The sequence below is a fragment of the Mesorhizobium sp. WSM4814 genome (genome assembly GCF_055811595.1).
This window is the reverse complement of record NZ_JBVVQT010000001.1, coordinates 409,034-633,632: the sequence shown is the minus strand read 5'-3', so window position 1 is coordinate 633,632 and position 224,599 is coordinate 409,034. Positions and strand designations below refer to the sequence as shown.

The window sequence follows — 224,599 nt, the reverse complement described above, 5'->3', positions numbered from 1 at the left end:
ACCGCCTGTCGCGTCTCGTTCCCGGCATCGGCGCGCGCCGCGTGCGCGAGCTCGGCGGCACCGGCGGCAAGATCATGGTCTATCTCAGGCCCGACACGCCTGAGGCGAACGAGCACAATGTCGCCATTCTGCGCCAATGCATCGTCGATTTCGCGCAAGAGGACCTCCTGCTCGTCGTCGAGTTCCTGACCTATCAGCTCGAAGCGGAAAGCCTTGAAGAGTATACGGCCAAGATCCCCTGGCTCGTCGAAGAGGGCACCCGTATTTCGCTGGAATGCGGGGCAAAGGTGCTCAAGCTTCCTTATCCCGGAACGCCGGAAGCCTGCGCCAGAATCAGCAGCATGGCTGGCGAGGTGCCCTGGGCGGTCCTCTCCGCCGGCGTCAACCACGCAACCTTCCTGGGCCAGGTCGAGATCGCGATGCGGAACGGCGCGTCAGGCGTCATCGCCGGCCGGTCGCTGTGGAAGGACTGCATCTCGCTCGACCGTGACATTCAGCGGGAAAGGCTCAGGACTATCGCGGTGTCGAGATTGCGCGAGCTTCAGGCGGTGATCGGAAACTACCGGCAGAAAGCCGCTTAGCACGATGACCCCGAACCGAAGGTCCGCGATGCAAAATCGTAGTCGATCTTCGAAAAGGATCATGCGCAAATCAAAGTACTATAGCGTCCTGTGCGCACCAGGATGCGCGGCGCTGTAGCTATCCGACGTTCACACCAGGCACGCACGGGACGTCATGCCTCTGACCATGATCCCGAAAAGTGGGGACCGGTTTTCGGAGAAGATCATGGTCAAACAAAGAGATAGAGCCCCATTTCGATTTAGTCGAAATGGAACAGGCTCTGGTTCGATGGCCATAGGAATCGATATCGGCGGCACAAATCTGCGCGCCGCCCGTGTTTCCGGCACGGGCGAAATCCTCGAGCGCATTTCCGAGAAAAGCGCGCCGGACCCCGAGCTCGTGCTCTCCCGGATCGCCGAAATGGTGCGCCGGCTCGATTGTCCCGAAGTTGCGGCCATCGGCATCGGCATCCCCGGCCGCGTCGATGCGCGGCTTGGCGCGGTCTTGTCAGGGGGCTATGTCAACCTCGCCTCGGTCTCCCCTGCGCAACGACTGGAAAGCCTGGCGGGCAAGCCCGTGGTGATCGACAATGACTGCAACATGGCACTGGTCGCGGAAATGGCCCTCGGCGCTGCCAGAGGCCATGAAAGCATCGTCATGTTCACGATCGGGACCGGCATTGGCGGTGCCGTGGTCCAGGACCGGCGGATCGTCCGCGGAAAAGGGACGGCGGGGCAGCTCGGCCATATCACCGTCGACCTATCAGGCGAAGCGTGCGTCTGCGGCCGGCGCGGCTGCGTTGAAACCACCAGCTCAGGCACGGCGCTTGGCCGTCACATCGCGCGGGCAGGCCTCGGTCCGGACGTTTCGGTCGATCAGCTTTTTGCCCGGGATGCGGGCGGCGATCCCTTGGCGCGCGGTATATTGGAAGCCTGGGCCGGGCCGCTGCGTGCGGCAATCGACACGACCGTGACCATGTTCGACCCCGACCTGGTGCTGCTCGGCGGCGGACTTGGCCTAGCGGCCCATCGGGCGCTTGCCAGGGCTCCTGCCCTGGCGCCCTGGTACCAATGCCCGGTGGAAGCGGCGCAACTGGGTGACGACGCCGGGGTTATCGGCGCCGGTCTGCAAGCGCTCGTCGCGCAAGCGGCAGTTGCACAATCAGCAGTTGCACAAGCCTCGCCAGTATCCTTGCCGACCGCCCGGCTCGATCGCACCAGGCGCACCGTGCCCGGCCGGCGCGCCGTGCTCGTCAACGGCATCCCCGCCAGCGGCAAAAGCACGGTCTCGCGCGGCATCGCCGCGCGCATGGGCTGGCCATTGCTGGCGCTCGATACGATCAAGAACCCGTTCCTCGAAGTGCTCGGCGGCGGCGATCGCGAATTCAACCGCATACTCGGCCGCGCCAGTTACCAGGCCATCTGGTCGGTCGTCGGCGAGGCCCCGGCGGGCGCCATATTTGTCATCGACGCCTGGTTCGGCTTCCAGCCGCGCCAGGTGATCGAGGATCACCTGCGCAGCGCCGGCGTCGAGCAGACCGCCGAGATCTGGTGCCATGCGCCCGGCGAGGTTCTGGCCGAGCGCTATCGCGCAAGGCTCAACCAGCGTCCCGCCGGCCATCCCGGCGCCGCCTACATCCCCGAACTGATCGAACTGGCCAAGCGCGCCGAGCCGCTGCGGCGCGGACCGCTGCTCAACGTCGACACGACCAGACCGATCGCTTTCGACGCCATCACGCAATGGCTGCAGGCGACGATTGCGGCTGACAGGTAGGCAGCGCAGCCCCTAAGCACGTCGCGTTTGAACGGATGCATGCGACGCGCCTTAAGTTATTCCCGAGCGTCAGGATGCTGCCGATCCATGTTCTCCATCACCGCACAAATGAGGAGGATTCATACAAAGGCCTCGCAGAAGGCTGATACAATGAGTAGTTAACCCGTCCTTCAGTGGGCTTGCATAAGCTTGCGTTGCGAATCGGCATGGGAAGCGAACCGACTGGTCTATGGCCCTAAAGAAAGAAAACGCGCTGGAGGCCAGAATCCTCGGAGATCAGCTTGCTGATCTGAAGGCCGGTCTCTTCGTATCGATGCCGATAAGCACTATGCTATCAGGCCTGATTTTGACGGTGCAGGCCTTTTCTGGCGGGGGCTTTGCCGCCGCAATCTGGTTCCTGGTCGTCAATGCCATAAATGCCGCCCGCCTCGGACCCGCCCGTTATCAGCTAAACGAGACGGGGGATCAGGACGATTTAACAGGGATTTCGCAGCGGCTTCGCTGGTTTGGCATCCTTGCTCTTCTGTCAGGGTTTGCCTGGTCCTTTCTTGCCGTCCTTACCGTTGGCTACACAACGCCGCAAGCGCCGCTGCATCTGATTATTCTGGCGGGCATCTCAGCTGGTGCGGTTACATACGGCAGTTCATATGCCGCGGCCGCGATCAACTTCATCACGCCGCCGCTTGTGATCGCGATGGCTTGCTTGCTGGCGAAAGGCAACTTTGAAGATTACATTCTGGCCTTTGCCGTTCTGCTCTTCGTGGGCGGCTTGGTTCGAGGCTCGTTTGTAGGGCAAGCCCGCTTCCGCGAAGCAAGCCGCCTGAGACATGAGGCGGAGCGGCTTGCGGCGGAAATGGAGCGCAATTCCAGGGAGGACCACCTGACGGCCCTCCTCAACAGACGGGGCCTCGAACACGCGATCAATCAGTTCGAGAATACGGACGGCCCGTTCGTTGCAATGCTGATTGATCTGGACGGCTTCAAATCCGTCAACGATACCTACGGTCACAGGACCGGTGATGAACTGCTCATCATGATCGCCCGCCGCATAGAGCAGGCAGCGCCGGCAGGCTCAACGCTCGCCCGTATCGGCGGCGATGAATTCGTGCTGTTTTTTCCCTCACTCAGGAGTTCGCTTTCTCCCAGTGCCCTCGCATCCAATATCATAGCCAAAGTCGCCAGCCCCTATCGTGAGGTCGCGTCCGTCCGGATCGGTGCATCGATCGGAATATACCTGGCTGAAAGGCCGGGGCTGACGGAAATGTTGCTGCGGGCGGATGTCGCCCTCTACACGGCCAAGCGTCGTGGCAGGAACGAATTTCGCCTGTTCGATGCCGAACTCGACAGGGAATTGCAACGTCGCCAGTCCATCGAACGCGACCTTCATTCGGCGATAGAGTCGAGAAGGGTGGCACCTTGGTTCCAGCCCATCGTAAGACTCGACACCGAAGCCGTGATCGGTTTTGAAGCCCTGCTAAGGTGGTCCCATCCGATCCATGGCTCCATCTCTCCACCCGAAATCATGACAGCCGCACGCGAAACCGGAATGCTTCAACTGTTAACGCAAACGGTATTCTCCGACTGTTGTGCTCTTATCGACGGCTTGGTGAAAGCTGACTGTCGAGATGTTCGTGTGGCAATGAATGTTTCGCCGCGCGAATTGGAAGCCGGCGATATCGACGACATGGTTCTGAATGGTCTGGCGGCAAAAGACCTCCCGACAACGATGTTCGAAATCGAGATTACCGAAGAATCTCCAGTGGACCCGGAAAGACTGGATGAAAAGCTCGGACGGCTTTCACATGCCGGCATTTCCATCGCGCTCGATGACTTCGGCACCGGCTTTTCCACGTTGGCATCGCTCAAGGACAGTCGGATACGCAAGGTGAAAATAGATCAAGGCTTCATCCGCGGCTTGGCCAAGTCTAGGGAGGACCGGCTGCTTGTCAAAACGGTGATCGATCTTGGTCGGGCGCTCGGGATCGATGTCATGGCCGAGGGCGTCGAAACAGAGGCGGACCGGCAAATTCTGTACAAGCTCGGCTGCAGAACTGCTCAGGGCTTCCTATTCTCCAAGGCGGTGCCTCTAAGCCAGGCGCTCGAGGTGGCACAAAAAGAGCACGCTACGGAGTTGTGAGGGCCATCAATGAAACCGCTGCGTGATCTCTGATCATGGGTGGTCAGGGGCGAGCGGTGCGCTGGCTGTGCTGTCGCTCGCCGAACACGGCCTTGGTGATCGTGGCGTGCACGCCGAAATTTCCGTCGGCGACTTGCGTAATGCCGAAGTCGGCGGCAAGCGACATGATGCTCAACACCTCGTCCTCCGTGAGATCGTATGTCTGCATGATGAATCGGCGCGTCTGGCGGAAGGCGTTGCGCAGCGCCAACTCGATGGTGGATGTCTTGTAGACGTCCGACTGCGCGTTGCTGCCGAGGTCCCTGAGGTAGTTGGGATGGCTAAAACTCTGTATCACCCAGCTGTGCTCGGTTTCGATGAGCGGCGAGTTGAGACCGCGCAGGAAAGCCGGACACCCTTCGCCCGCCTTGTGCAGCTTGATGATGATGTCGCCGGTCAGCGAACACTCAAGACCCGTGCCGTTGATCTCGCCGTCCGCCTGCGCGAAATGTCCATCGCCGAGCGAGAGCAGTGCGCCCTGAACCGCAACGGGCAAATAAAGCTTCGCGCCGGCTCCGATCCTCCAATTGTCGATATTGCCGCCGAAATAGCCCGGCGGGATGGAATCGACCAGGTCGGCCTCGCGCGGAGCCACCGCGATGCACCCGAAGTGCAGGCGCGCCGGTATGCGCACGCCGCTACCACTCAAGTCGCGATGCGAAACCTTGCTGTGGTCGACGGGTATGCCAGGATAGTCGATCGTCGCGTGGACAACACCGAAGGGGTCGGTCTGCGGCTGCCATTCGTAGCTGTACAGCGGCCGCGCTGCGGCCGGGCACCGCATGTCGATCTCGAAGATAGTCACCGTTTCGCGTTTGGCATCCCGGTCCAGAAGGTCGTGATACTGATACCCCCACCACGCCGATACGTTCGATGCGAAGGCCTTGCCGGGAAAGGCAGCGCTCGGCCGTGGCCGAATTTCGACGAACTCGATCTCGAGCACGTCGCCGGGCTCGGCGCCGCGGACATAGATCGGGCCAGTCATGATGTGAACGCCGAACCCCTCGCCAGCGCCGCGCCCGAAGATGGAAGCGTTTGCCGGACCGGCCCCGCGACGGTCGACGCGCTTGTGTTCGGGTGACCAATCGAACACGCTTTCAGCCCCGCTGTCACCCGCCACCATCCGCTGCCAGTCGTCGCCCGCGTGCTGAGTGAGTGTCTCAACGGTGACTGAATCGCCCGGATCGACGCGCAACACCGGCGGCAGCGAGCGGCTGAAAAAGCCCCAATGCACGGTCTCCGCTGTTGCTGGCAAATGCCAATGGTCCGTCCGTTCGCGCGTTCTTGCCGTTGGCGGGCGATCCATAGCGGCCTGCAGCATCGGGGCCGGCCGCGCCGCCGCCGACTTGCGGCCGTCCGGTTTGCCGCGCAGCGGATAAGCTTCATCCGTCTGCGACCTGGCGCGCCTCACCTGCCTGGGACTCATTCCAAACGTCGCGCCGAAAGTGCGGCTGAAATGCGATTGATCGCGAAAGCCCCAGCGCTGTCCGATCGCGGCCACGCTTTCATGTGCATGGTTGGGATCCGCCAGGTCGATGCGGCAATGTTCGAGGCGCTGCTGGCGCACATATTCGGAGAAGCTTTCGCCGCGCCCCTCGAACAGTTTTTGCGCGTAGCGTATGGAAAGCCCTTCCAGTCTCGCGATCAGGGCCAAGGCAAGATCCGGGTCCGACAGCCGGGCGTCAATCGTCGCCGCGACGCGCCTGAAATGCGCCGTTTGCACCCCGGTCAGGCTGCCAGCGGGCTCACGTACCTCGCCAAGCAGGGCGCTTGCCACGAGTTCCGTCAAAGCCACTTCGGCGGCCGTCAGATCGGCCGCACCGGAAGTCTCGAGATTGGAGCCCAGCGTTCGCAATCCGGATTTCGCAACCGCAGCGACGACGGTGCTGCCTAGCACCTTCGGCAAGCGGATGCCGCTGCGGCCCAGCCGTGCTTCCAGCGGACCGGCGGCCGCCTGAAGTATGAACGCGCGGAAGTCACTGCGAAAGGTCAAAGACCAGTCGTCGGCCGTGCCCAGCACCATCATGTCGCCGTCGGCGAGATCGAACGCCTGGTGCGGGGCGACAAGACGCCCGCGCCCAGCAACGATGAGAGCGAAGAGGATCCCGTGGTCCCGGCGCATCGGCACGATGCGCTGGGGCGTGCCAGAGACGTCGGCGAGGCGCGTGGCGGCGTTCGCTGCCCGCAGGTGCATGGTGCCTCTCGGGATCGGCTGGTCGTCGACAGACGCGGAAAGCGAAAGCTCCTCAAACCAGTCGAGCCACGCCTTGTCGCGGTGTTCGAGGGGCAGATGGTCGATCGATCGCAGAGCCGCAACCATAAGAGACCTTTCCGGCGCGTTACGTCCATCAGGAGACCCGCCCGTCGAGATTCACTTTAGCGCGGCGCCCGCCACAGTCTTTGTGCGCATGCGAACAATCTCTTGACTTTACCCTGTCACCAGACGGAGCTCAAGCTCGCTGATTTCGCCGGCGTTAGCATAAGCCATTGAATTGAATTGCATTTTTTTAGGAGACAACGCGATGCATTGTTTCCGCGGCCGGCTGGCTGGATTGCCGATGGCGCGCGTGATGCATAAAATCGCGCACATTCCTTCCAACAAAAACAAGGGGACTGTTCATGTGCAAAGGCGATGATATCGGCTGTCCGCATTTCGAGCTTCACTACAACAAGTTGAAGCAAGATCTAAATGCCGAGCGACGCGGCTTTCTGAAGGGGGGCCTGTTCGCGGCCAGCGGTCTGGCCACGCTGGGCGCCGGTGGCATCTCGCTGGTCACACCCGCACTGGCGCAGGCCACGTCATCAAAGCTGCCTGCACAACGCGCCTATCATTATTTGCCGGCCAACGCCGAGACCGTGCATTGGGGCTACTTCAGCAAATCGCTGAAGCCGCGCATCGAGGTCAATTCCGGCGACATCGTCACGATCGAGTCGCTCACCCACCATGCGGGCGATGACCTGGAGCGTATGGTCGACGGCGACGAGGGTGCAGAGAGCGTCTATCTCTGGACGAAAGAGAAGAAGGGCGTCGATCGCCGCGGTGCCGGCCCTACCGACCCGGCCAAGTACAAGAAAGGCTCTGGTGAGGGGCAGGGCGTGCACATCATGACCGGCCCGGTCTATGTCCGCGACGCGGAGCCGGGCGACATATTAGAGGTGCGGATTCTCGATTGCGGGCCGCGTCCCTCTGGCAATCCCAAGTTCAGCGGCAAATCATATGGCTCCAACGCGGCGGCCAATTGGGGCTTCCACTACAATGATCTGCTTGGCGGCACCAAGCGCGAGGTCGTCACCATCTACGAGGTCGACGTTGCCGGCGGCAAAAGCTGGGCCGAAGCGGTCTACAATTTCCAATGGGTGCCGCAGACCGACCCGTTTGGCGTCAGGCATGACACGATCGACTATCCCGGGGTTCCGGTCGACCACAGCCTGACCAAACGAAACTACGATGTGCTGAAGGGCGTGAGACTGCCCATTCGCCCGCATTTTGGCACGATCGGACTGGCACCGAAAGAAGCGGACGTCGTAGACACCATCCCGCCGAGCTACACCGGCGGCAACATCGATAACTGGCGCATCGGCAAGGGCGCCACGATGTATTATCCGGTCTCCGTCGACGGCGCGCTGCTCTCGGTCGGTGATCCCCATGCCAGCCAAGGCGACAGCGAATTATGCGGGACGGCGATCGAATGCTCGCTCACCGGCACGTTCCAGCTCATCTTGCACAAGAAAGCGGACCTAGCCGGCACACCGCTCGAGGAGCTCAACTACCCCATGCTCGAGACGCAAACCGACTGGCTGGTGCATGGGTTTTCCTACGCCAACTATCTTGAGGAACTGGGACCGAGCGCTCAGAGCGACATCTATTCCAAGTCGTCTGTCGACAGAGCGCTGCGCGATGCGTTCCGGAAGATGCGCCACTTCCTCATGACAACCAAAGGACTGACAGAGGACGAGGCGATTTCCCTGATGTCGATCGGCGTGGACTTCGGCATCACCCAGGTCGTCGATGGAAACTGGGGGGTACATGCGGTGGTGAAAAAGGACATCTTCGCCGCACGTGTCGCCTGAGATGGTGGGTAACTAAATCGAGCATCCACATCGCCGTTACTCGGAAGCTCGACAAAGGCTAAAGCGCGTCGCGTTTGAAGGAATTCATGCGACGCGCTTTACGCTGCGCACCCTCGGGTCAGGCCCGGGTCAGGCCCGAGGGCATGCTTTTGCGCTACATGCATCAAGAATCCGAACCAAGCGACCGGTCCATCCGTAAGAACGGGCATCTGTAGCCAAGAGAAGCGGCCGAAACCGAAGAAGGCGACCGTGCACCAATGGTACCGTTGGCTGGGATCGAACCAGCGACCTCCGGATCCACAATCCGGCGCTCTAACCATCTGAGCTACAACGGCACGTTCGCCTGAGCGGGATGGAACGTTCATCCTCCGCTCTGTCGTTCGGCGATGCGTCCATACGGGCTATCGGAGTTTAATTCAAGGCTTTTAGCCGCGCATGGCCCGGAAAATCAGAATCGATTTCGCTGGGGATCATGCGCAAAATCCCAGGGTTCCGCAGCGTGCTTTGCGCGTCCAGGAAGGCGCCCGGCGCTGTAGGCAAAGGGTGTTCCGGCACCGACATCATATTCGCCGGGCAAAGAAAAAGGCCGGCGGGAGGAGGTGCCGGCCTTTTCCTGTTCCGAGCCAGCGGGAGGAGGTGCTGGCTGGTCATCCCGGAGAGCAGAGGGAGGAGATTCCACCCGCCGGGTATTCGCTTGGACCACTATATCTCACATAATCCTGTTCGAAGAAATGCGACCTTTTGTTGCATCTTCGAACTATGCGCAAATATTAGGCGATCTTAACTTCCTTCATCGCCTTCTCGAAGGCGGTCTTGATCGGCTTGGAGACGTCCTCGGCCGCCTTGGAGGCGACGGTCTGGAAATCCTTTGCCTGCTCGACAGTCATCTCGACCTGCTTGCGCAGGAATGCGGTCTGCAGTTCGACAACTTCCGACAGCGACTTGGCGCCGATCAGAGCTTCGAAATGCGACAAGCCGGCTTCAGTATTGGCGCGCAGAGCGGCAATGGTCTTGAGCGACAGGTCGTTGGAAACGGTCTTGGCGGTCTCAAAGGTGGACTCAAGAGCCTTCTGGGTGTCTTCGGCGCCGGTCTTCAGCTTGGCATAGGCCTCTTTCGACTGCTCGACGCCCTTTTCGGCGAAAGCACGGATCTGGTCGGTGGCCTTGGAAGCGTCGAAGCTCGGGAATTCAACGTTCTCGATAGTATCAGCGGTCTTGGTCCTGGACAATTTTCCATCCTTTGCAGTGGCAGCGGCTTCGATAGGAAAGCCGTCTCGTTCATGTATGACGGCAATATAAAGGCAAATCTTGTGCATTGCAATATCTTTGTTGCAGCGCACCATAAATTTTCTCTCCCAGCGTTAACCACGCGCCCAGAGATTCCGGCGGTTGCACGCTATGGCTTGTGGACCTTCGCGCCGTCGGCTTTTATTAACAAAGCGTTAACTGCAAACTGCCCGCCTCGTAAGGGTTCCCAAAGCGCATGCCGTCTGAAAACTACTCCTTCCTCGACGTCGCCGTGCTCGACGCGGTCCGCCAGCGCTTTGCCGCCGGCGACGCGATCGCCCTTTTGTCGGCAGACCTCGAACAGGTGATCTGGGCCAACGGACCAGGGGCAGCGGTGTTCGGCTACCCCGACATCGAGGCGATCATCGGCGCCTCGGCCGGCTTGCCGCCGATCGCGAGGCGCCAGATCATGGCGACAAGCGGTTTTCCACAGATCGGCCGCGACCGCGCCATCACGGTGCGGCTGGCAACCGGGCTGACCAGCCGCGCGGTTGGCTTTCTGGCCAGCGCGGTGACAATGCCTGACGGCGAAAACGCCATCATGCTGGCGGTGCCGGCGACGCAGACCGGCTCGCGCAGCGCCGCCGAGCTTGCCGCTCGGGCCATCAGCGGCTTTACCGAAGACGGTCATTTCATCGCCTTCGTCGATGCCAACGGCAACATAGAGGCCGCTTCCGATGGTTTTTCGGCACTCGGCATCCTGCCCGAAACGCTGACAGCACTTGTCGCCGATGTTGCGAACGAGAGCGGTCGCGTCGTCAAACGCCTCGTTCCTGGCGGCACCGCTTCCTACCCGGCCGGCCTCGCCCGGCTGACTGACGAGCGGCACCTGCTGGTGGTGATCGACGAGAACCAGCTGGACTCCGAAGCAGCCCCTGCTGGCGTGCTCAGCGCAGGGGCGGCGGCCGATGCCGCAGTCCCGCCAAAAGCACAACAGGACAACCCGCCGGCAACAGTCGCGAAAACGGCTGCGGCAGTGCAGACAGTTGCGGCAGCCGACGAAGACACTTCGCTGTCGGCGGAGCATGACGTTCCCGATTCCACCGGGCCCGATTCCACTGGGCTCGATTCGACCGGATCTCATTCAACTGCGCCTGATTCAACCGAGCAGGGTCCGGAAGCGGCCGGCGGGATACCTCAACAGCATGACCATTGGTATTTCAGCGCCAGCGAGGAGGAGGCGCAAAAGCCGGGACCGGATGCATCCGGTCCTGTCGAGGCGGATGCTTCGGCGGAAAGCTTCGCACAAAATGCCGTCAGGGCCGCCTCCCCGGTCAAAAATGCCATCCCCTCGATCGACCGCGCGGCGGCGCCCCTGCGTTTCGTCTGGCGCACCGACGCCGAGGGCAAATTCAGTGCGCTGTCGCCGGAATTCGCGGAACTCGTCGGCAAGCCTGCCGCCGATGTGATCGGCCGGCGCTTCAGGGACGTCGCGGCCACCTTCGACCTCGATGCGACCGGCGACATCGCCGGCCTGCTCGACCGACGCGATACCTGGTCCGGCCGCTCGGTGCTGTGGCCGGTCGCCGGCACCGATTTCAAGATACCCGTCGACCTGGCGGCGCTGCCCATCTACGGCCGCAGCCGTGCCTTCGAAGGCTTTCGCGGTTTCGGCGTTGCTCGCACCGGCGATGCGGTGGTCGATCCGGAAGCGATCGGCATGGCGCTTGTCGCCAATGCCGACGTCCCCGTGGCCGTCGAGCCGGAAGTCGCCAAAACGCCTGACGAAACCGACCCGTTCCAAGGCGAGGTGCCGGCGCTGACCATCGTGCCGAAGCCGGAGCGGCGCTTAGCCGACAAGGTGATCCGGTTGGCGGAGCACAGGCAGCCGGCCAACGACAAAGGCCTGTCGACGCTGGAACGCAGTGCATTCCGTGAGATCGGCGAGCGGCTCAAGAAGGACAATCCCCCGACCGAACAGCCCGCTGCCGCAATTGCGGCAGAGCCGGCTGCGGCGGAACCGACCGAAACCGATGTCGAAGACGAGAAGGATGTCGCAAGGCTCGACGGTGAGCAGCCGCAAGCAACCGTGTCCGACCTCTCAGGCTCGCTGCTCGACTATGCCGACCGGGACTACGTCGCCGACGATGGCGACGGTGCGCCGGTCTCCGAGCCGGACAAACCGGCGCAGGAGATCGCTGAGCCCACCGATGCCGCCAGTCGATCGATCGCCGAAGACGCCGACAGCACGACGGCCGCCGATTTCCGCGATGCAGAAGACAGCGAGGACTGGGCGCGACCCGATGGCGGCGAAACCGGTTCGCCAACCGATGGCATCGGCGATGCCGGCGACGTCGAGCCGGCGACGGTCGAGCGGCCGCGCCTGCCGGTGCCGCCGCTCAAGCTCGAAGGGTTCGTGCCGTCGGCTTTTTCGACCGCGGACGACAACAAGGCTCCGGACATCTCGATCCTCGGCAAGCTGCCGGTGCCGCTGCTGATCCATTCCGGCGACGATCTTCACTATGCGAACGAGGAATTCCTCAGCCTGACCGGCTATGACACGCTCGACCAGTTGGAGGATGCCGGTGGCCTCGACGCGCTGTTTGCCGATCCTTACGACGGCAGCGCCTCCGATGGAACCGACCACGCGCTGCGGTTGAAGACGCGTGACGGTCAGGAGTTCCCGATCGAGGCCATTTTGCGCTCGGTGCCATGGCGTGGCGGCAAGGCGCTGATGCTGGTCGTGCGCCGTTCCGGCGACGACGAGGCAGCAGGTGCCGCCGACGACCAGACGCAGCCGGACACTTCGGAGCTCAAGGCGCGCATTGCCGAGATGCGCACCATCATCGACACCGCGACCGACGGCGTCGTGCTGATCGGCCGAGACGGAACGATCCGCTCGATCAGCCGACCGGCGGAGGCGCTGTTCGGTTTCGACAGCGACGAGGTGACCGGAAAACCCTTCGTCTCGCTGTTCGCGATCGAAAGCCAGCGCGCCGCGCGAGACTATCTCGACGGATTGTCCGAGCCCGGCGTGGCGAGCGTGCTCAACGACGGCCGCGAGGTGATCGGACGCGAGGCGCAGGGGCGCTTCATTCCGCTGTTCATGACCATCGGCAGGCTGCCCAACGACAGCGGTTTCTGCGCGGTGGTGCGCGACATCACCCAGTGGAAGCGGGCCGAAGAGGATCTGACCCAGGCGCGCGCCGTGGCCGAGCGCGCTTCCTCGCAGAAGACCGACTTCCTCGCCCGCATCAGCCACGAAATCCGCACGCCGCTCAACGCCATCATCGGCTTCTCCGAACTGATGGTCGACGAGAAATTCGGACCGGTCGCCAATGACCGCTACCGCGACTATCTGCGCGACATCAACCGATCGGGCAACCATGTGCTCGACCTGGTCAACGATCTGCTCGATATTTCGAAAATCGAGGCCGGCCAGCAGGAGATGGCCTATGAGGCAGTGTCGCTCAACGACACGCTGGCCGAGACGGTGGCGATGATGCAGCCGCAAGCCAACCGCGAACGCGTCATCATCCGCTCCAGCTTCGCCTCCCGGCTGCCGGAAGTGGTGGCCGATCTGCGCAGCGTGCGCCAGATCGCGCTGAACATCCTGTCGAATGCCATCCGCTACACGCAGGCCGGCGGCCAGGTGATCGTATCGACAGCCTACGAGAACTCCGGCGACGTGGTGATGCGCGTGCGCGACACCGGCATCGGCATGAGCCAGTCCGAGATCGAGCAGGCGCTCAAGCCGTTCAAGCAGCTCAACGCGCTTAAGCGCGGGCGCGGCGACGGCACCGGTCTCGGGCTGCCGCTGACCAAGGCCATGGTCGAGGCGAACCGGGCCCGGTTCACCATCAACTCGACACCCGGCGAGGGCACCTTGGTCGAAGTCGCCTTCCCGTCGACCCGCGTGCTGGCGGATTAGGGCAGCAGATCTTCAATCGTCCGTGTCGCCGCTCTATCTCTTTGTTTGAGCATCGGATTTTCCCAAAACCGGTGCCCACTTTTGGGTCCGATGCTCTATCTCTTTGTTTGAGCATCGGATTTTCCCAAAACCGGTGTCCACTTTGGCTCATGCTCGGCACACAAAAGAAAGGCGTCCAACAGGACGCCTTGAATGATTGCTGTACATCGGGGCTTGAGCGAATTCAGATCCTCTGGGGATTTAGAGGAACGGGATTTCTCCCTCAAGTTACGCACGACTATCGATGTCGGCCCTTAACAAAACCTTACCGGCACCGCGAAAAATTTACCAATGTGTACCACTCATGAAATCTAGGTAAATTCGAGCGAGATATTTCGTTAACCGTGCTCGACTCCGTTTGAACGCGTGACGGATCGCATGTCCTGGACCTCGAGAAACTAATCGGCCAGCTGCGGCAGGTCGCGGAACAGCTCGAGCGCTTCGGGATTGGCCAGCGCCTCCTTGTTCTTGACGGCACGGCCATGCACCACGTCGCGCACCGCAAGCTCGGTGATCTTGCCCGATTTGGTGCGTGGAATGTCGGCGACGGCGACGATTTTACCCGGGACGTGGCGCGGGCTCGCGCCGCTGCGGATTTTCGCGCGGATGCGTTTTTCCAGCTCGGCGTCGAGTTCAACGCGGGCCGCCAGCCGCACGAACAGCACGACCCGCACATCATTGTCGAAATCCTGGCCGATGCACAGCGCTTCCAGGATTTCCGGCATTTGCTCGACTTGGTTGTAGATTTCCGCCGTGCCGATCCGCACACCGCCCGGGTTGAGCGTCGCGTCGGAACGGCCGTGGATGACCAGGCCGCAATGGGCGGTCCATTCGGCGAAGTCACCGTGGCACCAGACATTGTCGAAGCGCTCGAAATAGGCGGCGTGGTATTTCTTGCCTTCGGGATCGTTCCAGAAGCCGATCGGCATCGCCGGGAACGCCTTGGTGCAGACGAGCTCACCCTTTTCCTGCCTGAGCGGCTGGCCGTCGTCGTCCCAGACATCGACGGCGAGGCCGAGGCCAGGTCCCTGGATCTCTCCGATCCATACCGGTTGGGTCGGTACGCCGAGCACGAAGCAGGAGACGATGTCGGTGCCGCCGGAGATGGAGGCGAGATGCACGTCTTTCTTGATGCCGTCATAGACGAAGCGGAAATCTTCCGGCGACAGTGGCGAGCCGGTGGAGGAGATCGTGCGCACGCTGGAAAGATCGTGCGTGTTGATCGGCCTGAGGCCGGCCTTGCGCACGGAATCGATGAATTTGGCCGAGGTGCCGAAATAGGTCATCTTCTCGGCGTCGGCGAAGTCGAACAGCACGTTGCCGTCAGGGTAGAAGGGCGACCCGTCATAAAGCAGAAGGGTTGCGCCCGACGCCAGGCCGGAGACCAGCCAGTTCCACATCATCCAGCCGCAGGTGGTGAAATAAAAGAAGCGGTCGCCGTCGAGCAGGCCGGCGTGGAGCCGTTCTTCCTTGACATGCTGGATCAGCGTTCCGCCGGCCGAATGGACAATGCATTTAGGGATGCCGGTCGTTCCGGAAGAAAACAGGATGTAGAGCGGCTGCGCGAACGGCAACCGTTCGAAGGTGACCGACTTGGCAGCGAAGGATGAGAGCGCCTCGTCCAGCGCAGTCGCCTTCTCGATGGTCGCCGCCACGTCGGTCGACGTGCCGAGATAGTCGACGATCAGGATCTTGCGGACGGTGACGAGCTTTGCCGCAACCGCCGCGATCTTGTCGGCAACCTCGATCGCCTTGCCATTGTACCAGTAACCGTCGGGCGCGATGAAGACGACAGGCTCGATCTGACCGAACCGGTCCAGAACGCCCTGTTCGCCGAAATCGGGAGAGCAGGACGACCACACGGCGCCGATCGAGGCTGTCGCCAGCATTGCCGCGACCGTCTCCGGCATGTTGGGCATCATGGCGGCGATGCGGTCGCCCTTTTTCACCCCGAGCGACAGGAAAAGCTGCTGCAGCCGCGAGGTCAGCGCATGCAACTCGTTCCAGGAGAGCCGGCGCTCGACCTTGTCCTCGCCGCGAAAGACGATGGCGTCACCGAGCCCGGTTTTTTTCAACAGGTTCTCGGCGAAGTTAAGCTTGGCGTCCGGAAAGAAGGCGGCGCCGGGCATCTTCTCGCCATCGACAAGTACGCGCTCGCTGCCACTGATCCCGCCAGCGGCGCCCCCATTGGCGCCCCCATTGGCGCCCTTGTCGCCGACGATCCCGCAAAACTCCCAGACCAGGCTCCAGAACGCCTCGCGATCGTCGATCGACCAACGATGAAGATCGCCGTAGGAGGAAAAAAACCTGCCGGTTGCGGCCGCCGCGGCCTGCATGAAGGCGGTCATCGGCGCCGCGTCGATCTGGTCTTTGGTCGGTATCCAGAGCGGTGCGTCGCCAGCCATGATCGTTCCTCCTTAAAGCACGTTACGCTTGAAGAGATTCACGCGACGCGCTTTAGACTTTTGTTATTATCATGTCGTTATCCAAAAACGTTGCGCATTTTGGCGACATGCATTGGAATCGCTTATGCATATCGCAGCGCAGCAGAGCAAGATTTTGTTCGGCCGAGCGACGCGGATGTGCGCAAATGCCATCGCTGGGCCATAAAGACTTGAAATGCGTCAGCCCTAAGTCGTAGGTAAACGACTGGGGTTACACCCGTCGGGCGATTTTTTGTCGGAACGGAAGCATACGGGGCGACATGCCATCACCTTTGATCCGGCGCGGAATATGGGCGATCGGTGTTGCCGTGCTCGTCATCGCGCTGGCCGTTGCCGCCCTGCCGCTCGTCGCCTCGACCCGTATCGTGCGCGACCGCATCGCCTGGGAAATGAGTGCGTGGAGCGGTTTCAGGGTCACCATCGACGGCGCGCCACGGATCGAAGTCTGGCCGAATTTCCGTGCCATCCTGGCCGACGTGACGCTTTCGCAATGGACAGAGACCGACGCGCCGCCGGTGATCGAGGCTGAACGGGTCGAGGTCAATCTCTCCGCCATGGCGGCATTGCGTGGCAATGTGGTGTTCTCGACGGCGCGGCTGATCCGGCCGACGATCAGGGTTCAACGCGCAGCACATGGATTTTTCCTGCCCGCCCTGCCTTCGGGCGGGCGCATCACCCGGTCCATCGACATCGCTCGCGCCGTTGTCAGCGCCAATCCAGCCAAGCCGGACCTCAGCAAGCTGCCGGCTGATCCGTTCGGCACCGTGGAGTTCAGGAACGGCCGCGTGGTGACCTCCGTCGATGGTAAGGACGCTGAGATACTGAGCAGCCTGAGCGGCCAGGCGAACTGGGCCGCAATGAACAGCAATGCGACGCTGTCGGCGACCGGGATCTGGCGCGGCGAAAGCGTCGCCGTGGATGCCGCATCGTCAAACCCGCTGGTGCTGTTTGGCGGAGGTGCGGCGCCGATGACGCTTTCCTTCAAGGCGGCCCCTGCCGGTTTTTCGTTCGACGGCGTGGCCAGCATGTCCGAGAACGCCTATTTCGACGGCCAGGCAAAATTTGCCGCACCCTCGCTCAGGCGCGCGCTCGAATGGTCGCGGGCCGGCATCGCGCCGGGCGCAGCAATTGGCTCGGTTTCCGTTTCCAGCAAGCTCACGGCGACCTCCGGCCGCATTAAATTCGAAAACACCGAGATCGCCCTGGACGACAATCCGGGAATGGGTGCGCTGGATTTCTCCTTTGGCGAGGCGCGGCCAGTGATCGCCGGTACGCTCGCCTTCGAGACGCTCGACCTGCGGTCGTTTCTCTCCGCCTTCGCACCCCTGGCGCCCGCGAACGGCGCTGGCCCCGGCGAAATCGACATAAGCGTCGCCGACCGCATCGATCTCGATCTCAGACTGTCGGCAGCGCAGGCCACCGCAGGCGCCATCCAGCTTGCCGACGTCGCCGCCGCTGCCCAGGTCAAGAACGGCCTTGCCGTCTTCGATATTTCCGATGCATCGGCCTTTGGCGGCAACATCCAGAGCAGCCTTCGTTTTGACCGCAAGCCGGAAGGCACGCAGGTCGAGATCAGGCTGCTCGCCTCCGACATCGACGGCGGCGCTTTTGGCACCGCAGCCGGAATGACGCGACTGGTGCCGATTGGCACGGGAACCGTTTCGGTCATCCTCAAGGGGCCGGGCAGAACCTGGGATTCCATTTTCGAAAATGCCGACGGCTCGGTTTCGGCGAAATTCGGCCAAGGCGCGTTGAGCCGGTTCAACCTGCCGGCGTTTCTCAAACACAATGAACAGGGCGGGTTCTTCGCGCTCGATGATGTCTCCGACGGAACGCTGCCGATCGACGGGGCCGAACTCAAGGCGAGCATTTCGAACGGTGTGGCGAAGATCGACAAGGCCGAAGCGAATTCGGCGAAGTACAAGATCTGGCTTTCCGGCATCGCCTCCTATGCCGGGCGCGGACTGGCGCTGTCCGGCGGCATCATTCAGGCGGACCAGCCAGCCACGCAGACAAATAGCCAAGGTCCCAACCAGTCTTCGTTCTTCATCGGCGGAACGTGGAGCACGCCGTTCATTTCGCCGATAAGCCGCGGGGTATCCGGCGAGTAGCCAACGAAGCTGCTGCGGTCGTCGTCAGAAGTGCTTCCTGCCGGCTTTTGCTGCTGCCGCCCCTTTCGTCACCCACGCTGAGCGGCCTGCTCGTCGCGCTGGCGCTGGACCTCGCGCCGCTTGTTGGCGAGCGACGCGATGATGACGCCGACCGCCACAACCGCGATCAGGATGGTGCAGGCGGCGTTGATCTCGGGCGTCACACCGAGACGAACCTGGCTGTAGATCTTCATCGGCAGCGTGGTGGCGCCAGGCCCTGAGGTGAAGCTGGCGATGACCAGATCGTCGAGCGACAGTGTGAACGCCAGCATCCAGCCGGACACGATCGCCGGCATGATGACCGGCAGCGTGATCTGGAAGAAGGTCTTCACCGGCGGCGCGCCAAGATCCATCGCGGCTTCTTCGAGCGAGCGGTCGAACGTGATCAGGCGCGACTGCACGACGACGGCGACGAAGCACATGGTCAGGGTGATGTGGGCAAGCGTGACGGTGACAAAACCGCGGTCGAGACCGACGGCGACAAAGAGCAGCAGCAGCGACAGGCCGGTAATGACTTCCGGCATGACCAGCGGCGCAAAGACCATGCCGGAAAACAGCGTCCGGCCCTTGAAGCGCGTGTAGCGCGTCAAGGTGAGAGCCGCCAGCGTGCCGAGCACGGTCGCCACGGTGGCCGAGATGACGGCGACACGGGCCGTTACCCAGGTGGCGTCCATGAGACCCTGGTTGTGGAACAGCGAGACGTACCATTTGGTCGAGAAGCCGCCCCAGACGGTGACAAGTTTCGATTCGTTGAAAGAGAAGACGACGAGCAGGACGATCGGCAGGTAAAGAAAGGCAAAGCCGAGCACGATCGAAGTGATGTTGAAGCGGCTCCAGGTCGGGTTCATCTGTCCTGCTCCTGGGCGCGGGCCTGGGCCCGCTGGAAGAGCATGATCGGCACGATCAGCAGCAACAGCAGGATGACGGCGACGGCCGAAGACACCGGCCAGTCACGATTGGCGAAGAACTCGTTCCACAGCGTCTTGCCGATCATCAGCGTCTGTGAGCCGCCGAGCAGGTCGGGAATGACGAATTCGCCGACGGCGGGGATGAACACCAGCAGGCAGCCGGCGATGACGCCGGGTAGCGACAGCGGAAAGGTGATCTTCCAGAAGGCGCTGGTCGGTGGGCAGCCGAGATCCTTGGCTGCCTCGATCAGCGAATAATCCATCTTTTCCAGCGACGAATAGAGCGGCAGCACCATGAACGGCAGGTAGGAATAGACGATGCCGATGAAGATCGCCGTATAGGTGTTGAGGATGATCAGCGGCTGGCTGATTACGCCGGTGGCGAGCAGCAGCTGGTTGAGCAGCCCCTCAGGCTTGAGGATGCCGATCCAGGCGTAGACGCGGATCAGGAACGAGGTCCAGAACGGCAGGATCACCAGCATCAGCAAAGTCGGGCGCAGCACCGCCGGGGCGCGCGCCATGCCGTAGGCGATCGGGTAGCCGACAAGCAATGTCAGCACCGTCGAGATGGCGGCGACGATGACGCTGGTCACATAGGCGTTGACGTAGAGCGCGTCCTGCGTCAGCCATGTGTAGTTGTCGATGCTGAGCTCATTCAGCTGGGCGAAGAAACCGGCAAGGCCGTCGCCGAAGCCGAGCACCGGCGTGTAGGGCGGTATGGCGATCGCGGTCTGCGACAGCGAGATCTTGAAGACGATGACGAACGGAACAAGGAAGAAAAAGACCAGCCATAGATACGGGATGAGGATGACAAGACGGCCAACGAAGGCCTCTCCCAGCCTGGCCAGGGCGGATTTGTCGGCAGCGGTGGCTCGAGAGCTTGTTGCAGCGGTGACAGCGGCATTCGACATGGCCGCCCCTATCGCGTCAGCACGACGCCGGCATCCGGCCGGAACGACACCCAGGCACGGTCGTTCCAACTCAGCGGATCCTCGGTGATGCGGGCCGCGTTCATCGTGCTCGCTCGCACCACCTGGCCGTCGTCCAGCCTGACGTGATAGACGGTCATGTCGCCGAGATAGGCGATATCGTAGACCTCGCCCTCGATGGCGTTGACGGCGCCGGCCGGTCTCGTCGACGATATCCTGATCTTCTCCGGCCTGATGGCGAAGGCGACGGCCGCGCCAGTTGCGGCATCGCCGGCATGCTCGGTGCGGATGGTGATGCCGTTGCCGGCATCGATGCTTGCCGCGCCCGCCTCGCCATGCGCAATCTTGCCTTCGAACATATTGACGTTGCCGACAAAGCCGGCGACGAAACGGGAGCCCGGCGCCTCGTAGACTTCCGCCGGCGTCGCCACCTGCATCACCTCGCCCTTGTCGATGATGGCGATGCGGTCGGCCATGGTCATCGCCTCTTCCTGGTCGTGGGTGACGACAACGAAGGTGAGGCCGAGTGACTGCTGCAGATCCATCAGCTCGAACTGCGTTTCCTCGCGCAGCTTCTTGTCCAGCGCGCCCAGCGGCTCGTCGAGCAGCAGCACCTTCGGCCGCTTGGCGACCGAACGGGCAAGCGCGACGCGCTGGCGCTGGCCGCCGGACAATTGGTGCGGCTTGCGCTTGGCGAACTGCTCTAGCTTGACCAGCTTCAGCATCTCTCCAACGCGCGCCGCGATCTCGGGCTTCGGCATGCCGTCCTGCTTGAGGCCGAAGGCGATGTTATTTTCGACCGTCATATGCGGGAACAGCGCATAGGACTGGAACATCATGTTGACCGGCCGCCGGTATGGCGGGATGCCGCGCAGATCCTGGCCGTCGAGCAGGATGCGGCCGGCGGTCGGCTCCTCGAAACCGGCGAGCATCCGCAGAAGCGTCGACTTTCCGCAGCCGGATGCGCCGAGCAGGGCAAAGAACTCGCGCTCGAATATCGTCAGCGACAAATTGTTGACGGCAGTGAAGTCACCGAACTTCTTGGTGACCTTGTCGAACTGGATGTACGGCTTGGCGTTCGGATCGTTCCATGGCGCGAAATCCCTGCGGATGCTGCCAAGCGATTTCATGTCCCACTCCGTCCTGCGTTCTATCCCCAGAAGACTTGACCCCGGCAGCACCTGCCGGGATCGCTGATTGTCGCTTACTGCCCGGTGACGATCCTGGTCCAGGTGCGGGTGACGACGCGCTGGGTCTTGGAATCGTAGGGGGTGATGGTGAACAGTTTCGCCAGCGTCGCCTCGTCCGGGTAGATCGCCGGATCCTCGAGTATCTCCTTGTCGATGAACTGCTGCGACGCCTTGTTGCCATTGGCGTAGAAGACGAAATTGCTCGCCTTGGCGATGACTTCCGGCTTCATCATGTAGTTCAGGAATTCATGCGCCTCGGCGACATGCGGCGCGTCGGCCGGGATCGCCATCTGGTCGAACCACATTTCGGCGCCTTCCTTCGGCACGGAATAGGCGATCTCAACGCCCTGGTTTGCTTCCGTCGCACGGTCGCGTGCCTGGAACACGTCGCCCGACCAGCCAACGGCCAGGCAGATGTCGCCATTGGCCAGCGCGTTGATATATTCAGACGAGTGGAACTTGCGGATGTAAGGCCTGACCTTCAGCATCACTTCTTCGGCCTTGGCGAAATCGTCCGGCGACGTGGTCTCGGGATCGATGCCCAGATATTTGAAGGCGTTCGGCAGGATGTCGCTCGGAGAATCGAGGACATAGACGCCGCAATCCTTCAGCTTGGCCAGCTTTTCCGGGTTGAAGAACACGTCCCAGCTGTCGATCTTGTCGGTGCCGAGCGCTTCCTGCACTTTCTTGACGTTATAGCCGAGGCCGACCGTGCCCCACATGTAGTTGATCGAATATTCGTTGCCGGGATCGTACTTGGTCGTGCGCTCCGAAACGACGTCCCACATGTTGGAAATGTTGGGCAGCTTCGACTTGTCGAGCTTCTGGAACACCCCTGCCTGGATCTGGCGTGCGAGGAAATTGGCGGTCGGTACGACAACGTCGTAGCCGCTGCCGCCGGCAAGCAGTTTCGTCTCAAGCAGCTCGTTGGAATCGAAGGTGTCGTAGGTGACCTTGATGCCCGTTTCCTTGGTGAAGTCGTCGATGATCGAGCTGTCGATGTAATCCGACCAGTTATAGACGTTGACGACGCGGTCCTGGGCATGAGCGCCGAGGGTGAAAAGCGCCAGAAATGCCGAGGTCGCCGAAAGCCAGAATGCTTTGCGGATCATGCGTCTCTCCTTTGATGAGTGTTCCATCGCCAGCTCGTCGCAGGGCTGCGCGGCTGGGCGTTTGCTTCAGATTATTGGGCTTTCCGACAAGCGACAAGCGCGAACCGCCAACACGACAGCGGTTCGATGCGCAACGGCCGAGCCCCCCGTTTCCATGTCGTGATCCAGGTGGCATTCCGGCGCCGTCAAAGGCTCTCGCCACGGCGCGGGCAGGGATACGACGATGTTGTCCGGTCTCGGTCGGGCCGGAGGGGAGACTTGGCAAGATGAGCCTGTCTTGTTGTTGCCGTATTGACAGCCTGCCCGCGCGGCTGCGCCATTGTCAATGGCTCATCTCGCTTTGGCGCGTGCGCTGCATCAATTAGGCGACGGGATACCGGTGACACCCGGCCGCACCGGCCGCGTCTGACGCTTGAATTCGAGCCCGATATGGACGAGCAGCGCCGTGACCACGACCGTTCCGCCAAGGATGGTGCGTCCGGACGGCACCTCGGAATGGATGAGCCAGACCCAGATCGGGCCGAGGATCGGCTCGAAAGTACCGAGCAGTGCTGCGACTGCAGCCGGGACGAGCCGGGCACCGGTGGCGAAGAAGGCAAGGCCGAGACCGAGATTGACCACGCCGAATGCAAACAGGAAACCCATGTCGCTGCTGGAAACGCCGAATTGCGATGCCTGCGACGCCGCGAATGCGGCGGCAATCATCGTGCCGAGGCAGGTCGCCGGCGTCATGCGCACATGGGCAAAGCGTCGCGTGATGACCGTGGCGATCGAAAACATCACGGCGATGAGCAGCGCCAGGCCGTCACCGATGGGCGACACCGCGCCGTCGAGCGATTCCGATACCATGATGGCAACGCCGGCAATGACGGCGGCAATCGCCACCCAGGTCGCCAAGGCCACCCGTTCGCGAAACAGCACCCAGGCAAACAGCGCCGCCAGGAGCGGCACGCCGGCCTGCATCAAAAGGATGTTGGCGACAGTGGTGTAGGCAAGCGCCACGACGAATGAGGTCGATGCGGTGGCGAAGCAGAACGCCACGGCAAGGCCGGGCAGGCCCATGCCGCGGAACAACCTCACCGTGCCGTGCCAGCCGTCGCGCCAGACCATGAAGCAGATGAGGAAGGCGGCGGCCCAGACCGAGCGCCAGAACACCACCGTCCAGCTGTCTCCGGCGTCGATGAAACGGGCGATGGCGCCACCGAAACTCCACATCAGCGCCGACAGGAAAATCAGCAGGAAGCCGACACGCTCGTCACGCGGCGAGACGACAGGCGAAACGGCTAACGGTGATGATGATATATCGGTCATGATTGCGACTGTCGGCGATTTCGAGGCAACACGATGCACAGCGGACGACAGAAACGTGCCACATTCGCCTAGCGCAAAGGCAGCGGCGGAGCGTGGTCCACCGGGCAGCGATGGTTGTGGCAAAGACGGCAGTCGCCTGCCGGGACCTCACTGGAAATCGAAGGCGCTTAGTCCGGTCACCATCTCGTCGAGGCCGAGCGGGCGCGTCACCGGCGGCTCGGCGCGGGCGAGGCAGCCGATGCGTTCGCACAGCCGGCAGGCCGGGCCAACCGGCGTGGCCGGACTTGTGCCCTGGCCGGCTTTTCCGGCCGCAGCGGCAGCCGGCCCCGGCAGTGCCGCGCCATAGACGATCTCGTCACGAAAGCCGATGTCGCAGCCGAGCAGAAGTGCGGTACGGCGCGGGCGCTCCGCAAACGAGCCTTGCGGCCCCTCGAGCGTGCGGGCAACGCAGAGGAATTCGGCGCCGTCGGGCATTTCCACCGCCTCGACGAAGATCTGGCCGGGCTGGGTAAAGGCGGCATGCACGGGAAGTTTTGGACAGCCGCCACCGAAGCGGCTCTGCGGAAAACCCTGGCTGCCAGCCTTGCGGAAGCGGTTGCCGGCGTTGTCGACCTCGAGCATGAAGAACGGCACGCCCGGCGTGCCCGGCCGCTGCAGCGTGGTCAACCGGTTCGCCGCCTGCTCGAAGGAGACGCCGAAGCGCGAGCGCAGCACGTCGATGTCGTAACGCGCGCGTGTGGCGGCTGCGTGAAAGGATTGATAGGGCATCATCAGCGCGTGGGCAGCGTAGCGGCCAAGCTCGAAGCGGGCGAGCCGGCGGGCCTCATCCGTGGTCAGCTTCAGCGCCTGGATCTCGCTTGCCACGGCGACCGTCATGCGGATCAGGCAGGCCTCCATCGCCACCTCGCGCAACTGGTCGAACGGCGACAGGCGCTCGGACAGGAACAGACGCTGCGAATGGCGGTCGTAGCGGCGGCGCCAGTTCGGCATGGTGGCGACCGGCAGCACCTTGACGACGATGCCGTATTCGCGCTTCAGCCAGGCCTTCAGCGCACCGAGCAGGTCGTCGCCGGGATCGAGCACCGAAATGAATGCCTCGGCCTCCTCTTCCAGCGCGGCAAAATGGTTCGGACGGCGCTCGAAAATCTCGTGCACCTCGTCGATCGGCAAGCGGGCGCCGGACAGCGCCGTCGCTTTGCCCTCACGCGCCAGGAGTTCGTTGAGGTCGGAAAGGCGCTCGGCCTGCTCGCGATAAGCGCGAAACAGTTTTATCACCGCGGCGGAAGCGTTGGGCGCCGCCTCGGCAAGCTCGATCAGCTCCTGGTCACCAGGCAATTCGCCGACCAGCAGCGGATCTGAAAACACTTCCTTCAGGGCGGTGACCGACCCCCTCGCCTCGCCCTGCAATTCATGCGGGTCGACCTTGTAGACAGATGCCAGCTTGAGGATCAGCTGAACCGTCAGCGGCCGCTGGTTGCGCTCGATGAGATTGAGGTAGGACGGCGAGATGCCAAGACCTTCGGCCATCGCCGTCTGGGTCAGGCCCTTGGCGCTGCGGATGCGGCGGATGCGCGGCCCGGCGAAGATTTTTTGATCGGCCACTCGGCTGTCCTTGACAGAATTTACATGACTCCCGCGCGGCGCTGCCATGCCGGCCTTTTACAATCATGACAGATTTACAGCGCCTGACTGTCAAACGCAACACAGGTTTTCCCTTATTTTCCAGCCAATCCTCTGGTTCTCCTCGCCTGGCCCGCGTCAAAATGTAAATGCTGTCATATCAAAACGGCGCAGAAATTTTCATGAGGCGGCGTTTCTATCCCAACAACGATCTGTCGGAGCGACCAATGACTGATTTTTACAACCTCGTCCCCTCGGCGCCGGAAGGCCGCTTCGACGGCATCGAGCGGCCCTACTCGCCGGACGACGTGAAGCGGCTGCGCGGTTCGGTCCAGATCCGGCAGAGCCTCGCCGAAATGGGCGCCAACCGGCTCTGGAAGCTCATCCACGAAGAGGATTTCGTCAACGCGCTCGGCGCCATGTCGGGCAACCAGGCGATGCAGCAGGTCCGGGCCGGGCTGAAGGCGATCTACCTGTCCGGATGGCAGGTCGCGGCCGACGCCAACACCGCATCCGCCATGTATCCGGACCAGTCGCTTTATCCCGCCAATGCGGCGCCCGAACTGGTCAAGCGCATCAACCGCACCCTGCAGCGCGCCGACCAGATCGAGACCTCCGAAGGCAAGGGGCTTTCGGTCGACACCTGGTTCGCGCCCGTTGTCGCCGATGCGGAAGCCGGCTTCGGCGGACCGCTCAACGCCTTCGAGATCATGAAGGCCTTCATCGAGGCGGGTGCCGCCGGCGTCCACTACGAGGACCAACTGGCGTCGGAGAAGAAGTGCGGCCATCTGGGCGGCAAGGTGCTGATCCCGACCGCCGCACACATCCGCAACCTCAACGCCGCGCGGCTTGCCGCCGACGTCATGGGCACGCCGACGCTGGTCGTCGCGCGCACCGACGCGGAAGCGGCAAAGCTGCTCACCTCCGACATCGACGAGCGCGACCGGCCCTTCGTCGACTATGGCGCCGGCCGTACGGTGGAGGGCTTCTATCAAGTCAGGAACGGCATCGAGCCCTGCATCGCACGGGCCGTCGCCTACGCGCCCCACGCCGACCTGATCTGGTGCGAAACCTCCAAGCCCGATCTGGCGCAGGCCAAAAAGTTCGCCGAGGGCGTGCACAGGCACCATCCCGGCAAGCTTCTCGCCTATAATTGCTCGCCGTCGTTCAACTGGAAGAAGAACCTCGACGATGCCACCATCGCCAGGTTCCAGAAGGAACTCGGCGCCATGGGCTACAAGTTCCAGTTCATCACGCTGGCCGGTTTTCACCAGCTCAATTTCGGCATGTTCGAACTCGCCCGCGGCTACAAGGCGCGTCAGATGGCGGCTTATTCCGAACTGCAGGAGGCTGAATTCGCGGCGGAAGCCCACGGCTACACCGCGACCAAGCACCAGCGCGAAGTCGGCACCGGCTATTTCGACGCCGTGTCGATGGCGATCACCGGTGGCCGGTCTTCGACCACGGCCATGCATGAATCGACCGAGCACGCCCAGTTCAAACCGGCGGCGGAATAGCACGAACGCAACAAAATAGAGGCAACGCCCCAAAAAGGGTAAAAAATACGCAAGGAGAAGACCAATGGCATCGATAAGCCGCGTCAAGGAACGGGCCGAAGAACAGGCCACCACGATGACCGTCGACCAGCAGGCGACCATCCGCATGCTGGCCAACGACCTGCACAGGCTCAACCAGTCGGTGATGAAGGCGGTCGAGGCCGGTGTGTCGGTAGAACTCGTGCGCTCGGCACGGCACCATGGCGGCGACGGCAACTGGGGCGACCTGCTGATCCCGGTCATCGTCACGCAGCGGAGCGTCGGCTGATCGAAATCCGACGAAATCCTGCTGCCGGATGCGGCATCACCTGCGCAGTTCTCTGCGCAGGTGATTTGCACTTGCACAACCAGTTTGCATGCACGGCCAGAAAAGAACTTGCTTTAAATTTTAACCTTTCTTGTGATGTTCTCGACGCCGGCCATTTCAACTTGACATAGGCAGCGATCTCACGGCAATTGTTTCCAAAGTACAACCCTGCATTGAAACCAGCGAGTGCCCGCCCTGCTCATGCGCCCCTTGAATCGCACTGTGAACCAGTTGAGTTTGATGAGCCGGAATGTGGACCCCGAAATGCTCACCGACTTCACCCGCGTGCTCGTCGTCGGAAAATCGCCGGTCAACCGGGTGGTGGTTTCGAAAATCGTCGAACGGTCCGGGCTCAAACCGATCTCGGAATCGCCCGAAACGGCGGCAACGACGCTGCGCTCGCTGATTCCCGGAGCGGTCGTCCTCGATGGCGGAGCCGACAACAAGGACTGCGACGCACTGATGTCGCGTATCGACGCGCTGCGGCGCATCTCGGGCAGATCGCGTCCCTCGGTGATCCTGCTCTCGACCAAGAGCGGCACGCCGGAGAGCCTCGGCCTGTCGAGCGTCGTCGATGCGGTGGTCGTCAAGCCGATCACGACCGAACGGCTGCAGCCGGTGATCGACCATTTGATCGGGCTCGGACGCAACTAGCCGGCGTCCTACCCGGCTCCTTCCTCGCTTCTTGCGATCGGATCTGGATATCCTGTGTCAGTGTGTGACCGCCTGACAGCGAACCCAGTCCGATGTCCTTTTGCAATTGCGACGCATCTGGGATAGCACCATCGAACAAATCCGCAGGCATGTTCCGACTTCGCGACATGGCTGTCGATATTGGCGGATCATGACATGTCCTCAGAACAGACCATCGCCGCGCTTTGCAGGGAACTCGGGCTGCGCATCACCGGTCCGCGCCGCGTCATCATGCGCGTTCTATCCGAATCCAGCGACCATCCGGATGTGGTGGAACTCCATCGCCGTGTTGTCGCCATCGAACCGACGATCGCGCTCGCCACTGTCTATCGCACCGTCAGCCTTCTGCGCGAAAAGGGCATTCTGGAGCGGCACACCTTCGGCGATCGGCGCGCCAGATATGAAACCGTCCCCCGCGAGCATCACGATCATCTCATCAACATCGAGACGGGAGATGTCATCGAGTTCCAGTCGGCGGAGATCGAGCGGCTCCAGGAGGAAATCGCTCGACAGCACGGATTTACGATCATCAGCCACAGACTGGAGATCTACGTGAAGCCGATCCAGAAACAGCGTCGCTCTCGTCAAACCAGAGAATGACCGCCAGTTTCTAAAGCGCGTCGCGTCTGAAGGGATTCATGCGACGCGCTTGAGTTCTTGTTTTATGCATGTCGTTATCCCAAAACCGCTGCGCACCCGCGGGTCAGGCCCGAGGGCATGCTTTTGGGCGACATGCATTAGCCCTCCTCGCCGAGCTCCATTCGGCCCGCTTTGAGTGTGGTGACGACGAAAGCAGCGATGAAGGCGGCAGACAGCATGAGAACGATAGTCGGCGCCGGTGCGCTGTCGATGAAGAAGGACAGATAGACGCCGAGAAACGACGCGGCGACCGCAATCGCCACCGACAGGATCAGCATGGCGCTGAACTGCCTTGTCAGCAGGAAGGCGATGGCGCCCGGCGCGATCAGCATGGCGATGGCCATGATAATGCCGACCGCCTTCAGCGCGCCGACGACGGTGAGCGAGATCAGGCAAAGCAGGCCGTAATGGAGCAGGTTGACCCGAAGACCGACCGCGCGCGCCTGAGCCGGGTCGAAGGCGTGCAGCAGGAAGTCGCGCCACTTGATGCCGATGATGCCGGCCGTAATCGCAGCAATGAGCCCCGTTTCGACGATGTCGCGCAGGCCGATGCCCAGAACGTCGCCGAACAATATGTGGTCGAGATGCACGTCGGACTGAATTTTTACGTAGAGCACCAGGCCGAAGCCGAACATGCCGGAGAAGACGATGCCCATGACCGTGTCCTGCTTGATGCGGCTGTTGTCCTTGAGGAAGCCGGTGGCGAGAGCGCAGACCATCCCGGCGGCGAAGGCGCCGATCGAATAGGGGAATCCGAGGATGTAAGCGATGACCACGCCGGGAAAGACGGCGTGGCTGATGGCGTCGCCCATCAGCGACCACCCCTTGAGAACGAGAAAGCAGGAGAGCAGCGCCGTCGGCACGGCGACCAGCACCGAAGCAATCAGCGCATTGACCATGAAGCCGAACTGGAAGGGGGCAAGCAGTGTATCGAGGATGCTCATAGGCTGGCCTCCAAGGCTCTCGCCGAGCGGCGGCGGGCTGCCAGCATTCCATGCTTGGGAGCGAAGAAGAAGGCAGCGAGAAAGATCAGCGTCTGCAACACGACGATGATGCCGCCGGTGGCGCCGTCGAGGAAATAGCTGACATAGGCGCCGGCGAAACTCGTCGCCGCGCCGATGACGACCGCGATGACGAGCAGGCGCGGAAAGCGGTCCGTCAGAAGATAGGCGGTCGCGCCGGGGGTCACCACCATGCAGATGACCAGGAAGGCGCCGACGGTCTGAAGCGCAGCGACGGTGGAGGCCGATAGCAGCATGAAGAACATGATCTTGAGCGCGCTCGGGTTGAGGCCGATCGAGCGGGCATGGCTCTCGTCGAAGAAGACCACCATCAGATCCTTCCATTTCACCAGCAGGACGGCGAGCGAGACGAAGCCAATGATGGCGAGCTGGAGCGTGTCTTCCGGAGTGATGGCCAGGATGTTGCCGAGCACGATCGTCTGGATATTCACCGAGGTCGGCGACAGCGACACCATGAACAAGCCGAGGCCGAAGAAGGAGGAGAAGATCAGGCCGATGATGGCGTCTTCCTTCAGCTTGGTGCGCTGGTTGAGGAAGAGCATGACCGCGGCGGCGAGCCCGCCGGAGAAGAAAGCGCCGATCGAGAAGGGAAGGCCCAGCATATAGGCGCCGGCGACGCCCGGCACGATCGAATGCGAGAGCGCGTCACCGATCAGCGACCAGCCTTTCAGCATCAGATAGCAGGACAGGAAGGCGCAGACACCGCCGACCAGGGCGGACACCCACATGGCATTGAGCATGTATTCGTAGCCGAACGGCTCGAGCAGGACACTCATTCGTCCGGTTCCCGCATCTTGTGCTGCATGGCTCCGTTCTCTCCGTAGAAGACCAGTGGCCGCTCGTCGTCGGTGATGACGGCAAGGCGGCGCCTGTCGTCATCCTCATGCAGCCCGGCGCCGCCCAGCACGAAATGACGCAAGACGCCGCCGAAAGCCTTTTCCAGGTTCGCCTGCGTGAAGGTCTGGCCTGTCGGCCCGTAGGCAAGGACCGTGTTCCGGAGCAGCACGGCACGGTCGCAGAACTCCGGCACGCTACCCAGATTATGCGTCGAGACCAGCATCACCCGGCCTTCGTCCCGGAGCGCGCGCAGCAGTTCGATGATAGCGTCCTCGGTCCTGACATCGACGCCGGTGAAGGGCTCGTCGAGCAGGATGACGCGCCCGTCCTGCGCCAGCGCCCGAGCGAGAAAGACGCGCTTCTTCTGCCCGCCCGAAAGCTCGCCGATCTGGCGCTTGCGGAAATCGCTCATGCCGACACGCGCAAGCGCTGATGTAACCGCCTCGCGATCAGCCGCCTTCGGCAGGCGCATCATGCCCATATGGCCGTAACGCCCCATCATGACGACGTCCTCGACCAGTACTGGAAAGTTCCAGTCGACCTCCTCGGCCTGCGGCACATAGGCGACGACGTTCTTCCTCAGCGCGGCCGCGGCCGGCTGTCCGAGAACAAGAATCTCTCCCTTTGCCAGCCGCACGAAGCCCATGATGGCTTTGAACAGCGTCGACTTGCCCGAGCCGTTGACACCGACAAGTGCCGTGATCGTGCCTGTCGGAATTTCAAAGCTCGCATCGCGCAGCGCCGTGAGGCCGTTGCGGTAGGTGACGGTCGCGCCGCGGACGGCGAGTCCGCCTCCCGCATCCTGCGACGCGGCGGCAAGAGGCGGAACGGCTTCGTTCATTGCGACAGCCCTGCGGCGAGGCCTTTCTGAATTGTGTCCGACGTCACACGCAGCAGGTCGATATAGGTCGGCACCGGGCCGTCAGCCTCGCTGAGGGAATCGACGTAGAGCACGCCGCCGTAATGGACCCCCGTCTCGCGTGCGACCTGCCGGGCCGGCTTGTCCGACACTGTGCTTTCGCTGAAGACGGCGACGATCTTGTTTTCCCTGACGGCGTCGATCACCTTGCGAACCTGCTGCGGGGTGCCTTGCTGGTCAGCGTTGATCGGCCACAAATAAAGCTCCTTCAGCGCGAAATCGCGTGCGAGGTAGGAGAAAGCGCCTTCGCTCGACACCAGCCAGCGCCTGTCCTGCGGGATCGAGGCAAGCTTATCGCGGATCGGCGCGACGGCCGCCTCTATCTTTGCCTTGTAGGCTTCCGCATTGGCCTTGTAGGTCTCGGCATGCGCCGGATCGTGCTCGACGAAGGCGTCGCGGATGTTGTCGACGTAGATCAGCGCGTTTGTCGGCGACATCCAGGCATGCGGATTCGGTTTGCCGGTATAGGGTCCCTCGGCGATGCTCATCGGCTGGACGCCCTCGGAGACGATGGCGCCGGGCACGTCGCTGAGGTTCTGGAAGAATTTTTCGAACCAGACTTCGAGGTTGAGCCCGTTCCACAGAATGAGCTTTGCGCCCTGAGCCCGCTGAATGTCGCCCGGCGTCGGCGCGTAATTGTGGATCTCCGCCCCCGGCTTGGTGATCGATTCCACGATCGCTGCGTCGCCCGCCACGTTCTTCGCCATGTCGGCGATAACGGTGAAGGTCGTCACGGCCTTGAATTTTTCCTGCGCTTTCGCTGAGCTTGAAGCCACTGCCGCAGCGAAAACCGCAGCCATCAACCCGACGGCAACCCATCGCCCGTATCTCTCGATCATCAAAATCTCCTGTCGCGATTACTCGCATGCCGCGCGGGCGCTGTAACGCCGCGCTTGTGGCATATTCTGCAATTGCGACTGATTTGCAAGTGGAAAACGATTTTACAGCATCGATTGTTCAAGAGCCGCGCGATGGAGGGGCCGCACGATGGAGGGGCCGCACGATGGAGGGTCAGCGACAGCGCGGCTCTTTGGCGGAGCGAACAACAAGGATTGCGACGCGCAATGTCCGGCATCGATACGCCTGCCGCGCACGTCCGGTTCGACGCCGAGACATGCGATCAGCCGGCTTTCCCGATGCTTTCGACCAGCCGGGGCAATTCCGAGAGATTGGCTATCTGGCGGAAGCGAGGCGCGGTGACCGGCGGCTCGACATGTTCCAGAGCCCAGGTCAGTTCATGCGGCACGTGGATGCCCCAACTGCCGGCCTCGATGGCCGGCACCACGTCCGACTTGAGCGAATTGCCGACCATCATGCTTTTTTCGGCGCCATCACCGTGGCGGCTGAAGATGCTGATATAAGTAGCGGGGCTCTTGTCGCTGACGATCTCGACGGCATCGAACAGGTCACCGAGGCCCGATTGCGCCAGCTTGCGTTCCTGATCGAAAAGATCGCCCTTGGTGATCAGCACCAGGCGATACGCATCCGCCAGTTTTTCAACGGTTTCGCGTGCATGAGGCAGCGCCTCGATCGGATGGCCAAGCATCTCGCGGCCCGCGGCGAGAATTTCGGCGATGACCGAGGCCGGCGCGCGGCCGTCGGTAATCTCGATCGCCGTTTCGATCATCGACAGCGTAAACCCCTTGATGCCGAAGCCATAGACGGCGAGGTTGCGCTTCTCGGCCGCCAGCAATCTTGCCGAGATGTGCTCCTCCTCGGCATGATCGGCGAGCAGCGCGGCAAAGCGCTTTTCGGTGATGCGGAAGAACTGCTCGTTCTGCCAGAGCGTGTCATCGGCATCGAAGCCGATCGTGGTCAATTCATGATTGTTCCGCATTCGACGTCTTCAAGCGAGGTCATTGAACTTACGTCGAACCTAAGCTGCCTGGAGCGATTTTCAACTGGCGGGCGAAGGCAGGGCCGGCTCCCCTTCCCTTCCATCACCGGCCCCGGCTATACTCCCAAATCCGCAACCCAATCTGGTGAATGATGCCGCCTGCAAAAAAGGAAGTCCGTCCGTCGAGCCGCGGAGGACGTATCCGCACGCCTGCCTTCGTGAAAAATCAACGTGGTGTGAAAAACTGGAAGGAAGTCGGCGCCTGGCTGGCGTGGCGCGGCATCGAGGATATCGAATGCATCACCCCCGACCAGGCCGGTGTTGCGCGCGGCAAGATGATGCCGTCGAAGAAATTCACCTCCAACACCTCGCTGGCGCTGCCTTCGGCGGTGTTCATGACGACGATCTCCGGCGGCTACCCTGAGAACGGCAACGGCTTCAACTATCCGGAAGACGACGGCGACCTCAAGCTGATGCCGGACCTTTCGACGCTGACCGTGGTGCCGTGGGAAGAGGACCCGACGGCGGCGGTCATCTGCGACCTCGTCCACCAGGACGGCCGCTCGGTCGAGTTCACGCCGCGCAACGTGCTGAAGCGTGTGCTTGCCGCTTACGACAAGCGCGGGCTGAAGCCAGTGGTGGCGCCCGAGATCGAGTTCTACCTGGTGCGCAAGAATCCCGATCCGGACTACCCGCTGACCCCGCCGGTCGGGCGTTCGGGACGGGCGATCGGCGGTGGCGCCGGCTATTCGATTGCCGGCGTCAACGAGTTCGACGAACTGATCGACGACATCTACCATTTCTCCGAAAGCCAGGGCCTGGAAATCGACACGCTGATCCACGAGGAAGGCGCCGGCCAGCTCGAGATCAATCTGCGCCACGGCGATCCGATCGAACTGGCCGACCAGGTGTTCATGTTCAAGCGCACCATCCGCGAGGCGGCGCTGAAGCATGAGATCTATGCCACCTTCATGGCCAAGCCGATCCAGGGGCAGCCCGGGTCGGCCATGCATATCCACCAATCGATCATCGACAAGAAGACCGGCAGGAACGTCTTTTCTGCCGAGGACGGCTCGGAAACCGAAGCCTTCTTTCATTTCCTCGGCGGCATGCAGAAACATGTGCCGAACGCGCTGGTGATGTTTGCGCCCTACGTCAATTCCTATCGCCGGCTGACGCAGTCGGCTTCGGCGCCGGTCAACAACAAATGGGGCTACGACAACCGCACCACCGCCTTCCGCGTCCCGCGCTCCGACCCGGCAGCCAGGCGAGTCGAGAACCGCATCCCCTCCTCAGACGCCAATCCCTATCTGGCGATGGCCGCATCGCTCGCCTGCGGGCTGATCGGCATGACCAACAAGATCAAGGCCGAACCGCCGGTTCTCACCACCGCCAACGCGGCCGAGATCGACCTGCCGCGCAGCCTGCTCGAGGCGGTCGACCTGTTCGAAGCCGACGAGGAACTCTGCACGCTGCTCGGCAAGTCGTTCGCCGCCACCTATGCGGCGATCAAGCGGGCGGAATTCGAGACCTTCATGGAAGTGATCAGCCCGTGGGAGCGGGAGTATTTGTTATTGAATGTGTGAGTGGCGACTTCGTCCCGTGAATGGTGAATGGTGAAATGAACGACGTCTTCGCCGATGGCAAGCGAGCCGCTTCGTCGTCCATTCACCATTCACCATTCACTATTCACCACCGCCGAAAGGCGGTGCAATCCTGACCTACCAATCCTCAATCTCCCCCGGCCGGTCCTGGTATGAGGACACCGCCGGTCCACGGCCCGAATACAAGGCGCTCGACGGTGACCTGAGGTGCGACGTCGTCGTCGTTGGCGGCGGTTTTACCGGCCTGTCGGCGGCGGTGCACCTCGCCAGGGCCGGCAGCAATGTCGTGCTGATCGAAGCGCATCGTTTCGGCGACGGCGCATCGGGCCGCAATGGCGGCCAGCTCGGCACCGGTCAGCGCGCCTGGGCCGAGGAGCTCGAAGCGGAATACGGCTTTTCCCGGGCCAAGGCGCTGTTCGACCTCGCCGAAGAGGCCAAGGCGCATCTCCTCGAATTCGCCGCCGTCAACAAGATCGAGATCGACTACATGCAAGGCCAGATGTCGGTGGCGCACAAGCAGCGCTATGTCGACGACTACAAGGCGCATGCCGAGATCATGGCGAACCGCTTCGGCTATCCGCACATCAGCTTCATGGACGCCAGGGAGACGGCGGAGCGGTTGGGCTCGGCGCGCTATTTCGGCGGCACCCGCGACACCGGCACCGGGCACATCCATCCGCTGAAGCTGGTGATCGGCACGGCAAAAGTGGCGGCGCAGGCGGGCGCGCAGCTGTTCGAGCAGACGCCGGCGACCGCCATCACGTCCGTTGGCGGCAAGGTCAGGGTCACGACGCCGAAAGGCACGATATCAGCCGAGAAATGTCTGATCGGCGTCAACGCCCATGGCGGCACGCTCGAGCCGATCAGCGCCGCGCATATCATGCCGATCGGCTCCTTCATCGGCGCGACGGTGCCGCTTGCGGATTCAAACGTGTTGCCGGGCGGTGAGGCGGTCGACGATTCCCGCTTCGTCGTGCGCTACTTCCGCAAATCGACGGATGGGCGGCTGCTGTTCGGCGGGCGCGAGATCTACGCCGTCAACGATCCGAAAGACATCCATGTCCACATCCGCCGGCAGATCGCCGAGCTTTACCCTGACCTCAGGGATGTCGAGATCACTCATGGCTGGGGCGGCTATGTCGGCATCACGATGCCGCGAAAACCGTTCGTGCGCGAGGTGATGCCCAATGTGATCTCGGTCGGCGGCTATTCCGGCCACGGCGTCATGCTGTCGAACTTTTTCGGCAAGCTCTATGCCGAAACCGTCGCCGGCAACCGGGACCGGCTGAGGCTGATCGAGGACCTGAACATCCCGGCCTTTCCCGGGGGCCGGCGCTTGCGCGCGCCTCTGCTGTTTTTTGCGCTCAATTGGTATGCTTTGAGGGACCGTATATAACCGCAGGTTGCAAAATCCCTTGCAAGTTGCAGAATCGATCGTAAAGGTGCAGAATCCGCGCCGCAAGGGCGCAGTGATGCCACAATCGCCGGCAAAGGATGCCGGTTCTGGGCAGTCGAAGGGGGATTTTGCGGGCCTGCCCGCGTTGGATTGGGACCGATGCCGACCAGATGCCGGTTTCCCGGCACAGGTCGTAAGAACGTTGGCCCGCAAATGGAGGTTGTAAGAGTGAGAGAGCCCTTCAGTTTCGGCGCGCCGAAACGACGGCGCTTTGCGATGCAGTTTGGCTACGACATGCAGCCCAGGTTCTGGCGGCAAATCCGGTCGAACCTGCATCTGGTCATCGCCGCGTTTGGAACAGCAGCGCTGCTTGGCGTGGCAGCGATGGCGCTATGGCTGGCATTGCCGGCCACCGAGAGACAAGCGGTCGCCAGTCCCGAGCAGATCGTTTCCAGCATTCCGGTGAAAACGACAAGGATCGTGCCGGCCGCGGCCGCGGCCGCAAGGATAGAAGCGGCACAGCAGGCTGCGAGCAAGACCGATGCGATTTCGTCGGCGGTGGTCGCAGCGAAGGCCGAGATAGCGGCGCTGGCGCCCAATGATCCTCGCTGGACAGGATCGGGACCGAAGACCACATCCGGCCAGACGGGGGGCGGCCAGACGGCGGGCGGCCAGACGGCGGGCCAGGCTGAAAAAGCAGACAAGCCGTCCACCGCGGCGGCATTTGCCGATCCGGCAGCGAAAACCAAAGTGGCAGCATTGATTGCCAAAGTCGCTGCTCCCGCCAAGGCGGCGACGGACGGTGCGCCAACCGCCGCCATCCCCACCCCGAAGCCGCTGCCGGCCGCGACAGAGACGGATGGCACCCAGGCCAAAGTCGAGGCCAAGCCAGCGAGCGCGGCAGGACGTATCCTCAGGGGCGTTACCATGCGCACCGGTCCGAAGAACAGTGCGGCAGCCATCGTCACCATTCCGGCCAAGACCTCGGTTCAGGTGATGGGCTGCAAGAAATGGTGCCAGATCGTCTACAACGGCAAACGCGGCTGGATCTACAAGAGCTTCGTCAAGACCGGCGCGTAGCATCGGTCAGGCCGTTCTTTGACGTTGCCCACGGCTCATTTGGCTGCCGCAATCAGCCGCCCGCGTGCGAGGGACGGTCAGGTCAAACTTGAAACCGACAGGGCCGGACGGCTCAGATGCACCGTCCGCCGTCGATCTCCAGCGCCACGCCAGTGATGAAGGCCGCCTCGTCCGACGCCAGCCAGAGCGCCGCGTTGGCTATGTCGAGCGGCGTCGAAAGCCGGCCAAGCGGGATCGACGCGCGGAATTTCTCGCGGATTTCGGGCGTGTCGGCGCCCATGAATTTTTCCAGCATGCCGGTCTCGCCGGCAACCGGGCACAGGCAGTTCACGCGGATGTTCTTCGGCGCGAGCTCCACCGCCATGGATTTGGTCGCGGTGATCGCCCAGCCCTTCGACGCATTGTACCAGGTGAGGCCGGGCCGCGGCCTGATGCCGGCCGTCGAGGCCGTGGTCAGGATGACGCCGCCGCCTTGCCTAGCCATCACCGGCACGACCGCCAGGGCGGCGTGGTAGATCGCCTTCATGTTGACGGCCGTGATCAGATCGAAGGTCGTCTCGTCGACCTCGAGCATATCGCCGTTGCGATGGGTGTAGCCGGCATTGTTGACCATGATGTCGATGCGGCCAAAGGCACTCTTTGCGGCATAGACCATCTCGTCGAACTCGGGACGGGTCGAGACGTCCGTCTGGGTCCAGATCGCCGCCCGGCCGATCTCGTTGGCGACGCGTTCGGCGCCCTTGGCGTTGAGGTCGGCGACAACAACCTTGGCGCCCTCCTCGGCAAAACGCTTGGCTATGCCCTCGCCGAAGCCTGACGCGGCACCGGTGATGATGGCAACTTTATTTTCCAGGCGCATGGCTTTCTCACTCATGATTGAAGACTCCCCGCTCCGGCAGTCTCCGGCAAGGGCCGCCGAAAGATCAACATACTCTCGATTTCTCCTTTGGCTTTCGCCTCGATCCCGCTCTATGCTGCATCTGCGAAGGCCTCCCGGAACCACCTCGCCGACAAGCGTCCGGGTTGCGCCAGTGTCAAGGGCACACCTCAGGACCATCGGCAACACCCGATTGGCCCTGGGCTGTGACGCCGTGTCACTGGAAAATCTAAATCGATTAGATTATATCCACGCGTACACCAGCGAGCGGCGTCAGAGCGGACAGACCATGACCAGCCAGATCATTCCTGTCGACCCTTTCGACTTCATCATCTTCGGCGGCACCGGCGATCTGTCGGAACGCAAGCTTTTGCCGTCACTCTATCATCGCCAGCGCGGCCATCAGTTTTCCGAACCGACGCGCATCATCGGCACGTCGCGCTCGAAAATGACCGACGAGGAATTCCAGGCGTTCGCCAGGCAGGCGATTTCCGACCATGTGAAACCGGCCGATATCGACGCCGCGGAGCTGGAGACGTTCCTTGCCCGGCTTTCCTACGTCTCGGCTGACGCGACGACCGGCGCTGGCTTCGACAAATTAAAGACGGCGATCGGCGACAGCGAATACATCCGCGCCTTCTACCTGGCGGTTGCGCCGGCGCTGTTCGGCGACATCTCGCACAAGCTGAAAGAGAACGGGCTGATCACGCCGAACTCGCGCATCGTGCTGGAGAAGCCGATCGGGCGCGATCTCGCCTCGGCGCGCCAGCTCAACGATTTGGTCGGCGACGATTTCCATGAAAGCCAGATTTTCCGCATCGATCACTATCTCGGCAAGGAAACAGTGCAGAACCTGATGGCGCTGCGCTTTGCCAATGCGCTCTACGAGCCGCTGTGGAATTCCGCCAATGTCGATCATGTGCAGATCACCGTGGCCGAGACCGTCGGCCTCGAAGACCGCGTCACCTATTACGACAAGGCGGGCGCGCTGCGCGACATGGTGCAGAACCACATGCTGCAGCTTCTCTGCCTCGTCGCCATGGAGGCGCCGTCGTCGATGGACGCCGACGCCGTGCGCGACGAAAAGCTGAAGGTGTTGCGCGCGCTGAAACGCATCAACGGCAACGAAGCGCCCAAGCACACGGTACGCGGCCAGTACCGTGCCGGGGCCTCGGCCGGCGGGCCGGTGAAAGGCTATGTCGAGGAGCTCGGCAAGAACAGCAACACCGAGACCTTCGTCGCGCTCAAGGCCGAAATCGGCAACTGGCGCTGGGCGGGCGTGCCGTTCTACCTCAGGACGGGCAAGCGGCTGGCGACACGCGTCTCGGAGATCGTCATCGAATTCAAGCCGATCCCGCACTCGATCTTCGGCGACAGCGCCGGGCCGATTTCGGCCAACCAGCTGGTCATCAGGCTGCAGCCCGACGAAGGCGTCAAGCAATTCATCATGATCAAGGATCCGGGGCCCGGCGGCATGCGGCTGCGCCAGATCCCGCTCGATATGAGCTTCGCGCAATCTTTCGACGGCCGCGCTCCCGACGCCTATGAGCGACTGATCATGGACGTCATCCGTGGCAACCAGACGCTGTTCATGCGCCGCGACGAGGTCGAGGCGGCGTGGAAATGGATCGACCCGATCCAGGACGCGTGGGAAAGCGCCAGGCAGGAGGCGCAGGGCTATACTGCCGGCACATGGGGTCCCTCGGCCTCGATTGCGCTGATCGAACGCGACGGGCGGACATGGCACGAGAGCAATTGAACGGCGCCGCTTACAGCTGGCACGCATTTGCCGAACGCCAGGACCTGGCGGCTGCACTTGCCGGCCACGTCGCGGGCCGCCTGACCAATGCGATCGCTGAGCGCGGCACGGCATTGCTCGCCGTTTCGGGCGGCACGACGCCGGCGAAATTTTTCGCATCGCTTTCGAGCATCCCGATCGCCTGGAACAAGGTCACGGTGACGCTGGTCGACGAGCGTTGCGTGCCGGTCTCCTCGCCGCGCTCCAACGCCGGGCTGGTCGCCGCCAATCTTCTGCAACACGCCGCCGCAGCCGCACGTTTCGTGCCGCTCTACCAAGAGGCAGAAAGCGTCGGCAACACGTCGGAGGCCGATAGCAGGATGTTGCGGTCGCTGCCCTGGCCGCTCGATGTGGTCGTGCTTGGCATGGGGACCGATGGCCATACCGCGTCGTTTTTTCCTGACGCCGACAATCTGGAAACACTGCTCGACCCGTCCTCGGAAAGGGTCGTGCTCCCGGTTCACGCGACAAGCGCCGGCGAGCCGCGGCTGACGCTGTCGCTGGCGCGGATCGTCAGGGCCGGCTTCGTCGCGCTGCACATCGAGGGCGAGGACAAGCGCACGGCATTCGAAAGCGCGATGGCATCGGAAACGCGAAAGCCCATTCGCGCCGTGCTCGACGCAGCCGAGAAACCCGTACAGGTTTTCTGGGCACCCTGATTTCAACTTGCCAAGGGGTCCCGCACGGCCGTGTTTGCGGGACCTCGCCTGAAAGGACCGACGCCATGACCGCGAGACGCGACATCGAAGCCATCACCGAGCGCATCCGCCAACGCTCCAAACCGGGGCGCGAGGCCTATCTCGGCCGCATCGCCGAGGCATCGAGCCGCACCGCCAACCGGGCCGTGCTGTCCTGCGGCAACCTCGCCCACGGCTTTGCCGTGTGCAGCCCTTCGGAAAAGCTGGCGTTGGGCGGCGACCGCGTGCCGAACCTCGGCATCATCACCTCCTATAACGACATGCTGTCGGCGCATCAGCCTTTCGAGACATTCCCGGCGCTGATCAAGGACGCGGCGCGCGAGGCCGGCGGCATTGCCCAGGTCGCCGGCGGCGTGCCGGCGATGTGCGACGGCGTCACCCAGGGCCAGCCCGGCATGGAGCTGTCGCTGTTCTCGCGCGACGTGATCGCCATGGCGGCGGCGATCGGCCTGTCCCACAACATGTTCGACGCCGCCGTCCATCTCGGCGTCTGCGACAAGATCGTGCCGGGGCTGGTGATCGCGGCGCTGACCTTCGGCCATCTGCCGGCGGTGTTCATCCCGGCCGGGCCGATGACGACGGGCCTGCCCAATGACGAGAAAGCCAAGGTCCGCCAGCTCTATGCCGAAGGCAAGGCAGGACGGGCCGAACTGCTCGAGGCCGAGTCCAAATCCTATCACGGGCCGGGAACCTGCACCTTCTACGGCACGGCGAACTCCAACCAGATGCTGATGGAGATCATGGGCCTGCACACGCCGGGCGCCTCCTTCGTCAACCCCGGCACGCCGTTGCGCGACGCGCTGACCCGGGAGGCGACGAAGCGGGCGCTGGCGATCACCGCGCTCGGCAACGCCTACACGCCGGTCGGCCGGATGATCGACGAGCGCTCGTTCGTCAACGGCATCGTCGGCCTGCACGCCACCGGCGGATCGACCAATCACACCATCCACCTGATCGCCATGGCCGCCGCGGCCGGCATCGCCATTAGCTGGCAGGATATTTCGGACCTTTCGGAAGCCGTGCCGCTGCTGGCGCGGGTCTATCCGAACGGCCTTGCCGACGTGAACCATTTCCACGCAGCCGGCGGGCTCGGCTTCCTGATCCGCGAACTGCTCGACGAGGGAATATTGCACGAGGACGTCCAGACGGTTTGGGGCGAAGGGCTGCGGCCTTATGCGGTCGAGGCCAAGCTCGGCGCCGATGGCGGCGTGGTGCGCGAGGCCTCGCCCCGCGAAAGCGGCGACGAGAAGGTGCTGGCGCCTTTCAAGAAGGCGTTCCAGCCGACGGGCGGGCTGAAAATGCTGTCAGGCAATCTCGGCCACGCCGTCATCAAGACTTCCGCCGTGAAACCGGAACGGCGCATCATCGAGGCGCCGGCCAAGGTTTTCGACAGCCAGCAAGGGCTCAACGAGGCGTTCAAGGCCGGCACGTTGACCGGCGATTTCATCGCCGTCATCCGCTTCCAGGGCCCGAAAGCCAACGGCATGCCGGAGCTGCACAAGCTGACCACCGTGCTCGGCGTCCTGCAGGATCGCGGCCAGCATGTGGCGCTGGTCACCGACGGGCGCATGTCGGGCGCCAGCGGCAAGGTGCCGGCGGCGATCCATGTGACGCCGGAGGCGGTCGAAGGCGGGCCGATCGCCAGGATCCATGATGGCGACATCATCAGGCTCGACGCCGACGCCGGTACGCTGGAAGTCCTGGTGCCGGCAGGCGATTTCGCGCTGCGCCGGGCGGCGGACAGCGATCTTGTCGGCAATGAATTCGGCTTCGGCCGCGAGCTTTTCGCCGGGTTGCGGCAAATGGTCGGCCGTGCCGACCACGGCGCCAGCGCATTCGGAAACAACGTGGCGGAATTCGCACTGCAGTGAAAAAGGGCGGCTCGCGGCCGCCCTTTTGGCGGTTGTCGATTGCCACGCTATTTTGCCCTTTTGGCCACTACGCTGCCTTCAGGGCAGACATGCTGTCCTATCTCCTTAAGAAGGGCATTAAACACATCGAGGGATGCAGTGTTGAGTGGTTCTGCGTCGTTAGGGAACGGCAAAGGTCGACCCGTTCCAGTCGTCCAGATTCGCTCGCGCTACGGAATAAGTTCACCCTTTCGAGACCTTCCGGAGTCGAATTCTCGTCTTGGAAGCCGACATTGGCCGGAACCAGCATTCGTGACCCTAGTCGGGCATTCCCGGCTCAAATTTGCTCCCGGAAAGCGGACTTTCACCGGAACCAGCGGATTTGACCCTATCCGGTCATTCCGGCGGCGAAACAGCGTCTTGATAGCCGACATTCCGCGAACCAGCGATCATGACCCAAAACCTCCATCTGATCGCGTCATCGAAGGTGCTAGCGCTGCGTTCCCAGAGGGAGCGCAGCATGCCGAATCATCCTGCTATCGACATCCCGGTCATTGAGACGCCGCGCGCCATATTGCGCGGGCACCGGCTTGACGATTTCGACGATTATGCTGCCATGTGGTCCGATCCGGCCGTGATTCGCTTCATCGGCGGAGAGCCGCGACTTCGCGAAGATTTTCTGCGCCATGGCGGCATGTGGGCCATGCTGGGCTTCGGCTTCTGGGCGGTCGAGGAAAAAACCACCGGCCGCTTCATCGGCGAGGCCGGTTTTCACGATCTGAAACGCGACATGAAGCCGTCCATCGAAGGCGTGCCGGAAGCGGGCTGGGGCTGATCGCGGCCAGGCATGGCCAGGGGTTCGCGACCGAGATCGTCAAGGCGGTGCATGGCTGGGGCGACGCCCCGTTCAAGGAGCGAAGACGGTGTGCATCGTCGATCCGGACAATACCGGCTCCGTAACGTCGCCCTGAAATGCGGTTATCGCGAGATAACCAGAACGAGCTACAACGGGTCGCCGACAATCCTGTTCGAACGCGAACGGACAACCGCCTAACTTGCGGCTGTCGAAACCGATGCGCTTACCGCCGCGGGGGCATAGACCATGGTAGACTCGCCGCGCCCCTTTACGGTGATCTCGCGCAGCGGGGTCAGCGGAATCCTGTGTGACACCAGTTCGGCGGTCGCCCGGCCGATCACCAGCGGAACGCCGAGATCCTTCGAGGCGCCCTCCAGCCGCGATGCCAGATTGACCGCGTCGCCGAGCGCCGAATAGTCGAAGCGCTGCTCCGATCCGACATTGCCGACGACGCATTGCCCGGTGTTGACGCCGATGCCGATGCGCAGCGCAATCGGCGTTTCGCCGCGCGTTTCGGCCTCCGCCTGCAATTGCGCGTTCAGCCGATCTAGCGCGGCGAGCATTTCGAGGCTGGCCTCCACCGCATGGATGGCGTGGTCTGGATCGTCCAGCGGCGCGTTCCAGAACGCCATCAGGCAGTCCCCGATATATTTGTCGATGGTGCCGCCATGCGCCATCACGACGTCGGAAAGCGGCGTCAGCAGCCGGTTGATCAGCGTTGTCAGCCGCTCGGGATCGCCCCTCATCGCCTCCGCGATGGTGGTGAAGCCGCGAATGTCGCAAAAGAGTATGGTCAGCGTGCGGACCTCGCCGCCAAGGCGAAGCTGCGTCGGGTCGCGCGCCAGGCGTTCCACCAGGGCCGGCGACAGATATTGCGAGAAGGCGCGCGTTATGCCGCGCCTAAGCTTCCGCTCCGCCGCGAAATCGCGCGCCGCCTGCGCGCTTGCGACAAGAGTAAAGGCAAGCGCTGGCGCCAGCGGCGCGACGAAGACACGGCCGTAGCGCAGCGCCATATAGCTGCCGGCGAGGAGCGCCAGCACGGCAACCACAGCGCCGGCCAGGGTCTTCCATCCGGTCGACTTCCAGACGGCAAGAACGCCAATGCCCGCGCCAAGCAGGATCGAGAGAATTGCCGCCCATGCCGGGGGGCGCGCGATGAACAGCTGATGCGCCAGATTGTCGAAGACCGTCGCCTGGATCTCGACGCCGGAAACGAGCCTGCCGGTGCGGATGGTGAACGGCGAGGCGTGGATGTCGGCGCCGCCTTGCGACAGCGTCGGCGCGTTCTGCAGGCTGAGCCCGACCATGACGATGCGGCCGCGGAAAAAATTCTCCGGCAGGAAACTGTCGGGATCGAGCGCCTGATAGTAGGAGACGGTCGGATATGTGCGAGACGGGCCGAAGGCCTGCAGCAGCGCGTTTCGCGGTACAGTGGCCGGCCGGCCGGCGGCGTTCAGAAGCTCTGCCGCAAAGCCGTCGGCATAGCCCGGGACGCGCCGCAGGATGCCGTCGCCGTCGGGCGCGATTGAGGCGATGCCGGTTGCGGCGCCCGTCGCGGTGAAAATGGCCAGCGGCTCGACCCGGACATGCTGGGCGGCCTGCTCGGTCTCGATGAACGTCTCGTCGCCGGCCAGAACCACGTCCGGGCCAAGGCTCTTGACCAACGCTTCGTCCGCGGCCGGCGTCGACGGCTCGGCAAAGATGATGTCGAGCCCGACGGCTTTCGCTCCAGCGCGGCGCAGAGCCTCGACGAGCCGCCCGTGAAGATCGCGCGGCCATGGCCATTGCAGGCCGATCTCGGCAAGCGAGGGCTCGTCGATGGCGACAATGACCGGCCCGTCATCGGGCGGGGGCGGCGGCGAAATGGTCGAGAGATAATCGAAAGCGCGCGCCTCGACGAGCTTCCATGGCGTGAGCAGGGACAGACCAGCAACCAGCAGCACGGCGAGGACCGCGATCGCAAGAATGCCGTTGCGGCGGGAGGGGGTTCCGGGCGCGGAAGCGCCAAGGCCCTTCCACCACGGCCCGCCTGCAAACATCAGAACCGGACCTTCAGCGAACCGACGATGCTGCGGCCCCAGCCGGGGGTGAACGATGCGACCTGAAAATCCTCGTCGAACAGATTGTACGCGGCAATTTCGAGTTCAAATCGTTTGTCGAAAGGTTCCCAGGTCAGGAAGGCATCCGTCGACCAGTAGGATTCGAGCTCAGTCCCCGCCGCATCGCCGGTGCGTGAGCCGACATAGGTTCCGGCCAGCGTGACCTTGATGTTGGACGGGTGAACCCAGGTCAGGCCAAACCGCGCGGACGTTTCGGGGACAAAGGGCAGCGGGCCCCCGAAGCTTGGACTTGTCGGATCTTCGTTCTCTGAATCGGCGTAGGCAAAGGTCGCGAACGCGCCGAAGCCGTTGCCGATCCAGACGTTGGTCGTGGCGCTGATCCGGTCGAGCCGGCCCTCGCTGAGATCGATTGTGGTGGCGGAAGCCGGAACGCCGATCGAAAGTTTCTCGAATTCCTGATGCTGGTAATCGACGGCCGTAAAAAGGCGGCTGTTCCACTCGGCGTCCCAGCGCGCGGCAAACGTGTCCGAAAAGCCGTCGACAGCTAGAGAATTCTGATTGGATTGCAGGCCGAGTATTCCGACCGGCGCCAAGGTCGCCGACGTTATGAATGAGCCTTCGCGCAGGAACCCGGCTCGTAGGTAGTGGCCTTCGAAAGGCGTCCAGGCGACACCGAGGCGAGGCTCCAGGCGTTGTTCATCAATCGTGCCACCGTCAAGATAAGTGCCGAATAGGGCTCCCTCCACTTTGAGATTGGGGTTGAACTCGTAGACGGCGTCGAAATAGACGCGCCCAATGGCGACATCGACTGCCGTAGTGGATTCGGATATGATTGTGTCCGGGATAAAAGGAAACACGAAAGAAAACGTTTCGTCTTTTGAGACTTCCAATAGTCCGCCCTCACCACCGTATCGGAGAGTCAAGTCACCGGTTCCGTAGATGTGATTGAATGCGGCGAGATAGGATTGCTGGCGGGTCTCACTCTCCAGAATGAATCCTGTTTCCCCGAAGCCGATTTCCTCCAAGCGGGTTCTGTTGCTTCGATCCGTAATGTCGGTCGCAAACAGCGCCGCGCTGGCAACGTTCTGGTAACCAAATGTATGGCTCCAGGCGACCCCGGCGTTGCCGGTTCGGGTGTCGCCGGTGTCGGCATACCTTCCTCCTAGCGGCAGAACGGTAGGGTCCAGCACTGTGCTTAGGTCGAACTCGAAATCCTTGACATCGATATACGCCACCACCCGGTCATTCGGCGTCGGCTTCATGGCCATGTAGCCTGTGCCGGTGATCGACCGGTCCTCGAGATCGAACTGGCCGGTCGCTGGATCGTCGCCGCGACGCGTGTCGGTCTCCAAACCGTAGATCCTGCCGTAGAAGCTCCAGGGAAAGGGAGCTGCTTGATACCCTTGGGTTTCGATTTCGCTGTTCCAACCCAGATCGCCGTCATCGGCGACAAAACCCCCGCCGACGGTGGTTTCGATGAAAGGTCGCCGGAGAATGTTGGCGCTCCTCTGGCGGCCGGCCAGCATTTGCGGGTCGAGCATCAAGCCTTGGAAAAACGATGAGAAGCTGGTTGTATTAGTGCCCGATTCCGTCGGCACGTCGCCGAAACGCAGATTGTTGACGAAGGGATTTATGCTACCGGCAAGCGCCTGGTCGACATAGCCGGAGCCGGTGAAGGGATCGAAAACCGCGTCGCCGTAGTAGCGGCCCCAGGCGTTGAGATTGAGTAGCCGGAACGCGTCGTTCAACGTCGAGCCGGTGTCGCGATTGGCGCTGAGCGCGGCATAGTCGCCGCCGCGCGCTCTGGTGCGCTTCAGCGCTTCCTGTGCGCTGGCGATCGCCTTGTCGGCTTCGTACTCGTCGATTGCAACCGCCGTGCGGAAGGATGAAATCACCGGATCGTTCGGATCAAGGCGATCGGCGTTTTCGATAGCCTGTTCGGCGGGTTCCAGCTCGCCGGCTTCGTAATAGGCGACGGCAAGCAGCAGCAATCCATTGGAATAGGCCGGATTAGCGGTCGTGCCGGCGAGCAGGTCGTCACGCGCTTTGTCCAGTTCGCCGGTCTGCAGATAGTAGCGGCCGCGCGCAACCAGCCCGATGTCGAACGCCGGATCGACTGCGAGCGCCGTGTCGATTTCGGCCTTCGCTTCGGCCGTGCGGTCCTGCTCGAGATAGATGATGGCGAGGTTGGCGTGGGGGACAGGATCTTTCGGGTCGAGTTCGATAGCGCGCTTTAGCGCCGCCTCCGCCTCGCGAGTGGCGCCGCGCGCGCTCTGAACGAGGCCGAGAGCGTTCCAGCTCGCCGAGCCGGGCGCCAGCTCCACCGCGCGCTCGAGGTCGGCAAGCGCGCCTTCAAGATCGCTCTTGATTCCGGCCCGATAACCGGCGCGTGCTTGGAGCGCGATCATATTATCCGGGTCGAGCGACAAAGCGCGATCGATTGCCGCTTCCACCTGTTCGCGGTCGTCGAGCAGGAACGCAATTTGTGCCCTGAGGGCGGGCAGCGTCGGATCACCGGGATAGCGCCGTTCGGCTCTTTCGAGAACGGCAATTGCGGCTTTGAGGTCGACCAGAAATCCGGCCGTCAGAGCCTCGGCGATGGCCGCGGCGACGCCGGCATCCGCATGAACCGGCGGAGCTTCGACATGGCTGGGGTCAGCCAGCGAGCGCGCATAGTAGCCGCCATAGCGCGCCATGACACGCCGGCTGGGATCGAGATGCGGCGCCGCGCGTTCGAACAGATGCGCCGCCTCGGCATAGCGCTGTTCGGCGCCGGCGATCAACGCGTCGATCAGATCGAGCCGGGCTTCCTGCGCGCGCGCCAGCGGGAATTGTCGCGCCTGCCTGGCCGCGTCGTGCGCCGCTTCCCGCCCTTCAAAGTCAATATTAACCTCGGCCAATGTCACCCAGTCCTCGGCGGATCGGGACGACGGCTCCAGCGCCTTTATCCTCGCGCGCGCCTTGCGCATGTCCAGGCTCGACAATGCCGATGCTGGCAGGACGGTGAAAGCGTCGCGCAAGGAGTAGTAGAACAGCATCTGCTCGCGGTCGTCCGAATCGACGATGACGACCTTCGTCGGCGCCGAGCCGATGGTGGCCGCCGCGGCTTCGCCTTCGGCGACGCTGACCGAGCCGAATTCGTTGGCGAGTTCTACCGTGCCTTCCAGCACGATCAGCGAGGTGCGGCCGTTGCCGTCGACGGTCATCGTCCAGTCGGTGCCGCGGATGGCGGCGGCGGCGGCGGGCGTGTCGATGGTCAGCCCTTCGCCGCCGCGCTCTGCTCGCGCCCAGATGGTGCCGCTCTCCAGCTTGAACTCAGTGTCGGACGCCGCGCCGATCTTTTTGACCAGGAGCGTCGTATTGCGGCCAAGCCGCATCTGGGTGCGGTCGGCAAACAGCACTGCTAGGCTGCCGGTGGCGTTGGTGCGCAGATAGTCGCCGGGGACGACGTCCTGCCTGAGATCGACCACCTGCCAAGAGGCGAATTCTAGGAAGCGCACTTCCTCGCCCGATTTGCGGGCAATGACCGACCCGGCCGCCGGCTGGTTGCGCGGCACAACATCGGCCGCCGCCGGCTGGATGCCGACGAGCGCCGTCAACAACAGCGAAAAACTTACCGGCCCCCGCATCGCAGTTCTGAAGCGCCCCCTCTTCGAACGGCTTTATGACGGTTCATTCATCGAACTGTCAAATACTCCGTTGCAGCAGATCGCCGAATACGGCAAACGTTGCTGCCCGGACACACAGCATAGGAAAACAGGCGAAAAAAAGAATGGCTGCTTCAACGCTGCTTCAACGAAAGAAAAGCTGGCGGTTGTTGGCAGCCAGGAGATCGGCTCGGCGAGGGGAAAAGATTACCTTGATCATCTTAGCCCGCAGTTATGGTCCGTACAGAAATGATCAAATCGATTAGGTTCATTAGGTGGCCGAATCCCGTCAAGGAACTGAAGCAGTTATTGCCATACGAGCCCTTAGTAGCCCCGTTCAAGGTTTACGAGATTGGTGATGTCATTGCCCAACTTGATCTGCTCGCACAGAGCTGTTGCCCAGATGGTCACGCACTGTGCCCGACACCGCTATGCCACCGGCCGGGGCGACGCTCTCAAGTCTAGCCGCAATATTCACTCCGTCTCCGAAGATGTCCTCGCCCTCGACGATGACATCGCCCAGGTTGACCCCGATCCGCAGTCGGATCGCGCAGTCCTCTGGCAAGTCGGCGTTGCGCGCCTCCAGCCGCCGCTGGATGTCGACCGCACAGGCAACGGCGTTAACAACGCTGGGGAACTCAGCCAGAACCCCATCGCCGGTCGCCTTGAAAATCCTCCGCATGTGTTCGGCGATCTTTGGATCGACCAGCTCGGCCCGCAGCGCTCTCAGCGTAGTCAGCGTGCCCATCTCGTCATGGCCCATGAGCCGGCTGTAACCGACCACATCGGCAGCGAGTATGGCCGCCAAACGGCGCTGCACGGCGCTCTCGACCACGCTCGGACTCCTCCCACGTGTGACGGCTCCGCTTTGGAGCCCAGTAACTACACAATACCAGCGCCTTATGTCAGGGCAATCGGGCGCTCGGACATGACCCCTCCCATCGGCAGAGCCATTAGAAACTACGACACGTTCGGGCGGAATGACAGCTTTGGGTCATGGGCGTGATTCAGCCGGGGCGAACGAGCTTCCGCTTAGGGTCGGTTTCGGACGACAAGCGAAGGTCCGCTCCTGAAAAGCGACGGGAATGTCTGGAAATGGCGCGTCCGGCTGGTTCAAACACCAGAGCCGCAGAACGCCCGAAATGAGCGTCGAACGACTGGCTGGGATGGAAGGCAGTCGTTCTCCCGGATAATTGAACGGCAAAAAGTGTGCCATTTTGCGGACCTTGAATCCTTTCGGATGTGCCTTTTCCGTGCACCTTCGCGGTGATTGTGCGGTAGAATGTCGAGCCTTGCGCTCCGGATAGCCGGAGCGCCGGAGGAGACCAATGGACGTCGGCACCTGGCTGCGCGATTTGGGGCTCGCGCAGTACGAACAGGAGTTTCGCGCCAACGACATCGATGCCGAGGTTCTCGCCGACCTCACGGCAGAGGATCTCATCGCGCTAGGCATCACCTCGGTCGGCCACCGCCGTAGATTGCTTGCGGCAATCGCCGCCCTCCGCGACGGCGCGGGTTCTGCGCCCGCCCGTTCTTCGCAAGCCTTCGCTGCGGTCGACGTCACGACCCTGGCAGCTCCAGACGCCGAGCGCCGCCAGCTGACAGTGATGTTTGTCGACCTGGTCGACTCGACCGCGCTCGCGTCAAGGCTCGATCCCGAGGAGGTGAGTGAACTTTTGCGGGCCTATCAGAGCGCCGTGGCCGCCGCAATTGCGCGCTACGAAGGGCACATTGCCAAATATATGGGCGACGGCGTGCTGGCCTATTTCGGTTATCCGCGAGCCCATGAAGACGAGGCGGAACGCGCAGTGCGGGCTGGCCTCGCCGCGGTCGAAGCCATTCACAGCCTTAAGCCAAAATACGACCTGTCGTTGGAGGTCCGCGTCGGCATCGCAACAGGCGGCGTGGTGGTAGGAGAGCTTATCGGAGCCGGGGAGGCGCAGGAGAGGTCTGTCGTCGGCCAGACACCCAACCTGGCAGCACGGCTGCAGTCGCTGGCTGAGCCGAATAGCGTGGTGATCAGCCGGAACACGCGCCGCCTGGTCGGTGGTCTGTTCGACCTTGCCGACCTCGGCTCTCAGCATATCAAAGGCTTCGCCCAGCCAGTGCGTGCTTGGCGAGTGATCGGCGAAAGCCAAGCAGAGAGCCGCTTCGAGGCGCTGCACCCAGCCGCGCTCACACCGCTCGTTGGCCGCGAGGAGGAGCTGGCTCTGCTGCAGCGGCGATGGGACGAGACGCGAGATGGCGAAGGGCAGGTTGTCTTGCTCTCAGGGGAACCGGGAATTGGCAAATCGCGCCTTACGCGCGCTCTACAGCAAAGATCGGACGAGAGCACCTACACGCGCATTATCCACTTCTGCTCGCCTTACCACGTGCACAGTGCGCTGCACCCGATCATCGATCATCTGCAGCGCGCCGCCAGATTCGATCGGGATGACAATGACGAACGGAAACTCGCAAAACTCGAGGAACTGCTCGCGCTTTCGACGCAGAACGTCACAGAAGTGATGCCTATCTTTGCGGCGCTCCTGTCGATTCCATCCGGCGGGCGCTATCCGCAACTACAACTCGCGCCAGAAGAGCTGATGTCAAAAACGCTCGACGCGCTGGCCGATCAGGTCGAGGGTTTGGCGCGGCGGCGACCGGTGCTGGAGCTATTTGAGGACGTGCACTGGATCGACCCGACATCGTTTGAGCTACTGGAGCGGCTCATCGAGCGTGTGCGTAGTCTACCGGTTCTACTGGTGATCACGTTCCGGCCCGAATTCAAACACTCCTGGAGCGGTCACCCGCATGTCACGTCTCTCACGCTGAACCGCCTCAGCCGCAAATCGGGTTGCGCGATGATCGATCGGCTGACTGCCGGCAAGACATTGCCGACGGAGGTGCTGCAGCAGGTCGTGGCAAAGACGGATGGGGTGCCTCTGTTCATCGAGGAGCTAACCAAAAATGTCCTCGAATCCGGGCTGCTGCGCGAAGAGAGTGGAAGCTATGTGTTGGCTGGCCCCCTGCCGCCCTTGGCAATCCCAGCAACCCTTCAAGACTCGCTGACCGCACGTCTCGATCGCTTGATGCCGGTCAAGGAGGTGGCGCAGATCGGCGCGGCCATTGGGCGGGAGTTTTCCTACGAGCTGCTCGCCCTGGTCACTCCACTTCGCGAGAGCGAGCTCCATGGAGCACTGGCGCGGCTTGAGGAATCGCAACTGGTTTATCGGCGCGGCACGCCACCGCAAGCCATTTTTGCGTTCAAGCATGCCCTGGTTCAGGAGGCCGCATATGAAAGTCTGCTCCGCAGTAAACGGCAACAAATACACGCAGCCCTCGCGCAAGCCATAGAGGAGCACTTCCCTGAGAAGGGCACCGCCCAGCCGGAGGTGCTCGCCCACCACTACAGTGAGGCTGGCCTCGCAGAGAAGGCAGTCGGCTACTGGTTGAAAGCCGGGCAGCAGGCGGCGGAACTCTCCGCCAATGCGGAGGCAATCGGCCATCTGATGAACGGTCTGGAAGCTCTGAAATCAATTCCCGAAACGCGTCGGCGCGATGAACTTGAGCTGGACCTTCAGACTGCTCTCGGCATGCCGCTCATGGCCACAAAGGGTTACGGAGCTCCGGAGACCGGCGCCGCCCACGCGAGAGCGCAGGAGCTTTGCGAGCGGCTGGGCCGTAGCCAGCAGCAGCATTTTCCGATCCTCTACGGTCAATGGGCCTATCGCGCAGCCGGCGGCGAGTGGTCGAAGGGGCGCCAACTCGCAGAGGACTTTCTGGGTCGCGCCGAACTCCACGCCGACCGGGCCATGAAGCTCGTCGGACACAGGATTCTCGGATTTTCGCTTGCGCATATTGGAGATTTGCTGGCTGGTCGAGAGCAAATCGAGCAGGCACTTGCGCTTTACGATCCGGGACAGCACCGATCTCTCGCCTTCCGCTTCGGGCAGGATCAGAGGGCAGCTGGTCTCGCCATCTTGTCCATGATCTTGTGGCTGAGCGGCTTTCCAGAAAGAGCATCGGAAACGATGGACCGCGCGACTAAGGCGCTTGAAGAGCTCAATCACTTTAACAGCCGAGGCTACGTGCTTGCCTGGGGGGCTGCGACACTGGCTCATCTCAGTCGAGATGCTGCGGCCGTTCGACTGCACGCGGACGCGGTGATATCCCTATCCGAGGAGCACGGGCTACGTTTGTGGCTGGCCCACGGAAAGATCTTCCGGGGTTGGGCATCGGGTGCACAGGGATCGCCATCGGAGAGCGTTCCACAAATCCTTGAGGGCATGGCGGAGTGCCGAGCGGCGCGACATCGAATGCGCGCGCCATATCACCTGAGTCTTTTTGCTGAGACCCTACACCGCTCGGGCAAAACGGATGAAGCGCTACGTGCGCTCGCCGAGGCCGTTATGTTGGTGGCGGAGACCGAGGAACGCTGGTGTGAGGCGGAACTGCATCGGCTAACCGGTGAGATGCTGCTATCGCTCACTACCCCCAACGCATCCAAGGCTGAGGCATGTTACCGTTCGGCGATCGCGGTCGCCCAAGCCCAAGGCGCGAAGATGCTCGAGCTGCGGGCTGCGGCAAGCCTCGCCCGCCTCTGGCGGGACCACGGCAAGTGCGCGGAAGCCTATGAGCTTCTTGCACCGGTTTATGGCTGGTTCAGCGAGGGCTTGGGCACTTCGGATCTCAATGAAGCGCGGTTGTTACTCGCGACAGTTGCGGGCGAAAATCCATCCGCTTAGGGCCAAAGGCTGCGGTGTGTTAGCTACCGGGTCGAACCGGATACCGTCGAAGTGTCCGCTCTAGGTCAACTTGCGGCGTTGAGCGTCAGACGCTGAAAGACAGGAACGGGTCGAATTCTGCGGTTGAGCGAAGGTCGGCAATGGAGAAGCCCGCCGAATGTCCGGATGTGGCGCGACCTGCTCGTTCTGGCAGATGAGCCGAACAGCAGCGTCGTCGCGTGACGTTCTTGACATTCGCATCGCGGCCGCCTCAAACGGCTTGATGTCGCCTTATTTGGTGTTGGAGCAAGCTATCGTGTTAAGATCGCTGGTCGGCACCGTGCTACCTCTAAGGCAACGCGGCTGCAAGTGCCGGTTCGTACGCATGAGTATACTGCCAGGCTGACCGCAAAAAACAATGCAAAGATTTTCTTGCCGCAGATTTTCGCAAAAGCAAGGAGACGTTCATGAGCGCAAGTGGCCGATATCTCCGGAGCCTGATGGCCTGCATGCTTGCCTGTGTCTTCTGGGTGGATACCGCTTCAGCGCAGTCGAATAACGCCGGCTGTACGTTCCGACTGGTAGCAGGGACGTCCCGACAAATTCTGAGATGCCGGCAAGGCCTTACCATCATTGCGGAAGATGGCGCTCGTTTTGCACTGGTGGACCGTGATCGAAATGGTAGTGCCGATGCGGTCAGATTACGGCGCAAGGCGCTGTTGCTCGATGATCCAGCCGGCAGGGTCCGGGGTGGCTTCGCTGTCGTCACCCCGCAGGCGATCGCCGCGGTGCGAGGTACAAAATGGGCAGTTGACGTTGCCCGAGGCAAGACTTCTGTCTTCGTCGTCAAAGGTCGCGTCGCCGTGCAAAGGCCGGCGTCCAATGCTGGCGTAGTCCTCGGGCCGGGTGAAGGCGTCGATGTGGAAGCCGGAACAGGCACACTGACGGTCAAGCGCTGGCCCGCCGCACGTGTTTCGGCATTGATGGCGCGTTTCGGTCAGTAAGCTAAATGAGCGGGCGAGCGCTTCAGACGCTGATCGCGCTCGTCCTGGCGGGTCTTTGGGGGGCCGGGCTTGGCTTTGCGCACTGGCGCGGCAACATGTGGGGCCTCGATCGCGTCGAAGCAACGATGACGGATCTTCGAACGCTTGTTCGGGGAACGGCAAAGCCGCCGGAGCTGATTACCATTGTCGCAATAGACGACGAAGCGGTCCGAAACGAGGGCCGCTATCCCCTCAGCCGCGCCACGCTTGCCCGGATTGTCGACACGATAGCTCGCTTTGGACCGAAAGCCATTGCGGTCGACCTGCTGCTGGTCGATCCCGGGACAAAAGATGATGATGAGGCGCTCGCGCGTTCGCTGCGCGGAACTTCAAGCGTAATCGCTGCTGCAGCGGTCTACTCGGGAGGTAAACAATCGATTGCAGTCGAGGGCGATGGCCCTCTCGCCCGAGTGCCGAATGCCAAGCAGTTTTTGTGGCCCCTCAAAGCGTTCTCGGATATCGCCGCTGTCGGCGTCGTGAACGTGGTTACCGACTGGACGGGAACGCCTCGGTTCGTCCCGCTGCTGTTTCGGGCCGGAGATCGGACGGAAGCGTCTTTCTCCCTGCGCGTTGCCGCCATGGCGGTGGGAGAGGATCCGGGAATAGCGCCCGACTATCTATCTCTGGGCCGACAGCGGATTCGGACGGACATTGGTCACATACTCCCTCTGACATTCTATGGCCCCCGCGGCACGATCCGCACGATCAGCGCCACGACGGTGCTGGGCGGCCAAGTCGATGGCGGCATTATTCGGGATCGAATTGTTGTGATCGGAGCAACTGCAACCGGCGCCGGCGATGTTTTCCCGACACCGTTTGATCCCGTGCTCCCAGGCGTCGAGGTCATGTCGACGGCCATTGCCCATCTGATGACCGGCGACGGCATAGTGCGAGATCAGTACGTTCGCCTTGCAGATGCCGGCTTTGCGGTGGTGCTGCCGGTGGTTCTTGTGGGGCTGTTGGCATGGCGTCGCAATGCCATCGGCCTTGCAGCGATCGTCGGCGTGGTTGTGATCTGGTTCGTGGTCAATATGACCGCATTCTCACACCATATCTGGCTGAGCGCGGCGTTGCCGATGGCCGCCGCCGTTCCACCGGCTATTTTGTTCGGGGCCGCGCAGCTTTGGTTGGGCCGGAACCAGGCCCAGTATTTCGCCACGCAGAGCGAATTGCTTCAACGAGTTCAGGCCCCGGGCTTTGAGGCGTGGCTCGCGAAGCATGGCGACTTTCTCCTGGAACCTCTCCGGAGGGACGCCGCCATCTTATTCATTGACCTGTCCGGTTTCACCGGACTGAGCGAAACATTGGGGCCGAACGCCACACGCGAACTTTTGAACACGTTCCATGCGTTGGTGGACGAAGAGGTGACAAGCTGCGGTGGCGTTGTCACGAATTTCATGGGTGACGGAGCCATGATCCTGTTCGGGCTACCGGAAGCAGCGACAGATGATGCCTTCAATGCTGCCCGCTGCTGCGCAGCGCTCGCCAGCCGTACCAACAACTGGCTCGTCTCGTTGCCCGCATCAACTGCATCCAGGCTCGGCTTCAAGATCGGAGCGCATTACGGAACAATCGTTGCGTCGAGACTCGGTGGCAAAGGCCGTCAGCACATCGCGACTACGGGTGATACGGTTAACGTCGCCAGTCGCTTGATGGAGATCGCGGCCGGCCAAAATGCCGAAGTCGCAGTGAGCGACGAAATCCTGCAAGTCGCCGGCCGCGACTGCGAGTTGTTCAAATCTGGTGCTCTAAGAGGACCTGTGGAAGCACAGGTCCGCGGGCGTTCAGGCTCGCTCGCAATCTGGCTGTGGCAGAGTTCGCAGACGCTGCAGGATACCAGGCCCCGTGAACAATGATGGTACCGGAATGTCTGAATGGCGACCGTTTGGCCGCGACATTTCGAATCCTGCCTGAGGCCTCGGCCAACCCGAACGGGAGATTCTGAATAAATCCGCAATGATGGAAGGCAGCTTCGGGTCATGGGCGTGAATTCGGCCGGGGGCGAACGAGCTTCCGCTTAAGGTCGTATCAGGCTGTAGCGCGAACGGCAGGTTTGGAGAAACGCAATAAGGATCGGCAAATGGCGCTCCTAAGCCGTTCGGCCGATCCCCGCCGAACGGCGATCTCCCCACCCGCAGCCGTCGTTCTTCCGAATCCTTTCCGCAACGTATGCTGAACCGAAAGGGGGATTTCGATGCATCGCCTTCTCATCGGCGTGGTCTGTAATCAGGCAGGAACGTAGGTCAACCTGATGACTTCCCCGCCGATTCGCTCGCTGGCCACAAGGCGGAGCGGTGGCCGAGAGCCGGCGAAGAAGGGCTTGCCGCGACCAAGCACCACGGGGTGACGGTAGAGGCGGTATTCGTCGATCAGACCCATTTCGGTCAGGCTTTGCGCCAACTCTGGTCCGGAAGCGGAAATCTCTCCTGTTAGCTTGGCCTTTAGCCTGCGTATCACTACCTCGACGTCATCCGCGATAAGCGTGGCATTGGGACCGACCGACTTCAACGAGCGCGATACAACCCATTTCGGCTGGCGCCGCCACGCCGCCGCGAACTCGTGTTGCTCCGTACTCCACTCAGGACGATCTTCGTCCCAATAGCGCATGGCCTCGTACATGCGGCGACCGTACACACTGCCGGTCAGGTCGCGCACATGCTCTATCCAGTGACGAAAGAGCGCGGGACTTGGCGCAGGTAATTCCTCGTGGTCGACATAGCCGTCGAGGGACTGGTTCATTCCGAATACGATTTTCGCCATGCTGCAAAATCCCCCCGTCGCGTCAGGTATACAAGACGAACGACAGCCAAGCGCCCCCGACACATGCTCGAAATTTTTTCTTGTGGGGGTCGTTAGCCGGTTCATGTCGCAAAATTCCCGAGTCTTGAATCGGTTTCGCGACTGATATTGACGTCGCAAAACCGGATGTTCTGCGACGCCCTTTCTAACGTCAGACGTGGGGCACGGATTTGCCGAGTGGCTGCACCGCCAAGCGCAGGCCCATCGTGCGAAGGACGGCATTCAGGCTGCGCAGCTCTGGGTTCCCCTTCTCCGAAAGGGTACGGTAGAGTTGCGTGGGGTTCAGCTCGGCCGACTTGGCGACGGCGGGCATGCCGCCGAACGCCTTGGTCATTTGCCGGAGCGTCACCAGCAGTTCGCCCTGGTCGCCATCCGCAAGGATCGCGTCGAGCGTGGCAGCGGCCGTCGCCGGATCGTCCCGGAACAGATCGGCCATTGCGTCGTCATGACTGCGGTCTTTCATCGTCATTGCTCCTTCAAACAGTACGGTTTTGCCAGTCGCGCCAATAGTCACACGCCCGGTCAATGTCGGCGTCCTGTGTTCGTTTGGTGCCGCCGCACAAGAGCAGGATCACCGTCTTGCCCGATCGGACGTAGTAAACCCGGTAGCCAGGGCCGACATCGATGCGCAGTTCGTGGACGCCCTCGCGAAGCGGCTTGAAATCACCGAAGTTGCCTTGCTCAAGCCGGTTCAATCGTCGGATGATCGCCGCTTTGGCTTGTACGTCGCGAAGCTTGCGCAGCCAGCCGGCAATCAGGTCTTCGCCGTCACGCGTGATGTAGTGTCGTACATCGAACATTTAGGCGATATTCGTTTAAAAACGAATTTTTCGCAAGCCCTTTTTTGCCCGCTGACCATCACAATGTGGGAGCTGTACCTCGCGGATATCAGGAATTACGCGACAAATCGCGAGTCTGGCGCCAGACGGCATGTCCACATTTGGGTAGGGGCTGGGCTCGCGGCCACCCTTTTTCAGACGTCGAATGTCCCTACTGCACCGTCAACTCGGCTCGCTCGCCGGCTGTGATGGTCACCGTGCTTTCCTTCGAGCTGTTGTCCAACTTTTCGGAGACGACGGCGTAGTCGCCGGCCGGCAGCGCCGCCTGATATTTCTCGTCATAGGCGTAGCCAAGCGATTTGCGGTTGCCGTTGATGTCCTTCTTCGCATCGAAAATCTCGATCTTCGAAGCTCCTGGCGCGGTGATCGCCAGCACGCCGGCATTGATGGCGATCTTCAGATCCTGATGCTCACCGGCCTTGACGCTGAACGGCTGCTCGACGACGGCAAGGTCGACCGTCGCCGTCAGCACATAGTCGTCGGGCGGCAGATCGAACTTGCTGTCGGGGCCATAGGCATAAGCCACCTCTTGCCTCGTTCCGTCGATCTTCTTTTTTGCCTTGAACACCTTGAAGCCAATGCCCGAGCCGTCGGCCTTGTCGCCACCGGCAATGTAGTAGGCGTTGGCAACGACACGGCCGACGCCGACGACGATATCCTTGTCGACGACGTTGCCGGCAGTGAGCGGGATGGTTTCGGTAACCTCGCCCTGCCCGATCCTGACCGTGACTTTCTGATCGCCGGCCGGCAACACCACCTTGGTGTCGCCATAATAGGTCGCAGGCATTTCAACGCCCGGAAAGGCGATCACGACAGCCGCACCATCGGCCACATCCGCTCCCTCGCTTGGCCGCGGATGAATGATGAGCGTGCCGGCATCGAGCACGAACAGGGGTTTGTAGACCTCGACCGCCTCGACCGTGATCTTCTGTTCGGTCCTGGCCTCGCCATGGCGCGCCACGACTGTGTAGTCACCCGGCTCCAAATTGCCTTTATAAGCTCCGTATTCGGTGGCGACGTACTCGCCGCGCGTGCCGTCGGACTTTGCCTTGAATATCTCCCAGGAATTGCCGTCGGTGACGGGATCGCCGCCATCGGCGAGCACCACGGCGGGCATGAAGTTGAACTCCGGTTTTTCCGACGCGGCGACCGGCTGCGGCGCTGGCGCTGGTTCGGGCGCCGGTGCAGGTGCGGCGGCGATGGTCTCGACCAGCGCGTCCTGCAGCGCCTTCTCATCCGACGCCTGGATGTATTTGCCGCCGGTGTTGTCGGCGAGGCAAGCAACCTGCCTGCCCTCGTCCGCGGTCAGGCCGAAGCCGACGACGTTTACGGTGAAGTCGACGCCGGCAGCCCTCAGTTCCCTGCCGAGCGCGCAGGGGTCGCCTTTGCAGATCTCGAGCCCGTCGGTGATCAGGATGACGGTGGCCTTGTCCTCGGTGTATTTCAGCGCCTCGGCCGCCTGCCTGACGGCTGATGTCAGCGGCGTCTTGCCGATGAATTTCAGGCTGTCGGCGGCAGTGGAAACAGCACCTGCCGAGCCGGCCTGCGGCGGCACGATGAGCTCGATGTCCTCGCAACTGCCCTTCTCGCGATGGCCATAGGCCATGAAGCCGATTTCCTTGTCGGCGGGGACCGATTGCAGCACCGTTCGCAGCGATTCGCGGGCGATTTCGAGCTTCGGCTTGCCGTCGATCTGCGCCCACATCGAACCGGAGGCGTCGAGAACGATGACGACACGGTCGGCGGCAAGGCCGAGCGTCGTCATCCACAACAGGAGCGCCGCCGCAACGATGCTCCGTGCAAGTCCCGCCATGAAATCTCCCCCCAGTCAGTGGCCGCCAGTTCGTCGCAGCCAGTCAGCTTCTGCCAGCAGTCCATGCCCGCCAGTCCGTCCCAGCCGGGGGAAGCTATTTGACGCCGCGTCAGGATACAAGCCCGGGCGCCGGGGCACGTGGCGGGCCTGACTGCGCCAAACCCCTCAATATGTCGTGCGCCGCTCTTCGGAAGGCGGCCGGCCAAACTGCAGCCGGTAGCTCTGGGCAAAATAGGAGTGCGAGGTGAAGCCGGTGGCGATCGCCACGTCGAGGATCGGCATGTTGGTCTGGCGCAGCAATTCGCGCGCCCGCTCAAGCCTGAGCCGCATGTAATAGCGGCCGGGCGTCACACTGAGGTGACGCAGGAACAGCCGCTCGACCTGGCGCACCGACAGGCCCGCCGACTTGGCGAGCTGCACCGCCGACAGCGGCTCGTCGAGATGGTCGGCCATCAGCTCGACGATGCGCCGCAGCTTCTCCGATTTGCCGGTCAGGTCTCGCTCGGGGCCGACGCGCTGGCGGTCGCCGGCGGAGCGGATGCGCTCGTGCTGGAACTGGTTGGCGACGCCGTTGGCGAGGCTCGAGCCGAAATCGCCGCGCACGATCTCCAGCATCAGGTCGATGGAGGTGGTGCCGCCGGCGCATGTGTAACGCTTGCGATCGATCTCGAAGACGTTGCCGGTGCAGTTGATGTCGGGAAACCGTTCGACGAAGCCGGCGCGGTTTTCCCAGTGGATGGTGCAGCGATAGCCTTCGAGCTGGCCTGCCTCGGCGAGCAGATAGGAGCCGACCGACAGTGCGCCGAGCGCGTTGCCGCGCCGGCCCCAGCTGCGCAGCGCCGCCAGCACCTTGCTCTTGCCGGGAAACTCGGTGGTCAGCCCGACCGAGACGAAAAGAATATCGACCGGCGGCAGATCGGCGACAGCGTAGTCGATCTTGAGCGGCAGGCCGTTGGAGGCCATGACGGCATCGCCGTCGGCCGACACCGTCGTCCAGCCATAGAAGTCGTGGCCGAGCAGCCGGTTCGCCGACCGGAACGTGTCGATTGCGGCGGCCAGCGAGAACATGGAAAACTTGTCGACCAGCAGGAAGCCGAACTGCCGGCCGCCGTGAATGGGATCATTGGCGACCGGCCGCTCTGGGGGAACAGTGAGGTTCGGCAAAGCTTTGGGCTTTCCAGGTTCAGAAAGACGGCCGTTTCAATCCGGCCGCGAGATAGGCGGAAGCTAGCGTGTTGGCCATCAGCATGGCAATGGTCATCGGGCCGACGCCGCCGGGCACTGGCGTGATGGCGCCGGCCGTCCTGGCCGCTTCCGCATAGGCGACGTCACCGACGAGACGGGTCTTGCCTTCGCCCTTTTCTGGCGCCGCGATGCGGTTGATGCCGACGTCGATGATGGTGGCGCCCGGTTTGACCCAGTCACCCCTGACCATTTCAGCTCTGCCGACAGCGGCAACGAGAATGTCGGCGGTGCGCGCCAGTGCAGCCAGGTCCTTCGTGCGGCTGTGCGCGATGGTGACGGTGCAGTTGGCGGCAAGCAGAAGATTGGCCATCGGCTTGCCGACAATATTGGAGCGGCCGACGACCACCGCATTGAGCCCGGAAAGATCCTTGCCGCGCACACGCTCGATGAGCAGCATCGAGCCGGCCGGCGTGCAAGGCACGAACGCCGTCTCCAGTTCGCCGGTGCCGAGCTTGCCGACATTGATGAAGTGGAAGCCGTCGACATCCTTTTGCGGCGCTATTGCCTGGATGACCTTGCCCGCATCGATATGGCCAGGCAGCGGCAGCTGCACCAGGATGCCGTTGATGCCGGGATCGGCGTTGAGTTCGCCGATGATAGCAAGCAGTTCCAGTTCGGACATCTCGGCCGGCAGCGTGTGCTGGACCGAATGAAAGCCGCATTCCTTGGCGGTGCGGGATTTGGAGGCGACGTAAACCTGGCTCGCCGGATCCTCGCCGACGATGACCACGGCGAGACCGGGTTTGTGCGCGCCCTTTTCCATCAGTTCGATCGTCAGGGCCTTGACGCGCCGCACCACGCCTTCGGCAACGCTTTTTCCGTCAATCAACTCGGCCATCAACCATCCTCGACATCGCTCTGCTTCGGGCGGCATTCTCACGAAAATCCGACCGGGCAATCCCGTCAAAGCGCCGTCTTATGCCGCTAACTCGAAACCGATGGCTTTTATTCTATTCGGCGCTCAGAAATAGCGCCGCGATCGGCTTTCGGTGAGTTCGCGAACCGCTTCGCGGAATTCGCGCAAGCTGGCTCGGATTTCCTCGATGGAGGCTTGCTGTTCAGCGGCTTTCGAAGCCTGATCTGCCTCGTCCGACGAGGCTCGCGGATACTGCTGCTGCGGATGAGGCACTGGTCCGGCATGGGGCGGAACGGGCGGCTGGTATGCTTTGTCTTCAATGGGTGTCCGGCGCTCCTCTGTCCGGCGGCGCGGCCGCGAATCGGCGGTTTCGCGCAGGCTCGCATAGGCGCCGCGCATGGCGCCGAGGCCGACACCGGAAGCAAGCCCCGCCAGCAGGCCGGCAAGCACCGTCATGGCGCGCGACGGTCCGTTTGGCTCGAGCGGGGCGAAGGCCTTGGAGATCACGTTGATGTTGGCGGTGTTGATGTCCTTCTGCTCGCCGGTCTCCCTGGCGCGGAGAAGATATTGCTCATAGACGGAGCGTTTGGCGGCGGCCTCGCGCTCCAGTTCGCGCAGCGTGACCAAGTCGCTGTTGACGTCGCCGCTGCGGACCTTCAACTGTGCCAGCCGGGAGGCCAGATCCTGTTCGAGCTGCACGGCGCGCCTCAGGTCGACCTGCAGCGACGAGGCGATGCGGCGCAGTTCCCCGGCGATACGCTCGCGCGATCCGGCAAGCTGGGCATTGAGCGCCTGGAGCTCGGGATGGCGTGGCCCGAGCCGGATCGCGGCGCGGTCGGCCTCCTGCTTGAGCGTCGCATATTGCGAGCGCAACTCGCTCATGGTGTTGGAGTTGATCTCCTCCGGCAAGGTGCCGCTCAGAACCGAATTCACGTCGATCGAGCGCGCCGACGCCGCGCGGGCGTTAAGTTCCAGCGTGCGCGCGCGGGCGATGGCCAGCTGCTGGTTGAGCTTGAGCATCTCGTCGTCGCTAATCAAATGGCCTTGCGCGTCGACGAGGTCGTGCGCGGCCCTGAAATCCTCGACCTTGCGCTCGGCCACTTCGACGCCCTTGCGCAGCTCGTCGAGCCTGCCCGTCAGCTCGTTGGTCGCGCGGCCAGCGGTGTCGGACTGGATCTGACCGAAGGTCTGCAGAAAAACATCCGTCATCGTGTTGGCGATGAGCGCCGACTTCTCGCCATTTTGCGTGGTGGCGCTGACGGAGATGACAAAGGTCTTGCCGCCGCGCTCGACCGAAAGGCTCTCCGCCAGATTGGCGACGGCCAGCGCACGGCGGCGACCTTCACCGGCAGCCGGCCCGTCATTGCGCGACAGGATCGACCGGATGACCGTCATTATCCCCAGCCCATCGGAACCTTGCCCGTTGAACTCCGGATCATTGACGAGATTGAGCTTGTCGACGACCTTGTTGAGAACGGTGCCGGAGGTGAGCACGCGAACCTGGTTCTCGACGATGGCCAGCGTGGCGTCGGACGCAACCACCGATTGCGTGAGGTCGCGGTCGGTGAGCTTCAGGTCGCGCGGGTCGACGATCAGCTCTGCGGTGGCTTCATATTTCTTCGGCGTCGACAGCGCGATGGCGACGCCAAGCGTGGCGCCCAGTATCGTCATGGCGACGATCAGCAGCTTCGAGCGGGCAATGCCGCGGACGACCTGCATCGGATCGATCAACGGCTTCCATTCTTGTCTGTCGTCATCCTGACGGGAAGACCGCCGCTCGTCATCTGCATATCCGGGTTCGGGTGCGGCATATCGAGGTTCGGGTGCGGCGTATCGAGGCTCGAACGCGGCGTATCGAGGCTCGAACGCGGCGTAACGGGAGTCGGCATCGGAGCGGCGGTCCTCGGAAACAGCGGCAGCAACCGGCTTCTCCCGTGGCATGGCTTCCGCATGGTCCGCTTCAATGGGCTCGTCAGTCTCAGGCGGCATCCGGGCGGCCGAGGCCGATGCATCCTCGGCTTGAAACCGGCTTGTTTCATCGTTCGCCGATAGCTCCGGAGTCACCCAGCGTTCCGGGGTCGCCGAGGGCTCCAGGTTTGCCGAGAATTCCGGATGCGCCCGCCGCTCGCGGCGTAAGCGCGCGACACGATGGCGCGCTGCAGCATCCTCGCGCCATGACGGGTCTGCCCGGTCCCCGATCGCAACCAGCGATGGTTCTTCTTCGCCGCGCAACGCCTGGCCGAGCGCCAGCAAGGAGCGCTCGCGCTTCCAATCTTCACGGTTTTGCCTGTCGACCATTGTCGTGGAGCTTGCCCTTTGCGGCTTGGACGCGCGGTCAGCCATTCGTTAAACCACGCTAAACAAGTATAGGAAACAAAAGGTTAATTTCCCAGCCTTGAAGACACGGTTTCCCTCTAGGGTTGTGCCCTTCTTGAAAGCATCGAAAGCGCCCAGAACCGCGCGTTAAACTTTCCGGCCTATGCTGTCTCGACACATGACCCAGGCTGGCAACATCCCGCAAAAACGGCCTCTCGCCCGGATCCGCGCTTTCGTCGCTGAGCGACGGCGGCTGGTTCGCGACTATCTTTCGGCGATCAGCGGCGCCGGCGGGCGGCTGGTGTTTTCGCTCGCCTATTTCATCGCGCTGGCCAACACGCTGTCGATCGCCGAATTCGGCATGTTCGCCACCGCTTCAGCGGCCGGCGTGATGCTGTCGCGCATCCTGGCCTTCGGCTTCATCTCGGCGCTTTACCGAACCGCCACCATCCGCCCCAATCTGATCGGCACCTTCACGGCCGGCTTCCTGCTGCTTGGCGCGATATCGCTGCCGTTGCTGGCTGCCGCCTCCTACGGCGTCTACCTGGTCTTCTTTGCCGGCACCGTGCCGCTGTCGGTCTTTGCGGCGATCGTGTTTGCCGAGGCGTTGCTGTGGCGGCCGGTCGAGGTGGCGCTGATCGTCAACAACGGCCTCGGCAAATTCGGCAGCGCCGCCCTGCTGACGATCCTGGCGACGGCCTTGCGGGCGCTCGGCGCCGTGCTGTTCATGTTCGCGGCGCAGCCGACCATAGGAGCCTGGTCCTGGTATTACATCGGCGCCAACGCCGCCTCGCTGCTCATCGCCTTCGGATTTTTCTATCCGCGACAGCGGCTGCGGCTGCGGCTGGCGCTCTATCTGCGGCGGCTCGCCGATTCCATCTACGTTGCCGGCGCAGAGGTGCTGTTCTACCTGCAGATGGAATTCGACAAGCTGCTGGTGCTGGCGATCGGCGGTCCGCACCTCGCCGGCATCTATGCCATCATCATGCGGCTGGTCGACCTGACGGCGATCCCGATCCGCACGTTCTCGATGATGCTGGTTCAGCGCATGATGCGGGCGCCGGAACTTTTGTCGCGCCTTTCGGTCAAGAGCGGTATCGAAGGCGGCGTGTTCGCGGTCTCGACGCTGGCGCTGGCGACACTCGCCATCGTGCTGCATTTCTTCCCCAACGCGCTCGGCAGGAATGTTGCGGAGGCCGCCCCTTTGGTGGCGCTGGCGATCTGCGTGCCGGGCCTGCGCAATCTCGTCGAATACCAGGCCGAGCTTCTGTTCGCGCGCGGTCAGACGCTGGTGCGGGCGATCAACCTGGCGCTGCTTGCCGGGCTGAAGGCGGTGCTGCTGACCTATGTGCTGACCCATATCCTGGACACACCCGATCTGGTGCTGTCGCTCAACGTCGTCTTCCTGCTGCTCTATCTCGCCTCGGCGCTGCTCACCTACTCGGCGATGCGCAGGCCGGCGAAGCCGGTCTAGGTCGACCAGCTGGCTGCCGTCGATGCCGAGATGGGATGGACACTTCGATTCGTTGGCAGTAGTCGCTGGCGATGGGACGCCACAAATGATCACGCGTGGTTTACAGGTGAAGGCCGTTATAGCAATCAAGCTCTAAAATGGGGGGAGTTCTACGAAGTGATCGGCGACGGCGGGGCAGTCGACGAGCCCGATTGGGGGGTTCTGTCGTCGGACAGTCCGACATCACGGCATTTCTTGTTCTATTTTCGAGATGAGACCATCGAAATTGTCGCCCGAGACTGGTCGTTCACTCGAAAAATGCCGGGTGTCGGGTAGCGGCGAGCCTTGCCGCCGCTTCTCCAGAGCAACGTTCGCGCCACGACTGCTACCAGTTCGTTGCGGCCGTTTATCGTTCAGCCCGCGTCAGTTAGGCATCGCGCAGCAGTGTGCTATCGGGCAGATGAGCCGGGCCAACGGAGTGATGAGATGCGTCTGAGGAATTGCCACAACTTCCATGACTTCCGCAGCATGGCCAAACAGCGCCTTCCCCGACCGATCTTCAACTACATTGACGGTGCGGCCGATGACGAAGTCACTTATCGGCGCAACAGGGCTGCCTTCGATGACTGCGACCTGGTGCCGAATGTTCTGCGCGGCGTGACCAATGTGGACATGTCGGTGACCGTCATGGGCCAGAAGCTGGCGATGCCGGCCTACTGCTCGCCAACAGCGCTCCAGCGCCTGTTCCACCATCAGGGCGAACGTGCGGTGGCGGCAGCGGCGGCGAAATATGGCACGATGTTCGGCGTCTCCTCGCTCGGCACCGTCAGCCTCGAAGAGGCGCGCCAGATCAGCAATGGGCCGCAAGTCTACCAATTCTACTTCCACAAGGACCGCGGATTGAACCGCGAGATGATGGCCCGGGCCAAGCAGGCGGGAGTAGAGGTGATGATGCTGACGGTGGACAGCATCACCGGCGGCAACCGCGAGCGTGACAAGCGAACGGGGTTCGCCATCCCCTTCAAGCTCAATCTCGCTGGCATCGCGCAGTTCGCGGTCAAACCGTCATGGGCGATCAACTACTATATGCATGAGCGGTTCCGGCTGCCACAGCTCGAAGGCCATGTCGACATGGGCGGCGGCGCGATGTCGATCAGCCGCTACTTCACGGAGATGTTGGACCCCTCCATGTCGTGGGGCGACGTTGCCGAGATGGTGCAGCACTGGGGCGGACAGTTCTGCCTGAAAGGCATCATGTCGGTCGAGGATGCCAGGCGTGCGGTCGAGATTGGTTGCACCGGAATTGTCCTCTCCAATCACGGCGGTCGCCAACTCGACGGCTCGCGTACCGCGTTCGACCAGCTTGCCGAGATCGTCGATGCGGTGGGAGACAGAATCGATGTGATGATGGATGGTGGCGTGCAGCGCGGCACCCACGTGCTCAAGGCCCTGTCGCTGGGCGCAAAGGCCGTCGGATTGGGCCGCTACTACCTTTTCCCACTGGCGGCCGCCGGACAGGCCGGCGTCGAACGCGCACTGGAATTGATGCACATCGAGATTGAGCGTGGCATGAAGCTGATGGGCTGCACCTCGGTCAACGAACTCACGCGACGGAACCTGCGCTTCCGCCAGTAACAGGCGACTTCCCACCCTTTCATGACCTCCTGAGAGGAAGGTCGGGGGCCTAAGCCCGGTCGTTAAAGGGCGATGTGTTTTTATCCTCGGACTAATCGAGCCCGATCAGGCGGCGGATGCGGCCGACATCGGTGCCGATAAACGACTGCATGCCGATGGCCACCTGTTGCGGCGCCATAGCGGCGACGAAACGGCGGAACTCGTCATCCGACAGCGCCTCGCCCGTCCAGTGGACGCGGCTGAACGCCTCCGAGCCATGGAAATGGCCGGCGCCGGCGAGCACGTCGTCGACATAGCGGCCGTAGATCAAGCATTCGGAGAATTTGCGCGCTGCACCGACGATTTCGACCCAGTTGCGGCCATGGATCGTCTCGATCCGCGCGCACAGCGCCGTCACGGTTTGGCGGCGCCAGGCAATCAGCGTCGAAATGTAGTCGTGGGTCGAAACCTCCGATGGTTCGATGCCAAGCGCCGAACCGGCATTGCGCGACCTCCGCGCTCCGTGCAGATCACGCATGAAAAGCTTTCGCATGAATCCCTGCAGCATTTTCCGACGCCGAAACTGCTAGATTCGTTTTTTTCAGAAGATTGGCCGCTTCGCAAGCATCGAGCCATCAGGCCCAATTCAAGGACAATTGCTCACACGCTCTGTCAATTTTGTTTTGAGGCTTGTGCGTGGTACGATATGGTACAAAGAAGGTGATGTTTGTTTGGACATTACGCGGAGCAACGGTAATTTAGAGTCATCTAATGTATCAAGACTCCGCGCTCCAATCGCTCGAAGAGCACGAAAGTAAGAATGCGAAATTTACGCATTCTCTTGATTTTTCAACCTTTAGCTTTCAACCGCACGAGCAATTTCCGGCTTTCCGTTTCGCCAATCGAGGCGTGATGGACTTGTCAGCCGTGCGGGATTGTCCTCAATCCTTTCCGGCCCGCCAAACGGTGTGGAACCTGGATAGACTCGCTTTTATGCGAACTGAGCTTCCAGGCGAAAATCATGCTCATCGCCAGAAGCATCTGAAAAATGCCGTTCTTGACCATTGGTATGTCACCCTGCCGTTTTGCTTGCCGGGTGAGTGGCATAAAGGCGAGAAAGCTGTGCCTGAGCTGCACTGCCTGGCCAGCCCGTTCGATAGACAAATCAATCACGACGGGGTCCTTACGCTCTTCATCCCAAACGATCTGTTTACCTCGACTGCCGGGCTCCATCGAATGTTGGATGCCAAGTTCGAAGGAGGGCTCGGTAAGCTGCTGGCAGACTACCTGCTTCTTCTCAACCGGTCGCTGGCGGATTTGCAGTCGCCGGAGATACCATACGTCGTCGAGGCAACACGAAGCCTTGTGGCCGTATGTCTCGCGCCCTCCCAGGATCGCTTGAGAGAAGCACAAACCCCAATCGACGCGACATTTCTAGGCCGAGCGCGACGGATGATTGACGGCAGACTTGTGGATCGCCAACTGACGTCCCAAACGCTGTGCGCGGAACTTGGCGTGTCCCGCTCCCGGCTATACAGAATTTTCGAGCCGCTCGGGGGAGTAGCTTCTTACATTCGCAAGCAGCGGCTACTGCGAACGCGGGACGCGCTCTCCGACATTGGCGATACGCGGTCCATATCCCGGATCGCCGAGCAATGGGGCTTCGTCGATGCTTCCAGCTACAGTCGAACGTTCAGGCACGAATTCGGCATTTCACCGAAGGAAGCACGGGATATAGGTTGGGCGAGCGATGGCTTCGTCGTGGCGCAGCAATGCCAGGCACGACACGAAGGGCCGCAAACGCTTTACCAGCTACTCCGCACTGTAGATGGAACCTGACCGGACCGAGCACGGCGGGACAAGTCCCCGCTAACGTCAGCTTAGCCGCCTCACGGCGCTCCCAGGCGAGCGACGGTCTTACCTGCAGCATCGACGAGCATCAGATTTCCATCCTGTACAAAATACGCCGCAGTTTGCGAAAGCGCTGCGTGGAAGACCGCCTCTTGAACGGACTTGGCATCTTCGCAGGCCATCATTGTCGATGCCAGTTGGCCAAATCTCATTGTCGTACCTTCTATATCGACGTCGCCGCGAAAAGCGTTGCAGCCACCATTGCCGCTCACCGCGCCATCAGCATCAAAAATAAGCGTCGACGTCACGTTCGTATCGGCCTTCTTGCCCTCCAGCTCTAAAACCCTCCATTCGGTACCTGCCAGCGAGACGCCGGAAGCCTCCTCTGCATCCTTACTGCCTGCCTGAACGAGGAGGATTGAAAACAATTCTCCCGCTCTCGCCAGATCAAACGGGGTCGGCTCGGCACTGGCGAACCAGGCGGAGCCGCCGACCTCAATGCGGGCCTGTATCGCATAGGCCCCTCCGTTCGAGAGTTTGCTTGAATCGACAACCAGGCCAAAGGCAATGGGAACTTGTCCGGCCGGCGCCACCGCAGTTGCGGCCAGGGCGGTTTTTGGCTTGGCCAAATCTATGAATTCCACAAGGAGAGTGGCATCTGAGGGTAGCGCAATCCGCTCCCGGTAGAAGGCGCTGCCGGACAGTTTCACATCCGCAGCATACGCGCCATGCGACGCCAGGCAGCACATGGCTGCGGCAACAAGGGCTGACAGCAGCTTCACGGCGTTTCTCCTACTTTTGTAACAATGACAAAACTGATTTATCCGCTGACAGGCGTCGTCCCGCGCGTGATGAAAAGGACCTTCAGCCGAGCAACGTCTTCAGGTGTAATGCTCGGCGGATCGGTTACGGCCAGCCACGCATCGATATAGTGCTGCGGTGCAAAGACATGGCCGTAGCCCATTGGAGACGTCGTCGCCATTGCCATATCGACCGTCAGTTGCAGCATCGTGATAAGCGGATACCAGCGAACCTGCTCCGATACGTCGGGTCCGCGCGGCTCTTTCATCCAATCGGGTTCTCGATAAAGCGTGGCGACGTCGAAGAAGGTTATCGGATCGCTGGCGTATTGAAGGTAGACTATCCGGATCGGTCCCCACTCCGCGTCTGGAATGTCCAAGGCATCGTTCTGATTGGTAAACCGGAAGATCGAGCTGTTGCGAAAGCGGGGGAGCCATTCGGGCGATCCGGAATTGCGGCCGTCGGTAACGGATCGCCAGGTGCGGCTTGCGAAAGGTGGCCCGCTCCACAAGGCGCCTTGAAACGGATCTGCGACGACATCGTAAAGGTTCGCCGACTGTTCAGAGTTCATCGCCCCGAGGCTTAGGCCGTGCAAGTAGAGTTTCGGGCGGGCGTCGCGTGGAAGCGAAGACCAGTAGGTGTAGACCTCTTGGAACAGCGCGTCGCCGGCCTCCGCACCGTAGTCCGGCTCGACCAGGAGGGATAACCAACTGGCGAGGTAAGAGTATTGCATTGCGACGCTCGCGATATTGCCCCTGTGAAGATATTCAACCGGGTCCAGCGCAGCCGGATCAATCATGCCGGTACCAGTCGGCACGATGATGATCAGTATGGATCTCTCGAACGCGCCGGTGCGTTTCAATTCCTGCAAGGCCAGCTTCGCGCGTTCATCCGCAGTGTCGGCCGAACCCATTCCGACATACACCCGAATAGGGTCCACAGCCCCTTCCCCGAAGAAAGTGGTTATCTCTGCCGCCGTTGGACCGGAACTGACAAACCTGCGGCCCTGCCTGCCGAGTTCTTCCCATGACAGCAAAGAAGCCGCGCTTCCCGTCTTGATCGATTGCGCGGGCCTGCTGAGGTCATCTTCAATGAGAGCATCCATCTGCTTGAACGAGGAATCCAGGATTCTAAGCGTCAGGCTGAAGACCAGTCCCTCGACGACCGACCAGAACAGCGCGACCGCCAGCAGGCCGCCGACAAGATGGGAGACCCGCCTCGGGACGAAGCGCCCAAGCCAGCCGGAGAACACCAGGAAGGTGTGCCTGAAAAGGTGTGCCAACAACATGAGTGTCGCAAATACGACGACAGCGACAATCCCTGTCTTGAGCGGACTCGCGGTGTCCAGCGGAGCGAGATCCATCAAAACGCGGATCGAATTCTGCCATTCCAGAGTTCTCCAAAGGAAGACAGCGGCAATCACAACGCACGTGCCGGCGACTGCAATTCTCGCCGCCTTCAGGGTTCGGTCCCGTAGCTGCGGCAATTCGAGATAGGTCCACAGCGAATAAGCGACGAAGCCGATGCCGTATCCGAGAGCAGCCGAAAGTCCCGAAAGCACACCCTGGACCAGATAGGATCGTGGTATAAGGCTGGGCGTAAGAGAGACCGCGAACGCAAGGGTCGCTACCAGCATCCCTGCCGCGAGGAATGAGTGTGCGAGCTTTGTCAGGATCGCGCGCAACCCATTGGTCCTCAGCGTTTAACGGACAGCAAACTTGCAAGGACGGCGTAACGATCGAGTCCTTAGGCTGAGTCTAACGGAATCCAGACCCTGGAAGATAGCCCTAGCCATTATCTTCTAAGGCGACGCAGATCGACGACGCGGCCATTGTTCGCGCTCACTGCAATTTCGAAACGGCTTGCGCCGCGCCTGGCGCGATAGACGAAGAACCGCCCGCGGCAATCGACACGTCGAATGTCTCTGAAGCCGCGATTGCGCAAGATTCGCTCGCCATCACGACAAGTGATGGCACGGCCGTTATTGAGGCTGGTGCCGATATTGATGTTTATCGTGACTGCGTGGGCGGGCGTTGACGAAACTACAGGGAGAACGAAGCTGAGAGCTACACCAAAGCAAGCGAACAAAAGACGACGCATAAGACTTCCTCCATATCGACGGGCTCTTCGAGAACAATTCGTCCTCGGCTGCCTTGTCAAGGCAAAGACGGTGGCGGCCAATATCTCAGGGGCAACCATACAAAGTTCAGGACTCTGTGCTCATGACCTCTCTCCATCGAAGCTAAGTTCGAGATGAGTAGAAAACAAAACTTGCCTCCTGTCTGCGTGTTGCCGTCCTTGGCGCCACCGAAAAGGGGGCAGGAACCGGACGCAGGAGCCGGAGCCGGAGCTGGCGCCTTTCTCGGCGCTGTCGTGGCGTACTCACTCCGGGTAAGTTTCACCGCCATCCGGCCCCGCCTTGTTGAAAAGGATGAATGCCAAGGGGTCGCCAGGCTCGGACGGTACTTCGCTGCGCTGGCCCGCAATCTCTCCATTAACGCTGCTTGTATATTCCGCGACCACTTCGCCGAAGCTGTTGCGCTGGATGGCCACCTTTTGTCCGGCTTCAACCTTGTCGTTGAGCTTGACCAGATGCTCGATAAACCCGCCCTGGGTTGCCACGACCGGAACCGCGCTGTTGCCTAAGAAAACACCCACGTCCTTGCCTGTCCGTCCCATTGGGCCGGCCAGGATGCCGTGATGCTTGAGGACATTCATCGTGCCCTCCACGAACAGGGGGATCATCTCGAGATCGAGGACGCGCGCAGCGCCGACCTCCGGGCAAAAAGACGGGATACCCGCGTCGACAAACGCGTCATGCAGGACACCGGGATATGTATGATTGTCGAAGATCTGGCCGACCGGGTAGAGTTCCACCATCGACCGTATCTCGGGCACATCCATGCTTGCAATATTGAATGCGGTGACTTCGAATCCGCTTGTCCCGGTATGGAAGTCGATCGCCGCGTCGGCGTTCGGCCGCAGCAGCCGGTTGAACAGCAGCGCGGCGTGCCGGCTGGGCGCGGTGAAGCCGTTCTCGTTCCCGGGCCATTCCCGGTTCATGTCGATCAGGCCGGCGCCCCTGCCCGAATTGGGCCATCTGCGCTGCATGCCCTCCATAGCCGGGCGGGCGATGTCCGTGACCGCCATCACCGTGCCCGACATTTCCGCTGGATCGAGCTGGTTCATCACGGTCAGGACCGTATGCACGGAACTCATCTCGTCGCCGTGCACACCGCTGGTCAGAACGACGCGCTTGCCCGGCTTTGCCCCCTTGGCGACCGCCACGGACACATACCAATACTGTCCGGTGGGCATCTGCACGCCCTGAAAGTACAAGAGGTGCTTCTGCCCGGCTTCCAGGTCGCTGACGTCGAGCGCACTGACGACCTTTTTCCCCTGGATCACTTCGCCGGTATAGACCGTTCCCTGAGACCCACCGGATGCGGCGTCGGCAGAGGGAGCCGCTACGTCCTGGGCGGTTGCAGAGCCAGCGTTGGCCGCGAGGGCGGCCGCCGCGCCAACCGTCGCGATGGATGCTATTATCAGATCGCGACGGTCGAGGCCTTTTTTGGATAGGTCCGACATGATCAAGTCCTTGTGTGTATCAAGGTCGCTTCGGCTTGAGCGGTCATTGATGGAGAAAGGAACGCTCGGAGATCATCAGATGGACCGTGACTACAGCTTAGGATGCTTCCGCTTCCGTTGTTGACGATAGCGCCTTCTGGCCGCCTTGCCATTGGCCCAGAATTCCAAAACTGTGCCTCTCGTCCTACATCGGACGATATTCTCCAAAGCGCTCCTGTTCCCTCGGCCTATCGCCCGATTTCGCCAGCGACGCCGGCATGAGGAAGCGTGAGGCCAAGTTAGTTGCCTCAGGCTGTGGCAAGACTGGAAACGGATTTGACATCAGTCAATCGATTCCCCGGCGCTGCGAAAAAGAGACATGGGGCACATAAGCAGGACTCCATGCCGATTTCTTCAGGTGCTGGACGCCCTAAAATACGGCACCCCCTACGCAGCCCTAATGGCTGCCGTCGACAGGAGCCTCCATGTCAACCCTCATCGTCATTGTTTATCCCACCGAGGCGAAGGCTGAAGAAGTCCGCCAAACCCTGCTCGGTCTACAGAAGGAATATGTGATCAAGCTTGGCGACGCTGTCATCGCCACCAAGACCGAGGCGGGAAAGGTCAAGCTGAACCAGCTTATGAACACCACGGCTACCGGCGCCGTTTCCGGCAGCTTCTGGGGATTGCTCATCGGGATTTTATTCCTCAATCCGCTTATAGGCGTGGCGGTTGGCACGGCTTCGGGTGCGCTTGGGGGCGCGTTGACCGATGTCGGCATCAATGATGCCTTCATGAAAGATCTGTCGGCAAGCATCGTGCCAGGCAATGCCGCGCTCTTCCTGCTGATCCAGGAGATGACCGAAGACAAGGTTCTGAAGCAGATCCAGGGCTTCGGTGGAATCGTCCTCAAGACCTCGCTCGACGAGACCAAGGAGCAGGTTCTGCGCGACGCCCTCAAGCGCCATTCCGCAGAAGCCGGTTCGGCGCCGTCGGCGTAGGCGGCATCGCCGCTCCCGTTCGTGCTGGAGAAAGTGACTGTTGTCCCCGACCGAAACTGTCATAGCCATCGCCATCGAGATGCTCTGCGGCGCGGCGGGGGCACTCGCTGTGCGGTGGTGGTGGCCCAGCGTTGAACTTACCAAGATCGCAGCCGTTCTGGCCGGCATGGCCGGAGGTTTTGCGTTGACCTTCGTAGCTGCGCAGATTCCCGGCATTGGCCACCTGGTTGGGCACGCTGAAAACGCCGCCGATTCCGTCATGCGCGGGCTGGGCGGGCTTACCCCTGCCGTCCTGATCGGGGTCGGCGTTTCGGGCCTGCTCGGTGGCGTCGTTCTGATGACTGTTCTCGGTCTAATCCGAGCCCGCGTGAAAGGTTAATTTCCGGGGCTGGCTGCTCTTACTGTTCCCTATCCACATGTTCCCTATCTACCTTGGGCGCTTCCCACCTCATCGTCAGGGGCGCCTAACAACTGGGCGAGCCACCTGGCCGACGGAGACTGGGCGCAGAAGGTCAGCACTGCAATTGCTATCGGGACCCCGATGAAGGCGCCGAACAGGCCCCAGAGGAACATCCAAAGGAAGACAGAAAACAGCACGAGAAAGGGCGACAGCGCCAACGCCTTGCCGGCCAAACGCGGCTCTACATAACTGCCGATCGCGAACTGGATGAGATTGAGGCAGGCAAAGACGAAAAGTGCGGAATACAGGGATTCGAACTGGGCCAGCGCGTAGAAGGTCGGCAGCAGCGTTGCGACGAACGGGCCGACGAAGGGGATGAAATTCAAAGTGAAGGCGATGACGCCCCACTCCGTGGCAAGCTGCAGGCCAAGCGCCAGGGTAAACACGTAGATCATGCCACCCGTTGCAATGCTCATGATCGTTCGGATCACCAGGTACCGGCGCAGCTTGGCGGCTGTGCGTTCGCCGCCGACGATCAGGATGCGCGCAGCCTCGCCGCTGAAGATGCTGGGGATTTTACGCGCCAGCGGGCCGACCTCGAGCAGGCCGAGCAGCACGTAGATCAGTACCACGATCCAGAACGAGATCGTCGTGTTCAGCCGTGCTGACAGGCCCTGCATCGCCGCCACAGCCCAGCGCACATTGAAATGCTCCGCCCATAGGCCGGCAACGGCGATCCCGTGCGTCTCCAGCCAGGCTGTCGCCTGTTCGTAGAGCGCTTGAAGCCGCGGCGTCTCGGCGATGACGGATCTGCCGATCCGACCGAAACCCCAGGCCACGACGGACGCGAACACGATAAAGACCAGCATGACGAGCGTTACAACAATGGCGAGCGCCAGAAGCTGCGGCAGGCGTGCCTGCAGCCGTTTCTGAACCGGCCAGACGATCGCGATGATAAAGAGGGCGCAGGCGACCGGCGCAATGATCGCGTCGGCGAAATAGAGCGCGGCCAGCAGGAGAATTGCGCAGATGATGCCCAGCAGAACCGGAACCCAGCGGGCATTCATGGCAATTCAGAAGCTCCAGATCATCGGCACTATGAGCACGGCCACGACAAAGAACCAGAGCATGAGCGGTAGACCAAGCTTCCAGTAGTCACCGAAAGCGTAACCGCCGGGACCCATGACCATCAGGTTCGTGGGGGTTGCGATCGGCGTCAGGAATGCTGCGGCCGCCGCCACGGCGGTGCTCATGAGCACGGGACGGGGCGAAATACCCATGGTTAGCGCGGCTGCGACCCCGATCGGGATGACGATGAGAGCAGTCGCGGTGTTGCTGATGAGCTGCCCCATTATGGCAGTCAGCACGAACAGGCCGGCGAGTAGGGCAATGGGACCGGCGTCGCCGACCAGCGACACCAGATGCTCTGCCATCAGTTTCGCGGCGCCTGTCTCGACCATGGCGGTGGACAGCGGCATCATCGCGCCGACAAGGATCACGGTCGTCCAATCGATGGCTCGGTAGGACTGATCGACACTCATGATCCCCGACAGGACGATCGCTCCGGCGGCGAGCAGGCCGGCTACCGCTGGCGGGGTGATGCCCGTGGCGAGGAGCACGACCATCGCGATCAGAATGGCAACGGCCTGGCGGGCACCCGGCCCCATCGGCACCGCCTGACGACGCACCAGTTCGGGCGAATTGACGACCAGGACATCCGGATCCTTGAGGCGGTGATCGAGAGCTTTCCACGTTCCCTGCAGGAGCATCGTGTCCCCGGCCTGCAGCACGATACCTCCTGCATCTCGTGTTGCGTTGGTGGCGACCACCTCTGCGCCGGCGCGCTGCACGGCAAGGACGATCAGGTCGCCGCTCTCGGTGACCATGCCCGGGAAAACGTTCTGGCCAATAAGGCCGGAGCGTGGCGGAATCACCACCTCGGCGAGGCCCGAGCTGCGGTTGAACAGCGTCTCCTCTCCCTGCCCTGGCGCCGCCGACTCGCTAAATGCGAGGTGTTTGTCGGCAGCGAACGCAGCGGCCGACTCGGCGTCGCCCCGCAGCAGCAGGTGATCCCCCTCGGCGATAACAGGTCTGCGAAGCGGGCTGGCCGTTTCACCCTCCTGAACGGCGACGACTTGCAGGTCGGGATAGGTGCCCAACTCGATCGCAGACGCGGGCATGCCGATAAACGGCGAACTTGCGCGCACGCGCATTTGGTAGACGCCGCTGGCAAGGCCGTATTGCTCGACGAGCGTCTTCGCATGGCGGCTGAAGTCGGCAGGCATGGTCGCGCCGTTGCGTTCGGGCAACAGCCGTTTTCCGAACACTATGATGATGGCCATCGTTCCTGCCAGCAGCGGCAAGCCTACAAGCGCGAATTCGAAGAAGCCGAAGCTGCCCACGCCGGCGTCGCTGCCCGCGTTCGACACCAACACGTTCACTGGCGATCCCGTCAGAGCCAACTTTGAGCCGGCATGCGCGGAAAAAACGAGAGGCAGGAGCAGCTGGGCCGAATTTCGCTTCAGGCGGACGGCGATGACGACCACCACTGGCAGGAGTGCAGCCACGGCGCCATTGACACTGATCAGCGCCGTAAGGAGCGCGACCATACTCATCGTCAGCAGCAGCAGGCGGGCGCGGCTCTCTTCGCCTGCGCCACGGATCAGAAGTTGCCCGGCCCAGGCGGTGACGCCCGTCACGTCGAGGCCGGCGCTGACGATGAAGAGGGAGGCTATGAAGATCACCGCGGGATCACCGAAGCCGCCGAGCGCCTGATCAATCGTCAGGACGCCGGTTGCCCACAACGCGGTGGCCGTCGCCATCGCGACAACGACGACTGGCAGCCGGTTCCAGACGAACAGGACGACGACGGCTGCGATGATGGTGGCAGTGTACGCTATGGGGCTCAATCGCTTGGTTCCTCACCGGCCCTACGGCCGACCCGCGGCATGACTGCTACTCTTCCAGTGTCGCCATAAGTACGCCCAGGCGGCAGCCCTTCTCGTATTCGGCAAGGTTCACGTATTCCTTGATGGTATGGATCTCGGCCTGGCCCGCACCGATGGTGATGGTAGGGATGCCATGTTTGTCGAGCCAATTTGCATCCAGCCCGCCATTGGAGAAGAGACAGTTGGCCTCGATACCCAGCATCTTCAACGCCTTGATGGCGCGCGTCACGACCGGGCTGTCCTCTGCGAGTTTGAAAGGAGGGTAGGAGGTCTGGTGGCTGAACGTTACTTCTGCCGTCTGGCCCTCATGATCTCTGACCTGCCCCTTCGCCTTGCCGAAGGCATCTGCGTAACCCTTGGCGATCTTCGTTGCGAAAGCTGCCTCGGGGCTGCGAGCCTCTCCCTTGATGGATGCGTAGTCGGTAACGACATTGGTTGCATCGCCCGCGGGCTTTCCATCCCTCCCGCCGAAAATGCCGACATTGCTGGTTCCCCGGCCGTCGGGTTTCACAACCTTGCCGAACCAGCCTGCCTGCCGCGCCTCAGTCAAGGCGATCGCTCCTACCAGCGTCGCCGATATGCCCTTTTCGGGCGCCACGCCAGCGTGGGACGCGCGGCCCTTGATCTCGACTTCCCAGTTTTCCTGTCCGACCGCGCCGATGATCAGATCGGAGGCGAGTTGCCCATCGACATTGATGCACATGACCGGGCCACCAAGATCGGCGGGGTTCAACTCGCGCGCCCCGTGAAGCCCGCTCTCTTCCCGTACCGTGAAAAGCAGCGTGATCGGCGGATGCGGCAGCTTGTGCCTCATCAGTGTTTCGGCAAGCACAACCAGAAGCGCCACACCGGTACGAGCGTCGCCTCCGAGTGCTGTCGTGCCGTCGGAGACGATGCGATCGCCTTCCCTTCGGGGCTTCGCCCCGGCGCACAGCGGAACTGTGTCAAGATGGGTGGAGAACAGCAGCCTTGGTGCGCTGCGCGTTCCAGGCAGATCTACGATCAGATTGCCGGTTTCGGTTGGCAACGCAATGCGGGTATTGGCGTCATCGAAGCGGATTGCCGAAGCTGGCACGCCAACGGCCTTCAGTGCGTCACTGACAGCCGCCGCGATATTGGCCTCGTATCCGGTCACACCTTCGATCGAAAGGAACCGCATCAGGTGCTCTTCGGCGGCAGCGACATCGAGGGGAATCGGAACTTCGCTCATGTTACCTCCTCCAAGATTTGAGTGCTGTTTCGCATCGTGCTGGATCAGCCATTACAGGCCCCATGGGAGGCCAAACGCCTGCCAACCCGCGAAGAGTGCCGTCCACAGGACGTACATCCACAGGACGTAGGGAAGCATCAGCGATACGATCGTGCCAACGCCTGCGGATTTGTCGTATTTTTGGGCAAATCCAACTACGAGAGCAAAATAGGCATTGAGCGGGGTTATCGCGTTCATCGGTGAGTCACCGACACGATAAGCAGCCAAAACAGCTTCCGGCTCGACGCCTAGTTTCATCAGCAAAGGTACGAAGACCGGAGCGAAAATCGCCCATTTCGCGATTGCTCCAGTCAACAGCAGATCGATGATCGCGACCACGAGGATGAAGCCGAGCAGAAGGGGCAGTGCGCCTATGTTTGCAGCTTGCAGCGCACCCGACAGGCTCAGCGCCATCACCGTTCCCATGTTGGTGTAGGTAAAGTAAGCGACGAACTGGCTGAGCACGAAGAACAGAAAGATCGTCCCGCCCAGGTTCTTGATCGACTTTTCAATCGCGCCGATGACCTCGGTCAGGGTGCGCAGCGTGCCGGCTCCGATGCCGTACGACCAGCCGGTCACCAGGAAGATCAGCATGATCAGCGCAATCAGGCCGTTCATGAAGGGCGAGTTGCCGATCAGTTCGCCGGTTTCGGGGTTTCGCAGCGGCGCCCAAGACGGCAGTGTCAGGAAACAAAAGACGACGATCAGGCCGATCAGCCCGTATAAGGCATAGCGCAATCCGCGGGATTCTCTTTCGGACAGTCCCGCACTCTGATCGGGAACCGTTCCATCCACAGACTTCTCGGGCTTGTAGACCCCGAGCCGCGGTTCGATCATGCGGTCGGAGATGAACGCGATGATCACTGTCAGAAACAGCACGGATGCTATGGAGAACCAGACATTCGAGGCCAAGCCGATCGATCTGTTGGGGTCGACGAGATGCGCCGCATCGTTCGTAAATTCGACCAGCACTGCATCAAGCGGCTTGATAAGCATATTGACTGTAAAGGCACCTGCCACCGCGGCGAAACCCAGGGCGAGACCGGCAAGCGGGTGACGCCCGACTGCGAGATAAGCGATACCGGCCAGCGGAATCAGGACCAGATAACCCGCGTCGGCGGCAACGCTGGCGATGATGCCGACGAAGGCGAGGATATAGGTCAGGGCCCAGGCCGGTGACACGACTACGAGCTTTCGGATCAGCGCGGTGACCAGGCCGGATTCCTCCGCCACGCCGGCGCCGACCATTGCTGCGATCATCAGCCCGACCGCAGTGAAGCTCATGAAGTTGGGAATGAGCGAGGCATACAGAAAGCGTATGCCTTCAATGCTCAGCAGGCTACGGATCTCGGTGGTCGCCGTTTCAATCTCATGCGTGTCCGCATTGATGCGTTCGAACGTCACCGCGGCGCCGAAGGCGCTCAGGAGCGCCGACAAGACGATGACGATTGCAATCAGGATCAGGAAAATGACGACCGGATGAGGAACCATGTTCCCCACTCTTTCGACTGCGTCGAGAAATCTTTGCATTGCGGTTTTTGGAACCGCATTCGCGTTGGGCATCTCGGCCTTCCTCTCTGCAGGACCCGCGCAGCGCGTCCCCCCGGCAATACTCAGATCAAACGGGCTTTGAGCTTAGTCCTCTACTGTGAGGAGTCATGAGCGCAGAATCCAAAGCCTTGGCCGCCTGTCCCGAAATCGCCCGTAAGTCTTTCACGCCCGATCGCCCTGACAATGAAACACAAGGAATGGAACGATCAGCGTAGACTCTGGACTTTAAGCGGATGTGTAAGGGCGGCGGCAATTGCTAGTCTCGGTCAAGGTTCTCGAAGAGCCATGAGCAGCCGTGATGCTTAAATACTTTGGGGTTCGGTCCCGGCATTGTCATGCAGAACCGGGTCGAGGTAATCGCGCTTTTACCCAGCACTAATCGAGCCCGATCAGACGGCGGATGCGGCCGACGTCGGTGCCGATGAACGACTGCATGCCGATGGCCACCTGTTGCGGCGCCATGGCGGCGACGAAACGGCGGAACTCGTCATCCGACAGCGCCTCGCCCGTCCAGTGGACGCGGCAGAACGCCTCCGAGTCATGGAAATGGCCGGCGCCATCGAGCACGTCGTCGACATAGCGGCCGTAGATCATGCATTCGGAGAATTTGCGCGCCGCACCGACGACTTCGACCCAGTTGCGGCCATGGATCTTCTCGATCCGCGCGCACAGCGCCGTCACGGTTTGGCGGCGCCAGGCAATCAGCGTCGAAATGTAGTCGTGGGTCGAAACCTCCGATGGCTCGATGCCAAGTGCCGAACCGGCATTGCGCGACCAGATGCGATGCTCCTCATGACCGTCAGCAGACAGCACGCCGTCGCGGCGGAACAGCCGCACCTTGCCATCGCGCCAGAAGGCGCTGCAGTCGAAAGGTTTTAGGAACGCCACGTCGGAATCGCAGAAGACCAGCACGTCTTCGCCGGCATGCGCCGATATCGCGATGCGGCGAAGCTGCTGCACATGCCAGCCGCGCAGCGGCTTGGTCTTCAGGCTGAGCCAGATGCGCCGGCGGAACAGGCTGAGCGGATCGTCGAAGGCATGCAGCCAGCGCGGCAACAGGTCCCGCTCGTCGACGATGGTGCGGCGATTGTTCTCCAACTGACGAAACAGCGCCACGTCACGATGCTCGACAAGAATATAGTGGTGCGCCACGCCGGAAACGTAGCGGTCGATTGTGTCGCACAGCAGGCGGCAGCGCTCCAAATCCGGCGCATAGCTTGCCGTCACGACCGCCGCCGTCGGCGCCCGGGGAAGGAAATCGGCCTCCGTGTCAGGGCTCGGCACGAACCGGTTGTTCAATGATCTGCTCCGGGGCCTGCTCTGGGGCGAGTTTTGGCAGGAGCGGGCCTCCGCAAGAATTTCTGGCCGATGACGCGCCACAGGAACAGGGGATTGCCGACCACATAGCGGCGCCAGAGACGGCCCGGTTCGATCCACAACCGAAACAGCCATTCGAGCCTGAGCCGACGCATCCACAGCGGCGCCCGCGGCACCGTGCCGCTCAGGAAATCGAGCAGCGCGCCGACGGCGATCGGCAGCGTGCAGTGGCGCGCGTCGATGTGGCGTGCGATCCATAATTCCTGGCGTGGCACGCCCATGGCGACAAGCAGCACGTCCGGCCGCAATCTGGCGATGCCATCGACGATTGCCGGCTCCTCGGCGGGAGAGAAATAACCGTCATGGATGACCACGAACCGGTGCTGCAACGCGAGCGCTGCCAGCTTCTTCGACGCCGCCTCGGCGTTGACACGGGTCGCGCCGAGCAGCCCCACGGTCAGCGGCCTGGCGGACGCCTGCAGGAAGGCAGGGATGAAATCGGTGCCGTTGAGATTGTCCGGAAACGATGCTCCGTAAAGCAGTTTCGCCGCCAGATCGACGCCGACGCCGTCCGGCAGGATGAGAAAATCGTCGAGCGCCTCGGCAACTACCGGGTCCATATAGGCGACATTGGCGTTGTGAGCGTTGAGAAAGGTGACCTTGGTGAAGCGCCGCTCTGCAATCAACCGGGTCAGGTGCGCGACCGCATCGTCCCAGCGGATGGCAAGGACCGGGATGCCCAGGATCGATTTCAAGCTGTCGGCCCCGAAAACGGCGCGGGTGTTGTGCACATTCATACAAACATCTCCTGGCCGACAGGCCCGAGCTTTTCCAGGCCGAGCCTGATTGCGGCATGGAGCGCCTTCAGCTGCCGGCGGTGGAAAGCGCTGCCGTCGACGTCCCCGACATCGGCTACTGCTGCTTCCAGGGCGCCGGCGAAGGCGACCGGATCATCGGTCACCACGCAATTGACCGGGCGATGGTCGATGCCGCGCAGAGAATGGCTGGTGGCGACGGAGGGCAGGCCGAGTTCGAAGGTTTCGATGGTCTTGAGCTGCACGCCGCTGCCGGAGGTGCTGATCAGCGGGATGACGGCGGCGCTCCGCACGAAAGCCTGCGCGTCCGGCACGCGGCCGACGAATTCGATGCCGGGATGCGCGGACCTGAGGTCCGACGGCATGCCGCCGGCAATCCTGACCCGGAAATCGGGCCTGAGATACGGCACCACCTTTTCCAGGAACCAGTCGAGACCGATGCGGTTCGGCTGCCAGGTCCAGGTGCCGATCAGCGCCGCGTCGCAGTCGATGCGGCGCGGGGTTTTTTGCACCGGCGGCTCGGCGCAGGTCACCAGCGGCAGCACCGCCGAGCGGTCGTCGGAGGCGACGCCGAGCGCTGAGCGATCTTCCTCGGCCAGCGTGAAGACGAAGCGTGCCCGGCGACAGAGCCGTTCTTCCACAGTCTTGAGCAGCCTTGCCTCACGGCGAAACAGCAGGCGCTGGAAAAGGCCGCCGGCGGCAGCGGCGTTCTCACGCGCCGAACGATGCTCGACATTGTGGGCGACGAAGATCGACGGCCGGTCGCCGAAAAGCCTTTCGAAGGCGCCGGCGAACTGCACGGAATTCAAGACGTAGCCGTCGAAAGGGCCGGCGCGTTCGACGGCGGCGCGGACCTCGCTGGCGTTGACCACGCGCAGCTTGACCGACGCGAAAGTGAGGCCGGAGAGCATCGCCCTTGCAACCCAGGCGAGCTTTTGCAGCGATGAGGCGGTTTCGGTGCGCACATCGACGGCGCCGAGCACGATGGTGTTCTTCGGATCGCTCGCAGGCTTGCCCGGCCAGGTGAAGCCGATCACGGTGACCCGCGCGCCGGCGCGCCGCAACGCGGCGATGATCGCGGCATTGGCGATCTCGTAGCCCGAGGCAAGGGCTCCGTCGGGCACGATCGATGTGGCGAACAGCAGATGCATCTCACCTATCCTAAGCGGATACAGCTAACAAAGCGCGGTGAAGCCTTGATTAAGTGAAGATATTTGGTGGCCCGGCGTTGCCGATTTGCGGGCTTGTCCACGAAGGTGATAAACGAAACGTTATCATCACGGATGCTATCGAGAGCCAAACTCACCAATCCCGGGCTGGACACGGATGATCCCTTTGCCATTGGACGGTTCGGTGTCGATCGCAGGGCGGTCGCCGGGACTTGTCGCCGCTGCCGTCGAGGCGGTCGTTACGCTGCCGACCTTCAAACGGCCCGAGCAACTGCTGGCGACGCTGGCATCGCTCAAGGCCCAGGAAACCGGCAGACGATTCGCAATCATCGTCATCGAGAACGAAGCCGAGGCGCGCGCCGGCGCCAAGGCGGCACTGCCGCTGTTCGAGCGCGGCGACATCCCGGGCATGGTGATCGTCGCGCATGAGCGCGGCAATTGCAGCGCCTACAATGCCGGCTGGCAGACGGCTATCCTGCACTTTCCTGACTTCAGCCACCTGCTGGTCATCGACGACGACGAGATCGCCGATCCGCAGTGGCTCGAGCGCATGTGCCAGGCGGCCGAGACGATCGGTGCCGACATTGTCGGTGGCCCGCAAACGCCTGTGTTTGCCGACGCGGCCCATGCCAGTTGGGCCGAGCACCCGGTCTTTGCGCCACCTTATCGGCAGACCGGGCGGGTACCCGCGCTGTATTCCTCCGGCAATTTGCTGGTCGGCCGCAACGTGCTCACCGCCATGGGGCCGCCCTTCCTCGACCTGAAATTCAACTTCATGGGCGGCGGCGATTCCGATTTCCTGAGCCGGGCGGCACAAACAGGTTTTGTGCTTGGCTGGTGCGCCGAAGCGCAAGTGCATGAAACAATTCCGGCCCGGCGCATCGAGGCCGACTGGATCCGTGCCCGCAGCCTGCGCAACGGCGTCATCTCGACACTGGTCGAGAAGAAGAAGCGGGCCGGCACGCCGTTCGCCGGCACCAGGGTTTTCTTGAAGAGCCTGGCGCTGCTTGCCGTCTCGCCGTTTCGCGGCGCGGCCAGGCTGGCGCAGACGGGGTCGTTGGCGACGGCCTTATACCCAATCCATGTCGCTGTCGGCCGCGTGCTTGCCGAATTCGGATACGCCAATGAGCAATACCGGCAGCCTGAGAAGAACTGAACGCGCGCCGCTCAGCGCGGCCTTCACACGCGACGGTGTCGCGTCCGCGATCGCCGCGCTGCTGTTCACTGTCATCCTGGTGTCGTTCCGTCCGTTCCAGCCGGCCGGCGCCGCAACGACCGGCGATGGCGGCGACATCGTCAACCAGCTCGGCTTCGGCTCGCTTGGCGCGATCTCGGTCTTCTCGCTCATGGCTTTTGCCGACCCGCGCGTGGTGCGCTCGCTGCTCAGCCCGTCCTGGCTGCTGATGCTGGCTTTGCTGATGCTTTCGGTGGTGATGGCAACCGATCCGCCGTCGGCCATGCGCGCCGCCTTCTTCACGCTGATCGGCATTTTGACGATGGTGACGATCCTGGCGCTGCCGCGCGACGCCGAAGCTTTCTCGAAAGTCATCATCTTCACCATCGTCGTCGTCATGGGCCTGTCCTATATCGGGCTCATCGTCTTTCCAAACGAGGCGCTGCACACCGCCGCGTCGCTGGAGCCGGAACATGCCGGCCTGTGGCGCGGCGTGTTCACCCACAAGAACATCGCCGGGCCCGTCATGGCCTGCTTCAGCTTCGCCGGGCTGTACCTCTACCGGCGCGGACAGCGGCTCTGGGGCGCATCGATCTTTTGCGCAGCGATGATCTTCATGCTGCACACCGGTTCCAAGACGACGGCCGGACTGGTGCCGTTTTCGATCCTGATCGTCGTGCTGCCGAGCCTGATCGGCATGCGGCTTGGCACGCCGATCCTGTTCGCGCTGGCCATCATCGCCGCAGCGATCGGCACGCTGGGCATCGTCTTCCTGCCGCCGGTGAAGCATCTGGCGGCACTCTATTTCCCCGACCTGACCTACACCGGGCGCACGACTCTTTGGGAGTTCGCCGGCGAGATGCTGGCGAAGCGGCCGTGGACCGGCTATGGCTTCGAGAGCTTCTGGGGCACGCCGCTGCTGTTGAACCAGGACCAGCCTTTCGACCGCGCCTGGGACATCAGAACCATCGTGCACGGCCATAACGGCTATCTCGACATCGCGGTGCTGATGGGCATCCCGGCGCTGTGCGTGGCGGTCTACACGTTCCTAGTCGCGCCGCTGCGCGATTACATGCGCATTCCCTTGCGCAAGGAGAACATCTATCTCGGCGACTTCTTCATGATGGTGGTGCTGTTCGCAGCGCTGAACGCCTTCCTCGAAAGCTTCTTCTTCCATCGCGCCGACCCGGTCTGGCTGCTCTTCGTGTTCGGCATGTTCGGCCTGAGGCAAGTGTCGCTGCGGCCGATGGCGGTTCGTGGTCCGTCCTGATCCTCGGTTCCAACAGGGCTTCCCCGCCTAGTCGCGAGGGTCTATGGGAGAACATCTTTTGGTTTGAGCATCGGATTTTGCCAAAACCGGTACCCACTTTTGGGCCCAATGCTCTGCGGAGGTTTTCCATGACGATCAGGCTTGTTCTCGCCGGCTGCGGCAATATGGGCTACGCCATGCTCTCCGGCTGGCTGAAATCGGGCAAGCTCCCCCCGGCGGCGGTTTTCGTGGTCGAGCCCAATGCCGATCTGCGCAAGCGCGCTGAAGCGCTGGGTTGCAATGCTGCCTCGGATGCCGGCGGCATTCCGGCAGACGCGGTGCCGGCCCTCGCCGTCATTGCCGTGAAGCCGCAAGTGATCCGCGAGGTGACCGCCGCCTACAAGCGCTTCAACGATGGCCGCACCACCTTCCTCAGCATCGCCGCCGGAACGCCGGTCGCCACTTTCGAGTCCATTCTGGGCGATCGCGCGCCGATCGTGCGCTGCATGCCCAACACGCCGGCGGCGATCGGCAAGGGCATGATGGTGGTGTTTTCCAACCGGCTGGTTTCCATCGATACGAAACGTTTCGTTGCCGATCTGCTCTCGGCGAGCGGCGAAGTGACAGATATCGACGACGAGGGCCTGATGGACGCGGTGACGGCGGTGTCAGGGTCTGGCCCGGCCTATGTCTTCCATTTCATCGAAGCACTGGCGGTGGCTGCCGAGACGGCCGGGTTGCCAGCCAAAACCGCCAGGCTGCTGGCCGTGCAGACGGTCTATGGCGCCGCCTCGCTCGCCGCCGAAAGCGGCGAAGATGCGGGCGTGCTGCGCCAGCAGGTGACCAGCCCCAACGGCACAACGGCCGCCGCACTTGCCGTGCTGATGGGCGAGGACCGGCTGACAAAACTGCTCACCGAAGCGGTGGAGGCGGCACGGCTGCGGTCGATCGAGCTGGGGAAGTAGTGGCTTGTCCGACGTCGCACCCAAGGTGCGGGATACAGCGCTCTACGGCGCCCCCCTCTGTCCCGCCGGCATCAAAATTCTGCGCACTACCCCGCCCCGTACAGCATCTCGTCCTGCAGCCGGCGCAAGGCGAACAGCCTGGTGGTCGGGTCGGGCGCGGCATTGGCTGATGTCAGCAGTTCGCCCTTGCTGACCGGCCTCAGCACCTTGCCGCCTTCGAGCAGGCCGACCGGCACGGCGCGGTTGGCGCGGGCCTCTTCGACTGTCATCGTCCAGGAGCGGTAGCAGGTCTCACCGATGGCGTCGAATGTCTCTCCCGCCGCCAGATCGCGCTTGGCCACGGCGCAGACCTCGGCAACTGGTCTCGGCAGCGGTACCATGTCCGGCTTGCCATAGAGCGCGATGCGCGCGGCGGTGAGCGGCACTTCCAGCGAGGTCAGATGATAGGGCCGGAAGAAGCTGTAATAGGGTCCATGGCCGATATGCAGATCGTCCATGCGCTCGATGATGCGCGGATGCGTGGCCTCGACGATGACGAACACGCCGGGCGCCACGCCTTTGCCGATGGTGTAGTCGACGACGCCCTTCCTCGACAGGATGCCGCCGTCGGCGCGCGGGATGAGCACCTTGGCCAATTCATCGCGGTCGGCCTTGGGACCGTGCATGCCGGCAATGTCGGGCACCAGCCCGGTGGCGTTGGCGATGGCGCACATCTCGACCATGGTCTTCGAGCCGTCGACGAACTCGACCAGCATGCGCGGGTTCATGTTGCGGCGCAGCGCTTCCGCGCGATAGTCGTCAGGCACGGCGTCGTGGTTGAGCGGGTTGTTCTTGCCCTTGCCGGCGCAGACGATGGTGTAGCCGAGCGCGGAGGCGAACTCGATCAGTTCCATGCAACTCGACGGCTCGTCACCGGCGCCGACCGAATAGACGACGCCGAGGCGGTCGGCCTGCTGCTTCAGATAACAGCCGATGGTGACGTCGGCCTCGACATTCATCATCACCAGATGCTTGCCGTGCTGCATCGCCATCAGGTCGAAATCGGCGGCGACGCCGGGCTTGCCGGTGGCGTCGATGACGATTTCGATCAGCGGATTGGTGACCAGCATCTCGTTCGAGGTGATGGCTATTTTTCCGCTCTCTATCGCCTCGCTGAGCTTCGACGGCGTATCGGCCTCGCGCGCCATCGCCTCATCGCCATAGGCGATGCGGATGGCATCACGCGCCGTGTGCGGGCGGCGGGTCGAGACGGCGCACACCGAAATGCCCGGCATCAGCATGCCTTGCGTCACCAGGTCGGTGCCCATCTCGCCTGAGCCGATGACGCCGATGCGCACCGGTCGGCCTTCCGCGGCACGCTTGGCGAGATCGCGGGCAAGCCCGGTCAAGGCGACATTGGTCATGCGCAAGTCCACTGCTTTTGATCTGAAGGGGAATAGCAGGGAACGGCAGCCTTTTGCCAACGAAACCGGCCGCCGTCGTCAATTTCTTGCGGCTGGCTTTCGCGCCGCGAGCGGATAGTCTTCCCAGTTACTGTTCAGAGATGAGGAGACCGCCCTGTCGGGCGGCGCCCCGACAGGGCTCTCAGGGAGGTTGAGATGACAAACGAGTTCACGCCGAAATTCGATCTGGCTGACAAGGTGGCGCTGGTCACCGGCGCCTCGCGCGGCATCGGGCGCGCTTGCGCGCTCGCCTGCGCCGGCGCTGGCGCCGACATGATCGTTGGCGTTCGCAGCGCTGCCGACGGCGCGGATATCACCGCCGAGATCGAGCGCATCGGCCGGCGCGCGCTGGCGGTACAGATGGACCTCACCGATCTGGCGACGGTGCGAAAATCGGTCGCCGACGCCCGCGCCGCCTTCGGCCGCATAGACGTTCTGGTCAACAATGTCGGGCTCGGGCCTGAAAACCTGGCGGAGAACGTGACCGAAGCGGATTTCGACCTCACCGTGAACGTCAACCTCAAGGGCACGTTCTTCACCACCCAGGCGGTCGGACGGCTGATGATCAAGCAGAAATCCGGACGCATCATCAACATCAGTTCGCAGGCCGGCACAGTGACGCTGAAGGGCGAAGCGATCTACTGCATGACCAAGGCGGCGATAAACCACCTCACCCGCTGCCTCGCGGCCGAATGGGCGCAGCACAAGATCACCGTCAACAGCGTCGCGCCGACCTTCATCTGGACCGACGGAACACGGCCCTCGCTCGCCGATCCGGACTTTCATGCCCATGTGCTTGGGCACATCCCGCTCGGCCGCATCGGTGATCCGATCGATGTCGCCGGCACGGTGGTGTTCCTGGCCTCGCCCGCCGCGTCAATGATCACTGGCGCGAATGTACTGGTCGATGGCGGCTGGTCAGTGGCGTGAGCGAATGGGTCGTCTCGCTGATGGCTGCAAAGACACGTCTGGACAGTACAGCCAACGCCGCACTTTGCCCCGGCAGGTTCGCCGCGCTTACGCCGTCAGGGCACCGGCAGGTGGCCGGGCATTACGAAGCGGCAACTTGACAACGGTCCAGTCTTTCAAATTGAGTGAAATCACGATTAATAGAGAACCGGCACAAGACAGATGGGCGAGACACATATGGCATGGGATGAAAGAAAGATCGGTTACGGCAACGGCCACTATTTCATTCAAATGGGCCTTGCGCTGCTGGTGCTCGTCTTTCTCATCGCCCTGCCGCTCGCCTTTCTTCCCGAAGATATCAGGAAGTTCTACCTCAGCGAGGGCGGTCCCATCGAAGTCTTCTCGGCCGCCGGTTACCTGATCGTCGTGGCGACGCTTGTGCGGGAAATGTCCTATCGGGAGTTGCTCAAGCGCTGGTATCTCGTCGCCATAGCGATCGCGATGTGCCTGCGCGAGTTGGACTTCCATGCGCATTTCACCACCCACAACATCACCAAGACCACCCTCTACATTTCGCCTGACGTTCCGCTGTTGGAAAAGCTGATCGGCGCGACGGTCGTTATCGCCCTCGCCATTGCCTTCTATTTTCTCCTCAAAGACGGCCTCCGCAGCTTTGTGCAAGGGCTTCGCCACGGCGAGGCGACTGCCGTTGCCATTGCCGCCGCTATCGGTTGCGCCGTCCTTTCGAAGGTCATCGACGGGGCGCCGTCAAATCTCACATTTCTCGGCATACATGTTGCCCGGAACGATACCTCGGCAGTGTTCGAGGAAATCCTCGAATTGGGGATTCCGATCTATCTGGCCATCGCGGCATTCGCGGCCTTCCCGACGCAGGACGGTCTCACAAAAAGAGCCGCCGGACAGGTCGCGCCAAACAAGCCAGGATCGGTCATCTGATTGCTCTGCCACGCCTTCGTCATCCTAGGGTCTGCGCCGCGTCGCTTCGCTCCTTGCTCCGCCCCAGGATGACGAAGTGGAGGGGTGTTTCAGCCAATCCTAGAGGTTGCGACCTGCCACGCTCTGGTCCGCCGCGGTGCTGCCTCTATTTGCTTGAGAAGCAGGCGAGGCAAACATGTGGGATGTGGCGAAAGAGGCCTGGACACTCCTTAGGGAGAGCATCGTCGGCTTCATCAATGACAATGCCTTGAGCCACGGGGCGGCGATGGCGTTCTATGCCACGACCTCGCTCCCGCCGATCCTGCTCATCGTCGTCGCCATCGCAGGCATGGCCTTCGGAAACGATGCGGCACAGCTGGCGCTTTCGGCCCAGATGGCGGGCCTGATGGGTCCGCAGAGCGCCGAGCTCCTGCAAGCGACAATCGAGAACGCAGCACACAAGGAGGCGGGAACTCTGGCGAGCATTTTGGGGCTCGTTACGCTGCTGGTTACCGCATCCGGCGTGTTCGGCGAAATGCAGGTTGCCCTGAACGAGATCTGGAAAGTCAAACCGGGCGGCACATCGATTTCACGTCTCGTGCGGGCACGAGCTGCCAGCCTGGGTCTGGTCGCGGCGCTTGGCTTTCTGCTGCTGGTGTCCCTGGTCGTAAGCGCGGCAATATCGGCGCTTGCAGATATCATCAACGCTTATCTGCCCTTTGGCACCCTCATCCTCAGCGCTATCAACGGGATCGTTTCGTTTGCGCTTATCGCGCTGTTGTTTGCGGCAATCTACAAGGTCCTGCCCGACCGCGCCCTGCAATGGCGCGACGTCGGCGTCGGCGCCGTAGCAACGGCGCTTCTCTTCACGATCGGCAAGTCGCTGATCGGCTGGTATATCGGCACCAGCGCCGTCGCATCGTCATACGGGGCAGCCGGCGCACTGCTCGTCGTGCTGCTGTGGGTCTTTTATTCGTCCGAGATCTTTCTGTTGGGCGCCGAATTTACGCGAGCCTACTCGGTTCGATATGGCAGCCGGTCCGATCTGGAGGCGACCATTGAAGCAAGCAAAACGCGAGCAGAAGCCAGCCACGGCGGCCATGATCGAAAAGTCTGAAAACGAAGTCTCGAATTTTTTTCAGCCGGTTGCTCACTGCCTCCCGAAGCCATTCCCGGCATCGACACCGGCGCTAAAACGCCCGGCGCGGCGCCCTGAGGCGAGCATGGCTTTGGCCGGTCGCAGCGACATGCGAAGTTCCTTCGCCGCAGCCACCAGCTTGGCACGGTCGCTTCCGTATCTCCTGATCAACTGATGGACTTGCGCCGGGGTGATGCCGTTTTGCCGGGCAAAATGCCTTACCACATAATCCTCGCTGCCAGAAATCCGATCCCGGTGGCGAGGATAGAGCTTCGCCGCGTCGGCTGCCATGCTTACTCTCCTTTGGTCACGTTTGCTGACGATGTACGATTGGCCAACGCAAAACGGGCGAATTCGTTGCCGCATGCGACACCAATGCAGTTCGCTTTTTCGCCGCAGGCCCGAGCGCCCGGCCAAAGCAATCGGGTCGAAGCACGTATCTGGTTAAGTCCATACGTCGATTTTTCGAGACTCAGCCCTCAGGCACGCGCATGATATGGGCAGGGAGGAAAAGCCATGCGCGAATTGCCAAAGAGCATTGACGCAGACGTTGTAATCGAAATCAGCAGGTTGCTCGACGACCGTGCGAAGTCGGCACCCGTGCCAGTCCACAAGCTTGCCTCGATGATCTCGAATAGTCTCGAGACCGATCTGCCGACAGCTTCCATCGAAGAGTTGATCGTTGAAATGGCCATGACCCGCCAACTTCCGATGCTGTTCGATCTGCCGGGGGCGGATGCAGACAACGTCATATCGATAGCCTTGGCGCGCGCCAGCTGATCCGGCTGAGGGACCTTTCCGGCGAGTGTGATTTCAAGACGCGGATCGTTCCCGTCCTGCTCCAATTCGCGCCGCTGGCTCCGGCCGGCGGCGTGTTTGCCGCGTCGCCAATGACAATCGTCATCGGCAATAATCGTCATGGCGATCCGCTGTTTGGGAACATGTGGTGTCCAGTTGCATTTCCTCTAGACAACAAAGGAGGAATTCATGAACTGGGATCAAATCAAGGGAAAATGGATGCAGTTCAAAGGCCAGGCCAAGGAGCAATGGGGCGACCTTACCGACGATGACCTTGATCGCATCGAGGGCAATCGTGACCAACTCGCAGGACGCATTCAGGAGCGGTATGGAATCGCCAAGGAAGAGGCAGAGCGCCAGGTAGACGACTGGTCCAGAAGCCTCACCTGAGTCTTCAATATCCAGGCTGCGCCGTCGATCGGCGCAGCCTCGGCATCATCCAAATTCACGCTCGCAAATGTGGTGCATGCGACGGTGGTGAGTTGATCTGTGCCAGCTGTCGCTCCCGGTTTTCGGAGCTAGCGCGCCGCTTGTCTCTTGGCTTGCACGGCGACGGCGGTAAGGAAAGCCGTTGCGGCAGTATCGCACGCCGCTCGGGACGGGCTATAGGCGAAAAGGATCAGTTCGGCAGCCCTTGTCGTAAGGCCGTGCTTTTTAGCGAAAGCAGCTATTTCGTAAGGCTTGTCGTGGTCTATGGCCAGTTCGTAGTCCTCATTCATTGCTTCCTCCCGTTTGCGACGTTCCTCGCCTTGGCCCCCTCCCCGGCGCAAGGATTAACTTCCCCGGCCTTGAGAGAGTCTACCAATTAGAGATTGCAAAAGGCCTGCGGCGCAAGTCCGCTGCTTTTTTCGCGGCCATGCTGCCAACGGAACCAAGAGCAGCGGGCCAGCATGGAGGATCACTTCGGCGCTAGCCGTGCCGATCTGTTCATCGATCCGCCTGATACGGCCGTCTTGAGGGGCAGCCCCATTTTGTCCGCTGCACATCAAAAAAGATTATATGATGGCGCTGATATCGCAGGTGGTCGACGCAAGCCAATGCCGATCTTTTCAGTCAAGCACACGACCGTCTATCGCTATACGCAGCCGGTGACGTTCGGCGAGCACCGGCTGATGTTCAGGCCGCGCGACAGTTTCGATCAGCGACTTCTGGATCACGGCCTGTTTGTCGACCCCGAGCCGAAAGAAATTGGCTGGATCCACGACGTTTTCGGAAACTGCGTTGCGGTAATCGATTTCAACGGCTCGGGCGACGAACTGCGTTTCGTGACAGACATCCGGCTCGATCACACGCCGCAGCATGCGCCTGATTTCCGTATCGATGACGCAGCACTCAGCTATCCATTTTCCTATGATTCCGACGAGGCAACCGACCTCAGCCAAACCATCGAGCGCCATCACCTCGATGATGGCGACGAGATCGGCAAATGGGCACGACAGTTCGTGAGCGCCAAAGGGCGCACCGAGACGGGCAAATTGCTGATGACGCTTTGCTACGCCATACACGAGAGCTTTGTTTATTCGCGTCGAACTGAATCAGGGACGCAACCGCCTCTGATGACCTTGCACCTGCGTCGAGGCACATGCCGGGACTTTGCGCTGTTCATGATGGAAGCGGTTCGTTCGCTCGGTTTTGCCGCCCGGTTTGTGACCGGTTATGTCTATGTGCCGAGCCGCGACAGCGGTTCTGTCGTCGGCGGCGGGTCGACGCATGCCTGGTGCCAGGTCTATTTGCCTGGCGCGGGTTGGGTCGAGTTCGATCCCACCAACGGCATTGTCGGGAACCGGGATCTGATCAGGGTGGCTGTGGCCAGGCATCCTGGGCAAGCCATCCCACTTTCGGGAAGCTACTGCGGCAGCGCGTCGAGCTTTCTCGGCATGACGGTGGAGGTCAAGGTGGTGAGGGAAGCCGGCAATCACCAGCATCAATAAAATCAGCGTATCCTAATACGTCTCGCAACTGTTCGCGGGAGTTTGCTCGCCGGTGTCTGTCGGGATTTTGCGCATTGGGCAATCACGCCGTTGCATGACCGTTCCAGCGCGATATTACACCTTCTATCTCAGCGCCATCGGGATATCGGGAAGGCCCCAGCCCGCCGCGCCTTTCGGCATGACGGGCTTCAGCGCGAGGGGTCACGTCAGTCGTAGACCTTCACAATCTTGCGGGTACCTGGATCGACCAGGACAGTTCGGCCCTCGATGACGACGTAGCGGTACTGAACGTCCGGCACCTCGTAAAGCTCGACTGTTTCGGGCAAAGCTGTGCCGATGTTGAGCTCGACGCCGGGAAGGCTGAGTGATGCCACCGGTTTCTTTTTCACGTATTCGCGGATCACGGTGTCATGCTCGGGTTGAATAATGACGTCCTGAGCGGCAGCGGCGCTGACACCGACGAGCAGAAGCATGCCTGCCGCAGCCAATGTAAGTTGCTTTCCCATAATAGCCTCCAAGCAACCTGTAGCTGCGGTGCTTGATTGCTGCCGCGGCGGGTTGCCTAGCCATCTCAACGATGCGGAGCAATTCTTGTTCCACCGGCGGTGCGGGAACCGGCTGCCACGGCCTATCAACGCCGATGTTTGGCGACGCCCGCGAAAGCCCGCTCAAGGCCTGGTTTCTTCTTGAGGCGGCGCGTTTGGGACTGGACAATCAGGCTGTGGCCATGTTTCACACGCAGAGGGCCTGTCGCCGGCGTCGCCATAACGTTCCACGAGTTTTGCGAAGCCGTAGGCGAAGGCGGAAAGCAGCGCCAGGATAACCACTATGCGAGCGGCCATACGGGATTATAGCAGGCTCCCGCTCAGGATTGACCCCAGCATCAGCTGTGCGAGGCGACTGCGCGAAACCGTAACGCCACTATGCTGCTACCCAGAGGCGTCTAGCTTAGCTAGTTTCCGTCCAGGGGGCCGCATCGAAATCGATCGCAAATCCCGCGTCGATGGCGCTTCGCGCAATGAGATCGCCAATTTGCCAATCCGTGAGTTCGCAAAGTGGAAACATCTTCCTCACGGCGATGGTCACTTCGACTATCGAGACGCTCGGATTGTCGACATGATCGATCAGGTAGCGGACAATCGCTTGCCAAACATCCAATGAATTTGGCTTCTGCAGCGGCGCGGACATTTCCGGCCTACGAATGGAGCCGTGGTTCCAGGCCATCGGCTGTTTTGGCGTCGAAGGCAACGGGCACGCCGTGCACGACGCATGCCGCCGCCAGCATCTCCTCCAACTCGTGGTTGGTGGCCTTGCAAGCCGGCATCAGCGTTCGAATGGCGCGGATCGCCTGCGCGATCGAGAGATACCGAGCCTTGCCTCTGGAAAGGACATAGGCCTCTGTCGCGCCTTCAACGGTGACTGTGTGAAAAGTGTGGCTCATCAACAGTTCCTCCCTGCCAACACTACGACTTTCGTCTAACATGCGGCGACCTTCAAGCTTATGTCTGATATCGGACAATCAGGCGGAGCGCGTCGCGTTTGACCGGCCTCATGCGACGCGCTTTGTTTTTATGCATGTCGCTATCGCAAAACCGCTGCACACCCTCGGGTCAGGCCCTGGGTCAGGCCCGAGGCGCATGCTTGTGCGCGACATGCGTTAGCCGAAGTGACGTTGCTCCTCGTCGCCATAGGCGCCATGTGTGAGCTTTATCATTCCGGCACGGTCGACGATCGTGATCTCGCCGCGCCTGGCGTGAACCAGCCCGCGATATTCAAGCATTTGCAGGGCGGTGGTAACCCCGGGGCGCCGAGAGCCGAGCATGGTCGCCAGGAATTCATGCGTCAGCTGGATCTTGTTGCCCTCGGTCCGGTCGTGGACCATCAGCAACCAGCGGGCCAGCCGTTCCTCGATTTTCGAATGGCCGTTGACCAGTGCCGTCCGCGACGACTGGACAAGGAAGGCGTGGGCATAGGCAAGCAGCGACGCGCGAAGCGACTGGCTCTTTGCCACCTCAGCACGAAGATTCTCAACCGGCAGGCACCAGCCATTGCCTGCGACCTGGATGTAGGTTTCGTTGGGAGAGCTGTCCTGGCTGAGAATGACGGCAACGCCTGTCATGCCATCATAGCCAATGATCCCGACCTCACTCTGCCGCCCCCCAGTCATGGTGGCGACCACCGAAGCGATACCCGCCTCTGGAAAATACACATGCTCGATCGGCTGATACGGCACCTCCAGCTGGGCTTTGAGGTCCAGTTGGACATGATGCATTGACGGCCGCAGCAGCGCGAAATCCTCTGGGGAGAGGGCTTTCAGCAGATGATTGCAAGGAAGGGACACGGCTCTCTCTCTCCCGGACGGGCAAGAGCACGTACCCTCTTACTGTCGGCTGCATCCGCAGCACTGGCGGCCGATATCGAAGCATAGGCTGCAAACACGCGATTGGCAAAACCTGCGCCACCGGGGCCGAACTTAAAGCTGAGACAAGGTGGCGGCGGTCGATCCGGCGCACTTTTGCGCATACTTGCGCGCTGGCTTCGTCAGCGAACATACTGTGCGTGCCACAACCGGGCGCAACCCTGCGCAGCTGTGGATCGAGGTGCCTGGACGAACGTCCGATGGACCCTGCCCATGCGGACATTCCTTACTCAGCTCAAGAGTTGAGCTTCTCCAGATTGCATGGCCAACACAGGATGCGCGCGTTCTCATCGGCGTTCGTGCCGCCGCGCTGGGGCGAAACGTGATGATCGAAGTGCCATGGTGTGTTTGGATGTTGCGCGTGGGGTTTGACTTGCGACCAGAGCGTTAGACACTTCGGACACCGCTCTGGGTTCTCGGCAATGAGGCGGGTTCTTACTGCCTGGGAGAACGCGCCGCCGCTCGCCTTCTTCCTCTCAGCATAAGCTTGGCTGCGTTGGCGCTGGCATACCAAGCAGCGATCGTATGTATTCCACGGGGTGACAGCGTCACACTTGCTACAGAACTTATGAGCGCGCTCGGCTGGCGGAATACGCATCTTGGTTCGGGTTCCTTGCTTGTTTCATTGAAGGCAGGTCCCCACGGGGGGCTCGCAAGTTCGACTTATTTGATCGCTCGCTCGTAATTTTGTTCCAAATATTCCGGGTTGCCGCTACTGTCTAACCCGGCATCCGACTTTCTTATTCGTTGCCGGCGAGCCAACGGACCATGTTCGCCATCAGTTTTCCGTAGAGCGGCCATCCGAGAAAATCCTGCGAGAGCCAATGCGGGCCGATATCGGTCGCCCAAGCAATCGCGCGGCCACGGCCATGGCTGCGAACGGCAAGGAGCGGCCAGTCTGTGCCGCGATATTGGCAGGTCGCCAGAAGGCGGGACGAGCCGTCCTGCCTGAATTCCAGCTTGTTCATGCCGAGGATGGGCGGCAACGGCCCCTCCACCCCGGAAAAAATCGGATGGGACGACTGCAGGATCGAGGCGTGGAGGCCTTGCGGCACCTCCATGCCATCGCAAAACGGCAGGCAGCGGATCGGCAGCACGTCTTCGACAGAGGTGTCATGGAACCGCGCCGTCCCGAACATGCCCTGAAAGCCCATGTAACCGCCGGCCAGCATCAGCCCTCCGCCGCCTTCGACATAGGCCTTGAGCAGATCGAGGCGGTTGACGCCGACACGCCCGGCGCGGGCATCCGGCGTGACCAGCAATGTCAGCGCGCCGACATCGGAGATCACCACTGCCTGATATTGGGCGAGCGCATCAAGCTCATAGGGAAACTCCGCGGCGCAGCGCTCGCCGCCGATCTGCGTGACGACGATGCCTTCGGCGGCCAACGCGGCGTTAAAAGCGGTCGCACCATTTGTCGAGGTCGCACTTGTAAGCACATCACTGCCGATGGCGACCGACGTCGTCGCTGAAAAAGTTTCGCCTGCAAGCAACATCTTCATTGCCGCGCCCCGCACTGTTTTCGTTCGAGAGGGTTTAGAAAGGGCGCCGGATCGACCCGGCGCCCCCCTTGGGCTTGAGCTTTACAGGGTCAGAACTCGAACTCGGCCAGGTTGTCGGGGGTCACGATCTTGGCCGGACCAAGGATCAGTTCGCCGCCGGCGCCAATCGTGTACTCGCCGAGCCTGCCTGCTGTGAACTTCTCACCCTCTTTGCCGGTGATCTTGCACTGCGCAAGCGCCTGGGCTGTCTGATAGGTAAGATAGCCAAGATCGGTGACGTTCCACCAGATATCCTGAGCCGCTCCGTCCTTGATGTATTTCGAGATCAGAGTGGCCGGCGCGAGGCCGGTCAACTTGACCTTGCCGATCATGCCCGCCTCCTCGAGTGCACGCGCCGCCGCCGGAAGGCCAATGCCTGCCGGGACGATGATCACCTTGAGATCCGGAAAGGCCTGGACCAGCGCCAGCGCCTGCTGCTGGTTGATTTGTTCGCTTTCTTCGCCATAGGCGACCTGCACCAGCTTCATTTTGGAGAACTTCGGCTCTGCAGCCATCTTCGCCTTCATGAAGTCGATCCAGGCGTTCTGATTGGTCGCCGTCGGCGTCGACGACAGGATCGCGAATTCGCCTTCACCGCCGCTGAGGGCGAATGCACTTTCCAGCATCATTTCGGCGAGGCTGTCGCCCTTGACCTGATTGACAAACACCGCGCGGGCATCGGCGGCCACATCGGAGTCATACGAAATTACCCTGACGCCCTGCTGAACGGCGCGCTTCAGCGCAGGCGCGACGGCATTGGCGTCGTTGCCGGCAATTGCGATCACCCCGACCTTCTGCGACACGAGGCTGTTGATGAATTCGATCTGCGCCTCGGCAGTCGCCTGCGATGGGGCGACCTGGGTAGCAGTGCCGCCAATTTCCTTCGCTGCCTCTTGTGCGCCTTCAAAGGCCACTTTGAAGTAGGGGTCTGTGTCGAGCTTGGGCAGAAAACCGACCGTTACGGGTTCCTTGGCGCACTCCTGGCTGAAGGCCAGCGAGGTTGGCGCGAGCAGAACCGCGGATGCGAACAGGGCTAATCTAAACGCTTTCATTGTGACTCCTCCGTCAAATTCGGGCTTGAAGGAAGGGGCCCGAGATCACCCCTTTGTCTCGCGCATTGCGCGGGATCTGCTGAGCCGCTCCTGTGTGGAGCGCCAGTAATTGCCGACGAGCAGAGAACCGATAAGCAGCATGCCGATGATCATGCCCTGCGCGTCGCCGCCGATCTGGCTGAGCGCCAGCACGTTACGGATGATGGCGATAAGGACCAGCGCCAGCATGACGCCGGTCAGGCGACCCTTGCCGCCAAAGACGCTGACGCCGCCGAGCAGAACAATGGTGATGACATCGAGTTCCATGCCGAGCGCATTGTTGGCGCGCGCGTTGGAGAGGCGCGCGGTATAGACGATGCCGGCGATGGCGGCGACGATGCCCGAGACGACGAACAGTTTCAGCACCATCCGGCCCGTGTTGATACCGGAATAGCGCGCCACTTCGGGGCTGCCGCCCAGCGCATAGATGCGCTTGCCGGTCGGCGTCTTCTGCAGCACGACCGCAAACACCGGCGCCAGCACCAAGAAGGGTACGATGGTCCAGGGTATCTGGGTCCCTGGCAGGTTGTTGATGCCGAAATCGACGACCGCCGGCGGCAAAATGTTGACCGAGCCGGTGCCAAGCAGGATGTAGCCGATACCTCGATAGAGCGCCATGGTGCCGAGCGTCACCACCAACGACTGCAGTCCAAGGCCCGACACCAGATAGCCGTTGAAAGCGCCGAGCAAGCCGCCAGCGATGAGCGTCAGCGGGATTGCAGCAAGCGTCGGCACGCCCGTCTGGACCAGTAAGCCAAAGATGACGGACGTCAGCGCCAGCACCGAGGCGATCGACAGGTCGATTTCGCGGGTGATGATGAGCAGCGTCATCGGCAGGATCAGCAACGCCTTTTCCGAGGCGCTCGCGGCCAGTTGCGAGAGATTGAACCCGGAAACGAAATTCGGCACGAAGATCGCCGCGTAGAGAAAGATGGCCAGGCAAGAAGTCGCCAGCAGCAGATCCCAGAAGTCGATCGAACGGAGGAACTTTTTCATCTCGCCCTCGCCTGCCTGGCCTGATCCGCGCGCCGCACGATGAAGGTATCGATACCGATGGCGACCAGGATCACCAGGCCGTAGACGCCCTGTAGCCATAGCGGGTCGACGCGCACCAGCGTCAGACCGTTCTTGATGACCAGCAGCGTGAGCGCTCCGAGGATGATGCCGAGCAGCGTGCCCGAACCACCGCGGATGGCGACGCCGCCGACCACCGCCGATGCGATCACCGTGAGTTCGAAACCGAGCGCGACGCGGGCGTCGATGGTCGCATAGCGCGATGCCCACAGCGCGCCGCACAGGCCGCCGAGCAGGCCGGCCATGCCAAAGGCCAGCAGAATGCGTCGGTCGACCGGGATGCCGATAAGACGCGCGCCGTCCGGATTGGAGCCAGCAGCGAACAGTTCGCGTCCGATCGCCGTGCGATAGAGCAGCACGTAGCCCAGGCACAGGATGACGATCGCGATGGCGACGATCAGCGGCACGCCGGCGATCTTGTGGCCGGTCATGTCGAGCCAGGCTTGCGTTACTTCGTCGGCGCTGATCTGGTCGCCGGCTGCCCAGATCGAGTTGAAGCCACGAAAGATCGACATCGAGGCCAGTGTCACGACGATGGCCGGGATCCCTCCCCTGGTGACGACGAGGCCGTTGATCAGGCCGGCGACACCACCGACCGCGCATGCGGTTACGAGGCCGATGCCGATGTCGAGCCCCGGATAGGCCTGAACCATGCTGGCCGCCATGTAGGCCGAAAGGCCAATCACCGCGGCGATCGAAAGGTCGATGTTGCGGGTGATCAGCACCAGCATCTGAGCGAGTGCTGCCACCACCAGCAGAGCGGCATCCATCGACACGGCGGTCAGGTTCGCCGCACTCACCATGCGCGGGTTGATCATGGTGACCGGGATGGCGACCGCCAGCATCGCGGCGAGCAGGCCGAACTCCCGCCGCTTCAGCATGTCGAGCGGTCCTTTTTTCCTCGCCGCGCCGGCGGCGCGTTCCGCCTGTGCTGCCGGGTCGGCGTTTTCGCCGGCCTTCGTCGCAGCCTCCAGCACCTTTTCCTGGGTGGCCTCGCCCCTGGCAAATTCGGCCGTCCGATGGCCTTCGCGCAGGACGATGATGCGGTCGCACATGCCGATGAGCTCGGGCATTTCGGAGGAGATCAGGATGATAGCCATGCCCTGCGCGGCGAGATCGGCGATCATCGCATGCACTTCCGCCTTGGTGCCGACATCGATGCCTTGCGTCGGCTCATCGAGGATGAGGACGCGCGGCTCGGTGCGCAGCCATTTGGCCAGCACCACCTTCTGCTGGTTGCCGCCGGACAGGTCCTTCACCGGCTGCCCGTATCCGGAAAAGCGAAGCTTCATGCGCTTCAGCCAAGCCGAAACCAGATCGATCGCGCGGTCGGTGCCGTAAAGGCCGGAGCGAGCGGCCTTGTCGAGGACGGGCAGCACCGCGTTGTCGAGGATAGAAAAATCCATCACCAGGCTCTGGCCCATGCGGTCTTCCGAGACATAGGCGATGCGCGCATCCATGGCGTCGCGAGCCGATGCGAAGCGCACGGTTTCGCCGTCGATCAGGATTTCGCCGGCATCAGGCTGGTCGATGCCGAACAGCACGCGCGCGATCTCGGTCCGCCCGCTGCCGACCAGGCCGCCGAGCCCAAGCACCTCTCCGGCGTGGAGCTTGAGGTCGATGCTGGAAAAACCGCTGGCGTGCGAAAGCCCCCTCGCCTCCAGCACCAGCGCGCCGGTGGCGTGGTTTCGTTCCGGATAGAGGTCGGTCACTTCGCGGCCCACCATCATGGTGATGGCGGCCGCGCGGCCAAGTTCGGTCTTCGACTTGACGCCGATGAGGCGCCCATCGCGCAGCACCGCGATGCGGTCGGCGATGCGGAATATCTCATCCATGCGATGTCCGACGAACATCATCGCCACGCCATGCAGCCTGAGATCGGCAACGACGGTGAACAGCCGCTCGACCTCGCGCTGCGACAGCGCGGCGGTCGGCTCGTCCATGATCAGCACCCGCGCGTCGAGCGACAACGCCCGGGCGATCTCGACCAGTTGCTGTTCGGAGGTGCGCAACGTTCCGAGCCGGGTTTCGGCCGACACGTCGAGGCCGACCGTCGCCAGCACCTTGCGCGCGCCGGCATACATGGCGGCGTTGTCGATGCCGCCGAAGCGATCGCGCGGCATATGGCCGAGATAGATATTTTCGGCGACCGAAAGATCGGGGAACAGGCCAGGATGCTGGTGCATGACCGCAATGCCGGCTGCCTGGGCATCATGCGGCGTGTGGAAGACCACAGGCTTGCCATCGACCTCGACATGGCCGCCTGTAGGGGCATGCACGCCGGCCAGCAATTTCACGCAGGTGCTCTTGCCGGCACCGTTTTCGCCAAGCAGGGCCAGCACCTCGCCAGCGCGCAATTCGAAGGACGCGTCCCTGAGGGCAATCGTGCCGCCGAAGGCCTTCGTCGCCTGAACCAGGGCAACGGGGACCGCCGCGTCCCTCTTCACCACGGCATTGGCCTCGCCTAATGCGCCCAACTGCAGCATCCTCCCTCCCAGCTGGTTGTTTTTTTCAATTTGCTATATTAAATGCCCTAAAGCCGCAACTGGAAAATTGACTTCCATGGCACTGACGGGCACTGTCGCGAGCGCACTGGGGCGGCTGGAGTGCCTCGATCGCAGCAGCTTCAGAGCTGTGATGATCGGCTAGAGTGGCTCTGCGAAAATGAATGGGGAGGCACCGGTTTTGTCCGGAAAAGGCAGCAATTCCGTCAAGGTTCGGCATTACAACGAGCGGTTCGTGCTTGATGCCATCCGCCGTCTGAAGGAGGCATCCAAGTCCGATCTGGCGCGCGCCGCGAATCTGACGCCGGCCGCGGTAGCAACCATTGTCGACGGACTGGAGTCGTCGGGATTCATAAAGCAAGTGGGGAAAAGGTTCGGGCAACGCGGATCGCCGTCCACTCTCTACCGACTTACAGCAGAGCGCATCTACAGCGTCGGTATCAAGATCGGCCGGCGCGCGCTGGAAGCCGTCCTCGTCGACTTCGCCGGCGAAGTTCGCTCGCGCGGGTCGCACGAATATCGCTTTCCGGACCCCGACCTGGTGCTCAAGGCCGGCAATATGTCGCTGGCCAATTTCGAAAAACTGGTCGACGGGCTTGGCGACGCCAGCATCGTCGGTATCGGCATCGCTTCGCCGTATTTCCTCGGCGGCTGGAGCGAAGAACTCGGCTTTCCCAATGACCTTGGAAGCCGCTGGGAAGCAATCGATCTGACGACATTCTTCGCTACAAAGCCAAGGATCCCGGTTTTCGTCGAAAACGACGCGTCGGCGGCGGCGCTCGCCGAATTGATCCAAGGATCCGGCGCACGGTTCCGCGACTTCATGCATATTTCGATCGACACCTTTGTCGGCGGCGGGCTGGTGCAAGGCGGCAAGGTCCACACCGGGCCGCATGGCAACAGCGCCGCGCTCGGTCCTTTGCCGGTTTCGCCTTCAAGCCTCGATTCGGTGGCGGCCAAGCCGGCGCGTTACCAGAGCCTGCTGCATCGTGCCTCGATTTACGTGCTGGTCAATCACCTCAAATCGCGCGGTGTCGAGATCAATCGTGTGCGCGAACTGGATCCGCTGCCGCGGGGGGCGCGCGAGCCGCTGTTCGAATGGATCGACGACTGTGCCAATGCGCTGGTCGAGGCAATCATCGCCATCACCTCCGTCATCGACATCGAGGCAATCGTTCTCGACAGCATCCTGCCGCGGCCTATTCATCTCGAACTTCTGACAAGAGTTCAGACCCAGTTCAACCGGACCAGCGCCATCGGCATCGTGGCGCCGGAAATCGTCTCGGGGCAATTCGGCCCCGAGGCCTCGCCGATCGGCGCAGCGATGTTGCCGTTCTCGGCACTGCTGGCCCCCGACAGCGGCGTGCTGATGATCGGTAAGGACAGAACGATATTGTTGGGCAGCCTTTCGAAGCTTGCCAGGCAAAGCCAACCAGCAAGGAGCTCAGCGATTTCAACGGGATGAGATGGTGCTGCGAGAGAGGATTGAACTCTGAGTTGGTCTAATGGAATCAACAGCTTACGAGGCTTTTTGTAACACTGTGACGGTCATCAAAATGACCCAGGCATCAGATCGAACGCTGAGCGGCGCGAACGCAAACCGAGGCCGGTATGAGCATCTGCCACCCCTTACAAGAACCTTTTGATGGCGGCCGAAATTTCGGCAGGCTTTGTCTTCATATGTCCTGCCCCGGGCGCTTGGATGACAGATACAAGTGGCTTGAGGCCATGCCTCCGGCATGCATTTGCGGCAGATCCGCCGGCGCAATCACTCTCTGGCCGGCCAGTTCATGTTTCGTCACTGCATCGAAGCAGACATCCACGTCTGATGCTAGATGTTGCTCGAGCGGCTCGCCGGCAACAAACGAAAAGCCTGCGTCACGTAAAAATCGGATCTCCTCAACTGCAACTTGGCGAGAACGATTTCAAAGACTTTGTTGAATGGGATTTCGGGAAGGTAACCGAGCGGTCCGAGCTGGCGCTACTTGGTCGCGTCTTCAATCGCTTGAGGATTGACGGTCAATCGAACAACAACGCGAAACGCTCGCGTCCAGAATTATTGCCAATTACATGGCCGGAGTGGTGGACGAGGAAAAACTTCTGTCGGCCTCGAAACAAGCGCTGGGGCGGTAAGCGACGGCATGACCGGGCCGGCCAGAGAAATCAACCCAGCCGCCGCTGTGATCCGCCTCTACCAAACATGTGAGCATCCCCTAATTTACCCCTAATGGGTCTTCTCTGGTTCTCTCCCCCTGTCTACGTGAAAGCGAACCGTCCGGGCATTCGCCATGGGGTCAGCCACGTTGAGGGAGCCGCCGAGGAACTCATGGCGTGGGACACAAAGGGGCCGAGGTGGACGAAAGCGGTCCAATCATGCGTTGACGCGTTCGAGGGCAGAGTGTCCCCCCAAGAGGTCCGTGAAGCCTTTGAGGCGGCTGCCAGGGAGGCGAGCGTGTATCTGTCGCCTGAGTAGGAGGTGTCATGGCAACCCTTTGGTTCGTCCCTCCGGTGTTCGTGAAGACTGAAACGGACGGTGCCAGGCATGGCTGCAACAATGCGAGGGCAGCCCTTGAGCAGCTCAAGACGTGGACCCGGAGAGGACCTCACTGGCACAAGGCGTGGACCCTCTGCCTGTCAGCACTGGAGGGCGATCCGATTGACCCTCACGTGATCCGAAAGGCTTTCGTGGCTGCCGCTAAAGAGGCGGAGATGTATCTCTCGCCTGAGTAGGAGGTATCATGGCCATCCATTGGTTTCACCCTCCGGTCAACATCGAGACCGACCGACCTGGGCTGACATACGGCTGGAATAACGTCGAGGTTGCCGCTGCGGAATTCATGAAGTGGACCAAGCGGGGACCTAAGTGGAAAAAGGCAGTTAAAGCCTGCATGGCCGTCCATGAGGGCGAGGGCACAGCCGACGACGTAAGGAAGGCCTTCGAGGGTTGCTGTCAAGGACGAGAGTTTGCTACGCTCCTCCTCTAATTAGGCTCACTTTGCGTGGACGCTGTTGAACATCGGATGCCGCACAGTGAGCTGCGCTATTTGCGTGCAAGCACGACGTGAGCCTCTTGGGGGAACATCAGCTCCCCTCCAGTTGAATAGATTGCCAGCGAAGAACTTACATCACCCATAATCGCTGCGACGACTGCGTCGCGGTGTCCGGCATCGATTCCGCCGACCAGCCCTGCCTGCGGAGTCGCTGCCAGCTGTAGTCGCACATATTCCTTTGACGAGGGGAATCGGATGTTCTGTGTCGTCGTGTGGATGGTCACCTGACGAAATCCCGCCCCCGGCCACCAATCGGTAAAGCTCGTCCGCATCGGCGAGTGAATGCTCGGACCGTTTCGTTGCCGAAGCGCCTGGACCGAGGTGTCGGTCCAAGGCGTCCACCAGCGCCTTTGCCGCAGGAGTGCGCTCAATAGCGCTGAAAACGCTTAAGGCCAGTCGGCCGTCAGGCACCAGCACCCGGAACATCTCACGCAGCCCACTCGACCGGTCCGGGAAAACTGCAGTCCGAGCTGGCAAAGAACCGGATCGAAGGTGGCGTCAGGGAACGGCATTTCGAGCGCGCTTCCCTCGTGCCAGTCGATACGCGGTCCAGCGCCTGCCGGGAGGGATCGAGCAACGGCAAGCATGCCCGTGTTGATGTCGAGGCCGACGACCTGCCCACTTCCCATACGCTCGGCCGCCAAGCGTGCCACCACGCCGGTGCCGCAAGCTACGTCCAGAACCCGCTCACCAGATTGAGGCGCAGCACGATCCACCAGGTCGGCAGCCCACAGGGCTGTGATTGCCGGGACCAGGTAGCGCTGGTAGAGTTCCGCGGCGCTGCCTTGCAGCTGCCACTGCTCCTGCTGGGCCATAGCGTCCCTCCCGCACAACGAGCCGCTGCAAAGGCCCAATCGGCGCTTCAAGCAGCCATCATATGCGCGTGTCTGTCAAACAAGCAACCGGCCAACCGCCGGTTGGTAGACGCGACGCAGCCGGCCGCCTAGGATTTTTCCACGATCCGCGAACCGGGCAAATCCCGACCCACCCGCGCTCGGTGACCGCTTGATCGCCCCGTCGCTCTCCTGTGCGGCGGGTTTTTTTGTTTCCTATGGAACACCGGCATAGGCAGGACGTTCGCCTCCTGCAGCATCTTCTGTGCTGCAAGACCGGTGTCCCCTCCCGATCAGCCCGCGTCCTTCCCCTCCGTGGGGCGCGGGCAACTTCAGATGGACTCTCTCCCTGATTGGAGTAGTCACGTCATGCCGTCGACCTCGATACACAAAACGGAATACGATCCGGAGCGCAAAGTCCTCCCGGTGTGGCTCGTGGCCAGCGTATGCTACCAGTTTGAGGACGTGCCGCCGGAGACCTTCGCCGAGTTCCAAGCCGCCTTCGCCAAGGGCCGCTTCTTCAACGGCCACATCCGAAATCACTTCCGCTACCGTCTGGTTGGACCCGCGGTCGACTGAGCAGCATCAGCGGACGATCTCTTTTTTGGCAGGGATGCGGCTCAGTCGTCGCGGCCGTCCGGCCAGCCTTTGCGAGGGCAAGGTCGGACATCGGAACGAAAGGCGGATTCGCGAATTTCTACTGCTAGATAATCGGAATCGTTGCCCATGAGGCTCGCGACCCTCCACCTTGAAACTGCGAGATACGGCGATGTATATCGCGCGGAAAGGCTCGCGCGGTTGAGGCAGCAAATGATCCGGCACATCAAGCGCACTGACGCCTCGGCTCAAAAAGTCGAGCAAGCGCTGGCTAGTTTGGCCGAAGCAAACGCACGCATGGACCGGCTCGCGGGGCATCAGTAGGGCCGCGCTCATGCGCCTCCGCATCGGCACGACGTGCGGCGGGTTCGGTTGCTGCATGTGGCGCTCTCACCACATCCGTTTCGTGATGCCCTTGGGGCCGCAGAATTGTAGACATGTGGGCACGACCGCACGTCCACATGTCATCATCTATCGGTGTTGCGGGCACTCAAGTGTCCGCTGTTAGACTAGGCGACACCTTGTAGATGGGAACGACACCCTGGAGATTCGAAACATGGCGCTCAAGCGGATGGACAACGTAGGGATCGTCGTCGAAGATCTCGGAGGGACGATCGATTTCTTTCGCGAACTCGGCCTCGAGCTCGAAGGGCGGGCCACGATCGAGGGAGAATGGGCCGGACGTGTCACTGGACTGGGCGATCAGCGTGTCGAGATTGCCATGATGCGCACACCGGACGGCCACAGCCGGCTCGAGCTCTCCTGCTTCCTCACGCCGCCTGTCGTCGCAGATCACCGGAACGCCCCGGTCAACGCCTTCGGCTACCTCCGCGTCATGTTCGCCGTGGACGACATCGACGAGACGCTTGAAAGGCTCCGCAATCGCGGCGCGCAGCTCGAAGGCGAAGTAGTCCAGTATAAAGACGCGTATCGGCTCTGCTACATCCGTGGGCCTGAAGGGCTCCTCATCGGACTCGCCCAAGAACTCAGCTGAGCGCAATACGAAGACAAATGGCCAAGAGTGACGAATGCTAGCGAGCGCGTCCGAGGCCGACCCGCCTGTTCGACGTCCATCCCTCCACGGTCGGCCGCGTTACACGCATGCAATTATCGAAACGTGGGCATGCTGCCACGAAACGGCGCCTCGCGCCTTTGCTCGACCGCATCGACGTCCTGGATCTTGGCGGCGGTTAGGGCCTGGCATGGCCGTTCGCGTCGAGCAGCGGCGCCCTGAATTCACGACAATGCAACCACCGCCATGTCTTCGCGTTTAACCGCCTTCACTCCTGGGAAGCGACGAAAATGACGGCGTTTGTCCCGATTACAATCTACCTGAATCACAGGCCGATGGTGGTCGCGTCGATAGCCGACGCTGCGAAAGCGCTTCAGCAACCATGGCCATTCATGGACAAGCCGTCCCGGCTTGAAGCAATCCGAATGATCGAGGAATGCCTGGCCCGACATCGCAGTCACCAAGCTGCGTTCGCCGCCTTCGAGGCGGCTGCAACAGAACAGGGACTTCATAAGCAGAAGCCCCCAAGCGAAGGCCTCAAGAAATTCGACGGGGTTGCTGAAGATTCTGATGTGAGGTGATGCCCGCCCTCGCAACTTGGAACCGCTGACAGGCCCCGCCTAGGCGGACGTGGTCAGGACCACCCGCAAATCGAGGAATGGCGGTGGTCTCTTGCTGCGCATTCCCTAGCTAACGACCATTCCAATTGCCAGGAACGCGATGGAGACGGGGAAGACCGGAGCGAGTAACCAGTGGGCTTGGTGGACGCTATTTTCCATGGGCTCCTCCCGTGAACTCACAGTGAGCAACGACTACGGGCGGCCGCGGTTCCGGATGGTGCGATGTCCAGTCTGTTGCGCGAACAGTGAGACTTGGGTCCTGTCTGAGATCGGCCCGAAGCTCCCAGCCAAAGGAACTTTTGCAGCTGCTGCGGGTTCGGTGAGTATCGCGCGTGACGATGCTGTTCGGCGCGAGAGGACTCACATAGGAGGCAACTATGAAAATGCGACTTTCCACTGCAGCCGCGGGATTTCTGCTGCTGGCAGGTATCGGCGCTGCTGCCGCTCAGGACGTAGTCATCGAGCCTGAACAGGAGACCGTCATCAGGGAATATGTGAAGAAGCAGCCGCTCGCATCGGTGAAGGTCCCTGGGATAGAGCTCAATATCGGCTCAACGCTGCCCGAGACGGTCGAGCTTCATGAAGTTCCCGACACCAAATACAGTTACGTGATGGTCGACAACCGGACCGTTGTCGTTGATCCAGGCACACGCAAGATCATCAAAGTCATCGAGTGACCTAAGCGACTGGGAGCACAGCCCGCGGTGCCGAAAGGTATAGCAGGACACTAAATCTGGAAGTCGGTCTGATCCAACAGACCATTGCCAGTCCTCTCCCGTAGGCAATGGTCTGTCGGCTCATCCGGTAACTTGCGGCCCAACCCCACGCATTGGGGCTGCAACGGTTTCGCGCGGCTATGCCGGGTCTCGTTATCGGTCAATCTCATTGCTGCTTTGCCGGCGGATAGGACAGCGCTCGAGATGCTCCGCCCCGGGCTGATCGGCCGGTCGTGAACTTTACCCTTTAGCTGGCTGGCCTCGCTGTTTCTCATTTCCGCCCACGCAGCGCCCTCGCGGCTTCTGTCTGCGCGATGCACGCGAAGTGCGTGAACGATTGGACCCACTGATTGTGGCGAAATCTCCACTCTCGGAACCGATAGACAAGCCCAAGGCACTGCTGCGTGAGGCGGTGTTCAAGGGGCTGCGCGAGATGATCTGAGCCCACCAGCCGCGCGCCGCGTTTAGCCCGCAAGCGGCCGCCGTCCGATGAAAGTTTGGGCGTCCCGCCCGAAAACATTCTGCAATTGCTGCCCGACGCCGTCGTGCCCTCGAAAGAGGATCTGATCGGATATTGGACGAAGGTAGCGAGGAAGGCGCTCGTCCACCTTGGCCGACGCCCGCTCAAGCTGGTTCGCCACTCCCACGGCGTCACGTTCTATCACAAGGGCAGATTGCCCAAAGTTCCGGATGCCGTGCATCAGCTGCGAGTTCAGAAACGCGAAGGTGGCGAAGGTGTGAGGCTGTGGGTCGATGACCTTGATGGGCTTCTTGGCTTGGTGGAAATGGGCGTGGTCGAATTGCACCCATGGAACGCCACCATTGATGATATCGAGCATGCCGACCACCTCGTAATAGATCTGGATCCTGGCGAAGGAGTCGAATGGGAGCTAGTTGCCGGCACGGCTTTGGCGCTCCGCGATATGCTGCGTTCAGCAGGACTCGACAGCTGGCCGAAGGTGACTGGCGGCAAAGGCGTGCATGTGATGGCGCCGCTGAACGCTGCGATCACCCACGATGCGGCCAGGCAGTATGCACGCAGGCTGGCGCAGCAGCTGGTCAACAAGTATCCCGATCGCTACCTGTTGGCGGCTGCGCCGTCCGCCCGCGTAGGGCGGATCTTCCTGGATTATCTCCGAAATGGGCGAGGAAACACGGCGGTCGGTGCGTATTCGCCAAGAGCCGGACCACACTTTCCGATAGCAGCTCCCGTAACCTGGAGCCAGGTCGAAAAGGGAATTCTGCCAGACGCGTTCACGCTGCAAAGCCCATTTCGACCGACGCCGCAGACAAGCCTGCGGAAAGCGGGTCGCGCTCGTGCCAATTTTTCAGATCGCCCGACGTGAACGAAGACCAGAGACTCTATAATCAGTTGGCGGATCTGGAGATCGTGGCTCGACCAACGCCAATCTTCCGGACGCGTCAAAGTGGATTGGAATAGGGTCGCAGATTGTCCCCGAAAACCGCTCCTCCGGACCCGAAATGAAGGCAAGTAGATAGTCCTGGTCACCATGTGTAAGAAGGCGCCCGGCATATATCTCGCAGTCGGGTGTGCCGTATAGGAATGGACCGTCCGCCGGTTTCCATGGCCCCAAGGGATGATCGGCGGCAAGATAGTGGATACCCGCTACCGGCTCTCCCGGATAGTTGCGCTTGAATTCGTCCGACCAACATTGTGAATGTGTGCAGAAGAGGCAGAACCATTTGTCGCCCCGCTGGAAGACTTGGGGGACCTCGATTTCCCCGAAAGATCCGACATAAACCGGAGGCTGAAGCTGCCAATTTACAAGATCGTGCGAATGGGCAACGCCAATTGCACCAGAGGCATTGGTATCCGATGGCATCGGCGATCGGGCCGTGAAATACATCAGCCAGCCAGAGCCCTCGGGGTCACGTATCACCCAAGGATCCCGCAGCGAGCAGTCCTTCCAGCGCCGCGGAACGCGACCCTCGTAATACTCGGCATTCTCACCGGTGCGCTCGAGCGCAAGGCCCTGCCTTCTCCAATGGACTAGATCGGCGCTACTCGCGCGTCCGATCCGTTGTATCTTGCCCTCTTCAGCGCATGATGTCCCGGTATAGAAGACGGTCCATGAACCCCTGTCGTTCCGCACAACGCAGCCGGTCCAGATCGTCAGATCATCAAAGGACGGAGTTTTGCTCGGCCGGAAAACCGTTCCTCGATACGTCCACTGGCGTAGATCAGGACTTGTGGCGAGGCCCCAGGTAACGTTCCAGTGTCGAAGCTCGGGATTCCCAAGCGACCGATCGGCCTGCAGAAAGAAGGCATGCCAGAGTCCCTGATCATCCCGGCAATACCAGCTGTCCCATATCCATTTTCCTTCGACGGTCAACACTGGATGCCTCTGACGTCGCATTGCCAACCACTGCTGAAAGAAAACCATCAGCGCGCGCTAACGTTCCGCTTCAAGGGTTACGGTCGGGGAGGCAACCCGACTAACCTTGATTCCAAATATCGTGCGATCTTGGTTTCGGACTGGTTGCCCAACGACCGGCGACAATGCCGGATGACATCCTTATGGACCAAGCCCGTCATTCAGGCTGGTGGCGATGCTATGGGCTTGCAGACGACTCGTCCGACGACCCCGGCAAACGATCGCGAATGGCTTCCTCGGTTTTGTTTGCGGTCGATTCCACAACTTTGCCGACCTTGCCTGCTAGCGTGTCGGCATCTCCACCCGAGCCTTGCCGGTCGGCCTCTTCCTTGACCGTTTCGTAGGCCTCGGCGGCAACTTGCTTTGCCTGCTCCATGCCCGTTTCGAAAACCTCCTCCGCACTGTCGCGAATTTGGTCGCGGTAGGCGCCAAGTTGTTCATCCTCTGTGGCTGTGTGGGGCAGCATCACCCCGATGGCAGTGCCCAGCGCAAGGCCGAATGCGGCGATAGCCAGCGGTTCGCGCTCGAAGAGCTCTTGTGCCGATTGGCGCGTCCGAGCCGCTATGTCGCTGGCGCTTGAGCCGAGCTGGTCGGCGGTGTTTGTTACCCTCTCCTTGGCGCCCGTTGCGGCGTTTGCCGCAGCTTCGGCCGCGCCGCTTGCTGCTGATGTGACCGAACCGGCGGTATCCGAGAGCATCGCCCCGATTCCGGACGCTTCGCTGCCCTGGCTGAATTCATCGCTGCGCCGGTCGGAGAACGCGTCACGAGCCGTGCCTGTCCGATAAGCGGCAGCTGAGTTGGTGGCCGAAGGGCCGTTGCCGAGCATCAGCCAGGCGAGGCCGGCTCCAATCAACGTCAGCGGCAACGGGTTGTCCCTGATTTGCGACTTGAGGTTGCCAAGCATGGCAGATCCCTCGCCGCCGGAAAGGATTCCGGTAAATTCGTCGAGCAATTGACCCGGTGTCATCTTGCTGCGGATCGATTCGGCGGTGTCTGCTACTTTGGCCCGGGCGATGTCGGCATCGCGTTCAAGCTCGGCTGCGGATTTGTCGCTCATCTCATTTGATCCTTGATCACGCGTGCATCGCGCTTCAGTTGGTCTTGTGTGCGATCGGGCGTCAGCTCGGAAGGAGCCATGTTTTTCGTGCCAGAGCGCAAGAGAATGATCCCCAGTCCCGCGACGATGATCCCGACCAGCAGCGAGGACCATCCCGCTCCTAGGCCGGCACTCGCCAGGGCGATTACGAGTGCTTGCAAAAGCACCATCAAGGCCGCGAGAAGGCATATGGCGCCGGCCAGAACCTCGGCGGCGCCTGCGCCGGCCTTGCTGATTTTTTCCGACATTTCGGCCCGCAACAGCCTACTTTCGGTTTGGAGCAGGGCTGTGACCTGCTGTGCCAGATCGCTGACGAGGGTAGCCAGGCCGCGACTTTCCTGATTGTTGTTCATGGCTTCCGCTCCTGGCTTTCGCCGGCCAATTCTCCACCGGCCAAGTCATCGCCGGCCCTGTCGTCTCTGGGCTGATTGTCGTCTCTGGGCTGATTGAAGGGGGGCGGCGTAGTGTCAGGTGCCTCTGCCGATCGCGTGGCCGACTTATCCGTGTTCGAAATCGTTCCGGACCGTCGGTCTGTTCCCGATCGACGCTGTGCTTCGGTGCGGGCAGATGGCGGCGAGCTCTTGATAAACCGCCCCAGCGCCAATCCTGCCAATACTGAGCCGGCTATCAGCGCCCCTGAGTTTTCGCGGCCGAACGACCGCATCTCACCAAGAACATCTTCGAATGGTTTATCCTTCAACGAAGACGAAAGGCGTTCAAGCGAGCCGGCGGCATCGAGGGTGAACTTCGAAGCGGTCCGTTGATCATTATTGGCCAGATGCTCGCTTGCTGCTCGCAAGGCTCCGCTAAAGGCCTTCAGGTTGGAGCTGATATCGCGCTGTGTTCCCTCGGCTTTGTCGAACAACGCCTGCTTCGCTTCAGCAGCGTAGTCGCCCGCCTTCCTGGCGAGTTCGTCGCGAGCGTCGTGTAGCGCCTCTGTCGCGGTCTGCGTTTCCTGCTGGAACCGCTCGGACAGTTCGCTTTTGGCTGTTTCGAAATCGGCCGGCTTACGGCCCTGATCGTCTTCGCGCTGCATGGTATCTCCTAATGGAATCCGAGGAAGGAGAGGATCGCAAGCACGACGACGACAAGGCCGATGAGATAAATGACACTGTTCATGGTGGCAATCTCCTCCATTGCCTATCGAACTTGGCGGGGGCAAACAGGTTCCATCACTTCCAGCTAAATTAGCAGTGAGAATTCGGTGCCATAACCGGCGTCCCTCGCATGGACTTCTAGCGAAAGCGCGCCCATGGCGTGGGTCCAAGGGAATATCCAAATGAACCAGGGCATCAATAGGCCCCTCCGAAAGCTGATCCGTTCAAGATGGCTGCCGGGAACCAGCCTCCGCAAGACACGTTGCTGAGTCACCGAACTTCTCAAAAAGGATGCGTGCTATGGCGAAAGAGATACCTCGCGAGGAAGAGCAACGCGGCACAGGAAGGGTCCTCATGTGGGGCGCCGTGATCACCGCTGTGCTTTTTGTTGCCCTACTGGCCATATTTGTCCTCGGGCCACTCTGATCTGAGATACTCACCGCCCTAACCTCTGGAGCTTGTTCCTGCGGCGGACCAAAGCTGCCGGCCGGCGCCTACCAGGCAACGCCCACTGCTCACAGAGCGCTATTGCTAACGCTAATGTCGCGCTTCAAGGGGCTTTTGGCCGGGGAGGCAGCGACCTGCGGGACGGGTGGTCGTGGTCACCGCCGGGTATCGACTGCGCTTTGCAGGCGATCGGAACTAACGGTCTGTGGCAGCGTTGCGATGGCAGTAAGACAATGCTGACCAACGGAGACAGACATGACAGACTCCAAGGAACGTCTGGTGCAGTGGCTTCGCGACGCTCACGCCATGGAAGAACAAGCCGAGACCATGTTGAGCGGCCAAATCGAGCGTCTCGAAAACTATCCCGAGATTCGCGACCGGATGAACATGCATCTCGAAGAAACGAGGCAACAGGCAAAACGTCTTGAACAATGCCTCGATCGAATCGGCGACGGATCTTCGACGCTGAAGGACGCTGGCGGTAAGCTAATCGCCATCGGACAGAACATCAGCGGCATGTTTGCAGGCGACGAGGTGATGAAAGGATCACTGGCTAGCTACACATTCGAGCATATGGAAATCGCCAGCTACAAAATGCTCATTGCCGCAGCCGGCGAGGTCGGCGACTCCGAGACCCAAAGAGCGTGTAAAGAAAACCTCCGCGAAGAAGAGGCGATGGCAGATTGGCTGGAAAACCAACTCGGCACGGTCACCAGCGAGTTCCTCAGACGCGACGAGCGGGATGCTGACACCGCGAAACGGTGACATGCCTAAAGTCTTGCCATCGCGTTGTAGAAATCCTTCGGCGGCACGAGGCTGATCGACGTCAAACCCGGTAGGGCTTCAGACGCGAAGGGATGGCGGATTGGTTGACGTTCTAAAAGAAACCGCTCCCTCTCGGCGCGATGTTCGAAGCAGAACCTGCGCGAGGCTTGCCAGGCCTCGCGAAAATCCCAGCCGGCATGGTTTGTGCAGCCAGGATGTTCGCACGCATGGCTGATTCCCGGGCGCTATGACCTGTTCTGGCCGTGGGAGCCTGAATCTCGTCGCACATCACCTTCATCGTATGGGAATGGATACACGTCGATGTCAAGGCGCTGCGCTTGTCGATCTTGTGCCAACCAATTCCGTTGAAGGAATCTGCAGCGATCACGAGAGCCTTGCGTGTCAAGGGTTCGAGCGATTTCAATGGGATAAACTGGTGCTGCGAGAGAGGATTGAACTCTCGACCTCTCCCTTACCAAGGGAGTGCTCTACCACTGAGCTACCGCAGCCGCTGATGGCGGGGCTTCTGCCATATCGAACCGGCAAGCGCAAGGCCAAGTGCAAGCCATCTGTGAAAGCCCGCTCCGACGGCTTTTGCGGACATGGCAGCGCCACAATGTTGGCTATCCCTGAATAGCGGGTCAGCCGGGACGGAACCATGAACGACAAGGCAATTCCATCTGACAAGGAGGGTCCACCCGACAAGGAGGGCCCATCTGACAAGGGCGGGCCGTCGACAAAAGCTGACCGCCAGACCCGGCTCGCCGAGCAATTGCGCGCCAATCTGCAGAAGCGCAAGGCGCAGTCGCGCTCGCGACGCACTGGCGAGGCTGACAAGCGGCCGGACGGGCTCGGCGGCTTAAGGGAAACGCAAAAGGATTGATATCAACAGGCTGGCCAGGGCGGGAATCCTGTTTCTTGAACCAAGCCGGCCAATGGTTTAGACGGGCCACAACAGACTCAACCGATTAAACCGGCCTTTCGGCCGAGGGGACGCTCTTTAAATGGATCGCATCAGAATTGTCGGCGGCAACAAGCTTGCCGGAAGCATCCCGATCTCGGGCGCGAAGAACGCCGCGCTGCCGCTGATGATCGCTTCGCTGCTGACCGACGACACGCTGACCCTGGAAAACGTGCCGCATCTGGCCGATGTCGAGCAGTTGATCCGCATCCTCGGCAATCATGGCGTCGACTACTCGGTCAACGGACGCCGCGAAAAGCAGCAGGAGGGCTATTCGCGCACCGTCACTTTCTCCGCCCGCAACATCGTCGACACAACGGCCCCCTACGAACTGGTGTCGAAGATGCGCGCCTCGTTCTGGGTGATCGGTCCGCTGCTTGCCCGCATGGGCGAGGCCAAGGTGTCGCTGCCCGGCGGCTGCGCCATCGGCACGCGGCCGGTCGATCTTTTCCTGGAAGGCCTCCAGGCGCTGGGCGCCGATATCGACGTCGACACCGGCTATGTCATCGCCAAGACCAGGAACGGCCGTCTTGTCGGCAATCGCTACGTCTTCCCGAAAGTTTCGGTCGGCGCCACCCATGTGCTGATGATGGCGGCTTCGCTGGCCAAGGGCGAGACGGTGCTCGAAAACGCCGCCCGCGAGCCCGAGATCGTCAACCTCGCCGAATGCCTCAACGCCATGGGCGCAAGGATTTCCGGCGCCGGCACCGCGACCATCACCATCGACGGCGTCGAGGCGCTGTCGGGCGCGCGCGTCCGGGTGATACCCGACCGCATCGAGACCGGCACCTATGCGATGGCCGTCGCCATGACCGGCGGCGACGTCGTGCTCGAAGGCGCACGGGCGGACCTGCTGCAGACCGCGCTCGACGTGATTTCCCAAACCGGCGCCGAGATCACGCAGACCAATTCCGGTATCCGTGTCAGGCGCAATGGCGCCGGCATTGCGCCGGTCGACGTGACGACAGCGCCCTTCCCGGCGTTCCCGACCGACCTGCAGGCGCAGTTCATGGGCCTGATGACGATGGCCAAGGGCAAGTCGCGCATCACCGAGACGATCTTCGAAAACCGCTTCATGCACGTCCAGGAACTTGCCCGGCTCGGCGCCCACATAACACTGTCCGGCCAGACGGCGATCGTCGACGGCGTGCCGAAGCTGAAGGGCGCCCCGGTGATGGCGACCGATCTTCGCGCTTCGGTGTCGCTGGTCATCGCCGGCCTGGCGGCCGAAGGCGAGACCACGGTCAACCGGGTCTATCATCTCGACCGCGGTTTTGAGCGGCTGGAAGAAAAGCTGTCCGGCTGCGGCGCGGAGATCGAGCGGATTTCGGGGTAGGCGAAATCGGCAGAACCCAGGGCCTCAAATCGCGGCGCTGCCCTGCCTGCCGTGGCACCTTAAACATTGCCGGGTTGGCGCTATCGGCGAAGCGTCCAATCTCCCCCCTTGCGGGGGAGATGCCCGGCAGGGCAGAGGGGGGTAGTGTCCCTCCGGCCTATCAACGATCACAGCTCACGCAGTTGAATTTCCAAGATCGGGGAAGACAGAAGTCGAAAGTGGCGATCCTTCCCACCCCCCTCTGTCCTGCCGGACATCTCCCCCGCAAGGGGGGAGATCGGATGATCCTTCCGCTTTCGCCAACTACCAATGCTGGAAGCCAAGGTGATGAACAGCGCCGACCCCGGGCGATTACCCAGCCAAGACTTCCGGCGCGGTTGCACGGATCGCCAAGACCGCCTAACAGAAAACCGATGTAACCTTCGCAGGTGCGAACTCCGCATGAACCTTCTCAAGCTTGTCGCGCTCGACGATCAGGATCTGAGCATCGTCTCGGCCCATGTCCAGGACTCCGTGCTCAAGGTCGGCGACCTCGAATACATGCCGGCGGTCAAGCGCTTCGTGATGACGATGAACCGCTTCGTCTGGGAGGCGAAATCGGGGCTGTTCCGCCGGCACAATGAACGGCGGCAAAGCGTGCTGCATTTCGACCGGGTGCTGGGCGCCAAGACCAGCGGCATTGCACGCGACAAGCCGGACGAGGTGCTGTCGCTGCTGGCGATCAGCTTCGTCGCGCTCGACAAGCCGGCCGGCATTGTCGAGCTGATCTTTTCAGGCGGTGGCGCGATCATGCTCGATGTCGAGTGCATCGAGGCGCGGCTGGCTGACACTGGCGGCGCCTGGGAAGCGACGTCGCGCCCCTTCCACAGAGCCTGAGCACACAAGATGGCCATCACGCTTCGTCTGTCCGATGCCGATTTCGAGCCGCGGTTTGCCGCGTTCCTTTTGACCAAGCGCGAGGTCTCGGAGGACGTCGACGCGGTGGTGCGCGCGATCATCGCGCGGGTCCGCGCCGAGGGCGACGCGGCGCTCATCGACTACACGCAGAAATTCGAAAAGGCCGACCTGAAAGGCCTCGGCATTGCCGTGTCGAAAGACGACATCGCCAAGGCCTACGATGCAGCCGACCCGCAGACTATCGAGGCGCTCAAATTCGCCCGTGACCGCATCCGTTCGCATCACGAGCGGCAGCGGCCGAACGACGACCGCTATACCGACGCTGCCGGCGTCGAGCTCGGCTCGCGCTGGACCGCGATCGAGGCGGTCGGGCTCTATGTGCCGGGCGGTACGGCGAGCTATCCAAGCTCGGTGCTGATGAGCGCCGTGCCGGCCAAGGTCGCCGGCGTCGAGCGCGTCGTCATGGCGGTGCCGGCGCCCGGCGGCATCATCAATCCGCTGGTGCTGGTGGCGGCGGACCTGACCGGCATAACCGAGATCTACCGCGTCGGCGGCGCGCAGGCGATCGCAGCGCTGGCCTATGGCACCGAAACGATAAAGCCGGTCGCCAAGATCGTCGGCCCCGGCAATGCCTATGTCGCGGCGGCCAAGCGCCAGGTGTTCGGCACGGTCGGCATCGACATGATCGCCGGGCCATCGGAAGTGCTTGTCGTGGCCGACGGCAATAACGATCCGGACTGGATCGCCGCCGACCTGCTTGCCCAGGCCGAGCATGACGTGTCGGCGCAGTCGATCCTGATCACCGACGATCCTGACTTCGGCGCGGCGGTCGAACGGGCGGTCGAACGCCAGTTGCAAAACCTGTCGCGCGCCGGGACGGCGGCGGCGAGTTGGCGCGATTTCGGCGCCGTCATCCACGTCCCCCGAATCGAGGCGGCGCTGCCGCTGGTCGACCGCATCGCGGCCGAGCATGTCGAGCTTGCCATCGACGAGCCGGAAGCCTTCCTGGCGCGGATGCGCAATGCCGGCGCCGTCTTCCTCGGCCGCCACACGCCGGAAGCCATCGGCGACTATGTCGGCGGCTCCAACCACGTGCTGCCGACGGCGCGCTCGGCGCGCTTCTCGTCCGGGCTTTCGGTGCTCGATTTCGTCAAGCGCACCTCAATCCTGAAGCTCGGGCCGGAGCAATTGCGGGCGCTGGCGCCGGCGGCCATCGCGCTGGCCACAGCGGAAGGCCTCGACGGGCATGGACGCTCCGTCGCCATCCGGCTGAATATGTAGCTGACATGGCGGACTACGATCGAACCCGTGCCAGGCTGATCGATGTCGAACTCGACGAATCGATCGGCCGTTCAACGCCCGACGTCGAGCATGAGCGGGCGGTGGCGATCTTCGACCTGATCGAGGAAAACAGCTTCCAGCCGGTCAATGACGACGGTGCCGGGCCCTACCGGCTAAAACTGTCGCTGGCCGAATCCCGCCTGGTCTTCGCGGTGGCGCGCGAGGATGGCGCGGCGGTCGTAACCCACATCCTGTCGCTGACGCCGCTCAGGCGCATCGTCAAGGACTATTACATGATCTGCGAAAGCTATTACGATGCCATCCGCAGCTCGACGCCCAGCCAGATCGAGGCGATCGACATGGGCCGGCGCGGCCTGCACAATGAGGGCTCGCAGACACTGATGGACCGGCTGGCCGGCAAGATCGACATCGATTTCGACACGGCGCGCCGGCTGTTCACGCTGGTCTGCGTACTGCACTGGCGAGGCTGAACTGTCAGTCCCAATGCCCCGCTCGATCCTGCCCCGCTCGATCCTGTTCGTCTGCGCCATGAACGCCGTGCGCTCGCCGATGGCCGAACTGCTGGCGCGCAAAGTGCTTCCGGCCGCGACCTTCGTCGCGTCGGCCGGGGTGCGCGGCGGCGAACGCGACCCGTTCGTCGACGCCGTGCTGGCCGAGGACGGGCTTTCGCTCGGCGACCGGCACCCGAGGACACTGGACGATCTCGAGGACGACTATTTCGACCTGATCATCACGCTGTCGCCGGAAGCCCATCACACCGCGCTCGAGCTTACCCGCTCGCTTTCCGTCGACGTCGAATATTGGCCGATGCCGGACCCGACTGGCGTCGGCGGCACGCGCGAGCAGATCATGGCCGCCTATCGCGAGGTGCGCGAACGGCTGAAGGCGCGGATCGGCCGCCGTTTTCTGGCGCCGGAAACAGAGAAACCGGGCTGATTTAAGCATGTTCACAAGCGCACGATTATCATATAGGTTCCGCCCAAATTCCGGCTAGAGTCGGATGATTTCAGGTCTGTTCGACCTGAAATCTGAATCCGCCTCTAAATCCAAGAAGTAGAGCATGATGTCGTCCGAAAACCGTTTCACACTTTTCGGCATCATGCTCTAGGCGCTGGGAATCCATCCAAGCAAAGGTATCGAATGCCGAAGGAAGAAGTCCTCGAGTTTCCGGGTGTCGTCACGGAATTATTGCCCAATGCGATGTTCAGGGTGAAGCTTGAAAACGAACACGAAATCATCGCCCACACCGCCGGCCGCATGCGCAAGAACCGTATCCGCGTGCTGACCGGCGACAAGGTCCTTGTCGAGATGACACCCTACGACCTGACCAAGGGCCGCATCACCTACCGTTTCAAGTAAGATCGTCAGAGCTCGGCCGGGATCGCGATGAGCATTTTGCAGAAGCTCGTGCTTGCCTCGGGTTCGCCGCGCCGGATCGAACTGCTGCAGCAGGCGGGCATCGAGCCGGACCGCGTGCTGCCGGCCGGTGTCGACGAAACGCCGCTGCGCGCCGAGCATCCACGCTCGCTGGCCAAGCGCCTGTCGAAGGAAAAGGCCGAAAAGGCGCTGGCCTCGCTGCAGACGGAAGAGGATTATGCACCGAGCTTCGTGCTGGCCGCCGACACGGTGGTCGCCGTCGGCCGGCGCATCCTGCCCAAGGCCGAAACGTTCGACGACGTCGTCAATTGCCTCGGACTGCTGTCAGGCCGTTCGCATCGGGTCTATTCCGGCATCTGCCTGGTTACGCCGAGCGGCAAGCTGCGCCAGCGGCTGGTCGAGACCAGGGTGCGTTTCAAGCGGCTGCCGCGCGCCGAGATCGACGCCTATGTGGCCTCGGGAGAATGGCGCGGCAAGGCCGGCGGCTACGCCGTCCAGGGTCTGGCCGGCGCCTTCGTCGTCAAGCTTGTCGGCTCCTACACCAACGTCGTCGGCCTGCCGCTCTATGAGACGGTGGCGCTGCTGGCCGGCGAGGGCTTCAAGGTGCATGCCAACTGGCAGTCAGTTCGGCCATGAACTCGGGTGCGGACGACAAGGTCACGCCGCTGCGCCCCAAGCGGCCCTGCCCCGAATGCGGCAAGCCGTCGGCGCGCGAGACCTACCCGTTCTGCTCCGTGCGCTGCAAGGACATCGACCTCAACCGCTGGCTCAAGGGCGCCTATGTCATTCCGGGCCGCGACGACGAGGACGAAACGGACAACGACCCTCCCAAATGAAGCTGTTCGGCACGGCTTGGTGACTTCGACCGCGTCCCATGAATCGAGCTGTCCAGTGATTGCTCGTTTGCCGCTTGAAATCAACGCTTAGGCGCTGGACAGGCCGGATTCCCGTGCTATAACCCACGCGCTTTCAAGGGGCGCCTGCGGCGCTTTCAAGAAATCCGGCGTGCAGAACTGCCCGCGTGCCGGAACAGGCCCAGATAGCTCAGTTGGTAGAGCAGCGGACTGAAAATCCGCGTGTCGGTGGTTCGAATCCGCCTCTGGGCACCATCCCCTCTTCTCCCGACAGTCTCTTTCGCCGAAGCTTCTACGCTTCTGTCTTGGCAACTAGCTGAAATCTTTGGTGATTTCAGTGCGCAAGGCGCGGTTGGTCGGGCTTTGTGGAATTTCGGCGTGGTTGGTCCAACGAGGCGGAGGGCTGGTATTTTCGCTGGTATTGGAGATCCTGATGGTATCGATGCAGCCAAGTGGAGGTCCCGAAAATGGCGCTGTCCGACGTGAAATGCCGAAATGCCCGACCCGCTTCCAAGCTCGTGAAATTTTCTGACGGTGGCGGGCTCCAGCTTTGGGTGCAGCCGACCGGATCTCGGCTATGGCGCCTCGCCTATCGTTTTAAGGGCAAGCAGAAGCTTCTGGCGTTGGGCAGCTATCCCCTCATCTCCCTCGCTGAGGCACGCGAGGCGCGCGATACCGCCAAACGTCTTCTCCTACGTGGCATCGACCCCGCACAGGAGCGTAAGTCGCAAAAGGCTTCGGCAGAGGACACCTTTCGCTCAATCGCGGAGGATTATGTTGACAAGCTGAAGAAGGAGGGACGTGCCGACCGGACCATCACCAAGGTCAAATGGTTGCTCGACTTTGCCTATCCAACATTTGGGGACAAAAGCATAAGGGAGATCGATCCGGCCACAATTCTTGCCGCTCTCCGCAGCGTGGAGATTCGCGGTCGATACGAGTCGGCCAGGCGACTGCGCTCCACCATCGGCAGCGTGTTTCGATATGCAATCGCAACCGCACGCGCCGATGTAGATCCGACGATCGCCCTGAGGGGCGCACTCGTCGGTCCGACGGTCACGCCGCGTGCCGCAGTTACCGATCCTAAGGCCTTGGGAGGCTTGCTGAGGGCGATCAATGCGTTTGACGGACAGCCAACAACCCGAGCCGCCCTGAAGCTGATGGCCCTGCTGTTTCCCCGCCCCGGCGAGCTGCGCGCGGCCGGATGGGACGAGTTCGATTTCGAAAGGTCGGTGTGGAGCATCCCTGAAGGACGCATGAAGATGCGAAGGCCGCACCGTGTACCTCTTTCCAGGCAGGCGGTCAGCGTCCTGACCTCACTTAGAGAAATCTCTGGTGGTGGATCGCTGTTGTTTCCTAGTGTTCGATCGGGTTCGCGTCCGATTTCCGACAACACGCTTAACGCCGCCCTTCGCCGTATGGGCTATGGCAAAGAGGAAGCTACCGCGCACGGTTTTCGAGCAACGGCATCAACTCTGCTAAACGAATGCGGAAATTGGCATCCGGATGCGATAGAGCGGCAACTGGCCCACATCGAAAACAACGACGTTCGTCGTGCCTACGCCCGGGCTGAGCATTGGGAAGAGCGTGTCAAAATGATGCAGTGGTGGGCAGATTATTTGGATGAACTCGAGAGCAAAAGCGCGCTAGTGATCTCGATCGGGCGACGCGGCAAGCCTGCCGTTCATACACCATCGCGACCGTCCACTTTGAACCCAACAGCGACGGCACACCAAACACCGAGATGAATCCTCCAACCGGGCGACCAAATGGGCGTAGGTCATCCCGCCACCGTCGTCGGGCAGAAAAGGACGTCCCAGTAGAACTCCCGCGATCGCCGAGGCGCGCGAGCGATAGTCCCATCGTCTCACCTACGAACGTATGAGTCTGTCTCGCCTTCGGAAGTGAGTCGACGAGCGCGCTTTCCGCACGCGCTTGGCTGTCCGGCGACGGCATGAACAGCAAGGTCAGATGATAGCTGCTCTCGTAATGCGCGACTTTGCCTTCGAAAGCGCCGTGCCGTTCTCATCGACTAGCCATGAGGTCGCGTCGGGAAATGCGAGTTCGGATAGCCCAGCGCTTCGATGCGCTCGGCCTCAAAGAACAATGCCCAGCCAGAGCCAAGCCTTCTCAGCGCATTGTTTGCCCGCGCGCACATGCCTACAAGTTCGGCTTCAGTCGCGCTTCCGAGATCGGGGCCGCGGAACCGAAAGGTGCGCTGAAAGCTGCCGTCCTTGTTGAGGACGATGCCGGGCGCGACGAGTGCGGCCCAAGGCAGATGATCGGCAAGCCGGTCGGCTTTGCCGTGATATTCTGAAAGATTCAGCATGCGAGCCAACCCTTCAGGCGAAGGTGGCGGACAAACACGTTTGCGAAGTCAGGCTCGCGGCGAGCTGCGAAGACCGCGCGCGTGTGGTCGGCGATCCAGAGCACCAGCCTGGCAATCCACTGCTGTAAGCCAAGGCCTATGGCAGCGGCCAGATGATTGGTGGTCATCATCCGCTGCAGTGTCGCGGCAAATGAGCGTTGTGGGTCCGACAAGAAGGTGGCGACACGGGCGAGCGTCTTTTCTTCTTCGGCGTAGAGCACGTGCGGGTGACGCCGACCAGGAGGGAATGACTCGTCTTTTCCCAGTGGTTGCGCCGTTCCAGCGCCCCCGGGGTCGACGAGGACTTCCAGCAGCGGATTGTAGCGAGCCGATCTCAGATCGGTCGGGTTGAACAGGAGGCAGTACGAGAGCTTCGACCGCCAGCCGGCCGCACTGCCGTCCGGTCCGCCGGATCCGGCGCTTTTGCGTCCGCTGCGGGAATATGAACTTCTGGTCGGGGGAGGCTGGTGATGGTCGACCACGATGCGCTGATCGAGATGCTGACACGGCTCAAGCTAACGGCGATCCGTGACCAGCTCGACAATCTTCTGGACGAAGTGGCGCGGCGGGAACTCACCGTGCGGGAAGCCGTGGCCTTCCTTTGCGAGCGCGAGGTCGCCCGCAAGGAGGAGCGCCGGATCGAGATGGCCAGCAAATCGCCCACTTTCCCACCGTGCGTGATCTTAGCGGCTTCGACTTCTCAGCCCAGCCCTCGCTCGATCCCGGGCAGATTCGTGATCTGGCGGCCTGTCGCTGGATCGCGCACGGCGACACGCTGCTGCTGCTCGGCCGACCCGGTGTGGGCAAGACGCATCTGGCCATCGCGCTCGGCCGCGAAGCCATCCGCGAAGGATACTCGGTGCTGTTCGTTGCCGCCCCGGCCTTGGTTGCCGCCCTCGCCAAGGCGCATCAGGAGGGCCGCTTCGAAGAGCGCCTGGCGTTCTATGCAAAGCCCAAGCTGCTGATCGTCGACGAACTCGGGTATTTGCCGTTCGACCCCAACGCGGCGCACCTGTTCTTCCAGCTCGTCTCCAGGCATTACGAGCGCGGCAGTCTGCTCATCACGTCGAACCGGTACGTCGGCGAATGGGGCGAGGTATTCGGCGATCCGGTCGTGGCCACAGCCATCCTCGACCGGTTGCTCCATCACAGCCATGTCATCACGATCCGCGGCGACAGCTACCGCCTGCGCGAGAAGCGCCGTGCCGGTATCTTCAACTCAGCCAACCTCAACCTGGAGAAGGCTCATGACGCACGATAGCCGACAGATTTGCGCCCCGACGTGCCGGCACCCGGGAGCCCCCAGTTACCTCCCGCGCTCCGCTCCGCCAGCCGCGCGGAGGCGCTCCGCTACGCGCGGGTCCCTCCTGTGGAGTCCGGGGCCGAGCCACAGTCCATCAACCAAGGGGGCAGTTTTAAGTGTCGCCGAGAGGTCACTTCCGGATGTCGCTTGATAGCAGACGAATTGCTATATGGCGGCCGCGCGCGATTGCGGGGGTGGCCTGAGCCGTAAACACTATATCTCGCGTGGACTCATTGACGGGCCCGAGCTGAGAGTACGCGGATTGCCCTGGCAACACGAGGAAGTCGCTCATTATTCTCCGGACAATCTTGTCGCGCGGATACTCTGTCGACGACATAATTCCGCGTTGTCGCCACTCGATGCCATGCGATCCGGTTCTTTCTCGCCATCGAGGCGGCGATCGATCATGCGCAGCGACGCTCGCTTTCCCGCCAGAGCAGATATTCCTTGCCTCCGGACATGCGCTCGAGCTATGGGGCGAGGAAAACACTAGCGAGCCTTTCCGCGTCGCAGATCGAGTTTCGCACGCCCGAGCAACGCTTCCGGGACTACCAGCCACCAATAGAACGGATCGTGGCGGAACTCGCTTCGTCGGCACCGCGCAGTCTGATGGCACTGAACGTGCCGATCATCCAGAGGCGCATGAGGGGCCTTTGGGCCGGCGTGCCGTTTCGATCGGGCCAGTGATCGAAGATGACAAACAGCTTGGCCTGCTCGTGCGCATGCACCGCGTTGCGATGGTGTTCACGATCGATCTCGAAGATGCCGAAGCGTTACCGGACAACGAGATATTGCGCCCGGAAATGATCGACCTGGTTGGTATTGAGCGATCCTCGCGCATAGACCTATCGCAGGCAGCGCGGCCGACACACGGCCAAATCGTTCAGATCCGGCTCGGGCGCTCCACTAATAAGCAAACTTAACACCGACTGGGCGTCCGTGGAACCGTCAGTCTCCGCGAAAACCCGGCTCTAAGGCATCTGAATCCTGACGCGCTTCTTACGATTCAGGGCCGGAAGCTGGCCGACGCCCAGCAGCTAAATGCAAGCAGCCGCTCCGGTCTCCTGGTGGGTCGCAAACGATACGAATTTCGCGCATTCAATGGGTCAAGTTCCTGAGAGCATCCTCGAAATGCGGAGTGCGTAACGATCGGTCATGCCTGACGTAAAATCCGCGAGCGCATGAAGCGCGTCTTCCGAAGTATTTATATTCCTCAGATCAAGTCCCAAAGCTCTGACTAAGTGGCAGGAATGGGCCGTCAATCCTGCCTCCTTCCAGCCGGATCGCCTAAGATCTTCATAGACGGGCAATGTCCCCGTCATCACATTCCATATGATCTTGCGTCCAGAGATTTCTAGCTCGGTCTTCCGGCGGGCTGTAAAGACCTCGTCTTTGGAGACCCTCTTCATCCGCTCGAATAATGATTTCATACTGCAGATTTCTGCAAGTGATCCTGAGAAACTCCCGGCCATGATTGCAGCGTAATTTTCCTTGAATGCCTCCACACAACTCTCGATGGCCTTCCCGATGCTGATAGCACGCAACATCGCGATGTTTTCGGCCTCGGTATATGCGGAAACATCTCTGTTTGGCTTCCCAGCTGCTTCGTATAGTATATCTCTTACGACATCGTACCCCACCTCGCCAGTCGTAAAAGCATCCTCAAGGTCTACGATATTATAGCAGATATCGTCTGCCGCCTCGACAACGAACACCAGCGGATGACGTCGCCACCACGTTTTATCGCCTTGATTCTCGACCACCAGACCCAGAGTGCTGGCGGCGCTGCGGAACGATTCGAGTTCACTATCGAAGATACCGAACTTCTTGAGACCCACATATCCCGCGGCCATCCCGGATGCTGCGGACTCACGCGTGGATGCTGTGACAGCATATTTCGTGAACGCCCCCAGCGTGGCCTTGGAAAGCCGCATTCCACCATCGTTCCGATACATCTCCAGCCGGCACAAGATTCTGAACCCCTGTGCATTCCCTTCAAAGTGGTTGAAGGCCAGCTGTCTAACGATCGGGACCTCGCTTATCAGCTCATTTGAACGAGAAAACTGATCGGCAAACCAGTCCCCCATAGCCTCCTCGCCAGAGTGGCCGAATGGCGGGTTTCCAATGTCGTGCGCGACACATGCCGCCTGCACGATATTTGCGAGGCTGTGCGCCTCGCCGGTCTCGATCTCGTTCTCCTGCTCGAGCCAGTTTCCAATCGCCATCGCCAGCGAGCGGCCTACGCTCGCAACCTCAACGGAGTGGATAAGTCTGTGGTGCACGTGATCGTGCTCATATAGCGGCTGCACTTGCGTCTTATTTGCAAGCCGCCTGAACGGCGCAGAGAATACGATCCGATCGTAATCCTGCACGAAAATGGAGCGATTTGGTTTCGCCTGATAACTAACGTCTCCCAGACGTTCGCTGCTGAGCAAGTGCTCCCAATCCATGAGCATTCCCCTCCCTACCCGAACTCGGCTCGGCAGCATCGAGCCTAAATCATAATATTCTGCACTCGAAAAATTACCTAGAGTTGAACCGTGGTCGCGTACTTCCGCAGATGACTGAGCCAGATATCCCGAAAAAGGGGCCTTAGGTTCACCCCCCATTTAGTTGGCTCGCTCACTACAGCGTGCCTGGTGATTGTGGCTGAGACGGCAGGGCGGGAGTGTCGGCCAAGCTAGACGGATCGGTGTTCGCGTTGTTGCCCCGTTCGAAAGTAAAGCCATAGGGTCCGATCTCCAGCCGATACCCAGATCCCGCGGCAATCAGCACCAGCAAGATCAGCGCAGTGACCAAGACCAGCCTATTGACGTCCAATTTCGTCACTTGGTTTCATCCCCGAGCGTCTGAAGCCACCAAGGAGTGCGCCGCACGAATGTGCCGTTTTCGTTGACGTAATCATTATTGAACGAACGAAGGGCAGCGCTGAGCGCTTCTGATCGACTCATATTGAACCGGCGAGCGGTCTTATCGAGTATGGCCAAGTCGTCTTCGGCGAGACGAAACGAAATGACTTTTTTGCTCATATCAAGAACGTAAGCGCCATTGGTGAATAAAGGATAAACTTTGTAATACACGAGCGATCGGCGCTGCGGTTGCCGGCTTTGATAGCAATTCTGCGCCCGCGAGACGGCAATCGGTCTACCAGCGATCCAGTCTTCGCCTGAGGCGCTGGGCCGAGGTCAAATCATCTTCCGGGTCTTCCTCATCCTCATTGAGAGGGTTCATCGAAAGCATGATCATCGCGAACTCATCACGCTGGAGCAGCACCTGCTCGTAGAGGGCAGGCGGCTTGCTGCCCCGCTGCACGTCGATCCATACCCCGGCATCGGTCTCATCGATGTCACTCGGCACTCCCTCCTGATGGGTTCGTCTGCGCAGCAGCGAGTAGGGAGAAACCGGCCGGGCCCGTTCAGCCCAAAGACCCGGGAACTTGGCGTAGTCCCCGTACACACGAAGAACCTTACCTTGATGGGTAATCATCACCGCTACCGGCTCTTCCCTGTAGCGGACATATGAGCGGCTGGCTGCTTCCTTGCTGACATCGTATTTGTTGGCAAGCCGGACCAAGTGGCCAAGATCGGGATCCTTGCTCGCCGCCGCATCCTTTCGGAAAGGCGGCGCCGGCATCAAAATATGCGCCGCGAAGCGGTTGGCTTCGACTTCCATCTTCATACGGCGGTCGGCCTCATTGGCTTTCAAAGCTAGCATATCCTGCAACCGGCACAGAAATCGTCCCTCGGCCGAGGGGACGTGGGATGGCATGAGGAAATGTCCGAGCTCGTGGGCGATCGTGAAGCGGCGGCGCTTCCGCGGGCTAGCCCGGTTGAACAGGATCGAACCGTTGAACTTGTCGACGGGCGTAATCAGCCCGCCCTCATAGCCGTCGGTTTCAAGCGGGAGGATATCGACAATGTCGAGCTGCCGGGCAAGAGTCTCAATCGGCACCGGAATCGCGAGGCCGGGCTCGTTCTTGAGAATCTCCAGAACAAGTTTTTCCGGAGTGGCCGCATCGGCTAGATCGATTCGGCTAACCGTCATGATTTCCGACTGGCTTTCAGGCGTTCCATCAGTAGCGCGATGGTTTCACGATCGCTCGGCGAGAGTTCGGTGAGGTTGCGGTACATTGCCACCAATGCAGGATCTTCTTCTGGCGCTTGCGGGTTTTCTCCCACTAGGTCGGCAACACCCACTCTATAAAAATCGGCCAGGCTCTTGATGAGCGTCAATGACGGGTTCTTGCTCGCACCTCGCTCAAGATCCCACACATGGGCTTTGGATGCCCCTACGGCGTCGGCTACTTCCTGCAGCGATTTTCCACTCCGCATTCGCAGTTGCTTCAATTTGACCGCCAATTCCACCATACAAGTCCTTTCACGAGTCATAGCGGCGCGTCCGCTCTCGCGCCCGCGCCGTCTGCTCACAGCCTACAACAGCATAATATGGGACTTGACGCAACCGTCCGTAAGATTTATCTTTACGATATTGTCGACACGTCAACTAATGGAGCATTTCATGGGCAAAAATCAACATGTCGTACCTCGCAACGGTCAGTGGGTAGTTCGCGGCGCCGGAAATAGTCGGGCCACCTCCGTACATTCCACCCAAGCTGGCGCTATCGACGCGGCGCGCGACATCGCCATCAACCAGCGCGGCGAAGTCGTCACTCACCGCCCGAATGGCCAGATCCGTGACTCCAACTCCTACGGCAACGATCCGTATCCGCCGAAAGGCTAAACCCTAAAAGGACCCCTGCAATGAACGATCAGCCACGATTTCCTGGGGTCCTTGGACCCGCCGAGCCCTTCCTCAATCCCCTGGACGCAATCCTGGCCGACCTGGCCATCAGCGTCCAGCTGCCCGCAGGCCTGCATGCCAAGACCGGCGACCGCTACGAGGCGATCCGCAAGCACGTCGAGCGCCCCGGAAGTCCGCTCTACGGCCGAGTCTTGTGCTTCTACCCGCAGGGTTCAATGACGATCGACGCCACGATTTCGACGCGGGGAACCGACGACGAGTACGATCTTGATGTCGTGGTCGAACTCGACGTGCTCGAGGAGATGTCGCCCGAGGAGGTCCTTGACCTTCTCGAAAGCGCCGTCGCCGACTACCCAGTGCAGGCGGTCGAGCGCCAGAGCCGCTGCATAACACTGCGCTACGCCGACAACATGCATGTTGACCTGACCCCGTCCCGCCGCCTCGCGACCGCCAAGGATCGTGAGAGTGTGATTTTCCATGCCAAGCAGGGCGGGCCGCGCCATCTGCACAAGCCGGTGATGATGAACGCCTGGGCGTTCGGTCGTTGGTACAACGCGCGGACGCCAATGGAGGAGCGGTTCGCGCTGGCCTACAACAAGCGGCTTTACGAAGCCGACGGCATCGAATTCATGGCCGATGCCGACGTGCACCTGGTGCCCACACAGACCCCCCTCATCGTCAAGAACACCGCCACGGTGGCGTTGCAGTTAATCAAGCGCTTCCGCAATGTCCTCTACGCATCCACCGCAGGCCGGATCCCGCCGTCGGTGATGCTGTCGTGTCATGCCGGCAAGGCGGCTCTGCCGGGCATGCTGCTCTCCGACATGGTGATCCGGCAGGCGCGCTGGACAGCACGCGCCATCGAGGCGGCATCACGCCAGGGGCGGCTCCTCGATGTCCGCAATCCGGAGTGGGATGAGGATCGGTTCACCGACCGCTGGCCGGAGAACAAGATGCAGCAGGACGGGTTTGCCGCCGCCCTGCGCGATCTAGCCGACGGGCTCCAAGCGATCAAGCAGGGAGACGTGCAGTTGGAGGACCTTCAGGACTGGCTGCGCAACCGGTTCGGCGACCGGGTTGTCTCGAAGACGCTTCGGACCTTCAATGACCGGACCGGGCATGCGATCCGTGCTCTTGAGCAGGGTTACACCCGCAAAGGCGGCTTGTTCGTGCCCGCCGCGCCGGCGATTATCAGTTCGGTCGCCGCTGCCTCGCCGGTGGCTGCCAGTTCCCACACCAACATGGGGGAACGGCGTTGACCGCCGCCGCCTACACCATCGAGCGCCAGATCGCCGAGATGGCCGACCGTTGGCCGCTGCTGGTACTAGCCACCCGTGAAGGCGCTTCCGCGACATGGCGGGGGCCGTTGCGGCCCCTGCTGCAGACCTTCCAGGTTGAGATCGCGTTCCGGGCCCCTTCCCTCATCGAAAAGCTCGACAACCGCCGCATGCAGCCGCGGGCGAAAATCCTGACTCCGCCGCTGCGGCCGCGGCGCGGCGATCCGGAAGGCCAGCTGCCGCACGTCTATTACATCGGCCGCGGCCCGCTCGATGTGGTGCTATGCATGTTCGATCCGGATTCGGATGAATGGTCGCCCTTCATGTCGGTTGCCGAAACTACCGTGCCGTGGACGATTGACTGGCTGACCTCCTATGAAGGCTGGCGCGCCACGGGAACATGGACCGGCACCGGTAAACATATCGAACCGCTGCGCCTGGCAGGTGAATAGATGACCTACCTCCCCCCTCGCCGCTCCGATGGCACCGCCCAGAAACGGCGTGCACAGCTCCCTTGGCCGAAGAACCGGCCCTTCCGTATCCTGTCGATCGACGGTGGCGGCATCTGCGGCATCCTGCCCACAGCGATCCTCGCCGAGCTCGAGCAACGCTTCCTTGGCGGCAAATCGATTGCTGCGTGTTTCGACATGATTGCCGGCACCTCGACCGGCGGCATCGTCGCGCTGGGTCTTTCGCACGGCAAAACGGCGCGCGAGATCCGCGACATCTATGTCGAACGCGGCGGTCTGATTTTTCCGCCGCCCAATGCCGTCCAGCGCGTGTTGCGCAAGGCGCGACGCATCGGCCGCTATGCGTATGACCGCGATAACCTCGAAAGCGAGCTGCTGCGCATTTTCGACGACGCCCCGTTCGGGATGGCCCGCAACCGTCTGGTGATCCCAAGCTTTGAGGGGCGCTATGGCGAGCCGTGGTTGTACAAAACCCCTCACCATCCCGATTACAAAAAGGACCGGTTTGAGCGGATGGTCCGGGTCGGGCTTGCGACGGCGGCGGCGCCGACGTTCTTTCAGGCCCTTCCCAACAACGGCTACACGATGGTCGACGGCGGCCTATGGGCAAACAACCCGACGATGAACGCCCTTGTCGATACGATGGCGTGTTTCGACATCGACCGTGCCAATATCCAGATCCTGAGCCTCGGCTGTGGAGAGACCGCTTTCACGGTCGACGCTGCCAAGTCCAAAGGCGGGATCCTACAATGGCGCGACATCTACTTTGGCTCTATGCGGGCCCAATCACTGAATGCCCTCGGACAAGCGTATCTTCTGGTTGGCAAGGACAACGTGATGCGGATCGATGCGCCCGAAGCCCCTTCGCCCATTGCGCTCGACGACCACCGCCGGGCAAGAACCGAACTTCCCGCGATGGCCAGGGTTTTAGTTGAAGCGGCAGGGCATCGGGTTGAGCAAATGTTCCTTCATTCACCGACGGATCCGTATGTGCCAGTTCCTTCAGAGTGAAGTCGACCAGCTCTGATCTTCTATTTTTCTCAAGTTTTCTCAATTAATAATACGCGTATATAGTAGTGATTCTCTGTTGATTCTTCCGCAACGCATGCTTGGGTGCAAGCGAAATGGGTCGCACGATTGTAGCTTTCGACGGCCCAAGCGGTGTCGGCAAGTCAAGCTTGCTGCCGCAGGTCATCTCCCTATTGGCTGATCGAGGACAGCAGTACAAGCTGTTCAGCAATGTGGAGTCTTCCTCCCTCAACACGCTGATACGTAAACTCGCTAGCTCCGCAACACCCGGTTTGACTCTCAGCTTGGCGCTTTCCACAGCTCGCGCAGAACTCATCGAAAGTAACATGGAGAACCTTCTGCTCGACAGGTTCGTGCTGTCTAGCCTTGTTTATCAACCCATTTCCGGGGTTGACCAGGGTTTCGTCTACGCAAGCAACGCGCCCTTGCTTGAAGGCGTTACAACAGTTGCTCTCGAGACCACCGCTATGGAGCTTGCCAAACGCAGGCTGTCACGCGGACCCATGCGATCGGATTTCTTTAAGGACCGATTGGATATCGAAACAGAAATATCACTTTTCGCCGAGAGTGCGGAGTTCCTTCGGTCGAAAGGCCACATCGTTATCGCCTTGGATGCCGGAGGAACCATCGAAGCGACAGCGATGAACGCTGTGAATCTAATCACTGGCTTGTGGCCAATGTCATGAATGATCCGCGCATTCTCGGCGCGGAGGGCCGCCTTGACCTGCTGCTCGTAAATTCGCCGTTGAAGGACTACGGCCGCACGCGCCGCGTCAACGACTTCACTCTGCCGACCCTTGGGCTCGGCTACATCGCAACCGTGGCCGCGGAAACAGGCTTCAACGTCGGACTTCTCGACAGCGAAGTGGTAGGGCTTAGCCTGTCGGAGACGGTCGGCATCGTCAACGACGCGCAACCCCGCTGGGCGGGATTCAACCTACTCGCACCGACGTACGGCCATAGCCGCACAATCCTAGCCGGATTGGATCCAGGCATTTCTGTGATGTTAGGCGGTCATCAGGCAAAAGCAATGCCCCGGGAAATCCTGGAGGATCATGGCATTCCCCGTATCGACGCACTTGTTGTCGGCGAAGCGGAAACCCGGGTGCCGCTTCTCTTGGCCGATATCGAGTCGCGCAGCAGCCTGCCCTCAATCGGCTGGCGGAACGGTGACGGTCTCACCATGCCCCAGATGCGCGGTGACAAGGCCCTCCTGGCACCGGACATCGATGCTATGCCGTTTCTGGATCGCAAGTATCTGGCGCAAGACCCTTACCCGGACGCCGGCGAACTGGAATCAGCCATGGTCGCTTCACGGGGATGCCCCTTCGATTGTTCGTTCTGCGGCGCCGCAGTAAGCGCGAATCCTGATGTGAGCATCCGCATGCGAAGTCCAGACAATCTTATCGCCGAGATGGCCACGATACGCGATCGATACGGCGTTACCCGCATACGATTTGTCGACGACCTCTTTCTCGCCAACTCCAAAATGATTGTCAGGACGCTCGACGCCTTTGTCCAAGCCAATCTCCCGCTTCGTTGGGACGCGACGGGCCGGATCAACGTCCTCGACAAGGTTCCGAACGACACTATTGATCTTATGGTGGCGTCCGGTTGCCGCGAGGTTGCTCTCGGTATAGAGGCTGGCAGCGACCGACTGCTCAAGCACATCGACAAGAAAATTTCCGTCGCGCAGATCATCCGAGTGGTCACTCGCCTCTGCAGCGCCGGGATTTCGGTGAAGGGCTATTTCATCCTAGGCTTGCCCACCGAAACCCGCGAAGAACATCGCGCAACATTGGATTTGATCGAAACCCTTTGGTCGGTAACAGAGGGCCTCTCAGGGCGTTTTCGGTGTAGTGCCTTTGAATACAGACCTTATCCTGGCACCCCGGACTGGCTCCGCCTCCTTCGCGCAGGTCACTCGCCGTCTGCAATGCTGGCCTATAGCTCACCCGAGCCACCCGGAGTCCAAGCCGTTGCGGGCCGCGACGAGTTCAATTTCTCGACTGGGATTCAGTTCGGAGAAGTTCCTGTGGACCAGGTTAGAAAGAACTTATACACCATTATGGCCTTACAAAATGCGAGATGATCGAACAGAAGATACTGTTTCTCGGACTGTGCGCCAAAAAGACCGCCGATGGCGGCTTGCATGCACCGCTCGCTCCCACATCCCGCTCGGGCAGTTTCCTAGCCTCTTTGTTGAAAGATTTGCCGCTAGCCGAAATTGCCATCGCGCGCGACAACATCATACCCGGCCCAGTATTTGGGCAGAATGGCGTAGAGCGAAATCCGACATGGGCGGAACTGTTGCCATGGCTGCGTGACCATTGGCTCTGGAGAGACGATACGCTAGCAGCGATCGTTGCGTTTGGTACGGAAGCCAAACGCGCATTCGCAGCTCTCGCTGCTGAACGATCATCCAATACCCCGGTCTATTTTTTCCATCATCCCTCTTACGCGTTGCGGCAGCCGAAAATCCGCCGCGCGGAGTATGCGCGCGAGCTTTCGCAAGCGATTGTTGGTACCGATGCTTCGATAGCTGCACAGCTCTAAACCGTGCGGCGCAAAAGCGACCCCTGAAACCGCGGCAAATATGGGCCATCCATTTCTTCCTCAATCGCGAAGGACGAATGCGGGATCGAGCGCTGCTTGAGGTCTGACGAAGAGCGGTTCCACGCCCCCAGTGGAGCCGTTAATGCAATGCGCCGCCTTCCAATCGCTCAACGTGAAAGCGGCTCAACCCGGGCGGTCGTCCGTTCAGCCGTGTTAAGGCTTGAGGGGTTGACGTCGCCTGTTTGGCTGCGAGTTCTGCAATAGGACTAGGTATCGCCACTCGCGCGTTTTCGCAGCACATCAAGCTCCTCATGCTGGCGATCATTTTCAGCAAGGCGTAAAGCCTCGTGATGTCGCCGAAGGGATCTTGCCCCAGCGCAAGCTTCGTCTTGATCCGCTGGATCAGGAAACTGCAACGGAATGTCGTGTTCTTTCCAACGGCGCCTTCGATGACCTCGTGGGACTAGCGTTAAGGCTTCTTCTGCCGGCCCAACCCCAGCACCGCTCGAGAGGCTATGCGCGACGAAGCTGCGGCTAGGTTTGTCGTCGATAGCGGCAAGGAGTCGCTCGGCCTCCTCATACCTGTCCAGCAGCAGAAGCGTGTCAGCCCAGCGCCGCCGGTCGAAAGGATCAGGCGAGCGCATCGATTCGTAAGCGAACAGCGCCAATGGCCCGAACTTGCCGGCATCGATCCTGACTGCCGCGAGGTACATTATCTCCGCTCCCTGGCTGCGGTCGTCCTCGAGCAAGAGCGGGGGTTCCGGCAGCTGCGCGACAAGCTCCGCAAATGTGTGTGGCTTGGACCAAGCCCTCTTGCGGGCGAATGTCGCTAGGACCTCATAAGCCTGTGGAATGTTCGCGCCCGCGCCGTTGAGGCGGCGAAGGCGGGGGGAGTAATGCATTGCGGAGCCGTACGCCGATAGCTCTCCTGCCGTGATCCACCCGTTCACACGTTGCCGCCAGTTTACGCCGAACGAACTTAGTCAGACCGCTTCCGCTTAAGGCCCTCTCCTTCTAAGTCGGCACGACGACTCGCTGGGAACGGCAAGGAGGATGCGGTTTTGTGGCTCGACACCAATACGCTAGGCACCTCAGAGGCGAGATAGCGCCCGTGAAGAGTGATGCAATCTCATATCCCCCACGAGGTCTAACTCGCGAGGAAGCAGCTCGCTACGTCGGTGTCGGAACAACGCTTTTTGATGAAATGGTTGCCGATGGGCGCATGCCGAAGCCCAAGCGCATCAACAGCCGCGCTGTCTGGGATCGTGTAGCCCTGGATATCGCTTTCACCTCGTTACCGGACAAAGATAGTGGCCTTCAAGAGCTGTTGCAACGAAGCAAACGGGACGTAGAATAAAGATAGCAACTACGCTGGTTGCGTATGCGCTGCAGGCGTAGTACGATGATGGCCGGCGCGGAAGGGATGACGTGAACGAGAATGAGAAACTTGCGCAAGACGTGAAAGAATGGCGGGCCAAGGAAGGATTCACTGCCGAAGCCGCGGCCAAGGTGCTGGGAATACCGAAGCGCACCTTTGAAGGTATAGAGCAAGGCAGAGGCTTTCCATATCCAGTCCTGCTGCGCGTTGCCATGAAAAGTGAGGACTTGTTGCAGGAGCCCCTACGGGAGGACTTGCAGCGCGGAGAGTAATTCAATGGCCAAACATCCTGACTACCCTGGAGCTTCTTCGCGCCTGGTCAATGGCAAGGAGTACTGGCGCTTCCGAGCTAATCGCCGTGCTCGACAAATAACCTTACCCGGCCAGCCCGGCGACGAAGCGTTTGAGATCGCCTACCGGCGTGCCGTTGAAGGTCGCGCTGGCAGCGCGGAAATTATCAACATGCCGGGGCGCGCCTTGCCGCGTACTTTTGGGCATGCAGCACGGCGACTCGAGACTACCATGGAATGGCTGGACTTTGACGAGGCAACGCAGCGGAAGAACCTGCGGCTCATTGAACGTTTCCTTGAGATGCAGGTCGATCCTGACTATCCACTGACGTGGCGCGATACGCCGGTGGAACATCTTGATGCCGATCGTCTGCGCGCGATAATCGAGGGCATCTTTCTTGCCAACCGGACGGTTGCCAAGCACCTTCTCGTCGCGATCAAGAAACTGCTGTGGGTGGCAATTCAAGTCGAGAAATGGATCAAGCCGCAGGACGACCCATCGCTGTCCATTCGTGTACGCGTGCCCAGGTCCACCAAGAACCCGGCCTGGCCAATCGGGATCAGAGAAAAGTACGAAGAGCGGCATCCAATTGGTACCCCTGCTCGGACCTGCTACGCACTCGGTTTCTGGCTCGGCAATCGGCGCGCCGATATCGCTGCTCTTGAATGGTGCGATATGGTGAGCGAGGAGATCGAGCTGTTCGACGGCTCGCTGGTGTTGATCGAAGCCTTTGACTTTCGGCAGAAGAAGAACCGCAATCGCCACGGGGGTCGAGAGATGTTCATTCCGGTCGTAGACAAGCTGGCAGCCGCGCTTGAACCTCTCGACCGATCGAAAGGCGGCACCGTCTTAAAGACCGCTTATGGCAGGACTTTCTCGGAAAAGAGCCTAACCGGCATGATGCGGCATTGGACCCGGCAGGCTGGAATACCCGATGGCTATACGCTTCATGGACTGCGCCGCACATTCGGTACCTACCTGGCCGAGTGCAACATCCAAGCGCGTGCCATAATGGAGGCTATGGGACATTCGTCGATGACGGTGACCGACGAATACGTCCGTGAGGCGAACAAGAAGCGCATTGCCGTCGACATTGCTAGAGCGATAAACCAGCGAGAAGAAAAGCGCGATCAGGCGAAGCGGCGGGCCAATTTGCGCATCGTCGGCTCACAATGAATCGCGAACTGTTCGAAAGCGCGCCCGTTCAGAGGATTTTTTGCTGCCAAAGCGCCGTGGGCAAAGCGTGGGCAGGGCGTGGGCAAAGGCCAATTTTCCTCAATGAATTCAGAGGTTATGGTGGGCCCGGAGGGACTCGAACCCCCAACCAAGCGGTTATGAGCCGCCGGCTCTAACCATTGAGCTACAGGCCCCACACGCGGCTGGATTAATGTTTTTCCCCGAACCGCACAAGGCTTTCCGGATGGGCTGGCCGAAATCGTCCAAATCCGCCCATATTCAGACATTAGAGCGACGTGCGTCCACTTAGACGCGCAAAAAACGCTCTAACGCTTTGAATCTACGCAATCGCGCTTCCCGAAAATCGATTCCGATTTTTATGCCGATGCGGTAGTCGACAAGCGCGACTGGATCGCAGACCGAGGAGATTTTTATGACCAGACATCTTTTGCCCTTGGCGCTCGCCGCCGCAATCGCTTTTCCGGCGATGGCCGGCGCGGCCGATTCGCCGCCGCCGCCCCGCATCGTCGTCACTGGCGAAGGCGAAGCGACCGCGGCCCCCGATCTGGCGCTGCTGACGCTCAGCGTCATGCGCGAGGCCAAGACCGCGCGTGCCGCGCTCGATGCCAACAACGACGCCATGGCCTCGGTGATCGCCGCAATGAAGTCGGCCGGCATCAAGGAGCGCGACCTGCAGACAGCCGGCATCCAGATCAGCCCGCGCTACAATTATACCAACAAGCCGGACGGCAGCCAGGAAGCCGAACTCATCGCCTACCAGGTGACCAACACGCTTTCGGTGCGCATCCGCGACATCGACAAGACAGGCGAGATTCTCGACAAGGCGGTATCGCTCGGCGTCAACCAGGGCGGCGGCATCTCGTTCTCCAACGAGGATCCAACGGCAACTGTCACCGAAGCCCGCAAGAAGGCGGTCGCCGACGCAATGGCCAAGGCCAGGACGCTGGCCGAAGCCGCCGGCGTCAGCATCGGGCGGGTGCTGGAAATCACCGACCAGAACGTCGCGCCGCCGCCGATACCGATGACCGCCAAGGCCTTTGATGCGGCCCGCGAATCGGTTCCGGTGCAGGCTGGCGAGAATTCCTACACGGTGCAGGTCACAGTCACTTTCGAGTTGAAGTGACCGCCCGCTGAAGTGCGGATAACCGGCAACATTGACTTTGCTGCATTAAAAAACCCCCGAGGACTGGTCCTCCGGGGTTTTTTCGAGCCGCACCCTCTATCTCGGGGGCTCTACTCCAGACCGACCTTCTGCGAAGGTCGTGTCCCTAAAGCTGACCTTCGCAGAAGGTCATACTGACAGGCAGGCCGTGCCGGTAGGCAACGTGCGAACGCTTACCGGTAGAGGACCGGGCAGCCGCGCTCATTGGCGAACACGACCACGACGCGGTCGCCATACTGGCGGCCCGCTACTTTCACGGTGCGGCGGCCGACGTCGATGATACGGGCACGGCGCAGACCCATGCGCTCTGCCTTGCCGAGAGCACGGTTTGGCGAGCAGGACCGGCGCCAGTCGCGTTCGCGGCGGCGTTCGCGGTAGTAACCATCGTCATCATCGCCGGAATAGACGCCGACGCGCGGATCGTCATCGTTGCCGAAGCCGAGGTAGATGCTGTCTGCGTGGGCAGTGGCGGGAATGGCGGCAAGCGTGCCGAGGCCGATAAGCGCCGAAAGGGCCGCCGTCTTGATCGTGTTGAACATGTCTTCTCTCCTTGTTCAGGGCTTCCGCCCGCCTTTGATCGAACCAATGTGTCTTACCGATGGCGAGGAGAATGCGCTTGCGTATCTGAACTTTCTACGAACCGGCCGTTCATTTCCGGTTCATGTAGCAACAAGCAATTGCGCAGTCTTCTCAGCTTCCGGTTCTGAACAATCCGGTCGGTTCTGAACCATTGGATAGAAAACGCGCTGTCGGGCAGCCGGTTCCTGAAGGCCCGTCGCTAGGGCTCGTCGTCCAGCATATGCTGGAAATAGTCGTCGGGCTCGGCAAGATCGGTCTCGCTGGCGCTGACCCGGCCCCGCATGGAGATGCCGGCCTCATGCACCGTCTCGGCACTGCCTGACACCAGCCTGTGCCACCAGTAGAGATCGTGGCCCTCGGCGACCAGCCGGTAGGCGCAGGTTTTGGGCAGCCAACTGATGGTGCGCACATTCTGCGGCGTCAGACCGACGCAGTCCGGGACGCGCGCCAACCGGTTGGCATAATCGGAACAGCGACAGGTTTCGGCGTCGAACAGCCGGCAGCCGACGCTCGTCCAGTAAATCGCGCCGGTGTCTTCGTCCTCGAGTTTCGACAGGCAGCATTTGCCGCAGCCGTCGCAAAGCGATTCCCACTCGGCCGGGGTCATCGCCTCGAGCGTCTTGATTTTCCAGAACGGCGTTTCCATCGACGGGATGTGGCCCCTGGCCGGGTGAAGGTCAAGCACCGCAACAGACGCAGGCCCAGGCCAGCCCCTAGGCCGGCACCATAGGAATAACACGAAGTCGCCTTCAAAACGCCGGCCAATTGCCCTTCGTAGCCGTTAATGCCCGCTAACCGGAACCAATCCGGTTGATGAACAGTTTGGGCCGGGATGGGACGCCAAAGGAGGATTTTTAATGAAACGCCAACCACGGATTCTGGCAGGCACGGCACTTGGCCTGCTGATGGCGTCCGCGCCGTTGGGCGCATTCCCGTTGCAGGGCAGCGCCGCGTTCGACCCACCGCAGAGTACCGCCACGCCGTTGATCCCCGTGCAATCGAATTGCCCCGAAGGCGAGTCGGCGGAAGGCTGCGCACCGCAGGCGGAACCGGAGCAGAAGCCTCGCAAGAAGCGCGAGGAACAGGCCGCGCCTTCCGGCGAGGAGCAGCAGGGCGGTCAGCGCAGGAAGAAGCGCGAGCAGCAACAGCAAGAGGAAGCCGCACCCGCCGAACGGGCCGCACCGGCGAGCGACGAACAGCCCGAGCCGCGCAGAAAGAAGCGTGACCGGCAACAGCAGGAGGAAGCCGCACCGGCCGAACGGCCCGCCGAGCAGGCCGCACCTGCCAGCGACGAACAGCCCGAGCCGCGCAGGAAGAAGCGTGACCGGCAACAGCAGGAGGAAGCCGCACCGGCCGAACGGCCCGCCGAGCAAGCCGCACCTGCCAGCGACGAACAGCCGCGCAGGAAGAAGCGCGACCGGCAACAGCAGGAGGAAGCCGCACCAGCCGAAAAGCCCGCCGAGCAGGCGGCGCCTGCCAGCGACGAACAGCCCGAACCGCGCAGAAAGAAGCGCGACCGGCAACAGCAGGAGGAAGCCGAGCAGGCTGCGCCTCGCGAAAACGCCACACCTGCAAATGACAACGAGCAGGTCACGCCGCGCAGGAAGAAGCGGGAGCAGGATCAGCAGATCGAAGCCGCACCATCCGAACAGCCAGCCAGGAAGGAAGCCGGCGAGCAGGCCGAACCGCTTCCGACCGACCAGCAAACGGCTCCCGCCGAGGGCGAAAAGCCCCGGGATCAGGCTAAGGACCGTCGCAAGAAGCCTATCGGCGAACAGCCGGTGACAGGCGAGCAGCCCTCAACCGGCGAGCAGCCCGCCGAGCGCGAACAGGCCGCGCCCGCCGAAGGCGAGGGTCCGGCCCAAGGCGAGGCTCCCGTGTTCGACAGCCAGAAGGATGCCGTGCGCAAGCGCAGGGGCGGCAGGGACAACGCGCAAGAGACCGGCGGCCAGGACGCTGGTGGTCAGCCCACCCAGCAGGACGGCGAGCAGGCGGAAGCCCCGAGGCCGGCTCCGGTCGATCAGGGACCGCCGCCCACCGACGACAGGGCAGCCCAGCAGGCGATCAAGCTTGAGAGGATGGTTCGGGCGACGGAGGAAAAGGGCAGACGCGTTGAGCGTGCGCCCGACGAGGAAAACATTCGCCGCCGTAGGGAACGCCCGCGCGGGGTCGACGTCGTCAGGGAACTCGGCGACCGCGTTATCCTCCAGTTCAACAACCAGACGATCGTGGAAAGCGACGATGCGCCGCGCATGCGGCGTGGCGCGCGGAACGTCTACTATGAGGAGTTGTCGAGCAATCGCACTCGGGAAATCGTCGAGCGTGACAATGGTATCCAGATCGTCACCATCCGCAACCGCTACGGCGACGTCGTCCAGCGTTCACGCATCGCGCCCGACGGACGCGAATATGTGCTGAGCTATGTCGACGAGCGGCACTATGAGGACGATGGCGACTGGCGCGATCCAGGCGACGACCTGCCGCCGATTCGGATCGACATTCCGCGCGAGGAGTACATTCTGGATTCCGAGGAGGTCGAGGATCCGGACGACTACTATGCCTTCCTTGAACAGCCGCCGGTGGAGAGGGTGCAGCGCCTCTACTCGATCGACGAGGTCAAGCGCTCGGCCCGCGTGCGCGACATCGCGCGCCGCATCGACCTCGACACGCTGAACTTCGAATTCGGTTCAGCCTCGATCCCCGAAACCGAGGTGCAGAAACTGGAAGGCGTCGCCAGCGCCATGGAGAAGCTGCTGGAGAAGAACCCAGCGGAAACCTTCCTGATCGAAGGCCATACCGATGCCGTCGGCAAGCCGGAGGCGAACCTCGCTCTGTCCGACCGTCGCGCGGAGGCGGTCGCCGAAGCCCTGAGCAATGCCTTCAGCATCCCGCCGGAGAACCTGACGACACAGGGCTATGGCGAGGAGTATCTCAAGGTCGATACGTCGGAGCCGGAGCGCGAGAACCGTCGCGTCGCCATCCGCCGCATCACCTCGCTGGTTGCGCCGGTCGCCAGCGCGAATTAACTCGCAGTTTCAGAAACCTGAACTGGTTTCTGGAGTCTATGCGGGAAGACATAGCCCACCCCGGTTTCTCCGGGTTGGGCAATTTCCGGCAATCAGCCGAGGTTGAAGGAGAATGTAAGTCGCGATTTAACCAGGCATTGAATCGCGAGGTCGTCCACCCCAGATTCTGGCTAGGGCTTCCCTGCCCTGTCCCGACTCCAGCGGGACACATGAGCCCCGCCGGTACCCCCTCGCCGGCGGGGTTTTTGTTTCCGGCTTCGGCTGGGAAACGAGGGCTATGCCGGTGCCAGTCAGTAGATATTTTTCACGTTGGTTTTCGAATTCGCAAACACCTCGTCCGGCACGAAGAAATCGCCGGCAAGCGGACCTGTCGCGTCAGGCGCATAGATTGAAAAATCGCTGACGCCCCCGGCGCGCAGCACCTCCTCGTCGATGTAGAAATTGCCGGTCGCTTCGCGCGACGGCCTGAGCAGGATCGCATGCGCGGCATCGGCCATGATATCGGGCGAACGGCTCATCGCCGCCACTGTCGCCCCGCCCAGAAGATTGCGCACCGCTGCCGTATCGATCGTCGAGATCGGCCACAGCGAATTGACGGCGATGCCGTCCCTGGCGAACTCCGCGCTCATGCCCAGCGTGCACATCGACATGCCGAATTTGGCCATCGTATAGGCGACATGGTTCTTGAACCATTTGGCCTTCATGTCGAGCGGCGGCGCCAGATTCAAGATGTGAGGATTGTCGGCCAACTTCAGGTGCGGAATGCACATTTTGGAAACCAGGAACGTGCCGCGTGTGTTGATCTGGTGCATCAGGTCGTAGCGCTTCATGTCGGTTTCCAGCGTGCCGGTGAGTTGGATGGCGCTGGCATTGTTGATGCAGATGTCGATGCCGCCGAATTTTTCGACGGTTCTGGCGACCGCCTCGGCCACCTGCCCCTCCTCGCGTATGTCGCACAGCATCGGCAATGCCTTGCCGCCGGCCTGCTCGATCTCCTCAGCCGCCGTATAGATCGTGCCCGGCAGCTTCGGGTGGGGCTCGGCGGTCTTGGCCGCGATGGTCACATTGGCGCCGTCGCGCGCGGCGCGCAGCGCGATCGCCAGCCCGATGCCGCGCGACCCGCCGGAGATGAACAGCGTCTTTCCCTTGAGCGACATGTCTTGCGCCTTTCCTGTGCCGGCCTCTTTGCACAATCCTTGCCGCGTGCCGTCGCCCGACACAAGAGCGGGGAGCATCGAGAGATGGTGACGCTGCGGAGGATTCTCGCGGCGTTGCGCTGCCCCTCATCGCCCTGCCGGGCACTTCTCCCCGAATAGAGACAGAATAGAGACGGGGAGAAGGACGCCTTGATCGCAGCTTTCGCCAACTGGCAACGTCGCAAGAATTGAGCCGTGGCTGCGTTCAGCTTCCTTCTCCCCGTCACCATACCTATCGCATTCACACATCTCGGTTGCGCTTTTCGGCGAAGCTCGATTCTATTTCGGCCGGAAAGACGAAGGAGGTTTGAATGACCGGCATCGAGTACGGGCTGGGGCGATTTGGCGATCGCCGCCTGGAAAAAGGGGGCCTGCTTGCATGCCGCGCTGGTTGCGCGGCCTGGATCGTGTATCCGCCGGCTTGGCGGCAGTCGGGCGGGCGAGATGCAGTTCACGCGATTTCTGCGCAACCGCTCGGTGAGCGCTGCGGAGATGTCGCGGCATGCCGGCGAACAGACCGGGCGGCGCGCGGTTGGTCGCCATGTCGTTGCCGTGCAAGACAGCTCGGAATTGGCGCTGGGTTCTCGGCGGGCGCGGGCAGGCTACGGTCCGGTCGGCAATGGCAATACAGCAGGTCTGATGCTGCACCCTATGCTGGCGGTAGAGGCCGGCACGGGAGCGCTGCTGGGCCTGGTCTCTATGCGGGTCTGGAACCGCGACGCAGAAGAACTGGCGCCGCGGCGCCAGCGGGCGACGAGCAAAAAGGAATCGCAGCGCTGGATCGATGCAACCAAGCAGGCCGGCGCGGTTCTGGAAGGGGCGGCCAGCATCACCATCCTGTCGGATCGCGAGAGCGACTTTTATGAACTGTTCGCCGAACGTCCGCACAATGTCGACCTGATCGTGCGGGCCTGCCAGAACCGGCGCATCGAGGCCGCGCAAGAAGAGCCAGGCTTGCTGTTCGCCTTCATCGACGCCCAGCCTGAGCAAAGCCGCTTTGCCGTGACCATCCCCGCCGCGCCCGGACGATGCGCACGGGATGCCGAGCTGGCGGTGCGTTCCGCGCCGGTGACGGTGCGGCGCCCACTCAACGGAGCCGATCCGGCGTTGCCCGAGACGGTCGGTTTGACACTGGTCGATGTTCGCGAGGTGTCGAAGCCGAAAGACGGCAGCGAACCGGTGCATTGGCGCTTGCTGACCACCCACAGTGTCGCCACCGTGGCCCAGGCACGCCGTGTCGTCGACCTCTACCGCTCGCGCTGGGTCATCGAGGAGTTCTTCCGCACCCTCAAGACGGCAGGCTTCGACATCGAGGCGGCCGACATCGGCGACCCGCCTGCCATGATCAACTTCGCCGCCGCGGCCACGATCGCCGCCGTCACCATCAAGCAACTCGTGCAGGCCCGCGACGGCAACACCGATCAGAGGCTCAGCGATGCTTTCGATCCCGACGACCGTCCCATTCTCGAAGCGGTCTCTGCCAAGCTTGAAGGCAAGACCGAGCGACAACGCAATCCCCATCCCAAAGGATCTCTGGCCTTCGCAGCCTGGGTCATCGCTCGCCTCGGCGGCTGGACCGGCTACTACGGCAAGCCAGGCCCCAAGGTGATGCGCATCGGCCTCGCAGAGTTCCACGCCATCAAGTACGGAGCCACGCTCGATGTGTGAATCCGATAGGTCACCATACGGGGAGAAGGTGCCGGCAGGCGGATGAGGGGCGGCGCAAACTTTGACAATGATAGCCCGACATCCTGCCGTGATCCTCTAAACCAGCACCAGGCCTTGCCGCATGGCGATGGCGATGGCGTCGGTGCGGTTGGCCGCACCTAGCTTGATCAGAATCGCCGCGACGTGGAATTTCGCCGTATGCACGGAAATGTTCAGGCGCCGCGCGATCACCTTGTTGGGCGCGCCCTCGGTCAAAAGCGCCAGCACTTCGCTCTCGCGCGGCGACAGCACCGGCCGGCCGGCGCTGTCGCCGACCGGTTCCTCGTCGGAGAGATCGTCGTCATGGAAGGCGAAATCGTCATGTCGATCGGACAAGGGGCGGCCCTCGCCCGAGATCCGATAGCCAGCCGCCGCCAGTCGCGCGGCGGCAGCGATCAGCAGATGGTCCACTGCCGGCGGCAGCACGGCAAACACGGTATCGGCCGGCCGCTGCCGGCTCGCTCGTTGCGACAGGAGCACCAGAGGTATCGCGGGATCGCTGGGCCCGCCTTCCACGCCCCCTCTTTCCAGGTAAACGCCATCGACGATCGCGACATCCGCTCTGTCGGCGCTATTGCTGCTACCGGCCACAATCGGCAGCAGATCGCCGGTCGCGGCAAGCGCGGTGGACAGGTGCTCGGCGCGCACGACGTCATCGAGCGCGATCAGCACCGTCAGCCGCCGCCCCGTGATCCTGTGACTTGCCATCGATCTTCTCAGTTTAGCGGCTTTTCGCCGATGGTCAGCACGACGTCGCGCCGTTCGCCGCCGCGCACCACGCCGAGCGTCACCGACGCGCCGGCGCTGTCCGGCCCGAGCCTGCGGATCAGCTCGCGCGGGCCGTGCACGGCCTCGCCGTTCCACGACGCGATGATGTCGCCAAGGTGCAGGCCGGCCGCCTTCGCCGGGCCATTGTCGTCGAGGCTCATCACCATCGCGCCATGCGTGTCGCCGTTGCGGATCGGGTGCAGGCCGGCGCCGAGATAGCCGCGCGCGACATGGCCCTTCTCGCGCAGCGTCGCCACCGCCCGTTCGATCGTCTCGTAAGGCATAACCAGCGCCCGCCGGCGCGGCCCGAACAGCAGCATGCCGATCAGTGCGCCCTTGGCGTCGAGCACCGGGCCGCCCTCGAAACGGCCACCGGCATTGACGGCCAGATTGATGCGCCGGTCGATCGTGCCGCCGCGCATCGAGCGCCAGGCCGGACCGACCTCACCAACCGTTCCGAATGCAGCGATCGACGCACCGTCGCTATTGCCGACGGCAATGGCCAGATGGCCCGGCCGCGCCGTGCCTGCCTTGGTCAGCGGCGGCACGTCCGGCGCGCCGGTCGGCTTCAGAAGGGCGGTCCCGGTGGATGGATCGCGGCCGACCAGCTCAGCCTTCACCTTGTCGCCCGAAGAAAGCGTCAGCTCGATCTCCTCGCCGGCCTCCACCGCCTCCTCGGCAGCGACAAAATAGCCGTCGCGCCAATGGAAGGCGGTCGCGGTGCGATGCTGATGCGTGGCAAAGCTCGCCGTCGCCGGCGCCGCTGCGGCGGCGATATCGGCGATGGCGTTGGAAAATGCGCTTAGATTGAAGTCGCTCATGTCGGTCTCCTGGGTCTTTTTCGCCTCGGCCCGAAAATCGGCATCGATTTTCGGAAAACACGGAGCGAGAACTCAAAGTCTTAGAGCGCACTTTGAGCGTCCAATGGACGCTCGTCGCTCTACCCCAGATATCGCTCGGCAGCGCGTTGGCGGGTACTCGCCTGACGGCTAGTTGGGCGTTGGACTGGCCATCTGGTCAGGTCGCGGCCGATCCGGCCGCTCCGCACATATAGGCATCCTTCATCTTGCTCTAAAGACACGGAGCCCTGCCATGTCCCTCCCCGCCCAGCAATTGCAGTTCGACGATGCGCTGCTCGACGATTATTCGGCAACGGTCGCCGATGCCGTGGACCGCATCGGTCCCGCCGTCTGCCGCATCGAGCGCATCGGTGGTGCCGGCGGCCTGGGCTCCGGCTTCGTCATCACACCGGATGGGCTGGTCGTCACCAATTTCCACGTCGTTGGCGATGCCCGCAGCGTCCGCGTCACCATGCCGGACGGCGTCTCCAGAGAAGGCCGTGTTCTCGGCCGCGACCCCGACACCGACATCGCGCTGGTGCGTGCCGACGGCAGCTTCGCCGATATTGCGCCGCTCGGCGATTCCAAGCGCCTGCGGCGCGGCCAGATCGCCATTGCCATCGGCAACCCGCTCGGCTTCGAATGGACCGTCACATCAGGTGTCGTCTCGGCGCTCGGCCGCTCGATGCGTGCTTCCACCGGCCGGCTGATCGACGATGTCATCCAGACCGACGCAGCACTCAACCCCGGCAATTCCGGCGGACCGCTGGTGTCGTCGGCGGGCGAGGTTATCGGCGTCAACACAGCCATGATCCATGGCGCGCAAGGCATCGCTTTCGCGGTTGCCTCCAACACCGCCAATTTCGTCATTTCGGAGATCATCCGCTTCGGCCGCGTCCGCCGCGCCTTCATCGGTGTCTCGGCCGACACGACAACCCTGCCGCGTCGCGCCGCCCTTTTGTCGCAAGTGTCGAGCAGCACAGCGGTGCGCCTGCGCAGTGTCGAGGCGAACAGCCCGGCCGCCAGAGCAGGCCTGAAAGAGGGCGACATCATCGCCGCCATCGACGGCCGCCCGGTCACCGGCGTCGACGATCTGGTGCGCATGCTCGACGCCGAGCGCATCGGCCGCGAAACGCTGTGCACAGTGGTGCGCCGCTCCGGCATTGCTCAGATCACGGTGATGCCGGAGGCGCGGGCCTGACAACTATCGCATCGGCCCGAAAATCGAAACCGATTTTCGGAAAGCACGATGCGCAGATCCAAAGTGTTAGAGCGTACTTTGTGCGTCCAAGTGGACGCACGTCGCTCTAACGCGGCGCAAACATCTGGCCAAGCAGCGAAACCAGCAGCACCGCCAGCTCGCCGGTCGGATCGAGGTCCGGATCGAAAATGGTCACGTCCATTCCGGTACAGCGCGGATCCGCCACCAGCGCCGCGAGGATGGCGACGAGATCGTCGGGATCGATGCCGGGACTGCCCGGTGAATCCACCGCCGGCATCACGGTCTGGTCGAGCGCATCGACGTCGAAATGCACCCAATAGGGCCAGCCGGTTCGCGCCAGCGTGGTCAAGGTCTTTTCCAGGACCTCTGCCGCGCCGAGCTCCCGCGCGGCAAAGACATCGATCAGCGTCATCGCGGTCGAAGTGATGTCGGGCCAGGCGAAGTCGGGGTCGCGGTTCTCGCGTTCGCCGATCTGAATCACCTGTTCGTCCGCAACAAGCGGGCTCGCGATCTCAGGCCAGTCGGTCAGCAACGGCTCACCACGTCCGGTGGCGAGCGCAAGGTCCATGCCGGCGGCCGAGCCGAGTGAAGCATCGACGTCGTAATTGCCCGGATGGCGGAAATCGCTGTGGCCGTCGACATGGACCAGTGCCAGCGGACCAGATCGCCGTGCGCCAGCCAGCGCGCCAAGCAGGACCGCGCAGTCGCCGCCGACGACCAGCGGGAACTCGCCTCGTCTCAGCGCGCCGGCAACCACGTCGGCGAGTCCGAGATTGAAGCTGCGTATCGCATTGCCGTTGCGCAGCCGGGTGCCCGGCTGCGGCTCCGTGTTATAGGCGGGCCGATCAAGATCAACCACTTTGAGGGGCGAAAGCGTCTCGATCAGGCCGGCTTCGGTCAACGCCTGCGGCGCACGCCACGTCCCCGGAATATGACCTGGCCTCAGCGGACGCAGGCCAAGGTTGGAGGGTGCGCGGACAAGGCAGATTTCACGCATGGAATGGGCCCAGGCTGATGAGCTCAGCATAGACCGCAAAGACATGACCGGCCACGCGGCTGAAGGCTTCAGGTGATATCTACAGACAATTCCTGCCAGCCGCTATCCCGCTCAGGCCGCCGCGCCTTCGACAAACTGCTCCAGAAACTCAGCGCTCGGCGGGATCGGCTTGATCACGTCGATCAGCACGCCATTGGGGTCTTTGGTGATGAAATGGCGCTGGCCGAAGGCTTCGTCGCGCAGGCTGCACAGGATCGGCAGGCCGGCGGCGATGACCCGCTCATAGACCGCATCCGGGTTCTTGACCTCGAAATTGATCAGCAGGCCGGAGGTACGGCCGCGCCCTTCCTCAGGAATGGTTTCATGATCGCCATGGACGATGCCGAGATTGACGCGGCGATCTTCGGTCGATTGCAGATGCACGTACCAGTCGCTCTCGAACAGCGGCTTGAAGCTGAAATGCGCGACATAGAAAGCCTTCGTGCCGGCAACGTCGCCGGTCATCAGCACCGGGTAATAGCTTGTCGTCTTCATCTTTCCTTCTCCCGTCAAATAACATACAGTTCGCATGCAAATACGCATTAACATACAGGCTGCATGTATGCAACAGGAATCCGCGCGCCGCTCCAACCGCGAACGCACCGAAGCGACACGCGCCGACCTGATATCAGCGGCGCGAAAACTGTTCACCGAGAAGTCCTATGCGGAGACCGGCACGCCCGAGATCGTGGCTGCGGCCGGCGTCACCCGCGGCGCGCTCTATCATCACTTTGCCGACAAGCAGGCGCTGTTCGCCGCAGTGGTCGAGCAGGAGGCGGCGGCTGTGGCGGAAGAGATCGAGCGCGCCTCGCCGCCCTCGCTGTTTGCCCGCGACGCACTGATCGCCGGCTCGGATGCCTATCTTGCCGCCATGCGCGCACCCGGCCGCACCCGGCTGCTGCTGCTCGACGGGCCGGCCGTGCTCGGCCGCGCCGCCATGGACGAGATCGACAACCGCCACGGCAACCGCTCGTTGCGCGAAGGCCTGGTTGCCGCGATGCGCTCGCAGTCCATGATGAGATTGCCGGTGGAAGCGCTGACCGCGCTGCTTGCCGCCGCCTTCGACCGCGCGGCGCTCGCCATCGAAGCAGGCGCTTCGACCGAGGACTACCGTGCCGTTCTCATGGCGCTGATTGATGGCCTGTCGCCCCAGGCCCCTGGTTCGGCTCGAACTCGTTGAAACAGCCAAGCTGGCGCTTGAACTGGTCGATCAGCCAGGCCGCAGCCGGCTTCGGGCTGCGGTCGGCGCGGTGCATGGCATAAAGCGGCGCGCGGACTTCGCGATACGGCTCCAGATCGAGTTCCACCAGCCGGCCGTTGGCCACATCGTCAGCAATCAACCATCGCGGCAGTCCGCCCCAGCCCAACCCTTCGCGCATCAGCGCATGCTTGGTTCGCATATCCGTAAGTCGCCAGGTGCGGTAGGCATAGACGCCGTAGTCGCGCCCTTTGGTGCGCTCGGACTGGTCGCTGACGACAAGTTGGATGTGTTCGCGCACCTCCTCCAGCGGCACCGGCTTGGGAAGCAGCGCCAGCGGATGGCTTGGCGCGGCCGCCGGCACCATCGACATGAAGCCAATGCGCACAAGATGCGCGTCGACCTCGCCCAGCAGGCCGCCAATACCGAGATCGGCATGTCCATTGACGACATGATCGGGGATCAGCCCGAGCGTGCCGATATGCAGGCGCAGCATCACGGTTGGAAATTGCGCCTCGAACGCCTTCAACACGCGCACCAGCACGGTGGAAGGCAGCGCCACATCGACCGACAGCGCGACTTCAGCCTCCAAGCCCTGCTTGTGGCTGTCGACGCGAGAGCGGATGCGCTGCAATACGCCGACCATGCGCCGCGCATCTTCCAGCGTCGCCCGGCCGACATCGGTCAGATGCGGCTCGCGCGTGCCCTCGCGCTCGAACAGTTTCAGCCCAAGCTGCGCCTCGAGATTGGCGATGGCGTAGCTGATGACCGACTGCGCTCGGTTGAGCTTGCGGCCGGCGGCGGAGAAGCTGCCGGTGTCGGCGACGGTGACAAGGATCTGAAGCTGATCGAGCGTCGGGTTTGGCTGCATCGTTCTATCCACTATTTGGATGGAACATACATAAAATATACCGGTTTTTCAAATGGGTCAGCTCGCCCATATAGGTCGGGACAGTTCAGCCAACCCTGGAGACCCGCCATGTCCATCCTTCTCGTCACATCCAGTCCGCGCGGCAATGCCTCGCATTCGACCCGCATCGCCACTGAACTTGCAGAAAAGCTGCTCGCCGCCGATCCTTCGGCCAAGCTCGTCGCACGCGATCTCGTCGCAAACCCGCTGCCGCACATCGATCCGGACTATTCGACCGGCATCTATACGCCCGCCGAGGCCCGCACCCAGCGCCAGGCCGAGGTCGTTGGCGTTTCCGACGGCGTGCTCGATGAACTGTTTGCGGCCGACACCATCATCCTGGCCACCGGATTCATCAATTTCGGCATCTCGTCGACGCTGAAATCCTGGGTCGACCACGTCTCCCGCACCGGCAAGACTTTCTCTTATGGCGAGAATGGCCCGAAGGGCCTCGTCACCGGCAAGAAGGTCTACATCGTCCTCGCCTCGGGCGGCATCTATTCGGAAGGCGCTGCCGTGCAGATGGACCACGCCATCCCTTACCTGCGCAGCGTGCTTGGCTTCATCGGCATGACCGACGTCGAAGTCATCCGCATCGAAGGCGTCGGCATGGGGCCGGACGCGGTCACTGCCGCTCTGGCCAAGGCATCAGCCAAGGTGGATGCTTTGGTGACATCGACCGTAAGCAAACAGGCTGCGGTGGCGGCGTAGGCCACCAGCCGTCGGTAATTTGAAATCAAGGGCAGGCGCCCGACAGGGCGCTTGCCTTGTTCGTTTTAAGATGCGCCGGAGATCGATCGGGTCTCACCCGAACATCTTCTCGCCCTGCTCGTCGACCAGCTGAATGCCCTTTTTGATCGAGATGTCGACAGCGTCGTCGAGCCCGGCAAAACGATCGGCGCGGATGAATTTGTGCTCCTTCATCACGCCGTCGATCTCCTTGGAAACCACGCCGCAGGTCTGGTATTGGCCCTCCGCCTTGTACGGCGTGGCGCTGATCAAAAATCCCTTGTGCTCGATCTGCTTTGCCGGTGCAGCACTCTTTGGCTCGCCCGCGTCACCGCCGCCACCGCCGAAAAGACGTTTCAGAAAAGACATGGGCGCGCCCTCCAACGGCTATCATCCTGCATCACATAGCGTGGTGCAGGATGATTTCACTAGCGATCCTTAGGCAAACGGGCAAGGCCCGCATCCGACCTGGAAGTCAGTCGCGCGACAGCGCTTCGAGGGCTTCGGCCGCCCCTTTCAATATCGCGATCGCCTCGGCCTGTTTTTCAGCGGGCGCGTCGACAATGTCGCCGAGGGCTGCGCGTAGCCGCTGGCGCACGGCGCGGAATTCGTCACGCTTTTCCGAACCGCCGCGGCCGCGACGTCCGCTATCCTCGCCATCGTCGTTCCAGCCGAACCAGTCACGTGCCTTTGCCATCTTGCGGCCGAAACGCTCGAGATGATCGAGCACATGGTCGATCATCTCGCGATTGTCATTGAGATGCGCCTGCCCTGCCTCGGTAATCGAAAACACCTTCTTGTTGCCTTCCGCTGACGAGACGGCATAGCCGGCCTCTTCCAGGAAGGTCAGCGTCGGATAGACCACGCCGGGGCTCGGGCTGTAGACGCCGCTGGTGCGTTCCTCCAGCGCCTTGATGATGTCATAGCCGTGGCGCGGCGCCTCGGCCAGCAGCGACAGCGTGATCAGCTTGAGATCGCCGTCGGCCAGCATACGCCCGGCGCGGAACATGTCGCCCGGCCCACCGCGCCCGCCGCCCCTCATGCCGTGGCCGAATGGGCCGAAGCCGCCGCCACGACCGCCGAACTTGCCGGCCATATGCATGAAAACGCGCTCGGCATGCCCGCCGAAATGATGATGTCCGTGCATTGCCTGTTCCTTGAGTTATGTCTTACGATATATCTCAATTATGCGAATGAGGTCGTTGGGTCAAGATATATCTTACGATGTATCTGAGAACGGTGCCACCAGATTGATTTCGTCACCGAGCTTGGCTAATACCGGTTACCAGCGGCCCTTGCGCCGGTTCCAGGCATAGAGAAGATCGGCGAAGCGATCATAGGCATAGCGCGTCAATGGCAGCGCGGCGCGGTTGCCGAACAGCGCTGCCAGCCAGCCCTCGCCCGGCGTTCTCAGCCAGACCGCAATTGCGACGTCGGCGCCGACCAGCAGCCTGCCGTCCGCATCGGTTGCGTGCAGCCGGCGCCGGATGTCCTCCAGCGACACGCCGTATCCGGCCAGCGCCGCCGGTTCGGCATTGATGTCGCGAAACGCGATCCGCCCGGCCTTGATCGCCTCGATCAGCCGCCGCTTCTGCCTGACGATGCCGGCATCGCAAACCGGACAACGGGTATTGTACCAGATGGTCAGCAGAGGCTCGGGCATGGGGTCGATACGCGCGTTAAAGTGCTGCGCTGACTATCCGGGAAACACCTTCGCCCCGCAACATTTTCGGGCAAGCCGCTTCGGCCAGCCACCTTCGAGCCAGATTGGCCGGGCGCCGTCGAGCGGCGCCTGACCGTCCGATGTCCGGCAGCTTGCGCGGGTCTATGGCCGCGCACGCCTCAGCCGAGCGAGGCGACGATTTCGCGATAGGCCAATTCCGGGAACGCCTTGAGCGTCCGCGTCCTCACGTTACCGCCTGACGCCAGCATCAGCGAGAAACGAGCGAGCACCGCATCGTCGGGCGCTTCGACGACCGCCACCATATCGCATTCGCCCATGGTGAGATAAAACGCCTTGAACGAGCCGCCCATGTCTCCCAGCAGCTTCTTGGCGGCATCGAGCCGCTTCGGCGACTCGCGCACATTTCTGGCGCCCTGCTCAGTCCAGTTGATCAGCACGATATAGGTTGTCATGCACACCTCCCTCCGGAGGCCTCGGAGCGCGGCGTCACCGCCGGGGCGGGCATCCGGGTTTGTCGCCCAGAAAATGCATCCGACACCCGATTATCCTCCCACAGCCGGTATGCTGCAACAACAACCGCACCGTCCGGCGAGACAATCCCTGAACGAAAAAGGACGCCGCAGCGCCCTTTAAATTGTTATTCGTTGCCCGGCATCAGCTGTCGAGGAAGCTCCGCAGCTTGCGCGAGCGGCTCGGGTGCTTGAGCTTGCGCAGCGCCTTGGCTTCGATCTGGCGGATGCGCTCTCGGGTGACCGAGAACTGCTGGCCGACTTCCTCCAGCGTGTGGTCGGTGTTCATGCCGATGCCGAAGCGCATTCTGAGCACGCGCTCTTCACGCGGGGTAAGCGAAGCAAGCACCCGCGTCGTCGTCTCGCGCAGATTGGCCTGGATCGCCGCGTCGATCGGCAGGATCGCCATCTTGTCCTCGATGAAATCGCCCAGATGCGAATCCTCCTCGTCGCCGACCGGCGTTTCGAGCGAGATCGGTTCCTTGGCGATCTTCAGCACCTTGCGCACTTTTTCCAGCGGCATGGCGAGCTTTTCCGCCAGTTCCTCCGGCGTCGGCTCGCGGCCGATCTCGTGCAGCATCTGGCGCGAGGTGCGCACGATCTTGTTGATCGTCTCGATCATATGCACCGGAATGCGGATGGTGCGCGCCTGGTCGGCGATCGAGCGGGTGATCGCTTGCCGGATCCACCACGTCGCATAGGTCGAGAACTTGTAGCCGCGGCGATATTCGAATTTGTCGACCGCCTTCATCAGGCCGATATTGCCTTCCTGGATCAGATCGAGGAACTGCAGGCCGCGATTGGTGTATTTCTTGGCGATGGAAATGACGAGGCGCAGATTGGCCTCGACCATTTCCTTCTTGGCGATCGCGGCTTCGCGCTCGCCCTTCTGCACCTGGTTGACGATCCTGCGGAATTCCAGGATCGAGATCGCCGTTTCGGTGGCGAGGTTCTGGATCTCGGCGCGCAGGTCGCGGATCGCGTCCTTCTCGTTCTTGGTGAATTCCTTCCAGCCGCGCGAGGTCAGATTGCCGATCGAGCGCGTCCAGTTGGGATCGAGCTCCGAGCCCTGATACTCCTTCAGGAATTCCTCGCGGCGCACGCCATAGCTTTCGGCCAGCCGCAACAGCTTGCCTTCGTTCTGCACCAGGCGCTTGTTGATGTCGTAGAGTTGCTCGACCAATGCCTCGATGCGCGCCGTGTTCAGGGATAGCGACTTCACCGCCTTGATCAGCTGGTCCTTCAGCTCCTTCAGCCGGCGGTCCTGGCTGGGCGACAGCGTGCCGGCGGCAGCCAGCCGGTTCTCGACCTGCTGGTCCTGCAGCTTGCGCAACTTCTTGTAGGTGTCGGCGATGACGTCGAGCGTCTCCATCACCTGCGGGCGCAGCTCCGCTTCCATCGCCGCCAGCGACAGGCTGGCTTCGTCCTCGTCTTCCTCGTCGTCATCAGTCAGACCGCGAGTGTCGCCGCCGACATTGGTGATGTCGTCCTCGTCCTCGCGCGAACGGCGCGGCTTGTCGTCGGTCTTGGCTTCCTCGATCCGCTCGACCACCGGCGCCTGCTTGGCCTCCGGTCCGGCATAGGTCGCTTCGAGGTCGATGATCTCGCGCAAGAGGATCTTCGATTCGTTGAGCTCATCACGCCAGATGATGATGGCCTGGAAGGTCAGCGGGCTTTCGCACAGGCCCGCGATCATCGTCTCGCGGCCAGCCTCGATGCGCTTGGCAATCGCGATTTCGCCCTCGCGCGACAGAAGCTCGACCGAGCCCATCTCGCGCAGATACATGCGAACCGGATCGTCGGTTCGATCGGTCGGCTCTTTCTTGGTGGTCGTCGCAGCTACGGCGGTACCGGTCTGCTCGGCCAGTTCGTTGGCGTCTTCCTCGGCGTCGGCAGCCGCGTCGGCGGCTTCGGGCTCCTCGCCCTGCTCGTCGTCCTCGACCACGTTGATGCCCATGTCGGAGAGCATGGCCATCGTGTCCTCGATCTGCTCGGAGGTGACTTCCTCCGAGGGTAGCACCGAATTCAGTTCGTCCATGGTGACATAGCCGCGCTTCTTGGCGGCCTTGATCATCTTCTTGACAGCATCGTCGGAAAGGTCGAGCAGAGGGCCATCGGTGGCGCCTTCACGTTCGGTCTCGACCTCTTCCTTTTCTTTTGTCGCCATTCTTTATTTTCTCCAAGCGGCCAGGTATCTAGCCGCATAAGTATCAAGCCGCGTAAGCTGCCGTACCGGTTTATCAGATGCGCTCGCGCTAGAACGCGTTTCCCCGGGCCAGTAACTGCATCTCTCGTTAAGTCCAGATTAACCCTGGTATCTGTGGCAGGCTGACTGCCTGTCCAGTGACCGGTACCTCACATCGCTGCATTTCCGTCGACGCCGGCGCGGGTTAACGTTTCGAATCGTCCTGATTCCGTCATTCTGCCAGAAGGTCAAGCGCCTCTCGCATGATTCGCATGAAAAAAGCGAATCAATTACCCGACTTAAAGCGCCGCGGCTGATTCGGCGCCCAAGCATGGTCTGCACTTTCACTCTTTCGTAAGCTTCGACCTACACCCGCCCGGCCCTGCCCGAAGACACGCCGAACCCTTCGATCAGCGCCTCCGTTGCCTGCACATCACGAAATTGCGCCTGGATCTCGACGAGATGCCGGTAATTTTCGTCCGTGGGATCGCTGGCGAGCGCCGCTTCTGCCTGTTTCAGCTCCTTATGTAATGTGCGCGCGCTGCGCTGCAAGTGGAGCGCCTGGCTGAAGGCGTCGCGGGCATCGTCAAGTCCGGCTGTTTCCAGCGCCGGCCATTGCCGCGCCCGTTTGATCAGCGCCACCACGCGCGCCCAGATCTCGCCGCAGCCGGCCCGTTCGATCGTCGCGATCACCGCGTTGCGGTCGTTGGCCATGTCATGCGCCATCGCATCGAGGATCGCCGCGTGCAATCGCTTCAGATCGGTGTTGGCGAGGTCGAGGAACTCGACATGCGCGAAATTCTCGTCGATCAGCGCCGGATGATTGACAAGAGCTGCGATGATCGTCGCCTCGCGCACCGACATCCCCTCGCTGCCGCGCTTGACCAGCGCCGAGCGGCCAAGGCTTTCGGTGATCGCGGTGCGTCCACCGGCATTGCCGCCGCGTGCGAACTGCCCGCCAGCAGCTGAGCCCTTGCCCTGAAAGCGCCCGCCGGACCGCCCATCTTGGCGCCCCCCTTGATAGGTTTGGCGCGCGCCGCGCTGGGCGCCGAAAAAGCTTAGCACTCGCTCGCGCATTTCCTGTTGGTAGTGATAGCGCAAGCTCTCGTCGCGGATGCGGCTGGTCAGTTCGCGCAGCGTTTTTTCCAGTTCCGCCCGTCGTTCCGGCGTGTCGAAGATGCCGCCGGCCGTTTCGCGCATCCACAAAAGGTCGGCGAGCGGCCGCGCCTCGGAAAGCACGGCGCCAAACGCGTCCGGCCCTTCGGCCTTGACCAGATCGTCGGGGTCCTTGCCTTCGGGCAGAAGCGCAAAACGCACCGAGCGGCCTGCCTGGACCGCCGGCAGCGCCATGTCGGCGGCGCGCCATGCCGCCTTCAGTCCGGCCTGGTCGCCATCGAAGCACAGCACCGGCTCGCCGGCCATCCGCCACAGCAGTTCAAGCTGGTTTTCGGTCAGCGCGGTGCCGAGCGGCGCCACGACATTTTCGAAACCGGCCTGCGCCAGCGCGATCACGTCCATATAGCCCTCGACCGCAATCACCGTGCCGCCCTTGGCCAGCGCCCCCTTTCCCAGCGCCCCCTTTCCCAGCGCCCCCTTTCCCAGCGCTTGGCGCGCTCGGGCGAAATTATAGAGCACGTTGCCCTTGTGGAAGAGCTCGGTGTCGGGCGAATTCATGTATTTGGCGAGCGCATCGGCTGCCAGCGCCCGCCCGCCAAAGGCGATTATCTTGCCTCTGGAGTCCGGGATCGGGAACATGATGCGGTCGCGGAACCAATCGTAGGAAACCGGAACGTCGTCGCCATGGCGCACCAGCCCGCATGCCTCGATATCGGCCTTGGGCACGCCCTTGGCGGCAAGATGCTCCTTCAGCGCATTGCGACTGTCGGGCGCATAGCCGAGCCGGAACGACTGCTGCGTCGCCGGCGTCAGCCCGCGGTCGCGCAGATAGGCGCGGGCTTTTGCGCCTTCCGGTCCCTGCAGCCGCTCCTGGAAGAAGGCGGTCGCCATTTCCATGACTTCGGTCAGGCTGGCGCGTTCCTTTTCGCGCCGTTCCTCCTGGGCATCGCGCAACGGCATCGGCACCCCGGCCATGTCGGCGATCTTCTCGACCGCTTCGGGAAAGCTCATTCCGTCGAGTTCGGTGAGGAATTTGAAGTGGTCACCCGAAACCGAGCAGCCGAAGCAATGATAGCGTCCCTTCTTGTCCTCGCAGTGAAAGGACGGGCTCTTCTCGCCATGGAAGGGACAGCACGCCCAATAATCGCCGCGCGGCGGGTTGGTCTTCTTCCTGTCCCACGCCACGCGCTGGCCGATCACCGAGGAAATCGGCACGCGGTCGCGTATCTCGTCGAGGAAGGCAGGTGGAAAGCGCATCGGAAACGGCTCGTTTGCGTCCATATAATCACGCCGGCGAAACCCGACGACTCCTAATGCGAACCATACCCGGTTTTCACAGGGCAAAAAGAAGGCGGCCGTTGCAAGCCGCCTTCCTTCCTATCCGGCATTGCGCCGGTCGACGTTTGACGGTCAGTGCGCGGCAATCGCGCCGAAGATGATGCCGGAGACGACGCTGACCAAGAGATAGTCGTTGCCGACGCGGATCCATTCCTGGCCACGGCCCGGACGACGCAGGCCATAGTGGCGATAGTCGCGGACCGGCTGGTGGCGCCTCCAGCTCGAATATCTCTGGCCGTTGCGCCAATGGTTCCTCTTGACGACGACTTTCTTCTTCACCACGACGCGCGTCTTGACGTGCCTGTCCGGCTTCTTCCAGTCGACCTGGCTGTAGGGCGACTGCGGTGCGTTCGGCGCGTTCAGCGGCGCTGCCTGGCCCTGCAGGGACGTCGCAGCCAGCACCGACACGGCGACTGCGGAAAGAATGATACGTTTCATGACGGGGTACTCCTTGGTTGTCGATGCCCAAGCAATAGAGCCCGAAAAATGAACCGAAACTGAACACACGGATTACATTTTTGTAATGATTTCAAATATTTATAATAGCTAATTCAACACTCAGCTCAAACCTGATCTGAAGCGGTCGCCGGCACTTGAACGCGCGACCATCAAGAAGCCGGCCGGCGATGCAACCATTTTGCGATCCATCCATTTCCGACACGCCCTGTCGCGCAACAGCCGGCCGAATTGGGCAAAATTTATTACCCGGCTAAAAGTAATCGGAGTAGTATCGACCTTTGCAATGTCCTTGATTCGCCCCCTCTTTTGCGCCTTTGCCATCACGGCTCCCATATTGCTGGTGGCTGTCGGAATGCGAGCCTGACATGAGCGGTTCGGTCGTTTTGCTGCATCTTGCCGGCGCGGTGGCGCTGATGCTGTTTGCCACCCGGCTGGTGAAGACAGGTGTCGAGCGCGCCTATGGCGATGTGCTGCGCCACAAGCTGCGCGCCACCATGCGCAATCCTTTCATGGCGGTTCTGGCCGGCTGCGGCCTGGCGATCGCCCTGCAAAGCTCCACCGCCGTCACCTTGCTGGTCGGCTCCTTCGCCGGCGCCGGCATCGTCAGCGGTATATCGGGCCAGCTTGCCGTGCGCGGCGCCGAGATCGGCTCGGCGCTGGTGGTCAAGCTGCTCACCTTCGACCTGTCGCTGCTGGTGCCGGTCTGTCTTGTCGCCGGCACCGTCATGTTCATGGCCACCGAGCGGCGCGACTGGCGCCAGTTCGGCCGCATCCTGGTCGGCATCGGCCTGCTGGTGTTGTCGCTGGAAATGATCGGCCAGGCCTCGGAGCCGCTGCGCCAGAGCACCCTGATGCCGGTCGTCGTCGATTACTTCTCCGGCGATCCGGTCACCGCCTATCTGCTGGCGGCGCTGGTCACCTGGCTGTTCCATTCCTCGATCGCCGCGGTCCTTTTGATGGTGACGCTCGCCGGCCGCGGCTTCATCCCGCCCGAACTCGGCATCGTGCTGGTGCTCGGCGTCAATCTGGGTTCGTCGATCATCGCGCCGCTGCTCACCCGCAATGCGGAGCCGGGCGTGCGCGTCGTACCGATCGGCAATCTCCTGATGCGCGGCATGGGCTCGCTGGCCATGCTGATCCTGTTCCTGTGGTTGAAACCGTCGGTTGCGTTTCTCGGCGCCACCGTGCCCGACCAGATCGTCAACGCCCATATCCTCTTCAACATCCTGATCCTGGTTGCCGGCCTGCCATTGGCCGGCCTCGTCTACCGCGTTTCGGAAAAGATCGTGGCGCTCGGCACCAAACCGGCGCCGGCAGAAGCGCTCGACGTCGTCGAGTTGTCCGCGCTCAACGACAGCGCCCTCGATGTGCCGAGCCAGGCGCTGGCCAACGCCACCCGTGAGGTGGTGCGGGTCTGCGAGACGGTCGAGATCATGCTGAAGCGCATCATCGAGCTCTATGAAAGCGCCGACGCCGACAAGATCAAGGCGCTGGCCGCGCTCGACGACCGCGTCGACAAGAAACATGCGTCGATAAAGCTCTATCTGGCCAAGGTCACCAGGAACCCGCTGAGCGAGGACGAGGCGCTGCGTTGCCAGGAGTTGATCGGCGCCTGCGTCAAGCTCGAACAGGTCGGCGATATCATCGTGCGCAACATGCTGGTGCATGTCAGGAAGAAGCTCGAGCGCGGGCTGGCGTTCACGCCCGAGGGTTGGCGCGAGCTTAGCGCCTTCCACGCTTCGGTGCTCGCCAACGCGCGGCTTGCCTTCAACGTGCTGGTCTCGCGCGATCCGGAGACCGCCCGCCAGCTGGTGCTGGAAAAGGATCGGCTGCGCGACCGCGAGAAGGAGACCAGCGCCAGCCATTTCGTGCGGCTGCGCGACGGCACCGCCAAGAGCGTCGAGACCAGTTCCATCCATCTCGACACCATCCGCGACCTGAAGCAGATCAACTCGCTGCTCGCCTCGATGGCCTACCCCGTGCTCGAGGAACGCGGCCTGCTCACCGGCTCGCGGCTGAAAGCCGGATAGATTGGGCCCAGCGCGGGAATTGCCCGGAGCCGGCGCGCGAAAATTAGTCTTTGCTAACCCTCCCGTCTGTCGGCTAGAGCATTTTTCAGCCAACCGTCTTCGCATGGCGTCCGACAACACGCGTCAAGCAAAGACCTGGAGCGCGGTTTTGGTCCCACCAGAACGCAAGGCGCTCTAAGGATCGGTTCAAATCCGCCGGGAGAAAAGTCGATGGATACCCATTCGCGCAGTTTCGCCAAGGCGCTTTCCTGGCGCGTCACCGGCACGGTCGACACGATAATCATTTCGCTCATCGTGACAGGCAGCATCAAGCTCGCTGCGGCCATCGGCGTGACCGAGGTCATCACCAAATCGCTGCTCTACTATTTTCACGAGCGGGCGTGGTTGAAAATCCCCTACGGAAGGAAGACGACGACCGTCTAGCCTTGTGCGGCGGAGCCTGGCTGAACCGATCAAGAAAACCTAAAGCGGCGTCGAGAATTTCTGGATTGCCCGCCGCTCTTGTTCGTGGTTTGAGCCATCTCATTCAAGGATCGCCTTCCCGCGCCATGCTTCCCCTCATCGCCCTGTTCATCGCTGCGTTCGCATTCGGCACCACCGAGTTCGTCATCGCCGGCGTGCTGCCGCAGGTGGCGGACGGCCTTGGCGTCTCCATCCCGACCGCCGGCTACCTCGTCTCCGGCTACGCCGGCGGCATCGCGATCGGCGGACCGCTGTTGACGCTCGCTACCAAGACGATTTCCCGCAAGGCGTTGCTGCTTAGCCTTGCCGCAGCCTTCACCATCGGCCAGGCCGCCTGCGCCCTTGCGCCCGACTTCGCCTCCATGTTGCTGTTGCGGATTGCAGTGGCCGTGGCGCACGGCGCCTATTTCGGCGTCGCGATGGTGGTTGCGGTCGGCCTGGTCCGCCAGGATCAGCGTGGAATGGCCGTGGCGCTCATCCTGTCGGGCCTCACGGTCTCCAATGTCATCGGCGTGCCGGCCGGCACGGCAATCGGCAGTATTTGGGGGTGGCGCGCGACGTTCTGGGTGATGTGCGCGCTTGGTGTGGTTTCCATCGCCGCCATGGCCGCCCTCCTGCCGCGCCGGACGGGATCGTCGCGCCGGCCCGTCAGTTTCGGCAGCGAGGTCCGCGTGCTCGCACGCCAGCAGGTTTGGACGTCGCTAATCCTCATGCTGATGCTGATGATCGGCCAGTTCGGCCTGTTCACCTACATCACGCCGACGCTGCTTGAAGTCACCGGCCTCGGCGAGGGCCTGGTGCCCTGGGTGCTGCTACTCAACGGTGTCGGCGCGACGATCGGCGTCTTTCTTGGCGGGCGGCTCGCCGACTGGAAACTGATGCCGTCGCTCATCACCATGCTTTTCATGCAGGCGGTGACACTTGCCGTCATTTACGCCGCCAGCCCGTACCCGGTGCCGATGGTCGTTGCGATCACTATCTGGGGTGGTCTCAGCTTTGCCATCGGCACCCCGATCCAGACCCGTATCCTGACCTGGACGGCGGACGCCTCCAATCTCGCCTCATCGCTTATCCCGGCCGGCTTCAATGTCGGCATCGCGCTGGCCGCCTCGCTCGGCGCCGCCATGCTCAATGCCGGTTATGGCTATCGCAGCCTGCCGGTGGTTGGCGCCATGGCCATGCTGGTCGCCGTGGCGGTCGCGCTCGCCTCACATATCTGGGAGTGGCGCCGAAACACGATGCCGCCGCTGCCGGCCGCTGCCGAATAGTCGGCAGGCGCTACAGGTCGATGCGATAGCGCAGGCTTTCGGCGCCGCCATAGGCAGCGTCCTCGAAGAATCGCCCGACGAGCCGTCCGCCATTGGCCAGGACCACCTTCTGCGAGGCGAGATTACCCGGCTTGGCGGTGATCTCGACGAAGGGCAGGCCGAGCGTCCTCGCCTCGCCGAGCATCAGCCTCACTGCCTCTGTCGCATAGCCGCGCCGCCGTTTCCATGGCACTACGGCATAACCGATGTGGCCGAGCACATGTGGCGGCAGCTCGGCGGTGCCGCGTTGCCAGCGCAAGCCGATCGAGCCGGCGACTTCGCCGTCCCAGATCCAGCGCCGGAATCCCGGCAGGCGCGGCACTTTCGTCCCATCAGGCAAGGTGATCGGACCGCCCTTGGCATCGGGGTCGTCGAGATCGGCGAGGAAGGCCGTTGGATTCTTTTCGATGGCCGCAAGCTGCTCACGCGTCGCCTCCATCAGCCGCACATTGTCCGGCGACCAGCCGCGCTCAAGGGCGGCCTTATACGACGGCAGATGTTTAAGCGCCGGTTTGACGAGTTCAACCATGACGTACGATCGCTCCGCTGCCGCCCTCGGATTCTGAAGTTGATCTTCAGGGGCGGCTTTCTACAATCAAATGTCATCGATTGGGTCCACCTACTTTGGAGTGAACACAATGGCCGACCACAGGTCCGAGAAGTCGGCGAAGGCCGCCGCCGAGCGGGGCGCGGCAACCAAACCGCGCAAGGCGACGCCGAAGCCGCAGTCCGGCAAGGAAGCGAAGCCGGCACTCCTCGCAGGCGGCAACCCCCAGATCGCGAAGGCCGAAGGCGACGCTCCCGTGCAGGCCTACATCGCGGCCATGCCGGGCTGGAAAAGCGACGTCGGGCGCCGTCTCGACGCAATCATCGCGCGCACCGTCCCCGGCGTGCACAAGGCCGTCAAATGGAACTCGCCGTTTTACGGCATCGAGGGGCAAGGCTGGTTCCTGTCGTTCCATGTCTTCACCCGCTACGTCAAAGTGACCTTCTTCCGGGGCACGTCGCTGCGTCCTCCTCCTCCCGGCCAGTCCAAGCACAAGGACGTGCGCTATCTCGACATTCATGAGGACCAACTCGACGAAGCTCAGTTTGCCGCCTGGGTGAAGCAGGCCAGCCAATTGCCCGGCGAGCGAATGTGAGATGCATCGCGAATTAGCCAAGGGCGTCTGCAAGCACCTCATTCAAGCGGGCGAACGCGGCGGTCTCGTCTGGCGCGTGAGCCGGATTAACTTCTGTAATGGTCAGGCCGCGCCATTGCATCAGGGCGGTCAACTGCCTTAGCGCGAAGGCGGCCTGCTCCAGTTTGAGACCGTCGCAACGGCGCACATTCTCCGCAATCGGGAAATCGATAAAGGAGAGTACATCGACATCGAAGTGAATAAGCACACAGTCAAAGCGCGCCGCCCATTCGGCCGCGCGCGCCGCCGCCGCCTCGATATCAATCAAAGCTTCCTCACGCGAAATGACCTTGATCGCATTATCCCTGATCGCGGCGGCTTCAGGCGGAGTGATATTCTCGACGCCGAAATAGAGAAGTTGCTGAGGCACGAGCATCGGACGCGTTGGGCCGAGCCCTGCGAGCGAAGGCTCGCATCCCGGGATGTTGAGCAGATGGGCGACACCAGTCCAGTCCAAGGCGCCGTCGCTCGTGTCAGGTGTGTTGAGATCGGCGTCAAAGTCCATGTAGACGAGTCCGATCCGCGCGCCGGCCGCGTTCGCCCCGGCGACCGTGCCCAACTCCACGGTACAATCGCCGCCCAAAACAAGCACGTCTTCCTGCGCCGAAATCGCCGTCGCCACGTGGCTTGCGACCAAGTCACAGGCCCCGCGCACGGCCTCCAGGTTCATGGCCTGCGGCCTCGAAGAGTCCGGTCGCCAGCGGAACGATGCAACATCGCTATGATCCCTGATGGTTCTGCCTCGGCTGGCGAGCGCCTCTGCGAGCCCATGGCGCCGAAACGCCGCGGGGGCTTGTTCCTGCCCTGGCGAATAGGCGCCGGCGCTGGTGGCGGCGCCGAAAATGTTCAACAAACGCACCGCCAAATCGAAGCTCCATTTTTCGTATGATCCTGGTTGCAAAACGGGTCTGGAGCGACGAAGGTTCCTCTTCGACGTCGAGAGTTTGTTGCTCGCGCCGGAACGGCAAACGGCTCGCCGCATCGATGCGTACGCCGGACGTCGAACGTTCACAAAGCCACTGGGACCAATCATGACCAAAGCGACAACAGCCATGAAGAAGGGCGGCTCGACGGAGGGAGCAGGAGGAGACACCCCCTCTCAATTGATAGATGCGAGAATCAAAGATCTGAGCGATTGGCGGGGCGAGATGCTCGCTCGGATCCGAACCCTCATCAAGCAGGTCGATCCCGAAGTGGTCGAGGAGTGGAAGTGGAGAGGGGTTCCGGTGTGGGAACACGCCGGAATTATCTGCACCGGTGAGACCTACAAGAATGTCGTGAAAATGACTTTCGCCAGGGGCGCCACGCTGGAGGACCCATCTGGCCTCTTCAACTCCAGCCTCGAAGGCAACACCAGGCGCGCCATCGACATCCATGAGGGCGACAAGATCGATGAAGAGGCGTTGAAGGCGCTCATTCGCGCCGCCGTGGCACTGAACCTGTCGGTGCGAGCTGCCGCCCGCCCCGCCCGCTCTCAGAAACCGAAGAGCGCCTGAGAATCAATCATATGCGGCCAGGGCTGGCGCCTCGCTGTCGCCTCCTCCAATGCCTTACGAGCTCGCTGCAGCGGCAAAATCCTACTGCAGCAGTCCCTTGACGATGCCGCTCGCCTTGGAGAAATCCATCTGGCCGGCGTATTTTTCCTTGAGCACGGCAATAACCTTGCCCATGTCCTTGACGCTGCTGGCGCCGGTCTCGGCGATGGCGGCGCGGATCGCCGTTTCGGTCTCTGCCTGGCCCAGTTGCGTCGGCAGGAAATCGCGGATGATGCCCATCTCGTCGCGCTCCTGCGCGGCAAGCTCCGGCCGCTTGCCGTCGTCGAAAGCCTTGGCCGACTCTTCGCGCTGCTTCACCATCTTGGCCAGGATCTGCAGGATCTCGTCGTCGCTGGCCGGCTCCTTGCCGGCGCCGCGATTGGCGATGTCGCGATCGTGAATGGCCGCCTGGATCAGCCGCAGTGTCGGCAGCCGGCGCTTGTCCTGCGCCTTCATCGCGCTCTTCAGGGATTCGGCGATTTTGCCGCGCATGATGCTTTCTCCTTCGAATGCGACGGACAATAGCCGTGCCGAATGCCCAAGGCAAATTCGACGCCACCCGGCAAACCGCTGATATTGCTCGACGAAATAAATCGCGGCTGCGGGCGTCGCATCATTGACCGCTCTGGCGCCTTCCCCTATGTACTGGGCCTTGCATGAACTGAATTTTTAGTTGGGCGCCGAGGCTGTGAAATCGCTGCTTCGCGCCTTTCGTTGCGCCGATTGAAGGGCGCAGCCTTTAGGAGTGCCGCCATGGCAACGATGACCGCCGCGTCGACCCCCGCGTCGACCCCCACTTGGGCCACCGAGAAGCCGACCGCCTTGCTGGTGCTGGCCGACGGCACCGTCATCGAGGGCCGCGGCCTTGGCGCCATTGGCTCCGCCGTCGCCGAAGTCTGCTTCAACACCGCGCTGACAGGCTATCAGGAAATCCTCACCGACCCGTCCTATGCCGGCCAGATCGTCACCTTCACCTTTCCGCATATCGGCAATATCGGCACCAATGACGAGGACATCGAGGATCTCAACCCTGTTGCCCGCGCCGGCGCAGTCGGCGCCGTGTTCAAGGCCGACGTCACCAATCCGTCCAGCTATCGCGCCGCTTCTGGTCTCGACCAATGGCTGAAGAAACGCGGCATCGTTGCGCTTTCGGGCATCGACACCCGCGCGCTGACCGCGCTGATCCGCGAAAAGGGCATGTCCAACGCCGTCATCGCGCACGCGCCCGACGGCATCTTCGACATCGAGGAGCTGAAGCGCCGCGCCGCTGCCTGGTCCGGCCTGATCGGGCTTGACCTGGCCAAGGACGTCACTTCCGGCCAGTCCTCGGTCTGGCGCGAGACGCCGTGGGTCTGGGACGAGGGCTTTGGCGAACAGACCGATCCGTCCATGCATGTCGTCGCCATCGACTACGGCGTAAAACGCAACATATTGCGCCTGCTTGCCGGCCTGGGCGCCAAGGTCACCGTAGTGCCGGCCAACACCGGCGCCGAGGATATCCTCGCCATGCGGCCCGACGGCATCTTTCTCTCCAACGGTCCCGGCGACCCGGAAGCCACCGGCGACTATGCCGTTCCGGTCATCCGGGACTTGCTGAAGACCGACATCCCGGTCTTCGGCATCTGCCTCGGCCACCAGATGCTGGCGCTGGCGCTTGGCGGCAAGACCGCCAAAATGCATCAAGGCCATCACGGCGCCAATCATCCGGTCAAGGATCACACCACCGGCAAGGTTGAGATCGTCTCGATGAACCACGGCTTTGCCGTCGATGCCGGCTCGTTGCCCACGGGCGTCGAAGAAACCCATGTCTCGCTGTTCGACGGCTCGAACTGCGGCATCACCCTGACCGGCAGGCCGGTGTTTTCGGTCCAGCACCATCCCGAAGCCTCGCCGGGCCCGCAGGACTCGCATTATCTGTTCCGCCGCTTCGTCAATCTCATCCGCGAAAAGCGCGGCGAGCCGGCGCTGGCAGAGCGCTGACTATCTGTACGCGAGAAGTCTCGGCAATAATATCGCTTAACTTTCGGCGATAAATCTGCGATATCATCACCGTGAAGACGATTATCCTCTCGGTATCGGCGGCTCGCGATCTCGACAACCTGCCGACAGATGTCCGCGAGCAGGTCTCCGAAGGCCTGATCTCCTATGCCGTCAGCGGGCGGGGAGATATCAAGCGCCTTGCCGGCAGGGACGGCTACAGACTGCGGATCGGTCGCTACCGGATCATATTCGATGAAGACCGCACGACGATCCTCGCGATCTACATCGGCAAACGAGAAACGACAACCTACCGTCGGTGATAGCAGGACAGGACACCATGAACGCCCCCCAAATCATAACGACGCCAACTGGCGAAGAACTTGTCGTTATCCCAAAAGCGGACTACGAGGCTCTGTTGCACGCGGCCGAAGAGGCTCTTGAAGACGCTGCCGATGTGGCGATCTACGACGAGCGAAAGGCTGATCTCAAAACGGAAAACCCCCTGCCTGCGGACGTGACCATGGAAATTTTGCGGGGCTCCAGCCGGCTCAAGGCGCTGCGCAACTGGCGGCGGCTGACGCAGGCCGAATTGGCGACCACGATCGGTGTCAGCCAGGGTTTCCTGTCGGATCTTGAGTCCAATCGCCGTAAGCCATCGGCGCAGACCCGGGCGCTGCTGGCGAAGGCACTGGATATTCCGGGGCAATGGATTGAACCCTAGGGCATGCCCCAATGCGTGGCGCGCAAAAGCATGCCCTCGGGCCTGACCCGAGAGTACGCAGCGGTTTTGCGATAACGAGATGCATCAAAACCAGAACTTAAAGCGCGTCGCATGAGTCCGTTCAAACGCGACACGCTTTAGGCCACCGTCGCCGTCGCGACGTCTTTCACCGCGGCCGGTCTTTCGACCCTGAGCACGAATGCGATCAGCGACAGGGCGAGAAAGATGCCGCCGAGCACAAAGGGCGCGCCGCCGAACGTCACCGGCGCGCTCGGCCCGGTGAACCAGGCGAAGATTCCCGTATAAAGCAGCGGCGTTATGATGCTGGTGATCGAAAACACGCTCGTCATCGCACCTTGCAATTCGCCTTGCGCGGAGGGCGGCACCTTGGCCGCCGCCAGGCTCCGCAGCGGCGGATCGGCCAGCGCCTCGAGGCAGGTCGCCACGATCACCGCATAGATCATCCAGCCCTTCCACGCCGCGGCATAGCCGAAGGCGGCGAGCGCGGTAAAAGCAAGGCCGATGGCGGCGGTCCGCCATTCGCCGAGCCGTGGGATGACGCGTGGCAGGACAAAACCCATCACCAACGCCCCGCCAAGGCCGAAGACGCCGAGTGAGAAGCCGATCTGCTGTTCGCTCCAGCCGTAGCGGTAACTGCCGACGAACGACCACACGGCAGGGTACATCATGTGACCGAGCGTCATCAGGAAGAACACCAGGCCGATCCAGCCGATCCCCTTGTAATTGCGCATCTGCTTCAGGGCGCCGAGAGGATTGGCGCGGCGCCATTCGAAGCGGCGCCGGTGATGCTGCTCCAGCGTTTCCGGCAGGAAGAACCAGCCGACGATGAAGTTGATCAGAGCAAGCACCGCCGCGCCCCAGAACGGCACGCGCGGCCCGAATTCGCCGAGCAACCCGCCCAGCACCGGGCCGATGACGAAACCGACGCCGAAGGCGATGCCAAGCAGGCCGAAATTCTTCGCCCTGTTCTCGTCGGTGCTGACATCGGCGATGAAGGCGGAGGCGGTCGAATAGCTGGCGCCGCTGATGCCGGCCAGCACCCGGCCGATGAACAGGACCCAATACGACCAGGCCACCGCGCAGATCAGATTGTCGACGGCGAAGGTCAGCACCGAGGCCAGCAGGATCGGACGACGGCCGAAGCGGTCGCTGAGATTGCCGACCAGCGGCGCGAACAGGAACTGCATGGCCGCATAGACGAAGAACAGCCAGCCGCCTTCGATCGCCGCTTCGCTGACCCCGACGCCGGTCAGTTCCTGCAGATAGGCCGGCAGCACCGGCATGATGATGCCGATGCCGGTGATGTCGAGCAGCAGCGTGGTGAAAACAAGCGCAAGGCCCCGCCTGGCGGTTTTGGCTTCGATCATGACGGTATCGACTCCTGGAGCCGCCTCGCAGCGAAGGCGGAAGGGCCCTTTATAGGCGAGTCAGCCACACAGAACAATAAGGGAACAGGCCAGGAATTTTCATCCTGACATCAACTGTCGACATGAGCGCGGCTGCATCGCCGCCGCTTTCAACGCCCATTTCAACGAGAGCCCAAACACCTCAGATCGGGGTGTTGAACGTATCGCAGTCCGACAGCTTGCCGCTCTTGTAGCCGCGTGCCAGCCAGGTTTGACGCTGCTGCGAGGTGCCATGGTTGAAGCTTTCCGGCACGACATAGCCCTGCATCTTCTTCTGCATCGTGTCGTCGCCGATCTGCTGGGCGGCGTTCAGCGCCTCGTCCATGTCGCCCTGTTCCAGAATGCCTTTCTGCCCGGTGAAATGCGCCCAGACGCCGGCGAAGCAATCCGCCTGGAGCTCGACCTGCACCGACATTTGGTTGGCCTCGGCCTCGCCCATCTGCTGCCGCATCTGGTTGAACTTGGGCAGGATGCCGGTGAGGTTCTGGACATGGTGGCCGACCTCATGCGCGATCACATAGGCCTGGGCAAAATCGCCCGAAGCGCCGAATTGCTGGTCGAGCTGCTGGAAGAAGGTGGTGTCGAGATAGACCTTGCGGTCGCCGGGGCAGTAGAACGGGCCGGCCGCGGACGAGGCGAAGCCGCAAGCCGAACGGATTTGGCCGCTGAACAGGACCAGCTTGGGGTCCTCGTAGGTCAGGCCCTCGGCCTGGAAAATGCCGGTCCAGGTGTCCTCGGTCTCGGCCAGGACGGTCGAAACGAACTGCTTCATCTCGTCGGAGGCGGGCGCCCCGGTGCCACCGCCCTGTTCTCCGCTGGTGTCGGTGATCTGACCGCCGCCACCCGGCACCAAGCCGCCACCGGCCAGGATCTGAAGCGGGTCGATGCCGATGGCCTTCAGCCCGAAATAGAGGACCACGAGAATGATGATGGTCGACAGCGACATTCCGCCGCCGGAGCGGCCGCCGATCGGGATGCGGAGACGGCCGGGGCCGCCGCGCGGCAGGTTGAGCCCGCCGCCCTGGCCGCGTTGGTCCTCGACGTTGTCACTTTGACGACGACCTTTCCAGAGCATGGCAACTCCCCGCGATGCACGTACCGGTATCTTGCCGATCTCATGGCCCGATCCGACCCAACAAACAATTATCCCAATGGTTGCGCCAAGTCACAGTATTTTTCGCATCAAGGGGCCGCCCGGCTCTGGGGTCAGTCCCTGCACGACACCCGCCGGTGAGAGCCCTGCCGGCGCTTTTTTTGGTCTTGGACTTGTCGGTCACGCTCAGATCTTCTGCTTGGTGCCCGCGCTCTTGCCGTCCGAGCTTTTCGAGCGCTCCTCGAAGCGGGCCCCGCCCTTCTTGAGCGGGCGTCCAGTATCCGCTTCGGTCTTGCGTTCGTCCTTCGCCGCAGCCTGCTTCAATCCCTTGGCCGCTTGCTTGCCCTTTGCTGTCGGTGCCTGTTCAACGCCCATCGTATCCTCCTCGGTCTCGCGCCAATTGCTGGCACGATCTCAAACGCCGCGGCAGCGGCGGCGGTTCCGGCAGGACTGTCGGCCGCCTCAGCATCTTGGCCACCGTCGGCTGGGCGACGCCGAGCCGCGCCGCGATGTCGACCTGGCGGGCCTCGTTGCCGTTCTCGATCAGGTCGGCGACAAGCTGCGCGACAATTCGGTCAATCGCGCTATCTTCTCACGCGACATGACCAGAATTGCCGAAGCCCGAAAATTCTATGCGCGACTGATGGCTGCCAATGCAGGTTCGGCCGATCCGCGTCTCGAGGACGTGTTCGCCGCGGTGCCGCGCGAAGCTTTTCTCGGGCCCGGGCCGTGGACGGTCGTCGCCGGCAACGGCAAGGTAGAAACGCCGAGCGCCGATCCTGTTCACATCTATCAGAACGTGCTGGTGTCACTCGACGCCGAAAAGGGCATCAACAATGGCGAGCCGTTCCTGCATGCCATGTGGATCGGCAAGGTGGCGCCAAAACCCGGCGAGGTCGTCACTCATGTCGGCGCCGGCACCGGCTATTACACAGCTCTGCTGGCGAAACTGGTTTCGCCGGGCGGCGCAGTCACCGCCTTCGAACTGGATTCCGGTATCGTCGACCGTGCAAGAAAGAATCTCGAAGCCTATGGCAATGTGACCGTCATCCATGGCGATGCGGTCGTCGGTGGCCTGCCACCGTCCGACATCATCTATGTCAATGCCGGCGTTGCGGCACCCCCAGCCGAATGGCTGAAGGCGCTGAAGCCCGGCGGCCGCATGGTCTTTCCGTGGCGTCCGGCCGAGCGCATTGGCCTCGCGGTGATGGTGACACGCACGGATAAGGGGTTTGCCTGCGATCCGTTCATGCGATCATGGTTTATCCCTTGCATCGGCGCCTCGGCGGCCTCGACGAAAATCCACCGTGACAAGGCGGCACGCAGCCGCAAGATCTGGCTGACGGCCGACAAGGCACCGGACCGCACCGCCACCGCCGTCATCGGCGACGTCTGGTTCTCGTCGCAAAGTGTTGGCGGCAGGCGGTCGCAATGACGTCGCCGCGCGTCGAGGCGTCCCGTGCTTGCCGCTCGACATGCGCCGGGGACCCAGAAATTTTCCGGCCCTGTCGGGCAGGCGTCCGCTCGCACGTCCTTTGGCCGAAATCCGGCGGCAACGGCACGGATGATTAAAGGGAGACTCCAATGAGGAAGATCACCACTGCGACATTCGTCAGCCTCGACGGCGTCATGCAGGCGCCCGGTGGGCCGCAAGAAGACCCGGTCGGCGGCTTCGAATTCGGTGGCTGGACGTTCCATTACTGGGACGACGTCGGGAGCGCCTTTATTGGTGAGACCTTCGCAAAACCCTTCGCGCTGCTCCTCGGCCGCAAGACCTACGACATCTTCGCCGCGCATTGGCCGTACCAGAAAGACGATCCGATCGCCGACCGTTTCAACGCCGTCACCAAATATGTGGCCACCCACCGGCCCGACACGCTGTCGTGGCAAAACAGCCAGTCGCTTGGCGACGACGTCGTGGCTACCCTGCGCCAGCTCAAGCAGGAGGACGGGCCGGACCTGCTCATCCAGGGATCGAGCGAACTCATCCAGACCTTGCTCGCCAACGACCTGATCGACGAGATCAGCCTGCTGACTTTCCCGCTGGTGCTGGGCAAGGGCAAGCGGCTGTTTGGCAGCGGCGCAATCCCGGCGGCTTTCAAGCTGAACCGCTCACAGGCATCGACCACCGGCGTCATCATAGCGAGCTATGAACGCGCCGGTGAGATCAAGACTGGATCGTTCGCCCAGCAACAGCCGTCCGAAGCCGAGATCGAGAGACGCCGGACCTGGAAATAGTCGCGGTTACAGGACCTGGGTTCCTTGCTCGGCTAGATGTGAGTGGGGGGAGAGGAGCCCAAATTCTGCCTGGCAGCGCGATCAGGACAGCGCCACGCTTCTGCGATCTTCCTTCACTCGGCCGGCATGGCCACCGCCCGGGCGGCCCGGTGGCCGGCCAGCATGACGCCAAGACCCAGGATCGGGAACACCGCTGCGACCAGGCCGAGATCAGCCGGCGCGCCATAGCGCAGCACCGCGCCGCCGACGACGGCGCCCAGCGCCACGCCGAGATAGAGCGCCGAAGCGTTGAGCGACAGCACGATGGGCGCTGCGTCGGGCGCCAGCCTGATGATGCGGCTGGCCTGCGCCGGCGGGAAGGCCCAGCCGACGATGCCCCACGGCACCATCATGGCCATCAGCGCCGGCCCGGCGATGCTGTGCGGCAGGAAGGCCGGAATGACCGAAAGCATCACCAGCATGACCGCACTCAGCGCCAGCGACCAGCTGACGGTGCGCGTCGCGCCGAAGCGGTCGGCGGCCTGCCCGCCGGCAATGTTGCCGATGACGGCGCCGACGCCGAAGGCAAGCAGCATGCCGGGCAGCGCGATCGGGCTCAAGCCGCCACCTTCGATGGCTAGCGGCGCGACAAAGGCAAAGACCGTGAAGGCGCCGGTGAGCGCCAAAAGTGTAGTCAGCAGGATCGATGGCACGCCGGGGCGAAGCGTTGCGGCCAGCCGCTGCCTGAGCGGCAGCTTGGTGCCGACGATGCCGCGCGGCAGCCGGTACCACAGGATTGCGCCGGCCAGTGCGCCGAGCCCGGCGATGGCAAAGAACGTGCCGCGCCAGCCGGCAACCGTCGCGACAAGCGCGCCGAGCGGTGCGCCGACCGCCACCGCCACCGTAGTGCCGCCGACGACGACGGCAATGGCGCGGGCGCGGTGATGATCATCGACAAGCGCCACGGCCGTCCCCTGCGCCGTCGCCGCAAACAGGCCGGACGACAGCGCCATGACGATGCGCGCGATCAGCAGCAGTTCGAAGGAGGAACTGAGCGCCGCCGCCAGGTTGCCCAGCACGAAAAACACCAGCGTCCACAAGATGACACGTCGCCGGTCCCATTCGCCAGTCAGCGTCGCCAGGATCGGCGCGCCGAGCGCATAGGCGAGCGCGAAGGCGGTGATCAGCGTCCCGGCGAGCGGGACCGAGATGCCGGCATCCCCCGCGATGTCAGGCAGCAGGCTGGAGATGACGAAGCCTTCGGTCGCGATCGTGAATGATCCGAGCGCAAGCCAGAAGAGGCGCTTGTCCATAGTGAAATCCTTAGTTCAAAAGTTATTGAACAATTGTACATAATGGCGCATGTTGTCAATGAGCCGCCCGAGAATAGCCGAACCCTGCTGACAGCCCCATGTCAGGACAAGGTAGCGGGAGGTGGAAACTGAGGGCATCCACCAGGAGGAGATGCGTTGAAATCGGCCCTGATTGCGCTTAGTTCTCCGGCATGACGCTGCCCCACCCCACCGCCGACCAGATCAGCCTGCCGAACGTGCTTGCCGTGCTCGGCGATCCCACCCGGCTGGCCATCGTGCGCTATCTCGCCAGCAAGGAGGGCGTGCCGCTGAATTGCAGCCAGTTCCTCGATCTCGGCTCAAAGACCAATCTCAGTTACCACCTGGCCAAATTGCGCGAGGCCGGCGTCACCCGCACCGAGGTCGTCGGCACCAGCCGGCTGATCACGCTGCGCCGCGATGATCTCAATGCCCGCTTTCCTGGGCTGCTCGATAGCGTCATTGCCGCAGCCGTCGACGACCCGGCTCTGCCCGCGGTCGGCGCCTCCGAGATCGAAGTCCGCGCCTGAGGCCGTAACTCGCCCCCGTGTAGCAGGCAGGGCAATCGCATTTTGGATTCTTGCGAAGGTGGGGGCCCTAACCCTCCCCACTGTTTGGACTGAGGAGGGTTAGGGGTGGGGGTACATCGTAGAGCGAAAGCCTCGGCTTTCCAGCTGCAATAGCCCTGGTGTAACAGAGGAGAGCAACCAAAGTCCTGCCAGATCCGCCCTTCCCGACGCGTCATTCGTCGACCCAACGGAGCTTCCCATGCGCATTGCCGTTCTCGCCGATATCCACGGCAACATCCTCGCCCTGGACGCCGTGCTCGACGATCTGCTGCAGCGCGGTGGTGCTGACCTCATCGTCAATCTCGGCGATTGCGTCTCCGGCCCCCTCTGGCCGCGCGAAACCATGGAGCGGCTTGAAGCGCTCGCCCTGCCGACAGTTCGCGGCAACCACGACCGCCGCGTCGCCCGCGATACCGCGGATGAAGCCATGTGGCCGTCCGACCGCTATGCGCAGGAACGGCTGACATCGGTCCAGCGCGAGGCACTGTTGGCCTTGCCGCTCACGCTGGAGATCGCCCCAGCCGTGACCGCCTTTCATGCCCGACCCGACCATGACGAAAAATACCTTACCGATACGATGGCCGACGGCCGGCTGGTGCGCGCGCCGCTGGTCGCCATCAAGCGGCGGCTGGCCGCGCTCGATCCCGCTTGCCGCATCGTGCTGTGTGGCCACAGCCACCGCAGCGAACTGATCCGTATCCCCGACGGCCCGGTGGTCTTCAATCCGGGCAGCATCGGCTGCCCCGCTTATGGCGACGACACGCCACCGGCGCATGTCTCCGAGCAAGGCTCTCCGCATGCACGCTACGGCATCGTCGAATTGGGTGGGCCGGGCCGCTCCGACCGCTTCGAAGCCATCGCCGTCGACTATGACCATGAGGCGGCAGCGCGGCAGGCCGAACAGGCGGGACGGCCGGAATGGGCCCACGCGCTGCGCACCGGATTTATGTCCGGCTGAACGCGGTTACGCGTTCATGCCGTCCGGCTGAACGAGGCACGAGTTCATGCCGCCCGACTGAACGCAACGCGTTCACGTCCGACTGAACGCAACGCGTTCATGTCCGGCTGAACGCAACGCGTTCATGCCGCACGCTGAGCTTGCTCATGCCGCGGACCGAACACCATTCCCCAGCCGCATTTTCCGGCTTACATAGCGCCATGTCGTCGCTTATAAAATCGTCCTGGAATGCGGTGGCGATTCGGTGCCTGGCCGCGCCTTCGGAAATGCTTCTATCGCCCACGGCCAAAATGATGAGGCGCACAGTTACGCTCCGAACGACGCTGCTGATTGCCGCCCCTCTCCTGCTGACGGCGCTGCTGCCGGCCAGGGCCGAGGAGGCGCCTTTCGTCTCCATCGTGACCGACCTTGCTCCGGGCGATCTCCTGAACGTCCGCGCCACGGCATCGGCGATGGGCAAGATCAAGGCTCGGCTGCCGAATGGCACGAGCGTCAACAATCTCGGCTGCAACGACGTCAATGGCTATCGTTGGTGCAAGGTCGCAGAAATTGACAACCCGCAACTGGCGGGATGGGCTCCCGCGCGCTACCTGAACCCCGAGAATCCGGCGGCAGTTGCGGAGGTGGATATCGAAGCGACCGGCGAAAGCACGGCCGTTGCAGCCGGCGACTCGAACCCGGCAACTGCAGATCAGCCACCGCCGGACCTGACGGCGCGCCTGGATGCGACCGGTCGCGAACCCACGATGACTGCCGTTGAGGCAATCGGCAGGGTGGCCATCGAGGATGCTTACCGCCTGGCGCTTTTTGCCAGCGAAAATCCTTCGGCCGGCGAGACACAGGCGCCCGCGGCAGCGGACAAGCCCATCCGCAATCGCGCCGCCAATGCGGCGCCTCCGGCCAACGCACAAACCGTTGCGCGGCTGCAGCCGCCAGGGCGGCCCGCGCCGGCGCTGGGTGCCCGCAACGAGATTCCTTGTGCGCGCCATGTCGGCCAGCCGATGACCAGCTGCAAGGCAGGCGTTGTCCACACGGGCGACAAAGCCGAGATCACCGTGACCTGGCCCGATGGCGGCACCCGGGTCATCAGATTCCAGGCCGGTCGGCCCGCCGGCTCGAACGCATCAGGCGAGTTCCGCTACACCCGCGAGGGCAGCCTGAACATCATCCGTGTCGGCGTTTCCGAACGCTTCGAGATCACGGATCAGTTGGCGCTGGGGGATTGGTGGCTAAGGGGAATAGGGCAGTAGGGCAATATGTTTAAAGGGCGCTCGAGCCTCTGCCCTACTGCCCTACTGCCCTACTGCCCTACTGCCCTACTGCCCTACTGCCCTACTGCCCTACTGCCCTACTGCCCTACACTCCGCATTTTAGGGGGTTACATCCGGCAAAACTCTTCCCTATAAGGCCCTCCTAGCCTGATACCAGAATCGCGAGCACAACCGGCCGGGTCTTCCCGTCCGGTTTTTCGTGCAAGCCGCCTGCCGAACGGACCCTCGATATGCCAAGACGCACCGACATCAAGTCGATCCTGATCATCGGGGCCGGCCCCATTGTCATCGGTCAGGCCTGCGAATTCGACTATTCCGGCACCCAGGCCTGCAAGGCGCTCAAGGAAGAGGGTTTTCGCGTCATCCTGGTCAATTCCAACCCGGCCACCATCATGACCGACCCGGAACTGGCCGATGCCACCTATATCGAGCCGATCACGCCGGAAGTGGTGGCCAAGATCATCGCCAAGGAGCGGCCGGACGCGCTGCTGCCGACCATGGGCGGTCAGACCGCGCTCAACACCGCACTGTCGCTGCGCCGCATGGGCGTGCTCGAGCGCTACAATGTCGAGATGATCGGCGCCGACGCCACGGCAATAGACAAGGCCGAGGACCGGGCGCTGTTTCGCGAGGCGATGAAGAAGATCGGCCTGGAAACGCCGAAATCGATGCTGGCCAACGCCACCGACGTCAAGAACGCCGACCGCAAGACCCACGAGGCCGAACGCGCCGCGCTGAAGGCCGAGAAGCCCGAAAACCTCGACGCCGCGCTCGACGCGCTCGAAACGCGCTGGAACCTCGGCGAGGGCGACCGCAAGCAGCGCTACATCAGCCATGGCATGGCGATCGCCGCACAGGCGCTCGACCATGTCGGCCTGCCCGCCATCATCCGCCCGTCCTTCACCATGGGCGGCACCGGCGGCGGCATCGCCTACAACCGCGCCGAATTCTACGAGATCGTCCAGTCCGGCCTCGACGCCTCGCCGACCACCGAAGTGCTGATCGAGGAAAGCGTGCTCGGCTGGAAGGAGTACGAGATGGAGGTTGTCCGCGACAAGGCCGACAACTGCATCATCGTCTGCTCGATCGAGAACATCGACCCGATGGGCGTGCATACCGGCGATTCGATCACCGTCGCCCCTGCCCTGACCTTGACCGACAAAGAGTACCAGATGATGCGCAACGCCTCGATCGCGGTGCTGCGCGAGATCGGCGTCGAGACCGGCGGCTCCAACGTGCAGTTCGCCGTCAACCCCGCCGACGGCCGCCTGGTGGTGATCGAGATGAACCCGCGCGTCTCGCGCTCGTCGGCTCTCGCCTCCAAGGCGACCGGCTTTCCGATCGCCAAGATCGCGGCGAAGCTCGCCGTCGGCTACACGCTGGACGAGCTGGAGAACGACATCACCGGCGGCGCGACGCCGGCCTCGTTCGAGCCGTCGATCGATTACGTCGTCACCAAAATCCCGCGCTTTGCCTTCGAGAAATTCCCTGGCGCCGAGCCGGTGCTGACCACCGCGATGAAGTCGGTCGGCGAGGTCATGGCCATCGGCCGCACTTTTCAGGAATCGCTGCAGAAGGCGCTGCGCGGACTGGAAACCGGCCTCACCGGCCTCGACGAGATCGAGATCCCCGGCATTGCGCACGGCGCGGCCAGCCACGCCGACGACCGCAACGCCATCCGCGCTGCCCTCGGCACGCCGACGCCCGACCGGCTGCGCATGGTGGCGCAGGCGATCCGCATGGGCACCTCTCTGGAAGACGTGCACGCCATGTGCAAGATCGATCCGTGGTTCCTCGAACAGATCGCCGGCATCCTCAACATGGAAGCCCGCATTCGCGAGCACGGCATTCCCGAAGACGCCGCCAATCTGCGCATGCTGAAGGCGATGGGTTTCTTCGATGCCCGCCTCGCATCCCTGGTCAGGAAAGACGTCGAAGAGGTTCAAAAGATACGCGAAAAGCTCGACGTTCATCCGGTTTACAAGCGCATCGATACTTGCGCCGCCGAGTTCGCCTCGCCGACCGCCTACATGTACTCGACCTATGAGGTGCCCTTCGCCGGCGCGCTCGCCAACGAGGCGCAAGTCTCGTCGCGGAAGAAAGTCGTCATCCTCGGCGGCGGCCCGAACCGCATCGGCCAGGGCATCGAGTTCGACTATTGCTGCTGCCACGCCGCCTTTGCGCTGCGCGACGCCGGCTTCGAGGCGATCATGGTCAACTGCAACCCGGAGACCGTGTCGACCGACTACGACACCTCGGACCGGCTCTATTTCGAGCCGCTGACGCCGGAGGACGTTTTGGAGATCCTGCGCGCCGAGCAGGCGTCGGGCGAGCTGGTCGGCGTCATCGTCCAGTTCGGCGGCCAGACGCCGCTGAAGCTGGCGGATGCGCTGGAGAAGGCCGGCATCCCGATCCTCGGCACTTCGCCCGACATGATCGATCTCGCCGAAGACCGCGACCGCTTCCAGAAGTTGTTGCACAAGCTCGGCCTCAGCCAGCCGAAGAACGGCATCGCCTATTCGGTCGAGCAGGCCCGCCTCGTCGCCGGCGAGCTCGGCTTCCCGCTGGTGGTGCGCCCGTCCTATGTGCTCGGCGGCCGCGCCATGCAGATCATCCACGACGAGAGCATGCTGCAATCCTATCTGCTCGACACCGTGCCCGGCCTGGTGCCGGAGGACATCAAGCAGAAATACCCCAATGACAAGACAGGCCAGATCAACACACTGCTGGGCAAGAACCCGCTGCTATTCGACACCTATCTCTCGGGCGCCATCGAGGTCGATGTCGACTGCCTGTGCGACGGCAAGTCGACCTTCGTCTCCGGCATATTGGAACACATCGAGGAGGCCGGCATCCATTCGGGCGACAGCGCCTGCTCGCTGCCGGTGCACTCGCTGCCGTCGGAGCTCGTCGACGAATTGGAGCGCCAGACGGCCGCACTTGCCCGCGCGCTCAATGTCGGCGGCCTGATGAACGTGCAGTACGCGATCAAGGACGGCACCGTTTATGTGCTCGAGGTCAACCCGCGCGCGTCGCGCACCGTGCCCTTCGTCGCCAAGACCATCGGCCGCCCCATCGCGAAAATTGCTGCCCGCATCATGGCCGGCGAGAGCCTGGAAGACGCCTTCGCCCATTACGGCGCCATGCCCGACCCCAGAAATCCCGGCCATATCGCGGTCAAGGAAGCGGTGTTCCCCTTCGCCCGTTTCCCCGGCGTCGACATCCTGCTCGGGCCGGAAATGCGCTCGACCGGCGAGGTCATGGGCCTCGACCGTGACTTCGCGCTGGCTTTCGCCAAGAGCCAGTTAGGAGCGGGTGTTGATCTCCCCCGCGCCGGCACGCTGTTCGTTTCGGTGCGCGACGAGGACAAGAAGGGCATCCTGCCGGCGGTCAAGCGTCTCGCCGGCCAGGGTTTCAAGGTAATGGCCACCTCGGGCACCGCCCGCTTCCTCGCCGAGAACGGCGTCGCTGCCGAGAAAATAAACAAGGTGCTGGAAGGCCGCCCGCACATCGAGGACGCCATCCGCAATCGCCAGGTGCAGATCGTCTTCAACACCACGGACGGCCAGAAGGCGGTGTCGGACTCAAAATCGCTGCGCCGCGCCACGCTGATGCAGAAGGTGCCGTATTACACGACGCTCTCGGGCGCTGCGGCAGTGGCGGAGGCGATCGCGGCGCTGCGGGCGGGGAACCTGGAAGTGCGCCCGCTGCAGGAGTATTTTGCGTGAAACTTTCTTCGAGTAGCGCGCAAGGACACCGGCGGTCGCAGACAGCTGCTCCGAATAGGGTTCTTAATGGGTTCAGCTTATCGACCTCCTGAACTATGTTCTAATGGAACAAAATTGGGAACGGCACCAAGAGGCGAATGCATCGTCAGTCGATCGGCAATAGAGAGATATTAGAACTATCATATCACGAACTTCGCTCGGCGTCTTTGTTGCAAGAGGATCTCCGTGGGCTATATTATTCCGCGTATCAACAAGATGATTCAACATATTAATAGCGGAACTAGAATTTGCTTTCATTATTTTATCCAAATCACCTTTGTACGAGGAATAACCGAATCGACCAAGATACGACTTTACTTTCTTAAAGGCCGGATTTGAAAAGCCTCTGCTAAATCTGTCTGAAGGCACTTGAGACGGAAATTCGCCTACCCGAGACCAGTACGATGCGTCAGTTCTCATAAACAAAAACATCTTCTCTGCGATCTTCGTCGGGTCATCAGCGCTCGACATCTCCTCAAGTATGTCTTTTGAGATATGATAGAACAAGCTCGGGGGAAATTTATTTCTTTGAACCTTATTTATAAAAAAAGCCTCAAGGGCATTCTCTCCAAGTTCTCTTATGAAAGCTTCAACATGACTCGACAAAAGGACAACTGAGCCCCTACACATCGCCCTTATCTCATTGCTATTCTTAACAGCATCAGCCTTCTCCTTTTTATCTGCAGCACGACGAAGTATATGAACCTCATCCAAGCGCGAAATGAAAGAGCGATACGCAGAGGTATAGCGCGCCATTGCTAAGCAACGTTTGCTGAGATTAGAGCTTCAAACCTTTCATTCCAAATCTCAAATCGACGCCGCGTGCGGCTTGTATGATCGACGGCCCTGCTGATCAAGTCTTGGAACTCAGCGTCATCCAAAAGTTCGCTATATATTTCTCTGAAGTCAGCTGCAATGTTCGTTGCGGCCTGTGGCGCCACGCGCTTCGCTGATGAACATACAAGATCGAAGAGTGCTTTATTGATCGACCGGGAACCGGGTCGCCGAAAACATTCGGACTCGTCAAACCAAATTGCAGACGTGCTGATGGCACGCGTCCAAATATATGCAAGCTCAAATATTCTGCCTTCTGAATAACGCATTCCAGCCTTAGCTGCCTCATTGAGCCAATGCTTCTGGGGTGTCTTATAAGATTGCAGTCCATGAATGTGAAACGCGAAAAACCGCAAAATTATCTCTTCGTCTCGCAATCGAATATCCGGGGCCTTGCGGCCGAGAATCGCAAGCCACTCCTCCCCTTCTGAAAGCTGGCCTAGAAGATCATTAAGTGATCCGCGATAGATGCAGTTTCGGAGCTCCTGCGCATTCAACGGAACGGTGTTCGTATTTAATCTTTCAAAAACATCAAATTTGATTTCCGGGTGCGATTCATTTGTAACAAGGACGCACCTTAGCGTATGCGTTTTAAGCTGCCTCTGAATTTTGTTAGGAAGCTCAAAAAATCTACTACCATTTAACTCTTTCAGAACCTCAAGGGAGCTGAGTGCGAATTGGTTCTCGATAAATCTAAATATAGAATATAGACGTTGCTGACCGTCAATTACGTCAAGCTCATACTCATCATTCTGAGAAAGGTAACATGGAGGTATAGGTACATTAAGTAGAATAGACTCTATAAGTCTGGACGCAAGGATATCGCTCCAGACATACCTTCGCTGAAAACGTGGCCTCTCCGAGAGAGGTCGAAGAAATATCAAATTCGACTTTATCTGCTCGACGAGCGAGTCAACCACCAAGTCATAAGGTTGAGTTATGACTTTTCGATCTCGTATCGGCTTTTCATCCGGATCAGGCGCATCGGCGTCTTTGTCGATCTCAAAGAGCGGTTTCTCGTCCACGCACACCTCTCCTAATTTTTCGATGAATTGGCCTTCATATCGACTTGGCAAAAGAAGATATACGGGCAGGTTTGTTATCCCACAATCGCTTAACGGAACATCGCATGTGCTTCGGTCTGCGTTGCAATGTCGCCGCGCACCATTTCGCCGGTCACTCCGCAAGCGGTTTTGCCGAGATGAACACGAAGCCGTTGGCCTGCACGGCAGCCAAGCCCTCGCCTTGGCATATCACCGGCACGACTTCCCTCAGGATGCATCTGCATGGAGGTTTATCTCCCGCCCTGGGAAGACCAGCGCCTCGCTCGCCTCAGTTGAGAAACCCAATAAACCGCCCGGCGAACAGCACCGACGTCCACAGCACCAGCGACAGCACCGCCAGCACAGGAGCGACCCCGCCGGCCGGCTCGTCGCCGCCCTTTGCCCGGCGCATGAAGGTGAGAAAATTGGCGCCGGCGAGGAGTATGAGCGTCATCTTGGTGAGGAAAATCGGCATCGCCGCATACTCTCTCGCCCTGATTGAAAACAGCAGCGACCCGGTGACAAGCGCGCCGGCGAACGCGGTAAATGCGGTGCGGCGCAGCAGCGTGACGAACGGCACGTACGGCAGCGAGCGGAAGGCGCCGAGGATCCTTAGGTCCATGAGCCAGACGCTGGTCAGCAGCGCGCCGATCGACATGATGTGCAGCGCATTGACTATGGGATAGGCGACGAAGGAGGCCTTCAGCCCCCTTACGATGGCGAGTTGCTCGATGCCGGCGAGGTACCAGTCCATTCACGCCGGCGGCACGCGGTCGGGATAGACGTCATAAGCCTTGCCGTTGACGATGACGCGGGCTGCTTTCATCCACTTCTCGGTCTCGTCGCGCGAGCGGTGGCCGATCGCGGTCACCTCGTCGCCGACCTTGGCGACCTCCTCGGTGAAGCCGGCGGCAATGGTCCGGGACGGCGGCGCCAAATCCACCCGCCAGGCCTCTCCCTCGGCGTCGACATCCAGCGTGGCGTGCGGATTGCCGATATAGACGGCCGTGATCTTGCCCCGGAGCTCAAAAAACCCATCTTGGGTCCACGACCATCCGTGATGGGCGTAAGCTGCGGTGCCAGCGGCAAGGATCACTGCCGCTGCCAGCGTGACGCTCCGAATCCCGTTGAAAGGTGACTGCATCGCTCGCCTCCTCGGCTCATCCCGCCAATCGAGAGTAGGTCACGGCGCGGCAACGTCAAATCACATCGATGCGAAGGGCATCGGCCACGCGATCGATTGTCGAAGCCGGCGCGCCGCCCCTGAACCCCCTGCCGGGCACCACACGTCAAACATTCCGCAGCAGGCGCCGCCGGCGAAGCTGCCGATCTCCCCCCTTGCGGGGGAGATGCCCGGCAGGGCAGAGGGGGGTACTGTCCCTCCGACCTGTCAACCGATTATAGCCACGCCCTCAGGCTGTTTCCGGTTGGGAATGGGTTAAAATCGAGAGGTGGCGATCCTTCCCACCCCCCTCTGTCCTGCCGGACATCTCCCCCGCAAGGGGGGAGATTGGATGCCGCGCTGGCTTTCGCCAACCACCAACGCTGAAAGGCAGGGCGGTGAGGGGCAGCGCCAACCCGAAGCGTTTGCCCTGCGGAATGAACGGTCCGGTCTTGCTTATGACATCCATGCACGCCATGTTCGGCCCCTACCGCCGCTCTTCTTCTCCACCGGATGAAGGTCGGAGACTCACACCTGAACGAGGCAGATTATGAGCAGTATGAGAGACCGTCAGGAAGGCTTCGAAAAGAAGTTTGCGATGGACGAGGACACGAAGTTCAGGGCCATGGCGCGCCGCAACAAGCTGCTCGGCCTATGGGCCGCCGAAAAGCTCGGCAAGTCAGGCGAGGACGCCGACGCCTATGCGAAAGAGGTGGTGCGCGCAGACTTCGAAGAGGCCGGGGACGACGACGTGTTGCGCAAAATACGCGCCGATTTCGACGCTGCGGGCGTCGCCCAGTCGGATGTTCAGATTCGCGGCGTCATGAACGACCTGCTGGCGACGGCTGTCGAGCAGATCAAAAACAGCTGAGAGAGCGCCAACTTAAAGCGTGTCGCGACGTGCTTTAAGTTCTCGTTTATGCGTTTCCCCAAACCGCTGCGCATCTCGGGTCAGGCCCAGGCTCAGGCCCGAGGGCATGCGTTTGGGTGACGACATGCATTAGCTGTGTGCTGCCACCAGATCCTTTAGGCGCTCTTCGTGCATCCGCAGCGTCGGTAGCGTCTTCTTGGCGAATTCCTTCAGCGCCGGGTCTTCACCCGACTGCGCATAGGTTGAAAACAGCGCCAACGCCTGCTTGTGCGCCTCGGTCTGCAGGAGGATGAATTTCGCCTGGAATTCATCGCCATCGAGGTTCTTGAGCTGGTCCAGCATCGCCTGGTCTTTCGGCAGCAAAGCCGGGCCGCTCGCTGTCACCGAAGCCGTGATCTGGCTCTGTTCGAGAGCTGCCTTGAAATCCTCGCCAGCCTTGGTGTGATCCTTGATCATCTGCGAGGCGAAATCCTTCACATCGGCGGCGACATTTTTTTGTTCGGCCAGCTTGCTGCTTTCAATCTCGAACCGGTTGGCGCTGGGGACGGTTCTGGAGAAGGTCTCGGTGTCGATCTTGGTTTGGCCGACAGCAGGTATATCGGCCGGCGTGGCGGATTGGGCGAGGGCCGCCGGCGCGCCGGCAAGCAAGGCGACCATGGCAAGCGTGAGATTTGTTTTCACAGGAAATCTCCGGGTTTGTGATCCTCGGAGAGTCCAACGCGACACCAGCGGCGAAGTTGCGCGACTGGACAGGAATGAGGTGTCGGCGATCCTGCCAACACCCCCGCTCGGCGCCGATACGCCGGAAATATGCTTGGCAAAGCTCAGTGGCAGCACGCGGCGTCATATTGCAGCTGCTCGTCCCAGTTCGGCCGGCCCTCCGGTGTGAAATCCATCAGGTTCCACAAGGGCTCGCAAGTGCCGATGGCGCGCGGGTCCTGACCGGGTTCGGACGGCGCGAAGCCAAGCTCCGAGCTCCAGAAATGCCGGATGCCGTCGGCATCGCGATGGAATACCGAAAGCATCGGCAACTGCGCGCCGTCGTCGGCCTCGGCGTGGTAGTCGCGCTTGAAGCTGTTGCCGGCCGAGGAGAGCAGCCGCATGTTCGTCCAGCCGCGATCGCGGCCAAGCGTGATCAGGTTTTCAAGCGCGGTCTTGCCCACAACCGCGAAATTGAAGCCGGCGGCCTCGAGATGGCCGATGGCGCCGTCGAACTGGTCGAGCAGCGCCGTGCAGGACGGGCATGGCTGGTCGGCCCGCGCGAGCTTGGCCGTGCCGCCGCTTGTCGCCACGTCGCGCGTCTCCTGCGGGTGGCGCGGAAACATCATCGAGTAGACGATCAGCGTGTCCTTGCCGGGTGAAAACAGCTCCGACAGTTTTATGCGGGCCGGCTTGCCGTCGGCGCCAAGCCCGTCGAACACATAATCCTGAGGCACCAGCCCGCCCGGCGGCAGTGCACGGCGGGCGACGGCCACATCCTCCATGGCGCGGCGCAGCTCGATTTCCTTTTGCAGCAGCGTTTCGCGGGCGGCGCGATATTCAGCGGATTCGTTGGGAAAGGTGATCATCGTCATCTCCATCAGCCGTGCTTGTGGCGGCGCGCGCCCTATGCGGCAGCGCACCTTGCCTCTCAAGGACGCATCGCGAAGCAGGGTTCCGACATTTTGCGCGCCTGACTCGGCGATAAGGCCTTAACGGCTCCGTCTTAGCCAGCGACAGAGGCTACTGCGGCGGCACTGGGCAGCTCGTATCGCCCTCCTGGCAGTTGAGATAGCCCTGAAAATCCTTCAGCCTGATGTTGGTGAGGCTCGCCTTGCAGCCGGCTATGGCCATCGGATACATGCTGCCTGCCATATCGGTCGGGCCGCCCTGGAAAGCGCATTCGGCATCGCGAAAGGCGACCCAGGCGCGCTGCGCGCCTACCAGCAGCTTCTTCGTCGCAGCGTCGTCCTTCAGCCTGCCCTCGATCTGCCTGTAGGCGTGGTTGAGCTTCTTGTCGGCTTCGGTGAACGACTTGCCGGCGCATTCGTTCATGGTCGCCTGGTCCTGTGCGTCGGCGCAATCGTCGGCGCGCGCGACGCCCGCAAGAAGCGGAAGGGCGAGGATCACCAGACCGGTTTTGGCCAGACCCGGTTTGAAAAGTAAAAGCCGCATCGTGTTTCTCCGGTTTAGGTCGAGACCCCGCCCGCGGCACGAAAGCCGCAGGATCGCAACTTAACTTCCGAACGGTTGCCGGCAAGATGCAGCCTGCCGCCTTGGTGGACACTTCGTTTCCGCACAATGCTCGCTGATCGGCTTCGCCAACCGCTCCTCACCCCGCCCAGTCGACTTCGAACATCCCCAGCCGCTCGTAAAGCCTGACCGCGGCAGAATTCTCAACCGTGTTGGTTTTGAGATCGACATGCGCAGCCCCGCGTGCCTGAAAGGTGGTGAAGACGTGCCACATCAGCGCTTCGGCGATGCCTCGGCCGCGCGCCTCGGGGTGGACGGCAAGGTCTTTCACGAACGCCCTCGTCCAGCACAATGCCGCGCCTGCCAGCCGACCCTTGCTGTCGATGACCAGGAAACACAAGGCAGGGTCGAATTCCGCGTCGCTTGAAATACGCGGCCACCATTCGTCGAAGGGCCCGTCGGCGCCATCGTCGAAGACGGTGGTCAGCAGCGTATGCAAAGCCAGCGCGTCGGCGGCCTCAAAACCGCGCATGACAAAACTTTCCGGCCAGCGCGGCGGGGCGAGCGTGTCGTCGAGGATCTTGCGCAGCCTTATGTCGTTCGGCGCCGGCGGGCGCGGCTCAGGCATGGCGTTCAGGCATCCGGCTGCAGGCGACGCCGACTGCGGTCGCGGCCCAGGCCGGTTTGTTCCAGCATGCCCTTGCGCTTGGCGTCGTAATAATAGCCGCTCTGGTAGAGCCGATCGGCGCGCTTGGCGTTGCCGCCGGCCACCAGCCAGGCGCCACGCAGATATTTCACAGCATATTTCAGATTGGTCTCGGCGTCGAACAACCCGCTCGCCGGCCCGTCATAGCCCATGCCGCGCGCCGTCGCATGCTTGATCTGCATCAGCCCCCAGTGGCCGCGATTGTAGGCCTTGGGATTGAAGGTGCTCTCGCGCTTGACGACGCGGCGCACCAGATCGACCGGAACCTGATAGAGGACGGCATATTTCTCGATCAGCCGCTCGATCTCGCCGCGCGGTCCCGCGGAATACTGTTTGGCAGGGCTGGTCGAAAGCAGGGCGGACGGATTCTCAGGCAGGGTGTAGGCGACCTGCTGGACGCCGGGCATCGTCTTGCCTGTCTCGCCGGTGACCGGCATCGCAACGGCGGCGGTCGCATAGACAGGCGCTGTGCCGGCTGGCGCGGCATCGGCCGTCATGACTGAAGGTGCAGTTGCGGCCAACGGGGTCGGGCCGGCAAAGGCCGCTGGCTGGGCGGGGGTCGCGGCGGGGTCGACGGCCAGCGCCGCGGTCTGGACGGGCGTGACGCCGGACGATTCCGGCAGCACCGAAACCGTGTCGGGCAGCGCCAGCGCATAGCCGGCGTCGCTACCAGCTGCGGCGGTTTCAGTCAGGGAAGGCACGGCCTTGGTCTGCGCGGTCGAAGTGCAGCCGCTGAGACCGGCCGCAGCGAGCATCACGCCGATCGCGGAAAAGATGATTTTTGCTGGCAAGCCGCGCTCGGGTCCGGTTCGTCTGTTAAGAAGTCCTTACACCAGCGGCTTTCCCCCGGCAATCCGCAGCCAGTTGGGATTTCCAATGGTTTTCGGGTGGCAACAGACCCCTGAGAATGCGATATCTCGTTCTCGATATGTACTGGACTACCATTCGTTCCTTCGGACAGGAGCACATCATGGAAGACACCTCTCAAGCCATCGCCGGCCACGCCGTCTTCGAAACCGCGATCGGCTTCATCGGCATCGCCTGGAGCGAGGCCGGGCTGACGAGGCTTTGCCTGCCCCAGCGCAGCCGCGACGCGGTGGAACGGCGGTTGCTGCGCCATGCCGGCAACGCCGCTTCGAGCGCCCGACCGCAATGGGTTGCCGAGCTGATCGCGTCGATAAAGGCCTATGCCGCCGGCGAGGACGTGGATTTCTCCGGTGTGCCGGTCGATCTCACCGGTGTCGACGATTTCCGCCTCGCAATCTACGACGCGGCGCGCAGGCTCGCCTATGGCGAGACCACCACCTATGGCGAACTGGCCAGGCGCGCCGGCCATGCCGGGCTGGCGCGAGAGACGGGCGCCGCGCTCGGCGCCAACCCGGTGCCGCTGGTCATCCCTTGCCACCGCATTCTTGCCGCCGGCGGCAAGATCGGCGGTTTTTCAGCGCCGGGCGGCTCGACCACCAAGGAGAAGATGCTGACGATGGAAGGCGTGCGCGTCGGTCCGCCGCCGCCGGCGCAGGTCTCTTTTGGATTTTGAGGCCGGCATTGCTAGTCCGGAAAGATGCGCCGGCGGAAATGCCGGTCTGTTTCCACGCGCTTGCACTTGTAGACGATGCAGGAGTTGGTATCGGCGCTCGGCACCGAAGCGCGTGCCCTGACCTCGCCCATGTTGCAGAAACTCTGGCTCCGCACATAACGGTCGTAGAGCGGCAGCCCCGGCGTGCGCGTCGACTGATAACGCAGGATGACGGCGCCTTCGCGTGCGATCGTCGCGCGCACCGTGCCACAGCTCATTCGGCTCGGGTCATAGCGCGAGATCGCCTGCGCCTCGGCGGCGACCAGCGTCAGGCAGGCGGCAAACAGGACAGTTTTCATGGTCCTCTCCCCAAACAGGACCGGACGCTCGGAGGCGGCACGATCCCTTCCCCGCAGCGTGCGATAGGCCATGCGACCCGGCGCAACGCCCGACGCTGCAACGCTTTCACGCGATTGGGGCGGCCATTGGGCAGCGCCGCATCAACGCCTTTTTTCGTGCAGTCTTGTTTTTTGCGGAGAAGCGGACTATATGATGTCCATTGATATTTCGGCCGATCGATCCGGGCCTCGCGATATTCGCGTTTGCTGACGTCTATCCCCAAAATCTCGATACAAACCGGCTGGACTTCGGTTCAGTCAAGCTAAAGCAAACGTATAAGGACTATCGAAATGGCAACAGGTACGGTCAAGTGGTTTAATTCCACCAAGGGTTTCGGCTTCATCCAGCCTGACAGCGGCGGCGCGGACGTTTTCGTCCACATCTCTGCAGTCGAGCGCGCTGGGCTGTCGACCCTGGTCGAAGGCCAGAAGATCAACTTCGAGATCGAGCAGGACCGCCGCACTGGCAAGTCGTCCGCTGGATCTCTGAGCAAGGCAGCCTGATTTTGCGAATGGCGCGCGCCGGGCGATAGCTCGGGGCGCGCGGCAAGTCACGGATGTACTGACGGTCGCGCGAGAAGCGCGCCGGAGCGGAAAGAACCCGACACGCCGAAGCAGCAGATTGCTGCCGGCCCGGCCAAAGCGCTCCCGATCAGGCTACCAAGCATGGGAAGGCGGGATTTTGTCCCGCCTTTTTGCTGTCCGGATTTCCGGATGAAACAGCTACCTTGGCCTTATTGTGCCAATCATGGTATTTTTAGGCGATGAGCAAGCTTGAACAGATTGAGAAATCCGTCGCCGAACTGAGCCCTGAGGAACTGAAGGCATTTGCCGCCTGGTTCGAGGCACTGAAAGCGGAGATGTGGGATCGGCAGATCGAAGCCGACGCCAAGGCTGGCAGGCTGGATAAACTTGCCGAGCAGGCCTTGGCCGACCATCGCGCCGGCCGGACCCGGTCTTTGTGAATCATGTCGCCACTCCCTTATTCTGGGAGGCTTATGCAAAACTGCCCTCATCGATCAGAGCAAAGGCGGACAAACGTTTCGCCAAGCTGCGTTCTGATCCGTTTCACCCGTCGCTGCATTTCAAACAGTTCGGACGCTATTGGTCGGCGCGGGTTGATCTCAACTACCGCGCCGTAGCTGTCCGTGACCACGATGACGTTGTCTGGTTTTGGATCGGCACCCACTCCGAATATGACCGCCTCCTGAAGTAGCCGTAAGGACAGAACTACCCCAGCCACTCCATCGGCACATGCCCAGGATCAGTCTCGACCCGTTTCAGCCAGGCCGCCACCGCCGGGTAGGCGTCGAGCTGAAAACCGCCCATCTCGGCCGTATGCGTATAGGCGTAGAGCGCGATGTCGGCGACGCTCAAGGCCTCGCCGGCAAAGAACGCACTGCCCGCCAGATGCTTGTTCATCACGCCGAGCGCCTTGTTGCCGCGCTCCAGCGTCAGCGCCAGCCGTTCCGGCGTCGCGTCCTTGGCCCGTTCGGGAAAGGTCAGCAGCGCCTTGCGCACCGCGATATAGGGTTCGTGGCTGTACTGCTCGAAGAACAGCCATTGATAGGCCAGTGCCCGCTCGTATCTGTCGGCCGGCAGCAACCGCGTGCCTTCGGCGAGATAGAGCAGAATGGCGTTGGATTCGGCAAGCCGCCGGCCGTCGTCGAGTTCAAGCAGCGGCACCATGGCGTTCGGGTTCTTGGCGACATAGTCCGGCTTGCGCGTGTCGCCGGTGTGCGAGCTGACCTCGACATTGGTGAAAGCGATGCCGAGCTTGGCCATCAACAGGCGCGGCTTGTAGCAATTGCCGCTGTCGATCATTCCATAGAGTATGGTCATTGGTGCTCCCATCGCCGCTCCCCTCGGCGGAGCCGCCTTTAGCGGCAATTATCCTGGCAGCGACGGCTTCCTCCAGTGATTTGTTTTGGCGCAACCATCAACGCCGCTGATAGATCACCCAAACAACGGCACGACGTTGTTGGCCATGCCAAGCAGCCTGTCGATGGGCAGCGGCTCCTCGTCGAAGACCGTGCCGGCCAGCGCCGGCCGGGCAAGGTAAAATCCTTGCATCAGGTCAACGCCGCCGTCCAGCGCGACGCGCAGATGCGTGGATTGCTCGATGCCTTCGACCAGCACCTTGGCGCCGCGGTCATGCAGCGCGGAGACCAGCGGCCGGAAAAACCGTTCGGCGGCGGCATGGCGGCAGAATTCCGCGAACCAGGTGCCGTCGATCTTGACGATGTCGGGCTGGACAAGGGCGACCCGCTCTTCCGTCGAATGCCCGGTGCCGAAATCGTCGATGGCGATACGGATGCCGTCACGCCGCATCTCGCGCGCCAGGCTGACGAGCACCTTGTCTTCGGCCGCCTGTTCGGTGATCTCGCAGACCAGCATGCTGGGGTGCAGGTCGAACTCGGCGAGACGCCTGGTCATCAGCCTGATTTCTGCCAGCGCTCGCCCGGGGTCATCGTTGATCAGCGGATTGTAGTTGAAGAACAGGTCGAGCCCGCCGACGCCGATGTTGCGGAAATTCCTGAGATGCAGCACCCGGCACATCGTCTCTACGAACAGGCGATCCGCCACGGGGATGCCCTCGAAGAATACGCGCGGCGCGACCGGCCTGCCGGCGCGGTGCGGCTCGATCAGGCCTTCGACGGCGACGGCCTTCAAAAACCTGCCGCGCGGCGCAAAGATCGGCTGATAGGCGCTCCTCAGCCGGAACGCGCCATAGACGCCATATTCGATCCCGACTTCGTCGGCAAAGATTGCCTCGCCGACATTGCGCCGCCTGTCGGGCCGCCCGGTCATGGCACCACCTTGCGCCCGAAAGCCCGTTTCGGCCGCGGCGAAGGCGAGACGGTCGCAGGCGCCGCGCCGGCGTCAGGCGCCGTCACCGGCATCTGCCTTTCCTTGCCGAAGACTTGGCTTTCCTTGCCGAAGGCTTGGCTTTCGTTGCCGAAGACGTGAAAGCTGGTAGGTGCAAGCTCCGGGCGCGCCAGCGCAAATCCCTGCACCATCGAGGCTCCCGATTTCTCGGCCAGTTCAAGCTGCCAGCCCTCCTCGATGCCCTCGAACACGGTGCGGATGCCTTGCTGTTCGAAACTTGCCACCATGGCGGTCAGCAGCGCGAAGCCGGCGCCGGACTCCATCAGTTGCATGATCCAGTTGGCGTCGAATTTGACGATGTCAGGCCTGAGCTCCTTGATCCGGTTGATGTCGGACTCTTCGGCGCCGTAGTCGTCGACCGCGATGCGAAACCCGTTGGCCCTGAGCGCCTCGACGAAATTGTAGAGCGTTTCCTGCGACGCCGACTTTTGCTCGGTCACCTCGCAGACGACGCGGTTCGCATCGATCCCGGCCTCATGCAGCACCAGCCGCATGTCGCGCAGCGCACTGTCGGCGATGCTGCGATCGGTGAACACCGACGGATCGAAGTTGATGAAAATGAATGCCTCCTGCGGCAGGCAGGCGCCGGCGTTCAAAAGGTGCAGCGTCCTTGTCAGCGCCTCGATATGCAGGCGGTCGACCGTCGGACAGGCGTTGAAAAAACTCACCGGCGTCTGCGGCTCGGCGTCGCGGAACGGCCGGATCAGGCCCTCGAATCCGGTGATGGACAATTTGCCGTTGCTGAAGGCAAAAATCGGCTGGAAGGCGCTTTGCAGCGTATAATTGCCCCAGACACCGCTGGCGGTGCCGTCATCGTGGCGGACGATATGGGCAAGCCCGATGCTGCGCGACACGGTTCCTCCCGTTGCGAGACTGGTGGAATGGGTCGTGATCCAGCCAACCGGAGTTTTACCGCGGGTAAGTGAATTTATTGTTGCCGGATTTGCCGGGGATTTGAGGTCTGGCTCATCCGACAATGCTTGCGCTTGGCGGGATGATGCGACATGAGAGACGCCGCGGTCGGATGGACCGCCCGGCCCTACAGGAGACAACGCCGTCATGGCCTTTCTTGCCGACGCCCTTTCCCGCGTAAAACCTTCCGCGACCATCGCAGTGACGCAGAAAGCGCGCGAGCTGAAAAACGCCGGCCGCGACGTGATCGGGCTGGGTGCCGGCGAACCGGACTTCGACACGCCGGACAATATCAAGAACGCTGCGATCGAGGCCATCCGCCGCGGCGAAACGAAATATCCTCCAGTTTCCGGCATCGTGCCGCTGCGCGAGGCAATCGCCCAAAAATTCAAGCGCGAGAACAATCTCGATTACCGGCCGGAGCAGACCATCGTCGGCACCGGCGGCAAGCAGATCCTGTTCAATGCCTTCATGGCGACGCTGAACCCCGGCGACGAGGTCATCATTCCGAGGCCGTACTGGGTCAGCTATCCCGAGATGGTAGCGATCTGCGGCGGCACCCCGGCATTTGCCGACACTTCCATCGACAACGGCTTCAAGCTGACGGCGGCGGCGTTGCAAAAGGCGATCACGCCGCGCACCAAATGGCTGTTGATGAACTCACCGTCGAACCCGTCGGGCGCCGCCTACAGCGAGGCTGAGTTGCGTGCTCTGGCCGACGTGCTGCTCGAACACCCCGATGTCTGGGTGCTGACCGACGACATGTACGAGCACCTGATCTACGGCGATTTCGTCTTCACGACCATCGCCGAGGTCGAGCCGAAGCTTTATGAGCGCACCCTGACCATGAACGGCGTGTCAAAGGCCTATGCGATGACAGGCTGGCGCATCGGCTATGCGGCCGGGCCGGTGGCGCTGATCAAGGCGATGGACATGATCCAGGGCCAGCAGACCTCCGGCGCCTGCACCATTGCCCAGTGGGCATCGGTCGAGGCGCTGAACGGTCCGCAGGATTTCATTGCGAAAAACAAGGCGATTTTCCAAGATCGGCGCGATCTCGTCGTGTCGATGCTCAATCAAGCGCGCGGCATCACATGTCCGTCTCCCGAAGGGGCTTTCTACGTCTATCCGTCCTGTTCCCAGTTGATCGGCAAGAAGACCAAAGCCGGCAAGCTGATCGACAGCGACGAAGCCTTCTGCTCGGAACTGCTCGAGGCCGAGGGCGTGGCGGTCGTGTTCGGTTCGGCATTCGGCCTCGGCCCGAACTTCCGCATCTCCTATGCCACGTCGGAGGCGTTGCTCGAAGAGGCCTGCGCCCGCATCCAGCGCTTCACCGCCTCGCTGACCTGATCAAGCGCATATCGAACACCAAACCCGGCTCGCAATCGGGTTTTGGCGGTCGGCGCCAGCCTCATCCCTGGCGACTTTGATTGGTTTCGCGCGCCGAACGAGCCTCGGCCGGCGCCAGAATGGCGGCCAGAAGCCCGGCCGTGATGAACGAAACGATGGCGGCCGTCAGCATCGCCGCATGGAAGCCCCCGGCATAGGCGGCTGCGAACAGATCGCGCAGGCCGTCCTTGCCCATCGCCGCATCGGCTGCGAAATGGTGCCTTGAAACCGCGGCGCGGGCCACCGCTCCGGCATTGGCGACACCGGCATTTTCAAGATGCGCCGTCAGCAGGGCTGTTGCCCGCATGCTCATCAAGGCGCCAAGCAGGGCGATTCCGATGGCGGTGCCGCCCTGGCGGGTTGCGTTGATCACCGCCGACACCATGCCCGAACGCTCGCGCGGCGCAAACGACATCGCGGCAGCGCTGCCGGTCGGGATGGACAGCGCATTGCCGAGACCGCCGACGGCAAACAGCAGGCCGATCGTCACATAGGGTGTCGAGGGTCCAACCCAGCACATGCCCAGCATGGAAAGACCGCTCGAAAGATAGCCCGATGTCATCAGCGCCGAGTGTCCGTAGCGCTGACTGAGCCTGCCGATCGCCGGCGACACGACCATTTGGACGAGGAACAGCGGTGCCATGCACAGGCCGGTCTGTGTCGGCGACCAGCCCTGTGCCTGCTGCAGGAATATCGAATAGAGGAAGACGCTGGTGTAGGAGGTGAGGCCGAGCGCGAACGAGGCGACATTGGCGACGGCGAAGCGAACGTCGCGGAACAGGCCAAGCGGCAGCATCGGCCGCGGCGTGCGTGCCTCGAAGACAAGGAATGCCACCAGGCCGGCGAAGCCGACGACAAGGGCGATAACAGCCTCTCGATCGCCCCAACCTTTTTCGCCTGCCGATATCAGGCCGAAGGTCAAGGCGCCCAGCCACAGAATGCTGAGCGCCAGGCCGACAAGGTCGAGATGGGCATGCTCGGGGTGTGAAGTCTCTACGATCGAAGCCGCACCGAGCGCGATCGTGGCCAGGCCGAGCGGCAGGTTGATCAGAAAAATGCTCTGCCATCCGGCGGTTTCGACCAGGAGGCCGCCGACGACCGGGCCGGTGAGCAGCGAGACGGCTGCGAACGACGCCCAGCCTCCGATGACGCCGGCACGCTCGCGACCGTCGGGAAACGCCTGCGTCAGAATCGACAGCGCACCCGGAATGATCAGCGATCCGGCTATCCCCTGCACCACCCGGCCCACCAGCAGCACCGACAGGTTGGGCGCGATTGCACATATGGCAGAGCCAGCCACGAAGATGCCGATGCCTGCCAGCCAGGAGCGCTTGCGCCCGTAGCGGTCGCCGATCAGGCCTGCCGACAGCATGAAGGCCGACAGGCAAAGCGTGTAGGCGTCGATCACCCATTGCAGCCCGGCGAAATCGATGCCGAGCGCAATCTGGATCGTCGGCAGGGCGACGTTGACGATGCTGATGTCGAGCAGTGCGACGAATGTGCCGAGATAGACTGCGGCAACAAGAGGCAAGCGACGGTTCGACATGAAACCCAAACCTGAGCGTGGAAATCACCTACAATGATCAGACGCGACCAATGATCAGACGCGACCCGCTTTTAGGTCCGATCAACGCCGCCATACTGCTCGTCGGTCACCGTCTCCAGCCAGTCGGCATGGACGCCGTCGAGCGCCTCCTGCATGGCGATATGCGCCATCGCCGATTTTGGACCGGCGCCGTGCCAATGCTTTTCGTCAGGCGCAAACGAGATGACGTCGCCGGCCCTGATTGCCTGTATCGGCTCGCCCCAGCTTTGCGCCAGGCCGGCGCCTGACACGACATAGAGCGTCTGGCCCAGCGGATGCGTATGCCAGTGGGTACGCGCGCCGGGCTCAAAACCGACCATGATGGCGCGTAGCCGCGCCGGCGCTTCCTTCTCGATGATCGGCGTCTGCCACACGCGGCCGGTGAAGTACTTTTCCGGCGCAATGACGGTCGGCACGCTGCCGCAAGCAATGATCTTCATCGTCGCAAAGTCCTCAGGCTGATGGCGGATCGGTCGGCGACGATCCGCTCCTTTTTCTCGCAGGAAGCGGCACTTTCATCCGATAACCATCATGGCGCAACCGCTTTTGCTGCCGTTCGGCGACCTGTCACGGCATTGACGGAAAGCCCAGACCCGCGATCGACGCTTCGCCGATCATGGCTCAACATCCGCGACATCAGGCGATCCCCCGATTCTCAAGTCACCCGATTCTCAAATCACTTGCCCTCCCGCCTAACCCGTGGGACGATGCCTTTGGGTAGGCGGCAAACTGAAAAAGCCCCGCCCGCGACGGTCGACAGGCCGGCCGCCGCTCCCAGGGAAACGCCTGAGTGGAGGTCAGTCATGGGAACTCGCGCCGGAGGACGACGCACGGGACCGAAATGCATTGCCATCGTCGGTCCCTTTGCAAGCGGTAAGACGACACTTCTCGAAGCCATATTGGCCCGTACGGGCGCCATCCCCCGCCAGAATCCGGTCTCCTCGGGAAACACAGTTTCCGATCATTCGCCCGAGGCACGCGCCCACGCCATGAGCGTTGAGGCGACGTTTGCCACCACCGACTTCATGGGCGAGCAACTCACCTTCGTCGATTGTCCCGGCTCCATCGAATTCTCCTTCGAGGCAGAGCCGGTTCTGGCCGCCTGCGACATCGCCGTGGTCGTCGCCGAAGCCGACGAGAAGAAGATCCCTGCCCTGCAGCTGATCATGCGCAAGCTCGATGATCTCGGCGTGCCGCGCATCATGTTCCTCAACAAGGTCGACAAGGCGATATCAGGCGTGCGCGACACGCTGAAGATGTTGCAGCCGGCGAGCTCGGTGCCTTTGCTGCTGCGCCAGATCCCGCTGCGCAAGGACGGCGTGGTGATCGGCTCGATCGACCTGGCGCTGGAGCGCGCCTACATCTATCGCGAATATGCCGAAAGCGAAGTCGCCCAGATCCCCAGCGACGACAAGGCGCGCGAGCTCGAAGCGCGCTTTTCCATGCTGGAGACGCTCGCCGACCATGATGATCAACTGATGGAGCAGCTGCTCGACGAAATCGAGCCGCCCAAGGACGCCATCTTCGACGACCTGGCCGCCGACTTGCGCGATGGTGCCGTGACGCCGGTGCTGATCGGCACCGCCGAGAAGGGCAATGGTGTGCTGCGGCTGCTAAAAACGATCCGCCACGACGCGCCTGATGTTGAAGCAACACACAAGCGCCTCGACGCACCAGACGGCAATGCGACCGTGGTCCAGGTGATGAAGACCATCCACACCGCGCATGGCGGCAAGCTGTCGATCTCGCGCATCCTGTCCGGCCAGCTTGCCGACGCCTCCGAGCTCTTCCTTTCGAACGGCGCGACGGCAAAGGTCTCCGGCATCTACAGAATGCTCGGCAAGGACCAGACCAAGCTCACCTCGGCCCCGGCCGGCGACACCGTCGCGCTCGGCAAGATGGACGAGGTCACGACCGGTCAGACCTTGAGCTCGGTCAAGGGCGGCATCAACCCCTTGTTCACGCTGACGCCGCCGCAACCGGTCTTCGCCTTTGCGTTGCGACCGAAGGAACGCAAGGACGAGGTCAAGATGTCGGCGGCCATCCAGCGCCTTGCCGAGGAAGATCCCTCGCTCAGCGTGCGCCACAATCAGGATTCGGCCGAAACCGTGCTGTCGGGCCATGGCGAAATGCATCTGCGTGTCGTGCGCGAGCGGCTGGAGGGCAAGAACCAGATTCCAGTCGAAGGCCATCCGCCGGCCGTGCCTTACCGCGAGACGATCCGCAAAGCGGCGCAGCAGCGTGGCCGTCACAAGAAGCAGTCGGGCGGCCATGGCCAGTTCGGCGACGTGGTGATCGAGATCAAGCCGCTGCCGCGCGGCTCCGGTTTCCAGTTCACCGACACCATCACCGGCGGCGCCGTGCCGAAAACCTATATCCAGTCGGTCGAGGCCGGCGTGCGCGATTATCTGAAATCGGGCCCGCTCGGCTTTCCAGTGGTCGACGTCGCCGTCAACCTGTCCGACGGCTCCTATCATTCCGTCGATTCGTCGGACATGGCCTTCCAGATGGCGGCAAAGCTGGCGATGAAGGAAGGCATGGCCGCCTGCTCGCCGGTGCTGCTTGAACCGATCATGAAGGTGGAAATCGTCACGCCGTCCGACGCGACATCGAAAATCATCGCCCTGATCCCGCAGCGGCGCGGCCAAATCCTCGGCTATGATGCGCGGCCCGGCTGGCCGGGATGGGATGTCGTCGAGGCGACCATGCCGCAGGCCGAGATCGGCGATCTGATCATCGAGCTGCGTTCGGCCACAGCGGGCGTGGCCAGCTATCGTGCCAGCTTCGACCATATGGCTGAACTCACCGGCCGCCTGGCCGATGAGGCGTTGAACGCCAATGGCAAGGCCGCCTGACACTGGAACTTGGCGACGGTCAGGCTGCAGAACACAAGGAAACGGCGTCCGGACATGATCCGGACGCCGTTCTCTTGCGGACCGTCTTCGTGGGAGGCGAAATGGCAGGTCCGCCGCACATGCCGCCAACGCTTGACAGCCTCAGCGGAAGAATAGTTCGGACGCGGTAGCCGCCTGAGCCCGGATCGTCCGAGTGATGCCCCCATCTCCCGCACGAACCACACCGCGTCCTATGATCTGCTTAGTCGATGCTGCGCGCCTGCGACATGTTACCTGAGGTTACATGTCACTGTTACATGACAATTTCGGTCGGCTTTGCGTCAGCGTCGGCAGGGTTCGGGATACAAAAAAGCCGGATCAACGAAGATCCGGCTGAGTTTGATTGGAAGTGCCTGTTAAGGCTAACCTCCAGAGGGGAACACTCGAGGGCGCTAATGGGAGGAGAACGCGCCCAGGAGATGATCCATATATGTGCTCATCATGCCCAAGAAACAAGCATCTATTTTGCAACACTCGCATGCAAAATGACACAGGCTGTGGTCTAAGCCGTTGCTTGGCCTCGTAGGACCAGAAGAATCGCGAAATGCGGTGCGCAGCCAGTCAAGAATCACTGCGAAATAGCGAACCAGCGCCGATTTTCGGTCCAGAATGCAGAAAACAACGAATGATGGCGAATCAGGCAGCGCGCGTTTATTTTTGCGGCAGCCGTTATTTTTGGGGCAGACATGCATCGGCCCGAAAATCGCGACCAAGGAAGCCCCGATGAGGACCCGTCAGGCGATCGCCGGCAGCGCGCTGTTCTTCATCGCAGCGCCCGGTGTGGTCGCGGGATTGCTGCCCTGGCTGTTGACCGATCGCTATCGCATGCCATGGTCGACCCTGCCCGGCCTGGTCCCGGTCGGCTGGGTCCTGATTGTCGTTGCAACGGCCTTGCTGCTTCATGCCTTTGCCCGTTTTGCTCTCGAAGGCCGAGGCACGCCCGCTCCGGTCGCCCCAACCGATCGACTGGTTGTCGGCGGCATCTACCGCCATGTCCGCAACCCGATGTATGTGGCTGTGCTGGCGATCATCCTTGGCCAGGCGCTGCTGTTTTCGAGCGCGGCTCTCGTCGCCTATGCCGCTATCGCCGCCGTCGCCATGGTCTCGTTCGTGAAGTTCCATGAGGAACCGACGCTTGCCCGCCGCTATGGCGCCGAGTACGAGGCCTACCGCCATGCCGTTCCAGGCTGGCTCCCCCGCCTGACGCCATGGCGCGGCCAGTAGGAGTGGATCGTCCGCAATGCATGGTGGTAAGGGATGTGCAGAGGTTTAGAATGACCAACTACGCGCCTTGGCGATGATGAAATCGCGGAAGACGTGCAGCTTCGCCTGGTTCTTCATCGCATCGGGATAGGCGAAATAGGTGTCGAAGGACGGCACTTCGGTCTCCGGCAGCAACTGCACCAGGCCTGAATCCTTGCTGACCACATAGTCGGGCAGCATGGCGATGCCGGCGCCACCCTGGACCGCGCGCTTGATCGACAATATGTCGTTGATCTGCAGCGTCGGCACCCTTTGCCCGCCTTCGAAATCGCCGACCGTTTCCAGCCAGTTCAATTCCGACAGATGCGCCGGCACCGGCACGCCGAAGGTGACGATGCGATGGCTCTTCAGCTCGGCGATCGACGCCGGCTTGCCGTATTTGTTGACGTAGGAAGGGGCGGCGTAGAGATGGAAATGCACCGTGAACAGGCGGCGCTGGATGAGATCGGGCTGCTGCGGCTGGCGCAGCCGGATCGCGCAGTCCGCCCGGCGCATGGTGAGATCGAGTTCCTCGTTCGCCAGGATCAGCTGCAGGCTGATCTCGGGATAGAGCTCGATGAATTCCTGCACGCGCTCGGTCAGCCAGCCGGCACCGAGCCCCACTGTGGTCGTCACCCTGAGCACGCCGGAAGGCCGATCCTTGGCCTCGGTCAGCCGCGACTTGATCGTCTCCAGCTTCATCAGCACGTCATGCGCCGTGCGGAACAGCATCTCACCCTGCTCGGTCAGCACCAGGCCGCGGGCATGGCGATTGAACAGCGGCACGCCGACATCATGTTCGAGCGCGCTGACCTGCCGCGAGATCGCCGATTGCGACAGATGCAGTGTCTCGGCGGCGTGGGTGAACGACCCAGCTTCCGCCGCAGCGTGAAACACGCGTAGCTTGTCCCAGTCCAACGCCATGATGCCCCCATTCTGTTTTCTGGCGTCTGAATGAAAAATCAGGCTTTTGCACGGCTTTTCTCGGCCGCTTGTTTACTCCGCCGCTTCGCGGTGAACTTCGATCCCGGCGAGGTACTTTTCCGCCTCGAGCGCGGCCATGCAGCCGAGCCCCGCCGCCGTCACCGCCTGGCGGTAGATGTCGTCGGTCACGTCGCCGGCGGCGAACACGCCCGGCACGTCGGTGCAGGTCGAATCCGGCGCCGTCCACAGATAGCCGTTCGGCTTCTGCTTCAGCTTGCCGGCGAACAGCTCGACCGCCGGCGCATGGCCGATCGCCACGAACACGCCGTCGACCATCAGATGCATCTCCTGGCCAGTCACCAGATTGCGCAGCTTCAGTCCTTCCACCGACGGCGGCAGCGGCATCTTGCCGGCCTGACCGGTGATCTCGTCGACGACGGTGTCCCAGATAACGCGGACATTGTCCTTCTTGAACAGCCGCTCGCTGAGGATGCGCTCGGCGCGGAAGTCGCTGCGTCGGTGGATGACCGTCACGCTCTTGGCCAGGTTGGAAAGGTAAAGCGCCTCCTCCACCGCCGAATTGCCGCCGCCGATCACCGCGACATCCTTGCCGCGATAGAAGAAGCCGTCGCAGGTGGCGCAGGCCGACACGCCGAAGCCCATAAAAGTCTGTTCGCTCGGGATGCCCAGCCATTTCGCCTGCGCACCGGTGGCGATAATCAGCGCGTCGGCGGTATAGGTAGCGCCGGAATCGCCTTTGGCACGGAACGGCCGCACATTGAGGTCGACCTCGGTGATGATGTCGTTGATGACGTCGGTGCCGACATGCTCGGCCTGTTTCAGCATTTGCTCCATCAGCCACGGACCCTGGATCGGATCGGCGAAGCCCGGATAGTTTTCGACATCGGTGGTGATCATCAACTGGCCGCCCTGCTGCAGGCCGGCGACCAGCATCGGCTTCAGCATGGCGCGGGCGGCGTAAATCGCCGCCGTATAGCCGGCGGGACCGGAGCCGATGATGAGAACGGGTGCGTGCTTGGACGTCATATCAGGGCTTTCACAACAACCGGACGCGAATGAAGCGTCCGGCACAGGGATCGATTTCGGCCCTAATCTAGGTGTTGCGGGCGACGCCAGCAAGACGACCTCGCCTTCGTCCCCGGAAAGCTTCCCCGCAAACAGACGATCCATGAACATCTTGCGCGGGCGACTGTGCCAAAATCAGCGACTGAAGGGATGGAATGGACACCAAAGTCGTTTACAAAATCACGAAAGATTCTTGCGTGAAGCGCCGAAGGTATCCATGCCGCTCAAAGCCGATCTCGATGCCATTGACTGGAAGATCCTGCGCGAGCTTCAGCACGACGGGCGCATGACCAATGTCGAATTGTCCGGCCGCGTCGGCATTTCGGCGCCGCCATGCCTGCGTCGCGTCAGGCGGCTGGAAGAGACCGGCATCATCCGCGGCTATCGCGCCTTGCTCAATGCGCCGGCGCTCGGCCTGGACGTCGTCGCCTTTTGCCTCATCGGCCTGCATCACCAGGCCGACGCGGAGCTGAAAACCTTCGCCGAACGCACCCGCGGCTGGCCGATCGTTCGCGACGCCTGGATGGTGTCGGGCGAATCCGACTTCTTGCTGCATTGCGTGGCGAGCGACCTCGGCGCCTTTCAGACCTTCGTCATCGAGGAACTGGCCTCGGCGCCGAATGTCGACACGGTGCGGACGGCACTGACCATCCGTCGCGTCAAGGACGAGGGCCTGGTGGCTTTCAGCGAAGTGAGACCTTAATCCGGCCGAGCTCGGCGATGGCGTCGCAGAGTTTGCTGTGATCGTTATCGGTCGTCAGGTTACGCATCCTGGACGCACCTTCGCCGGAAGTCCGATTGGATCTGCCGTTCACCAGCCAACCCTCGCAGAGCCCGGCTCGCCGTCCGGCTTCCATGTCATCGGCCTTATCGCCGACGATGATCGATCGGCTGATATCCACGCACAGCAGATCGCGGGCGCGCAGAAGCATGCCCGGATTGGGCTTGCGCATCGGATGATCAGCTGCTGCCAGCTCGCCCGTCCCGCTCGAATGGTAGGCGCAGGCGAGCATCAGATCGATCCGGCAATTCTGCGCTTCGAGAAGCGCCAGCAGCCGGGCATTGACCGCGGCGAACTCCGGCCAGCCGAAATAGCCGCGGGCTATGCCTGATTGATTGGAGACCACGATTGCCGGAACGCCGGCGATGTTGGCCGTTCGGATCACCGGCAGCATCTGCGGCCGCAGCACGATGTCAGCCGGATCGCTGGGGTAGCCGCTATCGACATTGATGGTGCCGTCGCGGTCGAGGAACAGCGCCGGCGTGCCAGCTGGAAAAGCGGAGCTGCCGACCCGCTCGACCCACAGGCCCGGCGCTTCGAGCGGGTAATGATCAGACCTCACGACCGGGCCGATGTCAGCCATCACAGAGGCGCGCTTCGACCATTTCGCACAGATGATGATAGAGACACAGATGCCCCTGCTGGATGATCGGCGTCGAGGTCGAGGGCACGTTGAGCAGTATATCGGAGAGCGGCTTGAGCTTGCCGCCGCTGTCGCCGGTCAGGCTGATCACCGTCATGTCCATCATGCGCGCCTGTTCGGCGGCGGCGAGGATACTGGGCGAGTTGCCGCTGGTCGAGATGGCGAGCAGCACGGCGCCCGCGGCACCATGCGCCTCGACCTGGCGTGAAAACACCGTATCGAAGCCGTAATCATTGCCCCAGGCGGTCAGCACCGCCGCATTGGCCGGCAGCGCGATGACGTTGTAGGCCTTGCGCTCCTTCAGGAAGCGGCCGACCAGTTCGCCGGCGATATGGATGGCGTCGCTGGCCGAGCCGCCATTGCCGCAGATCAGCAGCGCCTTGCCCTGCGAAAGCGCGGCCACGACGGTGGCAACCGCCCGCTCCATCTCGCTGGTGAGGTCGCGCTCGACCATTGCGGTGATCGCGGCCGCCGAGCGGACCAGATAGTCGTTCAGTTCGGACATGAAAACCTCAGTTTGTGCTGCCGGCGCGCAACTTGCCGATGGTGCCGGTGGTGCTCTTGCCGGCGACGAGATCGACCAGCACGACGCGGCCGCCCGCCTTTTGCACGATTTCGGCGCCGACCACCTGATCGATCGTATAGTCGGCGCCCTTGACCAGTATGTCGGGCTTCAGCGCCTCGATCAGCGCGAGCGGCGTGTCTTCCTCGAAGACGACGACGGCATCGACCGAGGCAAGCGCCGCCAGCACGCAGGCCCGGTCATGCTCGTCGTTGACCGGGCGCCCCGGCCCTTTCAGCCGGCGCACCGAGGCATCGCTGTTGAGGCCGAGAACCAGCCGGTCGCACTGGCTGCGCGCCGCGTGCAAAAGGCTGACATGGCCGGCATGAAGGATATCGAAGCAGCCATTGGTGAAGCCGACGCTCAGGCCTTCGTCCTTCCACGTCGCCACCAGCCGTGCGGCGGCAGTGGCATCGAGAATTGCATCCTTGTGGGCAACCGATCCATGCGAGCGAAACAGCGCGCCGGTGAGTTCCTCGACCGTCAGCCGTGCGGTGCCGCGTTTTCCCACCACCACGCCAGCCGCCGCGTTGGCGATGGCCGCGGCAATGACGCGGTCGGCACCCGCAGCCAGAGCCAACGCAAACGTAGCGATGACCGTGTCGCCGGCGCCGGAAACGTCGAACACTTCTCGCGCCTGCGTGGCGATGTGGCGGGCATCGTCGGCGTCGACGACGCTCATGCCCTTTTCGCTGCGCGTCGCGACGACGAACTCGAAGCCATGTGCCGAGATCAGCGCACGCGCCGCGGCGACGATCTCGTCATCGGCAAACACCGCGCGTCCGACCGCCTCGCCAAGTTCCTTGCGATTGGGGGTGATCGCCGTCGCCCCGCAATAGCAAGCATAGTCGCGGCCCTTGGGATCGACCAGCACCGGCTTTCCCGCCTCGCGGCAGATCGAGATCAGCTCGCCGGCGACGCCGTCGAGCAACATGCCCTTGCCGTAGTCGGACAGGATGACGATGTCGGCTTGCGCGAGCCCGGCCCGGAACAGCCGGATCAGCGTTGCCCGCTCGGCGTCGCCCAGCGGCTTGATTTCCTCTTCGTCGAAGCGCAGCACCTGCTGGTTGAGCGCGCTGAAGCGGCTTTTCGACGAGGTCATCCGGTTGGCGTCCTGCGCGAGACCGCCAGTGTCGACGCCAAGCTCGGTGAGCATGCGCATGAGATTGTCGCCGGCCGGATCGGCGCCGATCACCGAAACCGGTATTGCGACGCCGCCGAGCGAGACGATGTTGGCGACGACATTGCCGGCGCCACCCATTGCCGAGGTTTCGCCACGCCCGCGCAGCACCGGAATGGGCGCTTCAGGCGAAATCCGCTCGATGACGCCGTTGACGAAACGGTCGAGGATGAAGTCGCCGACCACCAGCACGGTGACGTTGCCGAACCGCGAGATGGCGCGGTGAAGCGGTTCGGGAGAAGGCAGGTATTGCTCGCTCATGTCATCTTTCGACGTGCAATGAGAGCCGGTCCCGATGCTCATGAAAACGCTGGACTGGCAGGGCTGGTCGTTCATGGCGAAGCCGATATACCGCAATTCGGCTCAGCGCAACGGCAGGCGCCGAACCGACCACAGCCAACGCCGGTTTGGCGGATCAACTTTTCTGCAAAGCCACATGAACACCCAATCCGACCAGCACCGCGCCGCCCGCACGCCGCATCAGGCGTTGCGCGTGGCTCGAGCGCCGCAGCCTGGTGATCAGCGCACCAGCCAGCACCACGCACATGACATCCGCCGAGGAGAACATCAGATTGACGATCGTTCCGAGGACGAGGAATTGCAGCCAGACGGGAAACGTCGCCGATGCGTCGATGAATTGCGGCAGGAACGCCATGAAGAAGATTGCAGTTTTTGGATTGAGCACCTCGACGGTGATGCTCTCGAAAAAGGCGCGGCGGGCGGATTTCGGCTCGATGCTTGAGATAACAGCATCGTCTTGCGCCCTGGCGCGGAACAGCGACACACCCAGCCAGATCAGATAGAGCGCGCCGGCCAGCTTGACCGCCATGTAGAGCGTCGGCACGGCATGGAAAAGCACGGACAGTCCTGCAGCGGCAGCGACGACGTGCACATAGCCGCCAAGATGGATACCCAACGCCGCCGTCAGGCCGGACCAGCGGCCGCGCGCCATGGTTTGCGCAGCAGCGTAAAGCATCGCCGGACCGGGGATGTAGGCAAAGATCGCCGTGGTGGCGAAAAAGGCGATAAGCAGTTCGGTCGACGGCATTACCCTTGCTCCTGTCGTGCTTCGCCGGTGGATTGCCGACTGAAGCGAAAGCTGTGCGGCGGCACTGAGGTCTGCAGCCAACCGCCGGATTGCGACCTGCTTTATCGACAGCCCCGCAAGCCTCCCCTATAAGGGCCGGAATCGGCACAAGATACCAGAGGCTTTCATGATCATCGTCACGGGCGGCGCCGGCATGATCGGCTCAAACATAGTCGCCGCGCTCAATGCCGAAGGGATCAGCGACATTCTCGTCGTCGACGACCTGACCGACGGCCACAAGATCGCCAATCTCGCCGACCTGCAGATCGCCGATTATCTCGACAAGGACGATTTCCTGCCGCGGATGGAGGCCGGCGACCTCGGCCGCATCGAGGCCGTTTTCCACCAGGGCGCCTGTTCGACCACCACCGAGTGGAACGGCAAGTTCATGATGGAAGTGAACTACGCCTATTCGAAGCGGCTGCTGCATGCCTGCCTGGCGCTGCGGCTGCCTTTCCTCTATGCCTCCTCGGCTTCCGTCTATGGCGGCGGCGCCGAGTTTCGCGAGGAGCCGGACTGCGAGCGCCCGCTCAATGTCTATGCCTATTCAAAGAAGCTGTTCGACGACTATGTCCGCCGCACCGTCTTCGAAACCGACCATTCGCCGGTGGCAGGCCTGCGTTACTTCAACGTCTATGGGCCACGCGAGGCGCACAAGGGCGCCATGGCCTCGGTCGCCTACCATCTGTTCAACCAGGTCGAGCAAGGCCACAACCCAAAGCTGTTCGGCGCCTATGACGGTTTCGGACCTGGCGAGCAGAGCCGCGACTTCATCCATGTCGGCGACGTTGCCGATATCAATCTATGGTTGTGGAAACGCGGATCGAGCGGCATCTTCAACTGCGGCACCGGCCGTGCCCAGCCGTTCCGCGCCATTGCCGAGACTGTGATCGGCGCGCTCGGCAAAGGCGAGATCGAGTTCATCGACTTCCCCGATCACCTCAAGGGCAGCTACCAGAGTTTTACGCAAGCTGACATGTCCCGGTTGCGCGCCGCCGGTTACAATGGTCAGTTTCGCACAGTGGAAACCGGCGTCAGAGACTATGTCGAATGGCTGAAAGCCCAACGATCCTAGTGATCGGCCCACGCTGGGTGGGCGACATGGTGATGGCGCAGTGCCTGTTCTCGGCGCTGGGAGAGCTTCACCCGAACGCCGCAATCGACGTGCTGGCGCCGGCATGGGCGGCGCCGCTGGTCAAGCGGATGCCCGAAATACGCCGGCAGGTCGATCTGCCGCTGAAATCCGGAGCGCTGGAATTCCGCATGCGAAGGCGCTTCGGCCGCCTGCTGCGCGGCCACTACGACATCGCCTATGTCATGCCTGGAAGCTGGAAGTCGGCGCTGGTCCCGTTCTTTGCCCGCATTCCGCGCCGTGTCGGCTACCTCAAGGAAATGCGCTACGGGCTGCTGACCGATATCGTAGTGTTGCCCGACGATGTGAAACGGCGCACGGCGCAGGCCTATTTCGGCCTCGCGCAAGGCGGCACGTTCCGTGCCCCCAAGCTCGCCGTCGACACGAAAAACCAGGCGGCATTGCTGGGCCGCTTCGGGCTGGAGGCGAAAAAATTCGTCGCGCTGATGCCCGGCGCCGAATTCGGCCCCGCCAAACGCTGGCCGAGCGACCGCTATGCCGGCCTTGCCCGCGACATGATGGAAAAAGGTTTTGCGGTCGCGCTGTTCGGATCGAAGAACGACGCCGACGTAACGGCGGAAATCGCCACGCTTGCCCCGGGCGCTGGCGATCTCGCCGGCCAGACGCGGCTGGAGGACGCCATCGACCTGATCGCCGCGGCCAGGCTTGCGGTGTCGAACGACAGTGGGCTGATGCATGTTGCCGCCGCGGTCGGCACGCCGATCGTAGCCGTCTACGGCTCGACCTCGCCGCACAATACGCCGCCGCTCGCCGAGCAGCGCGAACTGGTCTGGCTCGGCCTGTCCTGTTCGCCCTGCCACCGGAAAATCTGCCCGCTCGGCCACCTCAACTGCCTGAACACGCTTGAGGTGGCACAGGTCGCGGCAGCAGTGGAACGGCTGCTGGAAATGCCGGCCGCCGCATGAGGGTGCTGATCGTCAAGACATCCTCGATGGGTGACGTCATCCACAGCTTTCCTGCCGTCGAGGATGCGCGCCGCAACCGGCCGGACGTGTCGTTCGACTGGTGTGTGGAAGAGGCTTTTGCCGGCATCGTGGCGCTGCATCCGGCGATCGCAACCATCCACACCGTGGCGATCCGGCGCTGGCGCACCAGCCCGCTCGTCCCCAGCACATGGCGCGAGGCAGCGGGGTTGCGCCGCGCCTTGCGGGAGTGCCGCTACGATCTCGTCATCGATGCGCAAGGATTGCTGAAGTCGGCCGTGGTGGCGAAACAGGCCGCGGCGCCGATCGCCGGCTTCGACCGGTCGAGCGCTCGCGAGCCTTCGGCGACCTTGTTCTACGCCCGCCGCTATGCTGTGCCGCGCGACCTGCACGCCATCGAACGCACAAGGCGGCTGTTCGGGCTGGCGCTCGGCTATGAACCGGACTTTTCCGGGCTCGACTCCGGCATCGTGCCGCCGGCCGTCGGGTCGACCTTTGTCGGCGGAAAAACCGCCTTCCTGCTGCACGGCACCAGCCGCGAGGACAAGAAATGGCCGGTCGGCGACTGGATCGAGACGGCCCGGCGTCTCGTGGAAAGAGGAATGACGCCGGTCACCACCTGGTCGAACGACAGGGAAAAGGCGGTTGCCGAGGCGATTGCCCAGGCTGTTCCACAGACAGTGCTGGTGCCGAAATCACCGCTTGCTGAGATCGCCGCGATCATCGGCCGGTCGGTGCTGGTCATCGGCGCCGATACCGGCCTTACCCACCTCGCCAGTGCCTTCGGCCTGCCGACCGTCGCGGTGTTTGTGGCGACAGAACCCGGCCTGACCGGGCCGCGCGGGCCGTTCTCGTCAACGCTGCTGGCCACGCCCGGCGCTCGTGTCGCGCCTGGGGAGGTGTTGGCTGAGGCAGAGAAGTTGCTGGAGCGCCAAACGCTTAGTCGGGCCGGCGCCGGCAAGAATTGATTTGTGCAAATCAATTCAATCGGGAAAGGTCGGCGCCGCCATCTTCCCTTCTCCCCTTGTGGGAGAAGGTGGATTGGCGCGCAGCGCCAAGACGGTTGAGGGGTGCTGGCCGGAGTGCTGTTGGTGCCAAGCTGGAACACCCCTCATCCGACCTCGCTTCGCGAGGCCACCTTCTCCCACAAGGGGAGAAGGCAGAGCAGCACCAATCCCTCAGATGAACTGCACCTGGACGATCTCGTAGCCCCGCGCGCCGCCTGGCGCGTTGACCTCGATGGCATCGCCGACTTCCTTGCCGATCAGCGCCCGCGCGATCGGTGAGGAGATCGAGATGCGGCCTGACTTCACGTCCGCCTCCTGGTCGCCGACGATCTGGTAGGTCTTCTTCTCTTCCGTGTCCTCGTCGACCAGCACCACGGTCGCGCCGAACTTGACCTTTTCGCCGCTGAGCTTGGTGATGTCGATCACCTCGGCGCGGGCGATAAAATCCTCGAGCTCGTTGACGCGGCCCTCATTGAGACTCTGCGCCTCTTTCGCCGCGTGGTATTCCGCGTTTTCGGAGAGATCGCCGTGCGAGCGCGCTTCGGAGATTGCTTCGATGATGCGCGGCCGCTCTTCCTGCTGGCGCCAGCGCAGTTCTTCCTTCAATGACGCGAACCCCTCGCCTGTCATCGGGACCTTGTTCATAATGCCTGACCTTTCCTGCCGCCGCCCCCGCATTCCGGGAGCGACCTTGTCGATGGGTACAAAAAGAAAACGGTCCGGCAGCCTCGGGCTAACGGAACCGTGTCACCGCAATTTCCTCCAATATAGCAATCTTCGCGGGTTTTTCACGCCAAAAAATCGGTTTTGAAAAATTCGCCCGCCATTTGCGGAAATGCCGTCATGGCAGCCCGGCTGGCCGAGCGAGCGGCAATAAAAACCGGCTGCGATTGCTCACAGCCGGTGGTGAGGCGTGTTCGGGCTTCTATTCAGCTCTTCATGAAACGGTCTATCTGCTCGGACAGCATGCCGTATTCACGAGATCCCTTGCCGATGCGTTTCTCGATCTCGCGGAGCTGTTCCCGGGCGCCGGCGAGATCGCCGATCTGCAGATGCGCCTCGCCGAGATATTCGCGTACCAGCGTGTAATCAGGATCGATGCGCAGCGCTTCCTCATAATAGCCGAGACCGACGGTGACGCGTCCGGAATGGCGGTGCGAGTAGCCGAGGTAGTTGAGGATGCGAGGGTCTTTCTTGTCCGCAGCCAGGCTGAGCACGGCAATCGCCTCGTCATAACGTCCTGCCATCGCCAGCGCGCGGCCGGCTTCATAGATGTTGTCGTCGTCCAGCATGCCGTGCTTGGGCGCGACGCACTTCTTCAGCTTCTTGTCCCAGACCTTGCCTTTCTTGCACTGTGTCGTCTGGCTGCCACCGCCACCGCCTCCACCTGCGCCGCCTCCGCCACCCTCGCCCGCCGAAAACACCGGAACCGCAAACAGCGGCAGGGCGGCAACCGCCAGAACCTGGATCAGCAATCGTCTGCGCATCGAACCCTCCCTGAAGCATGACAATGCAAGACTAACGCCGGGCAAAAGCGGTTTCATCCCGGAAAAAAGCCGCGGCCAGTGAAAGCCTTTTCAACGGCCCGCGCCAGTAGGAAAATGGAAGCGCCGAACAAAACGTGACGAGCGCCGCAAATCCGCTATCATCCAGCAAACGCCAACGGAGTATGCGGAGACGGCCAGTGCAGCGGCGCCTTGAAAAAGAATGGGAGCTTTCGATCGGTCCCGACACGGTGCGCCTGTTCATCCTCAAGGCGAAGGCGTTGAGCGCCGCCGTCAACGAAGACTATGCCGATGGCGCCGAGCACGAGGTAGAACTCGATAGCGAGGCGCATGACAACCATCATCATGACGGTCTCGTCGAGGAACGTTCCGAGGACCTCACCGAAGAAGAGCTGCGCGAACTGATCAACGACCTCAATGTCGATGAGGCGGCCGAACTCGTCGCCCTCGCCTGGGTTGGACGCGGCGACTATGACGCCTCGGAATGGGCGGACGCGCTGACGGCCGCGCGCGAGCGCGCCAACAAGCGCACGGCGAAATATCTGCTCGGCATGCCGTTGTTGGCCGACTGGCTGGAGGAAGGGCTGGAAGCGATCGGTGCGTAACACCGCGGTCACCGTTTGTGATCGGCCAATGCCCTCGTTCAGGCAACTTCCGCATTCGCCCGCCGTTAAGGGCGAATGGCGGTGGTGACCTCTCCTACATCGATCAGAATGGCCGGATTGATCAGATTGGCGCTGCCTTTGGCAGCGGCGATGCTGTCCGCAGGAGCGGCCCTGGCCCAAGCTCCGGAACTGCCCGATAAGGTGCCCGTCCCGGAGCTCAATCAGTCGCAATCAGCGCAAGAAGCCGCGCCTGCCGACGTGCCGATCCCCGAGCCGCGCCCTGGGGATGCGCCAAAGCCTGATCAACCCGCGACCGACAAAATGGACCAGCAGAAGTCGGACCAGCATCAGCAAGCCCGGCCGCAGCCGCCGGCAGTCGCTCCGACGCCGACCGAAAAGCCCGCCGCGGCAGAACCACCGGCCGCCGCGCCAAAACCACCGGAGATGCCGGCGCAGGCGCCGGAGAAAAAAATCCCTCCCGACCCGCGCTCGGCCGCTGTGCCGCAGGAGAAAATGCCGGACGAGGAACTGGCCTGCCGCCGGCGGCTGAAGTCGATGGGCGTCGACTTCGAGGAACGCAAAGCCGAGCACGATGCGGCGGTCGGCTGCTCTGTCCCCTATCCGATCGCACTGAAGACGCTGGGCAAGTCATTGGATATCAACCCCGAATCCGAGTTGAACTGCCAGATGGCCGAGGCCGCCGCGCGCTTCGCCGCCGATATCGTCCAGCCGGCGGCCAAGGCCGAGCTCGGCGCCGAACTCAAGTCGGTCGGCCAGGCATCCGCCTTCGTCTGCCGCCACCGCAATGGCGGCGGGAAATTGTCGGAGCACGCCTTCGGCAACGCGCTCGACATCGCCAGCTTCACGCTTTCGGACGGCAGGAGGATCGACATCCGCCCGGCGCCGCCGGAAAAGGACGCGAAATTCCTGAACGCAATACGCAAGGCAGCCTGCGGACCGTTCAAGACCGTGCTTGGCCCGGGCAGCGATGCCGATCATTCGCTGCATCTCCATCTCGATCTTGCACCGCGCCGCAACGGCGGCACCTTCTGCCAGTGATATGGTTGCGGACCGACGCGCCGCAATTTGGCCGCAGCCGTAAACGCAGCCGCTGATTTTTCCTTTACTGTTGGCGGGTAAGCTCCGTTTCATATGATCATGACCCCGAAAAGTGGGATCCGGTTTTCGGAGAAAGATCATGATCAAACGATGACATGGAGCCTGATCGGCTCGGGGACCGGGAACCTGCCAATGGCCGGGATATTTCGCGCCGCGTCTGTCGCCGTCCGGCAAGTGAGACGCGCGCGCATGATTGCCGGCGGGCTTGCCATCGCAGCGATCTCGGCCTGCACCACCGGCAGCGTGCTTTCGCTGGAACCGGCCGTCGATGTCGGCAGCCAGACATCAGCTGTCCCGGAATACCCTGGCCAGAAATACGCTGGAATGCAGCGCCTCGTCCCGTCCAACCCTTACATGACCGCCGCCTATCCGCGCATGGACGAGCCGATGGCGCCGACCGAACAGATGCCCGCCAGCGAGGTCGAGTGCCGCAGGGATTTGAAGCGCCTGGGCGTCGTCTACACCGACCTTGCGCCGATCCGCGAAGGCCAGTGCGGCATCGACTATCCGGTCAAGATTTCGGCCATCGGCCGCATCGGGATGAAGCCGGCTGCGACGCTGACCTGCGACATGGCCGCCACCTTCGCCGGCTGGGCCAGGAATGAACTGGTCCCGTCCGCCCGCTGGCGCTATTTCTCCGGCGTCAGGACCATTCGCCAGGGCTCGAGCTATTCCTGCCGCAGGATCGCCGGCGAAGGCACGCTGTCGGAGCACGGCAAGGGCAACGCGCTCGACGTCATGAGCATCGAGCTTAGCAATGGCAAGGAGATCGACGTGCGCAAGCCCGGCCTGTTCGCCTTCCGCACCCGCGGCTTCCTCAACACTGTGCGCGCCGACGGCTGCCAGTATTTCACCACCGTGCTCGGTCCCGGCTACAATTACGACCACCGCAACCATTTCCATTTCGACATCAAGAACCGCAAGAACGGCTACCGCGCCTGCCGCTGAGCCCGAGCGCGTGCCCACTGCCCAAGGTGTGCGCCGCCGCGTAGAATGACGTCACATAAGGTGATGTCATATCACCACGGTGGTGTCGCATGAGCCGACGAAGCTTTCGACGACGCGCAACGATCTGGCTGGTGGCGTTCTGTGCCGGCTATCTCGTGCTCGCCTATTTCGCCGCGCCGGAATTCTGGACCCTGCGCGACCGCAACTTCCGCACGCAGCGCTTCGAAATGGTGACGCACACGCCGCAAGGCATTGCGGGCGATCCGATCAATGTCGGCCTCGTCGGCACCAGGAAAGAGCTGGTCCACGCCTTCGCCGTCGCCGGATGGGACACCGCCGACGCCCTCACGCTGGAGACGGCGATCGAGATCGGCGAAAGCGTGCTGTTCGATCGGCCCTATCCAGACGCGCCGGTCAGCCGGCTGCTGTTCGAAGGCCGTGCACAGGATCTGGCCTTCGAGAAGCCGGTCGGCGACAGTGCCGACCGGCGTCATCACGTCCGCTTCTGGCAGACCGATGCGACCGGAGACGATGGCCGGCCGCTCTGGCTGGGTGCGGCAAGTTTTGATCGCGGCGTCGGCCTCAGCCACGACACCGGCCAGATCACCCACCATATCGGTCCCGACCTCGACGCCGAGCGCGATTTCCTGGTCCGCGACCTGTCTGCCGCAGGCATGCTGATCTCGACCAGCGAGATCTCAGGCATCGGTGCGACAAGGACCGGTCGCAATGGCGGCGGCGATCCCTATTTCACCGACGGCAAGGCGGTAGTGGGCGTGCTGCGGCAGCTGCCCTAGGCGCAAGACCAACGGCCGGCCGCCGGCTCATCGACGCCCTGATCGAGCATTTTTCGTAGCCGCCATGGGATGCCGCATGAGATGGTTGCGCCCGCCGGTATGAAAAATGACGGCCGTCTATTTTCGAAAGCCGCGCCGCAATGCTATTGACCTCGCATGCTCTATGCTGAAATCGCCATCGTGGTCGTCCTCATCTGCGTGAACGGCCTTTTGGCAATGTCCGAGCTTGCCATCGTCTCGTCACGGCCGGCCCGCCTCAAGGCAATGATCGACCGCGGCGTCAAGGGCGCCGGACGCGCCTTGGCGCTCGGCGCCAATCCAGGCAAATTCCTGTCGTCGGTGCAGATCGGCATCACCCTGGTCGGTGTCTTGTCCGGCGCCTTTTCCGGCGCCACGCTTGGCGAGCGGCTGTCCGTATTCCTGGCATCGACCGGCATCCGCGAAAACCTTGCCGACCCGATCGGCGTCGGCATCGTCGTCGCCCTCATCACCTATTTCTCGCTGATCATCGGCGAACTGGTGCCCAAGCAGATCGCGCTGCGCGATCCCGAACGCGTCGCCGCCAGGGTTGCTCCGGCGATGACCATCCTCGCCACCGTCTCGGCGCCGCTGGTTTTTCTGCTCGACATTTCCGGCCGCGCCATGCTGTGGCTGCTTGGCCAGCGCGGTGAAAGCGAGGAGAAGGTCACCGACGAGGAGATCAAGATGCTGGTCGCCGAGGCCGAGCATCACGGCACCATCGAATCCGACGAGCGGCGCATGATCGCCGGCGTCATGCGGCTCGGCGACCGCGCCGTCCGCGCGGTGATGACGCCGCGCACCGAGGTCGACTGGATCAACCTGCAGTCCGATGACGCGGCAATCCGGAAGCTCCTGATGGAGACCCAGCATTCGCGCCTGCCGGCCGGCGATGGCAGCGTCGACGCCATGATCGGCGTCGTCCAGACCCGCGACGTGCTGGCCGCGATGCTCGGCGGTCGCGCGCTCGACCCGCGCCGGCATGTGCGCACCGCTCCCATCGTCCATGACCAGGCCGACGCGCTGGATGTCCTTTCGACACTCAAGGAATCCAACGTGCCGATGGCGCTGGTCCATGACGAATACGGCCATTTCGAAGGCATCGTCACCCCGGCCGACATACTGGAAGCCATCACCGGCGTCTTCCGGGCGGACCTCGACGCCGGCGACGAAGAAAACGCCGTCAAACGTGACGACGGCTCATGGTTGCTCGCCGGCTACATGCAGGCCGACGAGATGGCCGACGTTCTCGGCATCGACCTGCCCGAGAACCGCGACTACGAGACTGTCGCCGGTTACGTGCTGGCGCATCTGCACCATCTGCCGACGACCGGCGAATGCGTCGATGCGCAGGGCTGGCGCTTCGAGGTCGTCGACCTCGACGGCCGCCGCATCGACAAGCTCATCGCCACCCGCCTGCCCGGCGGCCATCGCGAAATCGTGCGGTAGCGGTCAACGCGATGGGTAGGCAAAGTCGGTCCTGGATCGCGGGAGGGCATGGTGGATTCTGATCGGATCGACAAGCTGATCGCAGCGGTGCCGCCCGCCTTGGCGCTTCGCGCCGGGCTGGACCTTGGCATCTTCACCCGGCTCGGTGGCAGCGCGATGACTGCCTATAGCCTTGGGGTCGCGCTCAAAATCGAGCCCGATCGTCTGTCGCGGCTCCTCTACGCGCTTGCCAGCATCGGTCTCCTCGAAGTCAAGCATGGTCAATTTCGCAACGGAGCCGAAGCGGCGGCCTTCCTCGACGCGTCCAAGCCGGCCTATCGCGGCGGCGATCATGCGCTCCTGCGCGAGCTCTGGGGAGCCGACCTTCTGACCGCAGAGTCGCTGCGACAGAACCGGCCGGCTGCGCTGCACGACTTTTCCGAAGCCGGCCCCGAGGCCGCGGCGGCCTTCAGCCGCATGCTCGCACCGGGCGGGGTAATTTTCGGCCGCCATCTGGCCCAGGAGATGGACCTCTCGGCGATCGGCTCGGTCATCGACATCGGCGGCGGCCCCGGGACCATTCTCGTCGGACTTCGCGAGCGGCGTCCGCAGATTGCGGCGACGCTGATGGAACTCCCAACGGTCGCAGCGGTCGCGAAAGATATCCTGTCAGAATACGGTGCCGCCGACGTGATTGTCGAAGAGGGGGATATAACCGTCGCGCCATCGATCGGTCGGCACGATCTGGCGATCCTGAAGGCCGTCGTCCAGGTCCTTCCGCCGGACCAGGCGCGCAGTTCGATCCTGAACGCGGCGCGTTGCCTCACACCCGGAGGCGAGATCGCAATTGCGGGGTGGGGTGTCGTCGATGACGACCGCCTCGGCCCGCCTGAGGGTGTGTTTCTGAATCTCACCTTCTTGAACCTCTATCGCCACGGCGAATCGTACACTGAAGGTCAGTATCGCGCGTGGATGACCGAGGCTGGATTCCGGGATATCTCCAGGTCGCGCCTGCCGGACGGCTCCACCTTGTTTCGTGCGCGCCTCACGGTCTGATCGTGGCTGAATGGCCAATCGCAATCTGCGTTCGCTCAATAAAGTCGGTCATCAACGCGGCTGCCGCCTCGGCGTGGGTTTCGAGCAGGAAGTGGCCGCCGTCGAAGATGTGCGCTTCCATACGTGGAAGGTCTTGCATCCACGACAGTGTTTCGGCGATGTCGAAGAACGGGTCGTGGCGGCCCCACAGCATGAGCGCCGGCGGCTGCCGCGTTTCGATATAGTCGGCGATGAGACTGAAGCGCGCGGCATGGTTGGCGTAGTCGGCGAGGAGCGCGCGTTGTGTTTCCATGCCGCCAGGCTGATTCATCACCCTCCAGTCCTCGATCCAGGGTTCGCCTTTGATCCGGGCAGCGACATCCTCCGGCAAGCCGCCCAAATACTGCTCGCGGGTGCCTTCCAAGGTCAAAAACGCGGTAGCCTCCCTTTCGTTCTCTTCCGTCGGGTTTGACCAGAATTCGAACGTGCCTTGCCATTGCGGTCCGAACCCTGTGCGGTGTGCGTTGGCGCTCTGAATGATGAGGCCGCAGACGAGGTCGGGGGATTGCATAGCGACCCGGAGACCAACAGGCGCGCCCCAATCGTGCAGGTAGATGAAGCGCCGATCGATCGCGAGATGAGTTAGGAGCTCTTGGATTGCGCCGCTGAACGCTTCGAACGAGGGCGCGGGCAACGGCGCCGATTGGCCGTAGCCAGGCAAGTCGGGGGCGATGACGAAGGCGACGCGCGCAAGGCCGGGAATGATGCCCTGGAAGGTGCGCGACGAGCTCGGGAAGCCGTGCAGGAGCAGCAGCGCGGGATTGGACGCATCACCCGCGGTGATGAAGGAAAACTCGGTCCCGCCGGACAGGCGCAGCCGCTGTTGCGTGGGGGATGTCATGCCTGCACTCCTCGCACTGCTCCGGGATGGGCTCGATCAGGGTGCATCTCCTGTATTCGCTCGATGAACTCGACCATCAGGGAGAGTGCTGGTTCGGCGTGCGTCTCGAGCAGGAAATGCCCGCCGTCGAAAACATGCGCTTCCATACGCGGCAGATCCTGCATCCAGGACAGCGTTTCGGCGATATCGAAATAGGGGTCGTGACGGCCCCACAGCATGAGCGCCGGCGGTTGCCATCTCTTGAGATAGGCGGCGATCGTATCGAAACGCGCGGCATGGCTTTTGTAGTCGCCGATGAGCGCGCGGTGGGTCTCCATGCGGCCGGGAAGGTTCATCACCCTCCAGTCCTCGACCCAGGGGTCGCCCCTGATCGTGGCGGCGACATCCTCTGGCAGGCCGCCCAAATATTGCTCGCGTGTGAATTCGAAGGTCAGGTCGGGAGTCGCGGCCGCTTCGTTCTCCTTTGTCGGTTCTGACCAGAATTTCAACACGGCGTCCCAGACGGGACCGAAGCCGGTTCGATGCGCGTTTGCGTTCTGTATGATGAGACCCGAAACCAGCTCGGGCGCTTGCATGGCGATCTGCAGACCCACGGCGGCGCCCCAGTCATGAATATGGATGAAGCGGCGCCCGATCGCGAGGTGGGTCAGCAATTCGGAAATCGCCTCGCTGATCGCGGCGAAGGATGGTGTCGGCGGGACGTCGGACCGGCCATGGCCCGGGAGGTCGGGCGCGATCACATAGGCTGCGCCCGCCAGTCCGGGAATCACATCGCGGAATGCATTTGCGGAGCTGGGAAACCCATGCAGGAGGAGCAAAGCCGGGTTGGATGGATCGCCCGCAGTGACGTAGGCAAGCTCGGTTCCATCGGAGAGACGCATTTGGCGTGGGGCAGGCAGTCTCATGTCAGGATTCCCTTTTTGCCGTCCGGAATGGGGTTAAGTTCAAACCAGCGGCGCGGTTCCGGATGCCGGCCGAAAACGTTCCCCAAGGAGTGGCTGGAAGCCCGTGATCCGTTTCGGCCGTCGCTACTCGGCCGAGGATCAGCGGCCGGCTGGCGTTGCGACAACGCGCTCTATCGCCGTCGCCAGGAAGGTCGTGCCACGCCGGTGCTCGCTGCTGTCCTGGCGCGTCAACAGGCCGTTGGCGATTCCCTCATACATACCGAGCAGCGCATCTGCCACCTCGCCCGGCACGCCTTCCTCGGCAAGCAGCGCGGCACGCTCCTCCGGCGCAACAAGCACAGCCGTTACCGGCCGGCCGAGAACGTCCGCGAAGGCCGATGCCACGTCGCCGGCGCTCCAGTCTTCCGGTCCGCCCAGTTCCACGACCCGCTTGCCGGTCCATTCCTCGCACAGCACGGTCGCTGCCGCGCGCCCGACATCGATCGTGCTCACCATCGGGATTTTCTGGGAAGGCTCGATAAAGGTCGGCAGTATGCTTTGCGACAGGACCGATTGCGCCACCTCGCTCCAGGTTTCGACAAAATACCCCGACCGCAGGAAGGCGGTGGCCGGCGCCACGCCGTCGAGCAGCGCCTCGAAGCGGTTGAGGGTGGCGATGACGCCGGTGCCGGAGGCATGCTGCGCGCCGATGGACGACAGGACGACGGCCTTTGGCAGACCTGCACGCCGTGCCGCATCGGCAAGCGCGGCGCCGATTTCTTCCGTGCGCTGATAGGGATCACCGCTCACCGGCGGCGGGTTGAGCAGGAACGCGGCCCGCGCGCCGGTCAGCGCATCGGCCATGGCGCCTGCATCCTCCATTGTTGCGACGGCCACCTCGGCGCCGAGGGCCGTCCATTTTTCGCCTTGTTCCTTGCGACGCAGGACGACGCGCACGGCTTCGCCGCCTGCGATCAGGGCGCGCGCGACCTCGCCGCCGGCCCGCCCGTTTGCTCCAAGCACGACATACATCACTTCTTCTCCTCATCTCACTTGACGGGGAGAACGATAGGCGCAGGCTTTCCATGCGTCCAATGCATGATGTATATAGTTACCATGCACGAAGTGGATTTACGCCGGATCGACCTGAACCTGCTTGTGGCGCTCGAAGCGCTGCTGGACGAGAAGAACGTCACCCGTGCCGCAAGCCGGCTCGGCATGAGCCAGCCCGCCGCGAGCCGAGCGCTCGGCCGATTGCGCGCGCTGTTTTCGGACGCGTTGCTGGTCGATGGACCGGGCGGCTATGTCCTCAGCGCCCGTGCGGAAGAGGTGCGCCCGGTGCTGCGCGGCATCTTGGCGGGCGTGCGAGAGATGGTCGAGGCCAACGCGTTCGATCCCGACACGGCAACCGGCCGCATCCGGCTGCTGATGCCCGATCTCCAGGCCGCCGTGCTGGCGCCGCATCTGCTCGCCCGCCTTGGGCGCGAGGCGCCGTCCCTCGATCTCGATATCGTCGCGCCGGGCACGGACTCGGTCGAAGCGCTGCAGCAGGGTAGCGCCGATGCGATGGTGGCGCTGGTCGACGAAGCCCCGGCCGGCATCCGCCGGCGCGGTCTCTATGACGAGAAGCTCGTGACGCTGATGCGGGCGGAGCACCCGGCGCTCGCCCGAAAGCTGACGCTCGAGCGTTTCCTGGCGCTTGAGCATATCGTGGTGAGCGTCACCGGCGTCGGGCCTGCGCCTGTCGACGAGGTGCTTGCCCGCATCGGGCGAACGCGGCGGGTGAAGCTGCGCGTGCCGAACTTCTTCGCGGCGGTCGAGATCGCCGCTCGCTCCGACCTGATCATGACCCTGCCTTCGAGCCTGGCGCGAGCGGCCGCCAACATGAAGCGCTTCGTGTCGTTGCCGCCGCCCCTCGATCTTGGCAGCTTCACGATGAGCCTCGTCTGGCACGCGCGCCAGCAGGACGCGCCCAGGCACATATGGTTGAGACGTGCCATTGTCACGGCGGCGGCGGATATGTCATCGGCGATCGACGTTGGAAACTGAGGCCGCAAAGCGGCTCCCTGGAGCACAACGCCTCGAGCCGACCCGCGTTCAGGAAAGATGCTCTAGAACGGTCTCAACCGAAGCCCAGGTTCGGCGCTTGCGTTTCCGCCTGCGCCTTCAATCACGGTCGGCCCCCTCCGCCTGCCAGAGTTGGATCGGGTTGCCCTCTGGATCGGCAAGCCGGGCGAACCAGCCATTAGGGTAATGTTCGGTGTCGACCTCGACCGCAATTCCGGCTGCCGTGAGCTGTGCGACCATGGCCTGGAGGTCGCGCACCCGGAAATTGATCATCCACTGCTGATCGACCCGACCGAAGTAGTCACTAGTCGCGGCAAAGGGAGCAAAGACGGTGGCGCCCTGCTGTTGCTCCCACGAGCGGTCATCATAGCTTTCTGGCGGCAGCGCAACGCCGAGATGGCCGGCATACCATCGAGCGAGCGCATCGGGCTCCTTCGCTCGGAAGAAGAAGCCACCGATGCCGAGCACCTTTTCCATTTTATCTCCTTACTGACGCGATCGCGGTGATGACCACCCCAATCCATACGCGTAGTGCCAGGCGCTACATGGCTTCTTGGTTAAAAACCTGACAATGCCGCTGCACTGTGCAACAGCTCGTGTTTGTTGGCGAACTGTTCTGGAGGTCGCGGTGCGGACCAGGCAGACATTAGCTCGGCGCGGAATTTAGCTGTCTCCAGTGGTGATTTGACCCACGTTCGACTGTAGCGGAGATGACGGCCATCGGAGGGCCAGCAAATCACACCAATGGCAGGAAGATGTCGGTGATGGCCTCGTGCTCGGCAACCATCGGAACAATACTCACCCGCTGACAGTAGAGGGGAAAATCCCGAAGTGCCTCACCGCTTGCCGGCAACCAGTCGCGATACAGGAATTCGATCGCCGGCTCGACATTTTCTGCCCCGATTGCGCGAAGCACGGCACATCGTCCGGCCGGAAGAACACCGGCTTCCACGCCCTGCACGTTCAGCTCGATTTTCCGATCGGTCGCTGCACAGATGTCGAGGCGGAATTCGTCCGGCGGCGTCATGTCGGAATCCGAATGAAACACATTGTAGGTCGCACTGGACGCGGCGCTCAAACCGACAGACCTTCGCCAGGCGATGAATTTCTGGATAGTCTCGCCGACCAGGGCCGGATTGCCTCGGTGCTGCAGGACGGCGACGGGTGTTTTCGGCACGTCGATGATGTTG

At 62.2% G+C, this 224,599-nt stretch carries 213 protein-coding genes, 4 tRNA genes and 8 pseudogenes (2 of these 225 cut by a window edge); 107 read left to right on the top strand and 118 right to left on the bottom strand.

All coding sequences use genetic code 11. The features are described 5' to 3' along the window. The 3 genes from AC0L2V_RS02995 to AC0L2V_RS02985 all read left to right on the top strand — a co-directional run. On the top strand, positions 1–581 hold the 3' portion of the coding sequence (locus AC0L2V_RS02995) for a tagatose-bisphosphate aldolase (protein WP_473519364.1). It extends 325 nt beyond the left edge of the window; only the last 581 of its 906 coding nucleotides appear in the window; its start codon lies beyond the left edge, outside the window; the stop codon is at positions 579–581. A gap of 268 nt (positions 582–849) precedes the next feature. Further along, positions 850–2,334 (top strand): ROK family protein, encoded by a 1,485-nt coding sequence (locus AC0L2V_RS02990; protein WP_473519363.1) that lies wholly within the window; start codon positions 850–852, stop codon positions 2,332–2,334. Between the two features lie 229 nt (positions 2,335–2,563). Next, entirely contained in the window at positions 2,564–4,471 is a 1,908-nt protein-coding gene (locus AC0L2V_RS02985; RefSeq protein WP_473519362.1) for a putative bifunctional diguanylate cyclase/phosphodiesterase, read from the top strand. 43 nt (positions 4,472–4,514) lie between these two features. On the opposite strand, the gene AC0L2V_RS02980 is transcribed toward AC0L2V_RS02985, so the two are convergent. Continuing rightward, positions 4,515–6,830 carry an acetamidase/formamidase family protein gene (locus AC0L2V_RS02980; RefSeq protein ID WP_473519361.1) on the bottom strand — a complete coding sequence of 772 codons (2,316 nt, stop codon included), beginning with the start codon at positions 6,828–6,830 and terminating at the stop codon, positions 4,515–4,517. A gap of 299 nt (positions 6,831–7,129) precedes the next feature. On the opposite strand from AC0L2V_RS02980, the gene AC0L2V_RS02975 reads away from it, so the two are divergent. After that, positions 7,130–8,581 carry an acetamidase/formamidase family protein gene (locus tag AC0L2V_RS02975; protein WP_473519360.1) on the top strand — a complete coding sequence of 484 codons (1,452 nt, stop codon included), beginning with the start codon at positions 7,130–7,132 and terminating at the stop codon, positions 8,579–8,581. Positions 8,582–8,839: 258 nt separating this feature from the next. Here the strand turns inward: AC0L2V_RS02975 and AC0L2V_RS02970 are convergent. Next, a tRNA-His gene (locus tag AC0L2V_RS02970) sits at positions 8,840–8,916 on the bottom strand. Positions 8,917–9,351: 435 nt separating this feature from the next. Continuing rightward, complete coding sequence (locus AC0L2V_RS02965; protein WP_027156321.1) at positions 9,352–9,810, bottom strand: phasin; 459 nt, start codon at positions 9,808–9,810, stop codon at positions 9,352–9,354. A 254-nt stretch (positions 9,811–10,064) separates the two neighbouring features. Here AC0L2V_RS02965 and AC0L2V_RS02960 point away from each other — a divergent pair, with 254 nt between their 5' ends. Further along, positions 10,065–13,739: a PAS domain S-box protein gene (locus tag AC0L2V_RS02960; RefSeq protein ID WP_473519359.1), complete on the top strand. Its 3,675-nt coding sequence runs from the start codon at positions 10,065–10,067 to the stop codon at positions 13,737–13,739. A gap of 437 nt (positions 13,740–14,176) precedes the next feature. Here AC0L2V_RS02960 and AC0L2V_RS02955 read toward each other — a convergent pair whose 3' ends face one another. Then, the gene (locus AC0L2V_RS02955) at positions 14,177–16,183 is read right to left on the bottom strand and encodes an acetoacetate--CoA ligase (RefSeq protein WP_473519358.1); all 2,007 of its coding nucleotides are present in this window, start codon (positions 16,181–16,183) and stop codon (positions 14,177–14,179) included. A gap of 299 nt (positions 16,184–16,482) precedes the next feature. Here AC0L2V_RS02955 and AC0L2V_RS02950 point away from each other — a divergent pair, with 299 nt between their 5' ends. Beyond that, on the top strand, positions 16,483–18,333 hold the full coding sequence (locus AC0L2V_RS02950) for an AsmA family protein (protein ID WP_473519357.1): 1,851 nt from the start codon (positions 16,483–16,485) through the stop codon (positions 18,331–18,333). A 68-nt stretch (positions 18,334–18,401) separates the two neighbouring features. Here the strand turns inward: AC0L2V_RS02950 and AC0L2V_RS02945 are convergent, their stop codons facing one another. The 6 genes from AC0L2V_RS02945 to AC0L2V_RS02920 form a co-directional block, all read right to left on the bottom strand. Continuing rightward, positions 18,402–19,220: an ABC transporter permease gene (locus AC0L2V_RS02945; RefSeq protein ID WP_287065432.1), complete on the bottom strand. Its 819-nt coding sequence runs from the start codon at positions 19,218–19,220 to the stop codon at positions 18,402–18,404. After that, on the bottom strand, positions 19,217–20,191 hold the full coding sequence (locus AC0L2V_RS02940) for an ABC transporter permease subunit (RefSeq protein WP_473519356.1): 975 nt from the start codon (positions 20,189–20,191) through the stop codon (positions 19,217–19,219). The genes AC0L2V_RS02945 and AC0L2V_RS02940 overlap by 4 nt, the downstream gene beginning before the upstream one ends. Positions 20,192–20,199: 8 nt before the next feature. Then, complete coding sequence (locus AC0L2V_RS02935) at positions 20,200–21,339, bottom strand: ABC transporter ATP-binding protein (RefSeq protein ID WP_091595229.1); 1,140 nt, start codon at positions 21,337–21,339, stop codon at positions 20,200–20,202. Positions 21,340–21,413: 74 nt separating this feature from the next. Then, positions 21,414–22,511 carry a polyamine ABC transporter substrate-binding protein gene (locus AC0L2V_RS02930; protein ID WP_473519355.1) on the bottom strand — a complete coding sequence of 366 codons (1,098 nt, stop codon included), beginning with the start codon at positions 22,509–22,511 and terminating at the stop codon, positions 21,414–21,416. Between the two features lie 357 nt (positions 22,512–22,868). Continuing rightward, entirely contained in the window at positions 22,869–23,822 is a 954-nt protein-coding gene (locus tag AC0L2V_RS02925; protein ID WP_473519354.1) for a DMT family transporter, read from the bottom strand. A gap of 147 nt (positions 23,823–23,969) precedes the next feature. Further along, positions 23,970–25,424, bottom strand: a complete 1,455-nt coding sequence (locus AC0L2V_RS02920; protein WP_473519353.1) for a helix-turn-helix domain-containing protein — start codon at positions 25,422–25,424, stop codon at positions 23,970–23,972. Between the two features lie 245 nt (positions 25,425–25,669). Here AC0L2V_RS02920 and aceA point away from each other — a divergent pair, with 245 nt between their 5' ends. The 4 genes from aceA (at position 25,670) to AC0L2V_RS02900 (ending at position 28,598) form a co-directional block, all read left to right on the top strand. After that, on the top strand, positions 25,670–26,959 hold the full coding sequence (gene aceA / locus AC0L2V_RS02915; RefSeq protein ID WP_473519352.1) for an isocitrate lyase: 1,290 nt from the start codon (positions 25,670–25,672) through the stop codon (positions 26,957–26,959). 64 nt (positions 26,960–27,023) lie between these two features. After that, on the top strand, positions 27,024–27,266 hold the full coding sequence (locus tag AC0L2V_RS02910; RefSeq protein ID WP_027156310.1) for an SMc00767 family acetate metabolism repressor: 243 nt from the start codon (positions 27,024–27,026) through the stop codon (positions 27,264–27,266). Positions 27,267–27,545: 279 nt separating this feature from the next. Beyond that, a complete protein-coding gene (locus tag AC0L2V_RS02905) occupies positions 27,546–27,959 on the top strand; it encodes a response regulator (protein ID WP_473519351.1) in 414 nt (137 codons plus the stop codon). 195 nt (positions 27,960–28,154) lie between these two features. Next, positions 28,155–28,598 (top strand): Fur family transcriptional regulator, encoded by a 444-nt coding sequence (locus AC0L2V_RS02900; RefSeq protein WP_023800311.1) that lies wholly within the window; start codon positions 28,155–28,157, stop codon positions 28,596–28,598. Positions 28,599–28,735: 137 nt separating this feature from the next. On the opposite strand, the gene AC0L2V_RS02895 is transcribed toward AC0L2V_RS02900, so the two are convergent. The 5 genes from AC0L2V_RS02895 to AC0L2V_RS02875 form a co-directional block, all read right to left on the bottom strand. Next, entirely contained in the window at positions 28,736–29,581 is an 846-nt protein-coding gene (locus tag AC0L2V_RS02895; protein ID WP_473519350.1) for a metal ABC transporter permease, read from the bottom strand. Further along, entirely contained in the window at positions 29,578–30,435 is an 858-nt protein-coding gene (gene sitC / locus AC0L2V_RS02890) for an iron/manganese ABC transporter permease subunit SitC (protein ID WP_473519349.1), read from the bottom strand. The genes AC0L2V_RS02895 and sitC overlap by 4 nt, the downstream gene beginning before the upstream one ends. Next, positions 30,432–31,337 (bottom strand): manganese/iron ABC transporter ATP-binding protein, encoded by a 906-nt coding sequence (locus AC0L2V_RS02885; RefSeq protein WP_473519348.1) that lies wholly within the window; start codon positions 31,335–31,337, stop codon positions 30,432–30,434. The genes sitC and AC0L2V_RS02885 overlap by 4 nt, the downstream gene beginning before the upstream one ends. Next, the gene (locus AC0L2V_RS02880) at positions 31,334–32,215 is read right to left on the bottom strand and encodes a metal ABC transporter substrate-binding protein (protein WP_473519411.1); all 882 of its coding nucleotides are present in this window, start codon (positions 32,213–32,215) and stop codon (positions 31,334–31,336) included. Before AC0L2V_RS02880 ends, AC0L2V_RS02885 begins: the two co-directional genes overlap by 4 nt. Before the next feature lie 320 nt (positions 32,216–32,535). Continuing rightward, on the bottom strand, positions 32,536–33,252 hold the full coding sequence (locus AC0L2V_RS02875; RefSeq protein WP_473519347.1) for an HAD family hydrolase: 717 nt from the start codon (positions 33,250–33,252) through the stop codon (positions 32,536–32,538). Positions 33,253–33,401: 149 nt separating this feature from the next. Here AC0L2V_RS02875 and AC0L2V_RS02870 point away from each other — a divergent pair, with 149 nt between their 5' ends. The 3 genes from AC0L2V_RS02870 (at position 33,402) to AC0L2V_RS02860 (ending at position 37,332) form a co-directional block, all read left to right on the top strand. Continuing rightward, entirely contained in the window at positions 33,402–34,838 is a 1,437-nt protein-coding gene (locus tag AC0L2V_RS02870; protein WP_473511413.1) for a glutamine synthetase family protein, read from the top strand. Positions 34,839–34,968: 130 nt separating this feature from the next. Next, positions 34,969–36,252, top strand: a complete 1,284-nt coding sequence (locus AC0L2V_RS02865; RefSeq protein ID WP_473519410.1) for an NAD(P)/FAD-dependent oxidoreductase — start codon at positions 34,969–34,971, stop codon at positions 36,250–36,252. Between the two features lie 228 nt (positions 36,253–36,480). Further along, positions 36,481–37,332: an SH3 domain-containing protein gene (locus AC0L2V_RS02860; RefSeq protein WP_473519346.1), complete on the top strand. Its 852-nt coding sequence runs from the start codon at positions 36,481–36,483 to the stop codon at positions 37,330–37,332. 112 nt (positions 37,333–37,444) lie between these two features. On the opposite strand, the gene AC0L2V_RS02855 is transcribed toward AC0L2V_RS02860, so the two are convergent. Then, complete coding sequence (locus AC0L2V_RS02855; RefSeq protein ID WP_128247804.1) at positions 37,445–38,191, bottom strand: SDR family oxidoreductase; 747 nt, start codon at positions 38,189–38,191, stop codon at positions 37,445–37,447. 307 nt (positions 38,192–38,498) lie between these two features. Here AC0L2V_RS02855 and zwf point away from each other — a divergent pair, with 307 nt between their 5' ends. From zwf to AC0L2V_RS02835, 4 genes and pseudogenes are all read left to right on the top strand, one after another. Beyond that, positions 38,499–39,968, top strand: a complete 1,470-nt coding sequence (gene zwf, locus AC0L2V_RS02850; protein WP_473519345.1) for a glucose-6-phosphate dehydrogenase — start codon at positions 38,499–38,501, stop codon at positions 39,966–39,968. Next, positions 39,950–40,666 (top strand): 6-phosphogluconolactonase, encoded by a 717-nt coding sequence (gene pgl, locus AC0L2V_RS02845; protein ID WP_473519344.1) that lies wholly within the window; start codon positions 39,950–39,952, stop codon positions 40,664–40,666. The genes zwf and pgl overlap by 19 nt, the downstream gene beginning before the upstream one ends. A 65-nt stretch (positions 40,667–40,731) precedes the next feature. Continuing rightward, a complete protein-coding gene (gene edd, locus AC0L2V_RS02840; protein ID WP_473519343.1) occupies positions 40,732–42,576 on the top strand; it encodes a phosphogluconate dehydratase in 1,845 nt (614 codons plus the stop codon). Between the two features lie 499 nt (positions 42,577–43,075). Beyond that, positions 43,076–43,609, top strand: a pseudogene (locus AC0L2V_RS02835) (GNAT family N-acetyltransferase). On the opposite strand, the gene AC0L2V_RS02830 reads toward AC0L2V_RS02835, so the two are convergent. Together AC0L2V_RS02830 and AC0L2V_RS02825 are read right to left on the bottom strand one after the other, a co-directional pair. Next, a complete protein-coding gene (locus tag AC0L2V_RS02830) occupies positions 43,606–45,450 on the bottom strand; it encodes a CHASE2 domain-containing protein (protein ID WP_473519342.1) in 1,845 nt (614 codons plus the stop codon). The pseudogene AC0L2V_RS02835 and the gene AC0L2V_RS02830 sit on opposite strands and share 4 nt — an antisense overlap. Further along, complete coding sequence (locus AC0L2V_RS02825; protein ID WP_473519341.1) at positions 45,450–49,028, bottom strand: FecR domain-containing protein; 3,579 nt, start codon at positions 49,026–49,028, stop codon at positions 45,450–45,452. The genes AC0L2V_RS02830 and AC0L2V_RS02825 overlap by 1 nt, the downstream gene beginning before the upstream one ends. On the opposite strand from AC0L2V_RS02825, the gene AC0L2V_RS02820 reads away from it, so the two are divergent. Then, positions 48,994–49,371: a hypothetical protein gene (locus AC0L2V_RS02820; protein WP_473511477.1), complete on the top strand. Its 378-nt coding sequence runs from the start codon at positions 48,994–48,996 to the stop codon at positions 49,369–49,371. The genes AC0L2V_RS02825 and AC0L2V_RS02820 overlap by 35 nt on opposite strands. A 111-nt stretch (positions 49,372–49,482) precedes the next feature. Here AC0L2V_RS02820 and AC0L2V_RS02815 read toward each other — a convergent pair. Further along, positions 49,483–49,938 (bottom strand): annotated as a pseudogene (locus tag AC0L2V_RS02815) (adenylate/guanylate cyclase domain-containing protein); the annotation flags it as partial. A gap of 508 nt (positions 49,939–50,446) precedes the next feature. On the opposite strand from AC0L2V_RS02815, the gene AC0L2V_RS02810 reads away from it, so the two are divergent. From AC0L2V_RS02810 to AC0L2V_RS02800, 3 genes are all read left to right on the top strand, one after another. After that, positions 50,447–53,845 carry an AAA family ATPase gene (locus tag AC0L2V_RS02810; protein ID WP_473511400.1) on the top strand — a complete coding sequence of 1,133 codons (3,399 nt, stop codon included), beginning with the start codon at positions 50,447–50,449 and terminating at the stop codon, positions 53,843–53,845. A gap of 446 nt (positions 53,846–54,291) precedes the next feature. Further along, complete coding sequence (locus AC0L2V_RS02805) at positions 54,292–54,828, top strand: FecR domain-containing protein (protein WP_473519340.1); 537 nt, start codon at positions 54,292–54,294, stop codon at positions 54,826–54,828. A 5-nt stretch (positions 54,829–54,833) separates the two neighbouring features. Beyond that, positions 54,834–56,723, top strand: a complete 1,890-nt coding sequence (locus AC0L2V_RS02800; protein ID WP_473519339.1) for a CHASE2 domain-containing protein — start codon at positions 54,834–54,836, stop codon at positions 56,721–56,723. Between the two features lie 370 nt (positions 56,724–57,093). On the opposite strand, the gene AC0L2V_RS02795 is transcribed toward AC0L2V_RS02800, so the two are convergent. The 7 genes from AC0L2V_RS02795 to AC0L2V_RS02765 all read right to left on the bottom strand — a co-directional run bounded on the left by AC0L2V_RS02795 (position 57,094) and on the right by AC0L2V_RS02765 (position 64,717). Next, positions 57,094–57,627: a dihydrofolate reductase family protein gene (locus AC0L2V_RS02795; RefSeq protein ID WP_473511395.1), complete on the bottom strand. Its 534-nt coding sequence runs from the start codon at positions 57,625–57,627 to the stop codon at positions 57,094–57,096. Between the two features lie 190 nt (positions 57,628–57,817). Next, on the bottom strand, positions 57,818–58,129 hold the full coding sequence (locus AC0L2V_RS02790) for a helix-turn-helix domain-containing transcriptional regulator (protein WP_473511393.1): 312 nt from the start codon (positions 58,127–58,129) through the stop codon (positions 57,818–57,820). A 13-nt stretch (positions 58,130–58,142) separates the two neighbouring features. Then, positions 58,143–58,466 carry a type II toxin-antitoxin system RelE/ParE family toxin gene (locus tag AC0L2V_RS02785; protein ID WP_473511391.1) on the bottom strand — a complete coding sequence of 108 codons (324 nt, stop codon included), beginning with the start codon at positions 58,464–58,466 and terminating at the stop codon, positions 58,143–58,145. A gap of 190 nt (positions 58,467–58,656) precedes the next feature. Beyond that, positions 58,657–60,318 (bottom strand): vWA domain-containing protein, encoded by a 1,662-nt coding sequence (locus AC0L2V_RS02780; protein WP_473519338.1) that lies wholly within the window; start codon positions 60,316–60,318, stop codon positions 58,657–58,659. 165 nt (positions 60,319–60,483) lie between these two features. Further along, positions 60,484–61,482, bottom strand: a complete 999-nt coding sequence (locus AC0L2V_RS02775) for a GlxA family transcriptional regulator (protein ID WP_287055993.1) — start codon at positions 61,480–61,482, stop codon at positions 60,484–60,486. Positions 61,483–61,501: 19 nt separating this feature from the next. Then, positions 61,502–62,401 carry a bifunctional methylenetetrahydrofolate dehydrogenase/methenyltetrahydrofolate cyclohydrolase gene (locus tag AC0L2V_RS02770; protein ID WP_473511387.1) on the bottom strand — a complete coding sequence of 300 codons (900 nt, stop codon included), beginning with the start codon at positions 62,399–62,401 and terminating at the stop codon, positions 61,502–61,504. Between the two features lie 123 nt (positions 62,402–62,524). Further along, complete coding sequence (locus tag AC0L2V_RS02765) at positions 62,525–64,717, bottom strand: GumC family protein (RefSeq protein ID WP_473519409.1); 2,193 nt, start codon at positions 64,715–64,717, stop codon at positions 62,525–62,527. Positions 64,718–64,913: 196 nt separating this feature from the next. On the opposite strand from AC0L2V_RS02765, the gene AC0L2V_RS02760 reads away from it, so the two are divergent. Both AC0L2V_RS02760 and AC0L2V_RS02755 read left to right on the top strand, forming a co-directional pair. Then, on the top strand, positions 64,914–66,209 hold the full coding sequence (locus tag AC0L2V_RS02760; protein ID WP_473511386.1) for a lipopolysaccharide biosynthesis protein: 1,296 nt from the start codon (positions 64,914–64,916) through the stop codon (positions 66,207–66,209). Between the two features lie 465 nt (positions 66,210–66,674). Beyond that, positions 66,675–67,823, top strand: a complete 1,149-nt coding sequence (locus AC0L2V_RS02755) for an alpha-hydroxy acid oxidase (protein ID WP_473519408.1) — start codon at positions 66,675–66,677, stop codon at positions 67,821–67,823. 91 nt (positions 67,824–67,914) lie between these two features. Here the strand turns inward: AC0L2V_RS02755 and AC0L2V_RS02750 are convergent. Next, positions 67,915–68,313, bottom strand: a pseudogene (locus AC0L2V_RS02750) (DUF6492 family protein); the annotation flags it as partial. A gap of 260 nt (positions 68,314–68,573) precedes the next feature. On the opposite strand from AC0L2V_RS02750, the gene AC0L2V_RS02745 reads away from it, so the two are divergent. Continuing rightward, complete coding sequence (locus AC0L2V_RS02745) at positions 68,574–69,641, top strand: helix-turn-helix domain-containing protein (protein WP_473511384.1); 1,068 nt, start codon at positions 68,574–68,576, stop codon at positions 69,639–69,641. Positions 69,642–69,691: 50 nt separating this feature from the next. On the opposite strand, the gene AC0L2V_RS02740 is transcribed toward AC0L2V_RS02745, so the two are convergent. The 4 genes from AC0L2V_RS02740 to AC0L2V_RS02725 all read right to left on the bottom strand — a co-directional run bounded on the left by AC0L2V_RS02740 (position 69,692) and on the right by AC0L2V_RS02725 (position 74,042). Next, on the bottom strand, positions 69,692–70,435 hold the full coding sequence (locus AC0L2V_RS02740; protein ID WP_473511382.1) for an META domain-containing protein: 744 nt from the start codon (positions 70,433–70,435) through the stop codon (positions 69,692–69,694). Between the two features lie 38 nt (positions 70,436–70,473). After that, positions 70,474–72,090, bottom strand: coding sequence for an alpha/beta hydrolase (locus tag AC0L2V_RS02735; protein ID WP_473511465.1), 1,617 nt, complete (start codon positions 72,088–72,090; stop codon positions 70,474–70,476). A gap of 158 nt (positions 72,091–72,248) precedes the next feature. Further along, positions 72,249–72,554, bottom strand: a complete 306-nt coding sequence (locus AC0L2V_RS02730; protein ID WP_091595177.1) for a hypothetical protein — start codon at positions 72,552–72,554, stop codon at positions 72,249–72,251. Between the two features lie 282 nt (positions 72,555–72,836). After that, positions 72,837–74,042 carry a M14 family metallopeptidase gene (locus AC0L2V_RS02725; RefSeq protein ID WP_473519337.1) on the bottom strand — a complete coding sequence of 402 codons (1,206 nt, stop codon included), beginning with the start codon at positions 74,040–74,042 and terminating at the stop codon, positions 72,837–72,839. A 464-nt stretch (positions 74,043–74,506) separates the two neighbouring features. Here AC0L2V_RS02725 and AC0L2V_RS02720 point away from each other — a divergent pair, with 464 nt between their 5' ends. Then, positions 74,507–75,022: a DUF1269 domain-containing protein gene (locus AC0L2V_RS02720; protein WP_091595172.1), complete on the top strand. Its 516-nt coding sequence runs from the start codon at positions 74,507–74,509 to the stop codon at positions 75,020–75,022. Positions 75,023–75,062: 40 nt separating this feature from the next. Continuing rightward, positions 75,063–75,401, top strand: a complete 339-nt coding sequence (locus AC0L2V_RS02715; RefSeq protein WP_473511379.1) for a hypothetical protein — start codon at positions 75,063–75,065, stop codon at positions 75,399–75,401. Positions 75,402–75,445: 44 nt separating this feature from the next. Here AC0L2V_RS02715 and AC0L2V_RS02710 read toward each other — a convergent pair whose 3' ends face one another. The 7 genes from AC0L2V_RS02710 to AC0L2V_RS02680 all read right to left on the bottom strand — a co-directional run bounded on the left by AC0L2V_RS02710 (position 75,446) and on the right by AC0L2V_RS02680 (position 84,453). After that, positions 75,446–76,489, bottom strand: a complete 1,044-nt coding sequence (locus AC0L2V_RS02710; RefSeq protein ID WP_473511377.1) for an AI-2E family transporter — start codon at positions 76,487–76,489, stop codon at positions 75,446–75,448. A 6-nt stretch (positions 76,490–76,495) separates the two neighbouring features. Next, positions 76,496–78,331, bottom strand: coding sequence for an SLC13 family permease (locus AC0L2V_RS02705; RefSeq protein ID WP_473519336.1), 1,836 nt, complete (start codon positions 78,329–78,331; stop codon positions 76,496–76,498). Between the two features lie 46 nt (positions 78,332–78,377). Then, positions 78,378–79,580 carry a M20/M25/M40 family metallo-hydrolase gene (locus tag AC0L2V_RS02700; RefSeq protein WP_473511374.1) on the bottom strand — a complete coding sequence of 401 codons (1,203 nt, stop codon included), beginning with the start codon at positions 79,578–79,580 and terminating at the stop codon, positions 78,378–78,380. Between the two features lie 51 nt (positions 79,581–79,631). Next, complete coding sequence (locus tag AC0L2V_RS02695; protein WP_473511373.1) at positions 79,632–81,182, bottom strand: AbgT family transporter; 1,551 nt, start codon at positions 81,180–81,182, stop codon at positions 79,632–79,634. A 363-nt stretch (positions 81,183–81,545) separates the two neighbouring features. After that, positions 81,546–82,469: a DUF6492 family protein gene (locus AC0L2V_RS02690; RefSeq protein WP_473511371.1), complete on the bottom strand. Its 924-nt coding sequence runs from the start codon at positions 82,467–82,469 to the stop codon at positions 81,546–81,548. After that, positions 82,466–83,284 (bottom strand): WecB/TagA/CpsF family glycosyltransferase, encoded by an 819-nt coding sequence (locus tag AC0L2V_RS02685; protein ID WP_473511370.1) that lies wholly within the window; start codon positions 83,282–83,284, stop codon positions 82,466–82,468. The genes AC0L2V_RS02690 and AC0L2V_RS02685 overlap by 4 nt, the downstream gene beginning before the upstream one ends. After that, positions 83,281–84,453, bottom strand: a complete 1,173-nt coding sequence (locus AC0L2V_RS02680; protein ID WP_473511368.1) for a glycosyltransferase — start codon at positions 84,451–84,453, stop codon at positions 83,281–83,283. The genes AC0L2V_RS02685 and AC0L2V_RS02680 overlap by 4 nt, the downstream gene beginning before the upstream one ends. A 175-nt stretch (positions 84,454–84,628) precedes the next feature. Here AC0L2V_RS02680 and AC0L2V_RS02675 point away from each other — a divergent pair, with 175 nt between their 5' ends. The 3 genes from AC0L2V_RS02675 to proC all read left to right on the top strand — a co-directional run bounded on the left by AC0L2V_RS02675 (position 84,629) and on the right by proC (position 87,859). After that, positions 84,629–85,627, top strand: a complete 999-nt coding sequence (locus tag AC0L2V_RS02675; RefSeq protein ID WP_473511366.1) for a glycosyltransferase family 2 protein — start codon at positions 84,629–84,631, stop codon at positions 85,625–85,627. Continuing rightward, positions 85,596–86,915: an O-antigen ligase family protein gene (locus AC0L2V_RS02670; protein ID WP_473519335.1), complete on the top strand. Its 1,320-nt coding sequence runs from the start codon at positions 85,596–85,598 to the stop codon at positions 86,913–86,915. The genes AC0L2V_RS02675 and AC0L2V_RS02670 overlap by 32 nt, the downstream gene beginning before the upstream one ends. Before the next feature lie 128 nt (positions 86,916–87,043). Then, entirely contained in the window at positions 87,044–87,859 is an 816-nt protein-coding gene (gene proC, locus AC0L2V_RS02665; protein ID WP_473517491.1) for a pyrroline-5-carboxylate reductase, read from the top strand. A gap of 86 nt (positions 87,860–87,945) precedes the next feature. Here the strand turns inward: proC and AC0L2V_RS02660 are convergent, their stop codons facing one another. Beyond that, positions 87,946–89,262 carry an NAD(P)H-dependent oxidoreductase gene (locus AC0L2V_RS02660; protein WP_473519334.1) on the bottom strand — a complete coding sequence of 439 codons (1,317 nt, stop codon included), beginning with the start codon at positions 89,260–89,262 and terminating at the stop codon, positions 87,946–87,948. A 195-nt stretch (positions 89,263–89,457) separates the two neighbouring features. Here AC0L2V_RS02660 and AC0L2V_RS02655 point away from each other — a divergent pair, with 195 nt between their 5' ends. The 3 genes from AC0L2V_RS02655 (at position 89,458) to AC0L2V_RS02645 (ending at position 92,263) form a co-directional block, all read left to right on the top strand. Next, positions 89,458–90,231: an SDR family NAD(P)-dependent oxidoreductase gene (locus AC0L2V_RS02655; RefSeq protein WP_473519333.1), complete on the top strand. Its 774-nt coding sequence runs from the start codon at positions 89,458–89,460 to the stop codon at positions 90,229–90,231. 216 nt (positions 90,232–90,447) lie between these two features. Then, positions 90,448–91,167: a hypothetical protein gene (locus tag AC0L2V_RS02650; RefSeq protein ID WP_473519332.1), complete on the top strand. Its 720-nt coding sequence runs from the start codon at positions 90,448–90,450 to the stop codon at positions 91,165–91,167. A 175-nt stretch (positions 91,168–91,342) separates the two neighbouring features. After that, positions 91,343–92,263, top strand: coding sequence for a YihY/virulence factor BrkB family protein (locus AC0L2V_RS02645; protein ID WP_473511357.1), 921 nt, complete (start codon positions 91,343–91,345; stop codon positions 92,261–92,263). Positions 92,264–92,296: 33 nt separating this feature from the next. Here AC0L2V_RS02645 and AC0L2V_RS02640 read toward each other — a convergent pair whose 3' ends face one another. Continuing rightward, entirely contained in the window at positions 92,297–92,575 is a 279-nt protein-coding gene (locus AC0L2V_RS02640) for a DUF3606 domain-containing protein (RefSeq protein WP_473511355.1), read from the bottom strand. A 225-nt stretch (positions 92,576–92,800) separates the two neighbouring features. Here AC0L2V_RS02640 and AC0L2V_RS02635 point away from each other — a divergent pair, with 225 nt between their 5' ends. Both AC0L2V_RS02635 and AC0L2V_RS02630 read left to right on the top strand, forming a co-directional pair. Beyond that, a complete protein-coding gene (locus tag AC0L2V_RS02635) occupies positions 92,801–93,064 on the top strand; it encodes a hypothetical protein (protein WP_027155567.1) in 264 nt (87 codons plus the stop codon). Between the two features lie 207 nt (positions 93,065–93,271). Next, complete coding sequence (locus AC0L2V_RS02630; RefSeq protein WP_023800267.1) at positions 93,272–93,472, top strand: CsbD family protein; 201 nt, start codon at positions 93,272–93,274, stop codon at positions 93,470–93,472. Positions 93,473–93,600: 128 nt separating this feature from the next. On the opposite strand, the gene AC0L2V_RS02625 is transcribed toward AC0L2V_RS02630, so the two are convergent. Continuing rightward, complete coding sequence (locus AC0L2V_RS02625) at positions 93,601–93,801, bottom strand: hypothetical protein (protein ID WP_473511354.1); 201 nt, start codon at positions 93,799–93,801, stop codon at positions 93,601–93,603. 318 nt (positions 93,802–94,119) lie between these two features. On the opposite strand from AC0L2V_RS02625, the gene AC0L2V_RS02620 reads away from it, so the two are divergent. After that, positions 94,120–95,013 carry a transglutaminase family protein gene (locus tag AC0L2V_RS02620; protein ID WP_473511352.1) on the top strand — a complete coding sequence of 298 codons (894 nt, stop codon included), beginning with the start codon at positions 94,120–94,122 and terminating at the stop codon, positions 95,011–95,013. 206 nt (positions 95,014–95,219) lie between these two features. Here AC0L2V_RS02620 and AC0L2V_RS02615 read toward each other — a convergent pair whose 3' ends face one another. The 9 genes from AC0L2V_RS02615 to AC0L2V_RS02575 all read right to left on the bottom strand — a co-directional run bounded on the left by AC0L2V_RS02615 (position 95,220) and on the right by AC0L2V_RS02575 (position 103,624). Next, positions 95,220–95,519, bottom strand: coding sequence for a DUF1236 domain-containing protein (locus tag AC0L2V_RS02615; RefSeq protein ID WP_077379707.1), 300 nt, complete (start codon positions 95,517–95,519; stop codon positions 95,220–95,222). 442 nt (positions 95,520–95,961) lie between these two features. Then, entirely contained in the window at positions 95,962–96,201 is a 240-nt protein-coding gene (locus tag AC0L2V_RS02610; protein WP_473519331.1) for a hypothetical protein, read from the bottom strand. 7 nt (positions 96,202–96,208) lie between these two features. Continuing rightward, positions 96,209–96,454, bottom strand: a complete 246-nt coding sequence (locus AC0L2V_RS02605; protein ID WP_436798460.1) for a hypothetical protein — start codon at positions 96,452–96,454, stop codon at positions 96,209–96,211. Between the two features lie 216 nt (positions 96,455–96,670). Then, positions 96,671–97,354, bottom strand: coding sequence for a Crp/Fnr family transcriptional regulator (locus AC0L2V_RS02600; RefSeq protein ID WP_473511350.1), 684 nt, complete (start codon positions 97,352–97,354; stop codon positions 96,671–96,673). Positions 97,355–97,667: 313 nt separating this feature from the next. Further along, complete coding sequence (locus AC0L2V_RS02595; protein WP_139172623.1) at positions 97,668–98,030, bottom strand: HNH endonuclease; 363 nt, start codon at positions 98,028–98,030, stop codon at positions 97,668–97,670. Positions 98,031–98,172: 142 nt separating this feature from the next. Further along, complete coding sequence (locus tag AC0L2V_RS02590; RefSeq protein ID WP_473511348.1) at positions 98,173–98,934, bottom strand: glutamine amidotransferase; 762 nt, start codon at positions 98,932–98,934, stop codon at positions 98,173–98,175. Between the two features lie 89 nt (positions 98,935–99,023). After that, positions 99,024–100,025 carry a rhamnose ABC transporter substrate-binding protein gene (locus AC0L2V_RS02585; RefSeq protein ID WP_473511347.1) on the bottom strand — a complete coding sequence of 334 codons (1,002 nt, stop codon included), beginning with the start codon at positions 100,023–100,025 and terminating at the stop codon, positions 99,024–99,026. Positions 100,026–100,070: 45 nt separating this feature from the next. Beyond that, entirely contained in the window at positions 100,071–101,060 is a 990-nt protein-coding gene (locus AC0L2V_RS02580) for an ABC transporter permease (protein WP_473511345.1), read from the bottom strand. Then, positions 101,057–103,624, bottom strand: coding sequence for an ATP-binding cassette domain-containing protein (locus tag AC0L2V_RS02575; protein ID WP_473511343.1), 2,568 nt, complete (start codon positions 103,622–103,624; stop codon positions 101,057–101,059). Before AC0L2V_RS02575 ends, AC0L2V_RS02580 begins: the two co-directional genes overlap by 4 nt. A gap of 199 nt (positions 103,625–103,823) precedes the next feature. Between AC0L2V_RS02575 and AC0L2V_RS02570 the strand changes: the two genes are divergently transcribed. The 4 genes from AC0L2V_RS02570 to AC0L2V_RS02555 all read left to right on the top strand — a co-directional run bounded on the left by AC0L2V_RS02570 (position 103,824) and on the right by AC0L2V_RS02555 (position 106,626). Continuing rightward, positions 103,824–105,107, top strand: coding sequence for an ROK family transcriptional regulator (locus AC0L2V_RS02570; protein ID WP_473511341.1), 1,284 nt, complete (start codon positions 103,824–103,826; stop codon positions 105,105–105,107). Between the two features lie 762 nt (positions 105,108–105,869). Then, positions 105,870–106,115: a DUF982 domain-containing protein gene (locus AC0L2V_RS02565; RefSeq protein ID WP_127205724.1), complete on the top strand. Its 246-nt coding sequence runs from the start codon at positions 105,870–105,872 to the stop codon at positions 106,113–106,115. 8 nt (positions 106,116–106,123) lie between these two features. After that, positions 106,124–106,372, top strand: a complete 249-nt coding sequence (locus AC0L2V_RS02560) for a DUF982 domain-containing protein (protein WP_353682288.1) — start codon at positions 106,124–106,126, stop codon at positions 106,370–106,372. Positions 106,373–106,380: 8 nt separating this feature from the next. Further along, positions 106,381–106,626, top strand: coding sequence for a DUF982 domain-containing protein (locus AC0L2V_RS02555; protein ID WP_473511339.1), 246 nt, complete (start codon positions 106,381–106,383; stop codon positions 106,624–106,626). 452 nt (positions 106,627–107,078) lie between these two features. Here the strand turns inward: AC0L2V_RS02555 and AC0L2V_RS02550 are convergent, their stop codons facing one another. Continuing rightward, the gene (locus AC0L2V_RS02550) at positions 107,079–107,507 is read right to left on the bottom strand and encodes a methyltransferase domain-containing protein (protein ID WP_473511337.1); all 429 of its coding nucleotides are present in this window, start codon (positions 107,505–107,507) and stop codon (positions 107,079–107,081) included. 387 nt (positions 107,508–107,894) lie between these two features. On the opposite strand from AC0L2V_RS02550, the gene AC0L2V_RS02545 reads away from it, so the two are divergent. From AC0L2V_RS02545 to ligD, 5 genes and pseudogenes are all read left to right on the top strand, one after another. Then, positions 107,895–108,104: a KTSC domain-containing protein gene (locus tag AC0L2V_RS02545; protein WP_473511335.1), complete on the top strand. Its 210-nt coding sequence runs from the start codon at positions 107,895–107,897 to the stop codon at positions 108,102–108,104. Between the two features lie 574 nt (positions 108,105–108,678). Next, a complete protein-coding gene (locus AC0L2V_RS02540) occupies positions 108,679–109,116 on the top strand; it encodes a VOC family protein (RefSeq protein WP_473511334.1) in 438 nt (145 codons plus the stop codon). Between the two features lie 308 nt (positions 109,117–109,424). Beyond that, positions 109,425–109,715, top strand: a complete 291-nt coding sequence (locus AC0L2V_RS02535) for a DUF982 domain-containing protein (protein ID WP_473511333.1) — start codon at positions 109,425–109,427, stop codon at positions 109,713–109,715. 416 nt (positions 109,716–110,131) lie between these two features. Further along, positions 110,132–110,431: a DUF1236 domain-containing protein gene (locus AC0L2V_RS02530; RefSeq protein WP_091597134.1), complete on the top strand. Its 300-nt coding sequence runs from the start codon at positions 110,132–110,134 to the stop codon at positions 110,429–110,431. Between the two features lie 337 nt (positions 110,432–110,768). Then, a pseudogene (gene ligD / locus AC0L2V_RS02525) lies at positions 110,769–111,816 on the top strand (non-homologous end-joining DNA ligase); the annotation flags it as partial. Here the strand turns inward: ligD and AC0L2V_RS02520 are convergent. From AC0L2V_RS02520 to AC0L2V_RS02505, 4 genes are all read right to left on the bottom strand, one after another. Further along, positions 111,799–112,848, bottom strand: coding sequence for a hypothetical protein (locus AC0L2V_RS02520; RefSeq protein WP_473519407.1), 1,050 nt, complete (start codon positions 112,846–112,848; stop codon positions 111,799–111,801). The pseudogene ligD and the gene AC0L2V_RS02520 overlap by 18 nt on opposite strands. 196 nt (positions 112,849–113,044) lie before the next feature. Next, positions 113,045–113,923, bottom strand: coding sequence for a hypothetical protein (locus AC0L2V_RS02515; RefSeq protein WP_473519330.1), 879 nt, complete (start codon positions 113,921–113,923; stop codon positions 113,045–113,047). Beyond that, positions 113,920–114,315, bottom strand: coding sequence for a phage holin family protein (locus AC0L2V_RS02510; protein ID WP_473511329.1), 396 nt, complete (start codon positions 114,313–114,315; stop codon positions 113,920–113,922). Before AC0L2V_RS02510 ends, AC0L2V_RS02515 begins: the two co-directional genes overlap by 4 nt. Further along, on the bottom strand, positions 114,312–114,998 hold the full coding sequence (locus AC0L2V_RS02505) for a hypothetical protein (protein ID WP_473511328.1): 687 nt from the start codon (positions 114,996–114,998) through the stop codon (positions 114,312–114,314). The genes AC0L2V_RS02510 and AC0L2V_RS02505 overlap by 4 nt, the downstream gene beginning before the upstream one ends. 763 nt (positions 114,999–115,761) lie before the next feature. On the opposite strand from AC0L2V_RS02505, the gene AC0L2V_RS02500 reads away from it, so the two are divergent. Continuing rightward, positions 115,762–116,271 (top strand): ferritin-like domain-containing protein, encoded by a 510-nt coding sequence (locus AC0L2V_RS02500; protein ID WP_027155497.1) that lies wholly within the window; start codon positions 115,762–115,764, stop codon positions 116,269–116,271. 434 nt (positions 116,272–116,705) lie between these two features. Here the strand turns inward: AC0L2V_RS02500 and AC0L2V_RS02495 are convergent. Continuing rightward, positions 116,706–116,780 (bottom strand) — tRNA-Thr (locus tag AC0L2V_RS02495). 149 nt (positions 116,781–116,929) lie between these two features. On the opposite strand from AC0L2V_RS02495, the gene AC0L2V_RS02490 reads away from it, so the two are divergent. The 11 genes from AC0L2V_RS02490 to AC0L2V_RS02440 all read left to right on the top strand — a co-directional run bounded on the left by AC0L2V_RS02490 (position 116,930) and on the right by AC0L2V_RS02440 (position 124,746). Then, positions 116,930–117,154, top strand: a complete 225-nt coding sequence (locus AC0L2V_RS02490; RefSeq protein ID WP_473511326.1) for a hypothetical protein — start codon at positions 116,930–116,932, stop codon at positions 117,152–117,154. A 121-nt stretch (positions 117,155–117,275) separates the two neighbouring features. Beyond that, positions 117,276–118,568: a UDP-N-acetylglucosamine 1-carboxyvinyltransferase gene (gene murA / locus AC0L2V_RS02485; protein WP_023800240.1), complete on the top strand. Its 1,293-nt coding sequence runs from the start codon at positions 117,276–117,278 to the stop codon at positions 118,566–118,568. Positions 118,569–119,009: 441 nt separating this feature from the next. Continuing rightward, positions 119,010–119,444, top strand: coding sequence for a DUF2948 family protein (locus AC0L2V_RS02480; protein WP_473519329.1), 435 nt, complete (start codon positions 119,010–119,012; stop codon positions 119,442–119,444). Positions 119,445–119,453: 9 nt separating this feature from the next. Then, positions 119,454–120,746: a histidinol dehydrogenase gene (hisD, locus tag AC0L2V_RS02475; protein WP_473511323.1), complete on the top strand. Its 1,293-nt coding sequence runs from the start codon at positions 119,454–119,456 to the stop codon at positions 120,744–120,746. Between the two features lie 5 nt (positions 120,747–120,751). Then, a complete protein-coding gene (locus tag AC0L2V_RS02470; RefSeq protein ID WP_023803277.1) occupies positions 120,752–121,237 on the top strand; it encodes a UPF0262 family protein in 486 nt (161 codons plus the stop codon). 13 nt (positions 121,238–121,250) lie between these two features. Then, positions 121,251–121,703: an arsenate-mycothiol transferase ArsC gene (locus AC0L2V_RS02465; protein ID WP_084833935.1), complete on the top strand. Its 453-nt coding sequence runs from the start codon at positions 121,251–121,253 to the stop codon at positions 121,701–121,703. 204 nt (positions 121,704–121,907) lie between these two features. Next, complete coding sequence (gene infA / locus AC0L2V_RS02460) at positions 121,908–122,126, top strand: translation initiation factor IF-1 (RefSeq protein ID WP_006200926.1); 219 nt, start codon at positions 121,908–121,910, stop codon at positions 122,124–122,126. A 27-nt stretch (positions 122,127–122,153) separates the two neighbouring features. Beyond that, the gene (locus AC0L2V_RS02455; protein WP_023803279.1) at positions 122,154–122,780 is read left to right on the top strand and encodes a Maf-like protein; all 627 of its coding nucleotides are present in this window, start codon (positions 122,154–122,156) and stop codon (positions 122,778–122,780) included. Beyond that, on the top strand, positions 122,777–122,980 hold the full coding sequence (yacG, locus tag AC0L2V_RS02450; protein ID WP_023803280.1) for a DNA gyrase inhibitor YacG: 204 nt from the start codon (positions 122,777–122,779) through the stop codon (positions 122,978–122,980). The genes AC0L2V_RS02455 and yacG overlap by 4 nt, the downstream gene beginning before the upstream one ends. Before the next feature lie 197 nt (positions 122,981–123,177). Then, a tRNA-Phe gene (locus tag AC0L2V_RS02445) sits at positions 123,178–123,253 on the top strand. A 212-nt stretch (positions 123,254–123,465) separates the two neighbouring features. Then, positions 123,466–124,746 (top strand): tyrosine-type recombinase/integrase, encoded by a 1,281-nt coding sequence (locus AC0L2V_RS02440; RefSeq protein ID WP_473519328.1) that lies wholly within the window; start codon positions 123,466–123,468, stop codon positions 124,744–124,746. A gap of 157 nt (positions 124,747–124,903) precedes the next feature. On the opposite strand, the pseudogene AC0L2V_RS02435 reads toward AC0L2V_RS02440, so the two are convergent. Further along, a pseudogene (locus AC0L2V_RS02435) lies at positions 124,904–125,327 on the bottom strand (conjugal transfer protein TrbE); the annotation flags it as partial. 140 nt (positions 125,328–125,467) lie between these two features. After that, positions 125,468–125,755, bottom strand: a pseudogene (locus tag AC0L2V_RS02430) (conjugal transfer protein TraG); the annotation flags it as partial. Between the two features lie 75 nt (positions 125,756–125,830). Here AC0L2V_RS02430 and istB point away from each other — a divergent pair. Then, positions 125,831–126,627, top strand: a pseudogene (gene istB, locus AC0L2V_RS02425) (IS21-like element helper ATPase IstB). Positions 126,628–127,352: 725 nt separating this feature from the next. Further along, positions 127,353–127,592 carry a hypothetical protein gene (locus tag AC0L2V_RS02420; RefSeq protein WP_473519327.1) on the top strand — a complete coding sequence of 80 codons (240 nt, stop codon included), beginning with the start codon at positions 127,353–127,355 and terminating at the stop codon, positions 127,590–127,592. 183 nt (positions 127,593–127,775) lie between these two features. Here the strand turns inward: AC0L2V_RS02420 and dgt are convergent, their stop codons facing one another. The 5 genes from dgt to AC0L2V_RS02395 all read right to left on the bottom strand — a co-directional run bounded on the left by dgt (position 127,776) and on the right by AC0L2V_RS02395 (position 131,033). Continuing rightward, complete coding sequence (gene dgt / locus AC0L2V_RS02415) at positions 127,776–129,119, bottom strand: dGTP triphosphohydrolase (RefSeq protein ID WP_473519326.1); 1,344 nt, start codon at positions 129,117–129,119, stop codon at positions 127,776–127,778. A gap of 175 nt (positions 129,120–129,294) precedes the next feature. Further along, positions 129,295–129,498 (bottom strand): hypothetical protein, encoded by a 204-nt coding sequence (locus tag AC0L2V_RS02410; protein ID WP_258121961.1) that lies wholly within the window; start codon positions 129,496–129,498, stop codon positions 129,295–129,297. Then, entirely contained in the window at positions 129,495–129,749 is a 255-nt protein-coding gene (locus AC0L2V_RS02405) for a ribbon-helix-helix protein, CopG family (protein WP_473519325.1), read from the bottom strand. The genes AC0L2V_RS02410 and AC0L2V_RS02405 overlap by 4 nt, the downstream gene beginning before the upstream one ends. Before the next feature lie 64 nt (positions 129,750–129,813). Next, entirely contained in the window at positions 129,814–130,713 is a 900-nt protein-coding gene (locus tag AC0L2V_RS02400) for an ImmA/IrrE family metallo-endopeptidase (protein ID WP_473519324.1), read from the bottom strand. Continuing rightward, complete coding sequence (locus AC0L2V_RS02395; RefSeq protein ID WP_258121958.1) at positions 130,710–131,033, bottom strand: helix-turn-helix domain-containing protein; 324 nt, start codon at positions 131,031–131,033, stop codon at positions 130,710–130,712. The genes AC0L2V_RS02400 and AC0L2V_RS02395 overlap by 4 nt, the downstream gene beginning before the upstream one ends. 154 nt (positions 131,034–131,187) lie before the next feature. Between AC0L2V_RS02395 and AC0L2V_RS02390 the strand changes: the two genes are divergently transcribed. From AC0L2V_RS02390 to AC0L2V_RS02360, 7 genes are all read left to right on the top strand, one after another. Continuing rightward, positions 131,188–131,409 carry a DUF2188 domain-containing protein gene (locus tag AC0L2V_RS02390; protein ID WP_473519323.1) on the top strand — a complete coding sequence of 74 codons (222 nt, stop codon included), beginning with the start codon at positions 131,188–131,190 and terminating at the stop codon, positions 131,407–131,409. A 20-nt stretch (positions 131,410–131,429) separates the two neighbouring features. Continuing rightward, a complete protein-coding gene (locus AC0L2V_RS02385) occupies positions 131,430–132,689 on the top strand; it encodes a nucleotidyltransferase domain-containing protein (protein WP_473519322.1) in 1,260 nt (419 codons plus the stop codon). Next, positions 132,686–133,159, top strand: a complete 474-nt coding sequence (locus tag AC0L2V_RS02380; protein ID WP_473519321.1) for a type II CBASS E2 protein — start codon at positions 132,686–132,688, stop codon at positions 133,157–133,159. The genes AC0L2V_RS02385 and AC0L2V_RS02380 overlap by 4 nt, the downstream gene beginning before the upstream one ends. Further along, the gene (locus tag AC0L2V_RS02375; RefSeq protein ID WP_473519320.1) at positions 133,160–134,188 is read left to right on the top strand and encodes a CBASS cGAMP-activated phospholipase; all 1,029 of its coding nucleotides are present in this window, start codon (positions 133,160–133,162) and stop codon (positions 134,186–134,188) included. Positions 134,189–134,301: 113 nt separating this feature from the next. After that, the gene (locus AC0L2V_RS02370) at positions 134,302–134,892 is read left to right on the top strand and encodes a dTMP kinase (protein WP_473519319.1); all 591 of its coding nucleotides are present in this window, start codon (positions 134,302–134,304) and stop codon (positions 134,890–134,892) included. Next, positions 134,889–136,298, top strand: coding sequence for a B12-binding domain-containing radical SAM protein (locus AC0L2V_RS02365; protein ID WP_473519318.1), 1,410 nt, complete (start codon positions 134,889–134,891; stop codon positions 136,296–136,298). The genes AC0L2V_RS02370 and AC0L2V_RS02365 overlap by 4 nt, the downstream gene beginning before the upstream one ends. Next, positions 136,295–136,762, top strand: coding sequence for a hypothetical protein (locus AC0L2V_RS02360; RefSeq protein WP_473519317.1), 468 nt, complete (start codon positions 136,295–136,297; stop codon positions 136,760–136,762). Before AC0L2V_RS02365 ends, AC0L2V_RS02360 begins: the two co-directional genes overlap by 4 nt. Positions 136,763–137,028: 266 nt before the next feature. Here AC0L2V_RS02360 and AC0L2V_RS02355 read toward each other — a convergent pair whose 3' ends face one another. Next, positions 137,029–137,475: a hypothetical protein gene (locus AC0L2V_RS02355; RefSeq protein ID WP_473519316.1), complete on the bottom strand. Its 447-nt coding sequence runs from the start codon at positions 137,473–137,475 to the stop codon at positions 137,029–137,031. Positions 137,476–137,873: 398 nt separating this feature from the next. On the opposite strand from AC0L2V_RS02355, the gene AC0L2V_RS02350 reads away from it, so the two are divergent. From AC0L2V_RS02350 to AC0L2V_RS02340, 3 genes are all read left to right on the top strand, one after another. Continuing rightward, complete coding sequence (locus AC0L2V_RS02350) at positions 137,874–138,119, top strand: helix-turn-helix transcriptional regulator (protein WP_473519315.1); 246 nt, start codon at positions 137,874–137,876, stop codon at positions 138,117–138,119. Between the two features lie 71 nt (positions 138,120–138,190). Further along, positions 138,191–138,412 (top strand): helix-turn-helix domain-containing protein, encoded by a 222-nt coding sequence (locus AC0L2V_RS02345; RefSeq protein ID WP_473519314.1) that lies wholly within the window; start codon positions 138,191–138,193, stop codon positions 138,410–138,412. A gap of 4 nt (positions 138,413–138,416) precedes the next feature. Then, the gene (locus tag AC0L2V_RS02340) at positions 138,417–139,607 is read left to right on the top strand and encodes a tyrosine-type recombinase/integrase (RefSeq protein WP_473519313.1); all 1,191 of its coding nucleotides are present in this window, start codon (positions 138,417–138,419) and stop codon (positions 139,605–139,607) included. A gap of 118 nt (positions 139,608–139,725) precedes the next feature. On the opposite strand, the gene AC0L2V_RS02335 is transcribed toward AC0L2V_RS02340, so the two are convergent. Beyond that, positions 139,726–139,801: transfer RNA gene (locus tag AC0L2V_RS02335), tRNA-Ile, on the bottom strand. Positions 139,802–140,040: 239 nt separating this feature from the next. Here AC0L2V_RS02335 and AC0L2V_RS02330 point away from each other — a divergent pair. After that, positions 140,041–140,751: an SIMPL domain-containing protein gene (locus tag AC0L2V_RS02330; RefSeq protein ID WP_027151186.1), complete on the top strand. Its 711-nt coding sequence runs from the start codon at positions 140,041–140,043 to the stop codon at positions 140,749–140,751. Between the two features lie 212 nt (positions 140,752–140,963). Here the strand turns inward: AC0L2V_RS02330 and AC0L2V_RS02325 are convergent, their stop codons facing one another. Together AC0L2V_RS02325 and AC0L2V_RS02320 are read right to left on the bottom strand one after the other, a co-directional pair. Further along, positions 140,964–141,329 (bottom strand): hypothetical protein, encoded by a 366-nt coding sequence (locus AC0L2V_RS02325; RefSeq protein WP_287299340.1) that lies wholly within the window; start codon positions 141,327–141,329, stop codon positions 140,964–140,966. A gap of 239 nt (positions 141,330–141,568) precedes the next feature. Beyond that, a complete protein-coding gene (locus tag AC0L2V_RS02320) occupies positions 141,569–142,015 on the bottom strand; it encodes a YcgN family cysteine cluster protein (RefSeq protein WP_473519406.1) in 447 nt (148 codons plus the stop codon). 211 nt (positions 142,016–142,226) lie between these two features. Here AC0L2V_RS02320 and AC0L2V_RS02315 point away from each other — a divergent pair, with 211 nt between their 5' ends. Beyond that, positions 142,227–144,395 (top strand): OmpA family protein, encoded by a 2,169-nt coding sequence (locus AC0L2V_RS02315; protein WP_473519312.1) that lies wholly within the window; start codon positions 142,227–142,229, stop codon positions 144,393–144,395. Between the two features lie 290 nt (positions 144,396–144,685). On the opposite strand, the gene AC0L2V_RS02310 is transcribed toward AC0L2V_RS02315, so the two are convergent. Then, positions 144,686–145,552 (bottom strand): SDR family oxidoreductase, encoded by an 867-nt coding sequence (locus tag AC0L2V_RS02310; protein ID WP_473519311.1) that lies wholly within the window; start codon positions 145,550–145,552, stop codon positions 144,686–144,688. Positions 145,553–145,933: 381 nt separating this feature from the next. Between AC0L2V_RS02310 and AC0L2V_RS02305 the strand changes: the two genes are divergently transcribed. After that, entirely contained in the window at positions 145,934–147,259 is a 1,326-nt protein-coding gene (locus tag AC0L2V_RS02305; protein WP_473519310.1) for an IS4 family transposase, read from the top strand. Between the two features lie 96 nt (positions 147,260–147,355). Here the strand turns inward: AC0L2V_RS02305 and AC0L2V_RS02300 are convergent, their stop codons facing one another. Both AC0L2V_RS02300 and AC0L2V_RS02295 read right to left on the bottom strand, forming a co-directional pair. Next, the gene (locus AC0L2V_RS02300; RefSeq protein WP_473519309.1) at positions 147,356–148,006 is read right to left on the bottom strand and encodes a helix-turn-helix transcriptional regulator; all 651 of its coding nucleotides are present in this window, start codon (positions 148,004–148,006) and stop codon (positions 147,356–147,358) included. Between the two features lie 8 nt (positions 148,007–148,014). Then, the gene (locus tag AC0L2V_RS02295; RefSeq protein WP_473519308.1) at positions 148,015–148,887 is read right to left on the bottom strand and encodes a S1C family serine protease; all 873 of its coding nucleotides are present in this window, start codon (positions 148,885–148,887) and stop codon (positions 148,015–148,017) included. A 271-nt stretch (positions 148,888–149,158) separates the two neighbouring features. Between AC0L2V_RS02295 and AC0L2V_RS02290 the strand changes: the two genes are divergently transcribed. Continuing rightward, complete coding sequence (locus AC0L2V_RS02290) at positions 149,159–150,106, top strand: S1C family serine protease (protein WP_473519307.1); 948 nt, start codon at positions 149,159–149,161, stop codon at positions 150,104–150,106. 106 nt (positions 150,107–150,212) lie between these two features. Here AC0L2V_RS02290 and AC0L2V_RS02285 read toward each other — a convergent pair whose 3' ends face one another. Beyond that, positions 150,213–151,124 carry an arginase family protein gene (locus AC0L2V_RS02285; RefSeq protein WP_473519306.1) on the bottom strand — a complete coding sequence of 304 codons (912 nt, stop codon included), beginning with the start codon at positions 151,122–151,124 and terminating at the stop codon, positions 150,213–150,215. Between the two features lie 111 nt (positions 151,125–151,235). After that, the gene (locus AC0L2V_RS02280; RefSeq protein WP_473519305.1) at positions 151,236–151,658 is read right to left on the bottom strand and encodes a VOC family protein; all 423 of its coding nucleotides are present in this window, start codon (positions 151,656–151,658) and stop codon (positions 151,236–151,238) included. A gap of 67 nt (positions 151,659–151,725) precedes the next feature. On the opposite strand from AC0L2V_RS02280, the gene AC0L2V_RS02275 reads away from it, so the two are divergent. Next, complete coding sequence (locus AC0L2V_RS02275) at positions 151,726–152,343, top strand: TetR/AcrR family transcriptional regulator (protein WP_473519304.1); 618 nt, start codon at positions 151,726–151,728, stop codon at positions 152,341–152,343. On the opposite strand, the gene AC0L2V_RS02270 is transcribed toward AC0L2V_RS02275, so the two are convergent. After that, a complete protein-coding gene (locus AC0L2V_RS02270) occupies positions 152,285–153,232 on the bottom strand; it encodes a LysR family transcriptional regulator (protein ID WP_473519303.1) in 948 nt (315 codons plus the stop codon). The two genes, AC0L2V_RS02275 and AC0L2V_RS02270, sit on opposite strands and share 59 nt — an antisense overlap. A gap of 108 nt (positions 153,233–153,340) precedes the next feature. Between AC0L2V_RS02270 and AC0L2V_RS02265 the strand changes: the two genes are divergently transcribed. Further along, complete coding sequence (locus AC0L2V_RS02265) at positions 153,341–153,982, top strand: FMN-dependent NADH-azoreductase (RefSeq protein ID WP_473494839.1); 642 nt, start codon at positions 153,341–153,343, stop codon at positions 153,980–153,982. A gap of 93 nt (positions 153,983–154,075) precedes the next feature. Here the strand turns inward: AC0L2V_RS02265 and AC0L2V_RS02260 are convergent, their stop codons facing one another. The 8 genes from AC0L2V_RS02260 to AC0L2V_RS02225 form a co-directional block, all read right to left on the bottom strand. Beyond that, positions 154,076–154,369, bottom strand: a complete 294-nt coding sequence (locus AC0L2V_RS02260) for an HlyU family transcriptional regulator (RefSeq protein WP_065009209.1) — start codon at positions 154,367–154,369, stop codon at positions 154,076–154,078. A 106-nt stretch (positions 154,370–154,475) separates the two neighbouring features. Then, on the bottom strand, positions 154,476–155,147 hold the full coding sequence (locus AC0L2V_RS02255; RefSeq protein ID WP_473494838.1) for a PadR family transcriptional regulator: 672 nt from the start codon (positions 155,145–155,147) through the stop codon (positions 154,476–154,478). A gap of 135 nt (positions 155,148–155,282) precedes the next feature. Further along, a complete protein-coding gene (locus AC0L2V_RS02250) occupies positions 155,283–155,663 on the bottom strand; it encodes a thiol-disulfide oxidoreductase DCC family protein (protein WP_473519302.1) in 381 nt (126 codons plus the stop codon). 179 nt (positions 155,664–155,842) lie between these two features. Continuing rightward, entirely contained in the window at positions 155,843–156,136 is a 294-nt protein-coding gene (locus AC0L2V_RS02245) for a GYD domain-containing protein (protein WP_473519301.1), read from the bottom strand. A 202-nt stretch (positions 156,137–156,338) separates the two neighbouring features. Further along, positions 156,339–158,360 (bottom strand): RNA polymerase sigma factor RpoD, encoded by a 2,022-nt coding sequence (rpoD, locus tag AC0L2V_RS02240; protein ID WP_023799750.1) that lies wholly within the window; start codon positions 158,358–158,360, stop codon positions 156,339–156,341. Positions 158,361–158,744: 384 nt separating this feature from the next. Further along, positions 158,745–160,751 (bottom strand): DNA primase, encoded by a 2,007-nt coding sequence (gene dnaG, locus AC0L2V_RS02235; RefSeq protein WP_473519405.1) that lies wholly within the window; start codon positions 160,749–160,751, stop codon positions 158,745–158,747. A 153-nt stretch (positions 160,752–160,904) separates the two neighbouring features. Then, positions 160,905–161,270: an RcnB family protein gene (locus AC0L2V_RS02230; RefSeq protein ID WP_473519300.1), complete on the bottom strand. Its 366-nt coding sequence runs from the start codon at positions 161,268–161,270 to the stop codon at positions 160,905–160,907. A gap of 120 nt (positions 161,271–161,390) precedes the next feature. After that, entirely contained in the window at positions 161,391–161,612 is a 222-nt protein-coding gene (locus tag AC0L2V_RS02225; RefSeq protein WP_473519299.1) for a hypothetical protein, read from the bottom strand. A gap of 44 nt (positions 161,613–161,656) precedes the next feature. Between AC0L2V_RS02225 and AC0L2V_RS02220 the strand changes: the two genes are divergently transcribed. From AC0L2V_RS02220 to AC0L2V_RS02210, 3 genes are all read left to right on the top strand, one after another. Then, positions 161,657–163,321 (top strand): Na/Pi cotransporter family protein, encoded by a 1,665-nt coding sequence (locus AC0L2V_RS02220; protein ID WP_473519298.1) that lies wholly within the window; start codon positions 161,657–161,659, stop codon positions 163,319–163,321. Between the two features lie 210 nt (positions 163,322–163,531). After that, positions 163,532–163,744 carry a DUF2061 domain-containing protein gene (locus AC0L2V_RS02215; protein ID WP_023799755.1) on the top strand — a complete coding sequence of 71 codons (213 nt, stop codon included), beginning with the start codon at positions 163,532–163,534 and terminating at the stop codon, positions 163,742–163,744. A gap of 125 nt (positions 163,745–163,869) precedes the next feature. Beyond that, on the top strand, positions 163,870–165,051 hold the full coding sequence (locus tag AC0L2V_RS02210; protein ID WP_473519297.1) for an MFS transporter: 1,182 nt from the start codon (positions 163,870–163,872) through the stop codon (positions 165,049–165,051). A gap of 10 nt (positions 165,052–165,061) precedes the next feature. Here AC0L2V_RS02210 and AC0L2V_RS02205 read toward each other — a convergent pair whose 3' ends face one another. Beyond that, the gene (locus tag AC0L2V_RS02205; RefSeq protein WP_473519296.1) at positions 165,062–165,619 is read right to left on the bottom strand and encodes a GNAT family N-acetyltransferase; all 558 of its coding nucleotides are present in this window, start codon (positions 165,617–165,619) and stop codon (positions 165,062–165,064) included. 109 nt (positions 165,620–165,728) lie between these two features. On the opposite strand from AC0L2V_RS02205, the gene AC0L2V_RS02200 reads away from it, so the two are divergent. Then, complete coding sequence (locus AC0L2V_RS02200) at positions 165,729–166,232, top strand: DUF1801 domain-containing protein (RefSeq protein ID WP_473519295.1); 504 nt, start codon at positions 165,729–165,731, stop codon at positions 166,230–166,232. Positions 166,233–166,245: 13 nt separating this feature from the next. Here the strand turns inward: AC0L2V_RS02200 and AC0L2V_RS02195 are convergent, their stop codons facing one another. Then, positions 166,246–167,130 (bottom strand): arginase family protein, encoded by an 885-nt coding sequence (locus AC0L2V_RS02195; protein ID WP_473519404.1) that lies wholly within the window; start codon positions 167,128–167,130, stop codon positions 166,246–166,248. 172 nt (positions 167,131–167,302) lie between these two features. Here AC0L2V_RS02195 and AC0L2V_RS02190 point away from each other — a divergent pair, with 172 nt between their 5' ends. Continuing rightward, positions 167,303–167,767 (top strand): DUF1801 domain-containing protein, encoded by a 465-nt coding sequence (locus tag AC0L2V_RS02190; RefSeq protein ID WP_473519403.1) that lies wholly within the window; start codon positions 167,303–167,305, stop codon positions 167,765–167,767. 81 nt (positions 167,768–167,848) lie between these two features. Here AC0L2V_RS02190 and AC0L2V_RS02185 read toward each other — a convergent pair whose 3' ends face one another. Next, entirely contained in the window at positions 167,849–168,298 is a 450-nt protein-coding gene (locus AC0L2V_RS02185; protein ID WP_473519294.1) for a GatB/YqeY domain-containing protein, read from the bottom strand. A gap of 261 nt (positions 168,299–168,559) precedes the next feature. Here AC0L2V_RS02185 and carA point away from each other — a divergent pair, with 261 nt between their 5' ends. The 3 genes from carA to AC0L2V_RS02170 all read left to right on the top strand — a co-directional run bounded on the left by carA (position 168,560) and on the right by AC0L2V_RS02170 (position 170,507). After that, positions 168,560–169,786, top strand: a complete 1,227-nt coding sequence (carA, locus tag AC0L2V_RS02180) for a glutamine-hydrolyzing carbamoyl-phosphate synthase small subunit (RefSeq protein ID WP_473519293.1) — start codon at positions 168,560–168,562, stop codon at positions 169,784–169,786. A 71-nt stretch (positions 169,787–169,857) separates the two neighbouring features. Then, positions 169,858–170,106, top strand: coding sequence for a type II toxin-antitoxin system RelE family toxin (locus AC0L2V_RS02175; RefSeq protein WP_027151153.1), 249 nt, complete (start codon positions 169,858–169,860; stop codon positions 170,104–170,106). Positions 170,107–170,123: 17 nt separating this feature from the next. Continuing rightward, positions 170,124–170,507, top strand: coding sequence for a helix-turn-helix domain-containing protein (locus AC0L2V_RS02170; RefSeq protein WP_473519292.1), 384 nt, complete (start codon positions 170,124–170,126; stop codon positions 170,505–170,507). Between the two features lie 137 nt (positions 170,508–170,644). Here AC0L2V_RS02170 and AC0L2V_RS02165 read toward each other — a convergent pair whose 3' ends face one another. From AC0L2V_RS02165 to AC0L2V_RS02150, 4 genes and pseudogenes are all read right to left on the bottom strand, one after another. After that, positions 170,645–171,895, bottom strand: coding sequence for a TCR/Tet family MFS transporter (locus AC0L2V_RS02165; RefSeq protein ID WP_473494827.1), 1,251 nt, complete (start codon positions 171,893–171,895; stop codon positions 170,645–170,647). Between the two features lie 181 nt (positions 171,896–172,076). Continuing rightward, complete coding sequence (gene ypfJ / locus AC0L2V_RS02160) at positions 172,077–173,009, bottom strand: KPN_02809 family neutral zinc metallopeptidase (RefSeq protein WP_473511277.1); 933 nt, start codon at positions 173,007–173,009, stop codon at positions 172,077–172,079. Between the two features lie 204 nt (positions 173,010–173,213). Then, on the bottom strand, positions 173,214–173,402 hold the full coding sequence (locus AC0L2V_RS02155) for a hypothetical protein (RefSeq protein ID WP_023799765.1): 189 nt from the start codon (positions 173,400–173,402) through the stop codon (positions 173,214–173,216). Positions 173,403–173,484: 82 nt separating this feature from the next. After that, a pseudogene (locus tag AC0L2V_RS02150) lies at positions 173,485–173,586 on the bottom strand (manganese-binding transcriptional regulator MntR); the annotation flags it as partial. Between the two features lie 42 nt (positions 173,587–173,628). Here AC0L2V_RS02150 and AC0L2V_RS02145 point away from each other — a divergent pair. Further along, on the top strand, positions 173,629–174,462 hold the full coding sequence (locus AC0L2V_RS02145; RefSeq protein WP_473519402.1) for a protein-L-isoaspartate O-methyltransferase family protein: 834 nt from the start codon (positions 173,629–173,631) through the stop codon (positions 174,460–174,462). A gap of 149 nt (positions 174,463–174,611) precedes the next feature. Then, positions 174,612–175,265: a dihydrofolate reductase family protein gene (locus AC0L2V_RS02140; protein WP_473519291.1), complete on the top strand. Its 654-nt coding sequence runs from the start codon at positions 174,612–174,614 to the stop codon at positions 175,263–175,265. Positions 175,266–175,378: 113 nt separating this feature from the next. Here AC0L2V_RS02140 and AC0L2V_RS02135 read toward each other — a convergent pair whose 3' ends face one another. Beyond that, positions 175,379–176,557, bottom strand: coding sequence for an MFS transporter (locus AC0L2V_RS02135; protein ID WP_287309939.1), 1,179 nt, complete (start codon positions 176,555–176,557; stop codon positions 175,379–175,381). 191 nt (positions 176,558–176,748) lie between these two features. On the opposite strand from AC0L2V_RS02135, the gene AC0L2V_RS02130 reads away from it, so the two are divergent. Together AC0L2V_RS02130 and AC0L2V_RS02125 are read left to right on the top strand one after the other, a co-directional pair. After that, complete coding sequence (locus AC0L2V_RS02130) at positions 176,749–177,105, top strand: ArsR/SmtB family transcription factor (RefSeq protein WP_027151146.1); 357 nt, start codon at positions 176,749–176,751, stop codon at positions 177,103–177,105. A gap of 238 nt (positions 177,106–177,343) precedes the next feature. Then, entirely contained in the window at positions 177,344–178,102 is a 759-nt protein-coding gene (locus tag AC0L2V_RS02125; protein WP_473519290.1) for a metallophosphoesterase family protein, read from the top strand. Between the two features lie 97 nt (positions 178,103–178,199). On the opposite strand, the gene AC0L2V_RS02120 is transcribed toward AC0L2V_RS02125, so the two are convergent. Then, positions 178,200–178,568, bottom strand: a complete 369-nt coding sequence (locus AC0L2V_RS02120; protein ID WP_473519289.1) for a hypothetical protein — start codon at positions 178,566–178,568, stop codon at positions 178,200–178,202. Here AC0L2V_RS02120 and AC0L2V_RS02115 point away from each other — a divergent pair. Together AC0L2V_RS02115 and carB are read left to right on the top strand one after the other, a co-directional pair. Continuing rightward, positions 178,555–179,352, top strand: coding sequence for an SH3 domain-containing protein (locus tag AC0L2V_RS02115; RefSeq protein ID WP_473519288.1), 798 nt, complete (start codon positions 178,555–178,557; stop codon positions 179,350–179,352). The two genes, AC0L2V_RS02120 and AC0L2V_RS02115, sit on opposite strands and share 14 nt — an antisense overlap. A gap of 251 nt (positions 179,353–179,603) precedes the next feature. Next, entirely contained in the window at positions 179,604–183,101 is a 3,498-nt protein-coding gene (carB, locus tag AC0L2V_RS02110; RefSeq protein WP_473519287.1) for a carbamoyl-phosphate synthase large subunit, read from the top strand. Between the two features lie 93 nt (positions 183,102–183,194). Here the strand turns inward: carB and AC0L2V_RS02105 are convergent, their stop codons facing one another. The 4 genes from AC0L2V_RS02105 to AC0L2V_RS02090 all read right to left on the bottom strand — a co-directional run bounded on the left by AC0L2V_RS02105 (position 183,195) and on the right by AC0L2V_RS02090 (position 186,161). Continuing rightward, positions 183,195–183,896, bottom strand: a complete 702-nt coding sequence (locus AC0L2V_RS02105) for an MAE_28990/MAE_18760 family HEPN-like nuclease (protein ID WP_473519286.1) — start codon at positions 183,894–183,896, stop codon at positions 183,195–183,197. 2 nt (positions 183,897–183,898) lie between these two features. Further along, positions 183,899–184,999 carry a GmrSD restriction endonuclease domain-containing protein gene (locus AC0L2V_RS02100; protein ID WP_473519285.1) on the bottom strand — a complete coding sequence of 367 codons (1,101 nt, stop codon included), beginning with the start codon at positions 184,997–184,999 and terminating at the stop codon, positions 183,899–183,901. Between the two features lie 307 nt (positions 185,000–185,306). Beyond that, on the bottom strand, positions 185,307–185,771 hold the full coding sequence (locus AC0L2V_RS02095; RefSeq protein WP_473519284.1) for a DUF6644 family protein: 465 nt from the start codon (positions 185,769–185,771) through the stop codon (positions 185,307–185,309). Then, on the bottom strand, positions 185,772–186,161 hold the full coding sequence (locus AC0L2V_RS02090; RefSeq protein WP_473519283.1) for a DUF6152 family protein: 390 nt from the start codon (positions 186,159–186,161) through the stop codon (positions 185,772–185,774). 568 nt (positions 186,162–186,729) lie between these two features. On the opposite strand from AC0L2V_RS02090, the gene AC0L2V_RS02085 reads away from it, so the two are divergent. After that, on the top strand, positions 186,730–187,050 hold the full coding sequence (locus AC0L2V_RS02085; RefSeq protein WP_031255188.1) for a DUF1476 domain-containing protein: 321 nt from the start codon (positions 186,730–186,732) through the stop codon (positions 187,048–187,050). 129 nt (positions 187,051–187,179) lie between these two features. Here the strand turns inward: AC0L2V_RS02085 and AC0L2V_RS02080 are convergent, their stop codons facing one another. From AC0L2V_RS02080 to AC0L2V_RS02060, 5 genes are all read right to left on the bottom strand, one after another. Beyond that, positions 187,180–187,731, bottom strand: a complete 552-nt coding sequence (locus AC0L2V_RS02080) for a DUF4142 domain-containing protein (protein ID WP_473519282.1) — start codon at positions 187,729–187,731, stop codon at positions 187,180–187,182. 143 nt (positions 187,732–187,874) lie between these two features. Beyond that, positions 187,875–188,618 (bottom strand): DUF899 family protein, encoded by a 744-nt coding sequence (locus tag AC0L2V_RS02075; RefSeq protein WP_473517849.1) that lies wholly within the window; start codon positions 188,616–188,618, stop codon positions 187,875–187,877. Positions 188,619–188,772: 154 nt separating this feature from the next. Beyond that, complete coding sequence (locus tag AC0L2V_RS02070; RefSeq protein WP_473519281.1) at positions 188,773–189,204, bottom strand: lysozyme inhibitor LprI family protein; 432 nt, start codon at positions 189,202–189,204, stop codon at positions 188,773–188,775. 157 nt (positions 189,205–189,361) lie between these two features. Continuing rightward, positions 189,362–189,850 (bottom strand): GNAT family N-acetyltransferase, encoded by a 489-nt coding sequence (locus tag AC0L2V_RS02065; RefSeq protein WP_473519279.1) that lies wholly within the window; start codon positions 189,848–189,850, stop codon positions 189,362–189,364. A gap of 5 nt (positions 189,851–189,855) precedes the next feature. Next, positions 189,856–190,719: a transglycosylase SLT domain-containing protein gene (locus tag AC0L2V_RS02060; RefSeq protein WP_473517851.1), complete on the bottom strand. Its 864-nt coding sequence runs from the start codon at positions 190,717–190,719 to the stop codon at positions 189,856–189,858. 179 nt (positions 190,720–190,898) lie between these two features. On the opposite strand from AC0L2V_RS02060, the gene AC0L2V_RS02055 reads away from it, so the two are divergent. After that, positions 190,899–191,468 (top strand): methylated-DNA--[protein]-cysteine S-methyltransferase, encoded by a 570-nt coding sequence (locus tag AC0L2V_RS02055; protein WP_473519278.1) that lies wholly within the window; start codon positions 190,899–190,901, stop codon positions 191,466–191,468. 11 nt (positions 191,469–191,479) lie between these two features. On the opposite strand, the gene AC0L2V_RS02050 is transcribed toward AC0L2V_RS02055, so the two are convergent. Further along, positions 191,480–191,806, bottom strand: a complete 327-nt coding sequence (locus AC0L2V_RS02050; protein ID WP_128186443.1) for a hypothetical protein — start codon at positions 191,804–191,806, stop codon at positions 191,480–191,482. Positions 191,807–192,136: 330 nt separating this feature from the next. Between AC0L2V_RS02050 and AC0L2V_RS02045 the strand changes: the two genes are divergently transcribed. The 3 genes from AC0L2V_RS02045 (at position 192,137) to AC0L2V_RS02035 (ending at position 193,061) form a co-directional block, all read left to right on the top strand. Then, positions 192,137–192,349, top strand: a complete 213-nt coding sequence (locus AC0L2V_RS02045) for a cold-shock protein (protein ID WP_023678332.1) — start codon at positions 192,137–192,139, stop codon at positions 192,347–192,349. 260 nt (positions 192,350–192,609) lie between these two features. Further along, positions 192,610–192,810 (top strand): hypothetical protein, encoded by a 201-nt coding sequence (locus AC0L2V_RS02040; RefSeq protein ID WP_023799785.1) that lies wholly within the window; start codon positions 192,610–192,612, stop codon positions 192,808–192,810. Then, positions 192,807–193,061: a type II toxin-antitoxin system RelE family toxin gene (locus AC0L2V_RS02035; protein WP_473519276.1), complete on the top strand. Its 255-nt coding sequence runs from the start codon at positions 192,807–192,809 to the stop codon at positions 193,059–193,061. Before AC0L2V_RS02040 ends, AC0L2V_RS02035 begins: the two co-directional genes overlap by 4 nt. 14 nt (positions 193,062–193,075) lie before the next feature. Here the strand turns inward: AC0L2V_RS02035 and AC0L2V_RS02030 are convergent, their stop codons facing one another. The 3 genes from AC0L2V_RS02030 to AC0L2V_RS02020 form a co-directional block, all read right to left on the bottom strand. Continuing rightward, the gene (locus AC0L2V_RS02030; RefSeq protein ID WP_419694358.1) at positions 193,076–193,687 is read right to left on the bottom strand and encodes a glutathione S-transferase family protein; all 612 of its coding nucleotides are present in this window, start codon (positions 193,685–193,687) and stop codon (positions 193,076–193,078) included. A 114-nt stretch (positions 193,688–193,801) separates the two neighbouring features. Continuing rightward, positions 193,802–194,656, bottom strand: a complete 855-nt coding sequence (locus tag AC0L2V_RS02025) for an EAL domain-containing protein (RefSeq protein ID WP_473519275.1) — start codon at positions 194,654–194,656, stop codon at positions 193,802–193,804. Further along, positions 194,653–195,588: an EAL domain-containing protein gene (locus AC0L2V_RS02020; RefSeq protein ID WP_473519274.1), complete on the bottom strand. Its 936-nt coding sequence runs from the start codon at positions 195,586–195,588 to the stop codon at positions 194,653–194,655. The genes AC0L2V_RS02025 and AC0L2V_RS02020 overlap by 4 nt, the downstream gene beginning before the upstream one ends. Before the next feature lie 205 nt (positions 195,589–195,793). On the opposite strand from AC0L2V_RS02020, the gene AC0L2V_RS02015 reads away from it, so the two are divergent. Further along, positions 195,794–196,996 (top strand): pyridoxal phosphate-dependent aminotransferase, encoded by a 1,203-nt coding sequence (locus AC0L2V_RS02015; RefSeq protein WP_473519273.1) that lies wholly within the window; start codon positions 195,794–195,796, stop codon positions 196,994–196,996. 61 nt (positions 196,997–197,057) lie between these two features. Here AC0L2V_RS02015 and AC0L2V_RS02010 read toward each other — a convergent pair whose 3' ends face one another. Together AC0L2V_RS02010 and AC0L2V_RS02005 are read right to left on the bottom strand one after the other, a co-directional pair. Then, the gene (locus tag AC0L2V_RS02010; protein WP_473519272.1) at positions 197,058–198,581 is read right to left on the bottom strand and encodes a DHA2 family efflux MFS transporter permease subunit; all 1,524 of its coding nucleotides are present in this window, start codon (positions 198,579–198,581) and stop codon (positions 197,058–197,060) included. Between the two features lie 71 nt (positions 198,582–198,652). Continuing rightward, complete coding sequence (locus AC0L2V_RS02005; protein WP_091595004.1) at positions 198,653–199,060, bottom strand: (R)-mandelonitrile lyase; 408 nt, start codon at positions 199,058–199,060, stop codon at positions 198,653–198,655. Between the two features lie 363 nt (positions 199,061–199,423). On the opposite strand from AC0L2V_RS02005, the gene AC0L2V_RS02000 reads away from it, so the two are divergent. Beyond that, entirely contained in the window at positions 199,424–201,475 is a 2,052-nt protein-coding gene (locus AC0L2V_RS02000; protein WP_473519271.1) for an elongation factor G, read from the top strand. A gap of 762 nt (positions 201,476–202,237) precedes the next feature. After that, the gene (locus AC0L2V_RS01995) at positions 202,238–202,738 is read left to right on the top strand and encodes a methyltransferase family protein (RefSeq protein ID WP_473511234.1); all 501 of its coding nucleotides are present in this window, start codon (positions 202,238–202,240) and stop codon (positions 202,736–202,738) included. Between the two features lie 45 nt (positions 202,739–202,783). On the opposite strand, the gene AC0L2V_RS01990 is transcribed toward AC0L2V_RS01995, so the two are convergent. Both AC0L2V_RS01990 and trxB read right to left on the bottom strand, forming a co-directional pair. Beyond that, positions 202,784–203,680, bottom strand: coding sequence for a LysR family transcriptional regulator (locus AC0L2V_RS01990; RefSeq protein ID WP_023799796.1), 897 nt, complete (start codon positions 203,678–203,680; stop codon positions 202,784–202,786). 72 nt (positions 203,681–203,752) lie between these two features. Next, entirely contained in the window at positions 203,753–204,727 is a 975-nt protein-coding gene (gene trxB / locus AC0L2V_RS01985) for a thioredoxin-disulfide reductase (protein WP_473511232.1), read from the bottom strand. Between the two features lie 256 nt (positions 204,728–204,983). On the opposite strand from trxB, the gene AC0L2V_RS01980 reads away from it, so the two are divergent. Continuing rightward, positions 204,984–205,469, top strand: a complete 486-nt coding sequence (locus tag AC0L2V_RS01980; RefSeq protein WP_128186463.1) for an Lrp/AsnC family transcriptional regulator — start codon at positions 204,984–204,986, stop codon at positions 205,467–205,469. On the opposite strand, the gene AC0L2V_RS01975 is transcribed toward AC0L2V_RS01980, so the two are convergent. From AC0L2V_RS01975 to AC0L2V_RS01960, 4 genes are all read right to left on the bottom strand, one after another. After that, positions 205,450–206,130 (bottom strand): D-glycero-alpha-D-manno-heptose-1,7-bisphosphate 7-phosphatase, encoded by a 681-nt coding sequence (locus AC0L2V_RS01975; RefSeq protein ID WP_473511230.1) that lies wholly within the window; start codon positions 206,128–206,130, stop codon positions 205,450–205,452. The two genes, AC0L2V_RS01980 and AC0L2V_RS01975, sit on opposite strands and share 20 nt — an antisense overlap. After that, positions 206,123–206,695, bottom strand: coding sequence for a D-sedoheptulose-7-phosphate isomerase (locus AC0L2V_RS01970; RefSeq protein ID WP_473511228.1), 573 nt, complete (start codon positions 206,693–206,695; stop codon positions 206,123–206,125). Before AC0L2V_RS01970 ends, AC0L2V_RS01975 begins: the two co-directional genes overlap by 8 nt. A 7-nt stretch (positions 206,696–206,702) precedes the next feature. Further along, entirely contained in the window at positions 206,703–208,193 is a 1,491-nt protein-coding gene (gene rfaE1, locus AC0L2V_RS01965) for a D-glycero-beta-D-manno-heptose-7-phosphate kinase (RefSeq protein ID WP_473511226.1), read from the bottom strand. A 154-nt stretch (positions 208,194–208,347) separates the two neighbouring features. After that, positions 208,348–208,980, bottom strand: a complete 633-nt coding sequence (locus AC0L2V_RS01960) for a LysE family translocator (RefSeq protein ID WP_473511224.1) — start codon at positions 208,978–208,980, stop codon at positions 208,348–208,350. Between the two features lie 166 nt (positions 208,981–209,146). Between AC0L2V_RS01960 and rfaD the strand changes: the two genes are divergently transcribed. From rfaD to waaC, 3 genes are read left to right on the top strand one after another with little or no spacing between them, the layout of a single operon-like run. Further along, on the top strand, positions 209,147–210,094 hold the full coding sequence (rfaD, locus tag AC0L2V_RS01955) for an ADP-glyceromanno-heptose 6-epimerase (RefSeq protein WP_473511223.1): 948 nt from the start codon (positions 209,147–209,149) through the stop codon (positions 210,092–210,094). Then, positions 210,070–211,077 carry a lipopolysaccharide heptosyltransferase II gene (waaF, locus tag AC0L2V_RS01950; RefSeq protein ID WP_473519269.1) on the top strand — a complete coding sequence of 336 codons (1,008 nt, stop codon included), beginning with the start codon at positions 210,070–210,072 and terminating at the stop codon, positions 211,075–211,077. Before rfaD ends, waaF begins: the two co-directional genes overlap by 25 nt. Further along, positions 211,074–212,063: a lipopolysaccharide heptosyltransferase I gene (gene waaC, locus AC0L2V_RS01945; protein ID WP_473519267.1), complete on the top strand. Its 990-nt coding sequence runs from the start codon at positions 211,074–211,076 to the stop codon at positions 212,061–212,063. The genes waaF and waaC overlap by 4 nt, the downstream gene beginning before the upstream one ends. Positions 212,064–212,273: 210 nt before the next feature. Here the strand turns inward: waaC and greA are convergent, their stop codons facing one another. After that, on the bottom strand, positions 212,274–212,747 hold the full coding sequence (gene greA / locus AC0L2V_RS01940; RefSeq protein WP_023799806.1) for a transcription elongation factor GreA: 474 nt from the start codon (positions 212,745–212,747) through the stop codon (positions 212,274–212,276). A gap of 284 nt (positions 212,748–213,031) precedes the next feature. Next, a complete protein-coding gene (locus AC0L2V_RS01935; protein WP_473519265.1) occupies positions 213,032–213,589 on the bottom strand; it encodes a tetratricopeptide repeat protein in 558 nt (185 codons plus the stop codon). A gap of 197 nt (positions 213,590–213,786) precedes the next feature. On the opposite strand from AC0L2V_RS01935, the gene AC0L2V_RS01930 reads away from it, so the two are divergent. The 6 genes from AC0L2V_RS01930 to AC0L2V_RS01905 all read left to right on the top strand — a co-directional run bounded on the left by AC0L2V_RS01930 (position 213,787) and on the right by AC0L2V_RS01905 (position 219,578). Beyond that, complete coding sequence (locus AC0L2V_RS01930) at positions 213,787–214,212, top strand: DUF3775 domain-containing protein (RefSeq protein ID WP_023799808.1); 426 nt, start codon at positions 213,787–213,789, stop codon at positions 214,210–214,212. A gap of 150 nt (positions 214,213–214,362) precedes the next feature. Continuing rightward, a complete protein-coding gene (locus AC0L2V_RS01925) occupies positions 214,363–215,271 on the top strand; it encodes an extensin-like domain-containing protein (protein WP_473508380.1) in 909 nt (302 codons plus the stop codon). A gap of 192 nt (positions 215,272–215,463) precedes the next feature. Continuing rightward, entirely contained in the window at positions 215,464–216,279 is an 816-nt protein-coding gene (locus tag AC0L2V_RS01920; protein WP_473519264.1) for an extensin-like domain-containing protein, read from the top strand. An 89-nt stretch (positions 216,280–216,368) separates the two neighbouring features. Continuing rightward, complete coding sequence (locus AC0L2V_RS01915) at positions 216,369–217,076, top strand: LssY C-terminal domain-containing protein (RefSeq protein WP_473508364.1); 708 nt, start codon at positions 216,369–216,371, stop codon at positions 217,074–217,076. A 156-nt stretch (positions 217,077–217,232) separates the two neighbouring features. Further along, positions 217,233–218,543, top strand: coding sequence for a hemolysin family protein (locus AC0L2V_RS01910; protein WP_473519263.1), 1,311 nt, complete (start codon positions 217,233–217,235; stop codon positions 218,541–218,543). Between the two features lie 99 nt (positions 218,544–218,642). Beyond that, the gene (locus AC0L2V_RS01905) at positions 218,643–219,578 is read left to right on the top strand and encodes a methyltransferase (protein ID WP_473519262.1); all 936 of its coding nucleotides are present in this window, start codon (positions 218,643–218,645) and stop codon (positions 219,576–219,578) included. On the opposite strand, the gene AC0L2V_RS01900 is transcribed toward AC0L2V_RS01905, so the two are convergent. The 3 genes from AC0L2V_RS01900 to AC0L2V_RS01890 all read right to left on the bottom strand — a co-directional run bounded on the left by AC0L2V_RS01900 (position 219,568) and on the right by AC0L2V_RS01890 (position 222,374). Beyond that, on the bottom strand, positions 219,568–220,458 hold the full coding sequence (locus AC0L2V_RS01900; protein ID WP_473519261.1) for an alpha/beta fold hydrolase: 891 nt from the start codon (positions 220,456–220,458) through the stop codon (positions 219,568–219,570). The genes AC0L2V_RS01905 and AC0L2V_RS01900 overlap by 11 nt on opposite strands. Beyond that, a complete protein-coding gene (locus AC0L2V_RS01895; protein ID WP_473517875.1) occupies positions 220,455–221,363 on the bottom strand; it encodes an alpha/beta fold hydrolase in 909 nt (302 codons plus the stop codon). The genes AC0L2V_RS01900 and AC0L2V_RS01895 overlap by 4 nt, the downstream gene beginning before the upstream one ends. 138 nt (positions 221,364–221,501) lie before the next feature. Beyond that, positions 221,502–222,374, bottom strand: a complete 873-nt coding sequence (locus AC0L2V_RS01890; RefSeq protein ID WP_473508359.1) for an NmrA family NAD(P)-binding protein — start codon at positions 222,372–222,374, stop codon at positions 221,502–221,504. An 84-nt stretch (positions 222,375–222,458) separates the two neighbouring features. Between AC0L2V_RS01890 and AC0L2V_RS01885 the strand changes: the two genes are divergently transcribed. Further along, positions 222,459–223,391 (top strand): LysR family transcriptional regulator, encoded by a 933-nt coding sequence (locus AC0L2V_RS01885; protein ID WP_473519401.1) that lies wholly within the window; start codon positions 222,459–222,461, stop codon positions 223,389–223,391. 117 nt (positions 223,392–223,508) lie between these two features. Here AC0L2V_RS01885 and AC0L2V_RS01880 read toward each other — a convergent pair whose 3' ends face one another. Both AC0L2V_RS01880 and AC0L2V_RS01875 read right to left on the bottom strand, forming a co-directional pair. Further along, positions 223,509–223,886 carry a VOC family protein gene (locus AC0L2V_RS01880; protein ID WP_473508358.1) on the bottom strand — a complete coding sequence of 126 codons (378 nt, stop codon included), beginning with the start codon at positions 223,884–223,886 and terminating at the stop codon, positions 223,509–223,511. Between the two features lie 259 nt (positions 223,887–224,145). Next, on the bottom strand, positions 224,146–224,599 hold the 3' portion of the coding sequence (locus tag AC0L2V_RS01875) for an AraC family transcriptional regulator (RefSeq protein WP_473508379.1). Its footprint extends 425 nt past the window's final position; 454 of the gene's 879 nt are visible here — the last part of the coding sequence; the start codon falls outside the window, past its right edge — the gene reads right to left on this strand; it ends in the stop codon at positions 224,146–224,148.

What these genes read in the sequence shown, in the direction of transcription:
- AC0L2V_RS02990 (WP_473519363.1), top strand. Translation starts at nt 850, where the DNA reads ATGGCCATAGGAATCGATATCGGCGGCACAAATCTGCGCGCCGCCCGT.
- AC0L2V_RS02985 (WP_473519362.1), top strand. Translation starts at nt 2,564, where the DNA reads ATGGCCCTAAAGAAAGAAAACGCGCTGGAGGCCAGAATCCTCGGAGAT.
- AC0L2V_RS02980 (WP_473519361.1), bottom strand. Translation starts at nt 6,830, where the DNA reads ATGGTTGCGGCTCTGCGATCGATCGACCATCTGCCCCTCGAACACCGC.
- AC0L2V_RS02975 (WP_473519360.1), top strand. Translation starts at nt 7,130, where the DNA reads ATGTGCAAAGGCGATGATATCGGCTGTCCGCATTTCGAGCTTCACTAC.
- AC0L2V_RS02960 (WP_473519359.1), top strand. Translation starts at nt 10,065, where the DNA reads ATGCCGTCTGAAAACTACTCCTTCCTCGACGTCGCCGTGCTCGACGCG.
- AC0L2V_RS02955 (WP_473519358.1), bottom strand. Translation starts at nt 16,183, where the DNA reads ATGGCTGGCGACGCACCGCTCTGGATACCGACCAAAGACCAGATCGAC.
- AC0L2V_RS02950 (WP_473519357.1), top strand. Translation starts at nt 16,483, where the DNA reads ATGCCATCACCTTTGATCCGGCGCGGAATATGGGCGATCGGTGTTGCC.
- AC0L2V_RS02945 (WP_287065432.1), bottom strand. Translation starts at nt 19,220, where the DNA reads ATGAACCCGACCTGGAGCCGCTTCAACATCACTTCGATCGTGCTCGGC.
- AC0L2V_RS02940 (WP_473519356.1), bottom strand. Translation starts at nt 20,191, where the DNA reads ATGTCGAATGCCGCTGTCACCGCTGCAACAAGCTCTCGAGCCACCGCT.
- AC0L2V_RS02935 (WP_091595229.1), bottom strand. Translation starts at nt 21,339, where the DNA reads ATGAAATCGCTTGGCAGCATCCGCAGGGATTTCGCGCCATGGAACGAT.
- AC0L2V_RS02930 (WP_473519355.1), bottom strand. Translation starts at nt 22,511, where the DNA reads ATGATCCGCAAAGCATTCTGGCTTTCGGCGACCTCGGCATTTCTGGCG.
- AC0L2V_RS02925 (WP_473519354.1), bottom strand. Translation starts at nt 23,822, where the DNA reads ATGACCGATATATCATCATCACCGTTAGCCGTTTCGCCTGTCGTCTCG.
- aceA (WP_473519352.1), top strand. Translation starts at nt 25,670, where the DNA reads ATGACTGATTTTTACAACCTCGTCCCCTCGGCGCCGGAAGGCCGCTTC.
- AC0L2V_RS02910 (WP_027156310.1), top strand. Translation starts at nt 27,024, where the DNA reads ATGGCATCGATAAGCCGCGTCAAGGAACGGGCCGAAGAACAGGCCACC.
- AC0L2V_RS02905 (WP_473519351.1), top strand. Translation starts at nt 27,546, where the DNA reads ATGAGCCGGAATGTGGACCCCGAAATGCTCACCGACTTCACCCGCGTG.
- AC0L2V_RS02900 (WP_023800311.1), top strand. Translation starts at nt 28,155, where the DNA reads ATGTCCTCAGAACAGACCATCGCCGCGCTTTGCAGGGAACTCGGGCTG.
- AC0L2V_RS02895 (WP_473519350.1), bottom strand. Translation starts at nt 29,581, where the DNA reads ATGAGCATCCTCGATACACTGCTTGCCCCCTTCCAGTTCGGCTTCATG.
- sitC (WP_473519349.1), bottom strand. Translation starts at nt 30,435, where the DNA reads ATGAGTGTCCTGCTCGAGCCGTTCGGCTACGAATACATGCTCAATGCC.
- AC0L2V_RS02885 (WP_473519348.1), bottom strand. Translation starts at nt 31,337, where the DNA reads ATGAACGAAGCCGTTCCGCCTCTTGCCGCCGCGTCGCAGGATGCGGGA.
- AC0L2V_RS02880 (WP_473519411.1), bottom strand. Translation starts at nt 32,215, where the DNA reads ATGGCTGCGGTTTTCGCTGCGGCAGTGGCTTCAAGCTCAGCGAAAGCG.
- AC0L2V_RS02875 (WP_473519347.1), bottom strand. Translation starts at nt 33,252, where the DNA reads ATGCGGAACAATCATGAATTGACCACGATCGGCTTCGATGCCGATGAC.
- AC0L2V_RS02870 (WP_473511413.1), top strand. Translation starts at nt 33,402, where the DNA reads ATGATGCCGCCTGCAAAAAAGGAAGTCCGTCCGTCGAGCCGCGGAGGA.
- AC0L2V_RS02855 (WP_128247804.1), bottom strand. Translation starts at nt 38,191, where the DNA reads ATGCGCCTGGAAAATAAAGTTGCCATCATCACCGGTGCCGCGTCAGGC.
- zwf (WP_473519345.1), top strand. Translation starts at nt 38,499, where the DNA reads ATGACCAGCCAGATCATTCCTGTCGACCCTTTCGACTTCATCATCTTC.
- pgl (WP_473519344.1), top strand. Translation starts at nt 39,950, where the DNA reads ATGGCACGAGAGCAATTGAACGGCGCCGCTTACAGCTGGCACGCATTT.
- edd (WP_473519343.1), top strand. Translation starts at nt 40,732, where the DNA reads ATGACCGCGAGACGCGACATCGAAGCCATCACCGAGCGCATCCGCCAA.
- AC0L2V_RS02830 (WP_473519342.1), bottom strand. Translation starts at nt 45,450, where the DNA reads ATGTTTGCAGGCGGGCCGTGGTGGAAGGGCCTTGGCGCTTCCGCGCCC.
- AC0L2V_RS02820 (WP_473511477.1), top strand. Translation starts at nt 48,994, where the DNA reads ATGACCGACCCGGCCGCCGGCTGGTTGCGCGGCACAACATCGGCCGCC.
- AC0L2V_RS02810 (WP_473511400.1), top strand. Translation starts at nt 50,447, where the DNA reads ATGGACGTCGGCACCTGGCTGCGCGATTTGGGGCTCGCGCAGTACGAA.
- AC0L2V_RS02805 (WP_473519340.1), top strand. Translation starts at nt 54,292, where the DNA reads ATGAGCGCAAGTGGCCGATATCTCCGGAGCCTGATGGCCTGCATGCTT.
- AC0L2V_RS02800 (WP_473519339.1), top strand. Translation starts at nt 54,834, where the DNA reads ATGAGCGGGCGAGCGCTTCAGACGCTGATCGCGCTCGTCCTGGCGGGT.
- AC0L2V_RS02795 (WP_473511395.1), bottom strand. Translation starts at nt 57,627, where the DNA reads ATGGCGAAAATCGTATTCGGAATGAACCAGTCCCTCGACGGCTATGTC.
- AC0L2V_RS02790 (WP_473511393.1), bottom strand. Translation starts at nt 58,129, where the DNA reads ATGAAAGACCGCAGTCATGACGACGCAATGGCCGATCTGTTCCGGGAC.
- AC0L2V_RS02785 (WP_473511391.1), bottom strand. Translation starts at nt 58,466, where the DNA reads ATGTTCGATGTACGACACTACATCACGCGTGACGGCGAAGACCTGATT.
- AC0L2V_RS02780 (WP_473519338.1), bottom strand. Translation starts at nt 60,318, where the DNA reads ATGGCGGGACTTGCACGGAGCATCGTTGCGGCGGCGCTCCTGTTGTGG.
- AC0L2V_RS02770 (WP_473511387.1), bottom strand. Translation starts at nt 62,401, where the DNA reads ATGGCCGAGTTGATTGACGGAAAAAGCGTTGCCGAAGGCGTGGTGCGG.
- AC0L2V_RS02765 (WP_473519409.1), bottom strand. Translation starts at nt 64,717, where the DNA reads ATGGTCGACAGGCAAAACCGTGAAGATTGGAAGCGCGAGCGCTCCTTG.
- AC0L2V_RS02760 (WP_473511386.1), top strand. Translation starts at nt 64,914, where the DNA reads ATGACCCAGGCTGGCAACATCCCGCAAAAACGGCCTCTCGCCCGGATC.
- AC0L2V_RS02755 (WP_473519408.1), top strand. Translation starts at nt 66,675, where the DNA reads ATGCGTCTGAGGAATTGCCACAACTTCCATGACTTCCGCAGCATGGCC.
- AC0L2V_RS02745 (WP_473511384.1), top strand. Translation starts at nt 68,574, where the DNA reads ATGTATCAAGACTCCGCGCTCCAATCGCTCGAAGAGCACGAAAGTAAG.
- AC0L2V_RS02735 (WP_473511465.1), bottom strand. Translation starts at nt 72,090, where the DNA reads ATGCTGGTAGCGACCCTTGCGTTCGCGGTCTCTCTTACGCCCAGCCTT.
- AC0L2V_RS02730 (WP_091595177.1), bottom strand. Translation starts at nt 72,554, where the DNA reads ATGCGTCGTCTTTTGTTCGCTTGCTTTGGTGTAGCTCTCAGCTTCGTT.
- AC0L2V_RS02725 (WP_473519337.1), bottom strand. Translation starts at nt 74,042, where the DNA reads ATGTCGGACCTATCCAAAAAAGGCCTCGACCGTCGCGATCTGATAATA.
- AC0L2V_RS02720 (WP_091595172.1), top strand. Translation starts at nt 74,507, where the DNA reads ATGTCAACCCTCATCGTCATTGTTTATCCCACCGAGGCGAAGGCTGAA.
- AC0L2V_RS02710 (WP_473511377.1), bottom strand. Translation starts at nt 76,489, where the DNA reads ATGAATGCCCGCTGGGTTCCGGTTCTGCTGGGCATCATCTGCGCAATT.
- AC0L2V_RS02700 (WP_473511374.1), bottom strand. Translation starts at nt 79,580, where the DNA reads ATGAGCGAAGTTCCGATTCCCCTCGATGTCGCTGCCGCCGAAGAGCAC.
- AC0L2V_RS02695 (WP_473511373.1), bottom strand. Translation starts at nt 81,182, where the DNA reads ATGCCCAACGCGAATGCGGTTCCAAAAACCGCAATGCAAAGATTTCTC.
- AC0L2V_RS02685 (WP_473511370.1), bottom strand. Translation starts at nt 83,284, where the DNA reads ATGAATGTGCACAACACCCGCGCCGTTTTCGGGGCCGACAGCTTGAAA.
- AC0L2V_RS02680 (WP_473511368.1), bottom strand. Translation starts at nt 84,453, where the DNA reads ATGCATCTGCTGTTCGCCACATCGATCGTGCCCGACGGAGCCCTTGCC.
- AC0L2V_RS02675 (WP_473511366.1), top strand. Translation starts at nt 84,629, where the DNA reads ATGATCCCTTTGCCATTGGACGGTTCGGTGTCGATCGCAGGGCGGTCG.
- AC0L2V_RS02670 (WP_473519335.1), top strand. Translation starts at nt 85,596, where the DNA reads ATGAGCAATACCGGCAGCCTGAGAAGAACTGAACGCGCGCCGCTCAGC.
- proC (WP_473517491.1), top strand. Translation starts at nt 87,044, where the DNA reads ATGACGATCAGGCTTGTTCTCGCCGGCTGCGGCAATATGGGCTACGCC.
- AC0L2V_RS02660 (WP_473519334.1), bottom strand. Translation starts at nt 89,262, where the DNA reads ATGACCAATGTCGCCTTGACCGGGCTTGCCCGCGATCTCGCCAAGCGT.
- AC0L2V_RS02655 (WP_473519333.1), top strand. Translation starts at nt 89,458, where the DNA reads ATGACAAACGAGTTCACGCCGAAATTCGATCTGGCTGACAAGGTGGCG.
- AC0L2V_RS02650 (WP_473519332.1), top strand. Translation starts at nt 90,448, where the DNA reads ATGGCATGGGATGAAAGAAAGATCGGTTACGGCAACGGCCACTATTTC.
- AC0L2V_RS02645 (WP_473511357.1), top strand. Translation starts at nt 91,343, where the DNA reads ATGTGGGATGTGGCGAAAGAGGCCTGGACACTCCTTAGGGAGAGCATC.
- AC0L2V_RS02640 (WP_473511355.1), bottom strand. Translation starts at nt 92,575, where the DNA reads ATGGCAGCCGACGCGGCGAAGCTCTATCCTCGCCACCGGGATCGGATT.
- AC0L2V_RS02635 (WP_027155567.1), top strand. Translation starts at nt 92,801, where the DNA reads ATGCGCGAATTGCCAAAGAGCATTGACGCAGACGTTGTAATCGAAATC.
- AC0L2V_RS02630 (WP_023800267.1), top strand. Translation starts at nt 93,272, where the DNA reads ATGAACTGGGATCAAATCAAGGGAAAATGGATGCAGTTCAAAGGCCAG.
- AC0L2V_RS02625 (WP_473511354.1), bottom strand. Translation starts at nt 93,801, where the DNA reads ATGAATGAGGACTACGAACTGGCCATAGACCACGACAAGCCTTACGAA.
- AC0L2V_RS02620 (WP_473511352.1), top strand. Translation starts at nt 94,120, where the DNA reads ATGCCGATCTTTTCAGTCAAGCACACGACCGTCTATCGCTATACGCAG.
- AC0L2V_RS02615 (WP_077379707.1), bottom strand. Translation starts at nt 95,519, where the DNA reads ATGGGAAAGCAACTTACATTGGCTGCGGCAGGCATGCTTCTGCTCGTC.
- AC0L2V_RS02610 (WP_473519331.1), bottom strand. Translation starts at nt 96,201, where the DNA reads ATGTCCGCGCCGCTGCAGAAGCCAAATTCATTGGATGTTTGGCAAGCG.
- AC0L2V_RS02605 (WP_436798460.1), bottom strand. Translation starts at nt 96,454, where the DNA reads ATGAGCCACACTTTTCACACAGTCACCGTTGAAGGCGCGACAGAGGCC.
- AC0L2V_RS02595 (WP_139172623.1), bottom strand. Translation starts at nt 98,030, where the DNA reads ATGCGTATTCCGCCAGCCGAGCGCGCTCATAAGTTCTGTAGCAAGTGT.
- AC0L2V_RS02590 (WP_473511348.1), bottom strand. Translation starts at nt 98,934, where the DNA reads ATGAAGATGTTGCTTGCAGGCGAAACTTTTTCAGCGACGACGTCGGTC.
- AC0L2V_RS02585 (WP_473511347.1), bottom strand. Translation starts at nt 100,025, where the DNA reads ATGAAAGCGTTTAGATTAGCCCTGTTCGCATCCGCGGTTCTGCTCGCG.
- AC0L2V_RS02580 (WP_473511345.1), bottom strand. Translation starts at nt 101,060, where the DNA reads ATGAAAAAGTTCCTCCGTTCGATCGACTTCTGGGATCTGCTGCTGGCG.
- AC0L2V_RS02575 (WP_473511343.1), bottom strand. Translation starts at nt 103,624, where the DNA reads ATGCTGCAGTTGGGCGCATTAGGCGAGGCCAATGCCGTGGTGAAGAGG.
- AC0L2V_RS02565 (WP_127205724.1), top strand. Translation starts at nt 105,870, where the DNA reads ATGGGTCTTCTCTGGTTCTCTCCCCCTGTCTACGTGAAAGCGAACCGT.
- AC0L2V_RS02560 (WP_353682288.1), top strand. Translation starts at nt 106,124, where the DNA reads ATGGCAACCCTTTGGTTCGTCCCTCCGGTGTTCGTGAAGACTGAAACG.
- AC0L2V_RS02555 (WP_473511339.1), top strand. Translation starts at nt 106,381, where the DNA reads ATGGCCATCCATTGGTTTCACCCTCCGGTCAACATCGAGACCGACCGA.
- AC0L2V_RS02550 (WP_473511337.1), bottom strand. Translation starts at nt 107,507, where the DNA reads ATGGCCCAGCAGGAGCAGTGGCAGCTGCAAGGCAGCGCCGCGGAACTC.
- AC0L2V_RS02545 (WP_473511335.1), top strand. Translation starts at nt 107,895, where the DNA reads ATGCCGTCGACCTCGATACACAAAACGGAATACGATCCGGAGCGCAAA.
- AC0L2V_RS02540 (WP_473511334.1), top strand. Translation starts at nt 108,679, where the DNA reads ATGGCGCTCAAGCGGATGGACAACGTAGGGATCGTCGTCGAAGATCTC.
- AC0L2V_RS02535 (WP_473511333.1), top strand. Translation starts at nt 109,425, where the DNA reads ATGACGGCGTTTGTCCCGATTACAATCTACCTGAATCACAGGCCGATG.
- AC0L2V_RS02530 (WP_091597134.1), top strand. Translation starts at nt 110,132, where the DNA reads ATGAAAATGCGACTTTCCACTGCAGCCGCGGGATTTCTGCTGCTGGCA.
- AC0L2V_RS02520 (WP_473519407.1), bottom strand. Translation starts at nt 112,848, where the DNA reads ATGCGACGTCAGAGGCATCCAGTGTTGACCGTCGAAGGAAAATGGATA.
- AC0L2V_RS02515 (WP_473519330.1), bottom strand. Translation starts at nt 113,923, where the DNA reads ATGAGCGACAAATCCGCAGCCGAGCTTGAACGCGATGCCGACATCGCC.
- AC0L2V_RS02510 (WP_473511329.1), bottom strand. Translation starts at nt 114,315, where the DNA reads ATGAACAACAATCAGGAAAGTCGCGGCCTGGCTACCCTCGTCAGCGAT.
- AC0L2V_RS02505 (WP_473511328.1), bottom strand. Translation starts at nt 114,998, where the DNA reads ATGCAGCGCGAAGACGATCAGGGCCGTAAGCCGGCCGATTTCGAAACA.
- AC0L2V_RS02500 (WP_027155497.1), top strand. Translation starts at nt 115,762, where the DNA reads ATGACAGACTCCAAGGAACGTCTGGTGCAGTGGCTTCGCGACGCTCAC.
- AC0L2V_RS02490 (WP_473511326.1), top strand. Translation starts at nt 116,930, where the DNA reads ATGAACGACAAGGCAATTCCATCTGACAAGGAGGGTCCACCCGACAAG.
- murA (WP_023800240.1), top strand. Translation starts at nt 117,276, where the DNA reads ATGGATCGCATCAGAATTGTCGGCGGCAACAAGCTTGCCGGAAGCATC.
- AC0L2V_RS02480 (WP_473519329.1), top strand. Translation starts at nt 119,010, where the DNA reads ATGAACCTTCTCAAGCTTGTCGCGCTCGACGATCAGGATCTGAGCATC.
- hisD (WP_473511323.1), top strand. Translation starts at nt 119,454, where the DNA reads ATGGCCATCACGCTTCGTCTGTCCGATGCCGATTTCGAGCCGCGGTTT.
- AC0L2V_RS02470 (WP_023803277.1), top strand. Translation starts at nt 120,752, where the DNA reads ATGGCGGACTACGATCGAACCCGTGCCAGGCTGATCGATGTCGAACTC.
- AC0L2V_RS02465 (WP_084833935.1), top strand. Translation starts at nt 121,251, where the DNA reads ATGCCCCGCTCGATCCTGCCCCGCTCGATCCTGTTCGTCTGCGCCATG.
- infA (WP_006200926.1), top strand. Translation starts at nt 121,908, where the DNA reads ATGCCGAAGGAAGAAGTCCTCGAGTTTCCGGGTGTCGTCACGGAATTA.
- AC0L2V_RS02455 (WP_023803279.1), top strand. Translation starts at nt 122,154, where the DNA reads ATGAGCATTTTGCAGAAGCTCGTGCTTGCCTCGGGTTCGCCGCGCCGG.
- yacG (WP_023803280.1), top strand. Translation starts at nt 122,777, where the DNA reads ATGAACTCGGGTGCGGACGACAAGGTCACGCCGCTGCGCCCCAAGCGG.
- AC0L2V_RS02440 (WP_473519328.1), top strand. Translation starts at nt 123,466, where the DNA reads ATGGCGCTGTCCGACGTGAAATGCCGAAATGCCCGACCCGCTTCCAAG.
- dgt (WP_473519326.1), bottom strand. Translation starts at nt 129,119, where the DNA reads ATGGATTGGGAGCACTTGCTCAGCAGCGAACGTCTGGGAGACGTTAGT.
- AC0L2V_RS02400 (WP_473519324.1), bottom strand. Translation starts at nt 130,713, where the DNA reads ATGACGGTTAGCCGAATCGATCTAGCCGATGCGGCCACTCCGGAAAAA.
- AC0L2V_RS02390 (WP_473519323.1), top strand. Translation starts at nt 131,188, where the DNA reads ATGGGCAAAAATCAACATGTCGTACCTCGCAACGGTCAGTGGGTAGTT.
- AC0L2V_RS02385 (WP_473519322.1), top strand. Translation starts at nt 131,430, where the DNA reads ATGAACGATCAGCCACGATTTCCTGGGGTCCTTGGACCCGCCGAGCCC.
- AC0L2V_RS02375 (WP_473519320.1), top strand. Translation starts at nt 133,160, where the DNA reads ATGACCTACCTCCCCCCTCGCCGCTCCGATGGCACCGCCCAGAAACGG.
- AC0L2V_RS02370 (WP_473519319.1), top strand. Translation starts at nt 134,302, where the DNA reads ATGGGTCGCACGATTGTAGCTTTCGACGGCCCAAGCGGTGTCGGCAAG.
- AC0L2V_RS02365 (WP_473519318.1), top strand. Translation starts at nt 134,889, where the DNA reads ATGAATGATCCGCGCATTCTCGGCGCGGAGGGCCGCCTTGACCTGCTG.
- AC0L2V_RS02360 (WP_473519317.1), top strand. Translation starts at nt 136,295, where the DNA reads ATGATCGAACAGAAGATACTGTTTCTCGGACTGTGCGCCAAAAAGACC.
- AC0L2V_RS02355 (WP_473519316.1), bottom strand. Translation starts at nt 137,475, where the DNA reads ATGTACCTCGCGGCAGTCAGGATCGATGCCGGCAAGTTCGGGCCATTG.
- AC0L2V_RS02340 (WP_473519313.1), top strand. Translation starts at nt 138,417, where the DNA reads ATGGCCAAACATCCTGACTACCCTGGAGCTTCTTCGCGCCTGGTCAAT.
- AC0L2V_RS02330 (WP_027151186.1), top strand. Translation starts at nt 140,041, where the DNA reads ATGACCAGACATCTTTTGCCCTTGGCGCTCGCCGCCGCAATCGCTTTT.
- AC0L2V_RS02325 (WP_287299340.1), bottom strand. Translation starts at nt 141,329, where the DNA reads ATGTTCAACACGATCAAGACGGCGGCCCTTTCGGCGCTTATCGGCCTC.
- AC0L2V_RS02320 (WP_473519406.1), bottom strand. Translation starts at nt 142,015, where the DNA reads ATGGAAACGCCGTTCTGGAAAATCAAGACGCTCGAGGCGATGACCCCG.
- AC0L2V_RS02315 (WP_473519312.1), top strand. Translation starts at nt 142,227, where the DNA reads ATGAAACGCCAACCACGGATTCTGGCAGGCACGGCACTTGGCCTGCTG.
- AC0L2V_RS02310 (WP_473519311.1), bottom strand. Translation starts at nt 145,552, where the DNA reads ATGTCGCTCAAGGGAAAGACGCTGTTCATCTCCGGCGGGTCGCGCGGC.
- AC0L2V_RS02300 (WP_473519309.1), bottom strand. Translation starts at nt 148,006, where the DNA reads ATGGCAAGTCACAGGATCACGGGGCGGCGGCTGACGGTGCTGATCGCG.
- AC0L2V_RS02295 (WP_473519308.1), bottom strand. Translation starts at nt 148,887, where the DNA reads ATGAGCGACTTCAATCTAAGCGCATTTTCCAACGCCATCGCCGATATC.
- AC0L2V_RS02290 (WP_473519307.1), top strand. Translation starts at nt 149,159, where the DNA reads ATGTCCCTCCCCGCCCAGCAATTGCAGTTCGACGATGCGCTGCTCGAC.
- AC0L2V_RS02285 (WP_473519306.1), bottom strand. Translation starts at nt 151,124, where the DNA reads ATGCGTGAAATCTGCCTTGTCCGCGCACCCTCCAACCTTGGCCTGCGT.
- AC0L2V_RS02280 (WP_473519305.1), bottom strand. Translation starts at nt 151,658, where the DNA reads ATGAAGACGACAAGCTATTACCCGGTGCTGATGACCGGCGACGTTGCC.
- AC0L2V_RS02275 (WP_473519304.1), top strand. Translation starts at nt 151,726, where the DNA reads ATGCAACAGGAATCCGCGCGCCGCTCCAACCGCGAACGCACCGAAGCG.
- AC0L2V_RS02270 (WP_473519303.1), bottom strand. Translation starts at nt 153,232, where the DNA reads ATGCAGCCAAACCCGACGCTCGATCAGCTTCAGATCCTTGTCACCGTC.
- AC0L2V_RS02265 (WP_473494839.1), top strand. Translation starts at nt 153,341, where the DNA reads ATGTCCATCCTTCTCGTCACATCCAGTCCGCGCGGCAATGCCTCGCAT.
- AC0L2V_RS02260 (WP_065009209.1), bottom strand. Translation starts at nt 154,369, where the DNA reads ATGTCTTTTCTGAAACGTCTTTTCGGCGGTGGCGGCGGTGACGCGGGC.
- AC0L2V_RS02255 (WP_473494838.1), bottom strand. Translation starts at nt 155,147, where the DNA reads ATGCACGGACATCATCATTTCGGCGGGCATGCCGAGCGCGTTTTCATG.
- AC0L2V_RS02250 (WP_473519302.1), bottom strand. Translation starts at nt 155,663, where the DNA reads ATGCCCGAGCCTCTGCTGACCATCTGGTACAATACCCGTTGTCCGGTT.
- AC0L2V_RS02245 (WP_473519301.1), bottom strand. Translation starts at nt 156,136, where the DNA reads ATGACAACCTATATCGTGCTGATCAACTGGACTGAGCAGGGCGCCAGA.
- rpoD (WP_023799750.1), bottom strand. Translation starts at nt 158,360, where the DNA reads ATGGCGACAAAAGAAAAGGAAGAGGTCGAGACCGAACGTGAAGGCGCC.
- dnaG (WP_473519405.1), bottom strand. Translation starts at nt 160,751, where the DNA reads ATGCGCTTTCCACCTGCCTTCCTCGACGAGATACGCGACCGCGTGCCG.
- AC0L2V_RS02230 (WP_473519300.1), bottom strand. Translation starts at nt 161,270, where the DNA reads ATGAAACGTATCATTCTTTCCGCAGTCGCCGTGTCGGTGCTGGCTGCG.
- AC0L2V_RS02225 (WP_473519299.1), bottom strand. Translation starts at nt 161,612, where the DNA reads ATGGCAAAGGCGCAAAAGAGGGGGCGAATCAAGGACATTGCAAAGGTC.
- AC0L2V_RS02220 (WP_473519298.1), top strand. Translation starts at nt 161,657, where the DNA reads ATGAGCGGTTCGGTCGTTTTGCTGCATCTTGCCGGCGCGGTGGCGCTG.
- AC0L2V_RS02215 (WP_023799755.1), top strand. Translation starts at nt 163,532, where the DNA reads ATGGATACCCATTCGCGCAGTTTCGCCAAGGCGCTTTCCTGGCGCGTC.
- AC0L2V_RS02210 (WP_473519297.1), top strand. Translation starts at nt 163,870, where the DNA reads ATGCTTCCCCTCATCGCCCTGTTCATCGCTGCGTTCGCATTCGGCACC.
- AC0L2V_RS02205 (WP_473519296.1), bottom strand. Translation starts at nt 165,619, where the DNA reads ATGGTTGAACTCGTCAAACCGGCGCTTAAACATCTGCCGTCGTATAAG.
- AC0L2V_RS02200 (WP_473519295.1), top strand. Translation starts at nt 165,729, where the DNA reads ATGGCCGACCACAGGTCCGAGAAGTCGGCGAAGGCCGCCGCCGAGCGG.
- AC0L2V_RS02190 (WP_473519403.1), top strand. Translation starts at nt 167,303, where the DNA reads ATGACCAAAGCGACAACAGCCATGAAGAAGGGCGGCTCGACGGAGGGA.
- AC0L2V_RS02185 (WP_473519294.1), bottom strand. Translation starts at nt 168,298, where the DNA reads ATGCGCGGCAAAATCGCCGAATCCCTGAAGAGCGCGATGAAGGCGCAG.
- carA (WP_473519293.1), top strand. Translation starts at nt 168,560, where the DNA reads ATGGCAACGATGACCGCCGCGTCGACCCCCGCGTCGACCCCCACTTGG.
- AC0L2V_RS02170 (WP_473519292.1), top strand. Translation starts at nt 170,124, where the DNA reads ATGAACGCCCCCCAAATCATAACGACGCCAACTGGCGAAGAACTTGTC.
- AC0L2V_RS02165 (WP_473494827.1), bottom strand. Translation starts at nt 171,895, where the DNA reads ATGATCGAAGCCAAAACCGCCAGGCGGGGCCTTGCGCTTGTTTTCACC.
- ypfJ (WP_473511277.1), bottom strand. Translation starts at nt 173,009, where the DNA reads ATGCTCTGGAAAGGTCGTCGTCAAAGTGACAACGTCGAGGACCAACGC.
- AC0L2V_RS02155 (WP_023799765.1), bottom strand. Translation starts at nt 173,402, where the DNA reads ATGGGCGTTGAACAGGCACCGACAGCAAAGGGCAAGCAAGCGGCCAAG.
- AC0L2V_RS02145 (WP_473519402.1), top strand. Translation starts at nt 173,629, where the DNA reads ATGACCAGAATTGCCGAAGCCCGAAAATTCTATGCGCGACTGATGGCT.
- AC0L2V_RS02140 (WP_473519291.1), top strand. Translation starts at nt 174,612, where the DNA reads ATGAGGAAGATCACCACTGCGACATTCGTCAGCCTCGACGGCGTCATG.
- AC0L2V_RS02135 (WP_287309939.1), bottom strand. Translation starts at nt 176,557, where the DNA reads ATGGACAAGCGCCTCTTCTGGCTTGCGCTCGGATCATTCACGATCGCG.
- AC0L2V_RS02130 (WP_027151146.1), top strand. Translation starts at nt 176,749, where the DNA reads ATGACGCTGCCCCACCCCACCGCCGACCAGATCAGCCTGCCGAACGTG.
- AC0L2V_RS02125 (WP_473519290.1), top strand. Translation starts at nt 177,344, where the DNA reads ATGCGCATTGCCGTTCTCGCCGATATCCACGGCAACATCCTCGCCCTG.
- AC0L2V_RS02115 (WP_473519288.1), top strand. Translation starts at nt 178,555, where the DNA reads ATGGGCAAGATCAAGGCTCGGCTGCCGAATGGCACGAGCGTCAACAAT.
- carB (WP_473519287.1), top strand. Translation starts at nt 179,604, where the DNA reads ATGCCAAGACGCACCGACATCAAGTCGATCCTGATCATCGGGGCCGGC.
- AC0L2V_RS02105 (WP_473519286.1), bottom strand. Translation starts at nt 183,896, where the DNA reads ATGGCGCGCTATACCTCTGCGTATCGCTCTTTCATTTCGCGCTTGGAT.
- AC0L2V_RS02095 (WP_473519284.1), bottom strand. Translation starts at nt 185,771, where the DNA reads ATGGACTGGTACCTCGCCGGCATCGAGCAACTCGCCATCGTAAGGGGG.
- AC0L2V_RS02090 (WP_473519283.1), bottom strand. Translation starts at nt 186,161, where the DNA reads ATGCAGTCACCTTTCAACGGGATTCGGAGCGTCACGCTGGCAGCGGCA.
- AC0L2V_RS02085 (WP_031255188.1), top strand. Translation starts at nt 186,730, where the DNA reads ATGAGCAGTATGAGAGACCGTCAGGAAGGCTTCGAAAAGAAGTTTGCG.
- AC0L2V_RS02075 (WP_473517849.1), bottom strand. Translation starts at nt 188,618, where the DNA reads ATGATCACCTTTCCCAACGAATCCGCTGAATATCGCGCCGCCCGCGAA.
- AC0L2V_RS02070 (WP_473519281.1), bottom strand. Translation starts at nt 189,204, where the DNA reads ATGCGGCTTTTACTTTTCAAACCGGGTCTGGCCAAAACCGGTCTGGTG.
- AC0L2V_RS02065 (WP_473519279.1), bottom strand. Translation starts at nt 189,850, where the DNA reads ATGCCTGAGCCGCGCCCGCCGGCGCCGAACGACATAAGGCTGCGCAAG.
- AC0L2V_RS02055 (WP_473519278.1), top strand. Translation starts at nt 190,899, where the DNA reads ATGGAAGACACCTCTCAAGCCATCGCCGGCCACGCCGTCTTCGAAACC.
- AC0L2V_RS02050 (WP_128186443.1), bottom strand. Translation starts at nt 191,806, where the DNA reads ATGAAAACTGTCCTGTTTGCCGCCTGCCTGACGCTGGTCGCCGCCGAG.
- AC0L2V_RS02045 (WP_023678332.1), top strand. Translation starts at nt 192,137, where the DNA reads ATGGCAACAGGTACGGTCAAGTGGTTTAATTCCACCAAGGGTTTCGGC.
- AC0L2V_RS02040 (WP_023799785.1), top strand. Translation starts at nt 192,610, where the DNA reads ATGAGCAAGCTTGAACAGATTGAGAAATCCGTCGCCGAACTGAGCCCT.
- AC0L2V_RS02030 (WP_419694358.1), bottom strand. Translation starts at nt 193,687, where the DNA reads ATGACCATACTCTATGGAATGATCGACAGCGGCAATTGCTACAAGCCG.
- AC0L2V_RS02025 (WP_473519275.1), bottom strand. Translation starts at nt 194,656, where the DNA reads ATGACCGGGCGGCCCGACAGGCGGCGCAATGTCGGCGAGGCAATCTTT.
- AC0L2V_RS02015 (WP_473519273.1), top strand. Translation starts at nt 195,794, where the DNA reads ATGGCCTTTCTTGCCGACGCCCTTTCCCGCGTAAAACCTTCCGCGACC.
- AC0L2V_RS02010 (WP_473519272.1), bottom strand. Translation starts at nt 198,581, where the DNA reads ATGTCGAACCGTCGCTTGCCTCTTGTTGCCGCAGTCTATCTCGGCACA.
- AC0L2V_RS02005 (WP_091595004.1), bottom strand. Translation starts at nt 199,060, where the DNA reads ATGAAGATCATTGCTTGCGGCAGCGTGCCGACCGTCATTGCGCCGGAA.
- AC0L2V_RS02000 (WP_473519271.1), top strand. Translation starts at nt 199,424, where the DNA reads ATGGGAACTCGCGCCGGAGGACGACGCACGGGACCGAAATGCATTGCC.
- AC0L2V_RS01995 (WP_473511234.1), top strand. Translation starts at nt 202,238, where the DNA reads ATGAGGACCCGTCAGGCGATCGCCGGCAGCGCGCTGTTCTTCATCGCA.
- AC0L2V_RS01990 (WP_023799796.1), bottom strand. Translation starts at nt 203,680, where the DNA reads ATGGCGTTGGACTGGGACAAGCTACGCGTGTTTCACGCTGCGGCGGAA.
- trxB (WP_473511232.1), bottom strand. Translation starts at nt 204,727, where the DNA reads ATGACGTCCAAGCACGCACCCGTTCTCATCATCGGCTCCGGTCCCGCC.
- AC0L2V_RS01980 (WP_128186463.1), top strand. Translation starts at nt 204,984, where the DNA reads ATGCCGCTCAAAGCCGATCTCGATGCCATTGACTGGAAGATCCTGCGC.
- AC0L2V_RS01975 (WP_473511230.1), bottom strand. Translation starts at nt 206,130, where the DNA reads ATGGCTGACATCGGCCCGGTCGTGAGGTCTGATCATTACCCGCTCGAA.
- AC0L2V_RS01970 (WP_473511228.1), bottom strand. Translation starts at nt 206,695, where the DNA reads ATGTCCGAACTGAACGACTATCTGGTCCGCTCGGCGGCCGCGATCACC.
- rfaE1 (WP_473511226.1), bottom strand. Translation starts at nt 208,193, where the DNA reads ATGAGCGAGCAATACCTGCCTTCTCCCGAACCGCTTCACCGCGCCATC.
- AC0L2V_RS01960 (WP_473511224.1), bottom strand. Translation starts at nt 208,980, where the DNA reads ATGCCGTCGACCGAACTGCTTATCGCCTTTTTCGCCACCACGGCGATC.
- rfaD (WP_473511223.1), top strand. Translation starts at nt 209,147, where the DNA reads ATGATCATCGTCACGGGCGGCGCCGGCATGATCGGCTCAAACATAGTC.
- waaF (WP_473519269.1), top strand. Translation starts at nt 210,070, where the DNA reads ATGGCTGAAAGCCCAACGATCCTAGTGATCGGCCCACGCTGGGTGGGC.
- waaC (WP_473519267.1), top strand. Translation starts at nt 211,074, where the DNA reads ATGAGGGTGCTGATCGTCAAGACATCCTCGATGGGTGACGTCATCCAC.
- greA (WP_023799806.1), bottom strand. Translation starts at nt 212,747, where the DNA reads ATGAACAAGGTCCCGATGACAGGCGAGGGGTTCGCGTCATTGAAGGAA.
- AC0L2V_RS01935 (WP_473519265.1), bottom strand. Translation starts at nt 213,589, where the DNA reads ATGCGCAGACGATTGCTGATCCAGGTTCTGGCGGTTGCCGCCCTGCCG.
- AC0L2V_RS01925 (WP_473508380.1), top strand. Translation starts at nt 214,363, where the DNA reads ATGCTGTCCGCAGGAGCGGCCCTGGCCCAAGCTCCGGAACTGCCCGAT.
- AC0L2V_RS01920 (WP_473519264.1), top strand. Translation starts at nt 215,464, where the DNA reads ATGGCCGGGATATTTCGCGCCGCGTCTGTCGCCGTCCGGCAAGTGAGA.
- AC0L2V_RS01915 (WP_473508364.1), top strand. Translation starts at nt 216,369, where the DNA reads ATGAGCCGACGAAGCTTTCGACGACGCGCAACGATCTGGCTGGTGGCG.
- AC0L2V_RS01910 (WP_473519263.1), top strand. Translation starts at nt 217,233, where the DNA reads ATGCTCTATGCTGAAATCGCCATCGTGGTCGTCCTCATCTGCGTGAAC.
- AC0L2V_RS01900 (WP_473519261.1), bottom strand. Translation starts at nt 220,458, where the DNA reads ATGACATCCCCCACGCAACAGCGGCTGCGCCTGTCCGGCGGGACCGAG.
- AC0L2V_RS01895 (WP_473517875.1), bottom strand. Translation starts at nt 221,363, where the DNA reads ATGAGACTGCCTGCCCCACGCCAAATGCGTCTCTCCGATGGAACCGAG.
- AC0L2V_RS01890 (WP_473508359.1), bottom strand. Translation starts at nt 222,374, where the DNA reads ATGTATGTCGTGCTTGGAGCAAACGGGCGGGCCGGCGGCGAGGTCGCG.
- AC0L2V_RS01885 (WP_473519401.1), top strand. Translation starts at nt 222,459, where the DNA reads ATGCACGAAGTGGATTTACGCCGGATCGACCTGAACCTGCTTGTGGCG.
- AC0L2V_RS01880 (WP_473508358.1), bottom strand. Translation starts at nt 223,886, where the DNA reads ATGGAAAAGGTGCTCGGCATCGGTGGCTTCTTCTTCCGAGCGAAGGAG.